Consider the following 230,686-nt stretch of genomic DNA (forward strand, 5'->3'; position numbering starts at 1 on the left):
CCAATATTTTATCAATACAGTTATTCCCTATGTGGATGGCGCTTACCGGACCATTCCCGATCGGGATCACCGGATGATCATGGGATCGTCATTCGGTGCTGTTCAGGCATTATGGATGGGGTATCAGCACCCGGAGACCTTCTCAGCGATAGGGGCTTTATCCCCTGCCACTTGGGTAAGCAATGGGCGTATATTGGAGGAGTTGGCGAAAGAGTCCGGGAAGCCTGCCTTAAAGATTTGGCTCGACATGGGTGTAACCGAAGGAATGCCAATTGATCCGCTTGTGACGGTACTAAAGTCGAAGGGATTTGTATTAGGGAAGGATCTATTCTTTCAGATGGACCCTTTGGGTACACATGAAGAGAAGTCATGGAATAGACGTGTACATAGTCCATTGATTATGTTCGCCGGGGAAGAGGCTGGACAAACGATCAAGCATGAAGTTAGCGACTATCTGACATTAATCGGACCAGAAGCTATCGATGTGCGTCTTAATTTACTAGTCACTATGGATAATGGGATGGATTATACAATCCTTGACGGAGTTGAATATCAAGTGTTGAATCCTGAAGTAGGGCAGGTAGACAAGGCAGGTAAGGTGAGCTTCCTGAAGCCGGAATCCTTGAAAGTAAATGTTTCATTTCAAGGTGTCACTGAAGAACATTTAGTTAACTATGAGCATTATGTAAAGGTATTTAAAGTTTATGTGAAATCTCTTGATGTTGACGAGAACGGGGATGAGTTCTCCATTAATCTGAAGCCCTCTGCTCGGAAATTAAATTCAACTCCTGAGTATATCTCAGCGCTAGTGAGCGCTGCTGAAAAAATCGGTATATATACAATTAAGGAGATTCAGGAGGATTCCATAAGTATAACCTTTAATACGAAGTAGTCATTGGAGTTCATAATCAAATGAGGTTATGCTCCTTATTTGAATTTACTATGATCTTAACTAAGGGAAACGGATCCCCTGGCTGATAATCAAGGAATTCTTCCCTAATTCTTTAAACTAAAAGAAGCTGACTCAATAAGTAGAAATTCTTACTTATTGAGTCAGCTGTTTTTTATCGCAAAATATATCCCCCATCCGGAAATAAAGTACTTCCTGTTGTATAGCCATTGGTCATCAAATAAATCGTTGTATGTGCTGCTTCGTCGGCATGGCCAACCCTGCCAAGGAGATTGATATTCGTATATTCGTCGTAAGCCTTGTCTCTAGTTTCCTGTTCTGCGCCTTCCCAATTAAAGTTGGTATGGATGGTTCCAGGGGAAATAACATTTACCCGAATCGGAGCCAATTCTACTGCTAATGCTTTTCCCAGACTTTCAATTGCGCCGTTACAAGCTGCATAGGAGGCACCGTCTGCAAGTGGACGTTGGCTGAATGCGCCGGACATAAGAACAATGGAGCCTGTAGGGTTGATAAAAGGGATAGCATGCTTTACAGCATTATATTGCGGCCAGAACTTTGCATTAAAGCAATTGTGAGCAACCTCTAAGCTCGAAGTAATCGGTCCTCTAACATAGGAGGCTCCCGGAGTGAACAAATGGTCAAATGCGCCGATTTTTTCAAAGAAAGCTTTCAAGTCCTGTTCATTTTGATTATCTAGTGAATGAATTTCAACAGAATCGAATCCCAGAAGCTGTTGAGCATTCTCTAATTTATCTTGTGAACGCCCAGCGATTATGACAGCTGCGCCTTGTTCAACCGCTTGTTTGGCAGTCGCAAGCCCTATTCCGGAGCTTCCTCCGATAATGACGATACGCTGGTTTTTTAATGAAATAGTGGACATATTTATCTTCTCCGTTCATAGTTAATTGGACTTATTAAGTTCTGTTTTTTATTATTAGCTATAAAATATAACCTGCACAGTACGCACTATTTTCGTACTAGGTACGATTTTTCGTACTAGCTGGTTCGAACATATAGTTATATAACTATCGAAAGAGGGGATCACATGGATTTGCTGGAGCCGAGATTGACTGGGGTTCTTACAACACTTGAAAAGATCGGTGGAAAGTGGAAGCCGCTCATTTTATTTATTTTATTGATAGATGGCACAAAAAGATTTGGGGAACTTAGACGGATCATCCCTGATGTTTCCCAAGGTACGTTAGCTAAACAATTACGTGAGCTTGAAGAGGATCAGCTTATCGACCGGGTGAGTTATCATGAGCTTCCTTTGAGGGTAGAATATAGTATTTCAGAACATGGAAAATCGCTAATTACAGTGTTGGATAGCATGTGTGGCTGGGGTAGGATGCATAAAGAATATTTGAATAATACAAATAAGTAGAGGGGGGACATTATTATTCATACTATTTTGCAGGAACCAACGGGTCAGACCTACAAGACGCTGGTACAGGTAGCTATGGAAGTATGTGATGAATTTATTCTAGTAAAACGTGATCAGATGGAGTTGGAGCCAGAAGGAGTTGAACTGCTTGAACAGCTGCAACCATTTCTCAAAAAGGTCATAAAAGATGACTATTGGCCGGGGACTCGGCTTATGGGGCATTATGCAGATGTTTATTTTTTTCATTGTTCACCTGAAGCGGTCGATATTCTTTTATCCTATTCCACCAGCTTGTACTCGTGGGTACAGACCAGGCTGCCTGATGATCTTTGTTTTCTAAAACAAGGACAACCGTGGCTAATCAATACAGCCCATGAGAGAGAAAGCAATTTGATCACTGATGTGAATGAGGAACTTAATAGACTAGAGGAGTGCGGATTGTTGTTCCGTGACTTATCTGAGTTTTATAACGTTGATTAAAAATTTAACTCATATTTAGTGCAGAAGAACCCGCATTTGGTGCGGGTTCTTCTGCATGCTCATTAATATTTCTACGCATCTGTTAAACTACAAGATTTCATATATTCAAAGAAAAGTATTGATAATTATTCTCATATGATTTAATATGATAACGATTCTCATTATCATTACTTTGGTTTGAAGAATGATAAATAAAATATAGATGGGGAGATTGAATATGAATCAGAAAAAATATTTATTAGCTGGGGTATCAGCAGTTTTAGCTTTGAGTTTGGCAGCTTGCGGTAACAATGAGAAGGATAAGACAGCTTCAGAAAAAAGCACAAATAATGCTGCAGTAGCAGCAGAAGGAACAGCAAATAACAAAGGAAATGCGGCTCAGGAGGCAGTTGCCACTGAACAAACCGTTACATATTTGGGCAAGGATTATGTCGTGCCTGCAGAGATTAATAATATTGTAGCAGCAAGTCTCGAATCTATGGAGGATGCTGCCATACTGGGAGTGAAACCTGTAGGTGTACTTGCAATAGCTGATGCTATTCCAGGTTATCTGTCAACTGAGCTAGCGGGTGCATCCTTAGTGGGGGATAAATTTGCTCCAAGTAATGAAGCGATTCTGCAGCTGGATCCAGATGTTATCTTAGGGTCTTCCAAGTTTGGGGAAGATGTAGCCGGCGCACTTAATAAAATTCAAACGATGATTCCTTATTCACATATTTCAACGAACTGGAAAGATAACTTGCTCTTATTAGGTCAATTATCCGGTAAGACGGCAGATGCGGAAAAGATTATTAGCGATTATGAATCTAAAGCCGCTGATGCTAAGGCTGAAATCGGAGAAAAGCTGAAAGATCAATCCATTCTAGTCATTCGTATTCGTCAAGGCAGTATGTGTGTATATCCTGCTGGCGTTTATTTGAATCCGGTTATTTATGAAGATCTGGGCGCTGCCATTCCTGAGGTGATCTCCTCTACAGAGGCACAAGCGGAGCTTTCATTAGAAGCTTTGGCGGATATTAATCCGGACTATATTTTCTTGCAGTTTGAGACTAGTGAGAATACTGATAATGCAACAGCACTTGATGATTTGCTCAAGAATCCGATCTTCAAAAGCGTTACTGCTGTCAAAAATAATCATGTGTTTGTAAATGCAATTGATCCGTTGGCACAAGGTGGAACGGCTTGGTCTAAAGTAAGATTCCTGGATTCAGCAATTGAAAACCTGTTGAAGTAAAACCAAAGGTGCGATGAATAAAATGAATACAAAAAATTGGAAAGTTATATTGATCCTATCAACTTCTCCATTATTCATCGTATTAGCAATTGTTGTATCCGTCTTATATGGTGTTAAAGATATTGGAATATTGACAATATGGCAGGCGATTACACACTTCGATGCTAATAATGTGGACCACAACATTATTATGACATCTAGATTTCCGCGTGTAATCGCCGCTTTATTAGTTGGAGCGGCTCTGTCTGTTTCAGGGGCGTTAATGCAGGGGGTTACACGTAACTATCTTGCATCACCATCGATTATGGGAGTAAATGACGGATCGGCATTTGTTATTACGTTGGCTATGGTGTTTTATCCGGGATTATCGAATGTTCAGATGATTATTTTATCCATGGTGGGTTCAGCCATCGGAGCGGGTTTGGTTTTCGGATTTGGTTCCTTGGTCAAAAACGGTTTATCACCAGTCAGGTTAGCTATTATTGGGACTGTAATTGGTACTTTTTTAAGTAGTATCGCCTCAGCAGTAGCGATGTTTTTTCAAGTCTCACAAAATGTTAGCGTTTGGTATAGCTCGAAAATACATACCGTTAATCCAGATATGCTAATATTATCGATTCCTTTTATAATCGTTGGACTGCTCTTGGCGGTTAGTATTTCTAAATCAGTAATGGTTGCTTCCCTAGGGGATGAAACGGCGATTAGCTTGGGTCAACGAACAAAATGGGTGAAAATTGTCAGTATTATATCTGTTATATGTCTGACCGGGACAGCAGTAGCTTTAGTTGGCAAGATAGCCTTTGTGGGCCTAATCATTCCTCATATTACACGTTTTATCGTAGGTATAGACTATCGCTTTATCATTCCTTGCTCAGCGGTGATTGGAGCTGTTTTTTTAGCGTTATGCGATGTCTTAAGCCGTTATATTAACTTTCCGTTTGAGACGCCAATCGGTGTTGTAACAGCCTTTATTGGAATCCCGTTCTTCCTTTATTTAATTCGGGTTAAAGGGGGAGAGCAGCGTGGATAGAAGTAAAATACAGTTTAGCCGCTATATGCTGACACTATTAGTTTTTATCCTGTTAACCCTTGTGGCGGGGTATTTTCATCTTACGAATGGCGTGTTTGATATGTCTGTAATGGATGTGATAAAAACGCTGCTGCGAATAGATCCTGACCCTAAATTTGATCTGGTTATTTTTCAGTTTCGGTTACCACGGATCATTATTGCTTCTTTAGTAGGAATAGGTCTGGGGATGGCGGGAACTGTCATTCAAGGAATTACCCGTAACGGGCTGGCTGATCCAGGGATCCTTGGGATTAATGCAGGCGCTGGAGCTGCCATCGTCGCGTTTATGTTTTTCTTTCAGATGTCGGGAGTTACTTTTTTCAAAGAAAGCTGGTTCTCGATACTAGCCATGCCGCTGTTTGGTTTTGTAGGTGGGCTTGCCGCAGTTGTGATTATCTTTATTTTCTCTTGGCGGAATGGTGCACTCGATATGCAACGCTTGATTTTGACAGGGATCGCGATTAGTAGTGGTTTTGGTGCGTTGTCGTTGTATATTTCTCTGAAAATGAATGCAAGTGATTATGAAATGGCTGCGGTTTGGAGTGTCGGAAGTATTTATAGCGCGAACTGGACTTATATCATTATGATCGCACCTTGGGTGCTTATTTTAGGATTTGTAATGTATCGAAAAAGCTATTTACTCAATTATTTTCAATTGGAGGATTCCAGTACAAAAAGCTTGGGGATCTCCGTAGAAAAAGAAAAGCTGATCTTTCTGTTATGCAGTGTGGGGATTATAAGTGTTTGTGTATCTGTATCCGGTTCTATAAGTTTTATAGGCTTGATGGCTCCTCATATCGCCAGACGATTAGTAGGAATTAATCACCGCTATATTATGTTATCCAGTGCAGTGGTTGGGATGTTTTTGCTGGTGATCTCAGATTATTTTGCCAAAACAATATTTCAGCCGGCAGAGTTACCCGTGGGTATAGTCGTTTCGATTATTGGTATTCCATATTTCTTATATTTATTAGCCAAGTCAAGAGTGTAGGGGAGAGTGTACAGAAAAAATGACAACACAAGTAGAGCTCGAACACACAGAATCATGGAAACTTGAATCTCAGTATATGGGTTACACGTACGATATAAAGGTTTCTCTTCCCAGAGAAGCAGCACCAGAAAAGGGCTTTCCAGTATATTACATGCTCGATGGTAATTCATATTTTCAATTAGGTCGGGATGTCGTAAAACTGCAGTCAAGAAATGCCCCAAAAACTTTTATTGCACCAGCAATTGTGATTGGAATTGGACATTATGGTACAGATGAAGAGGTCTCTAAAAGAAGATTTTATGATTTCACACCTCCTGCGAGGTTGTATGTATATCCGGATCGATTGAAAAATGCTGACATAGGACCACATGGTGGGGCTGAGAAGTTTTTAGCTTTTTTAGAATTAGAGTTAATGCCAGCAATCAACAAGAAATATAATGTGGATCAGCATAAACAAGCCTTGTTTGGTCACTCTCTCAGCGGTTTATTTGTCCTCTGGACGTTATTCACTCGTGCGAAGCTATTCCAGTATTATTTGGCCTCTAGTCCATCCATTTGGTGGAATGATCATGAAATCCTGACGTATGCGGAGCGGTTCTATAACAATGGTCAAGTGAAGATGACCGATAAACAAAAGTTATTGATTACCGTAGGGAGTGAAGAGTCGTTTATGGTCGATGACGCAGCATTATTATTTTCAAAAATGAATGAATATGCTCTGCGTAATTTAGAGGTTGAGCACTATGTCGCACCCAATGAAAATCACGCTTCTGTAGTGCCAACGATTATGAGTAGAGCGTTTCGAGTGCTGAACTGTTAAGGAGTGGGGATATGACGCAAATGAGGGCAGGCGAGCTTGTGCTTTTTGAACATATAGATCGTCAGATTACCGTGTATTTACCGAAAGAATATCATCTATTTCCGGAGCGGATATTTCCAGCGGTTTTCTTACAGGATGGAGATTTTTTGTTCAAAGAGGCGATTATAGCTATAGAGAAAGATGTGGAAGAGGGAGTAACAGAGCCGGTTATTTTTATCGGGATTGATTCTCAACTGCGGAATGATGAATATACACCTTGGGAAATGCCTGCTCTTTTTAAGGATTGGTCCTTTGGGGGCAAGGGCGATGATTATTTGAATTACGTCTATCAGGATCTTGTACCCTATATCAAAAGCTCCTATCGCATCTCTAACGAGCCGAAGAAATTGGCTTTGGGTGGTGTTTCACTAGGTGGATTAATAAGTCTGTACGCAATGTACAAGACTGAAGCTATTTTTGGAAATTTTATATTCATATCTGCGTCTGTATGGTTTAAAGATTTCATTCATTACATGGAAGCTTCAAGACTAGATAGGGAATGCAGAATTTATATGTATGTTGGTGAACAGGAAGGTATCCACAAGACAAATGTCCAGAAGGACATGGTGCCTAACAGCAAACGTGCTTATGATATTTTAAAAGAGAAGATTGATGAAGCTGATCAGCGTGTGAAGTTTGAGACGGATCCGCTGGGCACGCATAATGACATGTTTTTCCTGCAATATTTTCCGAATAGTATCAGGTTCTTATTTCCTGCAAAATAAACATAATAGGACGAGCGGGAGAGAGTAGCCTTGCTTCGTCCTATTTATCGATGAAAAGGGTCATGGCTAGCACATAGCTGCTCTAGTTATTCTTCTGTAAATTCTCGAGATGGGCATCCAAATTGTCGAAGGTTTGGGAAATCCCCTCTAACATCCCCATATCAATAACTTGTTGCAAGGCTTCCGGAGAAGAGTATTTACCGGTATTCACCAGCTTCGTTTGACCATCCAGGTCGATAAAATCTAGTTGGACAAGCGTCTCAGGCAAATCTTTTGAAATATTCCCCTCTGCATCTGAGAACCCATCTGTATAAATGACTTGTTCTGGGACTGTAATTTCCTTATACAATGCCTTGCCCCAAGACTCCATACCGTAGAAATCACCTTGATTCTTATCCTCGCACTTCATGCAATAATGCCAAGTACCCCCTGGACGGAAATCGACATTACATACGGGAAGCGTCCAACCTTTTGGACCCCACCAGTGCTTCAAATGCTCAGCCTCAGAAAAAGCTTTGAATACAAGTTCACGTGGAGCTTGGAATACGCGCTCTAATACTAATGTGTTGCCATCAACAATTTTGGATACCACTTGGTTGGACGGGTTAGAATTTGTCATGGGATAGATCCTCCTCAAATTTGTATGCTTCCTGCCAATTTCAGCCTGAGACTATGATTTTTTATTGTTTTCATTGCTCTGTAGCTTTTGCAAATAATCATCCAGTCGATCATATCGTTCTTCCCATATATGGCGGTAGGAGTCTAACCAATCGTCTATTTCCTTAAATGGATCAGGACGTAGCTTGCAAATGCGCTTGTTAGCAACAGCTTGAACTTCAATTAAGCCCGCTTCACTAAGGACGCGCAAATGCTTGGACGCTTGAGGCTGCCGTAGCTGAAGACTTTCTGCAATCTCCCCAACGGTTAAGGGATTAACCCGTAATAGTTCAACGATCTGCATGCGGTGGGGCTCAGCTAAGGCACTCATAACGTTAGTATTCATAAACGAGGATCACTTCGATTCATTAAATTCATTCGCTCTATTATGACGCACCATGGTTAAACGGCTCTATAGCGCCTCCTTTTTGTTATTTCCTGTTTGTAATAATAATTTTAATATACCATGACAGGAATATTCCTGTAAAGGAATGTATAAAATGCATTGAATGACACCTGCAAAAGAAGGGCATGATACAAGCATTAAAAAGAAATATGTTCCATGATAACCATCAAACTTTACAAAAAACATAGGAATAGATATAATTAAGTATAACTTATCGGGTTTTAGTAATACGCAAGGGGCCTAACGCCAGTGGGCTCCTTTTGTATTTCTTGGCCATGTTACAGGAGGGTGAAGGTCATACACAATGAAAAGATTATGGTTTGTGTTCATTATGGTCCGCATGGGGAGCGTTTAATCCGGCGTGGTGTCCAACTATCTGAAATTATAGGGGCGCCATTGTTTGTATTAAATGTCGATAGTTCGGATATTGATGAATATAATCAGAGCAAAGAAATGTATATGACGGTCTGGAAACGTCTTGCCGATGAAGCTGGCGCAGAGTTTATCATTCGGAAACGTGAAGGCCGAAAAACAACAGATATTATTGTAGAAGTTGCTGAAGAAAATGAGGTCACACAGATCGTCATTGGACAATCTGCTCAAACTCGGTGGCAGGAGCTTACCAAACGTAATTTCATCAATGAACTCATTGGTAAAATGAAAATGATGGATCTGCATGTCGTGGCTGTGCAGCGGATGCGCGCCGGGTTGGAAGAAACCCATGAGGAAGGCGTTATCGCCTACCTGGTCAAAAACGGGGCTGAATATCAGCTCAGTGATGAACCTCAGGGAGAGTATTCGCTTAAGGGAAAGTTCTTTCACGAACTACACACAGAATTTGAGAACGGTTTATTCAGAATTGAGCAGGAAGATGGAAAGGCTAGATATCTGCATATTTGTGATGGCACATTGACCGATTCTTTATAATTAGGCTTGCCCTTATCAACATTGGGGCCTTGTATATAAGGCCCTACCAATCATATGATCTTTGGCTTTTGGTAAAAAAGTAAGTACTAAAGTTCACAACTTAATAAGCTCAAGTGGAAAAGGAGGACTGCCTTTGCTGCATGTAATCATACTTGTTCCGTTTCTAATGGCCTTAGTAATCGCACTTTTGTCCAAGAGAGCACCCAACCTTCATAGAGGATGGCTTGTTTTCCCTGGTTCACTCGTTTTGTTTGTTTATTTCTTAACCCGGATTCCCGTTATTAAGGGTGGGGATTTGGGATATGAAACCATTTCATGGATTCCTTCACTAGGAATTGATTTGGTTTTCCATCTGGATGGATTAAGTTTGTTGTTTGCTTTGCTAATCACTGGGATGGGTAGTCTTGTAATTATCTATTCAATTTATTATCTTGACCGGCGAAAAGAAGCGTTAACCCCTTTTTATATTTATCTAATGTTGTTTATGGGGGCGATGCTTGGCGTTGTGCTCTCGGATAACTTGATGGTGTTATACGGCTTTTGGGAATTAACAAGTGTTTCGTCATTTCTGTTAATTGCCTTTTGGCATCGGCGGCAAAAATCGCGGTATGGTGCTCTCAAATCTATGTTGATTACCGTATTTGGTGGTTTAGCGATGTTTGCCGGCTTTTTAATGCTTTATGTAATGACAGGCACCTTTAGTATCCGGGAAATTTGGAGTGAGGTTGGCGATATTAGCGGGCATGCTTTATTTATTCCGGCGATGCTACTAATTCTTTTAGGCGCCTTCACCAAATCAGCGCAGTTCCCGTTTCATATCTGGCTGCCAGATGCCATGGAGGCACCTACACCCGTTAGCGCCTATCTTCACTCGGCAACGATGGTTAAAGCTGGATTGTATCTTGTCGCCCGTTTCAGCCCTGTTTTTGCGGGGCAATATGAGTGGTTCTGGGTTGTGTCAGGCGTCGGTTTGATCACCTTGATTTATGGCTCTATCCAGGCGATGAAGCAGACGGACCTGAAGGCTCTATTAGCCTATTCAACGATTAGTCAACTTGGACTGATTATGGGATTGCTGGGAATGGGATCGGCAGCGGCATTTTATGTAGGGGGAGATTCAGTCTTTTACACTGCTGCAACAACAGCGGCTATCTTTCACCTTATTAACCATGCCATCTTTAAAGGCTCTTTGTTTATGATGGTCGGTATAGTTGACCATGAGACGGGTACCCGCGACCTGCGGAAGTTGGGCGGACTGATTTCCATTATGCCGGTTACCTTTACGGTAGCGATGATCGGCAGTTTCTCGATGGCTGGTTTGCCGCCATTTTCCGGGTTTTTAAGTAAAGAAATGTTTTTTACAGCTGTTCTGAATATCCGAAACCTGGATATATTGTCTGTTCCCTCGTTGTTTACGCTCTTCCCGGTTTTGGCCTGGATTGCCAGCGTGTTTACTTTTGCATACAGTATGATTTTGGTTTTTCACACCTTTTTCGGAAAATATCAGCCTGAGAAGCTGGACAAAAAACCGCATGAAGCCCCATTTGGACTTCTGCTTGCCCCGTGCCTGCTAGCAGTGCTGTCTATATTTATCGGTTTTTTCCCGAATATATTATCCAATACACTTATTATCCCTGCAATGAATGCTATTCACCCAATCTTGCAGACCGGAGAACCCTTTGTTGTGAATATTCATTTCTGGCACGGCTTTACACCAGAAATATGGATGACACTTGGTGTTGTGATTCTTGGTATTATTGTATACCGAATCTATGGCCGCTGGAGTCTGGTCGATAAAGAATGGGGCAGTGGCTACACTTTAAATCAAGTCTATGACGGAGTAATCCGGCTGGTCGAGAAATCGTCTAGGGCGTTGACTGGCACCTATATGACAGGTTCTATGCGCCATTACTTGATGTATATCTTCGCTTTCCTGATCGTAGCCATTGGTGGAGCCGTGTGGTATACCGATGGAATTACGCTTGGGACAACTGAATATGCTCCGTTTTCGTTGTTTGAAGTTATTGTTGTTATGGTTATGCTTGCGGGCGCTTTGGCTATCCCATTTGTACGTTCCAGAATCACAGCCATTTTGTTAACAGGAATGGTTGGTTATATGGTTACTTTACTCTTTGTTCTGTTCCGGGCACCTGATCTGGCGCTTACGCAGATGATTGTCGAAGTAGTATCCGTTACATTGTTCCTGCTATGTTTTCGGCATTTGCCTAAGCTGGAGAAAGAACCGTTCAAACTTCGGTCCCGCTTGCCTAAGCTAATTATTTCCATCGGGATGGGAATAACCATGACATTGGTTGCACTTGCTGCTTTAGGCAGTAGTCCGTTCGAATCCATCTCGAAATATTATGTGGAGAATAGCTATACCTTGGGTGGCGGTAAAAATATTGTTAATGTTCTGCTCGTTGATTTCCGCGGCTTTGATACCATGTTTGAAATTACAGTGCTTGGCCTTGCCTCACTTGCTATTTATTCCATGATCAAACTGCAGTTGGATACGGATGGAACTATTGCCCCACTGAAGCGGGCTGTGAAGGATAATAAACCACGTTCTTCTGTAAGTGATGATGTGTTACTACAAGCGGTAGCTAAAGTAGCCTTCGTTATGATACTAATATTTTCACTTTATCTGTTTTTCGCCGGACATAATAATCCGGGAGGCGGATTTATTGGAGCATTGATGGCATCAGCCGCATTGGTACTGCTCGCCATTACTTTTGGGATTGATATGGTTGAGAAGGTATTGCCTATCGACTATCGTAAGTTAATCGCGATAGGGGTATCTGTAGCTTTTCTTACAGGAATAGGTTCGTTTTTATTCGATGTACCTTTTCTGAGCCAAGCGTTTGGCTATTTCCAACTGCCACTTATGGGCAAAACAGAACTGACCACAGCAATGTTCTTTGATCTCGGTGTTTTCTTAGCTGTTATTGGTGTCACTATGAATATCATATTTACGATCGGGAGGGATAGCTAATGGAGCTTATTATTGCCCTGGCGATCGGTGTACTGTTTTCCGTAGGTGTTTATCTAGTTCTTTCCAAAAGCTTGCTGCGTATCCTTCTGGGAACCACTTTAATAACGCACGGCGTTCATTTGTTGTTACTGACAATGTCTGGCCTCAAGACAGGTGCTGCACCATTGCTGGGTGAGGAAGCGGAAGCTTATGTCGATCCTTTGCCGCAGGCGCTCATTTTGACCTCTATTGTAATTAGCTTTGGAGTAACAGCATTTTTTATTGTTTTGGCATACCGGACTTACCGCTCGACGGGTACCGATGATGTGGAAGGAACCAAGGAGGAGAGACGATGAACAACTTGTTAGTGCTGCCTCTGCTGATTCCGGCCATTACGGCAGTTATACTCATTTTTCTGAAAGAACGAGTACGTCTGCAACGAATCATAAGTGCCGTCAGTGTGTTTTTAAATATCTTTGTTGCAGGATTCATTGTGTATCAGGTAAATACAAACGGTATCCAGACCTTATATATGGGGGGATGGCGTCCACCTTATGGCATTGTGTTTGTTGCCGATATGTTTTCGGCATTGCTCGTGTTGACAGCGGCCATTGTTGGTGCAGCTTGTCTGTTTTTTTCCTTCGCTAGCATTGGGGAAGACAGAGAACGGTTTTATTACTACCCGTTTTTCCATTTTTTATTAACCGGGGTTTTTGGCTCTTTCCTCACCGGGGACCTGTTTAACTTGTTTGTCTGCTTTGAGGTGCTGTTAGTTGCTTCTTACGCTTTGATCGTACTTGGTGGGTCCAAGGGTCAACTGCGAGAGACATTAAAGTATGTATTAATTAATGTGATTTCCTCTTCCTTGTTTGTGGCGACGATTGCTTATTTATATGCTGCGACAGGCACACTGAATATGGCGCATTTATCTATGCGTGTAGCAGAGGCGGGACAAGGCGGTGTAATGAACGTCATTGCGGTCCTGCTGCTAATTGTATTTTCGATTAAGGCAGGTTTGCTGCTCTTTTTCTGGCTTCCCGATTCCTATAGTGCACCGCCATTGGCTGTTAGAGCCCTGTTTGGGGCTTTGTTAACCAAGGTCGGATTGTATGCAATTACACGTACCTTTACTTTGATTTTTATTCAAGAACCGGGACTCACCCATACATTGATTGCCTGGATGGCGGGGGCGACAATGATACTTGGGGCAATCGGGGCATTGGCTTACAACGATCTGGGCCGAATATTTAATTATAATATCATCATCAGTGTAGGATTTATTGCTTTTGGGATCTCTGTCGCGACTCAGGATTCGTTAAATGGTGTAGTGTTTTATTTAATGCATGACATGGTTGCCAAAGCATTATTATTTTTCCTGGGTGGGATGATTATCTCAGCTTCGGGCACCGACCGATTAAAAGAAATGGGTGGTTTGATCCGACGTTATCCGTGGACCGGCTGGATGTTTTTTGTACTGACTTTGGCATTGGTTGGTGTTCCACCCCTTAGTGGTTTCGCTGGAAAAGTGATGATGGTGCGTAGTGGATTTGGAGAGAATCACGTGGCTCTGGCGCTGATTGCACTTGCATCCAGCTTTGTAGTGTTATATTCCTTGATCAAGGTATTCCAGCAAGTATTCTGGGGTGGCGAGAAAAGGGAAGAACAAGTCAAACCGCTTCATTATAAAGCCATGATGGCACCGGCGGCTGTTCTGTTCGTGATTGTAATTCTGATGGGTGTAGGTGCGGAGACGGTAAACGGTTTTGTGAGTCAAGCCGGAGCCGTACTGGCTGATCCAGCACTATACATTAACGCTGTCATGAAGGAGTGATACTATGGCTTTTCAACTATTATTGAATTTCATGATAGCATTCCTGTGGATGTTCCTGCACAATGACTGGACTGGGCCACGTTTCGTCATTGGTTTCTTGATCGGTATCCTCATTTTGCTCGGAATGCGACGTTTTTGGCCCAGATTATATCTAGGAAAAGTGTGGGCAATTATTAAGCTAATCCTTTTGCTGCTGCGGGAACTGGTCGTTTCAAGTTATGTAGTGGTAAAAGCCGTTCTGAGACCGGAGCTTAATATACGTCCAGCAATCTTGAAATATACTACAGAGCTGAAATCGGATTGGGAAGTGGCTACTTTGATCACATTGCTCTGCCTTACTCCCGGATCTGTGGTACTTGAAGTATCGGATGATAACCGGACTTTGTATATTCATGCCATGGATGTTGATGATCCCGCACAGTTCAGAGCGAATATCCGTGACACCTTTGAGCGTGCGATATTGGAGGTGACCCGTTAATGATCCATTTTATTCTTATGCTCTCGCTTACGATTATGGCGCTGGCGATTGGTGTATGCGCCTGGCGTTTGTTGAAGGGACCTTCTTTGCCTGACCGGGTAGCAGCACTGGATACGATTGGAATTAATCTGTTAGCCATGGTAGCCGTTCTTTCTGTTTTACTCCGAACGCAGGCTTTTATCGAAATTATTTTGTTAATAGGCATTCTTTCCTTTATCGGCACGACGGCATTTGCCAGATACATCGAAAGGGGAGTGGTGCTAGAACATGGAAACGATCAAGACAGTCGGTGAATTGCTGTTTGCTTTGTTAATTCTGATGGGGGCATTGCTTAGTGCTGTAAGTGCTTATGGACTGATTCGGCTGCCTGATGTTTATCTGAGATCGCATGCCGCTGCTAAAAGTGCAACCCTTGGTGTTTTATGTGTTCTGAGCGGGGCCTTTCTATATTTTGCATTTTTTCTAGATCATATAAGTGCTAAGCTGCTACTGGGGATTGTCTTTGTATTTATGACCTCACCTTTATCTGCGCATTTGACAGGTAGAGCTGCTTATCGCTCAGGGGTTCCCTTATGGAATCGCAGAATTCAGGATGATTTAAGAGAGGTACTGGAGAAAGAAAAAGCTGTAGCAGCATCCCCTGAACGGGATGTGCCTCAAGAATAAAATTCAGGAAATGTTAGTCTGTAATTTCGGATTACAACAATAAGTTTGGATCGCAATAGCTAAAAAGCAACAACCCTGCATGAAAACGCGGGGTTGTTGCTTTTTTAGATTAAAACTACTCTTTTTTTGTTATCTTAACGAACTAATATTTTGCCTTCTCCAGCAAGTATGCGAAGTACCCTTGGGAGTCGTTCACCGTCATTCTCAGGGATGTCCAACTGAATGCCGTAGTGGAAACTGCCTTGTTGTTCTTTGTTCCATTTCAATATTCCTTCTATGTACATAGATTCATCCGTAAGATTCATTTCCATGCCAATGCGTACTAGGTTATTTTCTGGGTTGATATTGAGGGGTAACGATAAGTGGCAACCCGATCGACTGATGTCGAACAATACAGCCCTTACAGGCTTGGAAGGAACCTGGATGCCGTTAATAGTAAGAATATGAAGATCAAATGTTACAGGTTCTTTAAGGGTATATCGAAAAGGTTCGGTTCTGCGATTAGTGTTCATATGCTCCTCCATACTTTTCCATGTAATATAAATTATCGACATAAAAGTAGGATTAGTGAAGAGTTGATTCTATTTTTGATTTATTTCACTACTTGAGCAGTCTCGTAGGTAAGGCAGCGCAGACTTTGATCAGGATAACGCATTTCTGCCGTGTAGCTGCTGCCATCTTCCAGCATCATCTGAACAGCGACCATGCCGCGTTTATCATTGGTTTCAGTGTTGATTAGTGTTGCTGCAACAATTTTTCGGCTTTCTTTTTGTTTATCTGTAAGGATAGTAATGGCCGTATTGATCCAACTAGCATCTTTATAGATGGCGCTGGCAGCAGAAGCGCTAATTGGTGTTCTTTTCAGAGAATTATTAATCGCGGTCGTATTCACTACCATACCGTTTATGGGATCAATTAGTACATCGTATTCCCAGAATTCCTTACCTTGCCCTTCTAGGGTCTTGGCGTTATATGGACTGAAATGTACAGCCCATGTCCACGGCAGCGAGGTTCGGGTATCACTCAGAATAACCCGCATCTGCAGCTTGGCAATGTCCACATCGAATAATTTGCGAACGCTTGAAGCAGCCAGAGCAACGGTATCGCTTTGACTCAAATGCCCTACAGCAGGCGGTGTAACAGTGTTCCGTTTGGATACAGAAGTCTCATTACCAGCCATGTCTATGAAATTGTTAATTTGTTGTATTTCTTTAGGGCTCGTCTGCTGTTGTAGATCGTCATTCTCTGTGGACACCTGCGTGGGTGCTTCCAACTTCACCCCTGGGGTTTTGATGCTGGTTAAAGCTAAATGGGTGGTGTTTTGAATGACTGCACTGACGATTAGCAGACTCCCTGAGAACAGGAGTACAGCTAAAGCAGTGGGGAATTTTTTGTTATTCACTTGAATAACCTCCATTTGCTTCGGATGATGCTGAATCTTCCTAACCTTAAACTATAGATGTTATAGAGTAGGTGAACAGATGTTATGGAGTTGTAAAAAGATGCGGATACTTGTTCCTTGACCTAAAGTAGAATTCAGTGAAATTCTGGCTTGATGTGCATCTGCGATTTGCTTGCATAAAGATAAACCAAGACCCGCACCCCCGTATTCGCGTGTGCGCGATTTTTCACCTCGATAAAAGGGTTCAAAAACACGCGCGCTCTGTTCCGGGGTCATCCCAAATCCCGAATCACATACTTCCAATATGGCTTCATTTTGCAATGCATAGGCAAGCAAGCGGATGGTGCTCCCTTGCGGAGATGCATGAATGGAATTTTCGACAAGGTTAACCAAGAAGGAAGTTAGCAGATCATGATCACCCCAAACCGCAGGGATCGAATAATCCATTTCTAGTTTGATGCCTGCTTCGTCCAATTTAAGCTGCACAATCTGTTTAACCGATTTGAACAAATCTGATATGTCTACTTGTTTCAGAGTCAGAGGATGATGCCGTAGGACGGACAAATCCAGCAGTTTGAAGGCTAAATTCTTCAGGCGTAAGGTTTCACTAAGGATATATTGACCTGCCATCTGCTGTTCTTCCTGGCCTATATTTGCGGAAGTCAGAAATTCAGCAAATCCCTGCATACTGGTTAAAGGTGTGCGCAGTTCGTGGGCGAGGTTATCTACCATTCTCTGCTTTTCATCGGCCATATTAGACAGTTCGATCACGTGCTGTTCCACTGCGTTTGCCATTCGGTTAAAGTTCAGGGCTAACTCACCAAACTCATCTTTGCTGCGCAACTGCACGCGCTCGGTATATTTGCCTTCAGCGATCGTTTTTGTAGTCTTCGAAAGCTGTTTAAGTGGTTTGGTCAACTGCCGGATCAGCAAGTAGAGTAATAGGAGCAGAATTGGACCGATAATCCAGTTAATCATTACAAAAAAACGGTTCAGCTCATGCTGCTTAGCATACAGGTCACTGATATCACGTTGATAAACGATCGTCAAAGCTTGATAGGGAGCAGGGAGCTCAGTAGAGAGTTGAATAGAATGTGATTCCGGCGTTGAGACGGATGGGACTCCGGCATTCGGATAAACCAGCTGGTCATTCTCCCAGAGCTGTAGTCCGATTCCCTGCTTATGATAAAATTCACCATAGGATTGAGCCACGCTGGAGATTAAAGTAGAGGTAAGTGTGGCCCCACGGGTCTGAATCGATTCAAGATTTTCATAAATGTTGTTTGCAATTAATAGCTGTTCGCTTGAAGCACGCTGCATTTCGCTGTCCATGTTCAGCTGCCAGCTTTTTTTCATAATCATTATTACACTCACATCTAGGGCGACGATGAAGAAGGCGAGGACTGACAGCAGAATTTTATGCCAGAATCTCATACTAGACCTGAACTTCCAAGCGGTAACCAAGCTTAAATACGGTTTTAATTCGTTCTTCCCAGCCTAGTTTTTTGCGCAGCTGCCTGATGTGGACATCTACGGTACGGGTATCTCCTTCAAAATCATAGCCCCAGGCTAATTCCAGCAACTTTTCCCTTGATAAAGCAATGTTTCTGTTGCGGATAAGGACTTCAAGAAGCTCAAATTCCCTAGCGGTTAAATCTACGGGTAGTTGATCCACCATGACAAGCCTCTCAAGATAACGTACCTCAACGTTTTCACAAAGAAAATTGGAAGTGCCTTTTTCGCTCCTGCGTAACACCACATTGATTCTTGCCAACAATTCAAGGATTTCAAAAGGTTTAATGATATAATCATCGGCGCCCAGCTCAAAGCCCTTGATGCGATCAGCCAGTGAATCTTTAGCGGTGATTAGAATCACCGGAATTTGTAAGTGAGCAATCCGCTGCATGATCTCAAAACCATCCAGTTCGGGCAGCATTATATCGAGCAGAATTAAATCGGCCTTTTCACGTTCCAGCAGTTCAATAACCTCCAGCCCGCGATAAGCCTTGCTATAGGTATGTCCGACTAATTTTAGATTCATAGTAATTAAGTCACTGATTGCACGTTCATCTTCTACGACTATGATATGGCCCATAGTTCATTGTTCCCTCCTAAGCTAGCAAATCACTTCCTAATGCTAATAAACTATAAACAACTTATTACAGAATTGTCCAGTGAAGGTATGAAAAAGCATCTAGTTCTTCATAATTTTGATTGTGAATAGAGCTCAAAAAGGACTGAAAGAGAACGAAAGCAGTCTCTTAATCAATCCTAAAACACATCATTATAAGCCTTTGCAACTCTTTATTAATTGGAAATTCCATCCGTTGTTGACTTAGGCAAGGGGGGATCGGGGGCAATAAAATCGTGAACGATTTGACGGAAATATTCGTGATTATCATAGCTGTTGTACATACGCCAGGCCACCGTTTGGGAGTTGCCGAAAAATAACCGCTCGAACTGGGTTTGACGACCTCCGAATGCACCCGCTCCTAGTTCCCACGCCAGCCGGAATAAGGCATTTCGATACCATGCATCCGAGACATTCCCCTTCAAATACTCATAAAGATAAGAACCAGCGCTTGATGTAAAGTCGGCTTCAGAGGGGATCATGATGAGACCGCTTGAACTGAGGTTTTGAACCATTTCAACCATTTCTGGATAAAACTCTGAAAAGTGAATGGTTGAAGCCAATAGTGGTCCCTTGTCTGGAACGAGATATCCAAATTTGTCGAGCGAAGCCCCTATTTCCGCTGCAAGTCTTAAGGCTTTGAATGTTTCTAAATAGGTTAATATTCTGGAAATAGGCAGAATCGTGTAGGACTCAAGGACAGCGTTTTGTTCTTCAGCCAAAGACTCTAGCATACCAAGAAAAAACTCGGTTTTTGCAATATAGCGGGTGACAATTTGGTGGGCCATATGCGTATGAAAATTACTCTCGCCGAATAATCGGGAACAGTACATCTCATCGCCATAATAAAATATACGATCATGAGGGATAAGTATACGGTCAAAGATAACAAGGGTATCCATTTCTTCATATCTTGAACTTAACGGATGGTCGTAAGTAGATGAGGCAGCGTAGCTTTCACGGCAAAAAAAAGTCATTCCAGGCAGATCATTAGGCACCGCAAAGGCAAACGCAAAGGGATTATCATCATCCACAAGTGAGGGTGAGGGAGTCGGGAATACAAGCATTTCATCGCAGGTAGCTCCCTGTGTTGCCATCATAAAAGCACCGGTAACAATCATCCCCTCATCATTGATTTCTACGACTTTAGCAGCGATAGAATCCTCTGTAGCATCAATCTGGCCGGATATTTTGCTGGCTTGAGGCTGGATGAAGGCATGGGATAAGGTAATGTCATAATCACGACAGTAGGCATAGTATTTTCTGAGGTTCTCAGCATATTTCGGATTAAGGTCCTCAAGGATATCAGCAGCTGTGAAGAGAGACATAATGGCTGTATTCATATAATCGGGGGAGCGTCCTAAAAATCCATGATGTCTATTGGACCAGAGTTCAATCATTTTTCTCCGGCGTTCTAAATCTTCAGCATTTTTGGGTGGAAGAAAAGATAAACCAACAGGATCTCCAGTATCAGGTGAAGGAAAGGTCATCTGCGCCAAATAACGTTCATCACACTGCATGTTATACATTTCAGCTTGTGTTTGTATGAGACCCTGAAAGGCAGGGTGTTTGGATAAAGGACCTTCAATACGTGTTCCTCTGTACCAGATATTGATCTTTTGCCGGTCGATTCGTTCGATGTATTGATTACCTGTTTTTATAGGCATAGGTTCCACCTCATTGAAGTCATCTTTGACTAATAAGCCGTATTATTGCTATTAATGTACGTGACCATGAATCTACGTGTACATTGTCCATATACCGTGTGTGAACAGGGAGTTTGGGGTTGACATAAACGAAGCTGACTTGTATATTTTGGATATTGGATTACAAATGTAGTCATGCCAGGAAAGAATGGTGGATAGTATTATGTCTAAGGAAACTCCAAGGATTTCGGATGCCGAGTGGGAAGTGATGAAGGTGCTGTGGGCAAGTGCCCCGCGCACTGCAGGTGAGATTGTTGAAGCACTAGAAGGCAGCAGGGACTGGAACCCAAAGACGGTACGGACGTTGATTAAGCGTCTGACAGAGAAGCGGGCTATTGGTTATAACCAGACAGGTAGGGTGTATTCATATTATCCGCTGGTGAGGGAAGAGGAATGTGTCCAATCGGAGACACGATCCTTTCTGAAGCGGATCTACGGTGGAACTCTGCGCCCGATGTTGGTCAATTTTTTGCAGGATGAAAAGTTGTCCCGGGAAGATATTGAAGAATTGAAGAGAATTTTGGATGAACGAAAGGACTGAGCCGCTTGCTGGAAGCTGCATACAATCTGTTCGTCAAGGTATTGTCGCTGTCTGCCATGGCGAGCGTGCTGGCTCTGCTGATCTTATTGACCCGGTTCCTGTTCAAGGATCGTCTAAAACCTACCTGGACGTATCTTCTGTGGATACCACTGATCGTGAGGCTGGCAATACCTTGGGCACCAGAAAGCACATTTAGTATTTTTAATCTGTTGCCGCTGGAGAAAGAAGCGGCGCAGAGTACCATTTTTCCGTCAGTACAGTCGGAAATCGGCTTTACTTATATGCCCGGGTTGACCGGAGAGGAAGAGGAAGCAGCGTCAGTTACTGGAATTGCAGAAACTGGACCTTTGCCGGGAGCATCAGCATCGGATGATGTGGCACAAGTCAATCCGCAAATAGACAGTTCTTCCAGGGCGACCGATTCAGGGTGGGAGCCTCTACATTTACTGGTTTTGGTGTGGCTTGGCGGAGCCGCGGTGGTACTGGGCTTGTCAGTTCGAGTACAACTTCGATTTACCGCACGGGTTCGAAGGGAACCAGAGATTCATTCCTTAGAAATCCAACGGTTGTTCCGAACCTGTCAGCAGGAGATGCAGGTACGGCGCCCAGTCAAGCTGATCGAGACGAAGCAGATTGCCGTACCGACACTACTTGGCGTTATAAGGCCCATGTTGCTGCTGCCCACCTCTACCTTACACACTCTGGAGACGAACGGGCTCCGTCATATATTCCTTCATGAGCTGGCGCATGTGAAGCGCCGTGATATTTTGCTAAATCTGCTGACAGGTCTGCTGCTGGCCATGCATTGGTTTAATCCTCTGTTGTGGTATGCCGTACGCCAAATGAAAGAGGATCAAGAGGTTGCCTGTGATGCTCTGGCCTTGAAGCATCTTGAACCAGCGTGCCACAGAAGTTATGCCCTGACACTTCTCAAATTGTTAGAAACCTTACCCGACCCGATCCGGTTGGCAGGTACAGCTGGCATTTCGAGCAGTAAAAAGGAAATGGAAAGAAGGATTATCATGATTACCAGACACAAAAAATTTACGGCAAAAAACTCACTGCTGGGCCTAGCTGTAATTATGATCTTAAGTGGCTGTACCCTGACAGGGGCAAAGCTGAATTCTGCATCAGCCCCGGCAAAGAGCGCTCCTGCTACTTTTCGGGCAGAAGCGCAGGACAAAGAGAGCACGGCTTCCAGCGTTAAAGGCACTCTATTGGCGGAAAAAAACGGAATCACGGTATCTGCTAATCCCACTGGGGAGAATGCACTTTTGCATAAAATCACGGTAGATGTGCGTGGTGAAGTAAGCCGTACGTTCTTGTGGAATGCCGGGGAAGATGAAACTCGGCCTCCATTGATTGAAGAAGCAGATGTGAACGGGGATGGGACTAAAGAAATCTTCATACGCATTACGACCGGCACGGGTACCGGACTCTCTATGAGTGAGATTCATGTGCTCCAGCCTGTTACCTTGGAAGAGCTTGTGGTCGAAGATCCGATCGAAACGTTGAATCAGAGGCTGAAATCCTCCATTATACACCGAAATAACCATACCTATGTATCTGCTGAACTGGACGGAAAGCATTTGACCAAAGTATATGATTACACTGAGGGAGCTTGGGGAGAGAAGGTCGGATTTGGCTCAATAGTTTCATACGAGCTGATAGATGACCAAATTATAGCCCACTTGGCTGGTGCAGCCTCTATGTCTGAGTTTCCGCTCGAAGTTATTGCCGTTTACGGGAAGAATCTGACCATTGAGAGCGCACAGATGTACTATGGTTCGTTTATATCTCCACCGCTCAGTGAACAGGACATCAAGTCCATGATGGAAAAACAGCTTCCGGCAAGCGGTTGGACCTTTAGCAAAGACGGAGATCAATATAGGGTGGATATAGATCCACTGAATGGCGTAGGGGAAGGCAACAGCTATAAAATTAATCCGCTTACCGGAACGGTTCATGACGTAACTTCTGGCAGTCCACTGAGAAGTCTTGTAAACCGAGAAGCGATAGATCTGTGGGATATCTCTAACGGTACAGAATACCAGAAGGAACTGTATAAGTTACTCCAACCTATCTTTGATACAGAGGGTTTCAAGCCAACAGGTACGGACTGGATTTCAGGGTTTATCGGGGATGGTTATTTGTTCAGTGATGTTAGGCAAGGAAGCAGGGAATTCACGATTAAAGTAGATGTCTTTACTGGTCAGTGGGAGGAAATTCCTGACCCGTATAAATAGTTAATTATCATAGGTCTGTACCGTACGATTGAAGAGACCATTACTAGCGAATTGAAACTAAAAGCAGCCAGTGCGCGCCGATGGATTATCGGCATGCACTGGCTGCTTAATTTTTCTAGAAGGGAGGATAGTCTCATGACTGCGTAACTTACGGATGACTAGAGGGCTATTCGACCTGGAACTGGTTTAATTCGTCCTGAAGCTTTTTGGACAACTGGTTGAGCTGCTGGGATAGCTCGGCAACCTGTTCAATGCTGTCCAATTGTTCCTGCGTGCTTGCGCTAACTTCTTCCGTCGAAGCGGAATTCTCTTCTGTAGTTGAAGAAATGATTTCGAGTGCCTGTAGGATCTCATCTTTGTGCTTATGGACTTTGGAGGTGTTGCTGCTGATTTGAATCATACGTAATCTCAAAGCCTCCAAATCGCTGTTGATGCTAAAGAATACCTGTTTCGTAGCCTCCACGGATTTTGCATTTTCTTCGGCAATTTCAAGTCCTTGGGCTGTGTATTCCACGGATGCTCTAGTTTTTTCCTCGATTTCATGAACCTTTCTGCCAATCTCCTGTGTGGCCTGTGCGGTCTGCTCCGCCAACTTGCGAACCTCTCCGGCAACAACGGCAAATCCGCGCCCCTGTTCTCCCGCACGTGCTGCTTCAATGGAAGCATTTAGCGCCAGCAGATTGGTTTGCGTAGCGATTTGATGTACCGTGTCCACGATACTTGAAATTTCATGACGGCTTTGATCAATATCATGAATGGCAGACGATATCGAATGAGTGGAGTTGTGATTTTCTTCTGCCCATTTCGATAACTGATTCAATACACCTAACCCCAGTTCGCTCTGGTCGGCAGAAGCCTGCACCATCGTCTCTATGGCTATAGCATCATTTGCGATTTCGTCAATTTGACCAGATAATGATCCGGTTTTTTGCAAAATCGTATCCGTTTCAATCGACTGGTAGTTGGTCGCATTCGCAATCTCATTAATGGCCGTTGCTGTATCGTTCATCGTTATAGCTGTACGGGAAGAAATGGATTGCAGATCTTTTGAGGACTGGTTTAATACCTGAGCGGAGGTACCCACTATTTGAAGCATCCCTTGAATTTTCTGGACCATGTTGAATATTCCGTTGGAGATTTGTCCAATTTCGTTGTTGGAATAGGCATCAAATTGAACAGTCAAATCCCCATTTTCCACCCGTTTGATTTTGGTGAGCAGCTTCGGTATGGATCTGAGCAGATAACGGAGTGTGATATACGAAAATAGAACGAGCAGAATCGCCGCTGCCACAAACCCGCCAATAGTAATCCAGGTGAACTTTTTTAATTCGGAGAGCACTTCACGCTCTGAAATAGTTAAACCTACGGACCAGCCGGTATCTTTACTTGTAGCATAGCCGATGTAACGGCGTTCTCCGTTGTCATTAATCAGATGTACGCCGGATTCACCAGCGATCATTTTCTTGCCGATCCCCCCAAGATCACCTGGCAGCTCATTAATCTTTTCCTTTGTGACCTTAGACTGGTCTGGGTGATACAGAATATCACCTGTTTTGGAGGCGAGAATGGAATAACCAGTGCTGCCTAGCTTATAGCTTTCCATTATCTCAGGGATATTTTTAGACGCTATATCAACCGCGACAAAACCGATTAATGTATTGTTGTCATTTTTTATCGGATAAAAAATACCCATCAGCATATCGCCTGTAGTGACGTCAATATAAGGATCGGAGTAGTATAGGCCGTCTGCTTCGATTGCTGGCTTATAATACGGCCGTTCTTTAATGTTAAAAGCAGCATCTGATGTCGTACCATTGTTGAGGATGTAAAAACCTTTGCCGGCAGTACTAGCAATCCATGCATCTGCAAAAGTGGGTTCCACCTTTACAATGGCAGCTAGTGTCTTTGCTACTTCAGCGGCATGCGGTGAAGTCTTGGCCATTTCTGGAGATTTGGTGGTTTCGATGTATTGTTTGAATAAGTTATTCGTTGACATTTGCTTGACCAGTGAACCCTTTTCCTTAAATAGTGCATCAATTTGACTGACAAGTGCCTGTGTTTTGGTCTGAAGCATAGATTCTTGTTGTTTCACAAGTATGCTGCGAGTGCTGGAAAACATAAAGGTTCCCAAGATTGAGAAGACGACAACAATAATAACTAAAAGTACAATGGACAAAGTATTTGCTATGCTTGATGAACCGAACCGCCTTTTTTTTAGTTGTTTTAACATGCTACCATCTCCCCCAAGTTGTCTCTGAGCAAATAGCTCATAAGAACATATCGGAAGATAGTGAGATTTTCGAAATAGTAATTTTGAGAATAAAAAAATTAAATTAAAATGGATAACGCACAGGATAAACACTTGACTGGTTCGGGATTTCAAGATGGTGGGGGGCGAGGGAGATCTTAACAATTAGTCTGTTCACTTGGGGATTTACTGATGGTTAGAAATACAAAAATGTCAATGGGAGCAGCGATGCTGTTATGTCTGGTTTTAATGCTTAGTGCTTGCTCTTCAGGGAACAGTCCTGTTAATTCTGCGAATGCTGGCCCTAGTCCGGTATCCTCTGTGCAAACAGAGACAAGTCCACCGGACTCAGCCACCAATTCAAAATCTACAAGAGTATATAAAGACAGTCAGGGGCATGAGGTTGATATTCCAGAGCGTCCACAGCGGATTGTGCTGCAGGGTAATTCGATCGGAGACCTGCTGGCACTCGGGATTCAGCCGGTCGGTGTCGACCGCCGGTTTATTGAAGAATCAGTCTATTTGGACAAGGAGATAACCCCGGCACAGGATATCGGATTTCCTACAAATCTGGAACTTGTTTTGGATCTGGAACCGGATTTAACAATGCTAGGTTATGTGATGGACAAACAATATGAAGAAGTGTCCAAAATATCACCTACTGTTGTATTTGACCAGAGTAAACCCTTGTCTGAGCGTCTGCCTGTCATTGGTGAGATAGTGGGTAAAAAGGCTGAAGCAGAGCAACTGTTGTCCGAATATAATCGCAAGGCCGAGAATATGTGGAGCGGATTGCGTCAGGAAGGCAAACTTGCCGAAGGAGAAACAGCGGTAGTGCTGATTTATTATTGGAACAAGACAATGTATTTGATGAAAACTGGTGGCATTCCTGCACTACTGTATCAGCCGCAGGGCTACAAAATGTCAGAAGCAGTGAAGGAAATTGAGCCGGCAGAAGGCGCGCCTTATATTGAGGTCTCCCCTGAGCTAATGCATAAGATGCTTATTGGTGACCATTTGTTTGTCATTTATCCGGCCAATGCTGATGCGGAAAATTCCTTTAATGAGTTAATGAAAACTGCGTTGTGGAGCTCGCTCCCTGCTGTTAAGAGCGGAAAAGTTACTTTTGTGGAGACCAAATGGAATTACGACGATATGCTGACCAGCAGCATGCTGCTGGATGAGTTCCCTAAACTGCTGACTAAATAAATGAGATCTCAGGTTAACCCTTGACGTGAAGTTTAATGACCGTTTTGAATGAGAGAAGTAAGATTCAACAAAGAAGCAGTGAAGTAACTCGCTGCTTCTTTGTTTTGCTTATAAAGTAGAGGGTGTTGAATATAGGAAAGTAATCGGCTCATTGATTTTTGTTGATTAGCTAGACGCTAAGAGTAGCATCGATTAATCTGAAGAAGTAGAATGCGGGTTATGCTTGAATCGTGCACACAGATAAACGGAGGCTGACTATGACTTACTCACAGATTTGGAACAACTCAGGAAATGAAGCCGATATTCTCTATTTGGAACAGCAGATTGAAACCGTTAAAAAAGAAATAAAACGAGCAGAAGCTGCAGAGCTTCAGGAAATATTGGAACAATCAAATCGTAAGCTGGCTGAACTGGAAGCGAAGCTGGACGAGCTAGAGGATTAGGGGCAAGCCGTCCATCGTACCGCCCATAGAGTGGCTTTTCTGCGCTAGTTTAGGAACAAAACAGCTTGGGGGCTGACTTGACTTAAGTATTTCCTTCTGACCCCTGGCTCGTGTGCTATGTAGAAGTTAAAATAAGCAGATTTGCACCGATGTCTTTATAGTTTTATAATTGTAGCTTACAGAATCGTATTACTGGGAGGAATGGGAAATGGATAAAAATAGAAAATACATGCTTGTCGGTGCGCTTCTGACAGGGGGAGGTGTCTCTTTGATGGCCTATACAGCAAGCCGCTATACTTCGTTTAAACGAATCGTAGCCAATACCATCCGATTGGAAGAAATCGCCTCTCTAGAAATCTCGCGATTGTCTTCAGTTCCCGGTGAAAAGAAAGACATCATTATTACTGATCCTGCTGTTATTGAGCGGATCTTTACTGATTTCTCTCATGTTCAATTAATGAAATCGGCCCGAAATGTCAGTTCTGACAAAAATTTCAGCTATTATATTACGATAGTTCAGGCTGATCGCAAGCAACGATTTGATATTATTCTAAAAAGCAGACAGCATATGATCATCTATGACAATGATTTAAGCAATCCTCACTTGAATGCATATAAAATTATCAGTCCTTATAATCCGCAAGCACTGGAACAGGTTTTTGACTGATCCGCAACCGTTAACTTCATACGCCTGAATTTATATAGAAGTGCGCAATGAAGTAATATCGTAGCCCATTTCCTGCATAGCATCCAATCCATATATGATCTCTATTGTCCGGGTGCCGTCCCAGCCTTTAGCCGTTCCATATTCGATCCATTCGCGGATACGCTGTGGATGGTTTAGATTATAGACAACATCAAACCCTTTTTTATGGTTTTGCAGCAGATAGCCTGTATTCAGCGGACATCCGGCAATCGGATCATCCCATGTTAGGATTTGGATGCGTAGCGGATGGAGCTTTACATTTTTATGATAAACCTTTAATTCAAGCAGACTCCGTTTGTCATGGATTCGCATGCCCAGTATGTAGCTGTATTCCAGTCCCCTGAGCGTGATAGAACGCAGCTTTTTTTTCATAATAATCGCCTCTCATCCCAATAATTTTGTTATCATAGCAAGCATAGGGATATTTTTCAAGCAATCAACAGGGAGGATGTTCATATGAAGTATGAATTTGGGATCATGGCATCCATTACAGAATTGGTGGAGTACCCGGATGAGCAGAATGATGCCTACATTGCGCACCCGAATTTTCAGATGATCATGGATCAATTGGGCATTACAGTACCCGTTGCGGAGATTTATGAACATTTTTTTGCCAACCCTGTTCACAACGGACATGTGCTTGTTTACAGTAATCCAGTGCAGCCAAACGCTTGTATTGTCCTCGACACTTACCGTGATCCGCTGGACCAGCTAGATATGATTTATTTCGGATGGCGCTGTTCGTCCGAGATAGACTTGATCCGCGAGCTGTCCCGGCGTTTTTATGATGAATGTGAATTTGCGGTCCGTTATGAAGAAGGTCAATCCGTACTTTACAAGTTGTTGAAGGAGGATGCCTATCCGCGAAAATTTTACTACAATACCGTGTTTGAGCAGCAGTTGAAGCGATACGCGGCAAAATAGGCGATAGAAATACATAACCGAATAACTTAGCAAAAAAGCGCGAGTTCAGGGCAGTGCTACCCGGGCTCGCGTTTTCTATATACTTGATTTTGAAATGTTCTGCTTCATTCAGGCAATTACTGCGCCGTCAGCAGCTGCTCCAGAATTTCGGAGGGAGCAGCGGATTTGGGCGAACTTTCATTTTTTTGTTGCGAACAGGCACTTAACACAGCAAACTGAGACACAAGGCATAAACAGATTTAGCTTTCATCGTGAGTTCCTTTCAAGCGGTTATTTTGACTTCTAGACGGTAATATCGATGAATTGTATTGATAATCATTCTCAACGTCAGCGGAAATAAAAACCTATCATAAGACATGATAGGCCTGCGCACAACTATTGTTTGCTGCTGCAAACGGCAATATAATTCAGATCTTTACCCGTCGTATTAAAAAAGGTATACATCTTTTTGAACTGTTCCCGGTTCTCTTTCTTGAGCCCGTTTTTCACAATACGCAGCGCCCCGATAACCCCTTCATCACGAATGAGTCCATTGATACTCATCAAGGACATGGGACCGGTAGCATTGTCTACTTGCTTAAAGCCTGCGGAGTGGAACAATCCCGCCCAATGCCCAACAGACAGTGGTTCGACATTGATGTGAATGGTGCGGCGCAGCTCGGCCAGACGTTCTTCCATATTTTCCTTGGCAAAGGTAATATCATGGGTAAGCAGAATGCCGCCAGGTTTCAGTACCCGATAGTATTCGGCGACTGCCTTTTCCTTCGCAGGCTGGTTAAGCATCGTGAGCATGGCTTCATTAATGACAACGTCAAAGCTCTCATTCTCAAAAGGTAGCTTCAGTGCATTTCCTTGCCGGACACGGATATAGTTTTCCAAGTTGGCATTTTTGATATTTCGGTTTGCTTTTTCCAGCGCCCGCGGGTCCATATCAATGCCGGTAATTTGACAGTGGTATTTCCCGGCCAGTTGAATGGAGGTGGTGCACATATTGCAGGCTACCTCCAATACCTGGTTGTCCGTACTCAGATTGGCTTGCTGGATCAGCCAGTTGGTTGCTGCAACGCCGCCGGGCCGCAAACGTTTTTTTCCCAGCCGCGCTAAAAAATTATGGCCTACTTCCTTTTTCATCGCATTCACCCCATTACTTATCCGGCTTGACTACAACCAGAAGCATCTGAAACGCCTCTGTTGCGTGTAGGGCATGCGGAATATTGGCCGGCATAACGAGGGTCTCCCCGGCATGAACAGTGTACTTGTCTTCTCCAATTGTAATTTCCGCTTGCCCGGACAAAATGTTGACCATGGCATCACCCGGGGAAGAATGTCCCCCAATCGACGAGCCTTTGTCCAGCGAAAGAAGTGTCATTGCCAGATTTGGCCGCTGTACAAGGGTCAGACTGGAAACCTGCTGTTCCTCTATTGTGATGATGTCCTTCAAATCAATGACTGCGGATTGCGGCAGTTTTTTAATGAATAAACCTGTTTCCATTTTGAATACCTCCGTTTTATATACTAATTTGCAGAAATTTGCAGCTGCTGCGGGCGGAATAATCATGCCAAGTGCCCGCTGGGACGATAACGGATGCGCCGGCTGTCAATTGATAGGGCTCTTCCGCCACCAGCAGATGAAGCTCGCCTTCCAGCACATGGATGATTTTAGATTTGGGGGAGGTCTCTGAACTGATGGTCTCCTCCTGATCCATGGCATACAATACCCATTCCGGTTGTGCCGCTGTTTCGGCTGCAGATACGGGCAATGCCAGCACTCGGCTCGCAATCCGGTGTGGCTTAACGCTGATCATATCTGTTAAAAAAAATACCTTGCCTGCTGTAATTCCACTCATACGATCCCCCCTGTTCAAAGTACAGCATTTTGTTTATTTCCAAATTGCTTGATTGAATGATTCCTGCAATTTGATATAATGAGAATGACCAATGAGAATTATTCTCATTTATTTTATTGTAGCAGAGTATTTATCATGACTCTGTTGCCATGGCAACAGGAGGCTGAGAAAATTGCAGAAATATCTGAGCAGGATACAGAGCACTATTTTGTTTAAGGGGTTCGCGGAGCGGGAGGTGCAGCAAGCGCTGAGCTGTTTGCAGGGCACAATCAAGGATTTTGCGCGGAAGGAGGTTATTTTTAGAAAAGACGATATTCTGGATTCGGCGGGCATTATTATCCATGGCAATGTTCTGCTGTGCAAAGATAATATCTCAGGCATGAGATTTATTTTCTCGGAGCTCGGGGATGGGGAAATCTTTGGCGAAACGGCGCTTCGCCTTGTCCAAGAACACAGCGGCTATGAAGCGGTGGCGGGTTCGGAATGCCGGATTCTGTTTGTCAAAATAAATAAAATTGTCCGGCCCGGCCAGGACACTTGCCATTTAAGGGGCCGGATCATTGAGAATATGCTGGCCCTGCTGCTTGAGAACAACCGGTCCATCTATCAAAAGCTGGATCTGGTCTCCCACAAATCGCTGCGGGACCGTATTCTGCATTATTTAGCCCTCCAGACCAAAAAAAACAATTCCGCCTGTTTTGAAATTCCGTTTACCCGCAGCGACCTGGCTGATTATTTGACTGTTGACCGCAGCGCCTTGTCCAGAGAGCTGCAGCGGATGGCGCAGGACGGGCTGATCCGGTTTAATCGAAATCAATTTGAGCTGTTGGACGCGGAGAATCAGCTGCGGATCAGCGATTTTTAGAATAATTCCTCCAAACCTTGAAAAGAGTACGCAGCTAGAAAATGCACTAGAAAAGTATTTGACCGATCTAAACAGCATAAAAGAGGTAGTTGAAGTTAGTTAACTGTTGACTTGAGTTTTGATTTGTTGATTTTAGCTATCTATCGGAGTTACTCATAAATACAAGAGCCCGCGTCGGACGCGGGCTTTTGTATGTTACTCTCCTCCAGTAGCCACCGGGTTCTCCTCATATGAAATCCAATTACTCCGACTACCCGCATACAACTTCCTTTATAGTCTTCCAATTGCCACGATCAACGCCAGAACTACAAAAAAGATATTTACGCCGAGCTCCCGGTACTCTTTTCGCCCAATATGAAACAGCATCCCGAGCAGTGCAACCGCAGCCAAAGCGATCGCGGCGATCAGCGTTAGCAACGGAGCTATGTTCAGTGCCCACGGCAAAACAAGGCCCAGCGCTCCGAGTAGCTCCGCGATTCCGATCAGAACAACTAGTCTTTTCGGCACATCATTTACCCAGGCCCATGTCTTTTTTGACGACTCAATACGAACGGTTTTCATCCATCCCGAATATACGAAGCCTGCCGCCAATACGATATGTACGATGCTGTACGGTGAAGAAGACGAAGCAGAGGCAAACGTATCCGACCTTCGGAAAATCGATTTCTTGCCGTAAACGTTTCGGTATATAGCGCAAGCTAAAAAAGCCCGCAAAGATTGCGGGCTTTTCCTTTTCTTAAATATACAAATAAAAACGAACGCTTAACCCTCTCCCGTAGCCACCGGATTCTCCTCATATGAAATCCAATCACTCCAGCTTCCCGCATACAGCTTAACATTCTTGTACCCGGCTTTGCCTAGCGCGAGCACATTAGGGCAAGCACTTACACCTGAACCGCAGTACACAATAACCTCTTGCTCAGGATCAATTCCTTCATAATGCTCTTTCAGCACCTCAGTTGATTTCCAGCGCCCTTGCTCATCGAGAACATCCTTCCAGAACTTATTGATCGCCCCAGGAATATGACCTGCCTTCGGATCAATCGGTTCTTCCAAACCTTCATAGCGACGGGACTCGCGGGAATCAATCAATAGTGCGCCACCGGCGTTAACTACATTTTGCACATCTTCCATGCTAGCAAGCATCTTCTTCTGAACATCTGCTTCATACTGGCTAGGAATCCGAACCGCTTGATGATCACTGACGGGGAAGGATGCTTTTTTCCAAGCAGAGTAGCCTTCATCCATTACAAACACACGTTCATGCCCCAAATATTTAAGCATCCACCACAGACGGGAAGCGTAGGCACCACCTTGATCATCATAAGCAACAACAATACTATCTCTGTTAATACCAACCTTACTAAGTGCGGCAGTTAGCTTTGAAATTTCTGGCAGTGGGTGGCGTCCCCCGTGTGAGCTTACAGGAGCGGAGAGTTGTTCTTCCAGATGTAGATAAACTGCGCCGGGAATATGATCTTCTGTATAGGCTTTACGTCCAGCTTCCGGGTCAGTAAGTAAAAAACGGCAATCAACTATAACAAGTTCAGGCTCGTATAACCGAGCAAGCAGCCATCGAGTAGAAACGATCGGTTCCATAAAGTAGCCTTCTTTCCTGTTTAATATGTATGGAGACATTATAGCGGAAAATAAAAGAGGGCGCACCTTAAGCTTATGGCTTAAACTGCGTCCTCTAAAAATTAGATCAAACGATATCCCGAAGGCAAGTTACCGCTGCTGCGGATATTACGGATTTGTTCGAGGGTTAAGCGTTGGTTAGTAGAAATAATGGACTCCACGTCATTACCTGAAATGAAATCATCCAGATCCCTAATGTTGCGGTTCCCGCGAAGTACACGGAAGTTCCCTCTAAACCGTGTTCTAGTGAAAAGTACCAGTGTAGCATTGCTGCTAGTAGAGAAGAACCGAAGGCTCTCAATACCATCGAGGATGTTGTCCGTATTACGAATACCCAGGTTGCCAGTATATATTCTACGGCGTCCATTGAAGTTTTCTTCATCGTACACGGTCAAGCGAGGGTAAGTCTGCGATACATGAACTTCTTTTTTCATTTGTAATTCCTCCTTTGTTATCTAATCTATGTTCATATAAATTTTTTGCTTGGCTAATAGTCTAATAGAAAGCCCTTATTTGCATTAACTTATCATTTTGGGCTTTACTTCAATAACATATTAGTGTACTATTCAACTATAACACTGACACAATAAAACGAATGAACAATACATTAGTTGGCAGGGAGGATCCGCATGAAACAGGGGAGTGGTGTAGAGATGAAAGATTCAGTCGTTCTGCAAATGAATGAGGTAAGTAAGATTATCAAAGGAAGACCGATTGTGGATAAGCTGACATTTGATATCCGTAAGGGTGAAATTGTTGGGTTGTTAGGTCCAAACGGTGCAGGTAAGACCACAACGATTCGAATGATGACGGGTTTAATACGGATGAGTGAAGGCGATGTGATTATCCAAGGTCACAGTGTAAGGAATGATTTTAAGCAGGCGATTGGCCATATCGGTGCGATAATTGAGAATCCAGAGTTTTATCCGTATATGACTGGACTTGATAATCTGAAGCAGTACCAAAGAATGACGGATAATATTGAGGCTGGCAGAATAGATGAGGTTGTAGAACTGGTAGGACTTCAAGAAGCGATGAATAAAAAAGTAAAGGCTTATTCGCTGGGCATGCGCCAACGTCTAGGGATTGCTCAGGCGCTACTCAATCGGCCCAAGTTATTGATTTTAGATGAGCCTACGAACGGACTTGATCCGGCTGGAATACGGGAAATGCGTGATTATATGCGTACCATCGCCGAAGTGGAAGGCATCTCTATTCTAATTTCCAGCCACTTGCTCACTGAAATTGAACAAATATGCCATCGGGCTATCGTAATCCAGAATGGTAAGCTGGTAACCGTAACTGCGATTGGTGAAGAGCAGGAAGCAACCGCACAAGTAAAGCTAACCATCCGTGTAGGATCGGTTGAAGCGGCGATAAACCTCTTGGAGCGTTTAGATTATGCGGAATTGGCCTCCATGGACAGCGCTCGTTCTGAAGTGATAGTAAGTCTGCTTGATAGCAGAGTACCGGAGCTTGTATCTGCTTTTAGTGATGAAGGTGTGGGAATTTTCCGGATTACGGAGAATAAACAGAGTCTTGAGGAAGATTTCTTGAAATGGACAGGAGGAAACCGCATTGCGTAACTTCAATAATCTTATTGTTAATGAATGGCTCAAGATCTCAAAGAAACGCACATTTATTGTGCCATATGTGATATTAATTCTATTATCCCTGCTATTAGGTTATATTGTTCATTCTGTTTCACCTGACATGTTTGAATCAGCTTATGATTTTTCAGCAATGATGCTGCTTTCCCAAGGGATTGGCCAAGTGATTACAATTCTTGCGATCATCGGAACAGCAGGTATTGTCTCAAAAGAGTATAGTCAAGGAACCATCAAGTTCTTGCTTATCCGCGCCAGAAGCCGTACAGCAATCCTCGCATCCAAATATGTGGTTGTACTGTTGTATGCTTTGACTTTGACCGTCATCGGAGGTATAGCCGTTTTTGGAACAGGAGCTTTGTGGTTTGGACTAAGTGGTGGAGAAGCGGGTATGAGTGAGATGCTTACAAACCTATTGTATAATCTCGTTAGTACGGTTGTGTATGGAACACTTGCTTTTATGCTGGGGGTATTAACCACTTCAACTGGGGTAACCATTGGGGCTACTATGTTTGCGCTAATGATAGACAAATTGATTATTTCCCGTGATTTTTACAAATATGTTCTGTTTCCTAACTTAAATTTATCTGCTTATGAAGGTGGAGGAGCACCTATGCCTGGAATGACACTGACCTTTTCCATCGTGATGCTTGTCTTATACACAGTTGTCTTTCTTCTCATAGGTTTCTCCGTCTTTAGACGAAGGGATGTTGCTTAATCATGACAATCGAATTCGATAACAACCTGCCGATTTATATACAGATCATGAATTACATCAAAGGTGAAATCGTCACAGGTAAGCTGAAACCAGGAGATAAAATCCTCTCGGTACGAGAACTTGCCAGTGAGCTGCAGATTAATCCGAATACGGTGCAAAGAACTTTTCAGGAACTGGAGCGTGAAGAAATCGTGGAAACCCGGCGTGGAATGGGAAGATACGTCACAAGTAATGAAGGTACTATCCTGACCATCAAAAAAGAAATGGCCAAAGATGTGCTGGATCGTTTCATTCGTGGTATGCAGGATCTTGGCTTTCAAGGCGAAGATATTTTAGCGGCGGTGGCGGAGAATATCCGCAATAAGGATGGAGAATAGGGGGATACGCAAGTTGGAAAATATACTTGAGGTTCATGAAGTTACAAAAAAATATAGTTCCAAGCATGCCCTCCGCGAGGTATCCTTTAATCTGAGTGCGGGTAAGATCACGGGACTGTTAGGCAGTAACGGCAGCGGCAAAAGTACACTTATGAAAATCATCGCCGGGCTGTCACAGCCTACGACCGGTCGTGTATCGGTCATTGGGGGTTCTGTAGGAACAGAAAGTAAAGCGGTGGTATCGTTTATGCCTGATAAGCCGCTTACAGAATCTTGGATGAGTGTTTCTGATGCTCTAAAGTTCCAAACTGACTTCTATCCTGATTTTGATCTGACTAAAGCCTCGCGAATGTTGGAGTTTATGAAGCTAAGTCCGCAAGATAAGGTAAAGGATCTGTCCAAAGGGATGAATGAACGTTTACAGCTTACACTTGCTCTATCACGCCGAGCTAGCCTTTATTTGTTGGATGAACCCATTGGTGGTGTAGATCCGGTAGCTAGAACAAAAATTCTTAATGCATTGGTAGAGTTTTATGAAGAGGATAGTACCATTCTCTTATCAACCCATTTAGTATCGGATATTGAGCGGATCTTTGATGATGTGATTTTTATAAAAGAGGGAGAAATTGTGATGCATACGGCGGTAGAGGATATCCGGCTTCGCCAAGGCAAAAGCATAGATGAACTGTTCAGAGAGGTGTACGCAGAATGCTAAAGCTAGTGAAGTACGATTTTAGACGAGATAGGGATAAGTTCCTTGCTGTTTTTGTAATCATAATTCTGGCGCAGATCGGGTTGGGGTTCACCAAATTGCATGACTATGAAAGGTTTATTTTAAACGGATTAATTTATGTCATCGCGGGGCTGATCTTTCTCGTCATGGCAGCACGAACCTTTTTTAACAATGTAAATTCCTATAATCGTCGCCTAGTGCCCGTAAGAACCCTGAACACAGTCCTTTCTCCGTTAGTACTTTTTTTAGCTCTGCTGCTGGGTATTATTTTAATAGCTTTGATGCATTTAAGCGTGTATCTCTCGATGTATTCCACATTAGTTCTTCCAGAGAATTTCTGGACAGTGGGATTGTTAGTTCTTTTGCAGGCATATTGGTTTGCCGGTTATATCATGCTTACCTTGATGGTCTCCATTACGGTTGCGCGAAGTATGAAATTTAAGGGGCGAGTATGGATTGGGCTGGCCACTGCGTATTTGTTACAGAATGGAATATCCTATTTGGAATATTTGATTTTCAATAGTAACTTCACTGCTTGGGAAAGTGTATTCCAGTTCGAGGTCATAGCTGAGACCGATACCCGAAGTGGGATACAGCTTACACAGGGTCATTTGAATCTAGCTCCTCTTCTATTTGAAGCGGTGATAGCAGTTCTCCTTATAGCAGTCATCATCAAGCTCGTTAAAAAAAGAGTGGACGCCTAACCACATGGCGGAATAGTTTTTAGAACGGAGGCAGAGCGATTTAGCTTTGTCTTCGTTTTTGTGCAAAAAAAAGACGTCCTTCTAAGTGAAGGGCATCTGTTATGGTAAGTTCTACAGACCTTCAACCCGAAGGGTGGCGGTCCATGTCTCAAGCTCTCTTATTAGGCGGTCTTCCTCATTTTCGTCCAAGCGGAATTTAACTCCATATTGATATTGGCCAAGTCCAAACATCCAACCCCAACGGGCGCTGCATAAGAGCTGAAGCTTCTCTTCATTTAATCGAAGATGAATAATAAGCCTGGTATCTCTTGCCGTGAATCGAAGATTCAAAGGGGTGCGTACTTTACAACCCGAACGGCTAAGATCGAGTAATACAGCCTCTGTTAACTTTCCAGCACCTGGACCGGAATTGTTAAGCGGAACTTCAATCCAGCATTCAAGCGGATGGTTCATAACATAACGGAATGGTTCTTTCCTGCTGGACACATCCATAATTTACCTCCCCATTGTTTATTTGCTATTATATCGAAAGGGAATGTTGAGAACAATCTACTAAAGTGCTATTTTTAATTAAGAATTAATTTTTTTAATACTGATGAAGGTGATGAGACTTATATGTACCAATACCTTAATGAAACGTTCCGTAATCACAATTTTGACCAAGGAAGCTTGCAGGATGGTGAGTTAAACAACTGCACATTCGAGCAATGCTCCTTCAAAGGCACTTCTATGGAAGAGATGAACTCTATTGGCTGTCGATTTATTGATTGTGATTTTACAGGAGCCATGCTTAATGCGTCTCACCATAAAGGTTCAGCTTTTACCAATTGTAAATTTACGGGAGCGAACCTGTTTGTATCTAAATTTGAAGATTGCAAGATGGTAGGATCGGATTTCTCAAACGCTTATTTGGACGGAATCTCGCTGCTTGGAGGGGACTGGTCGTACACGAACCTTAGACATACCAATCTAAGCAGACAGGATCTGCGGGGGATTCGATTTACAGAAGCGGATTTAATGGGCTGTAATTTGCAAAAAAGTGACTTGCGTGGAGCGGATTTGAGCCGTGTACAATTGTCTCAATGCAAGCTTAAGGGAGCGGATATGCGGGAAGCGATTGTTGAAGGCATTGATTTAAAGAGTCTGGATCTACAGGGAGTGCGGATGGATATGGAACAGGCGGTACTCTTGGCACGTTCATTTGGGGCAAAAGTAGGGAATTAGTAAATAGGGGCATCAGTTGCTAGTACTTTAGCGATGGGTGCTCTTTTTAATTGAATTTGAAGGATTTCATCAGGAAAGATGCCTAAAGACCTCCGCTAGCAAACCAATGCTTAGAGCGGAGGTGGTGGCAAACGCAGATTATTATAATTAACTCACTGCTGAACCTATGTATTATTGCATATGAAATATTATGCGTTAACGTAACCGTTTTCTGGGTTTTGCCCACCATTTGATCCATAAGAATCCATCATCATCACGAAAAAACTTTATACCTACCCAGCGTAAGGGTGTCCATACTTCTTTAAAATAATATGAAGGCATAGTCTGTTAGACCCTCCTATATAGTAAATTATTACTATATATTACGCTAATTCTACGGGATTCACAAGCTAGATTTACTAATAATTACATATTGTCCGGGTAAAATGAGGTGATAATGCATTATGCAGGACCTAAGGCACCGCTTGTGCTACCGAGAAGTGCACCCCTCCATTTCACATATACGCTCCAAGCTTCACCATTATCCAATAAGCTTTTGCAGGTATACAGCCCTTCCTCGATAGAGTTGACTTTTCCAGCTAGATGTAATCTTGCTGCACCGTTCAGCAGAGTTTGATTATAGAAAGCCATGTGACCGCCGCCCTGTAGAACTGCCTCAGCTGTCATTAGCTGTTGATGTGGTGTCCAATGGACTTCAGGAACAATTGTATCCAAACCAAATCCTTCCGGATCAATAATATCAAGAGCCGCCACACCGTTCTCGACAGTGTAAACGCGGGTAGGTCGGTCGATGAAAAGATCCTCGGAGCCTTCCACCCCTTGGACAATTAACGCCTTTTGATAACCAAGCTTTATGAGTAATCTAGATAATCGGTCAAAGACTGTATTATGGTATATCCCGAAGATAATAAAAGGAGAGCAGGCGTAGTCAATCAGCTTCTCGGCGGTGTTGAATAAGGTTCTCATACCAATTTCCTCACGGATGCTGCGAAGGTCGCCTAGAGGAGGGCACCATTCTTCAGCATCGGCAAATAGTACATTACTCTTGTTAGCAGCTGCAATGGCTTTTGTACGTTCTAGCGCAGTTTTCTCAATCCCAGATTGATAGATGATATCTTGTAAAGTGATTCCCCATTTAGGAGGCAGAGAAGCAGTACCGTGTAGTGTGACTGGCAGTCCGGCCGCGGACAATAGAAATGCAGTGGGAAAAGTTGCGATGAATGAGGATTTTCTACCATCATAGGGTCCGGCGCAATCAAGACCTTCCGCAAAAAGGGGTTCGCGATGCGCATATTTACGTAAAACGTAGACGAAAGCTTCAAGTTCTTCTACGCTTTCTAGCTTAATCCGCTCAGCAGCCAGAAAGGCTCCAATCTGAGCAGGAGATGCTGTTCGTCCGAGTATAGATTCTGCGGCATATGTAGACTCTTCATAATTTAAATCTCGGGCGCCTCTTTTGCCTCGGGCGACTTCTTTTAAAATGTTGATCATAGGTATATTCCCCCCTTAGGTTTGATCTTGCAGTAATTGATAGACTCTAACGATTGAAGTAGCTACATCAACCATACGTTTACGTTCATTCATTGCTTGTTTACGGAGAAGATCATAAGCTTCAGATTCGGAAATATTCTTGACCTTGGACAGGATACCTTTAGCCATATCAATCCATTTCCGTTCTTCGATTCGAGCATGCAGCTGTTCTCGCTCTTTACGCCATTGTTGTCTTTCGAAACATTGCTTGGCACTGAAATGAAGGATCCAATGGATCTCCTGTGAGAGCATGGAAGGCGATAATACACCATCCACCATGATATTATCTTCACATGCAGCAAGTGAAAGTGTGGCTGTTTCGTCAGTACACCACCAAAGGATTGGTGCAATCTTATGACTCATTAGTAAAGTACCCCAGCTATTGATCTCTGTGATGGGTAAATGGAGTATGGAAGCATCAGCGTCTTTGATCCGTGCCACAGCTTCTTCTTGTGTAACGGCTACTGTGACAATATATCCGGAGGAACGGAGAATGGCATCCGTTTTACTATTTGAGCGCTCGGCTGTGTCCTTCTCTGTCGTGCTATTCTGAATAATCAACAGGGAATGCATAGTTCGACGCCCTTTCTTAATCGTTATGTTATTTTATATAACACAGAAACGATGGGTTGTCGACGAATTTAAGATTTTTAAATTTTATATGTCATAATTGTTGACGTTCTCTGATTCCTGTTGTATAGTCGGTTTAACAAATTAATCATTCACGAATACAACGGTGTATTCGACTGAAGCGGCAATGGCGCCTGCTTTCACTTATCGCAATGGAAATGTAAGTTTCCGTGTGGAGTGGAGCGGGCTTTTTGGGTTTTCCAAACGGAGAGGAGAGATATAGATGATAGCTGCGCGCAAGAAACTGGTGTTAGTCGGCAATGGAATGGCGGGGGTTCGTACGATTGAACATTTGCTCAAATTAAATCCTGAGGGGTATGAGATTACCATCTTTGGCTCGGAACCTTATCCTAACTATAACCGGATCATGTTATCTTCCGTTCTTGCTGGTGGAGCGAATATGAGTGAGATCATCATCAATGATCTGGAGTGGTATCACAGCCAAGGTATTAAGTTGTATATGGGACATACGGTGACTTCAATAGACAGTGAGAGTCGAAAGGTATATTCCGATAAGGGGATCACTGCCGAATACGATGAGTTAATCCTAGCTACAGGATCGAATCCCTTTATGTTGCCGATACCGGGTGCGGATAAAGAAGGGGTCATTGCTTTTCGTGATATTAAGGATTGCCAGATCATGCAGGAGACTGCAGGATCTTATAAAAAGGCGATTGTCATCGGTGCAGGCCTGCTAGGGCTGGAAGCGGCTAGAGGTCTGTTACATCTGGGAATGGAAGTCACTGTAGTGCATATCCACGATTATATTATGGAGCGCCAGCTGGACGAAGCTGCATCAGTAATGCTCAGAAGAGAGCTGGAAGCTCAAGGAATGAGATTTCTGCTCCATAAGCAGTCCGAGGCGATTTTAGGTAAGAAGAGAGTAAGAGGTTTACTATTCACAGATGGTAGCACAGCCGATGCGGATCTTATTGTCATGGCAGTTGGGATTAAACCAAATGTTGAATTGGCAAAGAAAAGTGGTGTGCAGATCAACCGCGGAATTATCGTAAATGATTATATGGAGACGAATATCCCCGGTATCTTTGCTCTGGGGGAATGTGCCGAGCACCGAGGAATCGCTTATGGTCTGGTAGCTCCTTTATATGAACAAGGTGCCGTATTAGCAAAAAGGCTGGCTGGAGTTAAGGTTGAAGGATACATGGGTTCTGTAACTTCTACCAAGCTGAAAGTATCTGGTGTTGATGTATTCTCAGCAGGACAATTCACCGAGCCGGACGGGTCCAGGGCGCTGCGATATCAGGATGAAATAGAAGGAGTCTACAAAAAGCTAGTTATACAAGATGACATGTTAATCGGGGCAGTACTATTTGGTGATACCAGCGACGGTGCTCACTTGTTCTCGATAATTAAGAATAAAGAAAATATTAGTGGAAGAGAAAAGGAACTGTTATTAGGAATCTCAGCGGATGTGTTCTCATCGACGCAAGGGAATCGGTTGGAAGTTATGCCGGAAGATGAAATCATTTGTGGATGTAATGGTGTTTCGAAGGGGACTATTGCTGAAGCGATTGAGTCTGGAGGCTGTACCAGTGTAGGGCAAATTAAGGCGTGCACCAAAGCATCCGCTTCCTGTGGGGGCTGTAAACCACTTGTAGAAGGGTTATTGCAACTCTATGCAGGTGATGCGGTCACCGTAGTTAAAGAAGGAATATGTGGCTGTACAACGCTGAACCGTGATGAAATTGTTTCTGAGATAAAAAGAATGAAGCTAATGACAGTTAAAGAAGTGATGAATGTTCTGGAGTGGAGTCAGGAGGAAGGTTGTGCGAAATGCCGCCCGTCGCTGAACTATTATCTGGGCATGTTGTGGCCTGAGGAATATATAGACGAGAAAGAGTCTCGTTATACAAACGAGCGATATCACGCCAACATTCAGAAGGACGGGACTTACTCTGTGGTTCCGCGAATCTATGGGGGGGTAACTTCACCTGCAGAATTGAAGAAGATTGCAGAGGTTGCCGAGAAATTTGCTGTTCCTATGGTGAAGTTTACTGGAGGACAAAGACTAGATTTGCTTGGCGTTAAGAAGGAAGACTTGCCTAAGATGTGGGAGGAGCTGGATATGCCTTCCGGGCATGCTTATGGCAAAACGTTACGTACAGTGAAGACCTGTGTGGGGTCTACCTTCTGCCGATTTGGCACTCAGGATGCGATCAGTATGGGGATTACACTGGAAAAACAATTCGAACGCCTGAATGCGCCGGGTAAAGTGAAACTTGCGGTTTCCGGATGTCCTCGTAATTGTGCGGAAGCGACGATTAAAGATTTTGGTGTTGTGGCGATAGATGGTGGATGGGAACTGCATATTGGTGGGAATGGAGGGGTACATGTGCGGGCCACGGATCTTCTATGTGTGGTGAAGACTGAAGAAGAGGTAGTCGAATGGGCAAGTGCGTTCTTACAATATTACCGTGAGCAGGCCGGCTGGAATGAGAGAACTGCACACTGGGTTGAACGAGTAGGGGTAGACAATATAAAGAAAGCTCTTGAAAGTCAGGAGGAGCGCTTGGCGCTCAAAGAACGAATTGAGACAGTGCTGGGGCTCACTACTGATCCTTGGAAACAAATTGTGAATGAGCCAGAACTACGTAAGAATTTCGAAGCTATTGCACAAATAGAGAGTGTTTAAAGGGGGGCTAATGATGACTATAACCAAAATGCTCGTTGGTAAAGTAACTGATATTGATACAAGGGGTTCACGAACTTTTAGGGTCAATGACATGGAGATCGCGTTATTTCGACTTTCAGATGGTGAGGTTCTTGCGGTAGAGAATAAATGTCCTCATAAAGGTGGCGCATTATCCGAAGGGATGGTATGTGGTACGAAGGTTCACTGTCCTCTGCACGACTGGAAGATTGACCTGCATAGTGGAGTTGCTATGGAGCCAGATAAAGGCTGTGTTGTTACATTTGATGTAGAAATTGATCCTAATAGTGGTTCGATCTATGTAACCATTTAAAGAAAAGACCGTTGAAGGGGGATTAATCATGGATTATATCAAACCACGTGAAGTGCTGAACGCTATGATTGAAAGCGGCAAGAACAAAGCAGAGTTATCTATCCTGCAGTTATTGGTGAGAGGTAGTCTGGGTGGAGCGATTCTGGCTTGTGCTACTACACTTGCATTTACAGCTGCGGCGCAGACCGGGATTCCTATGGTAGGAGCTATTATTTTTCCGGTAGGGTTCGTAATGATTATTCTACTTGGTCTAGAGCTAGTGACAGGCAGTTTTGCGCTGATCCCTCTGGCGGTTCTGGAAAAGAAGACAACAACGAAGCGGATGTTGAACAACTATTTATGGGTTATATTCGGACATCTGCTCGGTTGTGCGGTATACGCTGTTCTTTATGGCCTTACGATTACAAAAATGGGCACAGATATGAGTCATCCAATGATTCAAACCCTCATTAATACAAGTGAGGCCAAGACCATTGCCTATAAAAATATGGGTGGAGACGGAATGCTGTTAGTTATTATTAAAGCCATGCTCTGTAACTGGATGGTTACCTTAGGGGCTGTTATGGCTATGACTTCGAGCTCTACCTCCGGTAAAATCATTGCCATGTGGCTGCCAATCCTAACTTTTTTTGGACAGGGGTTTGAGCACACCGTCGTAAATATGTTCGTGATCCCTGCAGGGATGATGCTGGGAGCGAGTGTTAGCTTTGGTGACTGGTGGTTATGGAACGGCATTCCTGTTCTCCTTGGAAATTTTATTGGAGGTGTTCTGTTTACTGGAATTCTATTCTATCTCTCTCAAAAAAGTTTCAAGGGCAGTCGCTTAACTCCTGCGTCTGATGTATCGACGGGTCGCGGAGATTCTGTTGTGCTGGAACAGGTTGTGTTGGAGAAAACGATATGAAGCCGGGATGCGTAGCTATAGTTGGAGCGGGACCGGGAGATCCAGAACTTATAACGATAAAAGCAATGCGGCGAATCCAAGAAGCAGACGTTATTTTATATGATCGCTTGGTAAATGAAGAATTGCTTAACTATGCCAAAGCCGGAGTAGTAGTAATCTATTGTGGTAAATCTCCAGGCCAGCATTCAATGTCACAGGAGAAAATTAACGGGCTGCTCATTCAATATGCTAGCGAAGGCCATAGAGTGGTCCGACTCAAGGGTGGAGACCCCTTCGTATTCGGCAGAGGCGGGGAAGAAGCACTGGCTGTCGTGCAAGCTGGTATTCCTTATGAAGTCATTCCGGGTATAACTTCCGCAATCGGTGTAGCCGCTTCCGCTGGAATTCCCCTGACACATCGTGGTATTGCAGCGTCTTTTGCCGTCGTCACGGGTAGTCGCTGCCCTGAGCATGTTGCTCCTATACAATGGAACCGGTTAGCGCATAGTGTAGATACTCTTGTTATTTATATGGGAGTTAGTCAATTAAGCCATATTCGTGAACAACTCTTAATACACGGAAAAGATGCCCAAACACCGATTGCGTTGATTGAGAATGGTACATTTGCTTGCCAACGAACAGTGACAGGCACGCTGGAGAATATCGATAAGCTGGCAGTGGCCACAAAGATTAAAAATCCTGCTCTTATTATAGTAGGGGAAGTTGTGAAGGTGAGAGAGCAACTGATACATTTACAGGGATTAGTGAGATCGGAAATTAGCTAAACACGGGAAAAGTGCTTGATCACAGTGGATAGCAGATGTCGATGTCATGAAAAGATAAAGGAGCAGCGGTTCTCCAATAATAGGAGAACCGCTGCTCCTTTTTTGGAGCGTTGTTTGGCTGCTTTTACACCGCCGAGTCATATTCAGTCTGCTTAAGCTTAAGGACCCGGATGACGTTATTAGCATGTATTTAACCATTTGAGCATGGTTTCGGACCCCAGTGACACTATTCCATATGAAGAGCATGATATTGAGTGATTTTGGTGCCAATTGCGGCTATGGAGTCCGTTAACATTCCAAATGTGAGCTAATGCTGCGTATAAGGTCAGCTGAGTCCTATAGCGGATACGAATCTAGTAAAAACACAATGTTAGTAGGGGATAAGCACAGTCATTTTATGATGCCTCGCATTTAATAAATGGAGAGGATGTGATGAGATGACAGAAGGCGAGTTTATAGCGAAGATTGCAAATTTTGCTGTAAAGGACATGCAGCTCACTAAGGTTCCCGCTTCGTTAACCATTGCTCAAGCGGCTCTGGAGTCAGGCTGGGGCAGCAGTGGATTGACTGTGAAAGCGAATAATTTGTTTGGGATCAAAGGAAGTGGACCTGCTGGCAGCATTACTGTACAAACTACTGAATATATTAACGGTAAAGCTGTTAAAGTTAATGCCCCTTTTCGAGCCTACAACAACTGGGGAGAATCTATCGCGGATCACTCCGAATTGATTGTGAATGGAGTCTCATGGAATCGCAACCTTTACAGCAAGGTTCTCGGTGCGAGTGGCAAGGCGGCCGCACAAGAGATTGCCGCAGCTGGCTACGCTACTGATCCGAACTATGCAGCTAAGCTGATTCAAATTATGAATACCTATAATCTGTATCAATATGACGACAAATCCATGGGAGGAGATGATGAGATGTCCGCAGAGGATAAGCAAAAGCTTGTTAGTCTAGAATCGGAAGTAAAGGAACTGCGTGCCCTTATTGCAGTTCTTACAGCTAGCAGGGATACGCTGAAAACAGGTGTGCAAGAACAGGGGCAGTCGATCACTAAGCTTAGAGATCGGGTGGCATTAATTGAAAATCGAGCAGTCATGAATGTCCCTGCATGGGCTGAGGCGGCTGTGAAAACAGCGACTGCGGCAGGACTTCTCGATACTCCATCGGGTGGCAGTTACGATTTCTATCGCATATTAACGGTTCTGAACCGTGCAGGTTTACTTGTAACAGAAAGTAAAAAATGAAATAAGGAGGATTAAAAAACATGTATAACGATGCTCTCAACAGTGTGCTTGCCTTTGCTTCAGTCCTAGCTGTTTTTGTAATGGCACTAGTACAACTTGTGAAGAATAGCATTGAACTTCCGCGGAACATTGTGCCAGTTGTGGGGTTGGGTATTGGCTTGCTGGTTGGAGCAGTTGCCTATCCGTTCACTGATATGAATCTGATTCTGCGACTCTGGGCGGGGGGGCTTGCGGGACTATCAGCGACCGGGTTGTTTGAACTGGCGTTTAATAAAAGGGATGGGACGAAAAAAGATGATAAATAGATTTTGCCTATGAGTTTTATAAAACAATCGTTTTACACTGGTAATGTGGCTATGCATTCTATCGAGAACACTAATATATTATGGTATGCCAATATATAAAGGGGGTGCAACGATGGGAACTTACCTTGATGCAAGAACATCTCAAAATGCCAGCCTCGCCAACTCTATATCTATTCCTATTACGGTACTTAACACGCCGCAGCTCTTTGGACAGATTGGGTTGTTAACGGCTGGAGTGACTACCAATCCACGCGTTCTTCTTAAAGGAACGATATCTGTAACGCTTCCGTTAGCTTTAGTAGGTATCACAATTACGATTGTAAGAGGAACCTTGGCTACTGATCCAAAAGTGTATTCTGCTACTTCTACTTTTTCTCTTAGTCTTCTGGCTCCGCAAGTAATAACCTTTTCAGCAGCGGATTTCTTACCAGCCATTACACCTCAGCTCACTTATACAGCATTTGTATCTTCTAATCTTCTCGGTACAGTACGTGTGGGTCCGGAAAGCTTTGATGGTATTTTAGTTTCTGATTAGATGTTGAGCTCATAACCTCGCTGGTAGCCCAGTGGAGGTCTTTTTTTTTAACCGTACGCCCAATCTTCTAGGGGGATAAATACATATTATATATTGTATTCTAAATACGGAGGAGGTCTTCTCATGGGTGCTGAATATGGTCAGGTTGGTGGCGCTTTTACTTCTACAGGCGCAATCTTAGTATTGTTCATCTTATTAGTAATTATTACAAGTGCATGTATGTTCTAAATTTCTAAAATAGCAGGGCTCCATGTTGGCATTTTGCCGACTTGGGGCTTTTTTTTGTAAATGTTGTGTCCATTAAAGCTATATAAATTAATGAATTAAAAGAATACTAATCACGTAGTGAATAACATGAGTTTACAATACTGTGATTTTGAATATTCAAATATACATGGTATCTTAGTCTGATAACATAGATTAATACTGTTAAATTTTATTTAGGAGAGAGCTAGTTTGAAGAAAAAAATGATGATCGGAATTTCTTCTGTTATTGTACTTTTAATCATTGTTGTGACTGTGGGAAGTTTTTATTTCTATCATGTTGCTATTGCACGTGCTTCAAAGGATTTCTTAAATGAAAGCCCTGACCTGCAGTCCAGTCCAGAGGTAGAACAATCTAAAGATACCTCGAAGGCAGACCAAGAGTGGTGGGATACCCAGAGCTTTGATAGATGGGAGATAGATTCTGATGACGGAATACAGCTTAAAGCGTACTATTTAGCTGCCCCTGAACATTCCGATAAGACAGTTATTGTTGCTCATGGGTATGCTGGAAATGCAACTCAAATGAGTGGATATGCCAGAATGTATTATGAGAGACTTGGATATAATATTTTGCTGCCGGATGCCAGAGGACATGGTGAAAGTGGCGGTGACTATATCGGATTTGGATGGCCTGAACGTAAGGATTACCTGAAGTGGATTCAGAGTGCCCTAAAAGCAAATGGTGAGGATACACAGATCATCCTGCACGGTGTTTCCATGGGGGGAGCTACCGTTATGATGACAAGCGGAGAGGATTTACCAGCTAATGTTAAAGCAATTGTGGAAGATTGCGGTTATACCTCAGTGAAGGACGAGCTTACCTTTCAATTAAAAAGAATGTACCATCTCCCCGCCTTTCCAATTGTAGATACGACCAGTATGCTAACAAAGATTCGGGCAGGTTATTCCTTTGGTGAAGCCTCAGCCTTAGAACAGGTGAAGAAATCTAAAACGCCAACCCTGTTTATTCATGGCGATAATGATACTTTTGTTCCTACGGAAATGGTTCATACGGTATATGAGAATAGTCCGGTCGAGAAGGAGCTTTACATCGTTCCTAATGCGGGTCACGGAGAAGCTTTCCGCATGGATCCGGTTAAGTATGAGAGCGTAGTTTCTGAGTTTATCGGAAGATTTGTGAAATAGTTGCTGCTGAAAAGGCTGCCGAAAGGGTAGTCTTTTTGTGTTTATAAAACCGTTAAACATAAATTCGGGGCCCTATCTCTAGGGCCCCTTTCATGGGAGAGGAGAAACCGGACGAAGAGCTTATGGGGAAACGTAAGCCTGCTCCGCGGTTGTCTACGACATTTGTGGTGTCGATAATTACATGATGTCCCTGGAAGTCCAATCTTATACATTAAGATGACTTATTTCTCTGAATAAGCTGTTTCGCCTTCTTATTTCATATCTAGACAAATTTTTTATTTCATCGCGCAAATGTGTTACGATAGGCGTGGACTTATGCCCTTTTGGGCATAACAAACAGAGATATAGAGCGGGTGAATAACAGTGAGAGTGGTATCGGGAAGTGCAAAAGGAAGGCCACTGAAGAGTGTTCCGGGAAGTGGGACAAGGCCTACGACCGATAAGGTGAAGGAAGCTGTATTTAGCATGGTAGGCCCATATTTCGAAGGTGGAGCGGTGCTGGATTTGTTCGCCGGTACTGGCGGTTTGGGGATCGAAGCCTTAAGCAGAGGGATGGAAAGCGGTGTATTTGTTGATATGGATCCTAAAAGTATCGACACGATCCGCGCCAATCTGAAGGCTACCAAGCTGGAAGAACAAGCGCAGGTGTACCGTAATGAAGCTGGAAGGGCGCTAGGTGCGCTGGAGAAGCGGGGAAAAGTTTTTGATTTGGTCTTTTTGGACCCTCCCTATCGCTTGAAGCACGGGGATGAGCTTATGCTTATGATGGTCGAAAAAGGAATGCTGCAAGAGGACGCGATTATTGTTCTGGAGCATGAATCAAGTTATGCCTATCCTGAAGATATTCCAGGATTTTATAGGCTGCGTCAGGCCGTATACGGAGAAACGACAATTTCTATTTACCAGTATGAAGCTAATCCTACAGAGGAAAGTGAAGCTGGTGAGGAGGTAGAGAATGAGTCAGCAAATTAGAAAAGAACGTGTTGCCATTTATCCAGGTACCTTTGATCCCGTGACTATGGGACATATGGATATTATTCGGCGCGCATCCAAGCAATTCGACCGTTTGATTGTAACGGTGCTTAATAATTTGAGTAAAAACCCGCTGTTTACTGTAGATGAACGGACAGAGCTATTAAGACAGGCAACCGCTGATATTCCCAATGTGGAAATTGACAGCTTCCGTGATCTGTTAGTGAATTATGTTCGTCAAAAAGATGCTCAGGTCATAGTTCGGGGTATCCGTACCGTTACTGACTTTGAATATGAGCTGCAAAACGCATCGATCAACCATAGCCTGGATCCCGATGCGGAAACGATTTTTATGATGACTAATCCGAAATATTCCTACTTAAGTTCCAGTGTTGTTAAAGAGATCGCCCATTTCGGCGGGAATGTGACTGATTTTGTGACGCCTGAGGTTGAACAAGCGATGAAGCGTAAATTTAACCGAGTCGATGGCGAATAGTACTTACCAGATAAGTTCCAGCAGATAATCCCAACAGTATGATGAGCAGAAGTGCTTGCAGACTTAGCAGCTGTGGAAAAGAGCTCCATATGTCCGTAACATTCATGGTGCCGGTTGGAGTCGGGCGTGAGTCTGCAAGTGCTGGTAAAGCAGCTTTACGGATAGCCAGCAATGGTTTCCAGAGCAATAAAGTTAACAGAAAAGCATAAAGTCCATGCATCAGACGAACCGTAGCGTAGGGTAGAAATCTGACTCTGGCTTGTTTGAGCATGGTCAGCACCTGTAGTTGTGCACATAGTCCGCTCCAGCCCAGTGCAGCAGACAGCAAAGCTATCCCGAGCATACTAGAGGGACCTGTTCCAATGCTTTCCAGCCCTTTGCTGATTGCGTCGGCGCCTAAATGAATTTCCAGTAGGCTTGCTGGCAGAGCAGCTGGCAATGCGGGAAGTACAGTAGTGATGATATTGATGACTACAGCGAACATAATCATGTAACCGCCCACGACCATCAGACTTTGCACGGCATTAGCTACGGACTCACCGAGAAGCTTGCCGAAGCTGCGACCGTCTTTTGCTCTGGCATCTGTTGCTGCAAGCTGAACACGACTATATAAAGAAGGACGTTTGGTGTCCGCAGAAATCTTATCAACTGGTTTCGTGTTCGCTGACCGTCCCTTTAACAGAGCATCGGTATAGCTGGCTAGAAGTCCAGAGATCCAATGGATGGCCAGCAGGAAATAACCTGCTGAATTACTGTGTAGAAAAGCTATGCCAATTACTATAAGCATGGTTACTGGGCTGGCGAAGTGTGTAAGTGCTGCAAGTCGAGCGGCTTCCTTGTCAGAGATGCTGTTCTGCTTGTGTAGCTGCATGACCCCTCCAGCTCCACCGGGGAATCCGGCTGTGATTCCGAGTGCCAAGGTCCAGCCGCTGGCACCGGGCAGACGAAAGACCTTTTTCATCAATGGCTCCAGAAGCACTCCAAAACCATGCACGAAACCCGAAGCGGTAAGCATCTCTGACAGCATCAGGAAGGGGAGCAGGGCAGGGAATACGAGTGTCCACCAAAGCTTCAATCCTTGGAGTGAAGCCTCAAAGGAGCTCTCTGGTGAGATAATAATTGCAATGGCTATCAGGATTGCCATAATCCCGGGTATAAATGGTGTGGAGCGTGTAGCTAGTCGGCGTATTTGAATATTTTTCATTTCTCAGATCACCTCTTCATAACTTAAGGCATGGACGATGTGTTATCAATTTATGCAGAGTAGACAACCATCATGCCAAACCACTAGTCGAAGCGGTAATGAAGTTCAATCATTCATATCCTAAATGTGCCGCGGGAAAGAAGGGAAGAGCAGTGAAGCAACTGAAGCATCGGCCGGGTTTCCGCGCCACAGCTTATCTGTTTACGTTTGTAGTTATCGTGTATGTATTTGTCTTTATGAACACCCCGTACATCGTATATCAGCCAGGCAGTGCATCTGAAGTTGCCCCTATGATTAAGGTGGAGAATGCCGATCCGGCTGAAGAAGGAACGTTTATGATGACTACGGTGTCTGCTAGTTATGCTAATGTGGCCTTATTGGTCGCCTCTGCTTTTAATTCCAATTCAGAGGTTGTGCGAAAAGAAACCCGGCTAGGGGATAAGTCAGAAGACGAATATGCTGCGGAGCAGGTTTTTTATATGAATAGCTCACAGTCTTATTCTGTTCAGGCCGCTTATCATGCAGCGGGAATTCCATATGAGGATGTAGTGGATTATCTCTACGTCTTTTCGGTTCCTGTAGAAAGTAATAAGGGACAATTTCTGCCGGGTGATAAAATCATTAGCGTAGAAGGACAAAAAGTGCCCGATCCTGAAGCACTGTCTAAACTGCTCTCCACTAAAAAAATCGGAGATCAAGTCGCTGTTGTTTTGCAAAGAAATGGCAAGGAAGTAAAAGAACAAGTGACGCTGGTGGAAATAAAGGATAAAGAGGGCGTTGCCGTTCGGCCTGGATTTGGAGTCACTATTGCCGCCGTTCAAAAAGTAAAACCAAAAGAAGCAGGGAAAGCTGTCAGTTTTGTAGATACAAATGTTGGCGGACCTTCGGCAGGGCTAATGTTCACTATGGAAATTTACAATCGCCTTACTTCTGGTGATTTAACTAAAGGCCATAGGGTTGCAGGGACGGGTACGATTAACGCTGAGGGTGTGGTAGGTGCTATCGGTGGAGTGAAACACAAGATCGTGGCTGCGGACCGAGAAGGGGCGGAGATTTTTTTCGTGCCTGTTAAGAATTATGACGAAGCCAAAGCAAAAGCTGATAAAATCGGCACATCTATGAAGCTGGTGCCTGTATCTACGCTGGATGAGGCGCTGAAGTATATGGAGGAACTGCCGGTCAAACCATGACCGGAGGTTCCAAATAATCGCGGTACATATCAATTCTGCGGGGTTCCTTAAAAGCTCCCGCGAAAGCGGAAGCGGCTTGAAGATCTCGCTCAAGCTGCGGATGGGAACAAAGGGACGGGCGCATGACGATGGGCAACGTAGCTTTTTGTTTCATCTCTTTAAGCAGTGCTCGTCCGCTTTCTCTAAAACCAAGAATGCGAATATATCCGGGCCCCTCTGCTAGTATGGAAGGGGTCATTTCTTTTTTAGAATGATTTAACAGAACATGTAGCAGCAGCCGTTGGAGCCGTGTATGCGTGTAGCGCTTACTCTTAAGGGTGTGAAGCAGGCCTGAAACAGAGAATTGCTCCAACTCAGGTAAAAGCCGCAGTATCCGGTTCTCCAAGCCTTCATTCATATCGTGGATTGCTTGTAACTCGGCAGCGGTATGGGTAGACAGCAGATGGCGGAGAGGGATATTGAAGCTCTCTAAGCTCAGAGGACCCCTTCCGGCTGCATGCTCTCTTTCCAAAATGGACACGCTATAATCCGGCATATAAGCAGCAGGAGAGCCACCTTCTTGCAGCAGCTTGCGGATGGCCGTCGCACTTGCAATAGAAGAGTCGGCTTGTAATGGATCATGGAAGCCTGCTGCCGTGCGCGGAACGGTTAGTGGCATTATCTTGCTGTGCAGCCGCTGCAAGGCGATAAGATAATGCAGGCCAAGGCTGTTATTCGGCTGGCGCAGCAGCTTGCCTGCATCTCCGGGACTCTCCGTTTCCGGGAGAGTCCCTTCAAAGGCCACCGCCGCCGCTGCGCTGTAGGCGGCGGGAAAGCTTGCTCCGAGCGCCATGCGGCGGCGGATCTCGCTCTGAAGCTCGCTACTTTCCTCAGCCAGATATCTGGCCAGCGGGAGCAGCGAGCCCAAAGTGCCGGCTTCGGAGCCGAAGCACAAGCTGTCCACGACCCCGGTCGCTTCCAGCAGTGCAACTGCTCCGAACGCGAACCACTCGGCTGGCTGGACGGCATAGGCCACCGGCAGCTCAATGACGAGGTCGGCGCCCATATGCAGCGCCATCTCTGTCCGGGCCTGCTTGCTAACCGCCGCCGGCTCGCCGCGCTGGGTAAAGGGACCACTCATGACGACGATGGTGCGCTCTGCGCCGGAGAGTCTTTTGGCTTCTGTGAAGTGATGCACGTGTCCGTTATGTAAAGGATTGTATTCTGCGATGATTCCAACCGTTGTCACTGTGGCTTCCCTCCGATAAGTAAGGTATATTTATTGAGTTTAGTAGGGTAGATTTCTAGAGATACTGTTAGCACAAGCTGATCTTTTGATTTACACTAATAGTTATATCATAATTCACCGCATTTTCTGAAACAATATAAAGGGAAAATGGTTGACAAAGGTATAGAATACTAGGTATAATAAATTTTGTTTGTTTGGGAGTGATAAGTATGCAGATTCACTTTCGCAAATTAGCGAATGCCGACGAACCGTTACATATTCACGATGTTGTGGATGTCAGCGAGGTAGTCAAAGGGCGCAAGGATATTCTAACTGTTGCTCCGCTCTCAGTAGACCTTAAAGCGCTGCCCGCGGGAACCGATTGTGTGAACGTGGTGGGGAAACTGAGTGGAGATGTGGACATGTTATGTTCACGTTGTCTCACGGAGGTCAAAAGTGATTTGAACATTCCTTTTGCTGAGACTTTCAAGTGGCTTAAGCAGCCAGTTCTTCCAGATGATGACGAAGATGAGGATCTCATTTACGTCAAGGATGAGGTTGTGGATCTTATCCCGTATGTGGAAGAAAATTTCGTACTGCACTTACCGGATTCGGTATTGTGCAAGGCAGACTGTCTTGGTCTTTGTCAGAAATGCGGACAGAACTTGAACGAAGGCACCTGCAGTTGCGACAACACAGTGATCGATCCTCGACTCGCTGGGTTGAAAGACTTTTTCAAATGAAACATTACAACAAAACACATCCTGCTCTGAGGAGCAGGCTGACAGAAATATCACGAGGAGGTGGAACACATGGCAGTACCACAACGTAGAACGTCTAAAACACGCCGTGACAAACGTCGCACCCACTTTAAGTTGGTTGTGCCGGGCATGGTGAAATGTGAACAATGCGGAGAGTTGAAACTAGCTCACCACGTATGCAAAGTTTGCGGAACTTACAAAGCAAGAGAAATCATCAAACAATAGTTTCAAAAATAAGTAGTACTTCACTTCGGTGAGGTACTATTTTTTTGTCCAAATCTAATAAAGATAGGGTTTGCACCTATACTTTATGTTCCGCTCAGAAGTCAATGCTTTATTTTTGGTGCGGCATGCTTTATACTACATATTAGTACCTGGTTCTAAATAATATTTATGATTGTTTGACCTAATATAACAGCGGCCATTCAAGAGGCCGGATGCTTTCTTTAAAATATAAGGAAGTATAAGTTATGCACCTATACTTTATGTCTTATATTTCTCGCTTAAACGCTTACCGTCCTTATTAGGACGCCGAAGGCGTTTACGCTTGGCATGTGCCAGGAGGTGAGCCGCTATCGAGCGGATGTCCAAGAAAGAACGTCAGCAACAGCTGCTACATATAATTGCAGGCAATCCTTTTGTGACTGATCGGGAGTTGACTCGTCAGCTGAAGGTGAGCATTCAGACGATTCGGTTAGACCGGATGGAGCTGGGAATACCAGAACTGCGTGAAAGAATGAAACAAATGGCAGAGCATTCCTATGATCAGGTGCGCTCTTTGCCTGCGGATGAAGTGATCGGAGATATTGTGGATTTACAGCTCGATAAGAGCGGGATTTCGATCTTTGAAATTCGTGAGGATCATGTCTTTTCCAGAAATGGGATCGCCCGTGGCCACTACGTGTTTGCTCAAGCCAACTCGCTTGCGGTTGCTGTGATTAACGATGAAATTGCCTTGACTGCTTCAGCCGACATACGCTTTGTTCGTATGGTTCTGCTTGGTGAGAAGTGCATTGCTAAAGCTCAAGTGCGGTCACTTGCAGGCAGAGGTGGCAAAGCAGAGGTGGACGTATTCACCTATGTCGGAGAAGAATTGGTATTTCAAGGCCACTTTATAGTGTATCGTTCCGCTAATGAAGAGTATAGTGAAGGGGGTAACCGTAGTGCTGATCGCCATTGATGCCATGGGCGGGGACAACGCTCCTGAATGTAATGTCGAGGGGGCGTTGTCCGCGGCCGCGGAATGGAAAGATACGCAGATTGTGCTCGTAGGTGACGAAGCCAGACTAGAGCCGCTGCTGAAGGACAAGCCGTCCAACCTGAGTGTGCGGCATGCAGGAGATGTTATTGGTTCTGATGAAGAGCCGGTTAAGGCGGTTCGCCGCAAAAAAGATTCATCCATGGTTGTAGCTGGACGTATGGTGCGTGAGGGCGAAGCAGATGCTATGATTTCGTCAGGTAACACAGGGGCGCTTATGACTACAGGGTTACTCGTAGTGGGCCGTATGCAGGGGATTGAACGTCCTGCGCTGGCACCTATGATTCCGACGCTGGATGATGTTGGCGTGCTTGCGCTTGACCTTGGTGCTAACATGGATGCGAAACCTGAACATCTGGTGCAATATGCGCTGATGGGCAGCATTTATCGGAATAAAGTGCACGGTATTGCTAAGCCGCGGGTTGGACTTCTAAATGTAGGAACGGAGCCTGGGAAAGGCAACGAGCTGACCAAAGAAGCCTATCCACTGCTGGAGAACTTGCCAGGCATTCATTTTATCGGTAATGTTGAGGCACGCGACGTACTGACAGGAAACTGCGATGTGCTTGTCTGCGATGGATTTGCTGGTAATATCCTATTGAAGTCGCTTGAGGGTACAGCAGGTGCATTGTTCTCTTTGCTGAAGGAGCAATTCAGTCGTTCTCTGAAAACTAAGCTTGGAGCGGCTATGCTGATGCCGGAGCTTAGAGCCCTGAAGGGCAAGATGGATTACAAAGAGCATGGTGGTGCACCGCTGCTTGGTCTTAGCGGATTGGTAGTTAAGGGGCACGGATCTTCAGACGGAAATGCGGTTAAAAATGCGGTAAGACAAGCGCGGATTGCTCTGCAAGCCGATCTTGTGCCAAGTATATCCAAGGAAATTAGCGGGAAGTGAGTGACGAAATGAAACAGTTGCGGCCGGTTGGGATTATCGGTACGGGTAAATATGTACCTGAGAAAATTTTAACAAACAGTGATCTAGAAAAAATAGTGGAGACTAACGATGAATGGATCGTCAGTCGGACAGGGATCCGTGAAAGACATATCGCTGCACCACATGAGGCAACTTCTGATTTAGCCTATGAAGCTGCACTTAAAGCTTTGGATTCTGCAGGCATGAAAGCCGAAGATCTGGATCTTATTATTATTGCAACGGTAACCCCTGATAGCTCCTTTCCTTCCACAGCCTGCATTTTGCAGGATAAACTTGGAGCAAAAGGTGCTGCGGCATTTGACTTGTCAGCAGCCTGCTCTGGTTTTGTATACAGCCTAGCTACTGCGGTTGGCTTTATTCAGAACGGAATGTACAATAATGCACTCATAATTGGTGCGGACACTTTATCCCGCATCACTGATTATACGGATCGTAACACCTGTGTACTGTTTGGCGATGGTGCAGGAGCAGTAATCATCGGTGAGGTTCCAGAGGGACGCGGTTTCCAATCCTTCGATCTGGGTGCTGAAGGTTCTGGAGGAAACTTGCTTAAGCTGGAAGCTGGGGGCTCGCGCTTGCCTGCATCTCAGCAGACGGTTGAAGACAAGAAACATTTTATCTATATGAATGGCCGTGAAGTGTTTAAGTTTGCCGTTCGTGTTATGGGCTCAGCTACAGAACGTGTGCTTACTAAAGCCGGATTAGGTAAAGAAGATATTGATTTGTTCGTACCGCACCAAGCGAATATTCGTATCATTCAATCCGCTATGCAGCGGCTTGACCTGCCACCGGAGAAATGTGTAATCAATGTTGATAAATATGCTAATACATCAGCAGCTTCTATTCCTTTAGCTCTAGTTGAAGCAGCGGAAGAAGGACGCATGAAGGAAGGCGACACGGTTCTGATGGTTGGATTCGGCGGTGGCTTGACTTGGGGCGCGTCCGTATTGATCTGGTAATAGAGGAAGGAGTTCTTACTTATGAGTAAAATCGCATTTGTCTTTCCCGGTCAGGGTGCACAGGCAGTTGGAATGGGTAGAGATGTATATGAAGCTCTTCCGCACAGCCGCGCGGTATTCGAAAAAGGTGATGAGGTGCTCGGATTTCCACTGAGCCAGCTGATTTTTGAAGGACCTGACAGTGATTTGAAACAGACCGTAAATACGCAACCAGCTCTGCTAACAGCAAGTGTGGCTTATCTGGAAGCATTACGTGATCAAGGGATGAAGCCGGATTATGTAGCTGGTCATAGCCTAGGAGAATACAGCGCACTGGTTGCGGCAGGCGTATTGTCCTATGAAGATGCTGTAAGATTTGTGCGTTTACGCGGTCGTTTTATGGAGGAAGCTGTTCCAGGTGGACAGGGAGCTATGGCTGCAGTGCTTGGTGCGGAGCGGGATGCTCTGGCAGAATTATGCCGGAGCGTATCCGAGGAGAGCGGCGTGGTAGAACTGGCGAATGTGAACTGCCCGGGACAGATTGTTGTTTCTGGTTCACAAGCCGGGGTTAACGGTGTTGTGCAGCGTGTTAAGGAAGCAGGCGGAAAGCGGGCTATTCCGCTGGAAGTAAGTGGACCTTTTCACTCTTCGATGATGAAGGCTGCGGCAGACCGCTTGGCAGACGAGCTGAAGAGTGTTACTTTTAATGCTCCGGCTGTACCTGTTATTGTCAATGTTACCGCAGCACCTGTAACGGATCCTGAAGAAATCCGTGAACTGCTTGTCCGCCAGGTGTACTCCCCTGTGCTCTGGCAAGACAGTATTGAATGGCTGATTGCTGATGGTGTGGATACTTTTGTGGAAATTGGTTCTGGCAGTGTTCTGGCAGGTCTGATCCGCAAAATAGACAAAACGGTCAAAGTAATCAACATTAACACGCTAGAAAGTGTGCAAGCTGTCTTGTAAGATACGTTCAAACATTGTTTATCAATAGCAATATGATCGAAGGGGGAATAAATGATGTTCTCAGCATTGCGGGGTCAAACGGCCCTTGTAACTGGTGGCTCTCGCGGCATCGGCCGCAGTATTGCACTTGCTCTCGCGGAACATGGCGTGAAGGTGGCCGTGAACTATGCGGGCAGTGAAGCAGCCGCACAAGAGACCGTAGCTCGGATTGTCGAGCTTGGCTCGGAGGGTATTGCCCTTCGTGGCGATGTCGGCAATAGTGAACAGGCCGAGAACCTTGTCAAAGAGGTTCTGAATACCTGGGGACGTATTGACATTGTTGTCAATAATGCCGGCATTACCAGAGACAACCTGATTATGCGCATGAAAGAAGAAGAGTTCGATCAAGTGATCGAAACGAATCTAAAAGGGGTGTTTAACTGCCTAAAGGCAGCTACACGCCCTATGATGAAGCAACGCTACGGGCGAATTATCAATATTTCTTCCGTAGTAGGTGTAACAGGAAATCCTGGACAAGCTAATTACTCCGCAGCTAAGGCAGGTGTCATCGGTTTAACGAAGGCATCGGCTCGTGAGCTTTCCTCACGGGGGATCACGGTGAACTGTATCGCTCCTGGCTTCATTGATACAGATATGACGCGTGAGCTCTCTGAGGAAGTGCGCAGTGAGCTTGAGAAGGGCATTCCACTTGCTCGTCTGGGGCGCCCTGAAGAGATTGCTATGGCTGTAGTCTTCCTGGCCTCTGAAGGCGCTGCGTATATGACCGGCCAGACACTACACGTGGATGGCGGGATGTATATGTAACTCTCCGTCAAGGAGAAATTACACTGTTTTAATGCTGAAATGTGAGGGATAAAGAAAGCGTTTTTGACGCTCTATGGTATTTTGAACTCATATCTCGTATAATACCAAAAGAGGAGGTGAACCGGATGTCCGATGTATTAGAGCGTGTAAAACGCATTGTCATCGACCGCTTAGGTGCCGATGAAGCTGAGGTAACATTAGAAGCGTCTTTCAAAGATGATTTAGGTGCTGATTCTCTTGATGTAGTAGAATTGGTTATGGAATTGGAAGATGAATTCGATATGGAAATCTCTGATGAAGATGCAGAGACGATTACGACCGTGGGTGAAGTTGTGAAGTACATACAATCTCATACCTAGAGTCATATGATTGAGAGTCCCGTTCCTGCTAGGGCGGGACTTCTCCTCATTTATAGAGCATTAAAGAGGAATCAAAGGTTGCCTTGAGCAACTATATAAGGGATATAACAGAACCGCAGGATGGTTATTGATGCGGTTATCGCTGTTCATATAGTAGCAACAGAAAGTATATAAGTTCTGAATATAATGTATACAACCTATAGATGGGGTGATTGTGTTTGAGTCATAGAGTGGTTGTTACCGGGATGGGCGTAGTTACATCATTGGGCAAAGATTTGGAGACGTTCTGGGATAATCTTATGAGCGGCAAATCCGGTGTATCACAGGTTGAGACCTTTGATGTCAGTGAGTATACTACGCAAATAGCATCCTCTGTTAAAGATTTTGATCCAGAGGCACTTTTTGGTCGTAAGGAAGCCCGCAAAATGGACCGTTTTGTACAATTTGCAGTGGCTGCCGGTGAGGATGCGTTGCGAGATAGCGGACTTAAGATCGGTGAAGATATTGATGCCGAAAGAATAGGTGTATCTGTAGGATCAGGTATTGGTGGTCTTGGAACTTGGGAAGACAATCATAACTTGTTGCTTGAAAAAGGACCGAAGCGGGTTAGTCCGTTCTTCATTCCGATGATGATCGCTAACATGGGTTCTGGACAGTTGTCCATTAACCTTGGAGCAAAGGGTCCTAATACGACGACAGTAACTGCTTGTGCTACAGGAAGTCACTCCATTGGGGAATCCTTCCGCTTGATTCAACGTGGAGACGCAGATGCAATGATCTGCGGTGGTTCCGAAGCGACCATTCGTCCAACAGGTATGGCTGGTTTTTGTGCAATGAGAGCAATGTCCACTCGCAATGATGAGCCTGAGAAGGCAAGTCGTCCGTTTGATGTGGATCGCGATGGTTTTGTTATGGGTGAAGGCGCCGGGATTCTTATTCTGGAATCACTCGAACATGCTGAAAAGCGCGGAGCGAAGATCTATGCTGAGGTTATCGGTTATGGTCTAAGCGCAGATGCTCATCATATGACTGAGCCTGATCCAGATGGTGCAGCTCGCTGCATGAAGATGGCAATCCGGGATGCTGGTATCTCTCCTGAAGATATTGATTATATCAATGCTCATGGTACTTCAACGCCTGTAGGAGATAGATCAGAAACTGCTGCTGTTAAGAAAGCATTGGGTGATCATGCATATAAAGTGGCAATCAGTTCAACGAAATCCATGACAGGTCACCTTCTGGGTGCCGCTGGTGGAGTAGAAGCTATTATTTGTGGCCTTTCCTTGCAAAAAGGGATGATTGCGCCAACGATTAATTTGGACAACCAAGACCCGGAATGTGATCTGGATTATGTACCAAATGTGCCACGTAAAGCTGATCTTGATATTGTAATGTCGAATTCGTTCGGCTTCGGGGGACATAACGCAACAGTTATTCTAAAAAAATATAATTAGTAAGGGGACAGTGCGGTGAAAGGAGAACTGAAGCAGTTACAACAGCAACTTCAAATCCAATTTCACGATTCTGTGCTTCTGAAGCAGGCCTTTACCCATGCATCCTATGTGAATGAACACCGTTTCAATCAGCATCAGGACAATGAGCGTCTCGAATTTCTTGGGGATGCAGTTCTGGAGTTAACGGTTTCTGAATATTTGTACAATCTATTGCCAGACCGACCTGAGGGAGAGTTGACCAAGCTGCGGGCCGCTATTGTATGCGAGCCTTCACTGGTCAAATTTGCGGAGAGTTTAGGTTTTGGCCGTTATGTACTGTTGGGCAAAGGGGAAGAACTTACGGGCGGACGTACTCGCCCGGCCCTGCTGGCTGATGTATTCGAATCCTTCGTGGGAGCGCTTTATCTCGACCAAGGACTGGAAACGGTGCGAAGTTTTCTTGATAATCACGTATTTCCTCTGGTGGAAACGGATGGGAAATTGCAAATGCAGATGACCGATTATAAGACGGAACTGCAAGAGCTAATTCAGCAGCACAATATGGGTACATTGGAATATCGAATTATAGAAGAACGGGGACCCGCACATGAGCGTGAATTCGTCTCAGAGGTGTATATGGCTAACCGTTCACTTGGTAAAGGAAGCGGCCGGTCCAAGAAGGAAGCAGAGCAGCAGGCAGCGGCAGCTGCACTCTTGCATCTGAAAGAGGACGGTGCCTGAGTTTTGCATCAAGGGGACAAGCGGAGGAGAGCAGCAAAGGTCTGAATACCGGCGTTTAGGCGGAGCTCAGACCGTTGCTGCTCTTTTTCGACAATATAAGAACTTATATGTCCACGTTATAAAGTAGCCTTCTATTTCTCGCTTAGACACTTGCCGTCCTTATAGGGAAGTTAAGCGAAAGCGTTTATGCTTGAAGGATAGAATAAGCTGCATCTTAATGGTTTTTTAGGGTACAAACGCTATGGTATAATGGGTCAGAGGTGATTGGCAAGTATGTTTTTGAAACGGATAGAATTAGCTGGTTTTAAATCATTTGCCGACAAAACAGAAATGGAGTTTGTGCGCGGTATAACGGCTGTAGTTGGCCCGAACGGAAGCGGCAAAAGCAATATTTCTGACGGCATACGCTGGGTACTCGGCGAACAGAGTGCTAAATCACTGCGTGGCGGCAAGATGGAGGATATCATTTTTGCTGGAAGTGATGCGCGTAAAGCCGTGAATTATGGCGAAGTATCACTTACGCTTGATAATGAAGATCACACACTTCCGCTGGATTTTAGCGAAGTTACAGTGACTCGGAGAGTTCATCGCAGTGGAGATAGTGAATATTTAATTAATAAGCAATCCTGCCGTTTGAAGGATATCACAGAGCTGTTTATGGATACCGGTATCGGACGTGAAGCCTATTCGATTATCGGGCAGGGTAGGATTGAAGAAATTCTAAGTACTCGTTCCGAAGATCGGCGAGGCATCTTTGAAGAAGCATCAGGTATTGTAAAATATAAATCGCGCAAGAAAGACGCAAGTCGAAAGCTGGATGATACCGAGCAAAACCTGCTTCGTATTCATGATTTGATCAGTGAGCTTGAGGATCAGATTGGGCCACTTAAGGATCAGTCCGAGAAAGCTATCCGCTTTAAGGAACTTCGCGAACAATTAAAACATCAGGAAATTTCAGTATACGTACACCAGATTGAAGGCATTCATACCGCTTGGCAGGAAGGTAACGCAAAGCTTGAAACGTTGAAGGACGAGCAGCTGGAGCTGTCTACCGTTGTTTCGGCTCATGATGCCAAGCTGGAGAGCGGACGCTCTGAACTGCGCACACTCGAAGCACAGATCGAGAAGCAGCAAGAGCAATTGCTGCGTTATAGCGAAGCATTTGAGAAGAGCGAAGGTTACGGTGAAGTGCTGAGGGAACGCAAGCGAAATCTGGAAAGCAATCGTGAGCAGTTAATGCTCACGTTAGGTTCGGTTGGCGAGCGTTCTGCAGATCGTCAGCGTGAAGTCGTGGATCTGGAGCTTAAGCTTGAGCAATCGCGGCTTAAGCTTGTGGATCTTCGGAAACAGATCGAAGATGAAGAGACAAGGCTTGAAGGTGTGGCAGACGGGATTAGCCAGAGCCAGGAAGAAAAGCTCAAAAGTGCTCTTTTGGAGTTAATGAACCTTATGGCGAATGCACGTAACGAAATTCGTTACGCGGATCAACAGAAGGAGAATCTGGAACGTCGTATGAGCCGCAGTGAAGAAGAAAGCGGCAAATGGACAGCCCGGCATGAAGAGTTGTCTGCCAACCAGAAAGGGCTGAAGGACAAGATTGCCCAGCTAGGGAAGGAACTTAGCAATCTTCGCGGGGCTTACATCACTGAAAGTGAACAGCTCAGTAAACGTCAGAAGCTGATTGAAGAAACACAGTCCGGTCTTCGGAAGTGGGAACAGAAGCGGGAAGCGCAAGTCTCTCGTCATGAGACCATGAAAGAGATGCAGGATGATTTCGATGGCTTCATGCTTGGGGTTAAAGAAGTGCTCAAGGGCGCCCGAAAAGGACAGCTCAACGGAGTGCATGGTGCGGTTGCAGAGCTGATCTCCGTTCCGGAGAAGCTGGAAATGGCGATTGAGACTGCTCTAGGTGCATCACTTCAGCATGTGGTCATGGATAATGAGACTGTGTCCCGCCAAGCGATATCATTTCTAAAGCAGCGTCAGCTGGGACGAGCTACCTTTCTTCCGCTAGATGTTATCCGGCCGCGCCAGATTTCTGGCAGTGACCGTGGTATGGTGGGTGATGCTGACGGATTTGTTGGAATTGGTTCCGAACTCGTTGGTTACGATGATAAATATACTAGCATTATCGGCAGTTTGCTCGGCAATGTGGTTATTGCGGAGAGCTTGGAGCAAGCGAACCGCATTGCCGCTAGATGCCAATATCGTTATCGGGTAGTTACACTGGAAGGCGATGTAGTTAATGCCGGCGGTTCGATGACCGGGGGTAGCCAGCATAAGAAGAACAATAGCTTGCTTAGCCGCAAACGTCAGCTGGATCAATTAAGCAGTGAAATTGAAGAAAGCGAACGTCAAATAGTGAAGCTGAAGCAAGGCATTGCCAGACTTCGTGAGGAGCAGGAGAACGCTAGCGTGAAGCTGGAGGACCTGCGCCGTGATGGTGACGAGAAGAGACTGGAAGAGCAAAGAGTCTCCGGTGATTTGAAGCAGCTCGAGCATGAGCTTCGGCATGTGCAGGAGCAAGTGGAGAGCACAGGTGCGGAACGCAGCGGCTTTGAGAGTGAAGTACGTGCGCTTGAAGAGACGCGGAAACAAGCCACTGCTGAGCTTGAACGCCTTGAAAAGGAAGAAAAGGAAGCCCATGAGGGTATCCGTAACGCTGAATCTGCGCGTAAAGCGAATGAATCAGCTAAGGAAGAGCTGCAAGGCAAGTTGACCAGTATGAAAGTCTCGGAAGGCAAGCTTGATCAGGAGATATTCTCCCTGGAGGAGCAGTTACGTCGCCTTAGACAAGATGTGGGTTCACAGGACAAGGAGCTGCGCCAGAATCGAAATCTGTTACATACGATAGAACAAGATCTGGCTAACAATGCTTTGGAAGCTGTGAAGCAGAAGGAAGATTTGAACAGTTACCGGTTGAAGAAGGAAGAGACGACTGGAACTTTGGATTTTGCCCGGGCTGAGCGTACAGCGTTAACCCGTAAGCTGGAACTTGAGGAAGGCAAGACTAAAGATCAACGTCAGGCCCTTAAAGTAGTCGAGGACAAGCTGCGTGCCACTGAAGTTTCTGTCGGTCGACTCGATGTGGAGCTGGATAATATTCTACGCAAGCTGAGTGATGACTACGAGCTAAGTTATGAATTAGCGAAACAGAGATATCCGGTGCCTGAAGATGTACCTGCCGCACAAGCCGATGTACAACGTTTGAAACGCAGTATTTCTGCGCTAGGTGAGGTTAACTTAGGGGCGATCGAAGAATATCAGCGGGTCCATGAACGGTATACGTTCCTCAGTGGACAAAAAGATGATCTAGTCGAAGCTAAGACTACTCTGTATCAGGTAATCCGTGAGATGGAAGATGAAATGTCTAAGCGTTTCAAACAGACCTTTGATGCGATCCGTAAACAGTTCGGGACCGTGTTCTCAAAGCTGTTCGGAGGCGGGCGAGCTGATCTTATGCTGCTGGATCCGGAACATATGCTGGAAACAGGTATAGATATCGTAGCCCAACCACCGGGTAAAAAATTGCAAAATCTGCAGCTCTTATCCGGCGGCGAACGCGCTCTAACTGCGATGGCGTTATTGTTTGCTATCCTGCAAGTGAAGCCAGTTCCGTTCTGCGTATTGGATGAGGTTGAGGCTGCACTCGACGAAGCAAACGTTGTTCGTTTTGCACAGTACTTACGCGAGTTCTCTGAACAAACTCAGTTCATCGTCGTTACCCACCGCAAAGGAACGATGGAAGAGGCGGACGTGTTATACGGAGTAACGATGGAAGAGGGCGGCGTCTCCAAGCTCGTCTCAGTACGTTTAGAGGATGAAGAAGCTGAGATTGCTTAAATTCATCAAAGAAGAGAAACTTTTAGGAGGAACCAAATGAGCTTTTTTAGAAAATTAAAAGAAAGCATTTCCGGCAAAACGGAAAGTGTAACGAAACAATTCCGCGACGGATTAGAGAAAACCCGTAAAGGTTTTGTAGAGAAGGTCTCCGACCTTATCATCCGCCGCAAAAAGATAGATGAAGAGTTCTACGAAGAGCTGGAAGAGATTTTAATTGGTGCAGACGTGGGTGTAAACACTGTTATGACCCTTGTCGAGGATTTGCGTGCCGAAGTGAAGCAAAATCGGATTGAAGATGCTGCCGAGCTGAAGCCGATTTTGTCCCGTAAGCTTATGGAGCTGCTGCGCGGAGATGATGATAACAGCCTGAAGGAAAATCCGAATGGAATTACAGTTATTTTGTTCGTTGGGGTTAATGGCGTGGGCAAGACGACTACCATCGGCAAGCTGGCTCATCGTTACAAACAAGAAGGTAAAAAAGTTCTTTTGGCTGCAGGGGATACGTTCCGTGCCGGAGCGATTGAGCAGCTTGAGGTTTGGGGCCAACGCGCAGGCGTAGATGTCATTAAACAACAAGCAGGCTCTGACCCGGCGGCTGTAATGTACGATGCGGTGCAAGCGGCTAAACAGCGCAACGTGGATATCTTAATCTGCGATACTGCTGGCAGACTGCAGAATAAAAGCAATCTGATGGAAGAGCTCAACAAAATCTTCCGCGTCATTCAAAGAGAAATTCCAAGTGCTCCACATGAGGTACTGATGGTGTTAGATGCTACGACGGGTCAAAATGCACTTACACAAGCCAAGTTATTTGGTGAAAAGAGTGGCGTCACCGGCTTGGTTTTGACGAAGCTGGACGGTACGGCTAAAGGCGGAATCGTTGTAGCGATTCGTCAGGAAATGAATTTACCGGTGAAGTTTGTAGGTCTTGGAGAAAAAATGGAAGACTTGCAGCCATTTGATTCGCAGCAGTTCGTACATGCTCTTTTTGCCGGATTAATTGCCGAGGAAGAAGAGTCAGAAGAATCGGAAGAGCAAGTGTAATCAACGGCACAATATAATCATAAAGAAGTCATATTTACAAGGAATGTCCTCGAAGCTATATTTAGTTTAGGAGGGCATTCCTTTTCTTTTTTATAAAGGGTTTGTCCGTCATTTTGTAGCAACTGCTAAGCGACTCTTAGAAAGTATAAATGCATCGCGTAAGGGATCCCTTTAAATAACAGCTTTCCCTCACTAACTAGCCTCCAGAAGCGATATTCTATGAATGAGGTACTGATATACAAATTCCATTGCCCTATAATTGCGCCTACAATCAGACCTGCATTTACGTAGCCTTCTCTTTCCTCACACTGTTGAAGTTGCAGAATTAAAGAAAGAATTTCTTCGTCATAGTAACTCTCGGGAACATTCATAAGCTGGCCATCAACCCAAACTCTAAGCATATCCTCGGTGTTGCTTATTTTTTGCCATTCTAGTTCATACTGTTTTCTTTGAGCGGAGGTGACAGGGGATGTGTTTTCGGTAATTTTTATAATTTTTTGCACAGCTTCGTTTGGGAGCTGACTAAGTGCTCTGGGATATAAGCCGGTTTCAAATGGAGCGGCAATCTCCCTATAAGCCTTGACGGGATCAATAACATGAATAGGTTGCGTCCTCTCATTAAGAATAGAAAGCGCAAATCGTAAACCTGTCTGATCATGGGAGTTGTCTCCGCACCAAATAGTGATTTTTTTGTCCTCGGGAATTTCTTTTAAGGTCTGTATCACGGCTTCCAGTTTGTGCTGGGGATTGAGATGATAACCATGATCCGGAAATCGTTCCTGAAACCATAACTCACGGGTATGATAGCCTTCATTATTATGTAATTCACGCAACGGTCCAGCAGAGAATGTCTCATTAAATGAAAGTACTCGTATTAAATGGCGATAACCTAAATGACTAAGGGCTACCTTCATTGACCCCGCTTCCGATAGACCAAATAACAGATAAATGTGATTCCGCCTAAGCTCTTCCTGCTCAATTGACATAGTATATTTGTGCTCCATAGGTCACTCTCCCATCGCAACAAATTATACCATACTCAATGAATCCACATCCTCAGGCAACTATATAAAAAATACATTATATGAAAAATTCATAATAGTAATGCTTGTCACACTTCCTGCATACAATTCAATGATGAATGTACATTTCATCTCCGGCAACCTATATAAGAGAGAAAGGAAGCGATTCCAAAAAATACAAATACCTCTGGAATCACATTTCTCTGTTATATATGTTGACATGAACAAGTGGATTTACGTATTATGAGAATATAAACCAATATTTTCATGGATGTTTTCTGAAATGAAAGTATAAGTTGTTAACAAAGATTACATCTATCGAAAGGAGTCGGGCTCATGTCCAAATTAGATCCTCTGCCAGGTCTGTCTCCGTATCCATTACAGCATTTTTTCGATGAAATGTATGCTGATAAGAGGAATGTCCGGCCGCACTACAGACATGTGAACCGCATGTTTTCCGGAATGAGCTCCGAAGAGCTGCAAGGGAAGCAAAATCTAATGCAGCGTAGGATGATGGAAGAAGGAATTACCTTTACGCTTTACAATCCGGCTCAAGATCATCCTATGGAGCGAACGATCCCCTTCGATATGATTCCACGTATAATCCCTAAGAATGAGTGGGAGAGGCTAGAAGCTGGAATAATTCAGCGTATCACAGCTTTGAATTTGTTCATTCATGACATCTACCATGAGCAATACATTGTTAAAGATGGCATCGTCCCTAGGCGTATGATTATTTCCAACTGTTACTTCCGGCCAGAAATGTCAGGTCTGCGAGTGCCCGGTGGAGCTTACATCACCACCTCAGGAATCGATCTGATCCGCCATCACGATGGGCATTATTATGTACTTGAAGACAACCTGCGAACTCCCTCCGGCTTTTCCTATCTTTTTAAAGGCAGAACACTTATGAATCAATTGTTTCCTGAATTGTCCTTTGCCAGCTCCATCCGAGATGTAGATCATAGCTTAAATCGCTTCTTATCCGTGCTTCGTAGTCTATCTCCATCAAGGAGGTCAGATCCGGTTATAGCACTCCTAACGCCTGGAGAATACAATTCTGCATATTATGAACATGCTTTTTTGGCACAGCAGATGGGTATACATTTGGTCGAAGGACGAGATTTGGTAACAAAGGATCACAAAATATATCTGAAAGAAATGAACGGATTACGTCGAGTGGATGTGCTGTATCGTCGGTTGGACGATGATTACATTGACCCGCTAGCCTTTCAACCTGATTCTTTACTGGGTGTAGCAGGACTTATGAATGCTTATAGGGCAGGCAACATAGCGATTGCTAATGCTCCGGGAACCGGTGTTGCAGATGATAAAGCGATGTATGTCTATGTACCGGATATGATTCGTTATTATCTGAATGAAGAGCCGATCCTTGGCAATGTGCCGACGTATTTGTTATCCAGACCCGATGAACGCCTGTATGTTCTTGAGAACCTATTCGAAATGGTTGTTAAGGAAACCTCATTATCCGGAGGATATGGGATGTTGATCGGAAGCGAGGCAACCAAAGAAGAATTAGCCGAGTTCCGAATGAAAATTATTGCTGATCCAGATCGTTATGTGGCACAGCCAATTATGTCCTTGTCTAGAGCACCTGTATTGTCGGGAGGCACTATGGCACCCCGGCATATCGACCTTAGGGCTTTTGTATTAATGGGTGCAGACCGGAAGCCGCATGTCATACCTGGCGGATTAACACGAGTGGCTATGAAAGAAGGTTCATTAGTTGTGAATTCCTCGCAAGGTGGTGGCGTAAAGGATACTTGGGTTATGGCTTGATCTATTATCTTGTAAGCCTTGATTGTGAATCAAAAATATGCAGCATCAATTTGGAGGATAAAGGAGTGGCTAAAGATGCTGAATCGAAATGCGGAGGCTTTATTCTGGATCGGCCGATATATTGAAAGGGCAGAGAATCATGCGCGGCTAATCAATGTACATTATCATATCCAGCAGGAAGAGGATTTTCAGGAAGAAGGACATAAATGGTCGAGGCTTATCGATGCATTAGGGGTTCGAAGTGAATATTTACAGCAGTTCGAAACCTTTTCTGAACAGGACGTGTTATCCTTTATTACACTTGATTTAGGCAATTCGAATTCATTATTCTCTTGCGTACATCATGCCAGAAATAATCTTCGCACACTGCGCCAGCATCTTCCAAGTGAGCTATGGGATGTCGTCAACAGCTTTAATCTATGGCTTGGTGAGCGGTCAGTTGCTGATATTATGAGTGGTCCACATCATTTCTACCAGCAGGTGAAGGAACGTGCAGCTATGTTTCTAGGAGCAGAACAATCCGTAATGCTTAGAGGGAATGAATGGCACTTTATAGAGAGCGGCCGTTTTTTGGAACGGGCCGAGAATACGACGCGTATTTTGCAGGCAGTTATAGCCTCTTGCCGTTTCAAAGAGCTTAATGCAATCTATATTCAGTTACAGGCTGTGCTGAAATCCGTAAGTGGGTATCAGGCGTTTCGCCGTTATTATGCAGATGCCATGTCACCGGAGAGCATTTTAGATTTTTTGATCGCGAATCCCAAATTTCCACGTTCGATCCGCTTTTCTTTTCACCAGCTGGAAGAACATTTAGCTAGACTTGAACTGGATTCCTCAGAAAAAGGCTCAGGTCATGAGAAGGTCATCCGTCAAGCAGGAAAGCTGAAGGCAGAGCTGGATTATATGGAAAAAGAAGAAATGTCCGGTGAGCTGGTGGAAGATGTACTGCAATCACTCGTAATATCTTGCCAGAGACTGGGCAAAACGATGGAGGGCGCCTTTTTTCGGCGAGAAGGAGTATCTGTATGAAGATTCAAATCAATCACACCACCACATACAGTTATCCAGAGCCGGTTACGGACAGTGTCAATGAAATCAGACTCACCCCTCGCACCAACTATCGGCAATCCTGTTATCACCACGAGGTTGAAGTATATCCGGCAGCTAATCTATTAACGTATGAGGATTTCTTTGGTAATCGGGTGCATGCCTATTCAGTTAATAAGCCACATACGGAAATGGTAATCCATACGAAAGCTACTGTAGTAACACTGGATAAATCTCAAGGTACCGATCTTCCGCGAACCAGCCTTGAAGAGCAAGTTAAACTGCTAAATGATGAGAAGTTTCAGAACCGGTACATTGAGTTTATTTTGCCGACCCGTTATACCGAGGTGACTCCTGAATTGGTAGAGTTCGCCTCACAGTACCCTTTTAGTGAAGCTGAAGATATGTATCAATGGATTCTGAGGTTATCTTCGACGATTTATGAACAGTTCACCTATGATCCTGAGGCAACAAGCGTAAATACAACGGTAAAAAAAGCCCTGAAGCTCAAGCGGGGTGTCTGTCAGGATTATGCTCATCTTATGATCGCTGTCTGCCGCAGTGTGGGTCTGCCTTCCAGATATGTTAGTGGATATCATTTTGTCGGTGATCTACAGAGCAGCAATGCCAATTTCGAGCAGGCTTCACATGCTTGGGTGGAGACCCATATTCCGGGTACGGGCTGGCTTGGTTTTGATCCGACGAATAATGTTGAAGTGAACTGGCGTTATATCAAGCTGGGTCATGGACGGGATTATAAAGATATAGTACCTGTAAAAGGGGTATATCGCGGCGGAGCAGGCACACTGACTGTAAAAGTGGACGTACGCAAGCTGGACAATTGAATTGAAATAATCGAAACATCGAACATCGAACATCGAAACAATCAAAAAAATCAAAATATTCGAAACAAACTCTCCGCTCATCTTATTGAATGGGGAGATTTTTTTGTGCGGCGTGCTTAAATTATGAAGATTTATGAACGAGATGATTCCATTACAGGTTTATTTGGGTAATCTTGATCCATAGTACTTATCTTACAGACATTAGAGGAGAGATTACATATGAGCCCAAACATATCTAAGAAACAAAGATTTATTGGAAAAACAGCGATTATAACCGGAGCGGGCTCGGGAATTGGCCGTGCTACCGCTATTAAGCTGGCGCGGGAAGGTGCAAATGTAGCATTGTTTGATTTAAATCTTGAAAGAACCTCTTCCTTGGCAGAAAAGCTTAATAAGCTTCGAAAAGATTGCGCGCTGGCCATAGAGGTAGATACTTCCGATGAGAAAAAGATAGAGGAAGCCGTACGTTGTACGGTGGAACAATTCGGAGGCGTGGATGTAGTATTCGCTAACGCGGGAATTAATGGCGCTGTAGGTCCGATAGAAGAACTGAGCTTGAGCGACTGGGAGCGTACGATGTCGGTGAATTTGACGGGGACTTTTTTGACCCTGAAATATACCATTCCTCATCTGAAAGATAAAGGGAAGGGCAGTATTATTATTACTAGTTCCATTAATGGGAACACTAGATTTGCCAGCTTTGGGTGGTCTACTTATAGCACTACCAAAGCTGGACAGGTGGCTTTTGCCAAAATGGCAGCTCTCGAGCTTGCTAAGTTTAAGATTCGTGTAAATGTGATCTGCCCTGGGGCTATTGCTACGAATATAGATGAAACCACTGAAATGAGCGAAGATGTTGAAGCGATCGTCATTCCGATTGAATTCCCTGATGGAGCGCAACCCTTGGCGGATGGACCGGGCAAGCCGGATAATGTCGCTGATCTCGTTGCTTTTCTGGCTTCGGATGAATCTATCCATATTACAGGTGCGCAAATCGTGATTGACGGCGCGGAGTCCTTGTTATCCTAATTTCGAGATGGCTTCCCGGTAATGCTCGTACAATTTGTTCCATTCGTCTTTCCGTGACTCCAGCGTCGTGCCTTCCAAAAGATGCTGGATCACTTCTAGACAAACATGCCAGCCAGCGAGATCTCGTGGTGTATGCGAGGTGAGCGTCTGTAGTGTTTCATTCAAGATGAGTAAACAGCCTTCTGAATTAGGGTATAACTCAAAACGAACAAGATCCTCAGCCCATGTAAACTCAAAAGTAGATTGATGCTGTAGCTCAGTAATTTTCATATCCACAAACGTTCCGTTTTGCATATCAAACTTTATAAGTCCGCCTTCACGCAGGTCCTCGATTTTTAATTCAGAGAACCATAAGGCAAGCTTCTCATTTTCGGTCAAATAGGACCAAATCTCAGTTGCGGAATGCTTTAACTGGCGTTCGAAACGAGCGACATAATGTTGATCTTCTTTTTGGATGTTAGCTAACATGAATATTCTCCTTTGGACTACTGTGGTAGTCCTTTTTTTATTGAGTTGAGTCTTGTTAGAAAGAGTATAGCAATCGCCTGTGTTAATTGCACGATCCGGCTGTGAGTTAGAAGACTATCTTATAGGGAATAGAGGGCAATAAAATAGCGGGAGAGATAAGGTCACAAGCAAGTCCACGAGCTCGATTTGCGTACGGCGCGGAGTTAGTGTTGGCGGAGATAAGGGAGTGATGAAGGTGATAAGTGAGTGATGAATGGCGGAAGTAAATAGTAGCATCTATGGTGGCGAGGATGCATCGGCGTTGCGGACTGTATTGCAGCTATTTGGCGTTTTTCGTGTGTTTATTAGCAGTATCGGACTGTATAGCTCTTATCGCCGCGACTTTGAACAAAAGTAGGGTGTGTTAGAGCGAATAGCTGCATCTGAGTCCGAAAGTAGAGCAAAAAGGCATGAATTTGCGAAATAAGGCCATCTGAGTCCGAACGTTACATGGTGGTGAGGAAACATCGGCGTTGCGGACTGTATTGCAGCTATTTGGAGTTTTTGGTTTGATTTTTGATCGTTTCAGACCTCATAGCTCTTATCGCGGTGATTTTGAACAAAAGTAGGGTGTGTTTGAGCGAATAGCTGCAACTGAGTCCGATAGCAGAGCAAAGAGACCTGAATTTGTGAAATAAGGTCATCTGAGTCCGAACGTTTCATGGTGATGAGGATGCATCAGAGTTGCGGACTGTATTGCAGCTATTTGGAGTTTTTGGTTTGATTTTTGATCGTATCGGACCGCATAGCACTTATCGCTGTGATTTTGAACAAAAGTAGGGTGTGCTTGAGCGAATAGCTGCAACTGAGTCCGAAAGCAGAGAAAAAAGGCTTGAATTTGTGAAATAAGGCCATCTGAGTCCGAACGTTACATGGTGGTGAGGAAACATCGGCGTTGCGGACTGTATTGCAGCTATTTGGAGTTTTTGGTGTGTTTATTCGAATTATCGGACCGCATAGCGCTTATTACCGCATTTTTGAACAAAAGTAGGGTGTGTTAGAGCGAATAGCTGCAACTGAGTCCGAAAGCAGAGAAAAAAGGCTTGAATTTGTGAAATAAGGCCATCTGAGTCCGAACGTTACATGGTGGTGAGGATGCATCGGCGTTGCGGACTGTATTGCAGCTATTTGGAGTTTTTGGTGTGTTTATTAGAAGTATCGGACCGCATAGCGCTTATTACCGCGTTTTTGAACAAAAGTAGGGTGTGTTAGAGCGAATAGCTGCACCTGAGTCCGAAAGCAGTGAAAAAAGACCTGAATTTGTGAAATAAGGTCATCTGAGTCCGAACGTTTCATGGTGATGAGGAAACATCGGCGTTGCGGACTGTATTACAGCTATTTGGAGTTTATGGTGTGTTTATTCGAATTATCGGACCGCATAGCGCTTATCGCTGTGATTTTGAACAAAAGTAGGGTGTGTTAGAGCGAATAGCTTCAAGTGAGTCCGACAGCAGAATAAATAGGCCTGAATTTGTGAAATAAGGGCTGCTGGGTCCGAACGATCTATGGCGACCAAGATGTAATGAAGATGTAATGAGGGTGTAAAAGATGTAGTATACGAGCAAGAGCTCATGGTTCCAAACGTTTCACGGTGGCCAGTGTGTGCTGACGTTGCGGTTATGGACTTAGAATATACATTGTATACGATAGGATAGTTACGGAGTCCGAGTTATTCAACTGTGTGACGTGGGACAAGGGGCATTTGAGTAAATAGCTCGCCATCCCTATAGTTAACAGCATAGGAAAGATCTGAGAAAGCATTCCGGCACCTTGATGCAAATCCTAATTCTTTTATGCTAAAATTAACGCAATTCCGTAAAATATACTTTTGATTAGGCAGGGTTGATAATAGTGTGGCATTGGTGAAGGAGGCTGCGTATATGGGGATGATGTCTTGGTTAGCTGAGCAGCGGATTCAGGAGTCTATGCGTAACGGGGAATTTCGAGATTTACCTGGGCATGGCAAGCCGCTGGAGCTTGAGGATTTATCAGGTGTGCCAGAAGAATTACGGATGTCTTTTAATATCATGAAGAACTCCGGACTTGTTCCTGAGGAAATCTCTCTGCGAGCTGAATGTGTTACGTTGGAAGGATTGCTAGCGGCGTGTCATAATAGCGGAGGTGCAGAAACCAGTGAGGGCAAGGCTCTGCGGTCAAAACTGTCTATGAAAAGACTGCGTCTACAGGAGTTATTACGTGAACGCGGCTTGGATAGTAACCCTGCTTTTATGCAATACAGTGCTCAAATACACGGACAGATGATAAAGGAAGAGGATTAATGCTGGTTAGGTTACTGCCTAAATACCTACGGTCATTTGGACATCAGAATAAATAGTGTAAAATAAAAAGGCATCTCTTGGTCGTTTTAGACAGAAGAGCTGCCTTTTTGCTTGTTGTGTGTAACTAATCATGTATGCTCATCTAATTTGTTTGAAATAAACCCATTCCGGGTCGCCATCATCTAAATTCTCAATGACTCCGCTTTTAACAAACCCTTGAGAAAGACATAGTTGCTGCATGATCGTATTGGATTCATTGGTAGAGGTGAAAAGCTTGGGGGTTGGGCATTGTTCCTCGATGTAGCTAAGGAGTGTTTTGGCTATGCCTAGGCGTCTGAACTCAGGATCCACAATGACCAGCTGAATAAAACAACATTCGAAAAAGGTGGTATCGTAGCAAGCAAATCCTACAAGCGTTCCATTATGCGATGCTACGTAACACTGCTCATGATTGATATATTTTTCAATCTTCGATTTGCGGCTTTCATTGCCAATGATCTTGCTGTCTACTTTGGTTAGCATGGGTAGATCTGAAATTGTAGCTTTTGTTACGAATATCATAGTAAGTCTCCTTATTAATATTATAGAGGGTATGAATGGTAAGTCTTGATCTTTAAGGTTTTTTCACACATGATGAAGATGATCTAAGATAACTTCTAGGAAAATTATAACATATGATTATAGACGATGGAGAGATAGAATGAAACAGCTTCCGATTATACAGGTGCTTCCTGACCTGAAAAACATACTTAACACTGCGCAGGCAGCAGTACTTATCGCTGAACCGGGTGCAGGCAAAACAACTGGAACGCCTCCGGCGTTTTTGGACGAACCCTGGATGGCGGGTAAAAGCATTTTAATGTTAGAGCCTAGAAGGCTTGCTGCTAGATCTGCCGCCACTTACATGGCATCCTGCCTTGGAGAAAGTGTTGGACAGACGGTAGGTTATCGGATGCGGAATGACACTAAAGTAGGCAAAAATACGCGGATTGTTGTAGTCACTGAAGGAGTATTAACGAGAATGCTGCAAAGCGATCCTTCTTTGGGTGATGTGGGTTTAGTTATTTTTGATGAGTTCCATGAGCGCAGTCTTCATGCGGATTTGGGACTTGCCCTTGCACTGGAAGCACAGGCTGTGTTGCGGGAGGATCTAAGGATTCTTATCATGTCAGCTACCTTGGACAGTGAGCGGGTGTCTGCTTTACTAGGGGATGCGCCTGTAGTAAATTGTCCGGGCAGAACCTATCCTGTAGAAACAATCTATGTGCCAACTACTGGGAATCTTCCACTGGAAAAAACTGCTGCAGCTGCTGTGAGACATGCGCTTGCTGAACAACCCGGAGATATTCTCGTCTTTTTACCGGGGGAAAGAGAAATACGCAGAACTCAAAGTGAGTTGGAAAATGGGAGCTTGCCAGTTCCGGCAATTATTCGCCCTTTATATGGTCAGCTGCCACAAAATATCCAAGATGCAGCCGTGGCTGCATCTGTTCAAGGTGAACGAAAAGTAGTGCTTGCGACTTCTATAGCTGAGACAAGTCTAACGATTGAAGGCGTGCGAACGGTGATTGATACAGGGCAACGCCGTACACAGGTATTCTCACCACGCACAGGAATGCCGAGTCTTACGACGGTCCCGGTATCAAAAGCCTCCGCGGATCAACGGCGGGGACGTGCCGGACGGACAGCCCCAGGCGTGTGCTACAGGCTGTGGAGTCAGGAGGAGCATAATCGACTTCCGGATGACAATGTGCCGGAGATTATGCAGACGGACCTTGCGCAGCTTGCTTTGGAGCTGGCGCTGTGGGGCGTGCGCGATCCTGCCGCGCTATCTTGGCTTGACGCGCCGCCCGCTGCGCCTTATGCGCAGGGCACCGCGTTGCTGCGCCAGCTCGGCGCGCTGGACGCCGGCGGCGCCATTACGCCGCACGGCCACAGCATGGCCGCGCTTGGCGCGCACCCGCGAGCCGCGCATATGCTGCTGCGCGCGGCAGAGCTTGGCGCAGCGCCGCTCGCCTGCCGGCTGGCGGCGCTGCTGCAAGAGCGGGACCTTTTCAAGGGTCCCTCGGCCCTAGATTGCGACCTCACGCTCCGCGTTGAGGCGCTGCTCCGGTTCGAGCGCTCCGCTGATAGCGGCGGAGCGGACCCGGCGGCTCTGCGCGCTGTGCAGCGCGAGAGCCGCCTTTTCCTGGCGCAGCTGCAAGCCGCGCCGGGCGAGAACGTGAACGACATCAGCCGCTGCGGGCTGCTTCTGTCGTTCGCCTATCCCGACCGGATCGGGCAGAAACGCGGCGATGGCGCGTTTCTGCTCTCCTCCGGTCGGGGGGCGGCCATGCGGGAAGGACAACCGCTGGCCCGGTCACCTTATATCGTAGCTGCTTCGATCGATGATCGCGCTACACAGGGCGCAATTATGCTGGCAGCTGAGATAGAAGAAGGACAACTGCTTACCTATCATGCAGACCGCATCACCGAGGAAGCGGATGTGTATTGGGATAAAGAAAGTGGGAGTGTGAAGAAACGTCGTCGCACAATGCTCGGCGCGTTGGTCTTAAAAGAAACTTCACATGAAAGACCCTCCGCGGAAGAAACGGCAAATGTACTGTTAAGTGTCATCGCTACTGATGGCATTGAAATACTACCGTGGGAGAAGGGAACCTTACAGCTTCGCGAACGTTTGATGTTTATGCATACCTTACGTTCAGATTGGCCGGATGTCTCAGATGTTGCTTTAATTGCTACGTTGGATGAATGGCTTTTGCCATATCTTCAGGGTATGAGGAACCTCCGCGACCTTCAGCGTGTACCGTTAGCACGGGCGCTTGAGGGGATGTTGGACTGGAATCAGCGGCAGATGCTGGAAAAGGAAGCACCTACACATATATCTGTTCCTAGTGGCTCGCGTGTGCCCGTAGATTATACTAATCCTGCTGCCCCGGTATTGGCAGTAAGATTGCAAGAGATGTTTGGACAGCTGGACACACCTCGAATTGGAGGGGGGAAGGTGCCGGTATTGCTGCATCTTTTGTCACCAGCTAGACGACCTGTGCAGGTAACCTCTGATCTAGCAAGTTTTTGGCGGGGGACCTATTTTGAGGTCAAAAAAGATTTGAAAGGACGGTACCCGAAGCACTATTGGCCAGATGACCCATTACAGGCCATTCCGACTAATCGTACACGTCCCGTAAAATAATTTATGGTACTTATGCTCTTGAAATTTTCCCTTAGATGTTTGGTCTCCCGTTTAAAGGGTAATTACTAGCGAAGACAATTACTAAGGAGGGCTTCAAGTGACTAAAAAAATCGTAGGTATTTTCGACACAGAACAAGAAGCAACCAGAGCAATTGAAGGACTTCACAATCAAGGATTTAGTAATGATGAAATATCAGTAATCACACGTGATCGTGATGAGCTTAGAAACATCTCAGAGGATACAGGCACAAAAGCTCCAGAAGGAGTGGCGACAGGCGCTGCTACAGGTGGTGTAGTTGGCGGCGTTGCCGGATTATTAGCAGGGATCGGAGCATTGGCGATTCCGGGGATTGGACCGATCCTGGCGGCAGGGCCAATAGTTGCTACCCTTACAGGTGCAGCAGTTGGTGCAGGCGCAGGTGGATTAGTCGGCGGCTTGATCGGACTCGGTATTCCTGAGGATGAGGCTAAAGAGTACGAAGGTTATGTGGAAAGCGGCAAAATCCTTGTACTAGTCGATGATAATGGACGCGGCTATCAAGCGCATGATGTGTTCCGCGGCAACCGTTCGCTGAATACTCAGCGTTACGAAGGCGTCTATAACGAAGACACTAGACTAGGAAATTCGATGGCTAACAGAGCGGATCGGACGGCTGAAGTCTACAACCGCGATAAAATATAATCATTATAATAACCTGCTTTAAAAGCGGTAAAAGGTTACAAGGAGCGATTCTCCGATTAATGGAGAATCGCTCCTTTGCGTTTTTAGTCCATCGCGTCTCATGGAATCACCCATAACTCATCCACTTTTGAGGCATAGGGACCCAGAGGACGCTATTGGCTAATTTTTAGCCTTTGCAGCAGGATTTCGGACTCCATGGACGCTATTCTATAGAATGAGGCTCTTATTTGCTGTTTTTTTTGCCAATAGCTGCAATGGGGTCCGATAGGGCTCCAAATATTGAATAATATTGCGTTTAAGGTCCCCTGTGTCCTTTGCTAATACGTACCTGCATCGTTTCGGAGTGTCCCTATGCTGCTACGCCACGTGCTGTCTTTGTACTGCTACGTACACGCCCGATCACTGTGTCCTTTCCCACTACGTACCTGCATCGTTTCGGAGTGTCCTTATGCTGCTACGCACGTGCTGTCCTTGTATTGCTACGTAAGCGCACCCGGTCACGTGTCCTTATGCTACAGAGTATTCGCATCGGATTGCAACTCCGAACGTGCCCCATTTCGCAGTGTCCCTATACTGCTACGCACGTGCTGTCATTGTACTGCTATGTATGCGTACCCGATCACTGTGTCCTTATGCTGGAGGTGCATCGTTCCGCTGTGTCCTAATGCTGTTACGTACATGCAGGGTTCCCTAGAGTCCTTATACTGCTACGCACGTGTTGTCTTTGTACTGCTATGTATGCTCACCCGATCACTGTGTCCTTTTGCTATACATACGTGCATCGTTCCACTGTGTCCTTATATTGCTATGTAAGCGCATCCGGACTCTGTGTCCTTATCCTACTGGGCATACGCCCCCGGTTTGCAGCTACGAAATCGCCCCGTTCCGCAGCGTCCTTATGGTTGCTAAGCATATGCCCCGTTCCGCAATGTCCGTATGTGCTGCTACGTGCACGATCTTAATCAAGGATACGAAGCATGCGGACGAAAGAATCAGCTGCTACGGATAACCTCATATCGCGATGGATTGCGAATCCTATATTCCGGGGTGGAGGCGGATCATCTAATTGCAGCTCGAAAAGTTCTCCTTTTTGAATCTCCTCAATTACAAAAGAACGGCTAATAAACGCTACCCCGTAACCAAGTCTTGCGAATTCAGAGAGTAAATCGATGCTGCCCAGCTCTATATCTGGTTTAACGGACAAACTCTTACCAGCAAACCAATGATCAACAAACAGTCTGGTGCTGCTTTCTGGGGATAATAAAATAAAAGGTAACTCTGCAAGTTCTTTTGCCGTAAGCGAACGGTTTGCCAGTTGCTGAAAGGCTCGTCCCACTACAAAACAATCTTCAAGGGTGGCAAGCGTCTGAATATTTAATTGTGGATCGTCAATAGGCATATGGACGAGCGCACAGTCTATTTCGCCTTCTTTCAAACGTTTGGTGATCTCATGCGTTTTTCCGTGTGATAGCCGAATTCGTATACCGGGATATTGTTTGTGGAATGCGTTCAATTGCGGAAGCAAAAGATTTTTAATAAGGGAATCACTCGCTCCAATCCGAACTTCTCCTTCGTTTAACTGCTTTAGATTGTGAAGATGCTTTTGTGCAGAATCCAGCATGACTAGTGAGGGCTCAACATATTCCAATAACGCCAGTCCTTCCTCAGTTAGCTCTACACCTTTAGATAAACGATGAAATAATTTGAGTCCTAAAGAATCCTCCATTTGTTTAATGGCATAACTTACGGATGGCTGTGTAATATGCAATTCATTTGCAGCCTTTGTTAGATTTTTGTAACGAGCCGTATATAAAAAAATGCGATACCATTCAAGATTAAAGAATTTGATATAGATCACCTCTATGACAGTCTATTGAAAATGTGATTTCATTAATTGCAACAATCTTATTATAATTTGGATAGATAAATAATAAAAGAGTCGGCAATGGAGGTTTGAATATTATGGCAGGTAACACATTTGGGGAAGTATTTAAAATTACTACCTTTGGAGAGTCACATGGTGCAGCGGTTGGGGTCATAGTGGATGGAGTTACACCTAATGTTGAAATTGATGAAGCATATATCCAGAAACAGATGGATAGAAGGAAACCAGGCCAGTCCTCAGTAACTTCACCGCGTAAGGAATATGATGTTGTGCAAATACAATCAGGAGTATTCGAAGGGAAAACAACCGGAACTCCACTCTTTGTGGTCCTGTACAACAAAGATATGAAACCGGAGGCCTATAACGATATTCAGCATTCATTTAGACCCGGCCATGCGGATTATACTTTTTTGCAGAAATACGGAATTCGCGATCATAGAGGCAGTGGGCGGGCATCAGGCAGGGAAACAGCGGCAAGAGTAGCTGGCGGAGCGATCGCTCGGAAACTGCTTGAAAGAAGAGGAGTTGAGGTACTGGCCTACACGCAAGAGGTCGGAGGGATTAAGTGCCAAACCTTTGATGAAGATGTCATTGAACAAAATGCAGTCCGCGCCTGTGATGCTAAGGCAGGAGCTGAAATGATTAAAAAAATTGAACACTTAGCTTCGATTGGAGACAGCTGTGGAGGTATCGTGGAGTGTCGGATTAGAGGGGTTATTCCGGGTCTTGGAGAACCCGTATTTGATAAATTGGATGCAGAGTTAGCTAAAGCGATGTTATCTATCGGTGCTGTAAAAGGAATAGAGTTTGGAGCTGGATTCGAAGCGGCCTCTATGCTTGGAAGTGAACATAATGACGCGATGAATAAGGATGGATTTCTTAGTAACCATTCCGGTGGGATTATAGGCGGAATTAGCACAGGAGAAGAAATTATTTTTCGAATAAGTGTAAAGCCTACATCATCGATTTCTGTTACTCAACAGACCATAAACACGAATGGTGAAGAAGTAGAGATTAAAACGGAGGGCAGACATGATCCATGTATCTGTCCGAGAATCGTGCCGGTTGTTGAAGCAATGGCTTGCTTGGTATTGGAAGATCTTTATAAAAGACAAGCTGCTATTTTTGGATAAAAACACTTTATGATAATGATTCAACTCAAAGATTGCACCTCTTAGCATGCTGTGAGGTGCAGTCTTTTTTGCATATGTGGTATCATATGGATAATCATTCAAATTATGCTTTAACTCTAGCTATGCCATAAGATACGGTACAGCAAAAAGGAGGGAATAGATGAAAATCTTTGTTGCAGGTGCTGCAGGTGTGATTGGACGGCTATTGCTTCCTAAGTTACTTCAAGCGGGGCATGAGGTTATCGGTCTGACCCATAAAGAAGAAAACAAAACAATCCTTGAGAGCATTGGGGCACAAGCGGTAATCGCGGATGTGTATGAGCGTGAGTCTATATTTGCGGCTATTCGCGCAGCTCAACCTGAAGTGGTGATTCATCAGCTGACTTCACTAAGTCAGCGGAATTTTGCAGATAATTCAAGGATAAGAATAGAAGGAACACGAAATATTGTCGATGCTTCATTGGCATCCGGGGTTGAACAGATCATTGCCCAAAGTATCTCTTGGGCATATGAAGCTGGTGAGGGACCTGCCACGGAGAATACTCCATTAGATACTAATGCTTCTGAATTACGGATGAGAACCATTGATGGTATCCGCTCCCTTGAAAAAGCAGTCGCTGAGATTCCTAATCATGTGATTTTGCGGTACGGAATGTTGTACGGCCAAGGGACTTGGTATAATTCTGCAGGATTAATGACAGAAGAAATTCGGCATGGAAGACTGACAGCAACAGAAGCAGTTACGTCATTCCTTCATGTGGAGGATGCAGCTAACGCGGCGGCGCTTGCTCTGAACTGGCCTTCTGGTCCAGTCAATATTGTGGACAATGAACCTGCGCGAGGAATAGATTGGATGCCTGTTTTTCAGAACTCTTGGGAGCTCCTGGACCTGCTTCGCAAATGGGCAGAGAAGGCTGGGAACGGGGGGCGTCCAATACAAAAGCTCGAATGGATTACGGATGGAGCCCATCTTACCCGTCATGGAGGTCAGGTTTTGCTCAGAGCTTGAAGGGTTAGAGAGATGAATCCTTACATGTAGAAGGAGAGATGACATGAGTAAATTAAAGAATTTTTCTTTAGTAGTCGTGAATTTAATTGCTGATCTATGGTTTGGAATTGTTCGAAAACCAGAGTTTTATGATAAGCACGCCGTTACTAGAACAAAGAAAGGGTATGTCCTGTTTGTAACTATGGCAGGCATTCTCGCAGTGGGTTCTGCTTTTTGGTTATGCTCGAGAATATATTAGAAAAAAGACTGCCAATTGGCGGTCTTTTTTTTAGATATTGGACGTCAGAAAGCTACAATGTTATGTTAGTATTTAATAGATGGTTAAAAATTGAATTTTTTAAAAAGAGGAAGGTTCCAATGAATTCTCCTACACCGAACCAACGTGCGCTCACTTATTCTCAACAATCTATAATTGCCTCACGAGTCACCATTCCAAAGCAGGCTCCTTATTATGTTCAGCGCATAAGATTAATGTCCAAACTCATGGATGAAAACCGTGCTAAAGTAACGCTTATTGCCGCCTCAGCTGGATTTGGAAAAACGACACTTGCGGCTGAATGGGCTCGCACTCATTCCGATGAGGTTGCATGGTTGTCACTGGAACTTGCAGATAACCATCTTGTACGGTTCTGGTTAAGTTTGCATAGCGCAATTGAGAGAATCTTTCAGCCCTATGCTAATCGTTGAGGTTAAAAACCGGGTACAAGCCGTTTCTATGATAAAAGAAAAGCATTTGCTTTAAATCGGCAAAAGATTAATATAACAGTTTATTACCAAACATTTACTTTAAGAAGTGATACTATGGAATACAGAAGGTGATAGGACTAGCGAGGAGGAAATGTAAATGCAATTAATGGCATGGTCTGAATACGAGATTTCATATGACTTAAATAATGATTATTCTATTCGTATGGCAGACTCGGAAGAATGGGGACTGTACTGTTCCATTTATTATAATATGCAATATAATGGTTTTTTTAAAGAAGAAGGGTTCAATTCTGCCCAAAGAAACGCTTTTTGGATCTATAGAGGGGAGTCAAAAATAGGTGGAGTAAGGATGTCGCCTAATCGGATATATCATTTATTTGTTATTCCACCTTTTAACGATACATTTGTGGTGCTGAAGCTATTAAAAAAGCTTTTGATTTATTGGTCAGATAGCACAAAACCTATAAAAACCTTCGAGGTTCTGCCAGACCAGGTTCAATTATTTGCGCGGGCAGGGTTTTGGCCTGATGAGTTCAGATGCCGTTGGATGCACCGTCCTACAGATCATTTTGAGGTCGAATGGAACGAAGAGTTAAGGATTGAAAGTCCTCAGATCGAAGATAATGGTATGGGCGCTAAACGATTTATTCTTGAAGAGCAGATCGCCGAATGTAACTATGCGAGCTTTGATGGAAGTCTTGAGGCAACAAGAAGAAAGAAATTCTCTTATGAAGATTTTATCCCAAGTGAAGAACCTAATTATACAAATGAAGTATTACTTACAGCGTCCACGCTTGTGTATGATAAGAAATCGGGACAGCTAATTGCGAATTGTCTCTTGGGTTTACAAGATGATTACGCAGCAGTTTACAGTATTGGTGTAATACCTGCTTACAGAGGAAAAGGGATTGCTACACGGATGTTGAAAAGAGGACTTAATCTCCTGAAAGATAAGTATCCGATCCTAAGGTTATATGTCATGGAAGGTAATGACGCGGAGTCTGTTTATTTAAATCTAGGATTTGTCCCTGGAGTACAAGAGATACAGAGTATGTATATTCCTATGCACGATTAAGAAAGGCTGCCATGTGGCAGCCTTTCTTTTCGTTAACTAGGCATGAGAGGTAATAGGAAACATGAAATGTTGAGGGAGTTCTTTTAATAGCGGACGTATAAATAAGGTATCTTCACTTTGGAAAATTAATTCTGCCTTAACTTGATCGATTGGATAATCTGGTGTGAAATAAAAATGTATAACCTCAGTTTCCGGAGAAATAATGCTTTTCAATACTGTGTTGATATCAAAACTTGTTGTACTGATAATATCAAAAATATGAAGCTGATGATCCTCATGTTTAAAGATCACAATAACGTCAGCCTCTTCAATATAATAAAAGGAATCATGAAAAGGAAGAATAAAATAAAACAGCAGCTGATGTTCATTATTTATCACACTTAGCGCGGAGGATACCGGTGTTCTTTTGACTGCAAAATTTTTGATCATGCTAAAATCAACGGGGTTACCTATAGATAAAGGCCGCACAGAGTAGGTTGTAGTTGGCTGATTGCTAAGATGAGCAACGTTAAGTGAAAAGCTGCTTTCTTGCATGCGTTCAAACCCGAATTTAGGATAAAAATCCAAAGCGCGCTCATTAGCAAATAAGTAGAGGAAGTCGTATTCATGTTCGTACTTAGCGATAATGTGGTCTATTAATTTTCTGGATAAACCTTGCATACGATAATCAGGATGTGTCATCACCGTCCCAATTTGGATGGCGTTGTATTCTTTTTTGTTGATGAGAATAGTCATTTTATTAATAGATGCATTCGCAATGACGTGATCTTCATCGATAAAGGAATAACAAATATATTTGTCATTCCAGCCCCCTTGTTCATACCAAGGTTTAAAATCAATACCAAAGATTGATTGGGCTAAAGAATTGAAGCTAAGCTTATATTTATCGATGTGTTTATAATCGCTAATCAATTGATATTCATTCATAGTATATACCTCTATTTCAGATGATTTCGGGAATCGCGTTTTATGAATATATAATACTATGCTTTTAAACCGTAAAGTTGATTTTAAAAATACTATACCAATATAATCCTGTAGATGTGTTATCATAATCTCTAAATTATTAAACTCGGAGGTACAAGATGAGAGAGGTAGATTACAGTCATTATTTTTGGCAGGATGAGAAAATAAGACTAAGATCCGTTCAGGAAGAGGATTGGGAAGGTCATTACATCAACCGTTTCGATACACCAGCGCGGCGACTTTTAGAGTGTACTGTTGAACTACCACCTACCATAGCTGAATCCCGAAAATTTGTAGATACATTTGCAGAATTCTCATCACAGCGGCTGATGTTTACGATCGAGAATCTAAATGGCGAATATGTGGGTGGAGTAAATCTTAATAGCATAGACGAGAAAAATGGTACGTTCAGTATAGGCGTGCAAGTGGATAGAGATCATCGAGGTAAGGGGTATGGGACAAGAGCTATCAACATCCTGTTGAAGTATGCTTTTTTGGAGCTAAGACTCAACAAGTTTAACGAATGTGCGCTCGAAGGTAACGAACCCTCAGCAGCTATGCTCAGAAAAGTGGGCTGTGTCCAAGAAGGCGTGCGCCGGAAAGTAATTTATACAAATGGACAGTATTTAGACTTACTGTTGTTTGGATTGACGAAGGATGAATTTATGGAGAAAAACGCTATGAAATAGTGATTAGGAGAGGCTACTTGGAATGCGATTCTTCAATAACTGGAGGATCGCTTTTTTGCGTTTCGTTTTGTGGATCGATGTTCTATTGAAGCTTGCGGACTCAGAAGACGCTATTTGCAAATATTAAGCTTTTACAGAGTAGTATCGGACTCCAGTGCAGCTATTCCTCTAGTTTAGCTGTATATATGTTACTTTTTATGCCAATAGTGCCCATGGGGTCCGATAACACACCAAAAGTGGGGAAAAGCAGCGAATAGAGTCAATGGGGTCCGATAGTAGCTCGAACGAGCAACTGATCAAACCAACAAAGAATGGGAGGGGGGGCGTGCTGAAGCATGTGGATTCAGATAGAGTTTGGTTCTCGCTGAAGCTTGCGGACTCAGAAGACGCTATTTGCAAATATTAAGCTTTTTCAGAGTAGTATCGGACACCAGTGCAGCTATTCCCCAAGAATAGCTGTATTAATGTTACTTTTTATGCCAATAGCGCCCATGGGGTCCGATAACACACCAAAAGTGGGGAAAAGCAGCGAATAGGGTCAACTGGGTCCGATAGTAGCTCGAACGAGCAAACTTGAACAAACTAAACTGATCAAACTAAACAAAGAATGGGAGGGGTGTGCAGAAGCATGCGGGTTCAGATGGAGTTTGTATCGTGCCGAAGCTGTGGACCTACTTCTTCGAGGAATCATTCAACGCAATCAACGATGTACAGCCATTTATTCCATACTTTCATCATATGAAAAATTCACAATAGAAGACCAGAAAAAACTACACTCTCCCTGCTCACATCCACATAAATCATCCTACATACCACCAAATCTCTATAAACAACGGAATAAGTGAACCCTCTATCAAATTTCAGGTTGTGAAAGTTGGAAAATAGTGCTTATACTAGAGTAATAGAAGGAAAGATTAGCCAACAACATTTACAACATGAGGAGGGTTTATATGGCGTTTATGATTGCTCAACGAGCGTTTATCAAGGTGTATCTTATAACAATGGTAGAACAACACCGCGGTTACGGATATCAAATGCTGGAGGATTTACGTCGGGATTTCAAAGCCCATGGTTATTCCCCTCCACAGAGTGAAATCTATCGCGCCCTGCATGAGCTGGTGCAGCAAGGGATTTTATATCGTACCAAGCAGCTGAAAGGCAATGACCCTAAAGTGGATTTTCAAGAAATCGTACTTTACCATTTCACTTCAGATGGAGAAGAGAAAGCAAAGTTATATAAAAAGCAGGTAAAGACAGATCTTGACCGCTGCTTAGGCATTTTGAATAAAGCTGTTGTGGACAACTATTAGAACTGCAACTATAGTAATATTTTCAGGATGCTCTCACCCTGTTATAATGGTTACTGCCGGATGATTGCAGTATATACTTGGAGGTAGCAAAAGATGGATGAACATATGAAACGTCGGTTAGACAAACAGCGGAAGCTGTTCAGTCAACTCGGCATCACATTAGACGCTCTAACCATACATGAAAAAGAATTCAGCATGAAGCTGCGTGGCTACGATGCGGAGGAAGTAGATACATTTCTGGACAGCGTAATCAAGGATTACGAACGTTTCTATGCGACGATCGCTGATCTGATGGATAAATGGCAAGAGCAGCAGCTGGAAATGCGGGAATTAAAGGCAGAAACCAAAACAGAGGTAATCCAGGTACCTGTTTCCCGAGGCATTGATCCAAAAGAATTGGAAGAGGTTATTCTGAGGCTTGAGACTAACGTCCGCCAGCTTAAAGATAAGCTTCCTCGCGTGGAAGAGTTTTTATAAGGAGTTGTTTGGTGTAAAGGGAGCTCCGCTTGACATTTCTAAATTTACCATTGACGAGTTAGCAGTTCATGAATTATGATATGTTCATAAATGATCATTTATATTTTAGTGGCGTGTTACCGTTAAGGGCATGAGCCAAGAATTGTCTTTATTACCATTAGACAATTCTTGGCTTTTTTTGTTCCGATTTGACGATAATTAGGGAGAGGAGTGATGAGCTTGTCGCGAGAGATCGAGCAATTTCAAGTACAGCGTGTAATAGGGAATAACGTTGTAATGGTTCAGGGAAGCAAAAACGGGAAGGAATATGTCATCATTGGCAAAGGTATTGGATTTGCAGTGAAGGGTTCTGGTGTGATCGAAGGAAATGATGCTCGGATTGAGAAATTGTTTCGTCTAGAAGATCGCGAAGCCTGGAGCCAATATCAAGTTTTGCTGGAAGATATAGATCCTAAGGTAATGAAAATAACTGATGAGATAATTGCAGATATCCAAAGTCAATTTCCTGACAAGTTAAACGACAAGATTTATCTGGCACTCCCGAGCCACATACAGTTCACCATCTACCGTCTGCGCAACGGGATGGATATTATTAATCCGTTTTTGCAAGAAACCAAAATGTCATTTCCGAAGGAATTTGAGATCGCTTACAAGGCATCGGAGAAAATCAATGCTGAATTTCAAGTGCAAATCCCCGAAGATGAGATTGGATTTCTTACTTATCATGTGTATTCAGCAGTCAATAATGTATCGGTTGGTCAGTTAGTCAAGGCCTCTAATATTGTCAATGAGCTTCTAGACATGATTCAGCAAGAACGAAAGATAACTTTTGAGCATGGCAGTATGAATCATATCCGATTAATGATCCACTTGCGTTTTTCGCTGGAACGTATTTTAAAAGGATCACTAATAGATAATCCCTTTGTGAAACATATTAAGAAAGAATACAAAGAGGAATACAAGCTGGCTCAAAAGCTCGGTAAAGTAATGCAAAGGTCGCTTGAAGTCGAAATCCCGGAAGAAGAACTATGTTTTCTAGCCATGCATTTGCACCGGTTATTTCAGACCTTAGTGAAATCAAATTAACATCTTAAGAGGAGTGGAGCATATGTTTTCCAAATGGAAATCAAAAAAAGAAGAGAAACATACTGAACATACCATCGAAATCATGGCACCAATCAGCGGGGAGTCAGTTCCACTAGCACAGGTTCCGGATGAAACCTTTGCTGGCGGTCATATGGGTAACGGAATTGCAATAAAACCATCTGAGGGAATTTTGAAAGCGCCTTTTGACGGTAAGGTTGCTCATATCGTGAAATCGAGTCATGCAGTCATTCTGGAACATTCCTCCGGTATGCAATTGCTATTACATATCGGAATCGATACTGTCAGCCTCAAGGGCAACGGTTTTGTCAGTCATATAACCTCTGGAGATCAAGTAAAAGCAGGTCAAACCCTAATCGAATTTGATCTGGACGTAATTCGCGCGGCAGGTTGTGACACAATTTCGCCTGTAATCGTGACCAGTACAGAGGAGAATCCACCTCAAGTAAGCGGACATTATGGTCAGGTTACAGCAGGACAGGATCTGATTCTTACCGTGGCTTCAAAGTAAATGGTTTATAGAGCACTACTACTATTGAACCGAAAGGATGATTTTTAATGTTGGCTTTTCTACAAAAACTAGGTAAGTCGTTAATGCTTCCTGTTGCAACCATGCCGGCGGCAGCTATTCTTCAAGGGTTTGGTTTGCTTAACTACGAAAAAGATATTCCGCTAGGAGCGACCATTGGTGGATTTCTGAATCAATACTTTGCTCCATTTCTAAACGCCGGAGCGAATGCGATCTTCGGTAACCTAGCCTTAATCTTCGCGGTAGGGGTTGCCATTGGATTTGCCGGTGACGCCGTAGCAGCTTTGTCAGCAGTAATTTCTTACATGGTACTGACTAAGATTCTGCTTATCGTACCGCTTCAATTCTCTTTCATCAATGATGATGTTGTATTGAACATGGGTGTGCTTGGTGGTATTTTTGCCGGTGCTTGGGCAGCGTTCTTATACAAGAGATATCACAATATAAAAATGCCTGATTGGCTCGGATTTTTTGCAGGTAAACGTTTTGTCCCAATCATTACGGCAGCTTCTATGATGGTTCTTGCTGTATTTGTGGGTATGATCTGGAGTCCGATACAAGATGTTATTAGTGACTTCGGGAACTGGGTTGTGTCACTGGGGGCTGTTGGAGCATTCATCTTCGGTACAGCTAACCGCTTGCTGATTCCGTTCGGTCTTCACCACGTGCTTAATACGATTGCTTGGTTCCAAATTGGTGATTTTACGAATGCAGCTGGTGAACTGGTGCATGGTGACTTGTACCGCTTCTTCGCTGGAGATAAAACTGCTGGGATGTTTATGACTGGATTCTTCCCAATTATGATGTTTGCGCTTCCAGGGGCAGCACTTGCATTTATTCATACAGCTAAACCGGAAAAACGTAAAATGGTTGCTTCCATCTTCATCGGTTCTGCCATTGCTTCTTTCTTAACAGGGATCACTGAACCACTTGAGTTCTCCTTTATGTTCGTAGCACCACTCTTGTACGGAGTTCATGCTTTATTAACAGGATTCTCCATGGCCTTGATGTACATTTTAGATGTTAAGCTTGGTTTTGGTTTCTCCGCAGGTTTGATCGATTATCTTGTAAACCTGAAACTGTCTACTAATGCATGGATACTTATTCCTGTGGGTCTTGGATTCTTCGTCTTGTATTATGTACTATTCCGCTTTATTATCTCATTGTTCAAGCTAAAAACACCTGGACGTGAAGATGATGATGAAGAAAGTCTGTTAGCACCACCTGGAGGTAATGGAACGCCTTCATCGTCTTCTAAAGCTGCTCAAATTCTTGAGAACATCGGCGGTCCATCGAACATCCGCAATATCGATGCATGTATCACACGCCTTCGTCTGATTGTTAATGACGAAAAAGCCGTTAAAGATTCCGCATTGAAACAGCTCGGAGCTTCCGGTGTCATGAGACTGGGTCAAGGAGCTGTGCAGATCGTATTTGGTCCAAAATCAGAGCAAATTAAAGATGATATTCAAAAGCTGTTATAACTAAATTGATCATGTTAAATTCATTAAACAGGGCTGGTTCTTATACCAGACCTGTTTTTTTGCTGTGTCCAGAGATAAAGGGTTGCTTTATAGATAATGCCTAGTATAATACTTGGTATAAGTAGGCAAAGGAGTCGGTACACATGTCAGTCGATGATTATTTGGATCTTTTAAATTACGCCAAGGCGATTAAAGATGGACAGTGGCAGGCTGACATCATTGAGCGCTTAAAGAATCTTAGTGCAGCAGAGGAAAGTCCTCAGATTCAAGAAGAAAGTGTAATAGAATTATGGTCAAGATTTGACGCCATTAACATAATGATCATGAAGCTGTTTGAGAAGCTACGTGAGAATGAACATTCAGAGCAACAGTTTCAGTGGAAAGAGCAGCTCTGGGAGCTTAGGCTGGAACGAAGTATTTTATCAAAAAAGATTCTTAATCGTTACATTCGAATTAGGTAAACACTAAAAGACAGTTTCCTTATTAATTTAGGGGCTGTCTTTTTTTACGTAATCTTGATACAAAAATGCATTGATAGTCGTCTTACTTATAGCTGCAGCTGATAAGGAGGATTTACAAGATGGAAATTCCGGAATCTGAAATTTTTAAAGCAATATTCTATGAACATTATCCTATTGTCAGACGTAAGCTGACCGCTTTGGTTCGTGATGAGTCGGCAGCAGATGATTTGGCACAAGAAGTTTTTCTGAGATTGTATCGTAACCCCCCAGATGATCCAGCAGCGCTGGGTGCCTGGCTTCATAGAGTCCTTACTCGTATTGGATATGATTATCTAGACAAAAAAGCAAGGGAACGGCGGCTGCAAAATAAACAAGAACAGTTATACGAAGTGGGGGAATCACCTCCTTCAGGAGAGGAAGTCTTAATCAGTAAGCTGGATCAGGAGGATGTTCATGAATGGTTGAACGAGCTGCCTGACAGGGATAGACAAGCGCTTCTGCTTAGATACTCTGGTTACAGTTATGCGGAAATAGCAGGCGAGCTTGGTCTAAGACCTCCCGTAGTAGGGACATTACTGCACCGTGCGACCCTGAGGTTAAGACAAAATGCAGCAAAATCACTATCTCAGTCAGATTAACAAACCGAGATAAACGAAGCTCCAAATTATTTAGGAGGGTTTACTAATGACTAAACAACCGCTAAATCAAGATCATAATAAACAATATACAGATGAAGCCTGGGCCAAATTGCAAAACAAGTTAGCGTCTGAGCATGCAAGTCCTAAATGGGCTGTGTGGAGTCAGCAGTTGGCAGTGGATGTTATGAAAGATGATGATAAACCACACCCAGAAATGGGCCAGCCTCAATCTACAGATGACAATCCGATAACTAATCGCCGATCCAAGCGACCTCGCATGAATCGTCGGCGTAAGTGGGGAGTAGCAGTGGCAGGTGCCGCGATCTTTGCGGTTATACTTGGAACTCCAGTAGGAAATACGGCTATGGCATCGCTGCTGAATCAGTTTCGGATGGAAGAAGTTACAGTTGTGAATGAAAATGATATTCGGGATATTTTTTATCAGGTAAATGAAAGTCAATCCATGAATGAAGCTATGAACAAATTTGGTGTGTTTACAAGTACCTTTGGTTCAAATAAAGGGATTATTCCGTTAGATCAGGTGGAAGAGACTCTAGGTTTTACACTTCCAAGCGGAACTTTGCTCGAGAATGTGAAGAGCGCATATATAACCAATTCACAAGAAATAACCTTGAAGCTTAATATTGAAGCGGTTAATAAAGCAATGAAAAGATTGGGTGCAAAACAGCTTCTTCCAGAGGCCATAGATGGGAAAGAAATTAAATTAGATCTTTCGGAGATCGTGAATTATGATCTTTCGATGGATAATGATAAATGGGCTAATCTTACACAGACGAAGACTCCTTTAATTACTGTAGATCCAACTATAAAGGTTGATGAAGCCTTGGAAGCTATAATCGATTTTCCATTGCTGCCAGATTATCTGAAATCCAGCTTAAAGCAGAGCCGCATTTTATCAGGTGAAATTCCTCTGCCACTGGTAAAAGGCCTGAATACCGATCAAATAAAGATTAAAGATACTACGGTTCTACTGAATCAGAATGAATATAGTCAAGGGATTGTATACTCGGCCATTTGGGTACAGAACGGGCAATTGTTCGATTTCAACGGGGGAAGCGTGTATACAGATAAAGCTGTATTCTTAGAGAAGCTAGAGGAGTTGATTGAATAATGACGGCTGCTGCAATAGAAGCGAAGTCTTTGACCAAAGAATATGATAACGGACGTGGTTGCCGTGATGTAACGATTACTGTTGGGAAAGGGGAAGCCTTTGGCTTCCTCGGCCCTAATGGTGCGGGGAAAAGTACCTTTGTCAAAATGTTGGTAGGTCTCATTCGTCCATCGAATGGTAGTGCTACTCTATTAGGCCATAAGATCGGTTCACTTGAAGCCAAGTCCCAAATCGGATATTTACCGGAATTATATCGCTATCAAGAATGGCTTACCGGGGAAGAAGTAGTAAGACTGCATGCCAAGCTGTGCCGTGTAGAGCGATCTGTAGCCGATAAAAGAATTCCAGAGCTTCTAGCGGAAGTTGGAATTGGAAACCGTGGACGGGATCGTGTGAAACATTATTCCAAAGGGATGCAGCAGAGATTAGGGCTTGCTTGTGCTCTTGTAAACAATCCGGCCATCGTTTTTCTGGATGAGCCCTCATCGGCGCTAGACCCGATTGGACGTCAGGAAGTTCGGAATATTTTGCAGAGGCTAAAAGAGAAGGGAGTTACGATATTTCTTAACTCTCACCTACTGGAGGATGTTGAACTCATCTGCGACCGTATGGCACTGCTGAATAACGGAGTTATACTGCGGCATGGGAAAGTATCTGAGATCTTAAATAAGCGAACAAGCTGGCATTTTAAAGTGGGCGGTTTTACGCCTATTTTGTTGTCTTGGCTACAGGATAGTACTGATCTTAAGATCAAAGTTTCAGCGGATATTGGATCTCAATCTGAAAAAGGAGCTTCAATCCCAGCTACATTGGAAAGTAGCACAGTTTGGCTGGAAGCGGAACTGGAGAATGAGGAGCAAGTAGGCTGGCTGAACACGTTAATTATTGAACAAGGAATGACCTTATATGAAGTCTCACGAAAGCAAGAACGTCTGGAAGACTGGTTTATGAGTGCTGTATCCGGCCTAAGTCACAGAGGTGAACACGAATGAGAATAATCATGGGAATGACCTGGAAGGAATTGCTGCGAAAACGAGTGATGATATTAACACTGCTTATGACCATTGTCTTTCTTATAGGATTTTGGTTTGTGGCAAATACGATCGGACAAAGTGGAATACCGAATAGAACAGATATTAGCAGTGGCGAGCATCTCTTAGCTAATTTTACAAATGGTGCTTTTATATTATCACTTGGATTCTTTTTTGGCGCTTTTGTAATCGCCTTTTTGGCGATCTTCAGTTCCTTCTCAGCTATTGCAGGTGAAGCAGAACAAGGGGTTATGCAGGCTTTACTGCCAAGACCGCTGCCGCGGTGGAAATGGTACATAGGTCGCTGGCTTGGATATGTGACGCTTGGGATTGGTTATGCCCTGATTTTATTTATTTCTATTTTATGGATTACTGAGATCCATGCAACTGTTCCTAGAGATGCCGTAGTCCTATTGAAATCATTTTTGTTGTTCTCCTCTATAGTGCCTTTGCTAATTACGATTTCTATGCTGGGTTCTGGATTCTTCTCAGCAGTGGGGAATGGCGTCTTTATGACAATGTTATATGGAGCGGGCTGGTTAGGTGGGATGATTGATAAGATCGGAGGATCGCTGAGATTAGAACCCGATGTTCTTGACACATTAAATAATCTGTCAGGAATGATGGCACTGCTTATGCCAGTGGATGGTTTACAGCGGAAAATGACCGCCGTCCTGTTCAGCGCTAATGAAATGAGTGGAATGATGGGATTGTTCGGCAGCATGAATGGATTGCTGGATTTTAATACGGTTCCGTCAAACATGTTTATTATTTATGCGATAGGATATACCCTGTTAGCTTTTGTTATAGGTCTACTTCGCTTCGAGCGAAAAGACTTATAAAGGGGATGTTAATCCAAAAAGAGCCCTCTTGTCTCATGATCGGGACAATTAGGGCTCTTTGTGTTGTGTAGCGGGAATCATTTCTTAATACCAAGCTCAATCCATTCGGTAGACCAGTTTCCAATTTCACCAAGTATAGGAGCAAGCGCTGTGCCTTTTGGAGTCAGAGAGTACTCAATACGTACTGGCATTTCAGGATATACAGTTCGCTCTATAATGCCTTCGGTTTCCATTTCCTTCAATCGGTCAGATAACACCTTGCCACTGAGATTGGACAGACAGCTCTCAATTTCACCAAAACGGCGTGGCCCTGGCATCAGCACGAAAACGATCAGCGCGACCCAACGTTTACTTAGCAAGTCTACCGCTTTTTCAAAGCGAGGACACATGTTGAAATCATTCATAATATCACCTCGACATTCATTATATCATAAACTTACATAAAGTAATTATAAATATTTAAAGATATATTATAACTTGACGAAGTTATATTACAATGATAAACTTACTTACAAATAGTTACTTATAATTTAACTAATATTTTATCCTTATGCTTAGCTCTATCAAAGCATTGATGAACAATGAGGAAGGTGTAATTATGATTAAACCAGAAATCACTTCTATTTTACAGAATAAAATCACGCGAATTCCTTTAGCAAATTCCACAAATATATTGGTTGGACCCATCACGTTACCGGTGAATTTAGACGGCGAGACCGTTGTTTTTAAATGGTACAACTGGCTGAATACAACGGATGCAGAGCTTCTTCAAGAGGATAGCAGTAAAGCAACGGCAGCTTTAATTTCACGTTTGCCATCCATGAACTTAGCAGAAGGACAACAATCCAGTGTGTTGGTATATGGCGATTTCGAAGGGTCTGAGGATGCATTGATCCGGATGCATAGCATCTGCCATACTGGCGATATTTTTGGCAGTAAACGTTGCGATTGCGGATTCCAGCTGCATCAATCCATGAAAATGATTGTTGAGCATGGCTCTGGGGCATTATTTTATCTCGCGAATCATGAAGGAAGAGGCATTGGCCTGTTCAGCAAATCTTTAGCGTATCTTTTACAGGAAGAAGGATACGATACAGTTGAGGCTAATTTAGAGTTGGGATTTGCTGATGATTCAAGAAACTACGAAGAAGCAATCAGTGTTCTGCAAACTTTACGTCACAAACCAGTGACGCTGATTACGAATAATCCGAAGAAATTGGATGCGCTCAAGGCTGCAGGGATGAATGCCGTAAAAAGAGTAGCGTTATGGGGAGATGTATCTTCTTTTAACGAGAAATATTTGCGGACTAAAGTCGCTCGCTCAGGGCATTTAGAAGCTGTGAAGGACACCCATTCGCTAAATGAAAGACTGGCTAAGTAAAGATTGAAGTAGTGCTTTTGCGCTTCTTCTATTATAATGGGGTACTGGGAACCAACTCTAAGCTTAGTGAGGTACAATATGACTGCTATTCAAGTACAAGACTTACGCAAAACATTTAAAGTACAAAAAAACCGCGAGGGTCTCAAAGGGGCCTTCGCTGATTTGTTTAAAAGGGAATATACGGAAGTGACTGCGGTGAAGGACATTTCCTTTTCCATTCCTGAAGGGGAGATCTGTGGTTATATCGGCGAGAACGGTGCTGGGAAATCGACCACGATCAAAATGCTCACAGGTATTCTCGTGCCGACTTCCGGAAACCTGACAGTAGGTGGGTATGTTCCGTATTTGGAGCGCGAGAAATTCGTGAAAAATATCGGCGTGGTATTCGGGCAACGCAGTCAGCTATGGTGGGACATTGGCGTGATTGAGTCTTTCCAGCTCCTGCGCAAGGTTTACCGGGTGTCTGAACAAGATTTCAAGAAACGGCTGGATGAATTGGTCGAACGACTGCAGCTGCAAGAACTGCTGAATCGTCCGGTTCGTAAGCTTAGTCTAGGTCAGCGGATGCGTTGTGAATTAGTGGCAGCATTGCTTCACAATCCATCGATTGTATTTCTGGATGAACCGACCATTGGCTTAGATATTGTGGTGAAGTCAGAGATCCGTGAATTCCTAAAAGATATGAACCGCGAGCATGGGACAACCATACTGCTGACTACACATGACCTGCAAGATATTGAGGCGCTTTGCTCCCGAGTGATAATGCTTGATGATGGCCGTATCATTTATGACGGAGGACTGGAAGACCTGAAGCAGCGTTGGGGAACCGGACGTGAGGTTCAATTTCAATTTGGAAATGCTACGAAACGTCAGCAACTTGAGTTATGGACAGAGGGGTTGCCTGTTACTTGGTCTGCGGAGAACGATCTAGGGGCATCTGTCTGGATACCGCTAGAGATAAATGTATCGGATGTATTAAGCAGAGTAGTGGGGAAAGCAGACATTACTGATATCAAAATCATTGAGACCAATACGGACGATATTGTTCGCAGTATTTATCAATCCGGGTCTGCAGACAAGCCTGATGAAATGGCTGCCGCTCTGAAGGATGAAAGAGAGGCTTTACATGTCTGATAAGCTTAATCCTGCAACGGCTATGTCTTCCTCCTCAGGAGGCGCGTCTTCTGGTGGTCCTCAGGAGAATAGCCGTAAATTACTTTTCGGGGCTTACTTAGATTTTATACGCATCCGTTTCCTTACCATGCTTGCTTATCGGATTAACTACTACTCAGGTATTCTTATCTATTCACTGAATATTGGGGTTAACTATTTCACTTGGATGGCCATTTATGGCAATGGGGATTCATTGGGTGGCTTTACTGCAACGCAAATGACATCATATGTTGCTGTGTCGTGGATGGCTAGAGCCTTTTATTTTAATAACCTAGACCGCGAGATCTCTACGGATATCCGTGATGGAAGTATCGCTATTCAGTTTATAAGGCCCTATAACTATGTCTTAGTCAAAATGATGCAAGGTCTTGGAGAGGGAATGTTCCGCTTCCTCTTATTTATGATTCCCGGCATGGCCATAGCGATGCTGCTGTTCCCGGTTCAATTGCCAACAGCGCCATCTGCTTGGGCAGGGTTCCTGGTGATGCTCTTTTTCAGCTTTTTAATTAATTCACAGATCAATATCATCACAGGGCTCTCGGCATTTTTCGTGGAAAATAATGAAGGCATGATGCGAATGAAGCGGGTGATTGTAGACTTATTCTCCGGCTTAATCGTACCGATCAGTCTGTTTCCTAACTGGTTATCTTCCGTACTTGAGGTGCTGCCGTTTCAGGCGATTACCTACTTGCCAGGTTCAGTGTTTACGGGACGGGTGCAAGGGGTTGGAATATGGAATGTATTAGGGATACAAATTATTTGGTTCCTGGTATTGCTGATTCCAATTGTCTGGTTATATCATGCGGCGCGGCAGCGTCTCTTCGTGCAGGGAGGTTGAGGAAACATGTATTACCTGGGATTATTAATTGAATATATCAAAAACTATATGAAGAGCCGGCTCACCTATCGCGCTGACTTTTGGGTAGAGGTCATTTCAGACTTACTTTTTCAAGCTACCAACTTTATCTTTATTCTCGTAATTTTTATGCATACAGATAGCCTGGGCGGTTGGAATCAGAATGAAGTAGTGTTCGTTTATGGATTCTTTATGGTGCCTTTTGGGGTGTTTAGTTGTTTTGTGAATCTATGGGGATTTAGTGAACGTTACATCGTTAAAGGTGAGATGGACCGTATTTTGACACGCCCAGCTCATAATTTGTTCCAGATCTTTTTGGAAAATGTTGATCCGCCAGCACTTATGGGCTCATTCATAGGTATTATTATTATGGCCATCAGTGGCAGCAATTTGGGTCTTCCCTTTGAATGGTGGACGATACCGGCTCTGATCATTCTAACGTTAAGTGCGGTCGCCATCTATACGGGGATTTATACAACGTTGACTTCATTGTCTTTCTATTCGGATGCTCCTACTGGGATTCTTCCGTTAATGTACAACATTCAGACTTATGGCCGTTACCCGGTAACGATTTACAATCGCGCTATACAGGTATTGCTTACTTGGATCATTCCATTTGCATTCGTCGGAGTGTATCCAGCCGCGCTTTTTCTGCAGCGGGAGGAGATGACCAGCCTTGCTCTGATGACACCTGTAGTAGGTGCTATATTTCTGGGGATTGGTTTGTTAGCCTGGAGTTATGGCGTTCGCAGATACAAAGGTGCGGGGTCTTAAGTTAAGCTAGTGTCTTGTTATGTTGGAAAGGCTACCTTCGGGTAGTCTTTTTTTTACCCGGAATTCATGAATATGCTAAAATCATTAATATCTACATTGGGGAGGAATCATAGATGAATGTGTTAGATATTTTACCAGCACCCGACAACTTAAAAAAACTTATGAAAATACTTGCTTCTCTAAATATTGTCCTATGTCCTGAGGAATGGCTTCGCTATCATAATTTTGATTCTAAATTTGATAAGAATGTTTCTCTAGCATCGATCGATAATGGCTCAGGTGATAATTTGTTTATTATTTTTACACCTCAAGGAACGATAATTAAAGGTTTTGATCATGAGTCTGAAGTAAGTCCATATGCGCGCGACGAACATGAAGTTTGGCCGGGAATCTATGAAGAAGTCCCAATCTCACTATTGTCTTTTATTGAAGATGAGGCGATAGCTAAGGATGATGTTACTTTTTGTTTTTGGCGTGAAAATAACGACTTGACGTGGCAGAAGGGGAAGGTAGAAATTCCAGCGGAGGTAGAAGATGGTTCGGATTTTTTGCTAGGGACTATTTTCCGCACAGCTGAGGATTTTGTGGAATTTGCCGAAGGTTATTTTGAACTCACACTCCCTTTAGAGGTCGTTGCACAAGTTTATGAGGGTGCAGTCATTACCAAAGAGATGATCAAAGCGTTAAATCCTGATGGTGATGTAGAGACAATTCTTCAGGAGTTAGCAAAGCTAGACTCTTAGGGAGTTATCGATTTTGAAAACAAAGGGGGATGCGAAATGGAACTTTACGTGGAAAAGCTGAATGCTGATGCTGCTAGGGATATTTTAAGCTGGCAATATGATCCACCCTATGATTTTTACAATAATGAAACAACTCCTGAAGCTATAAGTGAAATGCTAGAGGAAGCATTTTTTTCTGTACTTGATGCAAATAAACAATTGATCGGATTCTTCTGTGTAGGAAGTCCGGCACAGGTTCCAAATGATAAATATACATATTCTCAGGATTTTATAGATGTGGGTTTAGGAATGAAGCCAGAGTTAACCGGACAGGGGAATGGGACTCTATTTTTCACAACAGTCCTTAACTATATTAATGAGAGATTCGAGGAAAAACCAAAGCGGCTGACAGTGGCGAAGTTCAACGATAGAGCGATACGCTTGTATGAAAAACTAGGATTTAGCCGGGAAGCTGAAATCGTTAAAGGAACTACAGAATTTATTATTATGATTTGTAATGAAAATGATAATCTTACTCCCATGTATGAGCGGGCAAAACCCGGCGAAATAATTACTTTTGGCTCTTATCCGCAAATGGCGGACGGAGCAGAAAAAATGCCGATAAAGTGGCGGGTGCTGCAAAATTCAGGTAGAGAGCTGTTCATTTTAAGCGAGTACATTTTGGACTGCAGGCGGTATCACGGTGAATATGTTGATGTTACATGGCATGACTCCGATTTGCGAAAGTGGTTGAACGATGATTTTTATAATGCCGCTTTTAATGACTCCGAGCACAGGCTCATCAAGACTACACAATGCACAGATAACGGAGAGGGAAGTATAAACACGGAAGATAAGATTTTTCTGCTCAGTGTTTCGGAGGCGAATGAATTGACCTTTAAACTTGGTGAAGATACTTTACGTGCGAAGCGTAGGGCGATAGGAACAGGATTCTCCAAAGTGAAAAAGAACGATGGATGTAAATTGTATGTGTATGATAAAAAAGTCAAAGCTGATTATATCCTTGAGAAGGATGAAGAGTTTGGCTGCTCATGGTGGTGGCTGAGAACTCAACCTGCGATTTCTTCACGTGCGTATTTTGTAGGTACCCGTAGCAGTATTCGCAGTTACGGACATGTAAACTTAGCTTGTTACGGTGTGCGCCCCGCTATAATCCTTAATTATTAAGCTCTTTCTCCAACAGCGTTTCATGGGAAGCGAATCTTACCACAGAAACAAAACAGCCTGAACCCCTAGGAATACATGGCTCAGGCTGTTTATTATTGTTTCTATTTCATGGAATTAGATTTGTCTTTAGCATTGAGTGTAGCAATCAGTTTCTCGCCTTCGACATCCAGGTTTGGCAGAATACGGTCGAGCCATTTTGGAAGTGCCCAAGCTTTGTTGCCGAAAATAGACATTACAGCAGGAACTAATCCCATTCGAATAATGAAAGCATCGATTAAGATCCCTACGGCCAGTGTAAAGCCGATTTGTTTAATCATGACATCATCCGTAAAAATAAACCCTGCAAAAACGGAGATCATAATTATAGCAGCGCCTACTACGACACGACTCACCTGGTTGTATCCATGAACAACGGACTCTGATCCCTCATGACCATGAACGTACGATTCACGCATGGAACTGACAAGGAAAACCTGATAGTCCATCGCGAGCCCATATAGGATACCCGTAACGATGATTGGCATAAAGCTTAGCAATGGGCCACCGGTGTCGAAACCGAAGAGAGAATGGAGCCAGCCCCATTGGAACACGGCTGTGGTGATCCCGAAGGTAGCGAGTATGCTAAGCAGAAAGCCGATCGTAGCTTTGATAGGAACGATAATCGAACGAAATACCAACAGAAGAATAATGAGCGATAGGAGAATGATGATTCCTACATAAATGGGAAATACATCTGCCAGTTTGGCCGACATATCGATGTTAACAGCGGTAAAGCCGGTAACCCCGAGTTTAACATCATTACTTTGAGCGATACTAGATTCCGTAGCCCGTAAATCATTCACCAGATTTTTGGTTGTTATATCGCTAGGACCCGTTTCTGGAATCAGACTGAAGATAGCTAAATCCTTAGTCATGCCCAGAGGAGTGACCTGCGCGACATTCTTTTGAGCTTGGAGCTCTTTTACAAGATTTCCTAGGAGTTCCGGGGTGACTGGAGTGGAAGAATTCTTTGGTTCTGCAACCAGAATAAGCGGTCCGTTAAATCCCTCTCCAAAACCCTCGGATATAGCATCATAACTTTGTCTTGCTACCGTGTCCAAATTCGCTGAGGCAGCTCCGGGAATGCCCATTTCCATTTTCGCTATGGGGGTTGCTGCTACGCCAAGTACCACGACGATGGCAACAATAGTGACCCAACGATACTTGATGATAAATTTAACCCATCTATCAGCTATACCGCGGTTACCCGTTTTATGATGATCCTTGTTTTTCTTGCGAGCTTTAGGCGAACAGATGCGTTCACCCACCAATCCGAGCAATGCCGGCAATAGGGTTAAGGCAACAAATACGTTGATGAGGACGGTAGCTGCTGCTACTAACGCCATCGTAGATAAGAAAGTAAGCCCGATTACAAGCATACCGCAGAGAGCGATAATAACCGTCAAACCGGCGAAAAATACGGCGCTGCCGGATGTGCCAATTGCTCTAGCCGCAGCTTCTTGTGCGCTTAATCCTTGATCAATAATCATCCGGCGTTGGCGATTTACAATGAAAAGAGCATAATCGATTCCGACGGCTAATCCAATCATAAGCGCCAAGACGGAAGTGACACTAGGCATTTCAATGAATTTGGAAATAGAAAATGCTCCACCCACACCGATGCCGACTCCAAGCAGTGCAGTTATAAGGGGCAGCCCTGCTGCAACGACAGAGCCAAGCGTCACCAGCAAAACAATTGCAGCAATGACAAGTCCGACAATCTCAGCTGATCCTACACCGATAGATACTGATTTGAGTGTCTCACCCGGCAGTACAGTAATGTTGGTATCTTTCTCGACATTCATGACGGTATCAATTACAGAATCAAAAATATCTTGAGAGATAGCTGATTGCTCACTGGTAAACTGGAATTGGAACAATGCAATTCTACCGTCTGCGGAAAGAATAACACCAGGCACCGGAACACCATCTGCCATCAGAGGACCATAGGAAGGGGGTGCTGTGGCTGTTGCAGACTGATCCATACTGGCAGCCTGAGTTGCTTCAGTAGTTGAACTACTTGCTTCCGCTGCATAATCCGCAGGATTAATCACTTCGTTTATACCGTAAACCTCATTAATACCCTTAGTGATCGCTGCCAAACGTTCTGGCGTATCCAATCGCTCGCTTTGAGGTGCTTTGAACACGACACTTCCTTGTCCACCAGATGCAGCCGGAAGTTCTGTTGCTAATTGATCCAAAATCTTTTGCGATTCCGTGCCTTCAATCTTCATTTCCGAACTGATATGAATACCATTCATGCTGATCATAGAGATGACAATTCCTAAAATTAAAATCCAACCTAAAATGAAGTACCCAGGTTTACGATAAGCGGTTTTTCCCACTCTGTATAATAATGTTGACATGTATCTATTTTACACTCCCTCGATGATGAAAACTGATTGTTAGCCTATTAGAATCCGTTACGTAAATATCCGTAAATAGTTTCCAAAAATTGATCGAACGTAAGAGTTTCAGGACTTGGATCGTCGCTCGTCGTTTGTCCCGGAAGCAGCACATTAAGTTTTCCGTCAATTAAGGGAAGTACAGTTCCGTAAACCGAATTTATAAGCAGATAAGTATAAACCTCGTCATACTTACCATTTGACAAGTGCAACAATGTTTTTTGTGCTCCAGTTTGCGTAAGGTGTATTGCTCTTAAATAATGGGGCTCGAGGGCTGGGAATTTTCGGGAAAGTAATGAAAGCTCACGCAACCTCCCTATAAGCTCAGCTGTAAGTTGCATCTTAATTAGTTGATATAAGGTATCCAGCAGGGAGGCATTTTCAGGGATTTTGGTGAGCAATTCTTCATACTCATTCGTGTTCCGTACGGTAACTGCTCCCATCGCAACTGCCTCTTCCTTGCATGTGAAATAGTTTGCGAAAGTTCTTCTGGAGTAGCCGGCTTTTTGCACGATATCTTCAACAACAAAACCGTCCAACCCATGTTCAAGTGCAAGTTCGAATGCCGCTTCAGCTAGCGCTTTTTCAGTGGCTTCTTTTTTGAAATCTCTCAAAGTTTGTTTAATCATAACTTTATGTATACACCTCCCATACGGCTGTTTTTGTGGTGAAGATTAGGATTACTGACTATATACTAATGTAAACTTGCCCAAAGTGCAAACTTTCTCATTGGGCAAGTTTATGCTTTGGGATCTGCTTATAGAAAACTCTCAGCTGTTACACAGCAGAAAACAGGAAATAAAAATAGAATAATTTCTCTTTATCAACAGATGAAAAGAGTACATAATTACAGACGACCTCATTAACTCTAGAAATATTTTGTGAGTATTATAAATGATCTTTTCCAAAGAGGGGAGTTCGTTGTATGTATGGAATTCTGGCTGTTTCCGGCCTGTCTTTTCTTCTGGTGGCGGTATTTACACCTCTATTAATCTGGACGCTGCATAGACTGAGGTTAACGCAGCCGATTCGTGCCGAGCTTCCAGCAGATCATCAGGCCAAACGGGGTACACCACTAATGGCAGGGTTGATCCTGCTTATCGGGATAGCGATTTCGCTGCAGTTTCAACCTGGGCCTCTAATGTTACTCTTATGCGTTACGTTTTTGTTGTTTAGTTCAGTCGGATTTTTGGATGATTTCAAAAAGGCTTTTTGGCAAAATCCATCCGGCATCAGCGGCCGCTCAAAACTAGTGCTTCAATTTCTTTTTACTGGAATTATATTATATGTGTTGTTCCATTCGTTCGGCCTGACGAGTGATATCGAGTTATTTAAAGGGCAAAATCTGCAGTTGCCTGTGTACCTTTATGTGGCCATCATTTTGCTGTTTGTGGTCGGCTCCGCGAATGCCATCAATTTTACAGATGGTCTCGATGGGCTACTGATCAATGTTGCCATACCGTCGTATTTTTTCTTTTTTATGATTTCGGACAAACCTGAAGTGCAGACATTTTCACTTGTTATGATCGGTTGTCTGCTAGGGCTTTTGCTTTACAATATTTATCCTGCAAGAGCGTTTATGGGCGATACTGGATCACTGGCGATCGGGGGCTCCCTTTCCGTTCTGGCTGTCATTGAAAAGGTTGAGCTTTTGCTTCCAATTTTGTTTTTCGTTTATTTTGCGGAGCAGTTGTCGGTCATTTTACAAGTTTGGTACTACAAACGGACGAAGCTGCGGCTATTCCGGATGGCTCCGATCCATTACCATTTCAGCTTAAAATACGGATGGAGTGAGAACAAAATCGTGATGATTTTCGGTTTCATTTCGTGGGTATCCGTACTGCTTTGCTGGTTGATTTGGAAATATTTAATTCACTAAACGAACAATTCGATACGAAACATGAATCTACATAGTGTTATTGCAACAACGAGACATCGGCATCTTTTGTATTTACAAATCTATAAAAATAGATATAATGGAACACATGGAACCTTTAATGATATTCAAAGCGTTGTCTAACGAGACTCGTAGTCAAATTATGATGTGGCTAAAAACTCCCGAGGAGTTTTTTGATGAAAAGCCTTATTTACAACAAGGCCTAAATTTTCAAATCGGGATTTGCGTGGGCGATATTCAAGCTAAAGCGGGGCTTGCACAGTCGGTTATTTCGAGCTATCTATTGACCATGCAAAAAGCTGGTTTGCTGGAATCTGAGCGAATTGGGAAGTGGACGTATTATCGTCGAAACGAAAAGATAATTCAAGAATTTTCCGATTATATTAAAGAGAAACTATAGGAGAGAGGAGGAAGGGCTTTTTTTTGATAGTACATATCTACAAATCTAAATATGTAAATATAAATGGAGGATTATTTTAAAATGAAAAAGGTTAACCCTTTACTTATTATTATTTTGGCTTTAGGCGTATTTGGCATTATTACAACGGAAATGGGGATTATAGGTGTTCTGCCACAGGTAACTCAAAAATTTAATATATCAACTTCTCAGTCTGGATGGCTTGTAAGTATATTTGCTTTAGTTGTTGCTATTTCAGGTCCATTTCTGACCTTATTGGCTTCTGGAATTAATCGTAAAGTAATTCTATTAACTGCCGTACTTATTTTTGCAATTTCAAATATTGTTTATGCGTATACGACCATGTTTGAAGTAATGCTGATTTTTCGTATTATCCCTGCTATTTTTCATCCCGTATTTTTTTCAGTTGCACTTGTTACCGCTGCCCAACTTGTCCCTCCGGAAAAGAGCACCAAAGCAGTTACAAAGGTTTTCGCCGGAATAACGGTCGGGTTTGCTTTTGGTGTGCCTTTGACTTCTTATCTCGCGGACAAAATTTCTTTAGAAGTCGCTTTTCTCTTTGGAGCTGTCGTAAGTATAATTGCCTTTTTAGGAATACTAGCTTGGCTTCCTTCCATGCCAGTTAAAGAAAAAATGTCTTATGGTAAACAACTTGGTATTTTACGCAAACCCCTATTGTGGTTAAATATTGTGGCAGTTATTTTTATCTTTGCAGCTATGTTTTCTGTGTACAGTTACTTTGCTGAATATCTTGGGCAGGTAACACATATGAACGGGTCATGGATTAGTATCATGTTGATGGCCTTTGGGATAATCATGATTTTTGGGAATTTTTTATTTGGAAGCCTTTTGCATAAAGGCATTACAAAGACCGTTATCATGTTTCCATTGTTATATGCGGTAACTTATTTATTCGTATATTATCTAGGTTCTTATTTCCTTCCGATGGTTGTTATCATAATCATTTGGGGGGCAGTGCATTCCGGCGGACTGATTGTCAGTCAAGCATGGTTAACGACCGAAGCGAAAGAAGCTCCCGAATTCGGTAACAGCTTGTTTATCTCATTTTCTAACCTTGGAATTACTATAGGGACTGCTATCGGTGGTTGGTTTATTTCTCATGCAGGAATACATCAACTCATCTGGATCGGAATTATGTTTTCCCTGCTTGCTTTCTTATCGATCATAATCAAAATAAAGATTTCCAAATTAAACGTGGTGGAAGTAGAGTAAAGGCGAAACAGCGATAGCCAAGTATCTTTTTTCTGGTACATGGCTGTCGCTGTTTTCTATGATTAGTATTACAGTCTTGTGTTTTTAAGTTTTTTAATTTATTTTTATTAGACCCCATGAAATTACATACGTGTATAAGAAAGAGGTTATCAATGAATAAGATTTATCTATTAAAAAGCTTTCTAGCTATCACACTCTTACTTGGAACAACAACTGCCTGCAACTTAGCCGAGCAGATTACTTTAGAACCAGTTCCAACGATTACGTCCGATTCCAGTTCTGGATTAGATTCTACGCCAGACAATACAACAGAGGACAACAAACGTTTAATAGATGCAAAGGTAACACGAGTAGTCGATGGTGACACCATGAAGCTGACTATAGGCGGCAAAAAGGAAACCATTCGTTTATTGCTGGTCGATACTCCAGAGTCAGTGAATCCGAATATCCCCGAACCACAGCCATTTTCGCTAGAAGCTTCTGATTTCGCCAAAAAGATGCTTACGGATAAAGATGTACAAATTGAACTAGATGTATCGGAGCGGGACAAATATGGCCGCCTACTTTGTTACCTCTATATAGATGGGAAAATGTTCAATGAGATTCTGCTAGAGCAGGGTTATGCACGTGTAGCCTATGTATTTGCACCTAACACAAAATATGTTGATCAATTTAGAGCGATTCAGGATAAGGCGCGAGAGCGGGAAATAGGTATTTGGAGCATTGAAAATTACGCGCAAGACAAAGGTTTTCATGTGCAGAAAAAGAAATGAACTTCTATTAACGTAGGGTATTTGAGCCTATTAGAAGACAGGGGATAGTTTATTGAGCGATTATATTATGGAGTTAAGAAAGCTGGTAGGTACCAGACCGCTTATAATGGCAGGAGCCTGTGTTTTATTGTGCAGCAATCATCAATTATTATTGCAACGTAGAACGGACAACGGGTGCTGGGGTTTGCCAGGTGGTTCAATGGAGCTTGGGGAGACTTTAGAAGAGGTCGCTAAGAGGGAGCTTTTTGAGGAAACAGGCTTAACAGCCAAAGTTCTTGATTTGTTCGACATGTTCTCTGGAAAAGATCTTTATTATAAATACCCGCACGGTGATGAAGTATATAATGTTGTGGCTGCGTATCTATGCACGGACTTTGATGGGGCGCTAAAAGTAGATGGAATTGAGGTGCAAGAATTGCGTTTTTTTAGTTATGAAGAATTGCCAAGCGAGCTGTCTCCTCCAGATGTTCCCGTCATTAAGAGGTTTATGGATCGTTTTGTTTGTAACTGAACCGGCTAACGAAACCACATCTCACTCAAAGCGTCACCTTTCCCTGGGTACATTAATAAGATGAACAATGAAACATGACATCAGCCCGGAAAGGTGTGCGATTATGGACGGAACAATCCTGAATTTCTTTGCTGGCGGCAACACAGCTCACGGCTTCTCTAACCTCTATGAGTCGTCATTGCAAGATTTAACGCGTTTGTTTGTTTTAAAAGGAGGCCCCGGTACGGGGAAAACTAGAATCATTCGAGAAATCGGAGATCTTCTGGCTCAACAAGGTTATGAGATCTGGTTAATTCACGCAGCGTCAGATAATGATTCACTCGACGGAGTGGTTATTCCTGAATTAAAAGTAGGAATTATAGATGGTACGGCTCCACGGGTCATTAAGCCAGAATTGCCTGAAGAGGCCATCGTACATGTGAATTTGGAGCAGGCCGTCGATACGCTCCAGTTAAGCCAGCATTGTGTTGAGATCGACAGCTTAGTTGATCAGTACACGGAAGAGCATGAACTCGCTTATTCAGGCTTTGCTGAAGCACTCCGCATTCATGACGAGTGGGAAGCGATTTATATTGCGACAATGAATTTCCAAGCCGCTGATGAGCTGACTCAGGAGTATATTCAACTTCTGTATGGTGATCAGAACTTCGAAAAAGTAAGCCGGGTGGATCACCGTTTTTTAGGTGCAGCTACGCCTAAGGGTGCAGTGGATTTTGTACCTAATTTAACCGCAGGACTAAAAAGATATCTTGTAAAAGGTCGCGCGGGATCCGGTAAATCTACACTTTTAAAAAAATTGGCAGCTGAAGGAATAAAACGTGGTGTCAATGTTGAGATTTACCACTGTGGTTTCGATCCGAACAGTCTTGATATGATTATCGTACGCGAGCTTGGGTTTGCTATTTTTGACAGCACAGCTCCGCATGAGTATTTCCCTGACCGTGCCACCGACGAGATTGTTGATATGTATTCACGGTGCATACAGCCAGGTACGGATGAAGCTTTTGCCGAAGCCATCGCAGGTATTAAAGAGCGATATTCCAGCACCATGAAACAATCCATTCAACATCTGACAGATGCCAAATTATTTTTGGATGAGTTAAAGACAATCTATGCCGCAGCTACAGATTTTGACCATGTAGATCAGATTAAATCCCAAATTCAACAAGAAATCAGCGGGATTGTGGAAAGTCCTCAGGAGGTTTAACCTTCATTAAAGATCGCTCTCTTAGCGGGCGGTCTTTTTTCTATGTCAAGAAATTGGTATGGTACATACGCACCCATGCGGTTATTTCCACCAGAATTGTATCCAAGTATGCTCTCTCTAGGGACAACGATAAGGGAGAGAGAAACTTATGAGTGATCAGAAAGTGATGTTTAGAACGGGTCTTAAGGATTCTGTAGCTATTGTTGCAGGATTTATTCCTGCTTGTTTTACGTTTGGATTGGTCGGTAAGGGATTAGGCCTGGGGAGTCTGGAAGTGTTCTTATTGTCAGCGCTCGTATTTGCGGGAGCCAGCCAATTTATTGGCGTGAAAATGCTTGCCGCTGGTGCCGCCGCTCCAATGATCCTGCTGCTTACGTTGATCATTAATTTAAGATATTTGTTTATCAGCCTATCTTTTGGGGGTCAGCTTGACCGTACAATCAATCCTCTGGCCAAAGTCTGGATTGGGTTCAGTTTAACAGAAGAAGTGTACGCTGTTAGTATGATCCCCCGCAATCATTCAAAAGAAAATATAACTCTTCCATATTTGCTGGGTCTACAAATTCCTCCGTATATAGCAAATTTGCTGGCAACAGCTGCAGGAATATCGCTGGCATCCTACATTCCGGCTATATACTTACCTGCTTTGAACACCTCATTATATGCCTTACTGATAGCACTAATAGTGCCACAACTAAAGGGAAGCATTCGGAATTTGGCCATATGTTTAGCAGCGGCGGGTTCTTCATGGCTTCTACATCCCGTACTTGGAAACTCCTCGATACTTGCAGCTATGTTAATTGGTATGGCAGTAGGCTCCTTATTTCCAGAGCAAGCTGAAGTAGAAAAGGAGGTATCCGTATGACTATTCTGATCATTATCGGGATGGCAATCCTTACATTTTCATTTCGTTTTGTACCTTTGCTGCTGACAAAGCATACGAATGGCTCTTCCAAAGTCCAAGCTTTGTTGGAATATTTGCCTATCGCGGTTCTTAGTGCTTTAACGGTTCCTGGGATATTTCAGGTGGACGCAGATGACAATCTTGTAGGTATCGCTTCGGGTATAGTCGCTGTTATACTGGTATTAATTAGGAAAATCCCGCTGTTACTCGTGATCTTAGGTGCTGTTTCTGCAGCAATAATTGTAAAAATCCTTACTATGAACCATTAAGAAAACCCGGATTAGAAGGGTAGGAAATCTTATGAAGCATGAATTGCTGATTACTCTCGATAAACAAAGACCCATTCCATTAAGCCGTCAAATTTATGAGCAGGTTCGTAATGCTATCCATTCAGGAGCTTTAAGTGGGGGGGATTCACTGCCTCCATCAAGGACTTTGGCTAATCAACTGGAAGTATCCAGAAGTGTAATTCTTCAATCCTACGAGCTACTTCAAGCAGAGGGTTATCTGGAGATGAGAAAAGGGGCAGGAACCTATATAGCGGGGCTGCCGGTGGAGGAGAAGAACCTCCAGGATTCTGAGAACCCTTACAATTTTATAACGAAAGGTCCTGATTTCCTTACACTCAATCCTTCTTCTATTATAGAAAACGACTTGAACACAGTATTATGTAATTTTCGGCACGGTGTACCTGCATGGGACGCATTTCCAATGGATCAGTGGCAAAAAGCATTAATGAATGCCTGTCGTCGTGCATCTCCTGATACTTTGGGTTACGGCCCGGTCGAGGGCTCTTTGGGACTACGCCAAGAGATTGCACGTTTATTACGGTCCACACGTTCGATGCCCGTGGTTCCGGAGCAAATTGTGATTACATCCGGGGCAACGCAGGCATTGGATATATTATCGAGAATTTTTGTTTCAAAAGGTGATCATGTTGTTGTTGAAGATCCATCACATAACGTTGTGCGGGAGATTTTTTCGTTCGCTGGAGCGGTGGTTACACCCATCAGAGTTGACCTAGAGGGTATCTCCGTAGATGAGCTCCAAGCAAGCTGTGATCACATCAAAGAAGGTCCTCATAAAAAACCAAAACTAGCTTATGTCACTCCTTCGCATCAGTTTCCTTTCGGGGTGACCCTGTCGATGAAACGAAGAGTGCAGTTACTGGAATGGGCCAAAGCCAATCAAGCTTTTATTATTGAAGATGATTATGACAGTGAATACAGGTACGAGGGTCCGAAGCTATCATCGCTTGCTGGACTAGATGTTGACGGTAGAGTAATTTATGTAGGCAGTTTTAGTAAAGTGTTATTTCCTTCTCTGCGCATAGGTTATGTTGTATTGCCTCCGACTTTGATTCAACCTTTTTTGGCGGTCAAATGGATAACAGATCGTATGTCTTCTGCTTTGGATCAGGAAGCGTTGGCGGAATTTATTCAGAATGGACATTATGCGAGGCATGTTACGCAGATGGGGAAACTTTATGCTGCCCGCAGGGCTTGTCTAGTAAAAAGTTTGAATGCTGAATTTGGCAGTCGTGTCCGCTATTATGGGGAAGAGGCGGGTCTTCATTTATTAATTGAGCTGGAATCTGGTGCCGATGAGCATCGTATAGCTGAATTGGCGTTACGATATGGAGTTCGGGTCTATCCTGCGTCTTCTTATTTTGTGGGCAGTAAACCTCAAGGTCCTGTCTTTCTACTTGGTTATTCTAATCTCACCGAGAATCAGATTAAGATGGGTGTGAACCGCTTGATGTTAGCTGAAACGGAAGCGGCAGTTAGTACTAGAACTTAATCGAAAGCGATAGAATATCTAATTCTGGAGGTTTTTATGAAACGGTATATGATAGGGATTGATCTTGGCGGAACCAATATTAAAGCAGGGATTTACGATACTGATTTTATAGCTGTTAAAGAAAGATCTATACCAACAGAGGCTGCTAAGGGCCCAGCCCATGTGTTGGGACGGATTAGAGAAGCCGTACGTTTAATCACGGATGAAGCGAATATTCCATTAGATTTGGTAGAAGGAATGGGAATCGGAGTGCCAGGATTACTTGATCCGGTAGCGGGAATTTCTTTTTTTTCACCGAATTTTCCGGATTGGGAGCATGTGCATGTTGTAGATGAGATGAAAAAATTCTATGACTTTCCTACTTTTATTGATAATGATGTTAGGGTTAATCTTTATGGTGAATGGCAACAAGGTGCAGGAAGAGGGTATAACAATCTGGTTCTGATTACATTGGGAACGGGATTAGGGTCAGGTATCGTGAATGACGGAAAAGTGATCTACGGTACGTCTTATAGCGCTGGTGAAATTGGGCATATGAATATGTACAGGAACGGACGTCCCTGCAAATGTGGAAGCTCCGGTTGTTTAGGGCGATATGTGTCCGCGATTGGCATGGTGAATACTTTTAAAGAGAAGCTGAAAGAAGGACGAACAAGTATTATTCAGACTTGGACTAATGATCAAGATGAGCAAATTACCGCGTTAATGATATCTGAGGCTTACGAACTTGGAGACGCTCTCTCTATGGAAGTAATGCAGGAGACTGGAGCTATACTTGGATTTGGATTAGCGAATGTTGTGAATATCCTCAACCCGGATCTTATTATTGTAGGTGGGGGAATGGCAGCGGCGGGAGATAAATTGCTCCAACCCGTAAGAGAGACTGTGCATCAGCATGCGTTGAAGCTATCAAGCAGGAAGTGTGAAATTGTTCAAGCAGAGCTTGGGAGTCGGGCAGGAACAATAGGTGCGGCCTCTTATGCGTATAATAAGCTGCAAGATGCAGGAAAATTAAACTTTGCTTAGTGTTATTTGTTTTTTTTACATGAAATGGAACCAGATTGAGCCGCCCGGAATACAACTGTATAAAATCCGTGGAGGTGCTCTTATGTTTGCAATCATGCAATTAATAGGTGGAGTGATTCTTTCTTTGGGATGGATCCCGCAGATTGTTCAAATCCTCAAATCAAAATCCGTAGCCGATTTAAATCTAAAATCGTATTTACTTATGCTGCTCGGGATTAGTCTAATGGAAGCTTATGCGATTAGTTTGGCGGTTACGGGGGTTGGATTAGCTTTTTTGATTACAAATACGATGTCTTTATGTGTTGTATTGCTGGTTATTATTCTAGTGATTAAATATCGAACAAGACAATGAATGAAGCTTATAAATTTAATCTAGATAGTGAATGCAGGAGGTTAATTTGCGCGAAAAAAATTATACATATGAAATCGATGCGGTAACTTTTCAATTACAGGAAGCCTGTGATTTTGCTTGGTTAACTAAGCTGGGAAAAGTGTTTAAAGTGTTCGATCAGCAAGACTCCGGAAATCTTTCTTTTGGTGTGGAGCAGGATGGAAAGAAGTTTTTTGTGAAATTTGCTGGAGCGAGACCTTTGACTTATGCCGGCAATCCTCAGGATGCTGTTAACCGATTAATTGAAGCTATTCCGTTATATAAAGAACTTAGATCTGATGCACTGATCACGCTACTGACGCATTATGAGGTTGAGTCAGGGTATGTAGCAGTCTTTGATTGGTTTGCAGGTGAATGTTTACATTCGCATTGGCTATTTGCGGGAGAAGCGAAGCTGAGTCATCCGGAGTCGCCTTTTTTTCGTTATAAGCAATTATCCGTTGAAAAACGTCTGTCTTCATTAGATGTAATCTTTTCGTTTCATGAACATGTTGAGTGTCGAGGGTATGCAGCTGTGGATTTTTATGACGGAAGTATTTTATATGATTTTGTAAACGATGAAACTAAAATTTGTGATATTGATTATTATAGACGTAAGCCTACTGTAAATGATCTGGGAGAGAACTTCTGGGGTTCATCCAGATTCAAGTCACCGGAAGAGTTTATCTTGGATGCGCCGATTGATGAAGTTACGAATGTATTTAATATGGGCGCTACAGCATTTGTTTTATTAGGAGGAGCATCCGATCGATCGTTTGCAAAATGGGAATCCAGCCAAGCCCTCTACGAGGTTGCTTTACGGGCTGTCAGTGCGGTGAGGGAGCAGCGGTATCGGAATGTAGCAGAATTTAAATTGGCTTGGGATGCGGCAAAAAATGTTTGAGGCTGGTGGGAAGGCGAGGGATATAATTGCAGGTAAACTTTTTTGAGTTGGATAAGGAAAAAGAAGTTGAGCTGAAGTACGTTGTTATTATGGTTAAACATGGTGAAGAATGGATCTTAGCGAGGCACCAGGACCGTTCGACGTGGGAGTTTGCCGGAGGACATATAGAGGTTGGGGAAACCCCGGAGCAGGCTGCTGCCAGAGAGTTATATGAAGAAACTGGAGCGGAACGATTTTCTATTTTTCCAATAGCTCTTTATAGGGTAACTAGTGTCGATGCTCCAGAAAACTATGGTAAGTTATATTTAGCAAATGTGGAACAGTTCGCTGAACTTCCTCCTTATGAGATGGCTGAGATCAGAGGATTTACTGAGATACCAAAAGAGCTGACGTATCCCTTGATATACCCAGCTTTGATATCAAAAGTTCAGGATTTCATTAACCATACATCTTCAGCTGAAAGATAAGAATGATAGCCCTGCTGTTGTCACATGATATGATTAATAAATAGAACAAGCAGGAGGGATTTCATTGAAAAGAGACATTCAGCATGTACCCTATGGCTATGAGCCACCAGTTGAGCAACGTAAAGGGACTTTAGTGTTTTACGATTCTTTTGAACATATAACAGATCAAGAGCTTGAAGTGGCGGCAAAAACTGCAGCAGACCGGCGTTTCACTAAACTGGTGTTATATCCACTTCATGAGGAAACGGTGCGACGGATGACCAAAGAGCCGGTGAGCGCTTATTATAAGCGAGAGGACCGGCTGCATGAATGGAAAAGAGAGCAAGGACGTAGCTTTATCACGGTAGAGAGTTTGGAAGGAAGCGAAAAAAGTATACTCCGCTTGATACTGCGCTGCGGCATCTTTTGGAGATCTATTCTTCGCCGATTTTTCTGTATTTAACGCCTGAGGTGGCGAATCAGTTTGCGTCTTATTCTTCTTTTGAAGAGTGGATTGTAAAAATTCGGTTATTGTTGCCAGCTGCACCTTCCTCACTGCATCCACGGTTACTAAAATTTCGCCATCGTTGGGATGTTATTGGAGAAGAGAGAGATTAAGATTAACAAATTTAATTTGGGCTGCTTTGTTTACGTCTGTAATTGTACATTCTCCATTGATAATGGATAAAACATCCGATACAAAAACCTAGGATTGCCACAGTGGCGGCCACCGCAACGAGCGCTGTGAAAATGTAAGCTGCGATCGTCCAGCCAACGATGAAGCTGATCAGACCCCCTGCGAGGCAGAAGACAGCTATGCTTTGATTAAACTGTTGTTGTGACCAGTCTTCGAGTACATAGTGGGAACGCTCTTTTGTCAGAAACCTGGCAGCCAGCTTAATGATGGGATTATAACCGAACAAAAGACCGAGCAATCCGGCAAACAAGGGCAGCGCTAGTATCCAGTGTTGTCCTGTTAGCCATGTTAATATTACAGAAATGACGATAAACGCCTGATTAGTTTTTACTAATGGTCGGGCGATTCCTTTGGGCACATTTTGCATTTTATTCACACCTTTCTCATTGGAATAATTATAGTATACGCTGGGATTGGGGGAATGGGAAGTAGATAATTTCGTGCGAGAGTGGATTAGTGAGGGATGGAGAAGGTATGGAGATGGCTGGAAGCGGATGGGGAAGATGGGGCGGATGGAGGTGGGTGGAGCCGATGGAGCGAATGGGGGCAGATGGAGCTGATGGAGCAGATGGAGCTGATGGAGCAGATGGAGCAGATGGAGCAGATGGAGTAAATGGGCTGGATGGAGGCAGGTGGTAATTTATTGAGAAAATACAGATGGACATTAATAGCATCCCACCCACCTAGCATGTTACGTCCTCATCTCCTCTCGACAGCACATTGGGCCTTCTCTCCTTTACCGCATCTGGTTCACTCCATTTCCTTCAGTCCAACTGATCCACTCTATCTCCTTCACTCCATCTGATCCACTCCATCTCCTTCACTCCATCGGACTCCAGAGTCCTTATTTGCTCGAAAAGTAACCTTCTGAATGATTAACGGACCCCAATGCAGCTATGAGCACAAAAAGGAATGAAAACAGCCCGGTTTGAGTGGAATAGCGACGGTGAGGTCCGAAAATGTGTCCAAAAGCCTGATTTAGCGCAAATAGCTGCATCTGAGTCCGATAGAAATGTTAGCTTGAGAGCAAAGTGTAGTACATGGAAAACAAAAGTGTGGGAGTAAGTGCGAAGCAAGGGAGTACACGGACAAATGCATGCGCGGAAATAGTGTGGGACAAGTGTAAGAACTAACGAAGCTAATAGCTCGATGAGAAGTAAATGTTGTAAAAGGATGCTCGAAGCTAGGAGCTATCGGACCCCAGAGTCCTTATTTGCTCGAAAAGTAACCTTTTGAAAGATTAACGGACCCCAATGCAACTATGAGCACAAAAAGGGAGGAAATCAGCTCCCTATGAGCGGAATAGCGTCGCTCAGGTCCGGAAATGTGTCCAAAAGCCCGTTTTAGCACGAATAGCTGCATCTGAGTCCGATAGGGAGGATGGAGCTAAACCAACCCAACCCAACCCAACCCAACCCAACCCAACCCAACCCAACCCAACCCAACCCAACCCAACCCAACCCAACCCAACCCAACCCAACCCAACCCAACCCAACCCAACCCCCACGATCTTCCACCAAAATTACTTTGAATTTAAGTGATTTATGTGTTGACATATCTCTTTAAAATATGGTTTTATTATGTAGACCAATTGTTATAATGCAAAGGAAGTGTCAGCTTGTCGAACAAGCCGAATACGCGTGAGGCGATTTTGGACACCGCTTCGAAATTGTTTTTTTCTCAGGGATATCATGCAACAGGACTGAATCAGATTATTAAAGACAGCGACTCGCCGAAGGGATCTCTTTATTACTACTTTCCCCACGGCAAAGAAGAACTGGCTTTAACATGTATTAACCGGACTAGTGAAGTTGTCGCACAGAAGCTTAGACATCATATGGAGAACAGCAAGAGTGCGTCTGAGGCAATGGAGGATTTCATTCTAGGAATGGCTAAAGATGCAGTGGAATCCTCATACGAGGGGATAGTTCCGTTTAGTTTTTGGTTAGCGGCGGAAACATCCTGTATTAGTGAAGAGCTGCGGACAGCATGTAAATCTGTGTTTATGGACTTGCAGGATGTGATCAAGAAACGTCTTTTGGATGAAGGCGTAGAGAACAAGCCCGCGGCCGATAAGGCTTCAGTGGTAATCTCTTTATTTGAAGGGGCGCTTCTCCAGACGCTGACTTTTCGGGATGAACAACCGCTTCTCGCGGCGGCAAAGATTATCCCAGCAATACTTGGTTAGATACAGACAAATAGACAAGATTATCAGGAGGATTAAGGGTGGAAGCAACTATGCAAGGGAATCAACAAAAAGAGGTCAAGAAGTTTAAGACTATTCCGATTCTTGTCTCTTTATTACTAGCAGGTTTTATCGGAATGTTCAGTGAAACGGCATTAAATGTTGCTTTAAGCGATCTAATGAATGTCCTACAAATTACCCCAGCAACAGCACAATGGTTGACAACAGCTTATCTGCTTACACTGGGTATATTAGTACCAATTTCGGGGATGCTGCTTCAATGGTTCTCGACGAGACAGCTGTTTATAGCGGCTTTATGTTTTTCAATCCTAGGAACATTCCTAGCAGCAGTCTCACCTAACTTTGAGTTCTTACTTACAGCAAGAGTGGTTCAAGCTATGGGAACAGCGCTTCTGTTGCCACTGATGTTTAATACAATCCTTATCATCATTGCTCCTGAAAAACGGGGGGCTGCAATGGGGATGATCGGACTGGTTATCATGGTTGCTCCGGCGATTGGACCTACCATTGCTGGACTTCTAATTGAAAGCCTCAGCTGGCACTGGATTTTCTGGTTGTCATTGCCATTCTTGGTGATTGCATTGATATTCGGGATTCTGTTCATGCAGAATGTAACAAAGGTGACGAAACCGAAAATTGATATCCTCTCCATTGTGTTATCTTCACTCGGGTTTGGCGGTATCGTGTTTGGTTTCAGCAGCGCGGGTGAAGAAGCGGGCTGGGGAAGTCCGAAAGTGATCATTGCGATCATCGTAGGTGTAGTAGCATTGTTATTGTTTGGACTTCGTCAAATGAAGATGAAGGAGCCAATGATTAATCTGCGTGCTTTTAAATATCCAATGTTCGCTATTGGTGTAGCTATGGTATTTATCTGTATGATGGTTATTCTGTCCTCCATGCTGATTCTTCCGATGTACCTTCAACAAGGACAAGGTTATACAGCTTTCAAAGCGGGTCTGTTGCTGCTTCCAGGCGGAATTATAAACGGATTGATGTCCCCAATTATGGGTCGTATGTTTGATAAATACGGTCCGAAATGGCTCGTTATTCCAGGCCTGATTATTGCAGCGGTAGCCTTGTGGTTCTTCTCCAGTATTAGTGTAGCTTCTACGGTTGTGTTCGTAATCGTACTTCACAGTACGCTTATGATTGGTATTTCGATGGTATTTATGCCGGCACAAACAAATGGTATTAACCAGTTACCACTAGAGCTATATCCAGATGGTACAGCTATCATGAATACACTGCAGCAGGTTGCTGGTGCAATTGGTACTGCATTAGCAGTCAGCATTATGTCCGCGGGTTCAAAAAGCTATATGAAAACTGTAGAGAACCCAGCAGATCCAGCTAATATGTTACCTGCGTTTACGAACGGTGTACAAAATGCTTTTATTTTCGGAATGAGTATGGCGATTGTAGGACTAATTCTTGCTTTCTTCATAAAAAGAGTAGTTGTTAATCATAAAATGAATACTCCAATGCATTAATAATTAGAGGAATTCGATTAAAAGGAGTGCTAACTGGCAACAGTTCTAGCACTCCTTTTTTGTCGTCAATCATTGTGTCCATTCCATCATATATACTCGTTTTAATTCCACGTTAAGGATCACGATACAGTAGCTATCATCATCTTTTTCTTATAGTAATATAATCCACTTTCTTCGAGTTCTATAAGGTTCGCCCAAAATAATTTTTCGTATTTGGCTTTTTCATTTGGATAAATGGCCATCACGGAATCTTTGAAGCTTGATATTCTCTCTTTTAAGGGGTCAATGGATTCAACATTGAGGGGATGCCAAAATGCTGCGTCTTTGATTTCTATGAATTGCTTTTCGTTGTAATTTAATACGTAATAGCTTTCGCCATCCCCATGGAAACTGGGTGGACTTTCAAATATCACTTTTGACTCTGTAGGTTTAGAGATCGCTATTCCCCAATTTATCTTCCACGCCTCATAATAGGTCAAAGAATTGTTATGGAGCATATATCCAACGAAAATAACTATGAAAAGAACGAAAAACTCCAGATGGCTATTGTTGTTTTTTGCATGGTAGATCTCCTCAAAATGTCGCTTGTATTACCATTATTATACATGGGAGAGTGGGGAATAGGGATGGAATAAGGGGGGGGGAATAAGAGGAACTTTACATACATAGATTTACGATGTATAGTTGTCCTAGGTATAAAAGGATAAATAATATTCATGTATACAGATATTAGTCATTGGACGAAGAAGCAAATCAACGGTATAAATCCCGTAGAATGAGCCGAATCCGGACGGAGGAAGCAAATCAACGGTATAAATCCCGTAGAATGAGCCGAATCCGGACCGAGGAAGCAAATCAACGGTATAAATCCCGTAGATTAAGTCCACGCCGGCCCGGGGGTGCAAATCAACGGTATAAATCCCGTAGATTAAGCCCACGCCGGCCCAGGGGTGCAAATCAACGGTATAAATCCCGTAGATTAAGCCCACGCCGGCCCAGGGGTGCAAATCAACGGTATAAATCCCGTAGAATGAGCCGAATTCGGACCGAGGAAGCAAATCAACGGTATAAATCCCGTAGATTAAGCCCACGCCGGCCCGGGGGTGCAAATCAACGGTATAAATCCCGTAGAATGAGCCGAATCCGGTCCAAGGATGAAGATCAACTACTATGATGAGTGAAATTTGTTTAGTGGATCAGATACATCCACGCCAATTGTAAAGTTTAGAATTTAGGAGGTGTTAGCCGTTGAAAGTAAGTAAAGAGATGCTGAAGGGCAGTACGGGTACTTTGATTCTGACTCTTTTACTGGAGAAGCCATTATATGGTTATGAGTTAATCAAAGAGCTGGAGCTGAGATCTCAGGGTGTTTTTTCATTAAAAGAAGGAACCTTGTATCCGATTCTGCATGCGATGGAAAGTGAGCGCTGGGTGGAGGCTTACTGGATGGAGGTAGAAGGAAGGAAGCGTAAGTACTATAGAATCCTGGATGAAGGTAAAGAGAAACTCAAGGAGAAAAAAGCAGAATGGGTTATGTTCAAAGGTGCAGTTGACTCCGTTCTGGGAGAGGGTGGTGTATGATGAAAGAGAGGCAGCAGCAATTTTTGGATGTAGTGTGTGCAGAGATTAAAGCGAAAAAAACTCATCCAGAGATACGTCAAGAATTAGCTAGTCATCTAGAAGATTTAATTTGTGAAAAAGAAGCCGACGGTGTATCACGGGAAGAAGCCATAGCTTGGGCGATCGAACAAATGGGGAGCCCGCAAACGTTAGGGAAGGAACTTCATCTAATACATAAACCACATGTACCTTGGGGATTGTTTGGAGTTGTAGCTTTGTTATCCGCGATCAGTCTGATCGGAATGAGTTCTGTGGATGTAGGCTACAGTGATATCGTTAAGGGTTCTTTTTTGGATAATGCGTTTAGACGCCAAGCGATAAATATACTCATTGGAATTGTATTGATGTTTGGATTGTATTTTATCGATTTCAGAAAGCTGAAAAGTTTCTCGTGGGTATTATACGGAACATCAATAGCCGGAATTCTGTCGAGTATATTCTGGGGGATAACAATAAATGGAGTGAATTATGGTCCTAGGATTTTTTTGATCTTACCTGATATGACATCCTATCGTCCTTATGTATTGATAGTCGCGTTAGCAGGGATTTTAGTGAATCGTAAGGAATCGGCTAAAAAGAAAACTTGGCGGAGTGGTTTGTTCAACATAAGCATTCTCTTAGCACCTGCCTTGCTTCTTATCTCTTTAAACTCTCTTCCAGAGCTTGTGGTGTATCTAATTTCTTCATTAGTATTATATGTATGGATTACTCGCGATTGGATAAAGAGTGTAGTATTATTAGGGTTCTTTGTAATAGTTGGACTAATGTTCATCTTCAATAGCGACTACCTGATGGTCAGAATCATTAGTGCTATAAATCCCTCTTTAGATCCAGACGGTTATGGCTATATATACCAAGTAATGCGTGAAGTTATTAGTTCAGCGGGTTGGTGGGGGCACGGATTCGGAGCAGTAGAACAAAAGCTGCCGTATGTCTACTCAGATATGTTGCCTGTCTATCTTATTCATTGTTTTGGTTGGGCGGGGGCACTGCTTTTGCTGGCAGTTATCTCCTGGTTCTTCATCAAGCTTCTATCTACGATACGAGCGATTCGTGAGCCCTATGGACAAGCTCTAGTGTTGGGTTTGGCATTTTTGCTAGCGATAAGACTAACCTATGGTCTTGCTATTTTGAGCGGTGGAATGATGCTGACTTCTATCCCGTTCCCTTTCCTGAGCTATGGGAGTCATGTGTGGTTTGAATATGCGGCTATTGGACTTCTGATGGGTATTTATCGTAGGAAGGACATTGGAGGCGTCCAGAATAATACCGTACTAAGTTAGATTCAGGATCCTCTCGTATGTCTAATTATTAAGTATGAATACTTAAGGGAGGTCTTTTAATGGGATGGAAAAAAACAGGCTTGTTAAGTGTTGCCTTTGCCCTAGGCTCTATGGGAGGGTTTGGGAGTATACATACAACAGATACTGTAGCTGCCGCAACTGTGAAAGAATCTGCAAAAGTCTATAATCAATTCCAGCAATATGTACAGAAGCCGGCATCTCTGGCTAACGCCCGGAATTATTTGATTAACCATATCAAAGAAGTGGATACCTGGACAGCAACTCAGATGACACTCCAGCTCGAAAATGCACAGAAGGCATATTTACCTGTGTACTCTGAGAAGGTTTTTCCGGAGAATGTTCAGAAAGAGATAAATAATGCTTTTTCCAAAAGCAAAAATCTAACCTACAGCACACTCCTTAATGCGATCAAAGATGCTAATGTGCGCAATATGTTAATTGAAGGACGGGATAAGGGATATAAGCTGGAGACTAGTGAGGGCATGTACTATCCAGTGATGCATTATGAGGGCTTCAAAAGCTTTAAGCCGTATGTCACGAAGGACATCGCAGCTTACATTGACATCATGGCCACTGAATCGAATCAACCAAGTGTATTTGATGCAGCTATTGTGATTAGTTGGACAGAGTTAACGAACAGGGCGCTAGCACTGGAGGATTTTGTGACGAAATATCCAGCTTCCAATCGGTCAACCGTTCTTCAAAAAGAGCTGCTTAATGCAACTTCACGCTTATTATATGGGTCAAGCAACACACCAGCTTATGACTATGATGAGCAAATAATCAAACCTGAAGTGAAAAAGGCGTATGAGAATGCATTAAAAGGAAACAAAGGCGACACCAGAATCCTAATGATTTTAGAAAAATTACTGCAGTTACTTGATTCCACGAATAATAAACTCACACCTGAAGTGGAAAAATTTCTGAATCAAACGGTTAATTCGAAATGAAGAGGCGGGATCTATTGAGAACCGGATTTAGAGGAACAAAAATCATAGTTTTCGCATTTGTGCTGTTGTTATGGACAAACACTATTGTTATGGGCAGCGCAGATGCAGCTTACGTTGGATCATCTACAGACAATGTACTGCAGCAAATGCAGCTGGAGAAGAAACACCGTCTGCCGCAAGGATTTGTCTATTTGGATGAAGTGATTCCTACTGCCCATTTTGAAATTCGTTATTACGGAGACAATAATTTTGTAGGGGAGCGGATTGATGGATATAAAGCGCCTTTAGCGATCTTTTCAAGGACTGCGGCTACAGCCTTGAAGGCAGTAAGTGAGGATTTAGCCAAAAAAGGATATATCCTAAAAATCTATGATGCTTATCGTCCGCAGACCGCGGTGAATCATTTTGTAAGATGGTCACAGAATTCCGCGGATACTAAGATGAAGCAGCAATATTACCCGCTACTGGATAAACGTAATTTATTCAAACTCGGATTTATAGCGAAAAAATCAGGACATTCCCGTGGCAGTACCATCGATTTAACGATCGTCAATAAAGAGACCGGTGTAGATGTAGATATGGGCAGCCCGTTTGATTTTTTCGGAGATATCTCTTTTTATGATACATCGTTAATCACCAAGACTCAGAAAGCAAATCGCGCAATTCTCAAAGAGGTTATGGTGAAGCAAGGCTTTAAACCTTATAGTAAGGAATGGTGGCATTTTACGCTGATAAAAGAACCTTTTCCTAAGCAGTATTTTGACTTCAAAGTGGAATAGTTATTTAAAAGAAGCGGCCCAACATAATGTTGAACGGCTTCTTTTTTTTGCTTGTCTTGATTATCATTAGGATTAGCACATGCTGGAAACGCACATAATACTTGTAATAACTAAAAGGGAGGTTTCGAACGGATGATCAAAATGGCAGCGGTTGTTGTGTTAGGTGTTCTATTTTTAACTAATGGATTTGGTGGATTTGCCGCTCCAACAGTATGGGCAGACTCCGGCCAGGTTAGCGTAATTTTGAATGGGAAAGTACTGGATACTGATCCCCATTCAGCCTTCAACAAGGGTTCCACAGTCATGATTCCGCTCAGAGAGGCTTCTAATGCATTGAAATATAAAACAACATATCAAAAAAGTTCGGAAACTATAACACTAACAAGGATAAATGAAATAATTAAATGGAAGCTTAACGAACATTTGGTTAGCATCAATGATGCACAAGAGTTGTTTTTTAAAGATGATATCGAATTCAGAGAGGATCATATCTACGTTCCAATCTCTTTTTTTAAGACTATTGGTTTAGTAACCATATATGATGGTGATTCCAATCAAGTTGAAGTGTATACCCCTGAAGTGACAGCGAGCGTTATAGCGGGGTTACTGGTCGGCGGTAAATATAATGAATTATCGGAGCGATATCATTATGATGTGGTCGTAAATAAGCCGAGCTCAAATGGATTACTGGAAGACTGGAAGCAAATTACGGTAAAAGCCGGGAATTATCATGGGATTAAATCTACAAAAAGTAGCTATAACGAGGATCAATTTTCTATTCGCTGTGTATTGGATTTTGCAGAGATAGAGATTCCACTTGAAATTATATTGAACACATCGGGCAAAATTATAGAATTAAGAGAAACGCTCTAATCGGAAAATGATTCCATGATGACTATGCACATTTCCCAAGCGAGAAGATTTAAGGGGATTATGCATAGTCTTTTTGCTGTTCTAATATACATTTCAAGATAATTTCTGAAGGGTATCGTAAACTCGATGTGTTTTTAATGGAAAAAATGGTTTTATTTGTTGACTTCCAGATTCATCGAATGTAAATTAAAATTTGAAATAATCAATAAAGCATTTAATTAAATTAGAGAAATGAGTGGAGTACTGGATGACAAAAACTATGACTGGAATGAGTACTGCAGAAGATCAACCCTTTTCGTTAAAAGCAATCATCCCCCCGCTTCTTGCTATTATTGTCGGTATGATTATGGTTATTCTGGATGGTACTGTTGTGAATGTGGCCGTTCCCAAGCTGGTTAATTATTTTGCTTCCGATCTCAAAACGATTCAGTGGGCGATTACGGGTTATACTTTAGCTTTAGCGGCTGTAATCCCACTCGCGGGCTGGATGACCGATCGTTTTGGATCGAAACAAGTTTTTCTGACAACTCTTACGATGTTTATTCTTGGCTCTATGTTATGTTCGGTTGCACAAAGCTCATCTCAGCTCATTATTTTTCGAGTCATTCAAGGTCTTGGCGGGGGGATGGTTGCTCCCATTGGGATGGCGATGGTTTTTAAATTAGCTCCAGTAGAACGTCGAGGTTCTATTATGGGGATGCTTGGTATTCCAATGCTCTTAGCTCCGGCACTCGGTCCAGTCTTATCCGGTTGGCTGGTGGAGTACGTAAGCTGGCACTGGATCTTTCTGATTAATGTCCCTATTGGAATCGTTGGCATTATTCTTGGTGTTAAATATTTGCCGAAGTCTGAAAAAAAGAGCAAAGGTAGACTCGATATCCTAGGCATTATCCTTGCCCCAATTGCCTTCTCTATGTTGGCTTATGGGGTGAATGAAGGCGGTGGAACAAGCTGGTCGTCTACTCCCGCTATTGTTGGCTTATCTGTTGGAGGGGTTGCATTGATCCTTCTTGTCATTGTGGAGCTGCTTCACAAAAATCCGCTTTTACAACTGCGAGTTTTCCGTTCGTCGGATTTCACTCGGGGTATTATTTTAACTTGGGTTATGCAAGCCGCTTTGTTTGGGTCCATGTTATTTGTGCCCCTTTATCTGCAGCAGATTAGAAGCTATACCCCGCTGGAGACCGGCCTGATTCTACTTCCGCAGGCTTTAGCTTCAGCAATCGGAATGCCGATTGGCGGCAGGTTGTTTGATAAGATCGGGGCTCGTCCGCTGGCGTTTGTTGGACTTAGTATCATTACGGTCACCTTGTTCCTGTTATCCGGAATTAGTGTTACAACAAATTTATCGTTAATTATGACATACCTGGGTTTCTTAGGTTTTGGTATGGGTCTAACGATGATGCCTTTGAATACTCATGTCTTGAATGCTGCTCCACGTGAATGGGTGGGAAGTGTAACTTCACTTACTGCTGCTGCTCAACAAGTCGTTGTTTCATTTGCTATAGCTGGAATGACAGGTTACCTGACTAGTCAGATCGCTGTTCATATGGGAGCACTGAAAGCGGGAAGTAATCCTTTGACAGCCGCAGTTAGTGGTTTTGATGATGTGTTCTTCCTGTCTGGCTGCATAGGTGTGGTAGGTATATTAATGAGTATTATTTTGCGCAAGCCTAAGCTTTCCGCTGGCGATCCTTCCTCTGGAGAGGGACAGAAGGCAGATGCGGCGATGATGATGGGGCATTAATTGAACCAATAAACATAGAAAAGGCGTCGTTCAGCTTGTATAGTTGAACGACGCCTTTATTGTTATAAATGCTCTGGTTTCTTCTGAGCCCACGATGCGGGGAGTGTTGCTTTACCAAGCAATTCAGAAGCCACGATTCCGAGCAGAACAAGCGCTGCGCCAGCATAACCCTGCATCGATAACTTCTCAGCAGCGAACCAATAACCAAACATCGCAGCGAAGACCGGCTCAAGGGAGAAGATTAGTCCGGTGCGGGTCGGTGATGTATATTTTTGAGCAATAGGTTGCAGGATGAAGCCACAGGCACTGCATAAGATACCAAGCGCAAGAATTGCAGTCCAACCTGGCAAAGTAGACGGTAGCGCAGGTGTCTCGAAGAGTGCGGACAACACTAAGGCCAACCCTCCGGCAAATCCTAACTGCAAGATTCCGATATTCAGGGAATCACATTCTTTTACCGCCTTGCCTGTAAATAAGATCTGTACCGCGTAGAACACTGCCGAAAGGATACACAGGAAATCACCCGGCTGAATAGTTAAGGTTGCATTTAAGGTAAGGAGTCCAATCCCGGCTATGGCGAGGATGGAGCCGAACACTTGTGGAGGTGCAACTCTTTTTTTGAAAATAACTCGATCCAAGATCGGTACAAAAATAACCGTCAACGCAACTAGGAATCCTGCGTTTGAGGTGGTGGTTGTTTGAAGTCCGAAGGTTATACATGTGAATACGCCGAGCAGGAGGAATCCGAGTAGGGCGCCATATTTTAATGTTTTGATGTCTACTCGTCTTAATCGTTTGTGGAATATCATAACGGCTAATATAAAAGCAAGTCCGAAGCGCAGTGCAATCAGATTGAATTCGCCTAACGTACCTAACCCCATTTTCATAAATATGTAGGAGGAGCCCCAAAATAATGTTACAACTAACAGCAGCAGCTCAGCTTTGAGCGGTTTCATCTCTTCATCCATCCTTCTTCAATTTCAACTCAATATAGTATAATACGGCTCTATACATAAGGTAACTGAATGTTTATCATAGAATACATGAGTAAAACTTATGCAATTTATAAGGGTGGGAACAGAGGTTGAGCATTAATAAATATGAGATTTTTCTGAAAGTTGTGGAGCTAGGCAGCTTAACAAAAGCAGCAGATGTACTGGGTTTTACGCAATCCGGAATTAGTCACACCATTAGCAGCTTGGAGATGGAGTTTGGGTTCGCGTTATTAATTAGAAATAGATCCGGTGTGAAATTGACGGTAAACGGAGAACAAGTTCTGCAGCCTATCCGTGAAATCTTGAAGTGGAACGAGAAATTGAAGCAGGAGGTAGCGGACATCCACGGGCTAGAGATTGGCACGATTACCATCGGTACGTTCACCAGTGTGTCTGTGCATTGGCTGCCAGGGATGATTAAGCAATTTCGCAGTGAATACCCTTATATAGAAATCAAGCTGATGGAAGGCGGTTATTTGGAGGTTGAGCAATGGATAGAGGCTGGAGTCGTAGACTGCGGTTTTATTTCACTGCCTACACGTGAGAAGTTTGACGTAATTCCTTTAAAAAAAGACCGGATGTTAGGGATTGTATCTAAAGAGAATCCGCTAAGCACGGAGCCCTTTCTTTCCTTATCGCAAATTGCTAAAGAGGATTTCATTATCCCGAAAGCAGGTTCGGATTATGATGTTAGACGTGTGCTGGATAAGGCGGGTATTAAACCTAATGTTAAATTCTCAGCAGGTGATGACTATGCCATTATGTCTATGGTGGAGAAGGGGCTTGGGATTAGTATTTTGCCAGAGCTTGTCTTAACCCGGCAAAATTATAATGTAGCCATGTTAGAATTAGAGGAACGAAGTTTCAGATCGTTAGGAATTGCTGTCCACTCTATGAAATACGCTTCTCCCGTCACCAAAAAATTTCTAAAGCATGTGCAAGTGTGGCTGAAAGATAACGCCTAAATAAATACGTCAAAAAATAAGAAACTGATACCTCATCAACGTTAGGGGAATCAGTTTTTTTTTAGATACTTAGTTGTTTTTTAGAAAAAGGGAAATACACACTGGCCTCTGTAATCGATTTTAAAGGTTTTTCATTAAATATATGTATATATCCATTATTGTGTAGTTATAACGGCAATGTGATGGATTCTATGGATGTTAAAATGCGCGTTTGTTCTCTAACGATATCTGTTTTTTAGCGAATGATATGTTATAATTAGAAGAGTGGGAAAAAGAAATGTATTCCAGATGATCTGTCTATGTGATGATTTTATACACAATTACGGATGGATGAGATTAGGAGGGGGATAAACGATTGCGTTACAATTATTACACTAGTCGTATTAGCAGTATTTATAGGTGCCTTGATGAGAACCATGTTTGGTTTTGGTGAAGCGATTGTGAGCATGCCACTGCTTGCACTGCTCCCGATTCCTATACATACCTCAGTTTCTTTGATTGGATTGGCAGGCCTCACGGTTGCCTCACTTACAGTTGTGAGTGGGTGGCGGCATATAGAACGACCTATTCTGATTCGATTAGCACTCTCAACAGTGATAGGAATTCCTGTAGGACTAGTCATGCTTTATTTAGCACCTGCAAGTGTAATGATGACTGGACTTGGTATATTTTTGATTGTTTATGGAGTTTATTCAGTGATTAAGAAGAGAATAGTTAAGACGATCGATCATCCCTTGCTTAAGGCAAAAGGCTGGGTGTATCCCTTCGGATTCGCTTCGGGTGTACTTGGCGGTGCTTATAACTTTAATGGTGTCCCGGTCGTGATCTATGGTACTTTACGACAGTGGAATCCTGATCGCTTTCGGGGTACGTTGCAAGCTCATTTTCTTATTTCTGGTGTACTTGTTGTAACTGGTCATGCTATCGGGGGATTGTGGACTGCGGATGCTCTTGTTCTTTATGGATATTCTATTCCAGCAATTATCTTAGCTACAGTGCTTGGTGTATATGTGAATAAACGTATTCCTGCTAAGAAATTTGAGAGTTACTTATTTCTGATTATCATTTTACTTGGTGTCCTATTGCTAGTACCTCGCGGATAGTTGAAAAGAAATAGAAAGACGTTCTTCTTCTTAGTGTATATGAACGTCTTTTGAATTTATCCAATCTTAGGGTTGACGAAGAGCCTTGTTCATGAGAAAATGTACGCGCGTACATTAAATGAATGCGTTTTCGAATAGTATATTGAACGAGGCTAAATGTCACTGTTCATAACCTATGAGAAGGAGGAATTTATATCGCCAGCCGTAAAGAGGTTGCCGAGCTTGCAGGTGTCTCAGAAGCCACAGTATCTCGCGTGTTAAATAACGTTGGTCCGATTAAGGAAGAAACGAAGGAACGTGTGTTGGCAGCTGCACTGAAGCTAGGCTATACCCCTAGTTCACTCGCACAGAGCTTTGCACGTAGACGGAGCGGGAACTTGGGTGTAGTGATGCCTTATTTGCCTAAAGCCCGCTTGTTCTCCACTTATTATTTTTCAGAAATATTAAGTGGAATAGGGAGCAAGGCGCGAGAAGAGGGTTATGATCTGTTAATGCTGTTTCGAAATGCCGAAGAGCCAATGGATTATAGCGGGTTGTTTAAGATGCGGAAGATCGATGCTTGCATTGTGCTTGGCGCTAAAGAAGAGCCAGGTGAGCTAGCCTCACTCCGCCGTTTGAAGGAAGAAAACCATCCTTTTTGTCTGATTAATCAGCATTTTGCAGGGGAAGCTTTTCACGAGGTGGATGCCGATCATGTCGAAGGAAGCTGGCAAGCGGCTAAACACTTACTGGAACAAGGTTTTACGAGGATTGCTTTTCTAAATGGGCCTGAATCTTATTCCAACAGCCGAGATCGTCTAACGGGGTATGCCCGCGCTTTGGCAGAGGTGAATCTTTCTGTAGATTCTTCACTTTTGTTCGAAGGTAACTTCAGCCGGAAAAGCGGGATTATAGCTGCCAAAGAAATGTTGCCTCTGCTGGATGAGATTGATGCGATTATGGTCGCCAATGATCGGATGGCCATTGGTTTGCAGCAAGGGCTGCAGGAGCTAGGAATACCAAGGGATCGCCTGCCAGCTATTGTGGGTTATGATGATTCGGAAGCTGCGGAGCTTACCACACCTGCATTAAGCAGTGTGCGGGTTCCCTTTTACGAACTAGGTGAACTTGCCGCAGCCCAAATCATTGAATTGCTGGGAAACAATCTGGCAGATATACCCGCACCAGCCGTACAGATCAAATTACCGACAGAACTAGTTATACGAGCTTCATCTAAATCTATCAACACTTAGGAGGAATAAGATGAAACAGCTTCGCATTGGAATGATCGGTTATAAATTTATGGGTAAAGCCCACAGTAATGCTTATCGCAGTTTGCCTATGTTTTTCCCGAAGGCGCTTAAACCGGAAATGTCTGTAATCTGTGGACGTAATAGTGAAGCGCTTGAAGAAGCTGCATCGCAGTTAGGCTGGGCGGATTGTGTTACGGATTGGAAGGATCTGATCGCTCGAGAGGATATTGATCTTATAGATATTAATGCTCCCAGCAACGCGCACAAGGAGATAGCTTTGGCAGCAGCCAAAGCAGGTAAACATATTTTTTGTGAAAAACCACTTGCGCTGACCTTGGCAGATTCCCGTGAAATGCTGCAAGCTGCTGAAGACGCGGGAGTTACACATATGGTTGGTTTTAATTATCGCTTTTCTCCGGCAGTTCGACTGGCTAAGAAGCTCATAGAGAGTGGGCGTCTGGGAAAGATTTATCATTTTCGGGCTTGGTTTCTACAAGATTGGATAATAGATCCGGATTTCCCTTTAGTATGGAGACTGCAGAAGGATATCGCCGGTTCAGGTTCGCATGGAGATTTGGGGGCGCATCTTATAGATTTGGCTCATTTCTTAGTAGGCGATATGAAGGAAGTAATCGGCATGAGCGAGACCTTCATAAAAGAGCGTCCGCTTGCCGCTGAAATGACTGGTTTAAGCGCTAAAGGAGATAAAGATGCACCCAAGGGTAAGGTTACCGTTGACGATGCCACCTTGTTTTTAGCCCGTTTTGATAATGGTGCTCTGGGCAACTTTGAAGCTACAAGATTCGCAGCGGGTCATCGCTCTACCAATTCTTTTGAGATCAATGGGAGTCTTGGTAGTGTGAAATTCGACTTCGAACGTATGAATGAATTAGAAGTTTATTTGACCTCGGATGCCGAGGATGTACAAGGTTTTCGTCGTGTGTTGGCGACCGATCCTGCTCATGAGTATGCAGAGGCTTGGTGGCCGCCTGGTCATACGATTGGTTTTGAACATACGTTTATTCACGAAATGCTGGAGCTTTCTAACGCAATTGAAGAAGGTCGTCAGCCAGAACCAAATTTCAATGATGGAGTGAAATGCCAAGCGGTGTTAGAGGCTGTAGAACGTTCTATTGATGAACGCCGTTGGGTCGATTTATCCGAAATGTAATCTAACCTTAGAAGGAGTGCTGAAAATGAGAAAAGCATTGATTGTTTGGGGCGGTTGGGATGGTCATGAGCCTGAGCAGGTAGCTGATATAATCGCTAAAATGTTGCAAGAGGAACAGTTTGAAGTTGAAGTATCAAATACTCTGGAGGCTTTTGCTGATGCAGATAAGCTTCTTGGACTAGATTTGATCGTGCCGGTATGGACAATGGGCACAATCGAGCAGGAACTTGTGAATAATGTCTCAGCAGCTGTACAGCATGGAACAGGTCTTGCCGGTTGCCATGGCGGGATGTGTGATTCTTTTCGTAATAATGTAGATTGGCAGTTTATGACGGGTGGACAATGGGTAGCTCATCCTGGTAATGACGGCGTTAACTATACCGTAGAGATTTGTCAAAGCTCAACTCCTCTGGTAGAAGGATTAGAAGATTTCAGCGTTTGCTCAGAGCAATATTATCTGCATGTAGATCCAGCTGTTGAAGTTCTTGCTACGACTCGTTTTCCAGTAGTTGAAGGGCCTCATTCGTATAATAAGGCTGTTGATATGCCAGTAGCTTGGACAAAACGTTGGGGCTTGGGCAGAGTTTATTATAATTCACTGGGGCATCATGCGGACATTGTAGATCAGCCGCAAGTGCGTGAAATGATGCGCAGAGGATTAATATGGGCAGCTGAAGGTAAAGCGCAAGCATTATCCAATGTTTCGGGGGTTAGGAATAGCTATAGTGGAATGGCAGACAGTCAATAAATTCTGGGAGCGATCAGCGAATGGATAAAGTTAAAGTTGGTATTATCGGATGCGGTAAAATCAGTAGTATCTATATGGAGAACTGTAAAAAGTTCGAGATCCTTGATCTAGTTGCATGTGCGGATTTGGATTTGGTGAGAGCACAAGAACAAGCGGATAAATACAATATTCCAAACGTCTATACCACAGAACAATTACTGAACGATCCAGAGATAGAAATCGTAATCAACTTAACGATACCAGCTGTTCATGCGGAAGTATGCCTGAAAGCTATTGAAGCGGGTAAACATGTATACGTTGAGAAACCTCTAGCTGTGACGAGAGAAGAAGGACGCAAAGTTCTGACTGCGGCGCGGGAAAAGGGAGTACTTGTGGGCAGTGCACCGGAGACGTTCTTCGGAGCGGGAATTCAAACGGTATTGAAGCTGATAGATGAAGGAGTAATTGGCGCACCCGTTGCAGCTACTTCGTTTATGATGGGCCGTGGACATGAGCATTGGCATCCAGATCCGGAATTTTATTATGCCGCTGGTGGAGGTCCAATGTTCGATATGGGTCCTTACTATTTGACGGCTTTGGTGCAGCTGCTGGGTCCTATTCATACGGTTAGTGGAATGACTGGGAAAGCGCTGGAAGAACGTACGATTACAAGTGAGAAGAAATTTGGGAATATAATTCCTGTCCAAATTCCAACTCACGTAGCCGGAACCTTACGATTTGAAAATGGTGCCATTGCAACGTTGATTACAAGCTTTGATATCTTTGGCGGGAGCAACCTGCCGCATATAGAAATCTACGGAACGCTAGGAACGATTCAAGTTCCAGACCCGAATAACTTTGGGGGTCCCGTGAAACTCCGGCTTATGGGTGAGAATGAGTGGACGGAACAGCCGTTGTTGTCAGGGTATGATCAGAATACCCGCGGGATTGGACCAGCAGATATGGCTTACGCCATTCGGACGGGTAGAGGGCATCGTGCCAGTGGAGAACTGGCTTATCACGTATTAGAAGCAATGTGGGCTTTCCATGATTCTTCTGATGCTCATTCATTCTACGAAATGGAAAGCACCTGCACTCGTCCTGCGGCACTTCCAATCGGTCTTGCTCCTTACACTTTGGATTAGAGAATTCTTCCTGAATCTGCAACCTATCACTTCCGGTCTTCGTTTGAGAAGATGAAGAGTGGAGGTGTTAATAGGATGCGTAAGATAATTATTGGTTGGATATGGATTCCCGTTGTTATTTTGTTAATCAGTGGCTGTTCAGAGGCTCAACAAGCGAATAAGGAGCCGGTTCCAACTCCTGTGATTAGTTCAGAACCACAAATTTTAGCTTCTACGAACCCCGCAATGGATGATCCAGGCGCGGTTAAGACTTTCTTATCAGCTCAGAAGATTCCTAACGGAGATATTTATCTGCAAGATAACAAGGTTCATATTAATATTGTAGGTTTGAACTCGGAGATTGAGCAAAGCCTTGCTCAGACTTTCACTGCTGGTACTTATGAGCTTCATGATGTGAAATATACGATGCAAGAGTTATTAGCTGCTCAAGAATTGTTGCATGAACAAGAACTATACCAGAAACTGAATCTCTACGGCTCTGGTGTAGATACGATTGGTAATAAAGTAACTATTACCATTCCGTCTGATGATGCGGAAGCAGCTAAGCTTGAAATTGAGAAGTGGATCGATCCAAAGATGTTGACCTATGATATTTCAGAAATTGGTGATCCGCATGTAGTAGGTACAATCGTTGATATCGACACTAAACAGGCGAAGCGGATTCTAATCCTTGAACCTGGTAACGAAGATCCATCTTACTGGTTCACTTTCAATGCGAAATCTGAAATGTTTAATGAAGCTGGAGAGACCATCAGCTTTAAGGATTTGCAGGTTGGACAGCTGGTTAAGTTATGGAATACAGGGATGGTGCTGGAATCTTTTCCCGCGCTTGCGAGTGTGCGGAGAATGGAGCTAGCAGTTACTGAATAATCTAATAGACCCGTCAACAGGTAGCAAGTTCTCCACGCATTTGCAGTAGATGGAAAGTGAGGGTGCTCTAACCCTCACTTTTTCTTAATTAGGAATAGTATACTTTTTCTACTTTGTATAATGTATGCTCGATTGTTGGACAGAGATTGGCATCTACTTTGTAATACTTAACTCGAAAATATAAACTTTTCAAAAAATTCTTTATATTATTTTTTTGTTTAAAGGCAGGAAGAAATTCTGGAGTTTTCTCCACATCACCAAAACTTCGAATCCATTGCTCTACATAAGTCTGACTAAGCATTTTTCTATCTAAAACACTCATTAAGGATCTTACCATTCGCTCATCTTCCCCATCGGAGTATATTCGATCTGTTATGGTCATCTTTTCGTAAACCAAATCGAGGATAGTTATAAGGTCATTTTTATCCAGTTCGGAACATTGAGTCAATTCATCTAAAGTATCTGCTGCATGGGCTAGGGCATGAGCCCAGCCTTTTTCTTCGTCATACCCCCGGTAATCGCGCTCATTTTGCACACTGCAAAATACCTTCTCCTTTATCTGATGAATTTGCTCTCTTGAGAGAAATGGTGATTCTTTATGCCTCATGAAGAGGAGTGGGATGACTAGCATAGAGAAAGATCTAGTGAAGACAGAGTCTGTATTGGTTTCGCCAAGCTTAAAATGCAAATGGTTTTTATCCAAGATAACGGGTATAAGTTGTTCCAGTTCATTTGTAGTTAGAGAATTACCTGGGATCCAATGTGATAAGGTTGTATAAATTAGCTCATCCCGTAGTTGGGCATCTAAAGAACCAATGTTATTTATCATTTCTTGTACCAACTGGAAGGTATCGGGAGGTGCTTGGTAATCATTTTCTTTTATGCATATCAACGTTTCTTTTAAATTCATTTTATAATCTCCTATTTTCCAGTGTGAATTATTTTCTAATACCGGATGGTGTAGTTCCTTTATATTGCTTAAACAGCTTGGTAAAATAATTAGGATTGTCGCAGCCCACTCGTCCAGCAATCTCCGTTACAGTAAAATCTGTCTCCAGCAACAGTCGTTCTGCTTCATTTACGCGGCAAAGATTAACATAATCGATGAAGGTTCGGCCGGTGAGCTTCTTAAAGGTTTTGCAGAAATGGTATGGATTTAGATTAACGGATCTCGCGGCGCTTTCAATGGTCATTTTCTCATCAAAATGGTTCTCCATGTACTCCAGCAGTGGCTTAAAACGCTCACGATTGAAGGATTGACGTTCATTTGTTCTGCCAGAAACCTGTTCAGGCAAAAAGGTACGGGAGAGCAATACAAAAAGCAGATGGAGTTGATTTTTGATGATCAGCTGAAATGCAGGACCTTTCTGATGCACTTCATCCACGATAGAGTTCAGAAGAGAGTAATAAGTAGAACAGGTTGGAACTAGTGCTGCTGGTTTAACTGGTAGCTGATATCGATTCTCCAAATAGGGAGCTACGAATTGTTCATGTTGAGGATCTTGCTTCCAATCTTTAAATAAAGAACTATGAAATACGACGGATATAAATCGGACATGATCATCCCGCAGACTATATCCAACATGCAAACCTCCAGAAGGAACAAACAAAACCTCTCCGGGATGCAGTTCGTAGGGCTTGCTGTCGATGTGGAAAATGGCGCTGCCTGCTTGCATGATAATGATTTCGAAATGCTCATGCCAGTGTAGAAAAAGGATGTTCTGGCCGATTTTCGCATGTCTGCATTCATTAAAAAACAATCGAAACGGATAGGTGTTTCCTTCTAATTGAGGGTATTCTTTAAGATCATTAGGATAGCTCAATATTTATTCAACTCCCACAATATACGACTATATAAACACAATATAATAAGAGTTTTAAGCTCAAATGCAGTATATACTCGGGTTATAGAACTTACTATAAACCAATATTGGAGTGGTACACAAGATGAAGGATACAATGCGTATAGGCACATTAGTTGGAGGCGGAGATGCTGTTAGAGTGATTCCGCAAATCGTAGGTCATGGCTTCGAATCTTTTAGCTTAACCTTCTGGCAGACTACAGGTGAAACAGATCTTGTGGAAACTGGTAAGCGTGTGCAAGAACTTGCGGCAAAACATGATTTTGTGATTTCATCGGTTGGCATCTTTGGCAATCCTTTGACGAATACGGGTGACAATTCCGATGCATTAGCGAGCTGGGAACGGCTTATTGATCATGCTCATGTATTTGGTACTGATATGGTATCAGGATTCACGGGACGACTACCAGGAGTGTCCATTGATGAATCGATTCCGAAGTTTGCCGAGGTATTTGGTGAGCTGACAAAAAGAGCAGCAGATCGCGGAGTAAGAATTGCTTTTGAGAATTGTTCCATGGATGGCAATTGGACTTCTGGGGACTGGAATATCGCTCATCATCCAATAGCCTGGGAAAAGATGTTTAACGCTGTCCCTGCTGACAATATGGGACTCGAATGGGAGCCTTGCCATCAGATGGTGCAGTTGATTGACCCGATCCCACAGCTGCGCAAATGGACAGATAAGATTTTCCATGTACACGGTAAGGATGCCACCATCGCTTGGGATATTGTAAAAGAATATGGAATCCACGGCCCGAAACCTTATGTATGGCACCGTACTCCGGGTTTTGGTGATACGAACTGGACGGATGTGATCTCCATTTTGCGTCAGGCTGGTTATAAAGGCACCATTGATATTGAAGGTTGGCATGATCCTGTCTATCGGGATGAACTGGAAATGATGGGTCAAGTACATGCCTTGAATCATTTAAAACAATGCCGCGGAGGCAGCTTTGTGCCTAATCCGCTTTAATAAGTCAGGGGGAGAAATATGACAGCACAGTATCGGGTAGTAGTTGCAGGTTGCGGAGGAATGGCTAATGCATGGATTGAATACGCTTTATTGCGTCCAGATACTAAGATCGTTGCTCTAGTAGATATAAGGTTGGAGTCAGCTGAGGCGATGGCCGTGAAGCATGGGATTTCATGTCTGACGTTTACGGATATTAAGCAGGCGATACAGGAGACCGCAGCAAATCTCATCTTTGACGTTACTGTTCCAGGAAGTCATTTCAATATTTCTAGCACTGCATTGGAACTTGGATGTAATGTGTTTAGTGAGAAACCTTTAGCTGAGACTATGGAGGAATGTAATAAGATTGTTGAGATCTCGGAACGGACTGGAAACGCTCATGCTGTGATGCAGAACCGCCGTTATGATCCTCGTATTCGTTCTTTAAGAAAAATCATAGAATCAGGAACCATCGGAAGAACAGGATTTATCGGTGCAAGCTTTTTCCTTGGGGCTCATTTCGGGGGGTTCCGTGATGTGATGAAAAGTCCGTTGCTGCTGGATATGGCGATTCATACCTTCGACCAGGCCCGGTTTATTAGTGGCGCGAACCCTGTGTCCGTATACTGTCAGGAGTTTAATCCTCCCGGTTCATGGTATGAGGGGAATGCTTCGGCAGTGTGCATTTTCGAGATGTCCGACGGTTCAATATTTACCTATCAGGGATCTTGGTGTGCAGAAGGTGCATCCACGTCATGGGAAGCTTCTTGGCGGGTTAACGGGGAGAAAGGAACAGCAATCTGGGATGGTCATGAGCTGCCATATGCTGAGGTAGTTACTGCAGGAGATCAGAGCGATAAGTTCATTCGTGACGTAAAGCGTATAAATGGAGATAATGTTGAGATGAATAAAACATTCCATCACGGGTGTTTGGATGAGATGTTCTTGTCATTGGCAGAGCAACGTCCTGCAGAGACGAATTGTAGAGATAATCGGTATAGTATGGCAATGGTGTTCGGAGCGCTGGAAAGTGCTGAATCTGGCCGGAAAATCGATCTAGTGGAGTTCTGAGATTGACTTCTGTTACTACAATCGCCAGCAAGGAGATCAAAATGGATATTAGAGCTTACCGAGAATCGGATATTAGTCAAATTGTCTCATTGTTCTACGAAACAGTTCATTCCGTAAACAAACAAGACTATTCACAGGAACAGCTAGATGCTTGGGCACCTAAAGAGGAAGAGGTACTTAAGCATAATACTTGGAGAGCTTCTTTGCGTCAAAATATCACTTATGTAGCCGAAATTGATAATATTATTGTGGGCCTTTCTGATATGACAGCAGAGGGACATTTGGATCGATTATATGTTCACAAAGATTACCAAGGACTAGGTATAGCCTCTGCATTGGTGAGTAAGCTTGAATTGAAAGCGAAAGAACTGGGTCTTTATGAAATGGATGCCGAAGCAAGCATCACTGCAAAACCTTTTTTTGAACGACGGGGATACCAACTTATTGCGAAACAAAGTGTAGAACGAAAAGGTGTTCTGTTGGTCAATTATAGGATGAGTAAAAAAATAATGTAATTCAAAAAAGCAGGTTGCTCATTAGAGCAGTCTGCTTTTTGTGATAAGAAGGATATTCAAATTCACCCATCAATCAAGTTCATTAATGCTATAGTATCAAATCGATCCCCTTGCACTAACCATTTACCGTCCACATCAAAGAGAGTCAATATACCTTCCAAAGGCACACGTTTACTTTCTTTGTCATCCTTATCCAATAAAACAAGATCCACCGTATATTTTAACTCGACAATATCCTTTTTTTGTTCGGAAAGGTTGAATTTTAGGTTTTCCGGTTTTAAAGAAAGCTTTTGTGTATCAGCGATTTTAAATGGGATAGTTGTAATTCGGTTCGCTATAGCCTTTTCGGAAAAGTATTCTGTAAAATACGGTTTCATCTCTTCATTTCGCGCAAGAATGGATTCATCAGACATTAAATCCTCAGAAGCCTTGACGGTATATTCTACATTTTTATATTTCTCTGCGGCTTTAGTAGCATCATCTACTTCTGAACTACATCCCATAATTAACGCCAGGGATAATAATATCATACTCAATATCAACGGTGATTTACGCATTAGTACACCCCCAATGTATTTGATCTTGCATTATTATACTTATATTACCATGTTGTGGTTTCATAATTTCAAGAAGAAAATGATTCAACTCCCTAAATATGGTATGGTGTAAATATGATCGTAAATTTGCGGTGATTAAACTAAAAAGTAGCATCGAAAGGATTATTAAAATGAACACATCCTTAAAATTCACACACGGGAATAAAGTAGGACTGATTGCTTGTTCAGATGGTGTGAGAGTAGAGAACTTACCTAAAGTAGAGGAATTAAAAAAAGTTTTGCATTCATTTGGACTCCATGTAGTGGTGGCTAATACTTTGTTTAGAAAAGATGGTTATTCCAGTGGAAATCCAAAGGAAAGGGCAGCGGAGCTGAATCAACTATTTAAAAATACTGAAATTAGCGCGATATTCGATATTTCAGGTGGGGATTCTGCCAACCAAATCTTAGAGTACATAGACTACGAAAGTATCCGTATGAACCCCAAACCCTTTTTTGGAATGAGTGATTTGTCAGTTATTTTGAACGCTTTATTTACGCAAAATAATTCGAAATCCTATCATTATCAGTTGATGAATTTAGTGTCTTCTGATGGGGCAGAGCAGCAGAGGGCTTTTTATCGAACATTCTTCGAGGGGCAAAACGATCTTTACGATTTCCGGTATCATTGGGTTCGTGGTAACCAGATGAGCGGGATAGTAATCGGGGGGAATATTCGCTGCTTTTTGAAGCTGGCAGGGACAAGCTATTTTCCGGATCCTTCGGACAAAATTTTATTGTTGGAGAGTTTAAGTGGCAGAGCTAACAAAATAGTCTCCTTTTTTGCTCAGCTCCAGCAATTGAAATATTTTGATGCTTGTGCTGGATTGATTCTAGGGTCATTTTCAGAACTAGAGAACTTTAATGAATTTCCGATAGTAGAAGCGTATGTGAAGGAAATTAGCCATTCCACCTCCATTCCTATCATAAAGACAGCTGAGATTGGGCATGGCAGTAACAGTAAGTTTATTGTTGTGGGCGATAAAATCACTTTGTAAAAAAGGTGGAGTGTGCGATGGGCAAAATTCTTTGCTTCATATCTGATGATTTTGCGGATTTTGAGATTACCTTGGCACTACATAAGATTAGAAATGTTGGAAAAAAAGAAGTGTTATCCGTAGGATACAGTTATGAATCTGTAGTTAGCGAATCTGGTCTGACTTATCAACCTGATTTGGTCCTCAAAGAAGCAGTTAAGCTTAATGATATTGAAGGGCTAATTATTCCCGGAGGTCCGATTGTAAATCAAAAACAGGATTTAACTGATCTGATAAACCATCTTGATCGAGAAGAGAAGATGCTGGCAGCCATATGTCATGGACCACAGTATTTAGGACGAGCGGGCATTTTAGACCATTGTAAATTCACTACTTCGTGTTCAGTAGAAAGAATCAGTAAACTTAATGTAGAGGATCCATTTCCAAGAGACAATTATGTTGATAAGAGAGTAGTTAGAGATGAACATATCATTACTGCTAAAGGCCGTGCTTTTGTTGATTTTTCATTTGAAATCTTTGATTATTTAGGGATTTATCAGGATCTAGATGAAGAAAAAGAACAATTGTTTAGGGATATTATGGATAAATAGCAGTGATAGATGATAAACAGGGAGAGTTGACGTGGAAACTAATTTAAACGAAAAGAAAAATGATTATAAACCATTAGGGATATCAGGACTTGGGGGATGGTTGATTCTTGTACAAATCGGTCTTTATGGGACGATTATCATTCAGTTGATGCAGCTTTTTCAGGATTCTTTTACAGCATTTGATGCCGATATCTGGACTGCTTTTACTTCTAAAGGTTCGGATTTCTATCATCCCTTGTGGGGATTTATAATTGTTTTTGAAACCACTTTCAATATAGCTATATTAGCGTTTAGTGTATATATTCTAATTAATTTCTACAGAAAAAAAGCATTTTTACCACGGTTATTGATTATTTTCTATATTGCAATCCCTGTAGTAGGAATCATTGATGTTGTACTTCTTTATCAAATTCCTCTTGCCAGAGAACTTGGAAATGGAGATTCACTCAAAAGGATCATTAGGTCAGCGTTTACTTGTGCAATTTGGACTGCATATTTATTGAAATCAGAGCGAGTACATAATACATTTGTAAAGTAATTTAATAAAGTGATTTAAAGGAGGGGTATGATGTCAACTGATTATCTATCAAAAGAAGAATTGAAAGATGCGATTCATATTGCCTATCAGTCTCTTGATCAAGAATTTGACGGCATTGAGAACTCCCAAAGAGACAATCGTATGGAAGGGGTTGATCGAACCCCAGCAGAAATCATTGCTTATCAATTGGGCTGGTTGAATCTTGTTATGAAATGGGATAAGGATGAAAAAGCAGGGTTAACCGTTATTACACCTTCACCGGATTATAAATGGAATCAACTTGGCGGATTATATCAATCGTTTTATCATACATATGCTGCCTACTCATTAGACGAGTTAAGATCTTTATTTCAAGAGACAGAACATCAGTGGCAGAACTGGATTGATTCTTTAAGTGATGAAGAACTTTTTACGCAAGGCGTGCGGAAATGGACAGGAAACAATCCAAGATGGCCTATGGTCAAATGGATTCATATTAATTCAGTAGCACCGTTTAAGACTTTTCGTTCTAAGATTCGCAAATGGAAAAAGCTTAATGTAACTAAGGAAGTATAAAAGGACGGATTATTTTTGAAGAAAATATCTATTATTGTAAGTACATTTATATTTTTGATTGCATTAAGCTCGATTATATTTGTCGTGGTAAACAACTCTGCAAAACCCATTAAAAGTCCTGAGAACATTGAACTAAAAGAGTTGGCGAATGGAAACAAAATACAAGTGGACTTCTCGAAGAAACCCACTGTATTCGTATTTTTCACCTCATGGTGTCCATATTGTAATGACGATGCTCCTAAGATTGTCTCATTGTATGAGAAATATAAAAATAGAGTGAACATATACGGAATCAATTTGCTTTATCAAGATGATCTTTCTGATGTAGAACAATACGTGGCGAATTACAACATTAAGTATCCCGTTCTCCTAGATGAAACAGGTGATCTCCATAAACAATTTGGTGAACAAGCTTTTCCTGCGTTGTTTTTTATAAACTCTGATGGCAAGGTTATGGATCAAATTATTGGCTCGACTGATTTTGACGCAATTGAGAGCTCGTTTAAGATTTTCATTAAAAACTATGATTAAGGAGGTTGAAATGAATACGACTCATTTAGAGATTTTTGTAGCAAAAAATCAATCGGATGTGGATATATTTTGGGGACTCTTTAATAGTTACATAAATGAATTATCTCTCCATGTATCTATGGGCGATGATTTTGACCTGGGTTACTTTTATTCAGACGAGTATAGAGAGATCATTGAAGAGCTAAGAACAAGAGAAATAAATCCTTTAAATTTGTTTCTTATACATAAGGACGGTACTATGCTTGGATTTTTAATGTATGTTACTTATTTTAATGAGGGTGGAAAGTGTTTTTTAATGGAGTATTATATTGAACCTATGTATCGGAATTTAGGGTATGGTGAATTTACCTATTCAATGGTCGAAAAACATGTTTATGCAGACGGTGCAAAGTATATCGAGTTAACCCCGACTAATGATGCAAATGAAAGGTTTTGGCGCAGTGTGGGATATATGAAATCATCGGATATGGATGAGGATCATAAATATATTTATCGGAAATCTCTTTGTATCTAAACCGTAAGGAGTTAATCCCTATGATCAAAAGAAGAAAGAAACTCATAATCATCTCCGCATTTCTTTCATTTTTACTTCTGATGCTGATTGTAGTCTATATGATAAATCCTCAACCTGTTAATGCAATGATGGTAGACTTTTCTAGTATGGAGAAGCAAGGTGAGCATATTTATGTAGAACCAGATATTTCAGAGGTCACAACAACGATACTTTTGAACGATTTCGAACAATCGAGGGAGAGAGTTTCTGGGTTCTTCGAAGATTTACAAGACAATCCAACCCTTCTTTTTGTTCAATCTCCACACGCTCTTGAGAAGTATGCTCAGAAGAATCGAACGGGCCAGACTTATTATACTTATTGGGGAAATTACATTGTTATTGGTCCAGACGGATTTAACGCGGATGTAATCGCCCATGAATTGATGCATAGTGAGTTAAGAAAGAGGTTGAAGAATAAGGATGAGGTTCCGGTGTGGTTTGATGAAGGTTTGGCTACCTTAGTTGACTATAGATATAACAGCGATAAGTTTATAAGTTTTGACAAGATAAATGAGCTAAGTAGTAGAGATGTCTTTTATGAACCCTCACATGTAAAAGAAAATTATGAGATCGCCCATTCAGAAATTAATAGATGGTTTGGAATCGTTGGAAAGTCAGGTTTAGTAGAGCTTATTGATGGATTAAATAATGGAAAAGAGTTCAAAACAATCTATAAATCAATCGAATCCCAAAGCTAGGAGGTTGAGATGAAGAAATTCATTATTGTAATTCTAGCCATAATTGCTTTATCACCATTACATGCAGTCTCCGCGGATTGGGCCGGTTCGTTTGTTGTTTATTCAGGTGACATCTACGAAATATCAGACGATGAACTCATCCCCTCGGAAGAAATCAATAAGAAGATAGGGCATGTAACTAAATATTCCGATGAGGAAGGAACGTACAGGGGGAATTTCTCGAATATTTATCCTAAAGGTACGCCTTACTATTCGATTATCAATACCGATCCAAAAGATTTCATTGCTATTAAGACCCAAGAGGGTATCTTTGTAAAAGCTTATAACAAAGGCCATTATCCCAATGATGAATTGGTTAAAAAAACGATTTGGATGTATTTCTTATTGGGGACATCGATTATCGTCTTATTAATAATAATTTGGATAATAAAGCGGAGGAAAGGATGATCTATGACAACTAATACATCACAAAAGATAGAACAAGCCTTCAAAAAAACGATAAGCTCACGTCACATTCACGAAGGCGTCCTATACATTGAGAATACAGATGGCGACTACTCCTATAATATTGGATATGGGGAGAAGAATATAGACTCACCTTTGCTAATGGCCAGCATCACCAAGCTGTTTACCACCACCTGTATTTTGGCCCTACAAGAGCGAGGTAAACTGTCGTTGGATGACAAGGTTACACAGTATTTTGATAACGCTGTGTTAAGTGGTCTTCATGTCTTTGGTGGTAATGATTATTCGTTTGACCTGACAATATCCGATTTATTGTTTCAGGTTAGTGGCTTGCCAGATGTATTTGAAGAAGGAAAAGAGAATGACAAGCGTCGTGCGATTAAGGAGGATTATTATATTACCTTCGAGGAACAGATTGCATTAATTAAAAAATTGAAGCCTCATTTTATGCCTCGTACCAAACGAAAAGCATATTATGCGGATATAAATTTTGATTTACTAGGTGAAATCATTGAGAAGGTAGAGCAGTCAACATTAGCAGAAGTCTATAAGCGGTTCATATTTGATCCCCTGTCACTCGTAAGTACATATCTCCCTGAAGGTGACAACGATTTTGTACCGAATATCTTTTATCAAAATAAATCAATTAACCGTTCCAAATTTATTAGGAGTTGTCGTGCGAGTGGAGGATGTATCACCACAGCTCGTGAATTAATGATATTTATCAAAGCTTTCTTTGGTGGGATGCTATTTAAAAATGAGTTGTTTAAGATGCTATCGGCTTCTAATAAACTTCAATTATCGATGGGACCTATTTACTATAGCAGCGGCTATATGAGAATTCCTTTGGATGGCTTGTCCACGCTTTACATGGGGAAAGGTGAGTTACTAGGGCACTCCGGTTCAACAGGTTCGTTTGCCTTTTTTTATCCTATTAAAAATTTATTCATTGTGGGGGATCTAAACCAGATGGGTAATCCTGCACTCCCCATTAGGCTATCAATGAAACTTGCTATGATGATGAAATAAAAAATAGTGAACGCCAAGAGTTAGGATATTCACTGCTGAATTATTATACTCAGTCATCCAACCTTCATAAATCTTTAATAAAGGAGACGTACCAGTGAACAACATCAAAGTGCTTCATTATGATGCGTTTTCTCCTTATCCGAACAAAGGAAATCCAGCTGGTGTAGTATTAGATGCGGCTCATTTGAGCGAAAGTGACATGCAATCGATAGCTCATAAGGTCGGTTTTAATGAAACAGTTTTTGTAGTCTCATCGGATGTAGCTGATTTAAGGTTTAAGTATTTTACGCCAGGCCATGAGATCAATCTTTGTGGGCATGCAACTATGGCTTCTTTATTTGCTTTAAAAACAAAGGGTATCCTTGGAGAGGCAAGCTCGGTAAAGATCGAAACAAACGTGGGTGTGCTCCCCATTCAATTCAGTATGGACAACAATAATCACTTACTAATAAAAATGAAGCAAGATCATCCCGAGTTTATTGAATTTGACGGTGATAGAGCTAAGCTTGCCCATGCTTTAGGCTTAACAGTTGACGAATTTGATGAGGATATGCCGATTGTTTATGGCTGTACTGGCGCATGGACTCTATTAGTTCCAATTAAGAGTATAGATAGCTTTAATAAAATGAAACCGATAAACGAGTTGTTTCCGGAGATTTTAACGCAGCTTCCAAGAGCATCGATACACCCATTTTCACTCCACACGCTTGATCCGCACGCTTTAATGCACGCCAGACATTTCTCATCGCCTTTTTCGGGAACCGTTGAAGATCCAGTAACAGGTACAGCATCGGGAGTTATGGGGGCTTATTATTTAAAATATATTAATCCGCACATGGACTCAATCCAATTTGATGTAGAACAAGGACAAGAAATCGGTAGAGACGGGAAAGTAAATGTAGAAGTGTACCGACTAGATTCTGATAGAATGGATGGAACTGCGGTGTTTGTGGGGGAGGTAGATTTAGGGAAATGATAAAATATACTCAGCTTGGAGTGTACGGAGTCTTAGTGATACCCAGTTAGAAGCGTTACATCAACTCCTTTTGTGAAGAAAATAATGCTGGGTCATTATTAGAACTTTAATGATCTATGGAATGGAGGTAACCTCATGATTGAAATTGATTGTCTGGGAGAAATCTGCCCAGTACCAGTAATGATGTTAAAAAAACATCAAAAAGCCATTCAAAATGGCGAAAAAGTGATGCTGGTTACTGATCATAGCTGCGCGAAAGTTTCTATCACGGATTACTGTCGTGGTTCAAATCTAAAATGTTCCATTCAAGAAGTCATTAATGGGGTATGGGAGATTACGATTGAGCTATAAGTTCAACATAATGTATCAATCAATGTCTTTTCTATATAACGAATTAATTGTTTCGTATCATTGTCACAACGCTGATTGTGTTTTTTTACCATGTAGACATCGTTATTTACCTGGAACTGATCAATATGAATGATCTTGAGTTGTTTACTATACAACTCTTTTTTTATGGACATATAAGGGAGAAAGGCGACACCATGTCCTCTAATGGCAGCAAGCTTTACCGCCTCAATGGAGTCCAGATTAAACAGTATATTTAATTTAAGCTCCCCTGCAGATATGTTGTTCAAAGCCCTTTGCACACAATGAAGCTGTGAGGACCAGATTAAAGGATATTTAGGGAGCTCATTCAGTGTGATTTTATCAGGACATACAGTCGTACTGCTTGCCACTAACATAACTTGATCAGAAAACACCATATTGGAGCATAATTCAGATTTCGGGGAAGGCCCGGAAATAAAGCCAACATCACCTTCTTCAAGAAGTAAACGTTCCTCTACTAGTGACGATGCCCCTTCGTTTAGAGTGATATGGCAATTGGGAAAATGTTTTTTTACCTCATATAAGGTACAGGGCAGGGCATAATTACAGACTTCTGGAATCGCATAAATAGACAGCTCATGTTGTGTTGGCTGTAAATGATTGATTTCTGTGACCATATCATCATATAATTTACAGATTTGCTCCGCATACTTCTCCGCTATAATCCCTGCTTCTGTAAGGCTGGCCCCTTTATTACTTCTCACAAAAAGCTCAGAACCCAGGGTATTCTCCCAGGATTTCAACTGCTGACTAAGTGCGGATTGGGTGATATGAGATTTCTGAGCGGCTTTAGATATACTTTTTAACGAAGCAATATCTAAAAATAATTTAAGCGTTTCCATATTCATACTTATTCCTCCTGTTGCCCGCTGTTAGTGCACACTATAGCATACTTGATTACGCTCCATCTGTGCCATTAGTAACACTTATACAGCATAAAGAAAGCAGATAACCACAGCTCGAATAAGTATGTTACTATTTTCACATAGTCAATTACATAAAACGATGGAGGTGTTAGAATATGGGGCAAACCGTAAGTCCCGAAACGAAATCAACCCGAACCAGAGCTCCTAGAAAACCTAAAAAGAGTCAGTTGCCCATCGCGTTGCTGGTTACAGTTCTCATTATTGGGTTTGGTTTTTTCCTAGACCATTCCCACGATAAAATGGTTGTCTACCTGCTTTTCGGTATTTCGTTTGGCGTTATTTTGCAAAGATCACGATTCTGCTTTACTGCATCACTTAGAGATCCATGTATTACAGGCAGCACATCGGTAACAAGAGCTGTACTGATAGCATTTTCTCTCGCTACGATCGGATTTACAGCCATTAAGTATCCAGCGTTCCTGGAAGGTAAACCGATTCCTGGGATGGACAATGTGGGTCAAATCAGTTTTGCTTTGATAATTGGCGCTGTATTATTTGGAATTGGCATGGTTATTGCAGGTGGTTGCGCTTCGGGTACATTGATGCGTGTAGGTGAAGGGTTCACAATGCAGATGCTGTCGCTTGTATTTTTTATCATTGGTTCACTTTGGGGATCACATGATATGGGTTGGTGGAGAGCTAACGTTATAAAGGATGCACCAACAGTATTTTTACCAGACGTCTTTGGTTGGCTTGGAGCACTAGTTGTTCAGTTCCTGATCATTCTTCTGTTGTACATCGCTGCAGTTAAATGGCAAGAGAAAAAGATGGGAAGCGCAGATTAGTATAAGTTATTACGTGAATATTTTCACTATTGGTATTTCAAAAAAATATAAAGGTGGTTTTTAAGATGGCTGAATTTACACTTGATTGCATGGGAGAAGCTTGTCCGGTACCGTTAATGAGAACAGAAAAGAAGATGACTGAACTAAATGTTGGAGACGTTTTAGTTGTTGCTATTGATCATAGTTGCGCAATGAAAAACGTACCAGAATGGGCGAGAAAACAGGGACATAATGTGGAAATCGAAGAGGTCGATGATGGCGAGTGGGAAGTTGTTATTGAGAAGGTAAAATAGGATCGCTGAGTAGGAAAGGACGGTGAATGAAACGGTGAACGAATTCTGGTTGAAGATATCGTCTAACCGCTTTTACAAGCAATTGCTCAAAGAACCGTTTACTTATGTAACTGGAGCTGTACTTCTGGCTGTGTTCGCTACAGCACATCTGGCTGTTTTCTCAAAAGGATGGGGAGTAACCAGCGCCTTCGCGGACTGGGGAGCTTGGGCGTATCGACTGGTAGGAGGAAATGTAGATAACTGGGCTTACTTTAGTACGGAGAAAGCTCAAAAAACATTATCTTCCGGATTTTTAAATGATGGTGGGTCCATTCGAAATGTAGGGATTATCTTAGGTGCATTAGCAGCGACATTGTTTGCTTCCGAGTTCAAGCTTAAGAAAATTAAGTCCAAAAAGCAGGTAGTGGCGGCTGTACTTGGTGGGTTGCTCATGGGGTACGGAGCTAGACTGGCTAATGGATGTAATATAGGTGCATTATTTACGGCTATAGCTTCTTTATCGCTTTCAGGCTGGATTTTTGGATTGTTCCTGCTGGTTGGTGCATTTATAGGCAGTAAATTATTAGCCAAATTCTTTATGTAAAAGTGAAATAGGCTGAGCTTATAGTGCTGACGAGAGTCAGCCTATTTTATTGAAATCAAAATCTACACAGGAGGGACAATTGAAATGGAAAAGAAGACAGAACAGTATGATGTCGTCATTATCGGTGGCGGGGCTGCTGGATTAACAGCAGGGATCTATTGTGGACGAGCAAAATTGAAGACACTCCTTTTGGAAAAATCGCTGGTAGGCGGTCTTGCGACTTATACTAATGAAATAGAAAATTATCCTGGTTTTCCTGAAGGAACGACCGGAACAGTCCTTATGGGATTATTTCATAAACAAGCCAAAAAATTTGGTGTTGATTTCAAAATGACAGATGTCAAATCTGTCTCGGTAGTAGAAGACATTAAAGTAGTGGAGACCTTTCGGGTACGATATGAGTGTAAAGTCATTATCATAGCCAGTGGAGGAAAACCAAGAATTACAGGTGCAGCTAATGAAGATATGTTCTTATATGATAAAGGGATTTCCTTCTGTGCAACCTGTGACGCTGCGGCAAATACGGGGAAGACAGTTATGGTCGTTGGCAGTGGTGATGCAGCTATTGAGGAAGGGATGTTTCTAACTAAGTTTGCTGATAAAGTGATCGTATCTGTCATGCATGATCATGGGAAAATGGATTGTAATGAAATTGCCAAAACGCAGGCACTAGAAAACCCTAAAATGGAATTCATGTGGAATACGGTGGTAAGTTCTTTCGAAGGTGAGGAACGTTTGAATTCCGTCGTCCTGAAAAATTTAAAATCTAATGAACTGCAAAACGTAAAGGTCGATTCATGTTTCTTATTTATTGGATACACCCCGAACACAGAAATCTTATCAGGTGTAGTAGATTTGAATCGAAATGGTTATGTACTTATTAATGATAAAATGGAAACGAATATCCCTGGTGTTTTTGCAGCAGGAGATGTGTGCGATAAGTTTCTAAAACAAGTTGCTACCGCTGTTGGCGATGGTGCCATTGCAGGGTATGGTGCAGAGAAGTATATATCTGAATGTGAGGTGTATGAGCATCAAATTCTGAATCAAGGCAAAGCATCTGTTGTTTATTTATGGAATGCCACAGATCCTTCCTGTCGGGAGTTATTGCCTCTAATTGAAGGATTTGAGCAATCCCATTCGGATGTCAGGATCACAAAGGTAGATGTATATAAGTCACCCGGACTTGCCGCCAAGCTAGGAATAGATTCAGTTCCTTCTATTGTTTATCTGGATAATGGGAAGGTCCAAAAAGTAATTACTGAAAAGATAAATGAAGAAATACTGAGTACTCTTGCTAATTAAGGAGAAAGTCAAAGACACATGCAGATGTTATCTCTGTATGTGTCTTTTTTTATTCAAGCTTAAGGAATATGAGACGAGCTAATGCAAGAGAGTGTCAAAGTATCAATAATAGTTGTTTTGTCATATATTTTTGAAAGCGCTTAAACCTTATGATTATTTTATAAATGTTGCAACTTTAGCGGAGGGAGAAAGGACATCAATTATCTGTACATATCTTCAAAATCATCACAAGGAGGATTCACCTATGGCGAACGCAAGCGTCGCACCAGACAAGAGATCAGGACCGAATCTCAACAAGCAACGAACTAGCGGGATCAGACGCTTTTTTAAGCAAATAGATCTACAGCTTATGGTATTACCAGCACTTGTTCTAGTTTTTATTTTTGCCTATATCCCCATGTACGGGATTCTAATTGCATTCCAGGATTACAAGTTAGGGAATAGTTTTATTAGCAGTGACTGGGTTGGCTTTAAGCACTTTATTTACTTTTTTAATGCACCTGAATTTGAAGTGGTTATGAAAAATACAATCATCATCAGCTTACTGAAATTTTGTTTTGGATTTCCTGCACCGATTATTTTGGCGTTAATGCTGAACGAAGTTCGTAAGATGTTCTTTAAACGGGTTATTCAGACCGTTACATATTTGCCTCACTTCTTATCTTGGGTAGTTATCGGCTCAATGGTTACCTCGATGTTATCTGTAGATAACGGCAGTATAAATATGCTGCTTGAGAAATTGAAATTTATTGATGAACCGATCAACTTCCTTTCCATGACAGAATATTTCTGGGGCATTCTAGTTACAACCAATGTATGGAAAGAAATTGGATTTGCTTCAATCGTCTATTTAGCTGCCATTGCTGGTATTGACCCGCATTTATATGAAGCGGCTTCGATGGATGGTGCAAGTCGGTTTAAACAGATATATTTGATTACGTTGCCTTCAATTATGCCAGTTGTAATCATCTTTATGATTTTGGCAATCGGTAATCTGGTGAATGCAGGATTCGAAGATATTTTGATCCTAGCTTCTAATCCAGCACTACGAGAAGTGTCAGATTCAGTTGATGTATATGTTGTACGTGTCGGTATAGACAATTTCAGGTACTCCTATGCGACTGCTATCGGATTGTTCAAGGCCGTGATCAGCGTGACATTACTTACCTTTGCCAACTTCATTGCCAGAAGAGCAGGGAACAGCTTGTGGTAATGAATTACTCAATATAGGGGGACCAAACTATGAAACGTATTAATATAGGAGATCGAATATTTATAGGATTCATATATGTATTCTTGACTTTACTGGCATTTTCCGCCTTTTATCCATTTTGGAATTCACTTGTTATTTCCTTTAATGAGGGGATGGATACTTCGAAAGGCGGAGTTACTTTCTGGGTCCGTGAGTTCACGCTTGAGAATTATAAGATCGTTTTTGAAGATTCCCGTCTAATGGGTGGATTCGTCATTGCTACATTGCGGACGGTAATCGGTACAGTAACAGCGATACTGGCCACTTCGATATTCGCTTATGGAATGTCGAAGCGTGAACTGATGGGTCGCAAATACTACATGATTATGTGTATCATTACTATGTATTTCGGTGGGGGACTGATACCGTCATACATGCTTATCAGAAGTTTAGGTCTCTTCAACTCATTTTGGGTGTTTATTATTCCTGCACTGGTCAGCGTATGGAATATGATCATATTCCGGACCTTCTTTCAAGGTCTTCCACAAGGTTTAGAGGAGTCAGCAAAGATTGACGGTTGCGGGTATTGGGGGACTTTTGTCCGCATCGTACTTCCTTTGTCGGGGCCAGTTATAGCAACATTGTCTTTGTTCACAGCAGTAAATCACTGGAATGAGTGGTTCGTAGCGAGTATTTACATTACGAAAGAGGAGTTAATGCCGATTCAGACCATCTTAAGACAGATACTGTTCTCTAATATTGCTTCAGAACAGCTGTCTAATGTAGATGCAAGCTCCATTGCTCATATTAACTCGGCTAAGAAAATAACCTCGAAGTCATTAACGATGGCTACGATCATGGTTGCAACCATTCCGATTGTATGTGTGTATCCATTCCTACAAAGATTCTTCGTTAAAGGGGTCTTGGTCGGATCATTAAAAGAGTAGGATGATAGAATGAGATTGGGTTTAGAGCGTATTGCTTTGAACATAGATTACAAATTGAAAGGGGAAAATACATTGAAGACTAAGAGAAAGATGCTTCTCGGTATGATGTCTACCTTGCTATTAACGACTTTGGTGGCGGGTTGTAGTGGCAACAATTCAAGCGCTCCAGCGGCAACTGCTGAACCAGAGAAAGAAGGAGGAACAGCGGTCAACACAGCAACTGAAGCTCCCGCGGCTGATTTGTATGAATTAGGGAAAGAACCGCTTGAAGTCTCATTCTACGGAAATTACGGCTGGTATCAAATGCCGAAATGGGGCAAAGATGCTGCTTCTAAATGGATTTTAGATAATCTGAAGATTAATGTCACAGGAATTAGCTCTGGTGGTAATAACGCTCAAAAGCTACAAACGATGATCGTTGGTAACGAGCTGCCGGATATTGTGTGGACCGAGAAAGGTGCTGACGTAGAACGTCTTCGCCAAGCGGATATGCTAGTTCCTTTAGATGAATATATTGATAAATATCCAAACTTTAAGAAATACCTAACATCTGGACATTTGGAATTACTTCGTTCCCCTGATGGGAAGATTTATCAGCTGCCGAATTATTATACAACTCAACCAAACGGAAATGCCGGTTATGCTATTAATAAGAAGATTTACAAAGAGCTTGGTTCTCCTAAGCTAGAAACGACAGATGATTTGTATGCATATTTAAATGCTGTTAAGGCGAAGTTCCCTGACGTTATTCCGTTCGAGACAGGCTTAGCGAGAGATGGTAACGGAATTGACCAGTTATTTTCCTCTTTTAAAGAGAATAATCTGTCGTATACTAGAATATACGCCGTACCTGATGGCGACAAAATGGGTTCGATATACAAGGATGAAGGATTCCGTGAGTCTGTTGTATTTGCTGCTAAATTAATGCGTGAGAAGCTAATGACGCAGGATGCGAATACACAAACAGAAGATCAAATTAGAGAGAAAGCGATGAATGGCAAGTTTGCTGTTATTGCGACTTTTGATCCAATGAAATTGCTCGCCACTGCTGATGAAGAGATGAAGAAGACGGATCCAGAAGCTGGTTATATGTTTATTAAACCGATTTACAAAGCTGGTTTGGATCAAAGTAAGATTACTCCAGGAACGTACAATCAGTTAGGTTGGAACGTTGCTACAATCACTAAAAACGCTAAAAATCCAGAGGCTGTATTCGCTATGCTTGACTGGATGACAGGACCAGAAGGTTCTATGGTTCTTAACTGGGGTCCTCCAGGACCAGATGGTTATTGGGATGGATTTGAAGCAGATGGACTTACTCCTAAATTTAATAAAGATAAGTATCTGAATGAGCCAGAAGCTCTGTCCGAAATTAGCGGAAAAGCCGGTGACTTGGTATGGGTAGGTAATACAGTTTTCTTGGATAATACAAAGAAAATGATGTTGCAAACCCTTCCAGCTGACAAGATTGACTTTAGTAACCGTTGGCAGATGGAAGTTACTTGGGCTTCACAAGGTGACTTTACGGAGTTCCTGAATTGGGATCCGGCTCCAGACAGTGAAGAAGGTATTATTAGACAAAGTGTCAGAGATATCTGGTTAACAGCAAGAGCAAAATCTATGTATGCGAAGACTGATGCAGAAGCATTAGCAATTCTTGATAAAGCACATGAAGATTCTATCAAGGTTGGCTATGAGAAATTCCTCGATTATGTAACAAAAGTATGGACAGAAAATAAGAAAGCTTTAGGTAAATAATAATTTGTAATACGAAGGTTTGCTATTTAGCGAGCCTTCGTTTTTACGTCCCATTTCTAGTGCTCATTGCTTTATAAGCTGTTAGGTAAGAGAATGAATGGTATACTGAAAAAGATTGGTTAGTAGAATTCAGCAGGTTGGTTTAAAAACATTTCAAAGGAGGATTGTGTTGATGTACAACGTATTATTAGTAGACGATGAGATGCTTGATCTTGAAGGCATGAGACAATTCATTCCTTGGAATGAACTGGGGATGCAGGTCGTGGAGGCAGCGAATAACGCGTTTACCGCATGCGATATTTTAGAACAGCATGTTATTGATATTATTGTTAGTGATGTGAATATGCCGAATATGTCGGGTCTAGAGCTGGCTCGGATTGCCATAGAGAAAAAAAACGATATACGTGTGATTTTTGTAAGCGGTTACCAGGATTTCAGTTATGTGAAACAGGCGCTTTCGCTAAAAGCGTATAGCTATGTCCTTAAACCAATGGATGACAAGGAACTTATTGCTGCACTTCAGAAAGTTAAGCAGGATTTAGATGATGAAAGTAAACGGCGTGACGTTGAAGAAGCTTATCAGCATATGATTCCTATGGCCAAAAATGATTTGTTGATCCGCTTGTTTGAAGGGGAATGGGAGGGGGATACTCAAGCTGGAATGTTGAAGCTTATGAAATCCTACGGTCTGGATAAGCTGGAATGGCCTATACGTGTGGCGGTCTTGGAGCTGGACTATTTCAACTGGTTTCAAGAACAAGATAATCTAACTAAACATCTAATGTCCAAGGACTTTCTATATGAAGTGAATACAATTGCTCAGAAGCACGGGATGCCTCATTGCTATAAGGTATCGTCTTATCGAATCGCGTTGTTGATTAACGAACAGGAGATGGAGAGGTTTATTGAAGAAATTTATGACTCGATTCGTACAAAATTTCCTGTCACTATGACCGTAGGTGTAGGGAAGCCTACATTTGCTATGGAACAGGTCCACACCTCCTATCGGCAAGCTATGGAAGCCGTTGACGGAAAGATGTTTCTTGGCAAAGGCAAACTTATTATGTATGAAACGGTTAGCAGCGAACCTGGAATGATTGATGCCCGTACGTTGGATACCCGTATGGATACGCTTTTTAAAGCGATGAAAGAATATGAGTTAGTCCTTATTTATGATGAGATCGATAAGCTGTTCAGATCCGTGAGTAGTCTAAGATCTAAATTTACGATTCATAATCTAGCCATGTATATTATATGGAAGCTGGATCAGCAGTTGAAGGAGGTTAGCGAGGATTTATTTGAAATCTTAGGTATGGAGTTACATAGTTTAGATATTTTGCTTCAATTCGATACGATCAGTGATATACGCTCTTGGCTTGTACTCAAAACGTTTGAAATATCCGAGTACCTACGAAGCAAAACAGAGTCAGTGAACAATAAACTGATTAGAGAAATTATGCAAATGATGAAGGATAAGATGAGCGAGAATTTTACGTTAAAGGATATTGCACAGCAGTTCTCTTTCTCACCCAACTATTTGGGATATCTATTTAAAGAGGAAACTGGGAAAACGTTCAGCGAAGTACTCATTCAGCTGCGAATGGAACAAGCAGGCAAGCTTTTGAAAGATCCGAAGTGTAAAATCTATGAAATCGCGAGCCAGGTAGGTTACCGTTATCTTCCTTACTTCAGCAGACAGTTCAAAGAAGCCTATGGTATGACACCTATGGAGTATCGTAAGCGGGAGAAGTGATGGGGGATGATGTTGCATGAAACAACCAAGAAGAAAACATAAGTATGTGCCGATAGGGTATAAATTAATGCTGACCTATATTTTTTTCATTATTATCCCTGTATCCGTGATCGGTTTTGTCTCTCACTCTATGTACAATGATTCATTACGCGAGCATACAAGTTCGAATATTAAAGGTACGTTGTTGCAGATTCGCGATAATATTGATTATAAAATGGGGGAAGTTATTCGGATATCAACGCAATTATATAGTGATTATGATTTCTATCGGAATTTGCGAAGTTATGAAGAAGGCTGGGAAAATTATGATAGGATGTCTATGAAGGTACTTCCAAAGCTGGACGTAGCTATTCAATCAACGGGTATGAGGATTGGGATGTCGCTATTTTTAAAGAATGAATCCATTCCTGAGATCTATTCGAATTCACTTGAGGGCTATCTGGATAATAGTAGCTTCTATCATCTTTACCATATGAAACGGATTGAAGGGAAATCCTGGTATTATGATTTTCCAACCGAGAAATACGCGGAGACTATGAAATGGTGGCAGATCGAGCGCGATGTAGAAAATAATCGGATCTCGTTGCTCCGTAGATTAATAGATACATACGACCCTCTCGTGCCTAAGGAGATTGGCTTCTTGCGGATTAATGTAGGCATTCCAGATCTGTTTAATAGTGTGAATTATACGAAGATAGGAAAAGGAAGTATTCTAATTTTAAAAAACGAGTTCGGAAGAACGATGTACCAATCGGGAGAACTACCAGAGCACTATACCAATGAAGCCGAACTTAATAAGGATTACCTGACGATTAGTGAAACAGTTACGGTTTCTAACCAAGCTTGGCAATTAAACGCGCTAGTTCCAATTACGATACTTGAACAGGATGCAGTGAAGGTACGACTGTTTATTATTTTAATGTGTCTCATCTGTTGTGTTGTTTTTAGTTTTGTCGGCATATTTATATCCCGATATTTTTCAATTCGGATTAATAAGTTCGTGTACGTGCTGAATGCCTATCGGGAAGGTGATCTTCACAAGCGTATTTCCTATCGAGGCAAGGATGAATTCTCTCAGATTGCAACCGCGTTAAATGATATGGGCGAGAATATCGATATGTTGATTAAAGAAGTATATTTGACGCAGCTCCAGAAGAAGGAAGCAGAGCTTGAAATTCTACAATCACAAATCAATCCTCATTTCCTATATAATACGTTGTCATCTATTATTCAATTAGCCAAGTTTGGTCAAAATGAAAAGCTGCAGCAGATGGTGCTGGAATTAGCGAAGTTTTATCGCCTGACGCTTAATGAAGGACGTACCATGATTCCGGTCCCCACTGAAATTGAACAAGCAAACGCTTATTTAGAAATTCAGAAAATTAAATACGGTGATCGTCTGGAAGTTATGTTTGATTTTGATACAGAAATCTGGCCTTATGAGACCATAAAACTGATTCTACAACCATTTATCGAGAACGTGCTGAAGCACGCCTGGTGTGGTGACCACATTCATTTACGCATTGTTGGGCGTAAAGAGGGCAATGATATTCTGTTCCGCATCATTGATGATGGAATCGGCATGAGACAGGAACGTATTGATCAAATTTTTGATCCAAAGGGCCATACGAATACAGGTTATGGGGTCCGTAATGTGGATCAGCGGATTAAACTGCAATATGGATCTGAGTATGGCGTAACCATTTTTAGTCGTGTCGGAATTGGCACTTCTGTTCAGATACTTATTCCGGCTAATAAGGGCAAGCGTGGCATTCGTTCGAATATTGTACATGATGAAAAGGGGTCTTAAAGCTAGTTTTTCTAGCCAAGACCCCTTTAGCTTTAATTAGAACCCTTTATATTGAGGCTCTTCGGACTCTAATTCGGTTACCCGGTTCTCTACTTGAGTTACGATTTGTTGTGTTTGCTCAGCTGCGTTTGTGAACAAGGTTTTTGCACTCTCGTTTTGTGTTTCTAGTGCAAATTGTTCAAGACTGGCTTGAGCACCTTTTAAAGAAGATAAACATGTTTTTACTTGTGAGGCTACTGTCATTGAGTTTCTCTCCTCTGTGTTGGATTATTAGCATGACGATTGCTATTGTCCTCAAATGCATCTATCGTTATGCAGGAAAAAAATTCATGTTTGTAGTAATAGAGGATTTTCCATAAATAAGTAGTGAAATTCCGGAGTGAATGCGGCTTTGTTGACAAATAATGAGTGTTAGTAAACAAGCTTTGATTCAAAAAGGAGGGTATTTGTAATGCCGGAGTGGTTGGAGGTTATAGTTCGAACGCTCTTTGCTGTGGTTGTACTTTTCTTTTTAACAAAATTACTGGGAAAGAGACAAGTATCGCAGCTCTCGTTCTTCGAGTATATTACGGGGATAACCGTCGGCAGCTTAGCCGCTTACATTTCTTTGGATACGGATAAGTTATGGCATTTAGGGCTCATTGCACTGATTGTATGGGTAGCTTGTTCTTTAGGGATCGAATACCTTCAGATGAAGAGTAAAAAAGCAAGAGACTTTATTGATTTCAAGTCTACCGTACTAATTAAGGACGGGAAAATTCTCGAAGATCACATGAAAAAAGAACGTTTAACCACAGATGAACTGCTGGAGGAGTTACGCAAAAAAGACGTTTTCAATATATCGGAAGTGGAATTTGCGATTATGGAATCTGATGGAGCCATAAATGTTTTACTTAAGAGTGAAAATCAGCCGCTAACCCCTAAGCAATTGGGTATAAAGGTTGCTCCAGAGAAAGAGTCACAAGTTGTCATTATGGATGGTAAAGTGCTCGACAAACCATTAGATACTCTAAATCTAACGCGAAGCTGGCTTGATGGTGCCCTTGAAAAAATGGGTCTGACTGTTGAAAATGTGTTTCTTGGACAAGTAGATTCTTATGGTGAGCTGACAGTCGATTTGTATGCCGATAACTTTAAAGTCCCACAGCCGCAGGATAAGCCACAATTATATGCTTTGCTGAAAAAGTGTGAAGCTGATTTAGAGATGTTCAGTTTATCAACAGATAACGAAAAAGCTAAAAAAATGTATGAACAATGTTCGGAGCAATTGCAAGCTTCACTGAAGGTTTTGAAACCGTTAATTCAAAACTAAGGGTATAGATAAGGCACTCTCGAGTGAGATCGAGGGTGTTTTTTTATATTAATTTAAATAAATGTAATAATATGGGCACAAAGTAGCTGTACAACTTCAAAATATTAATTATAGTTGAGATTAGGCTGGAGTTATAGATGACACAGGATTGGAGGAATGTCCTCGCTTTTTATTTAAATCACAAAAACAAGGAGGAAGATGTTCACGTGAAACTAAAAGGACAATTTTCATTCGGAATTATGGTTACGCTTACAACTTCGCTGGTTCTAGGTAATTTGGTATGGAGTAACCCTACCGCACAGGCAGCAAATATTTTTAGCAATGATTTTGAGAATGGAAATGCCGACAATTGGACGAGTACAACAGGAACTTGGTCTGTAGTTGAAGAGAGTGGCAATCATATGTATTATCAATCCAGTCAAAACGAAGGACGTTCGTTCTCCGGTAGCAACACGTGGACAGATTACAGTGTTCAAGCCGATGTGAAGATTGATAATTTCAATGGAACTAATCGAACTTATGTGTGCGGGCGCTATGTTGACGGAAATAACTATTATGCTGCATCTCTGTCTAACAGTAATGGTGGGACGCTTGAAATACGAAAAAAGGTGAATGGTTCAAGTTCAACACTGGCTAGTAAAACTGATTTTCCTATAACCACTGGAACTGCCTATACAGTTAGGCTGGAGCTTAGTGGAGATTCGCTTAAAATGTATGTAAATGATGTTTTGCAGTTAAATGCACACGATAACAATTTGACAGCAGGAGGTATTGGACTTGTAGCTTATAAGACAGCAGCGAAGTTCGACAATATCAATGTCTCCGATATCACAACGGGCACTCCGACATCTACGCCTACCGTAGCACCAACAATTGCACCAACGGTAGCTCCTACGGCTACTCCAACAGCAAGCGCAACCCCCACTGCGACAGTAGCTCCAACCACCACTCCAACTGCAACACCAATTGCAGGCTCGATTTATGTAGCCCCTAATGGTCTGGACAGCAACGCAGGAACAATTGGTAGTCCAACCACACTGGCCTCAGCGATTACGAAGGTAGCCCCCGGGGAAACCATCTATATGTGTGGAGGGGTTTACACGTATTCTTCAACAATAATTGTTGGACAAGATAATAACGGAAGCTCTAACTTACGAAAGAACATCGCTGCATATGGGACTGAGAAGCCTATACTGGATTTTTACGCCCAGCCATTTGACCCAGCTCAACGTGGTTTGCAGATATACGGTAACTACTGGAAGGTAAAAGGATTAGAGATAAGAGGCTCAGGAGACAATGGGCTCTTTATTGGCGGGAACTATAACATTATTGAGAATGTTGAAACCCATCATAACCGGGATTCGGGACTGCAAATCAGCCGTTATGCTTCATCTCTGACCAGCATGAGTCAATGGCCGAGCTATAATCAAATCATTGGAGTATACTCTCATGATAATTATGATCCAGATAATGGAGAAGACGCTGATGGTTTTGCTGCTAAGCTGACTATAGGTCCTGGTAACGTATTTGATAAATGTATAGCTGCATGGAATACAGATGACGGCTGGGATCTTTACAGTAAATCAGAAACAGGCCCCATCGGAGTGGTGACGATCAAGAATAGTATCTCCTATAAGAACGGACAGACCTCAGATGGAAATTCAACGGCAAACAGCGATGGGAATGGATTCAAACTAGGTGGTGAAAAGATTGCAGTAAACCACATTGTACTGAATAGCATCGCATTTCAAAATAAAAAACACGGATTCACTTACAACAGTAATCCAGGTTCCATCCAGTTAACAAATAATACTTCTTGGAGTAACGGACAGAGTAACTTTGCTTTTGATACCGGTACTCACCAATTTACGAACAACTTGTCTTTTGCAGGAGGATCGAGCGATAAAACAAGTGGCACCGATATTCTAAGTACTAATGTGTGGTGGAAGAGTAATGCAAGTACCAATGCCAAGGGTTTGGTAGCCAGTGCCGCTGATTTTGTAAGTCTTACGCCTTCAGTGGTGCGAAATGCTGATGGATCTTTTAGTCTGGGCAGTTTCCTCAAATTAACTGGGGGTAGCGACCTAATCGGATCTGGAACACCTAGCGGAACTAATATTGGTGCTACATTTCCTTGATTTGAAATCTAGGGGTTTGATGGGCATGAGTTCGGTACTATACCGGACTCATGCCTTTTTGCTCTGATATAAGAATAAACCTTCCATTTCATTGGCAAACTAAGCCAGATTAACAAGTCACAATCTTGGAGGTATGCCGCAGATGTCTGGAATTATTGAAACAATTAAAGAACAACTAGAGGGATCTAGTGATGCAGTTTTTCAATCCATTCGCCTTCACGGGCATTCCTGCCACTTGATCTATATCCCATTCATTGTGAATTCCCTGAGTCTTCATAAGGATATTGCATTGCCGCTAAGAAATGAAGCAAATTCAGAGCACAAATGGTCTGATTTTTTAGAACGACTGGATCGAGGAGCTGTTTTTCCAATCCCGTATCTTAAGGAGTTTGACTTAAACAAGGCTGTAGATCTGATCGTCGCTGGAAAAGTAGTGCTTTGTTTTGAAGAGCTTCCTTATGTTTATTATTTTGAGATCACGCAATATCAGAAAAGATCGGTCACGGAATCACAAAATGAACTTGTGGTGATTGGACCTCAAGAGGCATTTATTGAAGATATTGAAACGAATCTGTCCCTGCTCCGACACAAAATTAAACATCCGGATCTAAAGACTATTCATTATACGATTGGTAAATATACAAAAACCGATGTGTATGTTGTATACATTGAAGGTCTTTATAAAAAAGAAGTTCTTGCTGAAATTGAAAAGCAAATAAATGAAATAGAAATTGACGGAATATTGGGCATTAGTTATATATCGGAACAATTGCGGAAGGGGAACTTGACACCATTTCCGGTATTTCAATATACAGAACGCCCCGACTCGGTGGCAGCTTCTTTAATGGAAGGCCGGATTGGAATATTACAGGATGGCACACCCACTGCAATGATTGCACCTACATCTTTTTTTACAATGCTACAATCCTCTGAGGATTATTATCAAAGCTTCTATGCAGCAAGCTGGATTCGAATCGTTCGATTTGTGTTCTCCATCATATCCATGATTCTTCCATCGCTTTATGTTGCGATTACAACCTTTCATCCTCAGATCATTCCCTCAAACCTGTTAATTACGATAGCATCTGCCAGAGAGAATATTCCTTTCTCAGCCTTGACTGAGGCTTTAATCATGGAGCTTACCTTCGAGGCCCTTAGAGAAGCTGGAACCCGAATACCAAAGCCTGTGGGCCAGACCGTTTCTATTATTGGGGGTATAGTCATCGGTCAAGCTGCGGTACAAGCAGGAATTGTATCTGCTCCAATGGTCATTGTGGTTTCTATTACCGGAATTGCCACCTACATCATTCCCCATTATGAGCTGGGTTTGACTTTTCGTTTACTTCGTTTCCCTTTATTGATTATGGGGGGGACGATGGGATTACTCGGGGTATATATTACAGCCTTTTTGATTTACGGGCATCTGGCTAATCTTAGGCCGTTAGGTTCACCGTATTTACAACCCGTTGCTCCTTTGGTGTTACAAGACTGGAAGGACACATTATCTCGTTTTCCCTCTAACTATATGAAGAAACGAAGCAACATTTATAGCAACAGGAATCTAAGGAGACAGAAACAAAAATGAGAACTCTAAAAATTGGAGTTGTTATACTTCTACTCCTAAATGTAACAGGCTGCTGGTCGTCCAAGGTGGAACTAGACGAATTAACCTTTGTATACGGCTTGTTTATAGATGTAGGCAAAGAAGCAGGCACCGTTGAAATTACGATTAACTCTCCTTTGCCCAATCGTCTTAACTCATCAAGCCAACCCGCTAGTGGTGGCGGCGATGGAAATAGTTATTCTACAGTTTCCAAGACCGCAGATACGATAGCAGATGCCATGTTACTAGTCCAAAAAGACCTAACACGTCAGCTTAGTCTTTCCCAATTAAAAATAATCGTCTTAGGGAAAGCTTATGCAGAACAAGGAATCGGTGAACTTCTGTTATGGATTAGACGAGAGCCAGCCCTTCCCCTTGGAACCTATGTCATGGCGAGTCCCGGCAGTGCCAAAGAGATGAATACATTAACACCTATCTACGAACAATTGCCTTCTGATGTACTAATGAGCTTTGGAACAGAAAAATATATGTTTTCAACTACAATCAAGGACTGCTTGTTCGCCGAGGCATCTGGAGTTGGGTTTGCTATAAATAATCTTTCATTTGGTAAAAAAGAGGAAACTACAAAAGAAGGTAAACCACAATATTGGGCAGGCATTCAAGGGGCCATGTTGTTTCAGAATGAGAAAATGAAGGGAATACTAAAGCTTAAAGAAGGTAGGGCATTGGCATGGGCCGCAGGCAAGCTTAAGCTGTCGGTTTATTCTGTTACCTGGGATGGAGGAGAAAGTGCGGCAAGTGTTGTATTTGTTAGCACCAAAGCTTCAAAGAAAGTAAAACTAACGGATAAAGGCCCAGTGTTCACAGTGAAATTAAAAGGAAAAGCTAGTGTGATTTATTTAAGGGACCCTAAGAAAAGAAATCTAGAAGAGATCAGTAATATCATTACAGAGAAACTAAGCGATAAAATTACTGCTAATCTGACCGAAGCTATACGTTTATCCCAAGAAGCAGGTGCGGATGTTCTACAACTCGGCATGTTACTGGAATGGAATGATCCGAAACTTTGGAAGGAAGTAAGAGAACGTTGGGATAATTACTACACTCACGAGGCAGATATTAAGGTGGCAACGGACTTTCGCATTGTAGATTTTGGAACAGCAAAATAAAGAACTGAGGAATGAAAAGTTATGCGTACAACAAAGTGGCAGCTGTTCCGGTTTATCACTATTTTTTTCAGCTCACAAACCACCATTTTTTTGATTCCAACTATTATTGCTAGTTCCTCCTATCAAGGCTGGATTGCATTAATAGTTGGCTCTTTATTAGGCTTGATTTTATTATGGTTTACAATCTATGTTGGTAAGCTGCGACCTAATCAAGCTTGGGTTCACTTTGGAAAAGAGATCATTGGCAAATGGCCACATAAATTTATGCTACTGGTCCTACTATGCTGGTGTGTTTATTATGTTTCTTACGATATAGAGAACTTTGTACTATTCTTTGGTTCAAATTATTTAAGAGGAACTCCGCCGCTGTTTATTCAGCTTGTAATTGGTTTGGTGATTATGTACACAGCAAGTCTAGGTTTTGTAACGATTACATATATGGCCGACGGATTATTTATTATTTTTCTAATAACCACGATCATTTTATTTAATTTGTTCCTTTCGAACGCGGATTTTAATATGTTACCAGCTTTTATTCATTATCATGATCCTGGAATCGCCATGAAAGACTCTATTGTGGTTATGTCATGGTTTGGAGAATGGATTGTTCTCTTGTTCGTTGCACCTGATTTAAAAATTGAAGCAAAGATGTTAAAAAGATTGGTATTTGCACAGCTCTATGTATCAATCACTGTCTTAATTGGATGGATATTGACGATGCTGAGTTTTGGTCCACATCTTGGTCAGCAGCTCCAATATCCTTTTCTTGAGATGGTGCGTAGTTCGAAAGAAGAGAATTTATTAGGGAATACTGACCCGCTTTTGATTGGAATATGGTCGTCATCTATGTTTATTCACAGCTCTTTCCTTATCTACATAGCTTCAAAATGTCTATCGAGTTTGTTCAATACTAATAGTAAAAAAATTTACGTTCCTCTTTTAACACTGGCTTCAGTGACAATAGCATACTTATATTCACGAAACGTCGGCAGATATTACGAACACTATAAAAGCTTTGCAATTGTGATCATTTGGCTAATCGTAGAAAGCATACCTATCTTTTATGGGATTGTAGCTTTCATTCGATATCGGCATAAGACTGTGAAATGAAAATCGAAAGGATGACGGGGGCTGTCTAATTATGGACAGTGCCTTTTTTGTGTGAATTATAAATTGGGTACGCTTTCTGTTATGATTAAAGCACTTATTACATAATTATCCTCAGATTGGATGGTGCATTCACATGAATCTTCAAGAAGTTACTGAACTTATCAAATCTATTAGGGCCAATCTTGCCAAAGTCATTGTAGGAAAAGAGGATGGAGTAGACTTGCTGCTGACCGCATTACTTGCGAATGGACATGTTCTGCTGGAAGATGTACCAGGAACGGGTAAAACCTTGCTCGCAAAGGTTCTTGCCAAATCATTAGATTGTTCATTTAAGCGCATTCAATTTACACCGGATTTATTGCCTTCTGATTTAAGCGGGATCAACTATTACAATCAGAAGACGGGAGAGTTTCAGTTCAGACCGGGTCCGGTATTTGCTAATATACTGCTGGCTGACGAAATTAATCGTGCAACACCTAGAACTCAATCCAGCCTATTAGAGTGTATGGAGGAACGGCAAATTACTATCGATGGCGTAACGCACGGATTAGAAGCACCATTTCTTGTCATTGCTACTCAGAATCCGATAGACAACCAGGGGACCTTCCCACTGCCTGAGGCTCAGTTAGATCGATTTTTGATGCGGATTACTACGGGTTATCCTACCTTCGATGAAGGGATACATATTTTACAGCGTTTTCGTGAGAATAATCCGCTCGAAGAGTCTTTTCCTGTAGCAACGGCACAAGATATTCAAGCCGCACAGCGTTTAGCCGCATCGGTAAGTATCAGTGATGATTTATTAGGTTATATCGTACGGATAACGGAAGCTACCCGCAAATCTACGGCAGTAAAACTGGGGGCGAGTCCACGTGCTAGTGGCGCGTTGCTTAGATCAGCTCAGGGATATGCACTTATTCAAGGCAGATCTTATGTAACACCGGATGATATCAAAGCCGTAGCTGTTTCCGTGCTTGCACATCGTCTGCTGCTTCATCGGGGATTAGGCTCAAGAGAGGGACAAGCCGCGGATATTGTATTGCAAGTGCTTCGTGAAGTTGAGGTGCCTGCTGAACCCGTGACGTCCTTAAGAGGCGGAAAGGTGGAATGACCTATGGCTTTGCCTTGGTTCATTTTCATTACAGTGGCGTTGGTGTTACTTCTTGCTGACATTTATAAACGGAATGGCCTGAAAGCGCTTAGTTATTCTCGCTATTTTTCACGCAAGACTGCATATGAAGGAGAACGTATTGAGATGATCGAGGAGATCGTTAATGCGAAGCTTCTTCCTTTGCCGTGGCTCCGATTGGAGTCTAGTATTGCGAGAGGTCTGGAATTTGGAAGTCAGGATAATCTTGGGATTAGTACAGGAGAAATCTCTCAGAATCATATTAGTTTATTCTATTTAAAATCTTATCGTCATATTAAAAGACGGCATCAGGTGACATGTGAGCGTCGTGGTTTATATCGTTTGGAATCCGTGACTATGACAACGGGAGATCCATTTGGTTTGACTCGAAAAAACAAAACGTATCCACTCGAGTTAGAGTTATTGATCTATCCCGTTCTGCTGAATCTAGACGAGCTTCCATTGCCCATTCATAGCTGGCTGGGTGAGCTTCCTGTGAAAAGATGGATCGTTGAAGACCCTTTTCTGACTGCTGGCATTCGTGAGTATAGCTCAGGAGATTCTATGGGATTGGTAAACTGGAAGGCTACAGCACGTACTGGTGTTATGCAGGTTCATAAAAAAGATTATACTGCTGACTCCCGGCTCGTCATCTGTCTGAATATAGAGGACAGTGATTCCATGTGGAGAACGGTGACTGATGTGGAACGAATCGAGCAAGGAATAAGATATGCAGCGACTATAGCTGAATACGCAATGCAGCATGGAATTGAGACCGGATTAATCTGTAATGGCAGATTGGACGATGCTGGCGAAAGAGATCCAATTGAAGCAGAGCCGATGGCTCAGCTCGAAGATATGTTAGAGCTGCTGGCAAGGCTGAAGCTGGATAGAACACTTCCTATGAGTCGACTATTGGAATTGCAGGTTGAGAGTGGAATTAGTGACACAGACTTTCTAATCATAAGCTGCCATAGAGGAGCAGAATTGCAAAAGGCGACGGATCTCCTAATGCAGCAAGGCAATGGTGTGGAATGGCTGGATATTCCGGAACAAGGGAGAGAGAGCGCATGAAGCTTACGTTGTCTGGCTATGTAAGGGAAACAGTCAAACTCTGGTTGTGGTCTGTTATTGAATTGTTGCTATTTCTACCGGTTTGGGTTCTATTTCAGATTTATTTGTTGCCCCAACAAGATGAACAAATATGGTTGATTGCGCTGCCTATACTAGCTTTAGCGGGCATTCTTTTGCGCAATTTTTGCAATGTAAGATGGAAGCAATTGCTTGCCGCCTTAATCCTCGGGGTATTATTAGGTGCGGTTTCAGGGAGTTTATCCATCGAAAGCCTTCCCTTAGGTGTGGCTGGATTTATATGTACATTTTTAGGGATGACGGTAGACTCTAGAAATAATAGATTCAGAATGTTTTGGATAGGTATAATAATCTATTTTGTAGCTACTATAGCGTTTCATAGAGTTCCTGAATTGGAGCCAAGTGTGCCGTTATTGACCTGGTGTGGCAGTCTGTATTTAATACTGACTTTACTTATTTCTAATAGCAGCTATATACGATACAGCGCACTTACTGAAGAGAATGAAACGCTGCCCAAAGGGATACAACGGAATAATCGTATATATGTCATTGTGATTGGAGTTATTGCAGCTGTACTAGCAGCAGGTGTCGGCAAAGCTATAGGAACACTGGTATGGAGACTCTTACGCTCATTTTTCAATTTTATTAATCAGTTATTTTCTGGCACAAAAGAACCAGAGCCTCCGCCAGCAGAATTGCCGCCAGCAACGCCGATGTTACCACCTGTTGGCGAGCAAAAGCGGGGCTGGCTAGCTATTATACTAGAGTACGGGTTCTATATTTTGGCAGCGGTATTATTGGGGTTTGTAGCCTATTATGCACTTCGCTGGTTGTACAGAAATGCTGGAGAAAAGTGGCGGAGAGCCATAGATGCATTGTTATCGATGTTACGTAGGGAACATGCCCCTAAGAATAATACAGCATATCTTGACGAAGAGAAAAGCGTCTTTACTTGGGAACAAACCGTTCGAGGGTTGAAGGATTTCTGGAGCTCACGTCTTCCTTCAAAACATCGAAAGGATCGCTGGGAACAGATGAATGGCGAGCAGGAACGTGTACGTTGGCTTTATCGGCGGTGGCTAAATATAAAGCGCGATAACGGTTATGAAATGAAAAGTTATCTTACGCCGCAGGAAACAAAAAGGGATGTTTTGCTATGGGGAGATCGTAACAAGCATAAACGTAAGGGAGATGAAGATTCTATAGCTGCGTCAGAACAATTGATTGAAATATATGAAAAAGTTAGATACGGAGAAGACCAGCCTGCGGCTTCTGATATTGCAGCCTTGAAAAATCAACTGAAATTATAGAATCGTTTTCAGAATATATGCAAATTGGAACAAATAGGTTACAAAAGGCCTGTAAGTGTTACAACATGGATACAATTGGATCTGCTCTAACCACTATAATAATTCTAGTAAAATACTCGTGGAGGGAAGTCAATGAGAAAGCATAGCAGTACATATGTTGTTTTACTCTTAAGCACCTTTGTCATAAGCCAGTTGACAGGGCATACCGCTTCGGCTGCATCAGTTAGTTCTGTTCAGCCAAAATCTGCGGTAGCTGCTGCAACTGTAGCAGCTCTTAGTAATCTGGGTTCCGTTTCTTTAGGAGCTAATATCAAAGCTACACTGGAAGATGTGAATATTTGGTCACAACCTGGAGGCAATATTTTAACTTATACAATTAACTATTCGAATGGCAGCAACAAAAGTGCTAGCCTATTGTATTATTTTTCGAGAGTTATGACCTCTGGCGGCTCTGTCATTCCAGGGAATCCACTAAGTGCTGACTCTACTAAGAAAAAAGTGGGTTCTAATGAAAGCTTGCGCGTTACATATTATGTTAATGTCGGCCAGGTAAACTCGTTAAAAGGTATCAAGATTCCAATGTACGTTTGGGATTCCAAAACCAAGGGGTATCTCAAGCAAGTAGGAACTTTTAATATACCCGCCAACTATTCGCCAACCGCTGTAAACGGTAAAACTGTAAGCACTACAATGAATGACATTCCGGTTGTTGCTAAAAGTGAATCCTTGGAGCTCTACAAATACAGCGGAAAGGTTTATGCCAAGGTCGGCATAAGCTTGACCAATAAAGGCAGCAAAGTATTAAGTGATCCTGGTTACGCAGCATATTTGGTCTCGGCAGGGGGAAGCTCGTATGAATTAGCCCTTGACCGTTCTCAGCTTAGTTATAAAATTCAGCCACAAGAGAAAAAGACCATTTATTATCTTACAGAAATTCCTTCGTATATGAAGACGGATAATATGAAACTGCAATTCACCCAAAAGGATGAGGCGCTGAAGCTGGAGATTGCCAAATCTTCGTACAAGCTGCCTGCGGCTACAACACCAAATTTGGTAGTTGGCAAAGGTGTAATCAAGAAAATTACCATCAATAACAATACGATTGAAACACAATTAAATAACGCAACCGTATACGCAGAGAACAATAAGGGATTCTGGACTTTTCAGCTGCGAGTGAAGAATACAGGGAAGACAGCCGTTACGTTACCTTCTTATGAGCTTGCCGTCAAATCCTCAACTGGGACAACCTTTCCGATCAATTCTAAGGGCTTGAGCGGATTAACCATAAAACCTCTGGAGGAAAAAATCATCCCGCTTACCGCACAAGTCCCCCTTGAAGTAGAACAGAATTCACTGCAATTGCAGATGATTGAGGCTGTTTCTGCTCCAGATAATAGTGAGACGGGAACTACCGGAGACGGAGCAGGAACTGGAAGCACTGGTGGAACCAATGTCGTTACGGGCAACACAGCTAAACTAACTGTTCCGGTTGCTTACTTTACAATCTCCTATACCTTGCGTCCAGAGATACAGAAAGGGCTCGAATATAGAGCTACAAATGAATATGGGACGTTTACTTACAGTTTAGTTTCCTTACAGCGTTTTCCATGGAAAGACGACGATATCGTAGTTGCCAGATTAAATATTACGAATACCCAATCGGTTGCCTTGTCTCTGCCGGAATTAAAGGGAGCTGTTCAGGTAGACAATGAGGACATGTCATCTTCAACGGAACTGTTTATGGATAAGGAAACTTCAACGATTGGACCAGGTAAAAACGCTGAAATCTATGTGTTTGCCAAAATTCCTTATACACAAGAGTTCGATAAACTAAAATTAAATCTTTATTCTATGGTAAAAGAAGAGAAGAGCTCGTTCCTATCAGTTACTACTAACAGCATGATGAACGCTGTAGCTTCTATTGAAACTGGAGGAAGTTATGTTATCTCTGGTAAAGGTAAGAACGCTAAAGTGCAAGAGAACAAAACCATTATTTATGAAGGACTTAACTCCAATCTCGTATACACAGAGCTCCTTTTGAGCAGTGAAGAGAAAAGACAAAGCAAAATGGCTCGCCTCCAAGCTTATTACAAAACGGGAGACGGTCAGCTATTCGAAGCTACAGCCAATCAACCAGATACTTCTGCTACTCCGGGCGGTAAGCAATTAATCACCTTCTGGGCGAAGGTTCCGAAGGCCGTTAATACTTCTGATGTTAGCCTGTTCCTAGGGCCAGGGATTACTGGGAATAAGCTGACGGAACCGGGTCAGGAATCCACTGGATTTATTAATATGGCTTCACTGTCATTAAATCCGGTTACCACTCCACCAGAGAAGAACTTGACGAAGGTGGCAATTTATCCGTATACCATGTCCGTTCTAAGTTCAGAAGGGCGCTCATTGCAAGGCAGTGACTCTATAAATATAGTTATGAATTACAATCTTCTTCGTGATAGCAGCTATGATATGGGTACCTTCACGCATAAACTGGTCCTGAAAATGACGGACCCATATGGTCTTTCTCAGGAACGAAGCTTGAACATCGGTACTGATATTCTTGAAGGGACCAACAACTCGTATACAGCAAGCTTTAGCAATAATATGTATAAGAATTTGTCAGGAGGTACCTACCGGATCACGCTGTACGATGAATTCCAAGGCGAACGGATCGAGCTGGCTAGTCAAGCTTATAACATCAAGATTGATAGAGCAGTTGTAACTGAGAAATAGCATTTCATATCTATTATTGTACGAAGAGGAGCAGCTCCAATGTTGCGAGTGGAAAATGTAACGCATTCTTATAAAAACGGTAATGAAACTACAGCAGTGCTTCATCAAATTGACTTTTCTGTGAAAGAGGGGGAGATGGTAGCACTGCTGGGGAGCTCGGGTTCCGGTAAGTCAACGATGCTGAATCTGATGGCAGGACTAATGAAGCCTACTGAAGGCCATATTTATATTGCCGATCAAGATATCGTGAAGATGAGTGAGAATAAGTTATCGGAATTTCGCAGAAAAAATATCGGGTTTATCTTTCAAGCGTATGAGCTGATTACTAGCATGACAGTCCGTGAAAATGTAGAGCTGCCGCTGGTTTTTCAATCCGTTGCACCCTCTATACGTAAACAAAAAGCTTTAGAATTGTTGGAAGGGGTCGGCATTCCTGATAAAGCCGACTTGTTCCCTTCCCAGCTGTCTGGCGGACAGCAGCAGCGTGTCAGTATTGCGCGCTCCTTAATTACGGAACCGTCTGTTATTTTTGCAGATGAACCAACCGGAAACCTAGATTCGAAGACAGAAGAAGAAATTATCAATATCCTGCTTAACCTGAACAAGAAGATGAAGACCACCTTCATAGTTGTAACTCACGAGCTAAAAGTCGCGGAGCAAATGCAGCGGATATTCACGCTTCGGGACGGATATATGATTACTGAAAACCAAACTTCTTCGGATACTGAACTCGAAGGGGGTATACTCATTGAGGATTAGTGATATTTCCCGCTTGGCTTGGGAACAGGTCAAACGGCGGAAAGTTGTCACAGGTCTTTGTATGGCTGGCATATCCATTGGATGTGCTGCAATCATAGTTGCATTAAGTATAGGAGACTCCGCACAGAGCTACACGGAGCGGGAAATCAACCGCAATTTCAAAATGGATGAAATTACGGTGTCGCCCAACGGAGGTATACCCTCCCAAGGAGGAGGCAGCGGTGGCAGCGGATCGTCTGCGGCCAATGAAAAGCTTGATCCCGGCAGGCTGACGGCGCAAAAGCTGGAGATTATTAAAGGCTTGCGGCATGTAACTGCAGCAGCTCCCTTTCAAGAGCTAGGGTACATACAGATGTTGACTATCGATAATAAAATAACAGATGTACAGCTTATTGGAACCGATCTACGCCTGTTAACGAAATATGATAAGAAATTCAAACAAGGCGGGGCTTCTGATTTAGTGGGAATGGCTGTACTGAACTATGGTGCAACCGTTGGACTGATTGATAACGAAACTCGGCAGCGGCTTTTTGAACAACTGAGTACAGATCCATATAACAATAAGTTGATGGAACAGTACAACAGCTTAAGTATGCTTCCAACAGATATGTACAAGCAACAGGTTCAATTACAATCTTTTGATCCCGCCTCTCAAACCGGAGGGATGTTAGTTAGCTCACCGATTCAAGTGGTGGGGATCCTCGACAACCCGAGTGGAACGAACGAGAATATGGCTATGTACGACAAGAAGATCTATGTGTCACTAGAGACTGGCGAGCGGCTTGTAGAACAAATGAAGCTATCGAGTGGAACCGCTGGGCAAAAGGGTGTCTATAACTCAGCGATTGTAAAGGTAGACAGCACTGAGAATATCGTGGAACTAGAGAAGCTTATTCAGAAACTTACACTAACGACAAGCACGAATTTGTATCAAAAAGAGGCACTCGCTGATACCTTCAGCATGGTCAAGAAAGCGGCTCTCGGTGTAGGTGTATTTATTCTAATTATTGCTTCGATCTCCATTATCGTTGCGATGACTATGTCCACTCATCAACGACGGCGGCAGATCGGTATCATGAAAGTGCTGGGCGCCAATATGGGCCAGATCCGCAATATGTTCATTACAGAAGCGGCATTGCTCGGGATGTTGGGCGGATTGCTTGGTATAGTCTTTTCATACTTGATTGTATTAGGAATTAATAAGCTCATCGGTACCTCTTCAGGAATGGGTGGAGGCGAGCCTTTGGTGATTTATATTCCTCTGATGACTCTCCCGGTAGGGATCGCATTTGCGGTAATGACAGGGGTATTATCAGGTATTTATCCGGCGATCAGTGCATCCAGAACGAATGCACTCACGGCGATTAAACGGGATTAGCTATTTTTAAGTTGAAAGGAAGCCAAAGAGATGAAGAGGAGAATCAAGTGGATAGTATTGGTACTGATTATAATTGCAGCAGGTTATTTTCTATACAATAAGATGTATAAGCCTGAAGCGCAGTTAGAGCCTGTTGAACCCCCACAAGCAATAACTTTTGAGGTCACACAGGAGACCATTACCAATTCCATACAGGTTAAAGGTAATTCTAATTATGAGAAAGAAACGCTTGTTTATGCTCCATATGCTTCAAAGGTGACAAAGTGGAAGGTTGAGAACGGTGGACAAGTCAAAAAAGGCGATTTACTGTTTACTCTCGATCAGGAAGCCTTAAAGAATGAGATTGCTACACAAGAGGCGACTATCCGAAAAGCAAAGCTGGAAGCAGAGCTGAATGAATTTGTGAGCCAGCAAGACGAGGAGAATGCAGCCCTTGGTGCGACTGAAGCAGAACGGATTAAAGCACTCACAGCCCAAGAAGCAACACGGCTAGGGGACGAGCTTAATCAGGTCAATGCCGAAATACAGGCACGCGAATTAACAGAGAAAAAAGCCAAACTCAAAACAGCACTTTATTATGCTCCGGCATCCGGCATTTTCTTATTTGACAGTGCAAGCGAAATTCCGCAAACAGTGACAGATAATCAATATATCGGAAAAATAGTAGATATGAACAAGCTTGAATTCATTGCTCTTGTAGGTGAACAAGACGTCTTCCGTATAAAGACAGGCATGAAGGTCGACGTAAAAATGACAGCTATAAAAGATTTGAAGTTATCTGGAGAAGTTACGAAGGTAGCGAAATTTGCAAAGACTGCTTCAGGTCAGAATGCCACTACCAGTTCAGTTCCTCAATTCGAAGTGGTGATCACGCTGCAGCCTGACGAGCATTTGATCGGTGGCTTAAGCTTAAACGGAGAAATTGAAACAGTTCGCAAAGAAAATGCCACCGTTGTATCCAGCATAGCTGTAATGCATGAAGGAGACCTCTCCTACGTTATGCTGGATAAAGGGGACGGGCAATATGAACGAAAAGATATCGAAGTGGGTCTGGAAACAACGGACAAAACAGAGGTTCTCTCTGGGTTGAAGGTTGGAGATGTTGTTGTTCTTCAGTAAAAATGACTAACGCTTGATTTACTTCTCAATCGTTTGACGCCAAACGTTAATATCTTTATTAAGATCGGTAAGATCAGGAACCGGGATTTGCTCATCGGAAAGGTTATATTTGGCTTTTAAGGCTAAGATCCGATAGACGCTTTCATCAATCCGTGTTTCTTGAATCTTACCGTTTTTTACGTTTTGCAGGAGGGAGTCCATGACCCGTTTTTCATTATCATAGCCATGAGCGACAAGGAGAATATCACTACCTGCATTCACAGTATCTACAGCTGCAGCAGCCAGATCGTAGTTCTTCATGATGGCTCCCATGGTTAGATCATCTGTAATTACGATTCCTTGGTAGCCCATTTCATCTCGAAGCTGTTCACCAATAATGGTACGCGATAAGGATGCGGGTTTGTCTGGATCTAATTTTGGAAACAAAATATGAGCGACCATTACGGCGTCCGTCCCCTCTTTAATGGCTGCTTGGAAGGGGAGCCATTCTAATTCGGCTAGCTGACCGGCTGTTTTATTCACAATCGGCAGAGCCAGATGGGAGTCGACAGAGGTATCTCCGTGTCCTGGGAAATGTTTGACAACAGGAACGACGCCTTCACTCTCAATTCCCTTCATTTCGGCAATCCCTAGTTGAATGACTTGGCCAGCAGCATTACCGAACGAACGATCTCCGATGACTGGATTATCTGGATTGCTATTGATATCGAGAACGGGAGCAAAGTTCATATTAAATCCGGCTGAACGTACTTCTCTTGCGAGCAGCTTTCCCATTTTCTCGGCAGCAGCAGCGTCATTACTTGCACCCACTGTTCCGTTAGAAGGGAATGTAGCATATTCTTTAGGCATCCGGCTGACTTTTCCACCCTCTTGATCCACACTCATGAATAGTGGGGCAGGGTTGCCAGTGTTACTCTTTTTCATAGAATTGATAAGACTGATCATCCCTTTCAGGCTTTTAATATTGTCCTTATAGAGGATGATTCCACCGATTTTGTCTTCGGTAATCATCTTTTTAGCTTGCTCATCAAGGACAGTTCCATCAATTCCAACTAGGAGCATTTGTCCGATTTTTTCTTCCAAAGTCATCCCAGCAACCTGAAGAGCAATTGGATCGCTGATTGCTGAGGGGGGGGGAGCCAAGCTAGCGGTTGGTGAAGGTGTGGATTGGGAGGTCGGTGTAGCGGTAGCTTCAGATTGTGAATTATTGCTGCTATTGGAACAGCCAGCTATGAGGAACAGTGACACCATAGCTGCAATAATGAAGAGTGTACCGGAAATCTTAGGCTTTAGGCTGTGACGGGTCAATCTAATCATCTGAATAGTCGTCCTTTCGTTAGCTAAATTAGATATTGGGAGAGGAATCCTTGCTGACTTAGAAGCACGGTGATAAGATAAACTTAAATATTTACATATTAAATTTGAATAATGAGGTGACGGTCCAATGAAAGATGGATTAGTACAAGCACTTAATGAACAGATGAATTTCGAGTTTTATTCCGCTCATGTTTATCTAGCGATGGCTGCTTATTGTTCCGGCGAAAGTCTGGATGGATTTGCAAACTTTTTTCTAATTCAAGCCGAAGAAGAACGGTTCCATGCCATGAAGATTTATAAGTTCCTTAACGATCGGGATAACCGTGCTACGCTAGAAGCACTACCAGAGCCGAAGAACGAATATAACTCGATGTTAGATGCTTTTGAACATGCCTTCGCGCATGAACAACAGAACACTAAACGGTTCTATCATTTGGCTGATCTTGCTCTGGATGAGCGTGAACATGCGACGATTTATTTCTTGAAATGGTTTATAGACGAGCAAGTAGAAGAAGAAGCACTCTTTAGCAACATCATCAGTAAACTGAAACGAATTGATAAAGATAGCAACGCCTTCTACATGCTGGATGCCGAGTTTGCTGCACGTACTTTTACAGCTCCGGCTGAATAAGTTATTGAAGCCCAAAAGCCTGAGAAATCAGGCTTTTTTATTTTATAGATGCAGGAAGTTTAATGGCGAGCAGCTTATTATCCGTTCGAATCATCAGCATCCCTCCAGTTTTAAGGGAAGGGGCAAAGTTACGAGAGCCTGTGTTCACAGTGAAAATAGGCTTCAGAGTTAACATGTCATAAGCGTGAAATAGGCCATCAGATTGTCCACTATAAACCACGTTTCCGAACAGATCCGTCTGTACCACTGGATTCTCTCCAATATTGAGGTCGACAAGCTGTCCAGTTCCTAGCTTAAGTGCGGATAAAGTACCTTTATCTTGATTTTGAAATAACATTCTTTGTTGATAAACTTGGTTCAGTGGAGAGTCTTTTTCTTTAACCATCGAGGTCCAGGTTTGCACCGGTTTACCCTCTGCAGAATAATTCCAGAAATCATATTTCACAAACTTACTACCCTGAAAGATATAAAAGTCTTTTCCATCCAAAAACGCGTTTCCATTCATCCCATTATAAGTGTACACACCATCCTTATTCTCGGTATCTGTCCATTTATATAAACGTTCTCCTTTTAATTCTCCCGTCTTTATGTTGAACACGGATACTTTGACTTTACGATTTACCGGGTCATCATCCATCATAAATGTATTCGTAATGGAGTAGAGAAGTCCATCCTTCACTGCTAACGGCATCCATTGCCGGGTCTGGTCCCATAGTTTTTTTCCTGTCAGACTGTCATAGGCGGCTAGTCCAGCAGTTGTTAAGGCCCCTTGAGACAGATAGCTGCGAATAACGACCCCATCTGTTTCCATGAGATCTGATAAGCCTGTAAAGTTATTACTTTTTTCTACAGCCTTCCATTTGATCTTTCCGGTTACGGCGTCAACTGCTGCTAATTGTTCCTCTTGTGTAACATAAATAGTAGATCCTAAACGCTGTATATTTGTAGCTTTGGGGAGTGTTATGGAAGCCGACCATGCTTTTTTACCTGCCTCACTAACGGCATATAGGGAGCCGCTTTGGGTCAGACCGTAGATAAATCCATTATTGTATGTGAATAGCGGCGCTAATCCACTTCCGAACTCCCATAATTTTTTGCCTGTTGCCGCATTCATTGCGGTTAATTTTTCATTGCGCTGCAACGCAAAGATCTTCCCGTTTTCCGCGAGTGCTGTAATGTCCTGTCCGGTGATTCTGTCTTTTTTTAAAATGGCGAGTTGTGCTGACCAAACAGGTTTTAGGATCGGGGCTGTGACTTCACTGTAATAAGTGTTACTTAGGCTTACAACTGCTTTTTCTGCGGAAATGACTGACGTTGATCCACTGTTTGTTACTGGAATTAAAATACTCCCTATAGCTAAACACGTAACAATTTTCTTCGGCAAAGACTGAATCATCACTCCACGCTCCTTTAAATTTGTCATTACTATAATTAGACAATAAAAATAGCAAAAAGTTACTATTCCAGAAGAATGGAAGCAAAGTTGAACGGGGGCAAACTATGTTACGTTCTGCAAAACAGTTACGACCTTGCAACTCTATTTGACAGAGGGAACTATTACGCCCCGTAGCAACACTGTTTCTCTAGACCCACCCGAATCTCAAAGTGTAGTATAGAACAATACTATTCTTTGGGGGTTCTTTTTTTGGAAACTTATAACGACATTAAACAAGGCGAAAAAGGAGCTTGGCTAAGCATCGTTGCTTATATCTTTTTATCAGCTATCAAGCTGTTCATAGGTACAGTCTCAGGATCTCAAGCGTTGCTTGCAGATGGATTGAATAACAGTACCGATATTATTGCTTCTATCGCGGTACTAATTGGCCTGAAGATTTCCAGAAGACCGCCGGATTCGAACCACAGCTACGGGCATTTTAGAGCGGAGACCGTGGCTTCATTAATTGCTTCATTCATTATGATTGCGGTAGGGCTTCAAGTTTTGTATCAAGCTGTGAACAAGTTTATTCAACCAGCACTGGAAAGTCCTGATCTTATAGCGGCGTGGACGGCAGTGGGGTGTGCTGTAGTTATGATGGCTGTCTATATGTATAATATTAGGCTGGCCCGCGCCATTAACAGTAACGCAATGCGGGCAGTAGCACTGGATAATCGATCAGATGCTATAGTTAGCGTGGGCGCTTTTATCGGAATTGTGGCTTCCTCCTTAGGCGTTCCTTGGCTTGACCCGCTTACAGCTATCATTGTCGGACTAATCATCTGTAAGACGGCATGGGATATCTTTAGCAAGGCTACGCATGATCTAACGGACGGATTTGATGCGGAAGAGCTTGAACAGATGAAAGAAACTGTGGCAGAAATTGATGGCGTACAATCCATAAAAGATATCAAAGCCCGTATCCATGGGAATAACGTATTAGTAGACACAACTGTACTAGTGGATTCTCAGCTAAGTGTGGTGCAGAGCCATGATATTACGGAAGAAATTGAAGAACAGTTAAAAGACCGGCACCAAGTTTCCAATGTACTTGTACATATCGAACCCGTGATGAAGTAGAGATTATTAAATAGGTACCAAATCAGTAGGTGCTATATGTACAGCTAAAGGTTGAATATAGACGCCTGTGATGTTGTTAATAGTTCTTTTATGGAGAAAGGTGGAAAATAAAATTGAAATGTAATTTTCAAGAAACGGAATGGTGATTTCATGATCGCTTGGAAAGATTCATATGATATCGGTGTAGAAAAAATTGACTGCCAGCACAGACAGTTGTTAGCGAAATTGAACGAGTTCTTTGAAGCATGCAGTAATCAGCAAGGAAAAGAAAAGATTGAGGAAACGCTGAAATTCTTGAAAGAATACACGATTGAACATTTCAGTAATGAAGAGCAGCTGATGGAGGAGATCAACTTCCCTGAACTAGCTGAACATCGTCAGACGCATGCTGATTTCGTGAAGGCAGTTCTCGAATTGGAAGAAACGGTCAAAACAAAGGGAGTGTCCGTACTCTCAACCATCAAGCTTAATCGAACGTTAACAGACTGGCTGATAAATCACATCAATAAATGCGATAAGCTGATTGGTCAATGTATGGCCACACGTGATAAAGCGATATAAGATAAACCTCCAAAGAAGATGCCGAAGGGCATTTTCTTTTTTTAGTTCCGATGTTTTCCGAACACCGCATTGCAGTTTATACTGGGTTAACGGTTTGTGTTATGATTTGAGATAAGAGGTAGAGAAGTAGTTAGGTAAAGGGGAGAGAAACGATGAAAACATTACGAATGTTAGCTTCAGGATTCGCTATGCTGCTCATTCTGGGTCTTGTTAATTTCTACATTGGCTATCACGGTTGGCTGCTTATTGATGAATGGTTTTCAGGTGTTTCGTCAGCAGTATTCTGGACATTATTTATACTCATCGCTTTTGCGTATGTCATTGGAATGATTCCATGGCCAAAATCGGTTAAACCGATCGCCAGATTCTTTAAAGTGATTGGATCGTATTATCTAGCCTGTATGGAATTTGCTATCATTACGTTACCTTTGGCAGACCTATTATACGTGATACTGGGATGGTCGGGAATCGATCGTACCTATTACATCGCAGAAGCGGGCGGGACAATTCTGATATTATTGGCAGTTTTTCTGGTCTGGGGTTCAATCAACGCCTGGAGTACCGTGATCCGCACACATTCCATTCCTATTGATAAATCTATTGGCACCAGCACGCCATTAACGATCGCGGTTGCTTCAGACCTGCACTTAGGGAATATCGTGGGCAATCGTCATCTCAAAAAAATGGTGTCACAAATGAACGCTATGCAACCCGATGTGATTTTGCTGGCTGGAGATGTCTTGGATGACAGCATTGAACCTTTTATCCGCAATAGTATGAGTGAACAGATTAAACAGTTAAAAGCTCGTTATGGTGTCTACGCAGTACTGGGCAATCACGAATATTATGGTGGATCAATTAAGGAATATACCGATTTGATGAGTAGTATTGGGATCAAGGTCCTGCAAGATGAGGTTGAAGAAGTCGCAGGAACCTATATTGTAGGCCGAAAAGATAAGACAGCCGAGGCGATGGAAGCCGGTGGCAGACAAAGTGTAAGCTCCTTGCTCGAAGGACTTGATCTTACACGTCCTGTGATTATGATGGATCATCAGCCTACAGGCTTCGACGTAGCCGCTCAAGCTGGGGTAGACGTTCTACTCTCTGGTCATACACACCGAGGACAGATTGCTCCAAATCACTGGATCACTAAACGTTTGTTCGAGCTGGACTGGGGATATCTTCGTAAGGACAATTTGCATGTAGTCGTGTCGTCAGGTTATGGAACATGGGGACCCCCAATTCGTTTAGCAAGCCGGTCGGAGATCATTAAGCTGGAGGTTATGCTGGAGGGTTCTAAAAAATACAGTGAAGAGCCTGTTTCCACAAAAACGGTGTTAATCTAAGGTGAGTTTATATTTAGAGGCTGTTTCATCAGCAGATTTATTCTGCTAGGTGAGGCAGCTTCTTTTTTTTGACAACGCATGGGGATTGTAGTATGTTTGAAAAAGGTTAAGGACTTAACTATATTGGAGCTGAATTATAGATTATGGATCATTTACAACAGTTTGTGCTGAATCAGCCATTGCATACCAAAGCATTTTTTACATTAGTTGAAGCTACTGCAAATTTAGTTTCTGTTTCTGAGAAATATTGGCAGTCGAAAGGATTGAACGGAGCAAGAATTCGTATCTTGGTGGAGATCTCTAAACAAGGAGGTGCGATTTTACCTTCTACATTGGCTCAAATTATTGGAGTTACCAAAGCTAATATAAGCATGCTGTTAACACCATTGGAGCGAGATGGATTAATAACCCGTTCGAATGATACCAAGGATGGCAGAAAAAGCGTCATTTCGATTACTAGTGAAGGCCAGCAATTACTTCTGGAGCATCTTCCAGAGAATCGTCAGGCTGTCGCAGAGAGAATGCAGAATCTGAATGATCAGGAGCTGCACCAACTTATCTTTTTATTACAAAAACTCAGTACATTCGAATAACAGAAAGGGTGTTATGTATGTCGATTATGGTTACAGGAGCCACAGGCCAATTAGGCAGCTTAATTATGGAGAACCTTGAGAAGTATGTTCCGGCTAGTCAAGTTATTGCTTGTCTTCGTCAGCGAGAGAAAGCTGCTAATTATTTAGAAAAAGGGTTCGAAGTCCGTTTTGGCGATTATGACCAGTTGGATTCGTTAATTGAAGCTTTTACAGGGGTCACAACATTACTTTTAATCTCCAGCTCTCATACCGATGATAAGATCAGATTAAATCAGCACGCTCAGGTCATTCATGCAGCAAAAAAAGCCGATGTGAAACATCTGCTTTATACTGGATTTGCCTTTCCCCCCAAAGGTCCGATTCCTTCTTATCATGTTCATTTACTAACTGATCAGATGATTCTTGAATCAGGGATAGATTATACGTTTCTGCGTAACGCTTTGTATATAGATTTTGTGGGTGTGCTTGGGTTGAAGGAAGCCATGGAAAGCGGCGAGCTAACCACTTATCCAGGGAACTGGCAGTTTAACTCAGTCACTCGTGAGGATCTCGCTTTAGCTACGGCAAAGGTTCTTACAACGAGTGGACATGAGAACCAAACCTACGAACTAGCCGCACCTAGCGTTTGGGACTTTAACGAATTAGTTGATGTATTATCAGAGTTATCAGGGAAAAGAATTACGTTTCGCGAGGATTCAAGCGTTCAACATTGGATATATTCGTTTCTTGCGAAGATAGACACTGCTTCTACATCAAAAGATCTGGAGAGACTGATGGAGCGGCCGGTTACCACACTTAGAGAGAGTATCAAGCCTTTTGTTTGATCTGACTTTAGTTGTTCTATCGTTATAAAGTTGTTACTATGAGTTCATCCATTATTCAGGGAGTGTAAATGATGAAGAAGATTTTAGTAGCAGATGACGATGTGAATATTCGAACATTATTAAAACATGTACTAACAAGGGAAGGATATCAGGTGATGGAGGCCAGTGATGGCCGAGATGCGATACATAAATTGCAGGACAGTATTGCGGATTTAGCGGTCGTAGATGTAATGATGCCACATGTAGATGGGTTAGAGCTATGTCAGCATATTAGAGAAACGTATGATATTCCGATCATTTTATTGACAGCACGCCAGCAGCTGAGTGATAAAGAGCAAGGTTATTTGCGGGGGACGGATGATTATGTAACGAAGCCTTTTGAGCCTGAAGAGTTGCTATTTCGGATCAAAGCTTTATTCCGCCGCTATTCCATTGCTTCAGATGATCGGATTCGATTAAATTCTCTAGTTATTGATCGCAAAAATTATGAAATAACCGATGGTGATGAGGTTCTGCTGCTGCCGGTAAAAGAGTTTGAGCTTCTGGCTCAATTGGCGCAATATCCAGGCAGGTTATATACACGTAGTGAGTTAATTGAACTGGTATGGGGCATGGATTATGAAGGTGATGAGCGAACAGTCGATGTACATATCAAACGTTTGCGTCAGCGCTTCGTAGATTATCAGGAAGATTTTGTGATCCGAACAGTACGAGGTATTGGCTATAAATTGGAGATGGTTAACGTATGAGATCCTTGTATGTCCGGATGTGTATTGTCTTCTGTTCAGTAATTGTGGTGAGTAGCCTTCTTGGATTTTTGGTGTCTAATATTTACTATCAAGCCCAGATTAAATCTCAGAACGATGCCAAACTTACCGGAATGGCTATCGAGGTTCAACAATTCGCAGAATCACATCCGGAAACGATGGAGGATTATTTGCGGAGTATAGCCAAGCTGGGTTATAAAATCTATTTAACTGATGCTGAAGGGGAATCAAGATTCTACGGTAAGCCCTTTAGAAAAGAAGATTTGGATGAGCAGCAACTAGAGAAGGTTCTGAATGGGCAAATTTATCATGGGGTCGCGGATTTCCCGGACAGTGCATTTATTACCGGATTTTTTGATAATCAACTGCGTAATTCAATTGGCGTTCCTGTAAAAGTAAACAATGAGACGTATGCTTTGTTTATGCGGCCGGATGCTGAAGTACAGTTCGGGGAGCTGCGCGTCTTTTTTGCTGTGATCATTGGGTTCACCGTGTTGTTTAGCTTAGGCTTTGTAATGATTAGCGTACTGCATGTGGTAAGACCTATTACACGTTTGACGACGGCCACTAAACGGATCTCAAAAGGCAGATACGATATCAAATTGAATACGTGGCGGCGTGATGAGATTGGTCAGCTAGCTTCCCATTTTATGATTATGAGCCGGGAGCTGGAACGAACAAATCGGGCACGACAGGAATTTGTGGCCAATGTATCGCATGAAATTGAGTCGCCATTAACATCTATTCAGGGATTTGCCCAAGCTTTAAAAGATTCTACCTTACCTGAGGATGAACGGTTACAGTATCTCAATATTATTGACCAAGAAAGCCATCGTCTTTCATTGCTTAGCAAACAGCTGCTTACCTTGTCTTCACTTGATTATGATCCTAATTCCATACAGAAAAAGTCGACAGACTTGCGTGCACAACTAAGACAGGTCGTACAAATCATGGAATGGAGATTAACGGAGAAACAACTGGCCGTGCGTTTGAATCTTGCTGACATCAGCGTTCTAGGTGATTCAAATCTATTGTTCCAGGTATGGATGAACCTGCTCTCCAACGCCATAAAATACACACCTGCTGAAGGTTCCATTATGATTTCCGCGAAGCTAGTGGAACAGAACTGTATTGTTTCTGTGTCGGATACTGGTGAAGGCATTTCAGCCGAGGAGTTACCATTAATCTTTGATCGTTTCTATAAAGTAGATCGAGCACGAACGCATGAAACACATAGCAGCGGACTTGGACTTGCGATTTCTCAAAAAATCGTAGAAGCGCATAACGGAACCATTGAAGTAACCAGTACTTTGGGTGAAGGGACTACCTTTACAGTTACACTTCCGCTTTTGTAATTCATTATTCATACTCCGTTCATTTTCATCTTCTAAACTGTGACTATACAGATTAGAAGGAGTGGTAATATGTTTTTAGCCTTAAGGGAAATGCGACATTCTAAAGCCAGATACCTATTAATTATGGTTATCATGTTATTGGTTTCCTTTCTTGTACTTTTCGTCACGGGACTAGCCAGAGGATTAGCGTATGCAAATATCTCTGCAGTAGAGAACATGCCGGCGAATTATTTTGTAGTACAAGGTGATGCGGATCAGACCTTTAGACGTTCTCAGTTAACAGATACGGAGCTCCAGAATGTACGTTCAGTAGTTGGAGACAATAATGCGTCTTCACTTGCAATGCAGATGAGCACTGTCACTGCTAATGATGCAGACGTTAAAGCAGATATTACTTTTTTTGCAGTAGATATGAATGGGTTATTAGCCCCTAAAGTAGCTGAAGGTGACAAGATTACTAATGAGACAAACGGTAAAGTCCTTGTTGATCGTGACCTCGAACAGTCAGGAATCAAACTTGGCAGTATTATTCGTGATCAGGCAACCGGGATGGAATTTACTGTTGCAGGTTTTGTTGAGGATAGCTCATACAGCCATACCCCAGTAGTTTATATCAACAATCAGGATTGGCAAGCTATGAAGCAGGGGGTTAACCAAGGAGAAGAAACCTCTTCGTCTGTACCGTTTAATGTGATTGCCCTGAATGCGAATGCTGATCAAGTAGATAAGATTTCAACGAATGTAAAAGATGTAGAGGTCATTACGCAAAAAGTAGCTATATCCAATATTCCGGGCTACTCGGCAGAGCAGGGTTCACTGCTAATGATGATTGTTTTCCTGTTTGTGATCGCAGCGTTTGTTCTGGCGGTATTCTTCTATGTCATTACGATTCAGAAAACAAGTCAGTTTGGTATTCTGAAGGCGATGGGTACTAAAATGTCTTACTTGGCTTGGAGCGTGGTAGGGCAGGTCATGATTTTAGCTATATCAAGTCTTTGCATTAGCTTACTGCTTACCTTTGGGATGAATAAGGTCCTGCCAGATTCGATGCCATTCCAACTGGAGCCTTCCACCATTCTTTTAACCAGCTGTTTATTCGTTGGGATGTCTCTTTTAGGATCACTAATTTCTGTCGCTAAAGTGGCAAAAGTAGATGCATTAGAAGCTATTGGGAGGGCTGGAGCATGAGTGCAAAACTAATTATGAAGCAAGTAACCAAAAACTACGGTGATGGCGACACAACGGTGTCTGTGCTGAACAATTTGAATCTGATCGTTAATGAAGGGGAATTCGTTGCTGTCCTTGGACCTTCGGGAACAGGGAAAAGTACATTCCTTTCAGCGGCTGGTGCGCTTCTAACACCTACTAGCGGTGAGATTTTTATAGATGGAGAATCACTTACAGATAAAAGTAAAAGTGAGCTGACAGAGCTCCGTTTAGAGAAGATAGGCTTTATGTTCCAAAGCGCTCAACTATTGCCTTATTTGAAGGTAGAGGAGCAACTCCTTTTTGTAGCTAAGCAGGGGAAAATGAGTGCTAAGGAAGCGAAGGAACGGGCTGCCGATTTGATGAAACGATTGGATATCTGGAAACGGCGTAATCACTATCCGGAGCAGCTATCCGGTGGGGAGAAGCAGCGTGTAGCTATCGCTAGAGCATGGATGAATAAACCAGCGATTCTCTTTGCAGATGAGCCGACAGCCAGTCTGGACTTCAAACGCGGAAGAGAAGTTGTACGCATGATCGCTGATGAGGTGAAGAGTGAGGGGAAAGCAGCGGTAATGGTCACTCATGATGAACGGATGCTCGAATGGTGTGACCGCGTTCTGCATCTGGAAGACGGGCATTTGGTTGAACATCAAGTATAATTTCATAGTGTGGAAGAAAAAAAGCTATTTGTCTTTTCTAAAGACAAGTAGCTTTTTTATAAAGACATCGGTAGCTAAGGAAGAAGAACATTCTTGATGTCGGATGATCGAGAATTGCCTTTCCAGATGATGTTGCCTGATTGGCAGCTCCTTGATCTCACCACTTTCCAGTTCCTTCCGTACAATCCATCTGGAGAGCATGGCGATTCCGAGACCGGAGGCCACAGCTTCTTTAACACCTTGAGAGCTGTTGAAGACATAGGATCTTTTAACAGAAATATCTTCCTCCTGTAGGAAATGATCGCTGAAAGCTCGTGTGCCCGAGCCATGCTCGCGAAGCACCCAAACCTGATCCTGCAACATGCTCTGCTCCACAGAAATCGCTTTTGACAGAGGGTGGGTAGCAGGGGCGACCATAATCATCTCGTCTTTCATATAAGGAGTGACGTTGAGATCATTCTCATGGACCTCGCCTTCAATAAACCCTATGTCCAGTTCGTTGGATTTAACGCCTCCAATAATCTCCTCAGTATTGCCTATCGTCACTTGCAGCTTGACCTGCGGATATTGATTGGCAAAATCAGCAAGTCTTGCCGGCAAAATATATTCACCAATAGTAAAACTAGCGCCGATATGTATACTCCCAGTGACTTCGTCCTGAAGCATATGGATTTCCTGACTTGCTTCATCGAAATGAGCCAATATTTGTTTGGCGTGTTTATAAAGAATACTACCGGCTTCTGTTAATCTAACCTGTTTAGAAGAACGATGCAGGAGTTTAGCACCGAGCTCATTCTCAAGATTCCGGATATGCAGACTGACACCGGGTTGAGATAAATTCAGCGCTTCTCCTGCTTTGGAAAAATGACTCAGTTCAGCTACAGTAACGAATACGCGTAATGGATCTACAATCATTTTAATCCCTCATTAGATTAGTCTATACTCCCGAATAAGCCAAGAATCCACCGTCAACGGGGACGGTAACTCCGGTCACAAAGCTGGACATTGCTTCATCTGCTAACCAGAGTAGTGTGCCAAGCAGATCCTCCGGCTGTCCAAAGCGGCGCATTGGAGTATGAGAGATGATTTTTTGGGAACGGTCTGTAAGCTCGCCATCTTCACGAACCAACAGCTTCTCATTTTGTTTAGTAAGGAAAAAGCCAGGGGCAATGGCATTCACACGTATACCAGACTCAGCGAAATGAACGGAGAGCCACTGGGTGAGATTATTAATTCCTGCTTTGGCAGCGCTGTAGGCAGGTACTTTGGTCATTGGAGAAGGTGCGCTCATGGATGAAATATTAATTATAGATGTGCCCGTTCTGCCGAGCATCTGCTTGGCAAAAACTTGGGTTGGGATCAATGTTCCAATCAGATTAAGGTCCATCACGTTGCGAAATCCATCTACACTAAGGTCAAAAAAAGTGAATATGTCCGGGTTCTCCAGGTCATCATTTTTGAAAATCTCTTGGGTCGTATTTGCTGAGGAATCATTTCCGCCAGCACCGTTAATTAATAGATCGCAAGGACCCCAGTGATTCTTAACAGCTTCTGCGGCTTTCATAACACTCTGTTGATCTGTAACATCACAGGAGAGTGAAATTGCTTGACCGCCTGCGGCAGTAATTTCAGCGGCAACCAAATCTCCCTTAGCTGCGGTACGATTTAGAATCGCGACTTTAGCTCCTTGTCGACCTAACTCTAGCGCCATAACCCGGCATAATACACCGGCTCCTCCGGTAATCACAGCGATTTTTCCTTCTAATGTTGGATGCAAAGTTAATTCTAGCATAACCATTGAGCCTCCCTAAAAGTCCTGAGTGTGATTAAAGTTCCTTATCAAGTACGAACTAATCCCTGTTTGGATTGCCCATCGTTCACAGGTTTCTACAAGCTGTCTGCCAATTCCTTCTCCGCGGCAAGTCTGATCAACAACAAGACCTCCGATTTCAACAAATGAAGGAGACTCAAGCAAAATTCGAACGGTCGCATGTATCCATCCTACCAATCGGTGATCTGATTCAGCTACATATACAGCATGATCTTTATGGGTTCCGATTTCTTGTAGTCGTTCCCTAATTGTTCCAACACATAGATCCGGACATTCCCTAATAAATTTACTTAGTGCTGTTACGATAGGCAGAAGGGGAGATTCCTATTGTCTTTTTGAAATATTTAGAGAAATGGGCTAATTCCATACTTACTTGCTCCGCGATATCTGAAATGCTGAAATTGCTATAAGAAAGCTGTCTTTTAGCATGCTCCATTCTTTTCAATTGTACATAATGCATGGGGGGAACCCCTATAAATTTCTTGAAGTAGGGGATGAAATAGTTCGGATGTAAGTGGACAATTTCTGCTAACTCTTCTATTTCTATGGGTTTATCCAGCCGCTCATCAATATATTGAAGAACATAGGCGAGCTTTCCTTGATCCCCCGTATGTATAAATTCTTGCATAAAGTCTGTTTTGATATTCTCGTTCGATTCAAGGCAAGTAGCAATTAGATTGAGGACGTTCGCCTGAGTACGCAGAATGGACAATACATCATCTTTTTGAAACTGTTCGATCATTTCTGTGAAAATAACCCGTACGGAATCTGGGTCGGGCGCATCACAGATAAACAGTTTGTTTGCCGAATGGAATAAGGGCCACTCCCCAATATCAGCATCAAAATGGCAGAAATAGCGTGTATAGGGATCATTCATTGACGTTTCTGTAGTTTGAGTGCTTCCTGCGGGCATGATCATTAGCTGACCTGCTCTCGGATAATAAGTAATACCGTTAATGATAACTTTTCCCTCACCGCGGTCAATAAAATACAGTCGATTAAATGTTGGGGTTTCCAGCGTACGATTCCACCCGCTATATCCGCTTCTAAGTTGGGCATGGGTCACTTTTACGGTAAGATTCTGGAGGAATCTGCCGGTAAGGTTACCTGGATTATTCATCATCTAGCTCCTCTATGACTTGATTATCCTTATTATAACGAATTTATTTAACTAAATCATCTTATTATTATGCAAATAATGCTTAATTTCGATCATGTTCATGTCTATTAATTAAGTATATTCTCATAACATAACCTCAAATAGGGAAGTGATCTGATTGAATAAAGTACGGTATGGCATTATTGGAATTGGGAATATGGGGAGTGCACATGCACAAAGTCTGTTGAATCATATTAAAGATGCTGAGCTTGCAGCTGTATGTGATGTAAGGGAAGAACGTTTGAAATGGGCAGAAGAGCATTTACCGGAAAGTGTACAGAAATTTGCAACACCCCAAGAGTTATATGAGTCTCATCTCATAGATGCAGTATTAATCTGTACTCCACATTATGATCATCCAACTTTAGCTATCGAGGCTTTTCAATATGGTTATCATGTATTGGTAGAGAAACCGGCTGGGGTCTATACCAAAGCTGTTAAGCAGATGAACGAAGCTGCAGCAAAGTCTGATCGCAAATTCGGAATCATGTATAACCAGCGGACGAATCCTTTATATCAAAAGCTTAGGGATCTCATAAAGTCTGGTGAACTAGGCGAAATCCGCCGCACAAATTGGATCATCACCAACTGGTACAGATCACAAAGTTACTATAATTCCGGTGGTTGGCGGGCTACATGGGCAGGCGAAGGTGGTGGGGTGCTGCTGAATCAAGATCCTCATCAACTAGATTTATGGCAGTGGACGACAGGTATGATGCCTAAGCGGATCAGAGCGTTTTGTCATTTTGGTAAATACCGCAATATTGAGGTTGAAGATGATGTAACCGCTTATGTGGAATATGAAAATGGTGCGACAGGGCTTTTTATCACCACAACAGGTGAAGCACCGGGAACTAACCGTTTCGAAATTACTGGCGATCAAGGAAAAATCGTAGTGGAAGACGGGAAGCTAACCTTTTGGCGTCTACGCACGCCGGAGCCGCAATTCAATGCAGAGTTTACGGGAGGATTCGGCAGCCCAGAGTGTTGGAAATGTGAGATTCCTGTAGAAGAAGGTGGCGGTGAACAGCATAAAGGAATTTTGCGGAACTTTACGAATGCCATTCTACACGATGAGAAATTGTTAGCTCCGGGTGAGGAAGGTATTCACGGTCTAACGTTATCTAATGGAATGTATTTATCGGCTTGGACCGACGATTGGGTGGAGTTACCGATTGATGAAGATTTATTTTATGAGAAGCTCATGGAAAAGGTAGAGAATTCTAACTTCAACAAAGAAACCACAGTCGCCCAAACCTTTGATGTTAAGGGAACTCATTAAATTCTAATCAGAGAGGAAAGATCCTATGAATCGTTCAACCATTGCTGCTCAAATGTACACATTACGTGATTTTACTAAAACTGCGGAGGATTTAAGATCCACTTTTCAAAAGGTATCTGCTATGGGTTATGAAGCTATTCAGATTTCAGCCATCGGGCCGATCGATCCGAAACTCGTAAAAGAGTATGCGGATGAATCAGGTCTGGCAATATGTGCAACCCATGTGTCATGGGATCGCCTAACGAACGATTTGGATGCTTTAGCCGCTGAACATAAGCTGTGGAACTGCAAAAATATTGGACTAGGAAGTTTACCGGAAATATTCCGTACGGGACAAGAAGGTTACCGTGAATTCGCAAAGCTGATGTCGGACATTGCAGTTACTTTAAAAGATCAACATGATCTGCAATTTGTTTATCATAATCACGATTTTGAATTTGAACGCTTTGATGGAATGACTGGCATGGAAATTCTGCTCACCGAGTCTGATCCTGCCGTTGGTTTTGAGCTGGATTTATATTGGGTTCAAGCAGGCGGAGGGAGTCCGGCTGAATGGATACGCAAAGTTGCAGGCAGAATGCAGGTAGTTCATTTAAAAAATATGGCGATCGTTAATAGAAAACAGATCTTTGCTGAAATCGGTGAAGGGAATATGAACTATAAAGAAATTATCAATGTTTGTCGCGAAACAGGTGTTGAATGGTTCGTAGTGGAGCAGGATGTTTGCCGTCGTGATCCTTTTGAAAGCTTGGAGATCAGTCTGCGTTATCTTCTTAATACGTTATAGAATGGAGTAATACTGATTAGGAGGGGTTTTATGAATCGGAAAAATGGGATGACCTATGCACCAACATATGAATCCAAACCAGTAGTGAAGCCGGGTGAATTCATCATTGCCGCTATTGCCCTAGATCACGGTCATATTTACGGGATGTGTAACGGACTGGTTGAAGCAGGGGCAGAGCTGAAATGGGTATATGATCCGGATGAGGAAAAGGTCAGAAATTTTATTAGTAAATATCCCGGTGTCAAAGCTGCTGGATCTGTGGAAGAAGTTCTGGAAGATCCCGAAGTGCGATTAATAGCAGCGGCAGCAATTCCATCTGAACGCGGACCTTTAGGCAATCGAGTAATGGCTCACGGGAAGGACTATTTTACGGATAAAGCACCCTTTACAACCCTGGAACAGCTTGAATCCGCTAGAGCAGTGGCAGCAGCAACTAATAAGAAATATATGGTCTACTACAGTGAACGCCTTCACGTTGAAAGCGCTATCTATGCTGGGCGGCTGATTCAGCAAGGAGCTATCGGCCGTGTCCTGCAAGTCATTGGATTAGGGCCACATCGTCTAAATGCTCCTAACCGGCCGGAATGGTTTTTCCAAAGGGAGAAATATGGTGGGATTTTGTGTGACATAGGCAGTCATCAAATAGAACAATTTTTGTATTATGCAGATTGTCAGGATGCTTCGGTTATTCATAGTAAAGTGGCCAATTACAACCATCCGACTTATCCCGAATTAGAGGATTTTGGTGATGCTACTCTTGTAGGTGACAATGGGGCAACACAATATTTTCGCGTGGATTGGTTTACGCCTGATGGGCTGGGCACATGGGGAGACGGGCGCACGATGATTATGGGTACTGAAGGATATATTGAACTGCGTAAATATACTGATATGGGTCGTTCAAATACACCGGATCATGTGTACTGGGTCAATGGGGAAGGGGAACATTATGAGCATGTAGCTGGGAAGGTTGGTTTTCCTTTCTTTGGTGAGCTAATCCTTGACTGTCTGAATCGGACAGAGCTGGCGATGACACAGAGCCATGTGTTCAAAGCTGCCGAGCTATGTCTGAAGGCTCAAGAACAAGCGATCAATCTAACCCCGGCAATACTCAGATAACGATTGAATGATGAACGGGGGTAATATAGATGAAAGAACTTGGAGCAGCCATTATTGGATGCGGAGCCATTTTCCCTCTACATGCAAAAACATTAACAGGCATCGATGGTGTGAGCCTACTTGCAGTTGCAGATATTGATGCTGACAAAGCATTACATGCGGCTAAAGAATATGACTGCCAAGCTACTAATGATTATAGAGAAATTTTAAAGGATGACCGTATTCATGTTGTACATCTCTGTACGCCTCATTATTTACATGCAGAAATGGCTACGGAGTTGTTACAAGCAGGAAAACATGTCCTTACCGAAAAGCCTATGGCGGCAGATCTTCCTTCAGCCAGACGAATACTTGAAGCCGCACAGCAAAGCACAGGTCAGCTTGGTGTGGTGTTTCAGAACCGTTATAATGATGCCTCCATATATATTAAGCAGGTCATTGATTCAGGAATATATGGGAAGCTGCACTGCATGAAAGGAATCGTGACCTGGCACCGCAGCGAAAGTTATTATAGCGATAGTGACTGGAGAGGACGCTGGTCTACGGAAGGTGGAGGCCTGCTAATTAACCAAACTATCCATACACTAGATTTACTTCAGTGGTTTGGTGGAGAGGTGGCATCGGTGAAAGGCAGTATTACCACGGATGTGCTAAATGGGGTCATAGAGGTAGAAGATACCGCCCACGCCTGCATCGATTTCACTAATAATGTCAGAGGGCTCTTTTATGGTACAAATACCTATCTGGAGAATTCTCCAGTGGAGCTGGAGCTAGTCTTTGAAGAAGGGACTATCAACCTCCGCAGAGATCATTTATATCTTTGGAAGGATGGAAAGGAAACCTTGCTGTGTGAGCCTAGATTTAGTGCTACGGAAGGTAAATCCTATTGGGGTACCGGGCATAAGAGACTGATTGAGGACTTCTATGAGCATGTCGCCAGGGGTCAAAAGTTTTGGTTGGATGGTGCTGAAGGGATAAAAGCGCTGGAGTTGGTGGCGGGGATTTATAGTTCATCGCAAAAGGCTGAATAAATAATAAATAAGCTGTATCAAAAGTAGATTACTCTACGAATGATACAGCTTATTGTATTTTTAATGTGAATCACTTATTCTCAATCCTCATCAACGGAACTCTAAATAATCTATAACCTACCTTTTTAGCTTGTCCATGGGGGTGATTTATGTAATTATGTTCATGGGTAAGTAATTCGTAGATTTACAATAAATATAAAATGATGATTAACGGCAGGTAGGAGGGGTTAGGAATGAGTGTTACATGGAAAAGAAGGATTCTGATCAATGATCCTATTTCACTAGATCCAGTTCAGATTCAGCAAGACTTGTACAGCGGCAACCAAGTGATTGTTCAGTTCTCTGATCCATCGACCTATGGCTCGATTCTGGATGAGGTAAATGAGCTTTGCGCGCGTTTTGATGAAAATTTTGGAGTGCGTTTTTATGGCCATTATTCTGTATCCTTTGATTGTGAGACACTCCTGCAGATTCCAAATGTTAAAATGCTGCTGCTGAATTGTCTTCGCCAGGCACATAACACGAACGTATTGGCTAAGCTGAATAACCTGTATAGTCTGAGCGTGGGTATTTATGAGCTTGAGAATTCGGAGATTCTGAGTATAGATACGTTGCGGTCTTTAAGCATTTTAAATATTAGTTCGGAGAAAAAGACGCTTAATCTGGAATACCTAAAAGAATTCTCTCGTCTAGAACAGTTGCATGTAATAGGAAAGGTTAAAAACCTTGATGCTATTGGAGATCTGGAGGATCTTACCTATCTCGCGCTGCACTCCATCAGCAACAAACCCTTACATTTTATTAATCGGCTAAAGAAATTGAAAGAACTTCGCATTTTACTTGGAGGCAGAGAACATATTAAGGACATCGAAGAGAATGAGATCGAAAGCCTGGAAATTTGTAGAGTCCGTGGCTTTCATGATCTGAGTAATATTTCGGTTTTTCGTGCGTTAAAAAAGCTTGTGATTGAAGATCAAATCCAGCTACGTGAGATTAACTTTGATCAGCAGATGAAGGCATTGGAAGAGCTAACGATTATGAATTGTAAAACATTGGCTCATTTAACGGGAATGGAGCAATTACCTTTTCTGCACAAGCTTCGTATTTTCAAAACGGCGATCGATTTTGATTCATTCATAGAACAAGAGCTTCCAATTGGCTTAACTACATTAGAGTTTGCAACTTTTAAAAGAAAAGTAGATCAGGAAATTCAAAAAACAATAGTAGGGTTGGGATATCAAAACGGAATTGTCTACAATGAGAACAGGGGATGATACAGCTTTTTTTATTCCATAAATCTTGAGGACTTATTTCTATCTTTTTTACAAGCTTTTAAATATTTTATTTTTTTCATATAATAGTAGATATTAAATTTATAAATAATTGTAATACACCATGATAAGGTTATAATTGATACAGAAAAGGTGTGACGCCTAAGAAGGAGCGCCCACATCCTTTCTGCAAAATTCAGGGGATAAGGATGGTAATAATGGGCAAAAGTGCAACTGATACAGACGTCATTTTAATTGGTGCCGGAATCATGAGTGCGACTTTAGGAACACTTTTGAAGGAATTAGTACCGGAATGGAAAATTAAAGTATTTGAAAAGCTTGAAAAAGCAGGGGAAGAAAGCTCTAATGAATGGAATAATGCAGGAACCGGGCATGCGGCGCTCTGTGAGCTTAATTATACTGTTGAAAAGCCAGACGGATCTATAGATATTAGCAAAGCTATTCAGATTAATGAACAGTTTCAGCTTTCGATGCAGTTTTGGTCTTATCTTGTAAATCGTAAGCTGATACATAATCCCCAGGACTTTATTATGCCGTTACCTCATATGAGTTTGGTGCAAGGGGAGAAGGATATAGCTTTTTTAAAGAAAAGATTTGAAGCGCTCTCAAAAAATCCATTATTCCAAGGTATGGAATTTTCTGCTGACTTTAAAAAACTGATGGAATGGATTCCGCTTATTATACAAAATCGTCCAGCGAACGAATCCATTGCGGCTACAAAAATTGACTCTGGAACGGATGTTAACTTTGGTGCTTTAACGCGTATCTTATTTGAGCATTTAAAGAGTAAAAACGTCGATCTCCACTACAAGCATAGTGTCAATAGTATGAAGCGTAACAGTGCTGGCTCATGGGATCTAAAAATCAGAAATGCCAGCGGTAACATTGAACAACATACAGCGAAATTTGTATTTATTGGTGGCGGGGGAGGAAGCCTGCACTTACTGCAGAAATCCGGTATTCCTGAAGGAAAACATATTGGAGGATTCCCAGTAAGCGGTATTTTTATGGTGTGTAATAATCCGGAAGTTATTGCGCAGCATCATGCCAAAGTATACGGCAAAGCTAAAGTTGGAGCCCCTCCAATGTCCGTACCGCACTTAGACACAAGATTTATCGACAATAAAAAATCACTGTTATTTGGGCCATTTGCCGGCTTCTCACCTAAATTCTTAAAAACGGGCTCAATGTTTGATTTAATAACTTCTGTGAAACCGGATAACCTCATAACAATGCTGTCGGCAGGTGCTAAAAACATGTCATTAACAAAATACCTGATCGAACAAGTGCTGTTATCGAAAGAAAAACGTCTGGAAGAACTGAAAGAGTTTATCCCCAATGCCAAAATTGAAGATTGGGATCTTGTTGTAGCTGGTCAGCGTGTGCAAGTTATCAAAGATACAGAAGCTGGCAAAGGCACACTTCAATTTGGTACCGAGGTTATTAGTGCCGCTGATGGTTCGGTCGCAGCACTGTTAGGGGCTTCCCCTGGAGCTTCTACGGCTGTTCACGTGATGCTTGAAGTGCTTAACAAATGTTTCCCTCAATATATAAAAGAATGGGAACCCAAAATAAAAGAAATGATTCCTTCTTATGGCTTGTCACTAATGGATAATCCCGTGCTTCTGCAGAAAATTCACACTACAACAGCAGCTGCACTGGGTTTAGGTGGAAAAGAACATGTTTTTAATCAAAAGGTGTTTTAGTAATAAGAGGGCTGCCGAAAGGCAGCTTTTTTTTCTGCTCAAACCTGAACTATTGACACAAAAGTGTATTACACGTATAGTACATAAATAAGATGTATGAACCACTTAGTACACACACTTAGTATATGGAGTTGGTTGTATGACAGAAGAACAGAAATCAGGCGTCAGCTTTAATATTCGTGAGCCGGTATATATTCAAGTTGTGCGTCATTTCAAGGAACAGATCGCCACAGGGCAAATCGGAGCGGGAGACAAAATTCCTTCACGGCGTGAACTTGCATCAGTAATGAAGATTAATGCGAACACGGCGCAGAAGGCATATAAGGAAATGGAGGAACAGGGTTTGATCGTAACAGAAGGGAATTCCCCGAGCCGAATTACACAGGATCAGCAAATACTTAACTCGATTCGAGCTGAATTAATCGAAAGTGCAGTGGATATATTCATCAGCTCCATTCAGAATATTCAAATTCCAGTTGAAGAACTGGTAGATATCATAAAGACAAAATATACATCCGAGCGAAAGTTATCTCCAGAGGATGGTGACACAAGATGATCCAAGTGAATCAGATGGTGAAGAATTATGGATTCAAGAAGGTACTTAATGGCGTTAGCTTCACTGCTGCCAAAGGAGAGATTACCTGCCTGATCGGAATCAATGGTGCCGGGAAGTCAACGGTGCTGAAGTCCATCATGGGACTGACACCATACAAAGGTGAAGTCTTAATCGATAATGTATCACTAACACCTGTGATGTATGAGAAAATCACTTTTATTCCAGATTCTTTAACGATGCCCTCCAATATGCGAATTGCTGATTGCTTGATCTTTATGGCTGACTTTTATCGGAATTGGAACGCTGAACGTGCAAAGGAATTGCTTAAGTTCTTCCAACTGAGCTCTTCGGATCGCGTATCCTCATTGTCGAAGGGGATGGCTGCGAAGGTAAATTTGTTGCTGGGACTAGCCTTGGATTGTGATTACATCCTAATGGACGAACCGTTCTCGGGGATTGATATGTTCAGCCGCGAGCAAATTACTGATGTGTTCACGAGTGAATTGATCGAGGACCGTGGTGTGATTATTACAACTCATGAAATTAACGATATTGAGCATTTAATTGATAAAGCGGTCTTGCTACAGCACGGGAAGGTAGAGCGTGAATTCTACTGTGAAGAAGTTCGCGAGCAGGAAGGTAAGTCCATTACGGACGTAATGAGAGAGGTGTACATGAAATGAGAGCTTTTGTGAAGCTATTGAATTTTGAAATGAACCGATTTGCCAAAATATATATTGGACTCATGGTGCTGACAGTTACCTTGCAGCTTGCAGCAGTCACCATCGGTGCTAATCATTGGCTGGATTCTGCGAATGAGGCAATGAGAGTGAATCAATGGACGCTTGAGCAATATCACAATGTGACTGGATATATTCAGCTAAACAGTATGATGTATGCTCGCTATAATGGACTTCTATATTTCGGACCCATATTCTTGAGCATAACAGTGTTACTAATATATAGCTGCTTCATCTGGTACCGTGACTGGAGAGGTAAAAATACGATAGTATATCGCCTGCTCACCTTGCCATCCAATCGGGCGAATTTGTATTTTGCCAAGCTGGTTACGATCTTGCTATTCGCATTTGGACTTGTTGCCCTGCAAATTGTGCTTGTGCCACTGGAGCGTTTGATAGCACAGTCGATTCTTCCTGCTGAACTATATCGGAACATCTCGGTATTTGATTATTTGAAGTATCCTACTGTGCTTAGAGTACTGGTTCCGCCCTACTTTTCTGAGTTTGTTCTATATTATGGACTGGGCATTACGGGCTTGATCGTCTTGTTCACAGCGATTCTAATGGAGCGGAGCTACAGACTGAAAGGGATCGGCTTTATCGTATTATACTTAGCGGTTCTAGCTGGATTAGCCTCAATACCCTATCTTATGGGTTATAGCAGATACGATAGCTACTTCTATCCCGGAGAAATCTTAGGTGCTTGTCTCGGATTAATAGTGATTATTGCTGGAGGTTCGCTTTGGTACAGCTTGTATCTATTGCGTAAGAAAATATCGGTATAATTGAAGGGGAATGGAGGTTAAGGAATGAGAAAATATATGGTTACCGCCGTTCTTGTAGTGTTCGCGGTTGTTACAATCGGGACGTATTATGTACAGGCTTCACAAGAGACACCACCTAATTATAAGCTGACGATGGTTCAAGGGGATGCTTCTCTCGTTGAAGATATAGCTTTATACGGAAATTATCTGACTAAGGATAGTGTTTTTGGCATCAAACGAGCTAATATCACTACAAATGGTACAGATTATCCAGATGAAAAGTTAACGATCAGCCAAAGCTTAAACCGAAGACCAGTGAACACACAATTGGATAAATGGAGGGATCAGCATCGTCAGTTCATGCGTGGAAAGAAGAACTTAGCTGGGTTTTATGAAAATCAGGATATGCTTGCTTACGTGAATTGGACCGTAGATAAGCAGCAATCCAATGATCCTTCAGCGAAGAAAAATGCTAAGCTCAGTATTTCTGTGCTTAACAAGCAGAAGAACAATACGCTGGAAATCACATCCGATATCAATGTAGATCATGATGTTTCAGATATGTATGTACAAAATGTACAGCTTGTTGATCAAGAGCTTGTTGCAATGGTGTTTTTGAATCACAGCGCCAAAGGTTATGTATCTGAACCGCAGATTATCCGTGTTAATCTAACAACAAAGGAGATTACAAATGAGCCGCTCGTGTTACCAGGAGCTAAATCTGAAGCAGCAAATGGGGATAATCAATTCGTTAGGTTAGCCAATCAAAATCTGGATCACACGGATCAATGGATTTTAACGGTTAGTAAAGATAATCATAAAAAGGCATATCAAGTAGATGTTGCAACAGGACAAATCTCGCCGCTCGCGTTCCAAGGGCATGAAATGTTATTGAATAATATTATGAATGCGTATGGACAGAAAATTTATTTCCTGCAAAAAGCTGTATCGGGTAAGGAGAATATAGGATTTACTGTTATTTCTTACGATCTCGTGAGTAAAGAATATGAGACTACTTTGAAGAATACAAATATAGATTTAAGTGAAAACATTACCTATGATTTTAAACAAAACTATCTCTATATTGTGGGTTATAAGAATTTCAAAGGTAATCGTCTATATGTATTCAATTTGACAAGCGGTAACCTTGAATACGAAGGAAAAGTAGTATCAACGGAGGCTGCAAATCAGGCTGAAGATGAAACTAACATGGATTTGAATTTTATCGATCTCGGTCAGTATTAGAATTACTTGTAGAATAGAAAAATAGAGATAAAGAGATATGAAAAGGTACCAAGGCCGAGCTAATGACTTCTAATAGTCAATTAGCTCGGCCTTTTAGTCGAAAATTATAAAACAGCCAATAATAACTGTATTTCGATTAAAATATATTGTAAAACGATAAATAATGTGATAAATTCAATTCACAATAAATCTGTGAGGTGTGTTTTTTATGGAAAGAGGATCAACACTTTTTTTAAGGGCAGCGGTTATTCTTATAGGTATCCCGGTGCTTGCTTTGTGCATATTTGTGGTGCCGGAGATAGCGAGTTTCGCAGCAGAACTGTATCCGGATTATAGTTTATTGAAATATCTCCTTGCCATTGATTTGTATGCCTCGGCGATACCTTTTTACTTTGCACTGTATCAAGCTTTTAAACTGTTAGGCTATATTGACAAGAACAATGCTTTCTCGGAAATGTCTGTACAGGTTTTAAAGAAAATAAAATATTGTGCAATCATCATCAGTTGCTTATATGTAGTTGGTATGCCACTCTTTTACCTCATGGCGGAGAAAGATGATGCCCCCGGGATTATAGTCATCGGTTTGATTATCATTTTTGCCTCCATGGTGATTGCCGTTTTTGCTGCAGTTCTACAAAAGCTTTTAAAAGAAGCTATTGATATAAAATCAGAAAATGACTTAACTGTCTGAGGTGAAAACAATGGCGATTATAATTAATATCGACGTGATGCTGGCTAAAAGAAAAATGAGTGTTACTGAGCTTTCGGAGAGAGTTGGAATAACAATGGCTAACCTTTCTATATTGAAAAATGGAAAAGCAAAAGCGGTGCGATTATCAACGTTAGAGGCAGTTTGTAAGGCTTTGGAATGTCAGCCTGGAGATCTATTAGAATACAAAAATGATGAGGAAAGTTAAGAATGAAGTCAATAACACAATTGCTGCATTTTGGATATCATCAGGCGATGAGTTGCATATTTCCTATTGCGATTTTTGGGACTTTAGCTCTTTCTAACATAATAGAAATGCCTTTTCTTTACCGTTATGATGCCATTCTTCTAATACTGCTTACAGTGCAGTACCTCATGTACCGTACTGGATTAGAGACACTGGATGAAATAAAAGTAATCTGTGTGTTCCACGTTATTGGTTTATTGCTGGAAATCTATAAGGTAAAGATGGGTTCATGGGCATACCCTGAGCCAGGGTTTACGAAGGTGTTTGGTGTACCCCTCTATAGTGGATTTATGTATGCAAGTGTCGCAAGCTTTATGTGCCAGATATGGCGAAGATTGAAAATGGATATGACCGGTTGGCCGGGGCTTGCTTCAGCGGGATTGTTGGGAGGAGCCATCTATTTAAATTTTTTCACACATCATTTCATTCCTGATTTTCGTTGGTGGCTGACAGCGCTTGTGGTTGTTGTCTTCTGGAAAACATGGATCATTTATAGGGTACGGACGGTTACCTATCGAATGCCCTTGATACTGGCCTTTTTTATTGTGGGATTTTTTATCTGGTTAGCTGAAAATATCGCTACATTTTTTAATGCATGGAAATATCCTGATCAATATCAAACGTGGCAACTGGTTAGTTTCAGTAAGATCAGTTCGTGGTTCCTTCTAGTGATCATTAGCGTCATTATAGTTGCCCAGCTTAAACATGTTAAGGCTAGCCGTAATCAGATAAATTCATAATTGAGCTGAGTTCGGACAATAGGGTTGATTTGACGAACAAATCATCGTTTGTTACAATGACGGCATCAATTAGGAAAAGGATGAGGACGATGGTTCGTCGTTTGAAAAGGTTTAAGAATGTCGCTACTGCATCAAGCTTCTAAGTATAAATGAATTACATTACTTAGAAGCGAGGGAAAGAAAATGAAACAACATCAGTTCAGCCACTGGTCTGAAATTAAGTATTTAAAGGATATTGTCACCAACCCAATGATTGAGGTAGGAGAGTACTCTTACTACTCTGGTTATTACGATAATCTTGATTTTGAAGATGGGTGTGTTAGATACCTTTGGGGTGATGAACAATCAAGAAAGTTGTTTAATCCCAGTGAAGATTATGGTTGGCATTTAGATAAATTGATTATAGGAAATTATGTTTGTATTGCTAGTGGTGTAATTATTCTCATGGGTGGGAATCACAATCATCATCCTGAATGGATCACCGTGTATCCTTTTGTAGATCAGATTGCAAACTCTTACCAATCCAAAGGGGATACAATCATTGCAAGTGATGCCTGGATTGGGATGAATGCAATGATTATGCCCGGTGTGAAAATAGGCGAAGGTGCTATTGTTGCGGCAGGATCAGTTGTTGTAAAGGATGTCCCACCGTATACGATAGTGGGCGGCAATCCTGCTAAAGTGATCAAGCAACGGTTTACAGATCAAGAAATCGAAAAGTTAAAGGAAATGTGCTGGTTCGATTGGAAACGCGAGAAAATTGAACAAGCCACGTCTATCTTTTCAAGCTCATCTATTGATCAATTATATGACTTTTACCTTAAAGAAATAAAAAAATAACAAAATCAGAACAGGCTGCCGGTATATTCTGCAGCCTGTTCTTTTATCTGACAGGGTAGTTTAACAATAATCGTTTTTTACCAGATTAATCCTAATTAGTATGTTAATATAGGAATGGACTCATTTAATAAGTTAGGAGGAAATTATATTATGGCCTTACCTTTACAAATCCGTCGAATGACACAAAACGATATTGCTATTATACATACGGGGTTATCTGAGCATGACGTAAGCCAACCTCTTGATTATGTCCAGCGTTGTTGGCAAGAAAATCAAAATGAAAAGCGAGTTACAATTTTAGCTTTTTGTGAAAATGAGTTTGTTGGATGGGGACATGTGGTATACAGGTCGGAATATCCTTATTTTGCAGAGAATAATATACCTGAAATTCAAAACTTTGACGTCATCCCGCCATTTAGGAAACGTGGGGTAGGAAGTGTATTAATTGAAGCTCTTGAAAAAGATGCTTTTACTATATCTAATACTATTGGTATTGGATTTGGATTATACGCTGACTATGGAACCGCACAACGGATGTATATAAAGCGTGGTTTTATCCCTGATGGGCGGGGAATCATGTACGATAATAAGCCTGTTGAGCCTGGGGCACATGTTTGTGTGGACGATGATCTCTGCCTTTATCTAATAAAAACTATTGAGCAATAAAAGCAGCTCTTGTACGGGGGAGATAGATTCTGAAGTATATCGAATTTGGTCTTGGCAATACATGGCTTATTAGAACTGAAACGGAGTTAGAGGATGGAACGGAATATGAAGAAAAAGGCATAGTGAAACCGGTAAAGTTCCGCTCGTTATATTTTAGAGTTTGGATTGGCAAAACCGTAATCATTCTAGACTTAAGACAAGGCTTGAAAATAAGTAAGAAGAGTCGTAAAACGTTGAAGATTATTTTTGGTATAACAAGTCTTTAGGTTAAGTATGACAAGGTTGCCGTCTAAATGAACAAATGGAGGAGCAAGATGAACTCATTTTTAATACAAAAATATAGTCCGCAAAGAGATAAGGCGCAAATTGAACATATGTTACTTCACAATAAGGATTTATTAAAGAGTTTTTATCAAAATGAAGAAAGCAACAGAGAGAACATTGTGGTTGCCATTATGAATGATACATCCATAGGCTTTCTTTCATTTAACGGGTTTGGAAGAAAACCACAAGCAATCCTGTTTGTTAATAATGAGTATGACACAATGGAAGTCGGCTCCAAGCTTATAGAAGAATATGAAAACATGCTTATACATAATGAAACAGTAGAGCATACAGTACTCAATGTTCTTTCTAGCAATGCTCAATTAATCAGCGTTTTGGAAAAAAATAATTATCGCGTATACTTTGCCATCTATAATATGTAACGAACAGGCGCTCCCTTTCCTTCAGAGAATATCCTGGTTAGAAATTATGAGGAAAAGGATTACTTTGAATGGGACAGAGTTTGCGAATTAGCTTTTTATCATATGCGTCAACGTGTAGGTATGTATCCCTCATTTTTTTATAAACCTGTGGAATGGGAACGGGAACAGTATGCGGAGAATAAAGATAATATGTTTGTAATGATAGTTGATGAAACGATAGTAGCAGTAGGCAAGATAGCAGGAAATAAAATAAGTATGGTTGCTATTTCGATAGAACATCAATCACGAGGTTATGGAAGATCTTTTGTGAAATTTCTTATTAATGAAATCATTAGTAGAGGTGAAGATAAGGCCATACTTGAAGTAGTGAAGGGGAATTTTGCGAAAGCCTAATATGAGAGTCTTGGGTTTAAAGAAACGGAAATGTACCACAACTATATCAAGTATTTTAGACCTGACACGAGACTTAGCGCTCCACCTGAGAATTATTAAAAAACTCAAAAATATAACGACAAGCGAGGTTTAAATGGATAATCCAGAGAATTTGACCCAAGCGCTGTCTAAGTTTTATGAAGAACTTGAACGATCTGATTTACCGGTTAATACTTTTATGCTATTGCGTAAGGGAGAAGTTATTACCGAGTTTTATCGTCAACCGTACCGCAAAAACGTTCCCCAGGTTTTATTTTCTCTGAGTAAGAGCTTTACATCTATTGCAGCAGGCATAGCATGGGATAACGGTTATTTTGAATTAACGGATAAAGTGGTTTCTTTTTTCCCGGATCAGCTTCCTAGCTCAATTTCACCTAATTTAGATAAGATGACGATACATCATCTTCTTTCCATGAATACAGGACATAACAATAATATATATGGTGCGATAGCCAAGCAAAATGATTGGGTTCGTGCCTTTTTAGCTTTGGACGTAGAAGATGAACCGGGAAGTTATTACAATTACAATACACACGCCACTTATATGGTTTCGGCTATTATCGAAAAGACGACTGGAGAGAATCTTGTTGATTTTCTAATGCCAAGATTATTTGCCCCATTGGACATAGAAAGACCGGAATGGGAGACTTGCCCGTTAGGAATTGTTGCTGGTGGAATGGGACTAAGCATACCAACAGATGGAATTGCGAAATTTGGCCAGATGCTCCTCAATCAAGGAGTTTACAATAGCTGTAGAATTGTTTCTGAAGATTATTTAAAGCTGGCGCTAAATGAACAAAGCGATAATCGTTGGGGACAAAATAAGGCTGATTGGTCAAACGGATATGGTTATCAGTTCTTTATGTGCAGGAATGGATGTAAGATGGGGAATGGAGCTTTTGGTCAATTGTGTTTCATTGATCCGAGTCGAGAGATTGTGATTGCTGCAACTTCAAGTTTTACCGAGATGAAGAAGTTACAGGATTTTTTAGATATCATATATGCAAATTTACTGAACCATGATTGGTCAACGGATGTTTCTAACATTATTAAATCTCCTACATTTATCTCCTTAGTAGACAGGATAGTTAGAGTAGATTATAGATCGTACAGTGGAATTTATATCTTTGAAGATAATAAGCATAAAATTAAAGAATTAATACTGAAGTTTGAAGAAGATCACCTTAGTTTTTCTTTACTTTACGACGATCATTTAGATGAATTTAACTTCAATTTTTTAAAGCCTGCCAATGCAAAATGTTTATTTATTAAAGACTTATCCCTTAGTGAGCAGGAAGTTTGTACATCTGCAAGCTGGCAATATGCTGATTCTAAATTAATCCTCACGGTATATTACATTGAAACCCCTTACGTAGTTGATTACACCTTGAGTTTTAGCGGTAAAAAAATTGAATTGCATATGCATAGGAATCTTTCCTTGGAGGATAGAGAAGACATAACTGTTATTGGTTGGGAGGGATGAAATGATCAAGGGTAAAGGATGGATGGCTGTTTTATTTTTGCTGTTTTCTTTAGTTTTTGTGGGAATCACACATCAGGGGACTATGTTTGGGGATTACCTCTTCAGAACCATTGGAATTCCGCCTTGGAGCGAGCCTGCGACAAACCATGGTTTACATTACTCAGCGATATTCGGGATCATTATGTTAATCGTCAGTGGGAGTTTAACTATAAAGCACTTTAGACAGCGTTATAAAAAATATGTAGGTAGAACCGTTTTGCTTGCTATCATCATTTTCATTACGTTATATCCATTTCTAACAGAACGATTGTATTATCTTGTGAATATGAACAATGAAGGAATTGAAGTTGTGGATTTTCTGGAAAAAGATTCGCACTGTATGTACGGTACTCAAGAGGATATAGTGAAGGTTCAATGTACAATCAGGCTAATCAACTATGGCGGGCAAAATGAAACCGTTATGATTCGTCCAATCTTTCGAGAGTATGGTAATTCTCAAGGGATTTGGTCATTCGCAGAGGTTCAGCCGCAAGAGATTACATTGTTACCAAGATCTAATATTAAACATAACATTCACTTTGAGAGTAAGCCTGATGCTCGGATCGCTGAATTCGGGGCGAACGGTAATACCGATTATTTTGGTGTGGAATTCGTCAAGGATGGACAGAAAAAGGTAGTCTTTAGGGACTGAATTGATAAAAAAATTTATGTCAGTTTTAGCTTTGGTATTATTACAGCTGAGCAGTAACGGAGGGGAAGGTTTCCAGTGACTCAACGACTGATAACAAAAGTGAACCAGCGCCTCGATAGTGTGCGTGTGCTGGTTCAAGAAATGATCATGTCTTTAGGTAGCGAACAACGGAAACAGGAAGCGTGTGTTCACCTGTACGGAGTGTCTAGCTTCGCTTCATTGCTTGCCATGAAAAGAGAACAAAATCAGGAATTGGCAGCCATTATAGGACTGCTTCATAATTATTATTTCTTCAAAACCGGAGTCAAGGATTTTCCAGGTCCCAACAGTGCAGATACCGTAAGGCCTTTATTAAGAGACTTGAATATGTTCACCAATGAAGAGCTGACTCAAATTCTAAAGGCGATCTTCCATCAAGGGGATAGGAATAAAGTTAAGGGTCCCTATGAAGAGATTCTAAAGGATGCTCAAGTTCTACAATTACATTTGCAGAATAGGGACTGTAATGTAACACAACAGGACACGAATAGGCTTCGGAATGTACTTCGTGAAATGACGATTCCAGAGGATTTTTTGGAAGAGATAGATTACAGTAGCGGGGCTGAAGTTCACCAGCCTACGGATAAACGAGGCAAGTTGGCTAATATTGCTGAAGCATTTGGAAAAGAAAACATTGTTGGAATACCAGGAAACGAACGATATCGAGAAATCTGTAAATATTGGCCTGACCAAGGGATTTATAAAGTATTACAAAACAATTGGTGCGCAGCATTTGTATATTACTGCTGTATGCAAGCTGGCTTTCTGCTGCCGATTCGATATCCGAATGCTGATTTTCGATTAGCTGGCGTAGGGGCATGGTTAGAGTGGGCGCAACTACCTGAGACCGCATTTTTTTATTTTGACGGGCAAGAGGGGTTTACTCCTCAACGTGGTGATATTGTGATTTATGAAAAATTGCTAACTAATGACCCTCACGATCATACAGGTATTGTTTTAGCATGCGATGACAAAGAGATCTTAGTTGCTGAAGGAAATAGGGATAATCAGAATTATTCCAGTGTTTTCTACAGAGATCGCTGGCATTGCGTATATGGCTATATCCGTATCGCTAATGACTATGAATTTGAGTTTAATGGAGAGTATACTCCAATTAGTTGAGGATGAAGAAGATTGCTTAATGGGCGAGTGTAGGAATTATATACTTGCCTTTTAAAAATGTTAGAGTTATCATAGATTTCTAAAGTCGTTAATGGAGGTGCTGAATGAAATATTCCCAAGCGACAGATTATGCACTTCATGCAATGCTCTATATGGTGACGGTGGCGTCTGATAAGCCGGTGGGTGTTCAATTGCTTGCTGAGAAGCTGGGTGTTTCCCAAACCTATCTGTCCAAAATGATGACTAAGCTAGTGAAGGCTGGATTAATTCAATCTGCGCCTGGCGCTAATGGTGGGTATCGTCTCAGACGCAAGTCGGAGGAAATCTCTTTTCTGGATATTATTCATGCGATTGAAGGAACTGCTTCCTTTTTTGAATGCAGTCTAGATCACGGAAGTGAATGTCTGATTCAACAGGTTGTGATTGACGCTGAACGACAGATGGAGCAGTACTTAGAGAACACGAAAATTGCAGATTTGGCAAAAACGATGAAGACGGAGTAAAGATCCGTTCTTTTTTCGGGCTTATTAGAGATAATATAAATCCGTAATAACTTTAATGTGGGTTTTGATACTAAAATGTGAAGTTTAAAACAATGGAGGATGATTACAATGACTGATGAGCAAAAATTAAATGCCAAGAGGGCGACCTATGAAAAAACAACTCGTATTTCGATTCCCTCTTATGATTCATTATTTTCGATGATCCAATCTTATTTTCGCTTCGAATTAGGTGACATCCCTGTATCTTTGCTCGTGGTCGGTGCGGGGGGAGGAAATGAATTTTCGGCATGGGGTCCATCTAACCCAAACTGGACATTTACTGGAGTGGATCCTTCGGAAGATATGCTTAAGATCGCGAAGTTAAAGATAGATGAACTGGGCTTAGAGAGCCGTGTCAGTCTGATTCCTGGGACAATCGATGATCTTCCTCAGCAGGACTCAAAGTTCGATGTGGCAAGTTGTATTTTGGTCCTTCACTTCATTCATGATGTTCAAGAAAAATTGAAATTGCTTCGCTCCATAAAGGATAATCTGAAACCGGGTGCTCCATTTGTTCTCGTAAGTGCATATGGAGATTTGGATGATCCTGAACTCCACGACAGAATAAATGTATGGAAAAGCTTTTGGGTTGCAGGGTATGAATCTCCCGAAGCGTTTGATAATGTAAGTAGCAATATTACGAAAATTTCTTTTCTTCCTGAAAAACAAATTGAAGAGTTATTGAAAGAATCAGGCTTCACGAGAATCACTCGATTTTATTCTACTGGAATTATGGCAGGCTGGATGTGTCACGCGGGGTGACTTGAATACTTTCGGACTCAGATGACGTTATTTGCATATATTTAGCCTTTGGGGCATGATTTCGGACTCCAGTGCTGCTATTCCTTAAATAGAGGATGATATATGGTGATTATCAAGCTCATAGCGGCTATGGAGTCCGCGAGCACCCTTAATATAGTAAAAAGTAGCGCATAAGGTCAACTGTGTCCTATAGCGGCTTCGTTCGTGTGAATAATATCTAATCAAACCAAGTTTAAGGATTAGATCAGCGATCAGTTAGATTCAAAAAGTAAGGGTGCCCAACAGCCATTGTATGGCTATGGACACCCCATTGTTTTTAACGAAAGTGACTAATCTATACATGAAGCTTGTAACGATTTGCTTTGCTCATCTGCTGAATGTCTGCAAGTTCCTCCGAAGTGAGTGGAGCTACATCAGCAGCCATTACATTGCTTTTTAATTGCTCCAGACTGCTTGCCCCAGGAATAATAACGGCTACAGATGGATTAGCTAGTGGATAATGCAGCGCTGTTTGCGCAAGATTGCGCGAGTCACTAGTTTCCTGCGAAAGTTGATCATGTAAATTCAGAAGTTCCTCACTACTGTAATCTAAGTAATTCTTTTCCGCCTTGCTGCGGCCACGCTCTGATAGAATGCCCCCTGCTAAAGGTCCGCGTGCGATCATGCTAATTCCATGCTTAGCTAGCAGAGGAAGGATTTCTTCCTCAGGACGTCGATCTAAAATGCTATATTGGCTCATAATACTTACAATATTTGATTTTTTCACATATTCTCTAATTACATTAGGACGAATAGAAGAGATCCCATAATAGCGGATAAGACCCTCTTGCTTAAGTTCTTCAAAAGCTTCAATCGTTTCGTCAATTGGATCTTCAATAGTGCCGCCATGCAGCTGGTATAGATCGATGTAATCCGTTTGCAGCCGTTTGAGACTATCTTTGACTGCATTTTTAATATAGGCTTTTGAAGGGTCCCAGCTCCAGCCTTCTTGACCGGGAATTCTGCGGTTGCCAACTTTTGTTGTTAGGATTACATCCTGACGACGTTGACGAATGGCTTTGCCAATAATCTCTTCATTACGGCCCTCATCATAAAGATCTGCTGTATCAACAAAATTGATTCCTTGATCGAGTGCTTCATGAACAATGGAAATGGCTTTCGCCTCATCCGTACCCAAAGACATACAGCCAAGTCCTATTTCACTTACATACAAATCGGATTGTCCTAAACGATTTTTTCTCATAGCGCATTCCTTTCTACTTCTGTTGTTGTTATATTATAACGTTTTGGAGATTTGAATTCTAATGGTGCTGCTGACTTCCATTGACTTTATGATCTTTTGGCTTTATCGTCATAGCATATATTATTTATTAGATGAAGATAGATAGGGAGAGATTTGATCATATGGAACAAGCGATGTTTGCAGGCGGATGTTTTTGGTGCATGGTGACACCGTTTGAGGAATTACCAGGCATTCATGGAATTGTATCGGGATATGCGGGAGGGTTAACTGAGAATCCAACCTACGAAGAAGTCAAAACCGGAACAACGGGGCATTACGAGGTTGTGCAGATTACGTTTGATCCAGCGCTTTTTTCATACGAGAAGCTGCTTGAATTATATTGGCCTCAGATTGACCCTACCGATGATGGTGGACAATTCCAGGATCGAGGGACTCAGTACCGGACAGCTATCTTCTATTATAATGAAGAACAGCGGTTAGCGGCTCTTGCCTCGAAAGAACAGGTTGCGGGCAGCGGCAGATTCTCCGGTCCAGTCGTTACGGAAATTCTTCCGGCGCCAACTTTTTATCGTGCAGAAGAGTATCATCAGGATTATCATCATAAGAATCCTAAGCACTACAAAGAAGATCGGGAGCAATCCGGTCGGGATACTTTTATCGCAAAACACTGGTAAGCATTGAAAAATCTAGACCAAGAGCATCCTGAGTCATACATGGCTTACGGGATGCTCTTTTTGCATTATATACAAATTTTATTTATTTTAAATTCTACATACTTTCCACACATTTGTAGACTAAACTACTCTAAATCAAGCGAGAACATCACACAGGAGGGTTTAGGATGAAAAAAATCATACCATTTGTTGCCGTTAGTTTGCTTTTGAGTACAGTGATAACAAGCTGCCAATCAGGCAATAATGTTCCATCTAAGGTTAATTCGCATGCTAGTTCTGCAACGGTGGAGCCACCTTGGATAGCTACGAAGAATACTACTCGCATTAACACTTCAGATCCGATTCAAGCCGCAGTGTTAGTTTCTCAGACTTTATGGACTGCGCAAACAAAGAATAATAGACCCTCAAGTGTAGTTTTGACGGATGTGAGTAATTGGCAGATTGCCGCAGTTAGTGCAGATTTGATTCATCATCCCAGTAACGGCCCCGTCCTGTATACCACAAAAGATGGGGTTCCTGAGGTTACCCTCGCAGAACTTAAGCGACTGAATCCAATAGGTGCTGATGGCAATAATGGGGTTCAGGTAGTGCTTGTTGGGCCTATGGCATCTAATGTAGAACAACAATTAAAGGCCATTGATTTAAAAGTAGACCGGATAGAAGGGGATGAGCCAGCGGCTGTAGCTCAGGCTATAGATACTTATTACGCTAAAGCAGCCGGCGAACTTCCAAAGTCGGTCATAATTGGTTCTATGGATAGCCCTGAGTACACGCTGCCAGCAGTGAATTGGATCGCACATATGCCGGAACCTCTACTCTATGTAACCAAAGACGAAATTCCTAACTCAACGGTCGAGGCTTTAAAAGAACGTGGAGGTAGTGCAACTATTTATATCCTAGGACCAGAAGACATTGTCTCAGCAGATGTAGAAAAGCAATTAAAAGAATACGGAACAGTTACCCGTATAGCTGGACAAGATGTTTTTAAGAACGCTATAGCTTTTGCAAGTTTTAAGGATGCCAATAACGGATTCGGCTGGGGAATCACTACACCCGGTCATAACCTGTCTTTGTTAACCACGGATTCAACGATGCTCGCTATCGCCGCTGCGCCGTTTTCCCATTTGGGGAAACATGCGCCGCTTATTTTTACAGAAAAAGACGGGCTGCCAGATTCAGTAATGGAGTATATGATGGAGCTTCAACCTAAATTTCAAGATTCACCAGCGGAAGGTCCTTACAATCATGCTTGGATAACTGGAGATAACCTTGCAATAAATGAGCGAGCACAAAGTGAAATTGATGATATGCTAGAAATCTCACCTACTGCAGGAGGCAATCCGCATTCCGGCCACTAACCATAATCACAGGCTGGCATCATTTAGGGATGATGTCGGCTTGTTCTGTGTTTTTTTGTATAATGAGAAGAACTAGGTCATAAAGAGGGTGAACGGCTTGAATAAACTACAGATACTGATCGTAGATGATGAATGGAACATGCGGAATTTATTGCGGATTTATTTAAGTAAAGAAGGGATGTCTACAAAAGAGGCGTCAACGGGTCATGAGGCACTCCAACTGTTGAAACGACACAGCTTTGACCTAATCTTGCTGGATGTGATGATGCCGGATATGGATGGCTGGCAGGTCTGCAAGCTGGTGAGAGAGACAAGCTCTATCCCAATTCTAATGCTAACCGCACGTTCTGAAACCAAGGATAAGGTACGTGGTCTCGGTATAGGTGCAGATGATTATCTTACTAAACCGTTTGAGCCGGAAGAATTAGTGGCTAGGATTTATTCTCTGCTGCGGCGTTCAACACTTACATTTGCCCACCAACCTCAGGATAAGGTGCTCACATACCCTGATTTTAAAATATACCCAGAAGCTAGGGAGGTACATATTCAGGATACATCCATTGAATTCACTCTCAAGGAGTTTGATTTACTGGCTACTTTGGCGCAAAACACTACCCGGGTTTTTACGAGAGAAGAACTGGTGGAACGATTATGGGGGAATAATTATGAGGGGGAGAATCGTGTTATCGACACCCATATTAAGAATATCCGTGAGAAATTGCATAAGGCAGGCCTCTCCTATAATCCGGTTCAAACAGTGTGGGGGTTAGGTTATAAATTTCACGCTCCAGGTAATCTGGTATGAAAAATAACATCATCGGACTTAAGCTTGGTTATATTATAATGTCTGTTTTTTTAGTAGTTTTGCTTGTCCTTGGAATTACTATAGACCGGATGTTTACAAGCTTCTATTACAACGAGATGCAAAAAGAGACGGAGGAACTCACCTCACATTTTATCGGAATGGCGGAATCGCAGGATAGTTCAAATGAGCAGATGATGAGTACCTTTGCAGAATTTTCGGATGTCAGTATCTTTAATATCTCGAAGGATGGCAATGTGATACTCCACTCGGGTGTACATGATCGTTCGGATCGTTCATTCATCCAAGCTTCGGATGTTAGCCGGATTTTCGCTGGGAAAAGTGTTGATTTTGAGTATAAAGATCCTGCTGGACATTCTTATTTTATCATTGGAAAACCAATAATGGAGGGGGATACAACTCAGTCTGCACTTTATGTAATGTCCTCTACAGAGAGTATGAAGCAATCTTTGGCTTCCATCCGGAATCTGCTGCTGATTGCAGGAATAGGGGCTTTTATATTGGCTATAGGGATCACTGGTGTGATCGCCATGATTTTGTCCAGACCTCTGATCAAGATGCAAAAGGCAACCCGGAAAATCGCGGCTGGCGAGCTGGAAACGAGACTTTCTATACGTAGCAACGATGAGATTGGTTTTTTGGCAGAGGCTATAAATGATCTGGCTGTCGATCTGCAACGATACAGGGATACACGTCAGGAATTTCTGGCAAATATCTCACATGAGCTGAGAACGCCCATTACATATTTGGAGGGGTATACCAAGGTAATAAAAGATGGACTTTACGAGACCGAAGGGGAAAGAGATCTATACTTGGATATCATTCATCAGGAAGCACATCGGCTCCAGCATCTTGTGGATGATTTATTTGAACTGGCAAAGATGGAGGAAGGAAAGGTTACTCTTACCCAAGAGTGGATCGATCTCAGTCAGCTAGCGGAACAAGCCGTGCGCAGAGTTGAACTGAAAGCAAAGGAGAAGGGGTTACTGCTGAAGCTTCAGCTTAGCGGAGATGCGTATATGATCCGTGGAGATCAAAAACGTATGGAACAGATTATTATGAACCTTCTGGAAAATGCAATTCGTTATACGGATGAAGGTGAGATTATTGTTCATATGGAATTTGCAGCGGATGCTGCAACTCTAATTGTTGAAGATACAGGAATAGGTATTCCTGAGGAAGAGCTTCCCTATATCTTCGAGCGTTTCTACCGGGTAGAGAAATCACGTTCAAGACAATACGGCGGTTCAGGTCTGGGACTTTCCATTGTTAAAAAGCTGGTGGAATTGCATGGAGGCAAGATTCGAATGATAAGTCAGCCTGGAGCGGGTACTCGTTGCGAGGTGCAACTATTGAATCTATCTAAATCCGAATAAATGTAAGTAAAAAGAGACTTCAGATACAAAATGAGGTCTCTTTTTTGCTTGTTTATAATGTTATTGATTCGACTCAAGCTCTTCAAGTGCCCATTCGCAAAATTGTATAGAGCTCTCCATATCAAGCACACGTTTGCGGATCAGTAAATAACGTCCAAAAGTTGTGGCTTTTAACTCACGAGTCTCACCGCGTTCATCACGCAAGACTTCGTTTGCTTTGAGCAAAACCTTGTATCGCTCCAACTCACTCTTACAAAACTCTGCACGTTTTAGTAATAGGTCCTTGGCTTCTGCGGGGTTGGATAGCCATAAGCTATACAGCTTAAAATGCAGTTCATCCCGTAGCACCGGAGGCTCTGCAGTAGTTTCCACCCATTGCCGCAATTGCTCCAGTCCTGCTTCCGTAATGGAGTATTCTTTTTTATCCGGTTTGTCGGTCTGTTCAATGAGCTTAAAGGTGATATAACCTTGTTGCTCCATGCTCATTAATAGAGGGTAGATTTGACTATGTCCAGCACGCCAGAGCGGCTTGATATTCTGAGTTAATTCATATCCAGACAATGAGTTAGCGCTAAGTAAAGCTAGAAGTCCATAAGACAGTGTATTCATTACTATAAAGCCCTCCAGTTATTATAAATCCGTTTTCATTGAATTTTTCGGGGATATGTCATCATTGACATATTGATCATACGATTATAACATTATTCAAGTCACCTTATATATGTAAAAGTAGACATATAAAAAATAATGAGGAGGGGAAGCATGGAAGAAAATCAAGCAAGCAAAATACATTTTTGGCCGATCATGATTGCCATATTCTTCGGAAATTTCGTCTCTGTCTTAAGTACAACGACGATCAACATTGCTGTTCCTCTTTTAATGGATCATTTCAATACGAGTCTGAACACCATGCAATGGATGGTCACGGGCTTTATGCTGGCGACAGGAGTAACCGCACCACTCGCCGGATATCTCGGAGGAAGATTCAGCTACAAAAGGCTTTATCTTTTCGCCTTGATGGGATTCACCATGTTCTCTTTGCTTTGTGCTTTGGCATGGGATCCAACATCATTAATTGTATTTCGGATGCTTCAGGGTTCGTGCAGCGGTCTCATTATGGCTTGTACGATGACCATCATATTTCAAGTAATTCCGGGAGAACGCAGACCGTTTGCTGTAAGCCTCTGGTCGCTATCCGCGATGGTCGCGCCAGCCATAGGTCCGACGTTTAGCGGTTGGCTGCTCCAATATGCCAGCTGGCATTGGTTATTCTTAATTAACATTCCTATTGGAATTATAGCTGTTATTCTAACCCTAACGTTAATCCCATATTATCGAATGAATATTCCGAAGTCATTTGATATTCCTGGTTTCCTCACCGTTGTCCTCGGTAGTTTATCGTTATTAACCGCATTTAGCCAAGGCAACAGCTGGGGATGGACTTCATGGAAAACTTTATCGTTAATCCTTTTGGGGGTTGTGTTGTTAATTTTGTTTGTTTTGCGCGAGCTGAAGGCGGAGGTGCCTCTGCTGAATTTGCGTGTATTCCGTAATCGCCGTTTTACCGCCATGCTTAGTATCTATAGTTTGGTTACGATTGCGATGTATGCCGGAACCTATTTAACCCCTTTGTTCTTACAAACGGTAGAAGGGGCTACAACGCTTAAAACAGGGCTGATTTTATTGCCGTCCTCGATCCTCCTTGCCTTACTGAGTCCAATCGTAGGTAAGCTGTATCCAAAGTTCGGACCTGTGAAGTTGATTTCTGCGGGTATTTTATTTATATTCATCGGTTTATTCATGCTTAGTCGGCTGCAAACGAACATATCTTATAGCTTTATTATGTGGGCGATGGTCGTTCGTAATCTCGGCATTGGACTAGCCAATGTTCCAAGCAGTACAGCCTCAATGGAGGAAATTCCCGTCGAATGGTCTGGGCATGCTACGTCGATCAACAACTGGGTCCGCAATGTGTTAAGCTCACTTGGGATTGCAGTATTCACCTCCCTGTTGTCGAGTAGATCTTTACTCCACTCTAAAGAGTTGATCAGCTCCGGTGCAAGTAATACAGATTCGATACGTTTACTATCGTTCACGATGGGTGTGAATGATGTTTTTGTGGTAGGTTCCATTATCGTGTTGTTTGGATTTCCGCTGATGTTTTTATTACGCAAGAAGCGTACTGTGGTAACTGTACAAAGCGCGGGATAACCGGTACGAGACAAAAAGCAGATCAAGGTTTTATCCTTGATCTGCTTTTTGACTTAGATTACGTTATGTTAATAAACTTTAATGCATCATATCGCCCATTCCACCCATACTGCCCACAATTTCCGGATTAATCATCCCAAATATCATCGCTATATGCGCCACGACCAAGAAGCCACTAATTAGCAGAAAATGCAGCTTCATCTTGTGCTCTTCCGATCGTTTACGGGCAATCAGATCAAGATCTAACAAAGCCAGTGGCAATAAGAAGAGTACTCCGCTTAAATAGAAGCCCACGGCTACGATATCTACCCATGTGTGCCATTCACCATTCACAGACAAAGGAATAAACGCAGTTGGGAACAAGTAAAGGAATACCCCTGTGAAATATAACCCTGCGAGTATGCTGCAGACTTTGTTGAAGGATCGTAGTGGGCCTTTTAGGTTCTTGGTGAATAAAATAATAAACTCTGTAATGGTAATCGTCTCAGCGAAAATCACGGGGATTGCCATGAATATAATCAAGTTCCAAGGCTGGTTGTCCGCTAGCAAAGACATGTAATGCGTCATGTTCATAAGATACTCCTCCGATAATATGTAATAGCTTCGGTTACTTATCGTATTCGAGAAGTATGTGGAAAGTATGTGGAAACGAAGGTATGATAAATATATGCAATAATAACAGTCGAGGGGAGCAAGACAACCGTGGGAAGAGGATTACAAAACATTTTATTTGATTTAGATGGTACTTTAACAGACCCCAAAGAAGGCATCACCAAAAGCGTAGAATACGCTTTGAACAAATTTGATATACAGATCGAACATTTGGATGAGCTTCTTCCTTACATAGGTCCTCCGTTATATGATTCATTTATCGAGCTGCACCATTTCACTGAGGAACAAGCGCTTCAAGCGGTTGCTTTTTACCGGGAGCGTTACAGTGCCACTGGATTATTTGAGAATATGGTGATTGAAGGTATACCCCAATTGCTGGAGGGACTTAAGACGAATGGATACTCATTGTATGTAGCAACCTCCAAACCGACTGTTTTTGCAGCACAGATTCTTGAGCATTATAAGCTCGATCATTATTTCAAACATATCGGAGGAAGTAATCTGGACGGTACCCGTTCTAAGAAGCAAGCGGTTATTCAGTACGTGCTTGATGAGAATGACATACATCCAGAGGAAGCGGTAATGATAGGGGATCGTAAGCATGATATCATCGGTGCTATTGGCTGTGGTGTCGAATCCATTGGAGTGACTTTTGGTTATGGTCCCAAGGAAGAACTTGAACAAGCCGGAGTGGATCATATCGCCTTTCGTGTGGAAGAAATTGCAGATATCATTCAGCATATTTCATTGAGAGAACGGTGCACCAAATGAGTGTTATGAATACTGAAATACTTGACGGGAAATCGATTAAGCTGGTTCCAATAGATGAAAGTCATGCAGAAGGATTGGCGAGAGTGTTAAGAAATCCAGACATCTGGGAATTTACCTGGCGAAAAATAACGTCGGACGAGCAGGTGCAAGGATTAATCTCAACAGCTTTAGCGAATCAAAAGAACGGTTCACAAATTACCTTTACTATCATTGATAAAGCAACGGAGCGAATTATCGGAACCACAAGGATTATGCATCCGGATTTGGTTCATCGCAATGCGGAAATCGGATGTACCTGGATCTCGCCTGATTATTGGAGAACTAGTGTGAACACAGAGGGCAAGTCGCTGCTGCTACACTATTGTTTTGAAGAACTAAAGCTGATCCGTGTAGAATTTACAGTGGTCGCGAACAACTTGAGGTCACAAAGAGCAGTAGAACGAATTGGGGCGGTTAAAGAAGGAGTTCTGCGCAAGCATAGAATCAAGTCTGACGGATCGATTCATGATAATGTGGTCTTTAGCATATTGGATACCGAATGGCCTGCTGTAAAAGAGAATCTGCATTATTTGATAAATGACAAATACGCATAAATATAGATAGAAGCAAACAAACGGGCTAGGGGTTGTTCCATAGGGAGCTAGACTTCATCTAGAATAGATGAATCAGAGTGGCGATGGAAGCAATTTGTTGAAGCAGAGCGAGCGTTTAATTGTATTTTGTACAACTATAATTCCTTAATTGGTTGGGTCATAGATATAACTGTATTTAGTACATCTATATTCCTCATTTACTCCCTTATAGGTAGATTTTTAGGTTTTTAATTGTACAGAATACAATTAAAACAAGTATAGTTGCTTTTTCATCCGGAATAAGTGCACAGAATGCAGTTATTTCACATTTACCCTATATCACTCTCCATTATCTCATTCGAATCCTTTAAATTAGGTGCTAGAAGTGTACTAAGAGGGGATACAACGGAAGCTACGGACGGTCCGAAAGGATCCCTCAAGAGCATCAGACTTGGCAACTCCTGCATAGTGTGTGGACAATTATACTTTGGTGGATCAGCGGATGTTTAAGCGGGTTAAATCAGAGTGTATAAGGATTTGCCCATAAATTTGCTTAAGCCCCGCTACAGATCAAAAACACCAGGCAGCGATACTCCAATTCCCGGAGTATCGCTGCCTGGTTGTTTTTTAATAACAGAGACCGCTACAAATTCTAGAAAGAGCTGCTTGGGGCAGCGCCTTCTTTTATGATTCAGCCAATAGGCTGCTTATGGTTATTGTTTAGGACTTACAAGGATTTTCACTTGATTTTTTTCTTTCAAAAGTGCCTCAAACCCGTGATCAATCACTTCATTCAGTTTAATTCTCTTAGTAACAAGCTTCTCAGCAGGGAAGTACCCTTGTTCCATCAAGCTAATTACAGCTGGGAAAACATCACGGTATCCGATGATACCAGTTAAGTTGCGTTCTTTAAGTACGATATTGTTTGGAGTAATCGTAGCATCTTTTTCGAAAATACTAACGATCATGATTTGTCCACTCAATTTAGTGGAATTAATGGCTTGGGTTAGAACGGGAGGGACGCCAGTGACTTCAAAAGCAACATCTACGCCACCATCGGTACGTTTTTGAATTTCTTCGACCACATCATATTGTTTAGGATCGATTACAATACCACCGAGTTCTTCAGCTTTACTCTTACGTTCTTCAGAAAGTTCTACAACATAGATTTCCGCTGCACCGGATGCTTTCAAAGCTTCAATGACCAGCAAACCGATTGGGCCAGCACCGAATACTACAGCTTTATCTCCAACCTTTAGTTGACTGGAACGAACAGCGTGTAGAGCAACGGCAGAAGGTTCCACGAGAGCACCTTGTTCATAGGATAAGCTGTCTGGAATTTTGTGCACCATATGTTGGTCTGCTGCGACGTATTCTGAGAATCCACCGCCACCACCAGCCAAACCTAGGAAGCCCATTTTTTCACAAAGATTATATTTACCTTGTCGACAAGCCACACATTCACCACATGCAAAAACAGGCTCGACGACGACGCGATCACCAACATTAAACTTGCTAACGCCTTTACCTACTTCTACGATTTGTCCAGAAAATTCATGTCCCATTACGACTGGAGCTTTTTCACCAGTAAGGGGATGATCAGTACCTTGGGGGATGAAAATAGGGCCGGCTACATATTCATGAAGATCGCTGCCACAAATTCCGCACCATTCGATTTTGATTTTCACTTTTCCTTCAAGGGCTGCTGGTTCTTCAATCGTTTCTAACCGTAGATCTTTGACGTTATGCCATCTTAATGCTTGCATATCATTCATCTCCTAGATTAATAATTGATAATAAATAGTGTTTTATTTCTGGAAAAGAGGAAACGTTTCCGAGAACAAATATGTCACATAATTTTCATATTGTCAAATTTAAATAATGAAAATATTAATATCAAAAATTAGTGAAATATTTCACTAAAACGGAGCTATATCAAGCGTTAAGGCACATGACGGTAGCTGAGATATGTATTTTTCTATGAAGTATTATGTTATAATCTTTACATTGGAATTTTGATTTTAGATGAGCGGAATAGAGATAAATACGAAAACGATTCCGGAAATAAGGGGACTATCAGAGTGGCTAATAAAAACAAAGTAACCATAGAGGATGTAGCGAAACGGGCGGGGGTAGGTATTGCTACTGTCTCAAGAGCCATTAATAATTCAGAGGGAATTAGTTCCAAGACCAAGGCGCTGGTACTTCAAGTGATTGAGGAGATGGGTTTCACTCCGAACACCTCTGCGCAAAGCCTCAAAATCCGCCAAACGAAGCAAATTGCTCTGGCCGTTCCTGACATCCGCAACGCAATTATTCCGGATATCGCCTGGTCCGTAGAGCAAGCCGCTAAACAACATAGCTATCGGGTAATTCAAATTAATACTTCTGGCAACCCGCGCACTGAGCTCGAAACGATTCGTGAGGTCAAAAAATTACATGTAGATGGACTCATTATCATGCCTCTTGCTTATCCAAAGACCATGGTAGAGTTAATTAATAAATCGAGTGTTCCGGTCTCCATCATTAACTACGGGAAAAGAATCACAGAAAATGTGAAAGCAGACATCGTCAGCTTGTCACGTTTTGAAGGTCAATTAGTGATGGAGCATTTAATCAATATCGGTCGAACTAGAATTGCATATGCAGGAGCTCAAAAAGATCTTATTGAAGATCGTTATCTTGCCTATCAGCAAGCTTTAAAACAAGTGGATATTTCGCTTGTTTATTTTGGCGAAGACTTTTCCTTGCAAACGGGGTTACAAGCTGCTGATTATTTCTACAGCCTGACACATATGCCAGACGCTATTTATGCAGTGAATGACATGGTGGCGATAGGTATTGTAAATCGTTTTAAAGAATTAGGCGTTCGTGTTCCGGAAGATGTGGCGGTGGTTGGGGTGGATAATAACTCATGGACAACTATTACAACGCCTCAGATTAGTTCGGTTTCCATCATGGGGAATGAAGTGGCGCGTTTAGCCACACAGCTTCTTTTACAACGTATTCAGGATAATATTACCGGGGAGTATCAAAGGGTGCAGCTTGATCCACGATTAATCGTGCGAGAGTCGAGTGTTTCGGTTAGACGTAGTACGAATTAACGGCCTCAATTTGCGACTAATAAGAATCAATAGGTTGTAAATCCTTTAAATCCTGCTAGACTTAATACAGAGTAATTTGATTGGAAATTAAGAAATGAGGTGCGGATCATTATGGCTAATATTTACAAGAGCTTAACCGATCTGATCGGAAATACACCGTTATTAGAGATTTCAAAGTATAGTAAAACCCAAAACGTAGAAGCAAGGGTTCTTGCCAAGCTGGAATCTTTTAATCCTGCAGGTAGTGTTAAGGATCGTATTGGGTATGCATTGATCAAAGATGCGGAAGAGAGAGGTCTCATCAATAAAGATTCTGTCATTATTGAGCCTACCAGTGGAAACACTGGGATTGGACTTGCTTTTGCAGCTGCTAGCTTGGGGTATTCACTGATCATCGTCCTACCAGATACATTTAGTGTTGAACGCCGTAAATTAATGCTGGCACTAGGTGCTGAGCTTGTGTTAACACCGGGAACTGAAGGGATGAGCGGAGCTGTAAGAAAGGCAGAACAATTAGCTGCGGAAATTCCAAATTCATTTATTCCCCAACAATTCAGCAATCCTGCGAACCCGGAAATACACAGAACGACTACAGCTGAGGAAATTTGGCGGGATACCGATGGAGATGTAGATATTTTTATAGCGGGTGTTGGTTCTGGAGGCACTATCTCGGGTGTTGGAAAAGCGTTGAAAGAAAAGAACCCCGCAGTCCAAATCGTTGCCATCGAGCCGTTTGACTCCCCTGTTTTATCAGGAGGCCGTCCTAAGGGACATGGGATTCAGGGCATTGGAGCTAACTTTATTCCGGAGAATTACGATAATGAGGTAGTGGATGAGATTTTTCAGGTGAAAAATGATGATGCCTATAGCGTATCACGTGCACTTGCGAGAACAGAGGGTTTGCTGGTGGGTATCTCCTCCGGAGCAGCTGTTTACGCAGCTACACAAATCGCTAAGCGTCCTGAGAATAAAGACAAGACCATCGTGGTAATTCTGCCGGATACCGGTGAGCGTTACTTAACAACTACTCTGTTTGATTTTTAACGGAACATGAGCTCGAGATCCAACTAATTGGCTTTAAAATCATGAGGCTCAGCAATATGCTGAGTCTTTTTGTTGTTGGAGTATTGGCTGGGTATCTCAAGATAACGGGTACTCAAGTAACTAAGAAGTTTAAGAGGGATCCCAAATCTCCAATGATCCTCGAGTAGCTAAGAGAGTTTAGTGTGTTACGGACCGTATAGCATCTATTTCGCCTTTTAAGCTCATTTTGCTGCGTTATCGGACTGTATAGCACTTATTGGCCAACATTTATGGATAAGTGGTGTGGTTTTAAGTAAATAGCTGCAACTGAGTCCGATAGACTGCCACAAACCCGCAAATGAACAAAATAACGTCTCCTGAGTCCGATGCATCGGCGAAAAGTATGTTATCCAGTAGGAGGATTCCAAAACTCCAATGTTCCTCAAGTAGCTTAGGAAGTTTAGGGGGATTCCAAACCTCCCATTATCTCAAGTAACTAAGAAGTTTAAGAGGGATTCCAAAACTTCCATTATTACAAGTAGCTAAGAGAGTTTAGTGTGTTACGGACCGTATAGCATCTATTTCGCCTTTAAGCTCATTTTGCCGAGGTATCGGACTGTATAGCACTTATTGGCCAACATTTGCGGATAAGTGGTGTGGTTTTGAGTAAATAGCTGCAACTGAGTCCGATAGCTTACAGTAAACCCGCAAATGAACTAAATAACGTCTCCTGCGTCCGATGCATCGGCGAAAAGTATGTTATCCAGTAGGAGGATTCCAAAACTCCAATGTTCTTGAGTTTGATCCCTCAACACAACACGATGATTGCCCCTAAAGCGACTCGCACGCCTTAAATCACCTGCCTCACAAATTCTAATCGTTTTTTCCTGTTGTGTAATTTCCAGTTTAGAATAAAATGGAACTATTCCGCTAACCGCGCGTAACCGATAAATAAGAGAGATAATGATAGATCAGGAGGTACATATGAACACGAGAACTCTAAAAATACTGCTACGTACCACACTTGCTGCCTTATTGTTAAGTGTATTGCTTTTGCCGGCTGTAAGTTTAGCCAAAACTGCTGTACCTAAGCATACGGGTTCATTTTATGTGAATGATTTTGCGAATGTGATTGACGAGAAAGCAGAGAATTACATGGTGAACTACGGTATTCGATTACATCAGGCTACTGGAGCTCAAGTTGTGCTTGTAACTGTCGACTCTACTGAAGGGGTTTCGATGGAAGAGTATGCAAAATCGCTTTTCAATAGCTGGGGTGTGGGGGCTGCGGATAAAAATAACGGTCTGCTGCTGCTCCTTTCTATAAAAGATGATGATTATTGGGCGGTACAAGGTAAAGGTATAGAGGAATCATTGCCTAACAGTAAGATTAAAGAGATTCTTTCACAATATCTTGAGCCGGATTTCGCAGCTAAAACATACAGTAATGGTGCTAGGAAGACGTATGGAGCTTTTATTCAAGCTATGGGCGGTACTTGGGCAGAAAATGTTGGCACCAAAAATTACGTATCCGATAATGCGGGTGTGCTCAAAAAAGTAACTAAAGACTATCTGAACGATTCCAGCAACAGATATAAAACAACAACCGGAAGTGGAATTTATGTGGTTACCGTAAAAAATGCTGGAGATAAAACATTGCAGGACTATACCTATATGAAGTTTGCTTCGGTAGGTGCTGGTCCTAAGGATGTTATGCTTGTATTGGACATAGGCGGAGACAACTATCATGTTCTACAAGGCAAGGATATCGACAAGATTTTAACCAATGAGGCTATTAGTAATATTTTAAATACCGTGCTTGAACCCCAATTTGTGAAAAAAGATTACGGAACGGGAGCTACAACGACAGTTAATTCGTTCTACAGTTTCTTGTTAGCGAGAGCGGATCATCCGCAAGGAGTCACTGGAAACAACGGAAACAATGTTAATCCTGGAACTACAACGAATTCTGGTACTTCCTCTACTACAGCTACAAGTGGAGGTGAGGCGGTTAGTAAAAGCAAGGCTTTTCTAATCTTCTCAGCGATTTTTGGTTCGCTCATCTTATTTGGATTTACTGCTTCACGACGCAATAGATATATAGAAATGTATGGTTTGCCATTTAATCCATATAGTCAAAGGAATATACGCCGTTATGGTCCTTGGCATGGTCAAGCGGATTACGGTTATGGCAGACGATGGCACAGACGTTATTATCATCACCATCATAATCATCATAGAAATACACCATCCAATAACTCACAGTCAAGCTTCTGGGGAAACAGTGGTGGCGGAGGCTCTACTAACGGTGGCGGTGCAGGAAGGTATTCCTCAAGCAACGAGAACCATGGTGGTGGAGGTTCCAGCAGTGGTGGAGGAGCAGGAAGACATTCTTCCAGCTCTTCAAGCAGCAGCAGATCTAAGAATGATAGTGGCTCTTCCGGTGGAGGAGGTTATTCCGGCGGTGGTGGCTCATCAGGTGGCGGCGGTAGCGCTAGCGGCGGCGGTGGAGTAGGAAGACATTAGAATTTGATTAGCTATATGTGAGCAGGTAGCCAAAACTTTGGAAACCTGCTCTTTTTTGTTTTTGAAATGATGACTATTACTCAAATAGAAACTTTTAACGAAAATCATCGTCTATGATAAGGACGAGTTGTACATATTATCAAATTAGTAATATTTAGGGAGGAATACTTAGAAGTGAGCACTTCATCATTACCTCAACGTTCCAATGCACGCAATAAGAAACCTGTTAAGAAACCAATAAAAAAGCGTAAGAAACGGAGTTTTTTTCGCACCTTATCCAAAGTTTTTTTATTCTGCTTATTCTTAATGATCGCTGCTGGTGGATGGCTTTATTTTGCACCCTCGGCTCAGAACTTACGTTATACGATCGCAGATACGCTAATTACAACACAACATCGCTATATGGCTAAATATATTATAGGTGAAGATCAACTGAAGGACCGGGTAACCGAGTATACCGCCCGCTTTGAAGAGATGGGGGACGAAATAGATACACATACGATCGCTCCCGAACCTGAGGTGGTAGAGAAGCCACTTGTCGAGATTGAGAATGTCTCAGGCAGTGGTTATACCGGATATGTAATGATTGTTAATGATCCAACCAAAGTCCGGCTAGGAATACCTAATAAGATTGGTTCAGGTGAAAAAGTAACCAGTATGGTGAAGCGTACAGGCGCTATCGCCGGAGTTAACGGTGGTGGATTCGCTGATCCGAACTGGAAAGGTAACGGTTTTAAACCTATAGGAATTGTAGTCTCTCAAGGTAAATTATATTACAACGGTCTAGGCGGTAAAAAATCTACACAGATTGTTGGTCTTGATAAACAAGGAAAAATGGTTGCCGGGAATTATACGCTAGATGAGATTAGTAAAATGGGGGTTCAGGAGGCAGTTACTTTTAGCCCGCGGCTAATCGTCAATGGCAAAGGATTGATTAAGAATGCAGCGGAAGGTTGGGGGATTGCACCTAGAACAGCAATGGGTCAGCGGGCAGATGGCGCTATTATTTTTGTGGTAATTGACGGTCGACAGCCTACTTATAGTATTGGAGCAAATCTCTATGATGTGCAGCAAATTTTGCTTAAGCATGGAGCCGTGATAGCGGCTAATCTTGATGGTGGATCTTCTACGGTACTTGTAAAAGACAATGAGATTATGAATAAACCTTCATCCCAATATGGTGAGCGGTATTTGCCTACAGCCTTTTTAGTTTTTAAGTATCCAGAACAGGTTGATATGCCAAATATTTGGAAAGGACTAGATCCTGCCAAGATTGATGCTGGGAAAAAGAGAACACAATAAGTACGCGTTATTGGGCACCTGAAAAGGATTATCTTGGAATGAGAGATGTATTTATGCTACGATATCAGCTAGTATGAAACAGAATGCAGTACGAATAGGTCTGGAACAGGGGGAATAGGAGTGACGTTGCAGCAGCTCCGCTACGCTATCGAAATTGCAAATAGTGGCTCCATGAATGAGGCGGCAAAGAAGCTCTTTGTTTCTCAACCGAGCCTGTCCAACGCTATTAAAGAGCTTGAAAATGAACTTGGGATTACCATCTTTGAACGGACGAACCGTGGAATCAGCATTTCTGTAGAAGGAATGGAATTTCTCGGATATGCCCGTCAAATCATTGAACAAACAGAGCTTATGGAGAATCGTTATACTGGGAAAAAGCGTAGCCCAATCTATTTTTCCATTTCGACTCAGCATTATGCTTTTGTGGTAGATGCTTTTGTGAGTCTCATGAAGCAAAGTGATGTCTCAGAGTACAACTTCAGCTTGAGAGAGACGCAAACCTACGATATCATCGAAGATGTGCGTACCCTCCGTAGCGATTTAGGGATTCTTTATATTAACGAGAGCAACTATAAGCATATGAATAAGCTGTTCAGTGATGGTAATCTGAAATTCACGCCACTCTTTAATACCGACCCACATCTTTATGTCAGAACTGGACATCCGCTTGCCCAGAAGGAAAGGATTTCGCAGGACGATATTTTACCTTTTCCGTATATTACTTTTGAACAAGGTGAGAACAATTCACTTCACTTCTCGGAGGAAATGTTAAGTTTTTCTCAGATTGAGAAGAATATTAAAGTGAATGACCGGGCAACCTTGACCAATTTATTAATGGGCACGGACGGTTATACGGTGGGTACAGGAATCATGGCATCCGATCTGAACGGTAATGGACTGAAGACGATTCCATTTGAGAGTAATGAAGTATTCACGGTTGGTTGGATTGCACATAAAGATCGCAGACCTAGTGTGATGGCATCCAAGTATATAGAAATCTTAAATGACTTGGTTTCCGGAAGTTATTTTGATCTAAATCATTTTTTACTATAGCTGTAGGAGGATCGGTATGATTAGACCCGTAACTGGCACCCAGAGAAATGCTCCACCCTTTCGCTATGATATCGTCGGCAGCTTCTTGCGTACGGAAGAAATTAAAGCAGCCCGCCTCCAATATGAGAATGGTGAAATCACAGGAAGTGAGCTTTATGAAATAGAGAATATTGAGATTGCTAAACTACTGGAACTAGAAAAGGAAGTAGGATTATTAGCAGTTACAGATGGTGAATTTCGCCGTTCCTGGTGGCATCTTGATTTCTTTGTTGGAATTAAAGGAACTGAAAAAATTAACTTAAACCAAGGGAGTGGAAGAGCGGAAACGGTTCAGCGCGCGGAATCATTCCGAATTGTTGACCGAATTTCCTTTGAAGATCATCCGATGCTCCAGCAATTTATCAAGCTCAAGCAAATGGCGGGAGACCGAATACCCAAAATGACGATTCCTTCACCTGCATTATTTCACTTTGTGGAGGAGTTTAATGGAAATGAAGTTTACCCTGATAAGGAAACTTTATTTCAAGATATCATAGCGGTTTACCAAACTGCGATTCAAGCATTTTACGATGCAGGCTGCCGTTACCTCCAGTTAGACGATACAACTTGGGGAACGCTGAGCAGTGGTAGACATCGCGCACATTTACGCAGTAGAGGTACAGATCCAGATCAGTTAGCAAAGGATTATGTTAGGCTGATTAATGAGAGTATTGCGAAGCGTCCGCATGATATGACCATCGCTCTGCACGTATGCCGAGGTAATTTTCGCTCCACTTGGTTCGCTGCTGGTGGTTATGAGCCTGTTGCCGAGGTGCTTTTTTCCAATACAAAAGTTGATGCCTTTTTCTTGGAATATGATAATGAACGAGCTGGTGATTTCGAGCCTTTACGATTTATTAAAGACCAATTTGTAGTGTTGGGATTAGTGACAACCAAACATGGGGGTCTGGAGAGTAAAGAGCAGCTTAAGGCAAGGATCGAAGAAGCCGCGCAATATGTAGATATTGAGAAGCTGTGCCTAAGTCCCCAGTGTGGATTTGCTTCTACGGAGGAAGGAAATATTCTAACCGAAGAAGAGCAGTGGGATAAAGTACGCCTTGTGATCGAAACCGCCCGAGAGGTCTGGTTATAATTAAATAAGCTAATTTGGTGGCCTGCTATAGCGTAAGCTTATGGTAGGCCATAGTTTTT

General features: G+C 42.5%; 237 protein-coding genes, 3 pseudogenes and 1 CRISPR repeat array (1 of these 241 only partly in view). Of the genes and pseudogenes, 193 read left to right on the forward strand and 47 right to left on the reverse strand.

Going from position 1 to position 230,686, the window contains the following annotated elements:
- Positions 1–892, forward strand: the 3' portion of a protein-coding gene (locus MHH86_RS13415) for an alpha/beta hydrolase-fold protein (protein ID WP_076144026.1). It extends 500 nt beyond the left edge of the window; the window shows 892 of its 1,392 coding nt (coding positions 501–1,392); its start codon lies beyond the left edge, outside the window; the stop codon is at positions 890–892.
- 172 nt (positions 893–1,064) lie between these two features.
- Here the strand turns inward: MHH86_RS13415 and MHH86_RS13420 are convergent, their stop codons facing one another.
- Positions 1,065–1,793: an SDR family oxidoreductase gene (locus MHH86_RS13420; protein ID WP_076104285.1), complete on the reverse strand. Its 729-nt coding sequence runs from the start codon at positions 1,791–1,793 to the stop codon at positions 1,065–1,067.
- 165 nt (positions 1,794–1,958) lie between these two features.
- Between MHH86_RS13420 and MHH86_RS13425 the strand changes: the two genes are divergently transcribed.
- The 7 genes from MHH86_RS13425 (at position 1,959) to MHH86_RS13455 (ending at position 7,655) form a co-directional block, all read left to right on the forward strand.
- On the forward strand, positions 1,959–2,297 hold the full coding sequence (locus MHH86_RS13425) for a winged helix-turn-helix transcriptional regulator (protein ID WP_036686390.1): 339 nt from the start codon (positions 1,959–1,961) through the stop codon (positions 2,295–2,297).
- A 27-nt stretch (positions 2,298–2,324) separates the two neighbouring features.
- Positions 2,325–2,777 (forward strand): hypothetical protein, encoded by a 453-nt coding sequence (locus MHH86_RS13430; protein ID WP_051491456.1) that lies wholly within the window; start codon positions 2,325–2,327, stop codon positions 2,775–2,777.
- Positions 2,778–2,994: 217 nt separating this feature from the next.
- A complete protein-coding gene (locus MHH86_RS13435; protein WP_036686393.1) occupies positions 2,995–4,011 on the forward strand; it encodes an ABC transporter substrate-binding protein in 1,017 nt (338 codons plus the stop codon).
- Between the two features lie 13 nt (positions 4,012–4,024).
- A complete protein-coding gene (locus MHH86_RS13440; RefSeq protein WP_038570539.1) occupies positions 4,025–5,041 on the forward strand; it encodes an iron ABC transporter permease in 1,017 nt (338 codons plus the stop codon).
- Between the two features lie 25 nt (positions 5,042–5,066).
- The gene (locus MHH86_RS13445; RefSeq protein WP_038574413.1) at positions 5,067–6,071 is read left to right on the forward strand and encodes an iron ABC transporter permease; all 1,005 of its coding nucleotides are present in this window, start codon (positions 5,067–5,069) and stop codon (positions 6,069–6,071) included.
- A 19-nt stretch (positions 6,072–6,090) separates the two neighbouring features.
- Complete coding sequence (locus MHH86_RS13450) at positions 6,091–6,891, forward strand: alpha/beta hydrolase-fold protein (protein ID WP_038570541.1); 801 nt, start codon at positions 6,091–6,093, stop codon at positions 6,889–6,891.
- A gap of 11 nt (positions 6,892–6,902) precedes the next feature.
- On the forward strand, positions 6,903–7,655 hold the full coding sequence (locus MHH86_RS13455; protein WP_051491457.1) for an alpha/beta hydrolase-fold protein: 753 nt from the start codon (positions 6,903–6,905) through the stop codon (positions 7,653–7,655).
- Positions 7,656–7,737: 82 nt separating this feature from the next.
- Here MHH86_RS13455 and MHH86_RS13460 read toward each other — a convergent pair whose 3' ends face one another.
- The gene (locus MHH86_RS13460; protein ID WP_038570543.1) at positions 7,738–8,274 is read right to left on the reverse strand and encodes an SRPBCC domain-containing protein; all 537 of its coding nucleotides are present in this window, start codon (positions 8,272–8,274) and stop codon (positions 7,738–7,740) included.
- Positions 8,275–8,325: 51 nt separating this feature from the next.
- A complete protein-coding gene (locus tag MHH86_RS13465) occupies positions 8,326–8,658 on the reverse strand; it encodes a metalloregulator ArsR/SmtB family transcription factor (protein WP_036686399.1) in 333 nt (110 codons plus the stop codon).
- A 348-nt stretch (positions 8,659–9,006) separates the two neighbouring features.
- Between MHH86_RS13465 and MHH86_RS13470 the strand changes: the two genes are divergently transcribed.
- The 7 genes from MHH86_RS13470 to mnhG all read left to right on the forward strand — a co-directional run bounded on the left by MHH86_RS13470 (position 9,007) and on the right by mnhG (position 15,591).
- Entirely contained in the window at positions 9,007–9,645 is a 639-nt protein-coding gene (locus tag MHH86_RS13470; RefSeq protein WP_232061321.1) for a universal stress protein, read from the forward strand.
- A gap of 127 nt (positions 9,646–9,772) precedes the next feature.
- A complete protein-coding gene (locus tag MHH86_RS13475; RefSeq protein WP_036686622.1) occupies positions 9,773–12,637 on the forward strand; it encodes a Na+/H+ antiporter subunit A in 2,865 nt (954 codons plus the stop codon).
- Positions 12,637–12,972 (forward strand): Na(+)/H(+) antiporter subunit C, encoded by a 336-nt coding sequence (locus MHH86_RS13480; protein ID WP_036686402.1) that lies wholly within the window; start codon positions 12,637–12,639, stop codon positions 12,970–12,972. The genes MHH86_RS13475 and MHH86_RS13480 overlap by 1 nt, the downstream gene beginning before the upstream one ends.
- The gene (locus tag MHH86_RS13485) at positions 12,969–14,447 is read left to right on the forward strand and encodes a Na+/H+ antiporter subunit D (RefSeq protein WP_076101745.1); all 1,479 of its coding nucleotides are present in this window, start codon (positions 12,969–12,971) and stop codon (positions 14,445–14,447) included. Before MHH86_RS13480 ends, MHH86_RS13485 begins: the two co-directional genes overlap by 4 nt.
- A gap of 4 nt (positions 14,448–14,451) precedes the next feature.
- The gene (locus MHH86_RS13490; protein WP_076101747.1) at positions 14,452–14,925 is read left to right on the forward strand and encodes a Na+/H+ antiporter subunit E; all 474 of its coding nucleotides are present in this window, start codon (positions 14,452–14,454) and stop codon (positions 14,923–14,925) included.
- Positions 14,925–15,218: a Na(+)/H(+) antiporter subunit F1 gene (locus MHH86_RS13495; RefSeq protein WP_036686407.1), complete on the forward strand. Its 294-nt coding sequence runs from the start codon at positions 14,925–14,927 to the stop codon at positions 15,216–15,218. The genes MHH86_RS13490 and MHH86_RS13495 overlap by 1 nt, the downstream gene beginning before the upstream one ends.
- Positions 15,193–15,591 (forward strand): monovalent cation/H(+) antiporter subunit G, encoded by a 399-nt coding sequence (gene mnhG / locus MHH86_RS13500; RefSeq protein WP_036686408.1) that lies wholly within the window; start codon positions 15,193–15,195, stop codon positions 15,589–15,591. The genes MHH86_RS13495 and mnhG overlap by 26 nt, the downstream gene beginning before the upstream one ends.
- 134 nt (positions 15,592–15,725) lie before the next feature.
- Here mnhG and MHH86_RS13505 read toward each other — a convergent pair whose 3' ends face one another.
- The 5 genes from MHH86_RS13505 to MHH86_RS13525 form a co-directional block, all read right to left on the reverse strand.
- Complete coding sequence (locus tag MHH86_RS13505; protein WP_036686410.1) at positions 15,726–16,103, reverse strand: PilZ domain-containing protein; 378 nt, start codon at positions 16,101–16,103, stop codon at positions 15,726–15,728.
- An 80-nt stretch (positions 16,104–16,183) separates the two neighbouring features.
- Positions 16,184–16,993 carry a hypothetical protein gene (locus tag MHH86_RS13510; protein ID WP_076273841.1) on the reverse strand — a complete coding sequence of 270 codons (810 nt, stop codon included), beginning with the start codon at positions 16,991–16,993 and terminating at the stop codon, positions 16,184–16,186.
- Between the two features lie 60 nt (positions 16,994–17,053).
- The gene (locus MHH86_RS13515) at positions 17,054–18,355 is read right to left on the reverse strand and encodes a HAMP domain-containing sensor histidine kinase (RefSeq protein WP_256719413.1); all 1,302 of its coding nucleotides are present in this window, start codon (positions 18,353–18,355) and stop codon (positions 17,054–17,056) included.
- A gap of 73 nt (positions 18,356–18,428) precedes the next feature.
- Entirely contained in the window at positions 18,429–19,088 is a 660-nt protein-coding gene (locus MHH86_RS13520) for a response regulator transcription factor (RefSeq protein WP_036686413.1), read from the reverse strand.
- Between the two features lie 212 nt (positions 19,089–19,300).
- Entirely contained in the window at positions 19,301–20,791 is a 1,491-nt protein-coding gene (locus MHH86_RS13525; protein ID WP_052097002.1) for a 4-hydroxyphenylacetate 3-hydroxylase N-terminal domain-containing protein, read from the reverse strand.
- A 202-nt stretch (positions 20,792–20,993) separates the two neighbouring features.
- Between MHH86_RS13525 and MHH86_RS13530 the strand changes: the two genes are divergently transcribed.
- Together MHH86_RS13530 and MHH86_RS13535 are read left to right on the forward strand one after the other, a co-directional pair.
- On the forward strand, positions 20,994–21,371 hold the full coding sequence (locus MHH86_RS13530) for a BlaI/MecI/CopY family transcriptional regulator (RefSeq protein ID WP_038570550.1): 378 nt from the start codon (positions 20,994–20,996) through the stop codon (positions 21,369–21,371).
- Between the two features lie 5 nt (positions 21,372–21,376).
- Complete coding sequence (locus MHH86_RS13535; RefSeq protein WP_076224153.1) at positions 21,377–23,617, forward strand: M56 family metallopeptidase; 2,241 nt, start codon at positions 21,377–21,379, stop codon at positions 23,615–23,617.
- A gap of 166 nt (positions 23,618–23,783) precedes the next feature.
- Here MHH86_RS13535 and MHH86_RS13540 read toward each other — a convergent pair whose 3' ends face one another.
- On the reverse strand, positions 23,784–25,847 hold the full coding sequence (locus MHH86_RS13540; RefSeq protein ID WP_076224156.1) for a methyl-accepting chemotaxis protein: 2,064 nt from the start codon (positions 25,845–25,847) through the stop codon (positions 23,784–23,786).
- A 210-nt stretch (positions 25,848–26,057) separates the two neighbouring features.
- Between MHH86_RS13540 and MHH86_RS13545 the strand changes: the two genes are divergently transcribed.
- The 3 genes from MHH86_RS13545 (at position 26,058) to MHH86_RS13555 (ending at position 28,184) form a co-directional block, all read left to right on the forward strand.
- Positions 26,058–27,074 carry an ABC transporter substrate-binding protein gene (locus MHH86_RS13545; protein WP_051491460.1) on the forward strand — a complete coding sequence of 339 codons (1,017 nt, stop codon included), beginning with the start codon at positions 26,058–26,060 and terminating at the stop codon, positions 27,072–27,074.
- 257 nt (positions 27,075–27,331) lie between these two features.
- Entirely contained in the window at positions 27,332–27,517 is a 186-nt protein-coding gene (locus tag MHH86_RS13550; protein WP_036686420.1) for a hypothetical protein, read from the forward strand.
- 208 nt (positions 27,518–27,725) lie between these two features.
- The gene (locus MHH86_RS13555; RefSeq protein ID WP_036686422.1) at positions 27,726–28,184 is read left to right on the forward strand and encodes a hypothetical protein; all 459 of its coding nucleotides are present in this window, start codon (positions 27,726–27,728) and stop codon (positions 28,182–28,184) included.
- Positions 28,185–28,214: 30 nt separating this feature from the next.
- Here MHH86_RS13555 and MHH86_RS13560 read toward each other — a convergent pair whose 3' ends face one another.
- Positions 28,215–28,595 carry a hypothetical protein gene (locus MHH86_RS13560; protein ID WP_036686425.1) on the reverse strand — a complete coding sequence of 127 codons (381 nt, stop codon included), beginning with the start codon at positions 28,593–28,595 and terminating at the stop codon, positions 28,215–28,217.
- 84 nt (positions 28,596–28,679) lie between these two features.
- Here MHH86_RS13560 and MHH86_RS13565 point away from each other — a divergent pair, with 84 nt between their 5' ends.
- Positions 28,680–29,147: a hypothetical protein gene (locus MHH86_RS13565; protein ID WP_342479751.1), complete on the forward strand. Its 468-nt coding sequence runs from the start codon at positions 28,680–28,682 to the stop codon at positions 29,145–29,147.
- Positions 29,148–29,522: 375 nt separating this feature from the next.
- On the opposite strand, the gene MHH86_RS13570 is transcribed toward MHH86_RS13565, so the two are convergent.
- Genes MHH86_RS13570 through MHH86_RS13580 form a run of 3 tightly spaced genes read right to left on the reverse strand, consistent with a single transcriptional unit; the run spans position 29,523 to position 30,994 of the window.
- The gene (locus MHH86_RS13570; protein WP_036686429.1) at positions 29,523–30,278 is read right to left on the reverse strand and encodes a class I SAM-dependent methyltransferase; all 756 of its coding nucleotides are present in this window, start codon (positions 30,276–30,278) and stop codon (positions 29,523–29,525) included.
- Positions 30,279–30,291: 13 nt separating this feature from the next.
- On the reverse strand, positions 30,292–30,639 hold the full coding sequence (locus MHH86_RS13575) for a cupin domain-containing protein (RefSeq protein WP_036686430.1): 348 nt from the start codon (positions 30,637–30,639) through the stop codon (positions 30,292–30,294).
- 16 nt (positions 30,640–30,655) lie between these two features.
- Positions 30,656–30,994, reverse strand: coding sequence for a cupin domain-containing protein (locus tag MHH86_RS13580; RefSeq protein WP_036686432.1), 339 nt, complete (start codon positions 30,992–30,994; stop codon positions 30,656–30,658).
- A 172-nt stretch (positions 30,995–31,166) separates the two neighbouring features.
- Here MHH86_RS13580 and MHH86_RS13585 point away from each other — a divergent pair, with 172 nt between their 5' ends.
- Positions 31,167–31,859 carry a Crp/Fnr family transcriptional regulator gene (locus MHH86_RS13585; RefSeq protein WP_036686434.1) on the forward strand — a complete coding sequence of 231 codons (693 nt, stop codon included), beginning with the start codon at positions 31,167–31,169 and terminating at the stop codon, positions 31,857–31,859.
- A gap of 270 nt (positions 31,860–32,129) precedes the next feature.
- Here MHH86_RS13585 and MHH86_RS13590 read toward each other — a convergent pair whose 3' ends face one another.
- From MHH86_RS13590 to MHH86_RS13600, 3 genes are all read right to left on the reverse strand, one after another.
- Positions 32,130–32,573, reverse strand: coding sequence for a DoxX family protein (locus tag MHH86_RS13590; protein WP_235219534.1), 444 nt, complete (start codon positions 32,571–32,573; stop codon positions 32,130–32,132).
- 48 nt (positions 32,574–32,621) lie between these two features.
- A complete protein-coding gene (locus tag MHH86_RS13595) occupies positions 32,622–33,458 on the reverse strand; it encodes a sulfurtransferase (protein WP_036686437.1) in 837 nt (278 codons plus the stop codon).
- A 101-nt stretch (positions 33,459–33,559) separates the two neighbouring features.
- Positions 33,560–33,931 carry a hypothetical protein gene (locus MHH86_RS13600; RefSeq protein WP_036686439.1) on the reverse strand — a complete coding sequence of 124 codons (372 nt, stop codon included), beginning with the start codon at positions 33,929–33,931 and terminating at the stop codon, positions 33,560–33,562.
- A gap of 195 nt (positions 33,932–34,126) precedes the next feature.
- On the opposite strand from MHH86_RS13600, the gene MHH86_RS13605 reads away from it, so the two are divergent.
- From MHH86_RS13605 to MHH86_RS13625, 5 genes are read left to right on the forward strand one after another with little or no spacing between them, the layout of a single operon-like run.
- On the forward strand, positions 34,127–35,083 hold the full coding sequence (locus tag MHH86_RS13605) for an ABC transporter ATP-binding protein (protein ID WP_235219535.1): 957 nt from the start codon (positions 34,127–34,129) through the stop codon (positions 35,081–35,083).
- Positions 35,076–35,822, forward strand: a complete 747-nt coding sequence (locus MHH86_RS13610; RefSeq protein ID WP_036686441.1) for a DUF2705 family protein — start codon at positions 35,076–35,078, stop codon at positions 35,820–35,822. Before MHH86_RS13605 ends, MHH86_RS13610 begins: the two co-directional genes overlap by 8 nt.
- 2 nt (positions 35,823–35,824) lie before the next feature.
- Positions 35,825–36,199 (forward strand): GntR family transcriptional regulator, encoded by a 375-nt coding sequence (locus MHH86_RS13615; protein WP_036686443.1) that lies wholly within the window; start codon positions 35,825–35,827, stop codon positions 36,197–36,199.
- Between the two features lie 13 nt (positions 36,200–36,212).
- Entirely contained in the window at positions 36,213–36,914 is a 702-nt protein-coding gene (locus MHH86_RS13620; protein WP_170914223.1) for an ABC transporter ATP-binding protein, read from the forward strand.
- A complete protein-coding gene (locus MHH86_RS13625) occupies positions 36,908–37,636 on the forward strand; it encodes a hypothetical protein (protein ID WP_340940087.1) in 729 nt (242 codons plus the stop codon). Before MHH86_RS13620 ends, MHH86_RS13625 begins: the two co-directional genes overlap by 7 nt.
- A 111-nt stretch (positions 37,637–37,747) precedes the next feature.
- Here MHH86_RS13625 and MHH86_RS13630 read toward each other — a convergent pair whose 3' ends face one another.
- Positions 37,748–38,128: a PilZ domain-containing protein gene (locus MHH86_RS13630; protein WP_036686449.1), complete on the reverse strand. Its 381-nt coding sequence runs from the start codon at positions 38,126–38,128 to the stop codon at positions 37,748–37,750.
- A gap of 123 nt (positions 38,129–38,251) precedes the next feature.
- Here MHH86_RS13630 and MHH86_RS13635 point away from each other — a divergent pair, with 123 nt between their 5' ends.
- A complete protein-coding gene (locus MHH86_RS13635) occupies positions 38,252–38,860 on the forward strand; it encodes a pentapeptide repeat-containing protein (protein ID WP_036686451.1) in 609 nt (202 codons plus the stop codon).
- Positions 38,861–39,301: 441 nt separating this feature from the next.
- On the opposite strand, the gene MHH86_RS13640 is transcribed toward MHH86_RS13635, so the two are convergent.
- Positions 39,302–40,357: an anthranilate phosphoribosyltransferase gene (locus tag MHH86_RS13640; protein WP_038570583.1), complete on the reverse strand. Its 1,056-nt coding sequence runs from the start codon at positions 40,355–40,357 to the stop codon at positions 39,302–39,304.
- Positions 40,358–40,366: 9 nt separating this feature from the next.
- On the reverse strand, positions 40,367–40,963 hold the full coding sequence (locus tag MHH86_RS13645) for an ANTAR domain-containing protein (protein WP_036686455.1): 597 nt from the start codon (positions 40,961–40,963) through the stop codon (positions 40,367–40,369).
- Between the two features lie 283 nt (positions 40,964–41,246).
- Between MHH86_RS13645 and nirB the strand changes: the two genes are divergently transcribed.
- The 11 genes from nirB to coaD all read left to right on the forward strand — a co-directional run bounded on the left by nirB (position 41,247) and on the right by coaD (position 50,640).
- A complete protein-coding gene (gene nirB / locus MHH86_RS13650; RefSeq protein WP_141118497.1) occupies positions 41,247–43,673 on the forward strand; it encodes a nitrite reductase large subunit NirB in 2,427 nt (808 codons plus the stop codon).
- Positions 43,674–43,686: 13 nt separating this feature from the next.
- A complete protein-coding gene (gene nirD, locus MHH86_RS13655) occupies positions 43,687–44,004 on the forward strand; it encodes a nitrite reductase small subunit NirD (RefSeq protein ID WP_170914222.1) in 318 nt (105 codons plus the stop codon).
- Positions 44,005–44,032: 28 nt separating this feature from the next.
- The gene (locus MHH86_RS13660; protein ID WP_036686462.1) at positions 44,033–44,908 is read left to right on the forward strand and encodes a formate/nitrite transporter family protein; all 876 of its coding nucleotides are present in this window, start codon (positions 44,033–44,035) and stop codon (positions 44,906–44,908) included.
- A complete protein-coding gene (gene cobA / locus MHH86_RS13665) occupies positions 44,905–45,672 on the forward strand; it encodes a uroporphyrinogen-III C-methyltransferase (protein ID WP_036686464.1) in 768 nt (255 codons plus the stop codon). The genes MHH86_RS13660 and cobA overlap by 4 nt, the downstream gene beginning before the upstream one ends.
- A 437-nt stretch (positions 45,673–46,109) precedes the next feature.
- Entirely contained in the window at positions 46,110–46,919 is an 810-nt protein-coding gene (locus MHH86_RS13670; RefSeq protein ID WP_036686466.1) for a glycoside hydrolase family 73 protein, read from the forward strand.
- Positions 46,920–46,939: 20 nt separating this feature from the next.
- Positions 46,940–47,224, forward strand: a complete 285-nt coding sequence (locus tag MHH86_RS13675) for a holin (RefSeq protein ID WP_036686468.1) — start codon at positions 46,940–46,942, stop codon at positions 47,222–47,224.
- A gap of 112 nt (positions 47,225–47,336) precedes the next feature.
- The gene (locus MHH86_RS13680) at positions 47,337–47,759 is read left to right on the forward strand and encodes a hypothetical protein (protein ID WP_036686469.1); all 423 of its coding nucleotides are present in this window, start codon (positions 47,337–47,339) and stop codon (positions 47,757–47,759) included.
- A gap of 123 nt (positions 47,760–47,882) precedes the next feature.
- Positions 47,883–47,987: a sporulation protein YjcZ gene (locus MHH86_RS13685; protein WP_080742482.1), complete on the forward strand. Its 105-nt coding sequence runs from the start codon at positions 47,883–47,885 to the stop codon at positions 47,985–47,987.
- 228 nt (positions 47,988–48,215) lie between these two features.
- On the forward strand, positions 48,216–49,172 hold the full coding sequence (locus tag MHH86_RS13690; protein WP_036686471.1) for an alpha/beta hydrolase: 957 nt from the start codon (positions 48,216–48,218) through the stop codon (positions 49,170–49,172).
- A gap of 363 nt (positions 49,173–49,535) precedes the next feature.
- Positions 49,536–50,144, forward strand: a complete 609-nt coding sequence (gene rsmD / locus MHH86_RS13695; RefSeq protein ID WP_036686473.1) for a 16S rRNA (guanine(966)-N(2))-methyltransferase RsmD — start codon at positions 49,536–49,538, stop codon at positions 50,142–50,144.
- A complete protein-coding gene (coaD, locus tag MHH86_RS13700; RefSeq protein WP_036686476.1) occupies positions 50,128–50,640 on the forward strand; it encodes a pantetheine-phosphate adenylyltransferase in 513 nt (170 codons plus the stop codon). Before rsmD ends, coaD begins: the two co-directional genes overlap by 17 nt.
- On the opposite strand, the gene MHH86_RS13705 is transcribed toward coaD, so the two are convergent.
- A complete protein-coding gene (locus MHH86_RS13705) occupies positions 50,618–51,844 on the reverse strand; it encodes a nucleoside recognition domain-containing protein (protein WP_051491461.1) in 1,227 nt (408 codons plus the stop codon). The two genes, coaD and MHH86_RS13705, sit on opposite strands and share 23 nt — an antisense overlap.
- 152 nt (positions 51,845–51,996) lie before the next feature.
- On the opposite strand from MHH86_RS13705, the gene MHH86_RS13710 reads away from it, so the two are divergent.
- The gene (locus MHH86_RS13710) at positions 51,997–53,034 is read left to right on the forward strand and encodes a SepM family pheromone-processing serine protease (RefSeq protein WP_076316195.1); all 1,038 of its coding nucleotides are present in this window, start codon (positions 51,997–51,999) and stop codon (positions 53,032–53,034) included.
- Here MHH86_RS13710 and MHH86_RS13715 read toward each other — a convergent pair.
- Positions 53,024–54,262 carry a nucleotidyltransferase gene (locus MHH86_RS13715; RefSeq protein WP_076143986.1) on the reverse strand — a complete coding sequence of 413 codons (1,239 nt, stop codon included), beginning with the start codon at positions 54,260–54,262 and terminating at the stop codon, positions 53,024–53,026. The two genes, MHH86_RS13710 and MHH86_RS13715, sit on opposite strands and share 11 nt — an antisense overlap.
- Positions 54,263–54,471: 209 nt before the next feature.
- Between MHH86_RS13715 and MHH86_RS13720 the strand changes: the two genes are divergently transcribed.
- The 12 genes from MHH86_RS13720 to ftsY all read left to right on the forward strand — a co-directional run bounded on the left by MHH86_RS13720 (position 54,472) and on the right by ftsY (position 67,322).
- The gene (locus MHH86_RS13720; protein ID WP_036686482.1) at positions 54,472–54,984 is read left to right on the forward strand and encodes a DUF177 domain-containing protein; all 513 of its coding nucleotides are present in this window, start codon (positions 54,472–54,474) and stop codon (positions 54,982–54,984) included.
- A 69-nt stretch (positions 54,985–55,053) separates the two neighbouring features.
- Positions 55,054–55,227, forward strand: coding sequence for a 50S ribosomal protein L32 (gene rpmF / locus MHH86_RS13725; protein ID WP_019911234.1), 174 nt, complete (start codon positions 55,054–55,056; stop codon positions 55,225–55,227).
- A 358-nt stretch (positions 55,228–55,585) separates the two neighbouring features.
- Positions 55,586–56,182, forward strand: coding sequence for a transcription factor FapR (gene fapR / locus MHH86_RS13730; protein WP_036686484.1), 597 nt, complete (start codon positions 55,586–55,588; stop codon positions 56,180–56,182).
- A complete protein-coding gene (plsX, locus tag MHH86_RS13735) occupies positions 56,166–57,155 on the forward strand; it encodes a phosphate acyltransferase PlsX (protein WP_038570599.1) in 990 nt (329 codons plus the stop codon). The genes fapR and plsX overlap by 17 nt, the downstream gene beginning before the upstream one ends.
- An 8-nt stretch (positions 57,156–57,163) precedes the next feature.
- On the forward strand, positions 57,164–58,153 hold the full coding sequence (locus MHH86_RS13740; RefSeq protein WP_139329841.1) for a beta-ketoacyl-ACP synthase III: 990 nt from the start codon (positions 57,164–57,166) through the stop codon (positions 58,151–58,153).
- A 21-nt stretch (positions 58,154–58,174) separates the two neighbouring features.
- On the forward strand, positions 58,175–59,098 hold the full coding sequence (gene fabD, locus MHH86_RS13745) for an ACP S-malonyltransferase (protein ID WP_076224162.1): 924 nt from the start codon (positions 58,175–58,177) through the stop codon (positions 59,096–59,098).
- 54 nt (positions 59,099–59,152) lie between these two features.
- Entirely contained in the window at positions 59,153–59,902 is a 750-nt protein-coding gene (fabG, locus tag MHH86_RS13750; protein ID WP_036686492.1) for a 3-oxoacyl-[acyl-carrier-protein] reductase, read from the forward strand.
- 125 nt (positions 59,903–60,027) lie between these two features.
- Positions 60,028–60,261 carry an acyl carrier protein gene (locus MHH86_RS13755; protein ID WP_036686493.1) on the forward strand — a complete coding sequence of 78 codons (234 nt, stop codon included), beginning with the start codon at positions 60,028–60,030 and terminating at the stop codon, positions 60,259–60,261.
- A 218-nt stretch (positions 60,262–60,479) separates the two neighbouring features.
- Positions 60,480–61,715, forward strand: a complete 1,236-nt coding sequence (gene fabF / locus MHH86_RS13760; RefSeq protein ID WP_076101782.1) for a beta-ketoacyl-ACP synthase II — start codon at positions 60,480–60,482, stop codon at positions 61,713–61,715.
- 15 nt (positions 61,716–61,730) lie between these two features.
- Entirely contained in the window at positions 61,731–62,435 is a 705-nt protein-coding gene (rnc, locus tag MHH86_RS13765; RefSeq protein WP_038570606.1) for a ribonuclease III, read from the forward strand.
- Between the two features lie 273 nt (positions 62,436–62,708).
- Complete coding sequence (gene smc, locus MHH86_RS13770) at positions 62,709–66,278, forward strand: chromosome segregation protein SMC (RefSeq protein ID WP_036686496.1); 3,570 nt, start codon at positions 62,709–62,711, stop codon at positions 66,276–66,278.
- A 36-nt stretch (positions 66,279–66,314) separates the two neighbouring features.
- Positions 66,315–67,322 (forward strand): signal recognition particle-docking protein FtsY, encoded by a 1,008-nt coding sequence (gene ftsY, locus MHH86_RS13775; protein WP_036686498.1) that lies wholly within the window; start codon positions 66,315–66,317, stop codon positions 67,320–67,322.
- A 125-nt stretch (positions 67,323–67,447) separates the two neighbouring features.
- Here ftsY and MHH86_RS13780 read toward each other — a convergent pair whose 3' ends face one another.
- Complete coding sequence (locus MHH86_RS13780; protein WP_076141473.1) at positions 67,448–68,326, reverse strand: DUF1835 domain-containing protein; 879 nt, start codon at positions 68,324–68,326, stop codon at positions 67,448–67,450.
- Between the two features lie 354 nt (positions 68,327–68,680).
- Here MHH86_RS13780 and MHH86_RS13785 point away from each other — a divergent pair, with 354 nt between their 5' ends.
- The 4 genes from MHH86_RS13785 to MHH86_RS13800 all read left to right on the forward strand — a co-directional run bounded on the left by MHH86_RS13785 (position 68,681) and on the right by MHH86_RS13800 (position 73,065).
- Entirely contained in the window at positions 68,681–70,144 is a 1,464-nt protein-coding gene (locus MHH86_RS13785; protein ID WP_076316196.1) for a circularly permuted type 2 ATP-grasp protein, read from the forward strand.
- A gap of 75 nt (positions 70,145–70,219) precedes the next feature.
- Positions 70,220–71,173 (forward strand): alpha-E domain-containing protein, encoded by a 954-nt coding sequence (locus MHH86_RS13790; RefSeq protein ID WP_036686637.1) that lies wholly within the window; start codon positions 70,220–70,222, stop codon positions 71,171–71,173.
- Positions 71,170–72,036 carry a transglutaminase family protein gene (locus MHH86_RS13795; RefSeq protein ID WP_036686503.1) on the forward strand — a complete coding sequence of 289 codons (867 nt, stop codon included), beginning with the start codon at positions 71,170–71,172 and terminating at the stop codon, positions 72,034–72,036. Before MHH86_RS13790 ends, MHH86_RS13795 begins: the two co-directional genes overlap by 4 nt.
- Before the next feature lie 219 nt (positions 72,037–72,255).
- Positions 72,256–73,065, forward strand: coding sequence for an SDR family NAD(P)-dependent oxidoreductase (locus tag MHH86_RS13800; RefSeq protein WP_076224165.1), 810 nt, complete (start codon positions 72,256–72,258; stop codon positions 73,063–73,065).
- Here MHH86_RS13800 and MHH86_RS13805 read toward each other — a convergent pair.
- The gene (locus MHH86_RS13805) at positions 73,057–73,533 is read right to left on the reverse strand and encodes an SRPBCC family protein (protein WP_036686508.1); all 477 of its coding nucleotides are present in this window, start codon (positions 73,531–73,533) and stop codon (positions 73,057–73,059) included. The two genes, MHH86_RS13800 and MHH86_RS13805, sit on opposite strands and share 9 nt — an antisense overlap.
- 253 nt (positions 73,534–73,786) lie before the next feature.
- Between MHH86_RS13805 and MHH86_RS13810 the strand changes: the two genes are divergently transcribed.
- Complete coding sequence (locus tag MHH86_RS13810) at positions 73,787–73,930, forward strand: hypothetical protein (RefSeq protein WP_155986615.1); 144 nt, start codon at positions 73,787–73,789, stop codon at positions 73,928–73,930.
- A gap of 1,522 nt (positions 73,931–75,452) precedes the next feature.
- A complete protein-coding gene (locus tag MHH86_RS13815) occupies positions 75,453–75,851 on the forward strand; it encodes a DnaJ family domain-containing protein (protein WP_036686648.1) in 399 nt (132 codons plus the stop codon).
- Between the two features lie 138 nt (positions 75,852–75,989).
- On the opposite strand, the gene MHH86_RS13820 is transcribed toward MHH86_RS13815, so the two are convergent.
- Positions 75,990–76,412, reverse strand: a complete 423-nt coding sequence (locus MHH86_RS13820) for a GNAT family N-acetyltransferase (protein ID WP_036686651.1) — start codon at positions 76,410–76,412, stop codon at positions 75,990–75,992.
- A gap of 139 nt (positions 76,413–76,551) precedes the next feature.
- Here MHH86_RS13820 and hrpB point away from each other — a divergent pair, with 139 nt between their 5' ends.
- Complete coding sequence (hrpB, locus tag MHH86_RS13825) at positions 76,552–79,044, forward strand: ATP-dependent helicase HrpB (protein ID WP_076316197.1); 2,493 nt, start codon at positions 76,552–76,554, stop codon at positions 79,042–79,044.
- 97 nt (positions 79,045–79,141) lie between these two features.
- A complete protein-coding gene (locus tag MHH86_RS13830; RefSeq protein WP_051491471.1) occupies positions 79,142–79,726 on the forward strand; it encodes a general stress protein in 585 nt (194 codons plus the stop codon).
- Between the two features lie 958 nt (positions 79,727–80,684).
- On the opposite strand, the gene MHH86_RS13835 is transcribed toward MHH86_RS13830, so the two are convergent.
- Positions 80,685–81,584 carry a LysR family transcriptional regulator gene (locus MHH86_RS13835; RefSeq protein ID WP_249267711.1) on the reverse strand — a complete coding sequence of 300 codons (900 nt, stop codon included), beginning with the start codon at positions 81,582–81,584 and terminating at the stop codon, positions 80,685–80,687.
- Between the two features lie 104 nt (positions 81,585–81,688).
- Between MHH86_RS13835 and aroC the strand changes: the two genes are divergently transcribed.
- From aroC to MHH86_RS13860, 5 genes and pseudogenes are all read left to right on the forward strand, one after another.
- Positions 81,689–82,744 carry a chorismate synthase gene (gene aroC / locus MHH86_RS13840; RefSeq protein WP_036686655.1) on the forward strand — a complete coding sequence of 352 codons (1,056 nt, stop codon included), beginning with the start codon at positions 81,689–81,691 and terminating at the stop codon, positions 82,742–82,744.
- Positions 82,745–82,904: 160 nt separating this feature from the next.
- Positions 82,905–83,761 (forward strand): annotated as a pseudogene (locus MHH86_RS13845) (NAD(P)-dependent oxidoreductase).
- Positions 83,762–83,796: 35 nt separating this feature from the next.
- Positions 83,797–83,991, forward strand: a complete 195-nt coding sequence (locus MHH86_RS13850) for a hypothetical protein (RefSeq protein WP_036686658.1) — start codon at positions 83,797–83,799, stop codon at positions 83,989–83,991.
- A gap of 119 nt (positions 83,992–84,110) precedes the next feature.
- Complete coding sequence (locus tag MHH86_RS13855) at positions 84,111–84,440, forward strand: hypothetical protein (RefSeq protein WP_076143978.1); 330 nt, start codon at positions 84,111–84,113, stop codon at positions 84,438–84,440.
- Positions 84,441–84,597: 157 nt separating this feature from the next.
- Positions 84,598–85,536 (forward strand): GNAT family N-acetyltransferase, encoded by a 939-nt coding sequence (locus tag MHH86_RS13860; protein ID WP_038570621.1) that lies wholly within the window; start codon positions 84,598–84,600, stop codon positions 85,534–85,536.
- Between the two features lie 36 nt (positions 85,537–85,572).
- Here the strand turns inward: MHH86_RS13860 and MHH86_RS13865 are convergent, their stop codons facing one another.
- Positions 85,573–86,463: a GNAT family N-acetyltransferase gene (locus MHH86_RS13865; protein WP_076224171.1), complete on the reverse strand. Its 891-nt coding sequence runs from the start codon at positions 86,461–86,463 to the stop codon at positions 85,573–85,575.
- Between the two features lie 158 nt (positions 86,464–86,621).
- Here MHH86_RS13865 and MHH86_RS13870 point away from each other — a divergent pair, with 158 nt between their 5' ends.
- From MHH86_RS13870 to MHH86_RS13920, 11 genes are all read left to right on the forward strand, one after another.
- Positions 86,622–87,191, forward strand: a complete 570-nt coding sequence (locus MHH86_RS13870; protein ID WP_076141468.1) for a GNAT family protein — start codon at positions 86,622–86,624, stop codon at positions 87,189–87,191.
- A gap of 950 nt (positions 87,192–88,141) precedes the next feature.
- On the forward strand, positions 88,142–88,501 hold the full coding sequence (locus tag MHH86_RS13875; RefSeq protein ID WP_036686667.1) for a helix-turn-helix transcriptional regulator: 360 nt from the start codon (positions 88,142–88,144) through the stop codon (positions 88,499–88,501).
- A 93-nt stretch (positions 88,502–88,594) separates the two neighbouring features.
- A complete protein-coding gene (locus MHH86_RS13880) occupies positions 88,595–88,978 on the forward strand; it encodes a DivIVA domain-containing protein (protein WP_036686669.1) in 384 nt (127 codons plus the stop codon).
- 213 nt (positions 88,979–89,191) lie between these two features.
- Positions 89,192–90,064, forward strand: a complete 873-nt coding sequence (locus MHH86_RS13885; RefSeq protein WP_036686671.1) for a PRD domain-containing protein — start codon at positions 89,192–89,194, stop codon at positions 90,062–90,064.
- A gap of 22 nt (positions 90,065–90,086) precedes the next feature.
- The gene (locus MHH86_RS13890; protein ID WP_036686673.1) at positions 90,087–90,593 is read left to right on the forward strand and encodes a PTS glucose transporter subunit IIA; all 507 of its coding nucleotides are present in this window, start codon (positions 90,087–90,089) and stop codon (positions 90,591–90,593) included.
- A gap of 47 nt (positions 90,594–90,640) precedes the next feature.
- Positions 90,641–92,095 (forward strand): N-acetylglucosamine-specific PTS transporter subunit IIBC, encoded by a 1,455-nt coding sequence (nagE, locus tag MHH86_RS13895; protein WP_036686675.1) that lies wholly within the window; start codon positions 90,641–90,643, stop codon positions 92,093–92,095.
- 143 nt (positions 92,096–92,238) lie between these two features.
- Positions 92,239–92,556 carry a hypothetical protein gene (locus MHH86_RS13900; protein ID WP_076143974.1) on the forward strand — a complete coding sequence of 106 codons (318 nt, stop codon included), beginning with the start codon at positions 92,239–92,241 and terminating at the stop codon, positions 92,554–92,556.
- Positions 92,557–92,675: 119 nt separating this feature from the next.
- Positions 92,676–93,194, forward strand: coding sequence for a sigma-70 family RNA polymerase sigma factor (locus MHH86_RS13905; RefSeq protein ID WP_036686680.1), 519 nt, complete (start codon positions 92,676–92,678; stop codon positions 93,192–93,194).
- 46 nt (positions 93,195–93,240) lie between these two features.
- Positions 93,241–94,326: a DUF4179 domain-containing protein gene (locus MHH86_RS13910; RefSeq protein WP_076273401.1), complete on the forward strand. Its 1,086-nt coding sequence runs from the start codon at positions 93,241–93,243 to the stop codon at positions 94,324–94,326.
- Positions 94,326–95,318 carry an ABC transporter ATP-binding protein gene (locus tag MHH86_RS13915; RefSeq protein WP_326048204.1) on the forward strand — a complete coding sequence of 331 codons (993 nt, stop codon included), beginning with the start codon at positions 94,326–94,328 and terminating at the stop codon, positions 95,316–95,318. The genes MHH86_RS13910 and MHH86_RS13915 overlap by 1 nt, the downstream gene beginning before the upstream one ends.
- On the forward strand, positions 95,315–96,199 hold the full coding sequence (locus tag MHH86_RS13920; RefSeq protein WP_036686685.1) for an ABC transporter permease subunit: 885 nt from the start codon (positions 95,315–95,317) through the stop codon (positions 96,197–96,199). Before MHH86_RS13915 ends, MHH86_RS13920 begins: the two co-directional genes overlap by 4 nt.
- 77 nt (positions 96,200–96,276) lie before the next feature.
- On the opposite strand, the gene MHH86_RS13925 is transcribed toward MHH86_RS13920, so the two are convergent.
- On the reverse strand, positions 96,277–96,603 hold the full coding sequence (locus MHH86_RS13925; RefSeq protein WP_036686688.1) for a winged helix-turn-helix transcriptional regulator: 327 nt from the start codon (positions 96,601–96,603) through the stop codon (positions 96,277–96,279).
- A 194-nt stretch (positions 96,604–96,797) separates the two neighbouring features.
- Here MHH86_RS13925 and MHH86_RS13930 point away from each other — a divergent pair, with 194 nt between their 5' ends.
- The 6 genes from MHH86_RS13930 (at position 96,798) to MHH86_RS13955 (ending at position 102,293) form a co-directional block, all read left to right on the forward strand.
- The gene (locus MHH86_RS13930) at positions 96,798–97,580 is read left to right on the forward strand and encodes a GTP cyclohydrolase II (protein WP_036686690.1); all 783 of its coding nucleotides are present in this window, start codon (positions 96,798–96,800) and stop codon (positions 97,578–97,580) included.
- A 78-nt stretch (positions 97,581–97,658) separates the two neighbouring features.
- On the forward strand, positions 97,659–98,714 hold the full coding sequence (locus MHH86_RS13935; RefSeq protein WP_340890713.1) for an ABC transporter ATP-binding protein: 1,056 nt from the start codon (positions 97,659–97,661) through the stop codon (positions 98,712–98,714).
- 127 nt (positions 98,715–98,841) lie between these two features.
- A complete protein-coding gene (locus tag MHH86_RS13940; RefSeq protein ID WP_051491475.1) occupies positions 98,842–99,591 on the forward strand; it encodes an ABC-2 family transporter protein in 750 nt (249 codons plus the stop codon).
- Between the two features lie 6 nt (positions 99,592–99,597).
- Complete coding sequence (locus tag MHH86_RS13945) at positions 99,598–100,383, forward strand: ABC-2 family transporter protein (RefSeq protein WP_036686696.1); 786 nt, start codon at positions 99,598–99,600, stop codon at positions 100,381–100,383.
- Positions 100,384–100,496: 113 nt separating this feature from the next.
- Entirely contained in the window at positions 100,497–101,126 is a 630-nt protein-coding gene (locus tag MHH86_RS13950; protein WP_076273404.1) for a hypothetical protein, read from the forward strand.
- A 36-nt stretch (positions 101,127–101,162) separates the two neighbouring features.
- Positions 101,163–102,293, forward strand: coding sequence for a GNAT family N-acetyltransferase (locus tag MHH86_RS13955; RefSeq protein WP_081386692.1), 1,131 nt, complete (start codon positions 101,163–101,165; stop codon positions 102,291–102,293).
- A gap of 101 nt (positions 102,294–102,394) precedes the next feature.
- Here the strand turns inward: MHH86_RS13955 and MHH86_RS13960 are convergent, their stop codons facing one another.
- Positions 102,395–104,698 (reverse strand): MMPL family transporter, encoded by a 2,304-nt coding sequence (locus MHH86_RS13960; RefSeq protein WP_076143967.1) that lies wholly within the window; start codon positions 104,696–104,698, stop codon positions 102,395–102,397.
- Positions 104,699–104,745: 47 nt separating this feature from the next.
- Positions 104,746–105,366, reverse strand: a complete 621-nt coding sequence (locus MHH86_RS13965; protein WP_036686703.1) for a TetR family transcriptional regulator — start codon at positions 105,364–105,366, stop codon at positions 104,746–104,748.
- 296 nt (positions 105,367–105,662) lie between these two features.
- Here MHH86_RS13965 and mraY point away from each other — a divergent pair, with 296 nt between their 5' ends.
- The 14 genes and pseudogenes from mraY to MHH86_RS14035 all read left to right on the forward strand — a co-directional run bounded on the left by mraY (position 105,663) and on the right by MHH86_RS14035 (position 116,844).
- Positions 105,663–106,616, forward strand: a complete 954-nt coding sequence (mraY, locus tag MHH86_RS13970) for a phospho-N-acetylmuramoyl-pentapeptide-transferase (protein WP_036686705.1) — start codon at positions 105,663–105,665, stop codon at positions 106,614–106,616.
- A 106-nt stretch (positions 106,617–106,722) separates the two neighbouring features.
- Positions 106,723–107,034 (forward strand): winged helix-turn-helix transcriptional regulator, encoded by a 312-nt coding sequence (locus MHH86_RS13975; RefSeq protein ID WP_051491476.1) that lies wholly within the window; start codon positions 106,723–106,725, stop codon positions 107,032–107,034.
- Positions 107,035–107,115: 81 nt separating this feature from the next.
- A complete protein-coding gene (locus MHH86_RS13980) occupies positions 107,116–108,285 on the forward strand; it encodes an MFS transporter (RefSeq protein WP_036686708.1) in 1,170 nt (389 codons plus the stop codon).
- A 152-nt stretch (positions 108,286–108,437) separates the two neighbouring features.
- On the forward strand, positions 108,438–109,058 hold the full coding sequence (locus tag MHH86_RS13985; RefSeq protein ID WP_076143963.1) for a thermonuclease family protein: 621 nt from the start codon (positions 108,438–108,440) through the stop codon (positions 109,056–109,058).
- Between the two features lie 67 nt (positions 109,059–109,125).
- The gene (locus MHH86_RS13990; RefSeq protein ID WP_038574424.1) at positions 109,126–109,569 is read left to right on the forward strand and encodes an NUDIX hydrolase; all 444 of its coding nucleotides are present in this window, start codon (positions 109,126–109,128) and stop codon (positions 109,567–109,569) included.
- A gap of 103 nt (positions 109,570–109,672) precedes the next feature.
- Positions 109,673–110,776, forward strand: a complete 1,104-nt coding sequence (locus tag MHH86_RS13995; protein ID WP_342479752.1) for a PRK06851 family protein — start codon at positions 109,673–109,675, stop codon at positions 110,774–110,776.
- Positions 110,777–110,924: 148 nt separating this feature from the next.
- Entirely contained in the window at positions 110,925–111,641 is a 717-nt protein-coding gene (locus MHH86_RS14000; RefSeq protein WP_076100925.1) for an AzlC family ABC transporter permease, read from the forward strand.
- Complete coding sequence (locus MHH86_RS14005) at positions 111,638–111,949, forward strand: AzlD domain-containing protein (RefSeq protein ID WP_038570653.1); 312 nt, start codon at positions 111,638–111,640, stop codon at positions 111,947–111,949. Before MHH86_RS14000 ends, MHH86_RS14005 begins: the two co-directional genes overlap by 4 nt.
- A gap of 31 nt (positions 111,950–111,980) precedes the next feature.
- On the forward strand, positions 111,981–113,480 hold the full coding sequence (locus MHH86_RS14010) for a PLP-dependent aminotransferase family protein (protein ID WP_342479753.1): 1,500 nt from the start codon (positions 111,981–111,983) through the stop codon (positions 113,478–113,480).
- Between the two features lie 36 nt (positions 113,481–113,516).
- Positions 113,517–114,506 (forward strand): ROK family protein, encoded by a 990-nt coding sequence (locus MHH86_RS14015; protein ID WP_341031708.1) that lies wholly within the window; start codon positions 113,517–113,519, stop codon positions 114,504–114,506.
- A gap of 19 nt (positions 114,507–114,525) precedes the next feature.
- Positions 114,526–114,858, forward strand: a complete 333-nt coding sequence (locus MHH86_RS14020; RefSeq protein ID WP_080742697.1) for a PQ-loop domain-containing transporter — start codon at positions 114,526–114,528, stop codon at positions 114,856–114,858.
- Positions 114,859–114,889: 31 nt separating this feature from the next.
- On the forward strand, positions 114,890–115,780 hold the full coding sequence (locus MHH86_RS14025) for a serine/threonine protein kinase (protein ID WP_341031706.1): 891 nt from the start codon (positions 114,890–114,892) through the stop codon (positions 115,778–115,780).
- 47 nt (positions 115,781–115,827) lie between these two features.
- Positions 115,828–116,247, forward strand: a complete 420-nt coding sequence (locus tag MHH86_RS14030; RefSeq protein WP_342479754.1) for an NUDIX domain-containing protein — start codon at positions 115,828–115,830, stop codon at positions 116,245–116,247.
- A 64-nt stretch (positions 116,248–116,311) separates the two neighbouring features.
- A pseudogene (locus MHH86_RS14035) lies at positions 116,312–116,844 on the forward strand (hypothetical protein).
- A gap of 11 nt (positions 116,845–116,855) precedes the next feature.
- Here the strand turns inward: MHH86_RS14035 and MHH86_RS14040 are convergent.
- Entirely contained in the window at positions 116,856–117,290 is a 435-nt protein-coding gene (locus tag MHH86_RS14040; protein WP_036686729.1) for a DUF4395 domain-containing protein, read from the reverse strand.
- A 96-nt stretch (positions 117,291–117,386) separates the two neighbouring features.
- Between MHH86_RS14040 and MHH86_RS14045 the strand changes: the two genes are divergently transcribed.
- From MHH86_RS14045 to MHH86_RS14055, 3 genes are all read left to right on the forward strand, one after another.
- Positions 117,387–117,536, forward strand: a complete 150-nt coding sequence (locus MHH86_RS14045) for a hypothetical protein (RefSeq protein WP_162164287.1) — start codon at positions 117,387–117,389, stop codon at positions 117,534–117,536.
- 1,005 nt (positions 117,537–118,541) lie between these two features.
- The gene (locus MHH86_RS14050; protein ID WP_076100919.1) at positions 118,542–119,111 is read left to right on the forward strand and encodes a TetR/AcrR family transcriptional regulator; all 570 of its coding nucleotides are present in this window, start codon (positions 118,542–118,544) and stop codon (positions 119,109–119,111) included.
- A 50-nt stretch (positions 119,112–119,161) separates the two neighbouring features.
- Positions 119,162–120,616, forward strand: a complete 1,455-nt coding sequence (locus MHH86_RS14055; protein WP_036685000.1) for a DHA2 family efflux MFS transporter permease subunit — start codon at positions 119,162–119,164, stop codon at positions 120,614–120,616.
- A gap of 119 nt (positions 120,617–120,735) precedes the next feature.
- On the opposite strand, the gene MHH86_RS14060 is transcribed toward MHH86_RS14055, so the two are convergent.
- Entirely contained in the window at positions 120,736–121,095 is a 360-nt protein-coding gene (locus MHH86_RS14060; RefSeq protein WP_141118520.1) for a hypothetical protein, read from the reverse strand.
- Between the two features lie 269 nt (positions 121,096–121,364).
- Positions 121,365–121,748: direct repeats of the CRISPR family, unit length 27 nt; unit sequence GCAAATCAACGGTATAAATCCCGTAGA.
- Between the two features lie 116 nt (positions 121,749–121,864).
- Here MHH86_RS14060 and MHH86_RS14065 point away from each other — a divergent pair.
- From MHH86_RS14065 to MHH86_RS14090, 6 genes are all read left to right on the forward strand, one after another.
- On the forward strand, positions 121,865–122,197 hold the full coding sequence (locus MHH86_RS14065; RefSeq protein WP_036678319.1) for a PadR family transcriptional regulator: 333 nt from the start codon (positions 121,865–121,867) through the stop codon (positions 122,195–122,197).
- Positions 122,194–123,519 (forward strand): FtsW/RodA/SpoVE family cell cycle protein, encoded by a 1,326-nt coding sequence (locus MHH86_RS14070; RefSeq protein WP_036678316.1) that lies wholly within the window; start codon positions 122,194–122,196, stop codon positions 123,517–123,519. The genes MHH86_RS14065 and MHH86_RS14070 overlap by 4 nt, the downstream gene beginning before the upstream one ends.
- Before the next feature lie 59 nt (positions 123,520–123,578).
- Entirely contained in the window at positions 123,579–124,490 is a 912-nt protein-coding gene (locus tag MHH86_RS14075; protein WP_051491012.1) for a hypothetical protein, read from the forward strand.
- Positions 124,491–124,504: 14 nt separating this feature from the next.
- The gene (locus MHH86_RS14080) at positions 124,505–125,269 is read left to right on the forward strand and encodes a M15 family metallopeptidase (protein WP_200870206.1); all 765 of its coding nucleotides are present in this window, start codon (positions 124,505–124,507) and stop codon (positions 125,267–125,269) included.
- A 132-nt stretch (positions 125,270–125,401) separates the two neighbouring features.
- Positions 125,402–126,142 (forward strand): copper amine oxidase N-terminal domain-containing protein, encoded by a 741-nt coding sequence (locus tag MHH86_RS14085; RefSeq protein WP_036678314.1) that lies wholly within the window; start codon positions 125,402–125,404, stop codon positions 126,140–126,142.
- A 268-nt stretch (positions 126,143–126,410) separates the two neighbouring features.
- Positions 126,411–127,889, forward strand: coding sequence for an MDR family MFS transporter (locus MHH86_RS14090; protein WP_143766090.1), 1,479 nt, complete (start codon positions 126,411–126,413; stop codon positions 127,887–127,889).
- A gap of 62 nt (positions 127,890–127,951) precedes the next feature.
- Here MHH86_RS14090 and MHH86_RS14095 read toward each other — a convergent pair whose 3' ends face one another.
- Positions 127,952–128,845: a DMT family transporter gene (locus tag MHH86_RS14095; protein ID WP_076141704.1), complete on the reverse strand. Its 894-nt coding sequence runs from the start codon at positions 128,843–128,845 to the stop codon at positions 127,952–127,954.
- Between the two features lie 128 nt (positions 128,846–128,973).
- Between MHH86_RS14095 and MHH86_RS14100 the strand changes: the two genes are divergently transcribed.
- The 7 genes from MHH86_RS14100 to MHH86_RS14130 all read left to right on the forward strand — a co-directional run bounded on the left by MHH86_RS14100 (position 128,974) and on the right by MHH86_RS14130 (position 136,097).
- Complete coding sequence (locus tag MHH86_RS14100; protein ID WP_038570683.1) at positions 128,974–129,849, forward strand: LysR substrate-binding domain-containing protein; 876 nt, start codon at positions 128,974–128,976, stop codon at positions 129,847–129,849.
- A 326-nt stretch (positions 129,850–130,175) separates the two neighbouring features.
- Complete coding sequence (locus tag MHH86_RS14105; protein WP_076222659.1) at positions 130,176–130,952, forward strand: sulfite exporter TauE/SafE family protein; 777 nt, start codon at positions 130,176–130,178, stop codon at positions 130,950–130,952.
- Between the two features lie 188 nt (positions 130,953–131,140).
- Entirely contained in the window at positions 131,141–132,184 is a 1,044-nt protein-coding gene (locus MHH86_RS14110; protein WP_036678305.1) for a LacI family DNA-binding transcriptional regulator, read from the forward strand.
- Positions 132,185–132,194: 10 nt separating this feature from the next.
- Positions 132,195–133,355: a Gfo/Idh/MocA family oxidoreductase gene (locus tag MHH86_RS14115; RefSeq protein WP_036678303.1), complete on the forward strand. Its 1,161-nt coding sequence runs from the start codon at positions 132,195–132,197 to the stop codon at positions 133,353–133,355.
- Between the two features lie 25 nt (positions 133,356–133,380).
- On the forward strand, positions 133,381–134,103 hold the full coding sequence (locus MHH86_RS14120) for a ThuA domain-containing protein (RefSeq protein WP_036678300.1): 723 nt from the start codon (positions 133,381–133,383) through the stop codon (positions 134,101–134,103).
- A 20-nt stretch (positions 134,104–134,123) separates the two neighbouring features.
- Entirely contained in the window at positions 134,124–135,227 is a 1,104-nt protein-coding gene (locus MHH86_RS14125) for a Gfo/Idh/MocA family oxidoreductase (protein WP_076222657.1), read from the forward strand.
- A gap of 75 nt (positions 135,228–135,302) precedes the next feature.
- A complete protein-coding gene (locus MHH86_RS14130; RefSeq protein ID WP_076222654.1) occupies positions 135,303–136,097 on the forward strand; it encodes a hypothetical protein in 795 nt (264 codons plus the stop codon).
- 88 nt (positions 136,098–136,185) lie between these two features.
- Here the strand turns inward: MHH86_RS14130 and MHH86_RS14135 are convergent, their stop codons facing one another.
- Together MHH86_RS14135 and MHH86_RS14140 are read right to left on the reverse strand one after the other, a co-directional pair.
- Complete coding sequence (locus MHH86_RS14135) at positions 136,186–137,007, reverse strand: DUF2785 domain-containing protein (RefSeq protein WP_076222652.1); 822 nt, start codon at positions 137,005–137,007, stop codon at positions 136,186–136,188.
- Between the two features lie 28 nt (positions 137,008–137,035).
- A complete protein-coding gene (locus MHH86_RS14140; RefSeq protein ID WP_076222649.1) occupies positions 137,036–137,920 on the reverse strand; it encodes an AraC family transcriptional regulator in 885 nt (294 codons plus the stop codon).
- Between the two features lie 124 nt (positions 137,921–138,044).
- Between MHH86_RS14140 and MHH86_RS14145 the strand changes: the two genes are divergently transcribed.
- Genes MHH86_RS14145 through MHH86_RS14155 form a run of 3 tightly spaced genes read left to right on the forward strand, consistent with a single transcriptional unit; the run spans position 138,045 to position 140,497 of the window.
- Complete coding sequence (locus tag MHH86_RS14145) at positions 138,045–138,932, forward strand: sugar phosphate isomerase/epimerase family protein (RefSeq protein ID WP_076129303.1); 888 nt, start codon at positions 138,045–138,047, stop codon at positions 138,930–138,932.
- An 18-nt stretch (positions 138,933–138,950) separates the two neighbouring features.
- Positions 138,951–139,982 carry a Gfo/Idh/MocA family oxidoreductase gene (locus MHH86_RS14150; RefSeq protein WP_076222647.1) on the forward strand — a complete coding sequence of 344 codons (1,032 nt, stop codon included), beginning with the start codon at positions 138,951–138,953 and terminating at the stop codon, positions 139,980–139,982.
- A gap of 41 nt (positions 139,983–140,023) precedes the next feature.
- Positions 140,024–140,497 carry a GNAT family N-acetyltransferase gene (locus MHH86_RS14155; protein WP_076316260.1) on the forward strand — a complete coding sequence of 158 codons (474 nt, stop codon included), beginning with the start codon at positions 140,024–140,026 and terminating at the stop codon, positions 140,495–140,497.
- Positions 140,498–140,559: 62 nt separating this feature from the next.
- On the opposite strand, the gene MHH86_RS14160 is transcribed toward MHH86_RS14155, so the two are convergent.
- Positions 140,560–141,054, reverse strand: a complete 495-nt coding sequence (locus MHH86_RS14160) for a hypothetical protein (protein WP_076316203.1) — start codon at positions 141,052–141,054, stop codon at positions 140,560–140,562.
- A 170-nt stretch (positions 141,055–141,224) separates the two neighbouring features.
- Here MHH86_RS14160 and MHH86_RS14165 point away from each other — a divergent pair, with 170 nt between their 5' ends.
- From MHH86_RS14165 to MHH86_RS14215, 11 genes are all read left to right on the forward strand, one after another.
- Positions 141,225–142,091 (forward strand): S66 peptidase family protein, encoded by an 867-nt coding sequence (locus MHH86_RS14165; RefSeq protein WP_076316261.1) that lies wholly within the window; start codon positions 141,225–141,227, stop codon positions 142,089–142,091.
- Between the two features lie 17 nt (positions 142,092–142,108).
- Positions 142,109–142,681: a DJ-1/PfpI family protein gene (locus MHH86_RS14170; protein WP_036678282.1), complete on the forward strand. Its 573-nt coding sequence runs from the start codon at positions 142,109–142,111 to the stop codon at positions 142,679–142,681.
- A gap of 31 nt (positions 142,682–142,712) precedes the next feature.
- Complete coding sequence (locus MHH86_RS14175) at positions 142,713–143,219, forward strand: DUF2569 domain-containing protein (protein WP_036678279.1); 507 nt, start codon at positions 142,713–142,715, stop codon at positions 143,217–143,219.
- Between the two features lie 27 nt (positions 143,220–143,246).
- Positions 143,247–143,774, forward strand: coding sequence for a ClbS/DfsB family four-helix bundle protein (locus tag MHH86_RS14180; RefSeq protein ID WP_076141689.1), 528 nt, complete (start codon positions 143,247–143,249; stop codon positions 143,772–143,774).
- A 15-nt stretch (positions 143,775–143,789) separates the two neighbouring features.
- Entirely contained in the window at positions 143,790–144,305 is a 516-nt protein-coding gene (locus MHH86_RS14185) for a TlpA disulfide reductase family protein (RefSeq protein WP_051491011.1), read from the forward strand.
- Positions 144,306–144,315: 10 nt separating this feature from the next.
- A complete protein-coding gene (locus tag MHH86_RS14190) occupies positions 144,316–144,819 on the forward strand; it encodes a GNAT family N-acetyltransferase (protein WP_036678275.1) in 504 nt (167 codons plus the stop codon).
- Between the two features lie 20 nt (positions 144,820–144,839).
- On the forward strand, positions 144,840–145,556 hold the full coding sequence (locus MHH86_RS14195) for a hypothetical protein (RefSeq protein ID WP_036678273.1): 717 nt from the start codon (positions 144,840–144,842) through the stop codon (positions 145,554–145,556).
- A gap of 9 nt (positions 145,557–145,565) precedes the next feature.
- Positions 145,566–146,003 (forward strand): hypothetical protein, encoded by a 438-nt coding sequence (locus tag MHH86_RS14200; RefSeq protein WP_174890037.1) that lies wholly within the window; start codon positions 145,566–145,568, stop codon positions 146,001–146,003.
- A 3-nt stretch (positions 146,004–146,006) separates the two neighbouring features.
- Positions 146,007–147,050, forward strand: a complete 1,044-nt coding sequence (locus tag MHH86_RS14205; RefSeq protein WP_036678270.1) for a serine hydrolase domain-containing protein — start codon at positions 146,007–146,009, stop codon at positions 147,048–147,050.
- Positions 147,051–147,144: 94 nt separating this feature from the next.
- The gene (locus MHH86_RS14210; protein ID WP_036678267.1) at positions 147,145–148,026 is read left to right on the forward strand and encodes a PhzF family phenazine biosynthesis isomerase; all 882 of its coding nucleotides are present in this window, start codon (positions 147,145–147,147) and stop codon (positions 148,024–148,026) included.
- 135 nt (positions 148,027–148,161) lie between these two features.
- Positions 148,162–148,377 carry a sulfurtransferase TusA family protein gene (locus tag MHH86_RS14215; protein WP_036678264.1) on the forward strand — a complete coding sequence of 72 codons (216 nt, stop codon included), beginning with the start codon at positions 148,162–148,164 and terminating at the stop codon, positions 148,375–148,377.
- Positions 148,378–148,379: 2 nt separating this feature from the next.
- On the opposite strand, the gene MHH86_RS14220 is transcribed toward MHH86_RS14215, so the two are convergent.
- The gene (locus MHH86_RS14220) at positions 148,380–149,264 is read right to left on the reverse strand and encodes a LysR family transcriptional regulator (RefSeq protein WP_036678261.1); all 885 of its coding nucleotides are present in this window, start codon (positions 149,262–149,264) and stop codon (positions 148,380–148,382) included.
- 173 nt (positions 149,265–149,437) lie between these two features.
- Between MHH86_RS14220 and MHH86_RS14225 the strand changes: the two genes are divergently transcribed.
- From MHH86_RS14225 to MHH86_RS14265, 9 genes are all read left to right on the forward strand, one after another.
- Complete coding sequence (locus MHH86_RS14225) at positions 149,438–150,127, forward strand: YeeE/YedE thiosulfate transporter family protein (protein WP_036678259.1); 690 nt, start codon at positions 149,438–149,440, stop codon at positions 150,125–150,127.
- Between the two features lie 65 nt (positions 150,128–150,192).
- Complete coding sequence (locus MHH86_RS14230) at positions 150,193–150,420, forward strand: sulfurtransferase TusA family protein (protein WP_036678256.1); 228 nt, start codon at positions 150,193–150,195, stop codon at positions 150,418–150,420.
- Positions 150,421–150,442: 22 nt separating this feature from the next.
- On the forward strand, positions 150,443–151,003 hold the full coding sequence (locus MHH86_RS14235; RefSeq protein WP_232061338.1) for a YeeE/YedE thiosulfate transporter family protein: 561 nt from the start codon (positions 150,443–150,445) through the stop codon (positions 151,001–151,003).
- 84 nt (positions 151,004–151,087) lie between these two features.
- Positions 151,088–152,308 carry an FAD-dependent oxidoreductase gene (locus tag MHH86_RS14240; protein WP_076316204.1) on the forward strand — a complete coding sequence of 407 codons (1,221 nt, stop codon included), beginning with the start codon at positions 151,088–151,090 and terminating at the stop codon, positions 152,306–152,308.
- A 244-nt stretch (positions 152,309–152,552) separates the two neighbouring features.
- Complete coding sequence (locus tag MHH86_RS14245; protein WP_036678250.1) at positions 152,553–153,521, forward strand: ABC transporter permease subunit; 969 nt, start codon at positions 152,553–152,555, stop codon at positions 153,519–153,521.
- Between the two features lie 29 nt (positions 153,522–153,550).
- Positions 153,551–154,447 (forward strand): carbohydrate ABC transporter permease, encoded by an 897-nt coding sequence (locus MHH86_RS14250; RefSeq protein WP_036678249.1) that lies wholly within the window; start codon positions 153,551–153,553, stop codon positions 154,445–154,447.
- Positions 154,448–154,519: 72 nt separating this feature from the next.
- Positions 154,520–156,205, forward strand: a complete 1,686-nt coding sequence (locus tag MHH86_RS14255; RefSeq protein WP_170914248.1) for an extracellular solute-binding protein — start codon at positions 154,520–154,522, stop codon at positions 156,203–156,205.
- Positions 156,206–156,377: 172 nt separating this feature from the next.
- Positions 156,378–157,958 carry a response regulator gene (locus MHH86_RS14260; RefSeq protein ID WP_036678246.1) on the forward strand — a complete coding sequence of 527 codons (1,581 nt, stop codon included), beginning with the start codon at positions 156,378–156,380 and terminating at the stop codon, positions 157,956–157,958.
- Positions 157,959–157,974: 16 nt separating this feature from the next.
- Complete coding sequence (locus MHH86_RS14265) at positions 157,975–159,768, forward strand: sensor histidine kinase (RefSeq protein ID WP_036678245.1); 1,794 nt, start codon at positions 157,975–157,977, stop codon at positions 159,766–159,768.
- Positions 159,769–159,804: 36 nt separating this feature from the next.
- On the opposite strand, the gene MHH86_RS14270 is transcribed toward MHH86_RS14265, so the two are convergent.
- On the reverse strand, positions 159,805–160,011 hold the full coding sequence (locus tag MHH86_RS14270) for a DUF1657 domain-containing protein (protein ID WP_036678243.1): 207 nt from the start codon (positions 160,009–160,011) through the stop codon (positions 159,805–159,807).
- Between the two features lie 208 nt (positions 160,012–160,219).
- Here MHH86_RS14270 and MHH86_RS14275 point away from each other — a divergent pair, with 208 nt between their 5' ends.
- From MHH86_RS14275 to MHH86_RS14330, 12 genes and pseudogenes are all read left to right on the forward strand, one after another.
- On the forward strand, positions 160,220–161,080 hold the full coding sequence (locus tag MHH86_RS14275) for a DUF421 domain-containing protein (protein WP_036678238.1): 861 nt from the start codon (positions 160,220–160,222) through the stop codon (positions 161,078–161,080).
- A gap of 968 nt (positions 161,081–162,048) precedes the next feature.
- Positions 162,049–163,218, forward strand: a pseudogene (locus MHH86_RS14280) (right-handed parallel beta-helix repeat-containing protein); the annotation flags it as partial.
- A 133-nt stretch (positions 163,219–163,351) separates the two neighbouring features.
- Positions 163,352–164,803 (forward strand): spore germination protein, encoded by a 1,452-nt coding sequence (locus tag MHH86_RS14285; protein WP_036678236.1) that lies wholly within the window; start codon positions 163,352–163,354, stop codon positions 164,801–164,803.
- Positions 164,800–165,951: a Ger(x)C family spore germination protein gene (locus tag MHH86_RS14290; protein WP_036678233.1), complete on the forward strand. Its 1,152-nt coding sequence runs from the start codon at positions 164,800–164,802 to the stop codon at positions 165,949–165,951. Before MHH86_RS14285 ends, MHH86_RS14290 begins: the two co-directional genes overlap by 4 nt.
- Positions 165,952–165,972: 21 nt before the next feature.
- Entirely contained in the window at positions 165,973–167,061 is a 1,089-nt protein-coding gene (locus MHH86_RS14295; RefSeq protein WP_036678230.1) for a GerAB/ArcD/ProY family transporter, read from the forward strand.
- 133 nt (positions 167,062–167,194) lie between these two features.
- On the forward strand, positions 167,195–168,172 hold the full coding sequence (locus tag MHH86_RS14300; protein ID WP_036678228.1) for a MoxR family ATPase: 978 nt from the start codon (positions 167,195–167,197) through the stop codon (positions 168,170–168,172).
- A 3-nt stretch (positions 168,173–168,175) separates the two neighbouring features.
- A complete protein-coding gene (locus tag MHH86_RS14305) occupies positions 168,176–169,264 on the forward strand; it encodes a DUF58 domain-containing protein (protein ID WP_036678226.1) in 1,089 nt (362 codons plus the stop codon).
- Complete coding sequence (locus MHH86_RS14310; RefSeq protein ID WP_036678223.1) at positions 169,261–170,592, forward strand: FUSC family protein; 1,332 nt, start codon at positions 169,261–169,263, stop codon at positions 170,590–170,592. Before MHH86_RS14305 ends, MHH86_RS14310 begins: the two co-directional genes overlap by 4 nt.
- A 132-nt stretch (positions 170,593–170,724) precedes the next feature.
- The gene (locus MHH86_RS14315) at positions 170,725–173,322 is read left to right on the forward strand and encodes a hypothetical protein (RefSeq protein WP_076316205.1); all 2,598 of its coding nucleotides are present in this window, start codon (positions 170,725–170,727) and stop codon (positions 173,320–173,322) included.
- Between the two features lie 39 nt (positions 173,323–173,361).
- On the forward strand, positions 173,362–174,081 hold the full coding sequence (locus MHH86_RS14320; protein ID WP_036678220.1) for an ABC transporter ATP-binding protein: 720 nt from the start codon (positions 173,362–173,364) through the stop codon (positions 174,079–174,081).
- The gene (locus MHH86_RS14325) at positions 174,071–175,459 is read left to right on the forward strand and encodes an ABC transporter permease (RefSeq protein WP_170914247.1); all 1,389 of its coding nucleotides are present in this window, start codon (positions 174,071–174,073) and stop codon (positions 175,457–175,459) included. The genes MHH86_RS14320 and MHH86_RS14325 overlap by 11 nt, the downstream gene beginning before the upstream one ends.
- A gap of 30 nt (positions 175,460–175,489) precedes the next feature.
- Positions 175,490–176,578 (forward strand): efflux RND transporter periplasmic adaptor subunit, encoded by a 1,089-nt coding sequence (locus tag MHH86_RS14330; protein WP_076141684.1) that lies wholly within the window; start codon positions 175,490–175,492, stop codon positions 176,576–176,578.
- Positions 176,579–176,596: 18 nt separating this feature from the next.
- Here MHH86_RS14330 and nagZ read toward each other — a convergent pair whose 3' ends face one another.
- On the reverse strand, positions 176,597–177,895 hold the full coding sequence (nagZ, locus tag MHH86_RS14335) for a beta-N-acetylhexosaminidase (RefSeq protein WP_076316206.1): 1,299 nt from the start codon (positions 177,893–177,895) through the stop codon (positions 176,597–176,599).
- Positions 177,896–178,022: 127 nt separating this feature from the next.
- Here nagZ and MHH86_RS14340 point away from each other — a divergent pair, with 127 nt between their 5' ends.
- Positions 178,023–178,526 (forward strand): ferritin, encoded by a 504-nt coding sequence (locus tag MHH86_RS14340; protein WP_036678216.1) that lies wholly within the window; start codon positions 178,023–178,025, stop codon positions 178,524–178,526.
- A gap of 37 nt (positions 178,527–178,563) precedes the next feature.
- Here MHH86_RS14340 and MHH86_RS14345 read toward each other — a convergent pair whose 3' ends face one another.
- Positions 178,564–179,922 carry a PQQ-binding-like beta-propeller repeat protein gene (locus MHH86_RS14345; RefSeq protein WP_036678214.1) on the reverse strand — a complete coding sequence of 453 codons (1,359 nt, stop codon included), beginning with the start codon at positions 179,920–179,922 and terminating at the stop codon, positions 178,564–178,566.
- Between the two features lie 249 nt (positions 179,923–180,171).
- Here MHH86_RS14345 and MHH86_RS14350 point away from each other — a divergent pair, with 249 nt between their 5' ends.
- The 9 genes from MHH86_RS14350 (at position 180,172) to MHH86_RS14390 (ending at position 188,355) form a co-directional block, all read left to right on the forward strand.
- Positions 180,172–181,041 (forward strand): cation diffusion facilitator family transporter, encoded by an 870-nt coding sequence (locus tag MHH86_RS14350; RefSeq protein ID WP_036678210.1) that lies wholly within the window; start codon positions 180,172–180,174, stop codon positions 181,039–181,041.
- 150 nt (positions 181,042–181,191) lie between these two features.
- A complete protein-coding gene (locus MHH86_RS14355) occupies positions 181,192–181,602 on the forward strand; it encodes a bacteriohemerythrin (RefSeq protein ID WP_051491008.1) in 411 nt (136 codons plus the stop codon).
- A gap of 152 nt (positions 181,603–181,754) precedes the next feature.
- Positions 181,755–182,948 (forward strand): metallophosphoesterase, encoded by a 1,194-nt coding sequence (locus MHH86_RS14360; protein WP_036678207.1) that lies wholly within the window; start codon positions 181,755–181,757, stop codon positions 182,946–182,948.
- Positions 182,949–183,088: 140 nt separating this feature from the next.
- Complete coding sequence (locus MHH86_RS14365; RefSeq protein ID WP_036678204.1) at positions 183,089–183,541, forward strand: MarR family transcriptional regulator; 453 nt, start codon at positions 183,089–183,091, stop codon at positions 183,539–183,541.
- A 17-nt stretch (positions 183,542–183,558) separates the two neighbouring features.
- Entirely contained in the window at positions 183,559–184,365 is an 807-nt protein-coding gene (locus MHH86_RS14370; protein WP_036678202.1) for an NmrA family NAD(P)-binding protein, read from the forward strand.
- Between the two features lie 71 nt (positions 184,366–184,436).
- Positions 184,437–185,114 carry a response regulator transcription factor gene (locus tag MHH86_RS14375; protein WP_036678199.1) on the forward strand — a complete coding sequence of 226 codons (678 nt, stop codon included), beginning with the start codon at positions 184,437–184,439 and terminating at the stop codon, positions 185,112–185,114.
- Entirely contained in the window at positions 185,111–186,487 is a 1,377-nt protein-coding gene (locus MHH86_RS14380) for a HAMP domain-containing sensor histidine kinase (protein WP_036678196.1), read from the forward strand. The genes MHH86_RS14375 and MHH86_RS14380 overlap by 4 nt, the downstream gene beginning before the upstream one ends.
- Positions 186,488–186,610: 123 nt before the next feature.
- Positions 186,611–187,675 (forward strand): ABC transporter permease, encoded by a 1,065-nt coding sequence (locus MHH86_RS14385; RefSeq protein ID WP_249267730.1) that lies wholly within the window; start codon positions 186,611–186,613, stop codon positions 187,673–187,675.
- Positions 187,672–188,355, forward strand: coding sequence for an ABC transporter ATP-binding protein (locus MHH86_RS14390; RefSeq protein WP_036678191.1), 684 nt, complete (start codon positions 187,672–187,674; stop codon positions 188,353–188,355). Before MHH86_RS14385 ends, MHH86_RS14390 begins: the two co-directional genes overlap by 4 nt.
- Before the next feature lie 24 nt (positions 188,356–188,379).
- Here MHH86_RS14390 and MHH86_RS14395 read toward each other — a convergent pair whose 3' ends face one another.
- The 4 genes from MHH86_RS14395 to MHH86_RS14410 are packed head-to-tail and all read right to left on the reverse strand — an operon-like array spanning position 188,380 to position 191,309.
- Positions 188,380–189,270, reverse strand: a complete 891-nt coding sequence (locus MHH86_RS14395; protein WP_036678189.1) for a LysR family transcriptional regulator — start codon at positions 189,268–189,270, stop codon at positions 188,380–188,382.
- Between the two features lie 22 nt (positions 189,271–189,292).
- Positions 189,293–190,147 (reverse strand): SDR family oxidoreductase, encoded by an 855-nt coding sequence (locus MHH86_RS14400; protein ID WP_036678188.1) that lies wholly within the window; start codon positions 190,145–190,147, stop codon positions 189,293–189,295.
- Positions 190,148–190,162: 15 nt separating this feature from the next.
- The gene (locus MHH86_RS14405; protein ID WP_080742489.1) at positions 190,163–190,498 is read right to left on the reverse strand and encodes a GNAT family N-acetyltransferase; all 336 of its coding nucleotides are present in this window, start codon (positions 190,496–190,498) and stop codon (positions 190,163–190,165) included.
- Positions 190,473–191,309 carry an AraC family transcriptional regulator gene (locus MHH86_RS14410; RefSeq protein WP_342479755.1) on the reverse strand — a complete coding sequence of 279 codons (837 nt, stop codon included), beginning with the start codon at positions 191,307–191,309 and terminating at the stop codon, positions 190,473–190,475. The genes MHH86_RS14405 and MHH86_RS14410 overlap by 26 nt, the downstream gene beginning before the upstream one ends.
- 154 nt (positions 191,310–191,463) lie before the next feature.
- Between MHH86_RS14410 and MHH86_RS14415 the strand changes: the two genes are divergently transcribed.
- The 23 genes from MHH86_RS14415 (at position 191,464) to MHH86_RS14525 (ending at position 210,847) form a co-directional block, all read left to right on the forward strand.
- Positions 191,464–192,627: a Gfo/Idh/MocA family oxidoreductase gene (locus MHH86_RS14415; RefSeq protein WP_036678183.1), complete on the forward strand. Its 1,164-nt coding sequence runs from the start codon at positions 191,464–191,466 to the stop codon at positions 192,625–192,627.
- 25 nt (positions 192,628–192,652) lie between these two features.
- Entirely contained in the window at positions 192,653–193,414 is a 762-nt protein-coding gene (locus tag MHH86_RS14420; protein ID WP_036678182.1) for a sugar phosphate isomerase/epimerase, read from the forward strand.
- Between the two features lie 30 nt (positions 193,415–193,444).
- Complete coding sequence (locus tag MHH86_RS14425; RefSeq protein WP_036678180.1) at positions 193,445–194,533, forward strand: Gfo/Idh/MocA family oxidoreductase; 1,089 nt, start codon at positions 193,445–193,447, stop codon at positions 194,531–194,533.
- Positions 194,534–194,562: 29 nt separating this feature from the next.
- Entirely contained in the window at positions 194,563–195,564 is a 1,002-nt protein-coding gene (locus MHH86_RS14430; protein ID WP_036678178.1) for a Gfo/Idh/MocA family oxidoreductase, read from the forward strand.
- A 233-nt stretch (positions 195,565–195,797) separates the two neighbouring features.
- The gene (locus MHH86_RS14435; RefSeq protein WP_036678175.1) at positions 195,798–196,838 is read left to right on the forward strand and encodes a hypothetical protein; all 1,041 of its coding nucleotides are present in this window, start codon (positions 195,798–195,800) and stop codon (positions 196,836–196,838) included.
- Positions 196,839–197,053: 215 nt separating this feature from the next.
- The gene (locus MHH86_RS14440; protein ID WP_036678172.1) at positions 197,054–198,562 is read left to right on the forward strand and encodes a malate:quinone oxidoreductase; all 1,509 of its coding nucleotides are present in this window, start codon (positions 197,054–197,056) and stop codon (positions 198,560–198,562) included.
- A 139-nt stretch (positions 198,563–198,701) separates the two neighbouring features.
- Positions 198,702–199,118, forward strand: a complete 417-nt coding sequence (locus MHH86_RS14445; protein WP_036678170.1) for a GntR family transcriptional regulator — start codon at positions 198,702–198,704, stop codon at positions 199,116–199,118.
- Complete coding sequence (locus MHH86_RS14450) at positions 199,115–199,801, forward strand: ABC transporter ATP-binding protein (protein WP_036678167.1); 687 nt, start codon at positions 199,115–199,117, stop codon at positions 199,799–199,801. The genes MHH86_RS14445 and MHH86_RS14450 overlap by 4 nt, the downstream gene beginning before the upstream one ends.
- The gene (locus MHH86_RS14455; protein WP_036678164.1) at positions 199,798–200,643 is read left to right on the forward strand and encodes a hypothetical protein; all 846 of its coding nucleotides are present in this window, start codon (positions 199,798–199,800) and stop codon (positions 200,641–200,643) included. The genes MHH86_RS14450 and MHH86_RS14455 overlap by 4 nt, the downstream gene beginning before the upstream one ends.
- A gap of 24 nt (positions 200,644–200,667) precedes the next feature.
- On the forward strand, positions 200,668–201,867 hold the full coding sequence (locus tag MHH86_RS14460; protein WP_036678162.1) for a hypothetical protein: 1,200 nt from the start codon (positions 200,668–200,670) through the stop codon (positions 201,865–201,867).
- A 208-nt stretch (positions 201,868–202,075) separates the two neighbouring features.
- On the forward strand, positions 202,076–202,558 hold the full coding sequence (locus MHH86_RS14465; RefSeq protein ID WP_036678158.1) for a DUF2975 domain-containing protein: 483 nt from the start codon (positions 202,076–202,078) through the stop codon (positions 202,556–202,558).
- A gap of 10 nt (positions 202,559–202,568) precedes the next feature.
- Entirely contained in the window at positions 202,569–202,784 is a 216-nt protein-coding gene (locus tag MHH86_RS14470; protein ID WP_342479783.1) for a helix-turn-helix transcriptional regulator, read from the forward strand.
- A 2-nt stretch (positions 202,785–202,786) separates the two neighbouring features.
- Positions 202,787–203,563, forward strand: coding sequence for a DUF817 domain-containing protein (locus MHH86_RS14475; RefSeq protein WP_036678152.1), 777 nt, complete (start codon positions 202,787–202,789; stop codon positions 203,561–203,563).
- Positions 203,564–203,746: 183 nt separating this feature from the next.
- The gene (locus MHH86_RS14480; protein WP_036678149.1) at positions 203,747–204,403 is read left to right on the forward strand and encodes a CatB-related O-acetyltransferase; all 657 of its coding nucleotides are present in this window, start codon (positions 203,747–203,749) and stop codon (positions 204,401–204,403) included.
- Between the two features lie 150 nt (positions 204,404–204,553).
- A complete protein-coding gene (locus tag MHH86_RS14485) occupies positions 204,554–205,069 on the forward strand; it encodes a GNAT family N-acetyltransferase (protein ID WP_036678147.1) in 516 nt (171 codons plus the stop codon).
- Positions 205,070–205,098: 29 nt separating this feature from the next.
- Positions 205,099–205,335 carry a DUF3977 family protein gene (locus MHH86_RS14490; protein WP_076141673.1) on the forward strand — a complete coding sequence of 79 codons (237 nt, stop codon included), beginning with the start codon at positions 205,099–205,101 and terminating at the stop codon, positions 205,333–205,335.
- Positions 205,336–205,383: 48 nt separating this feature from the next.
- Positions 205,384–205,776, forward strand: a complete 393-nt coding sequence (locus MHH86_RS14495; RefSeq protein WP_036678145.1) for a GNAT family N-acetyltransferase — start codon at positions 205,384–205,386, stop codon at positions 205,774–205,776.
- Positions 205,777–205,878: 102 nt separating this feature from the next.
- Positions 205,879–206,169 (forward strand): GNAT family N-acetyltransferase, encoded by a 291-nt coding sequence (locus MHH86_RS14500; protein ID WP_143766086.1) that lies wholly within the window; start codon positions 205,879–205,881, stop codon positions 206,167–206,169.
- Positions 206,170–206,302: 133 nt separating this feature from the next.
- Positions 206,303–207,691 carry a serine hydrolase gene (locus tag MHH86_RS14505; protein ID WP_051491007.1) on the forward strand — a complete coding sequence of 463 codons (1,389 nt, stop codon included), beginning with the start codon at positions 206,303–206,305 and terminating at the stop codon, positions 207,689–207,691.
- Between the two features lies 1 nt (position 207,692).
- Complete coding sequence (locus MHH86_RS14510) at positions 207,693–208,382, forward strand: hypothetical protein (RefSeq protein WP_036678141.1); 690 nt, start codon at positions 207,693–207,695, stop codon at positions 208,380–208,382.
- A gap of 75 nt (positions 208,383–208,457) precedes the next feature.
- Positions 208,458–209,543: a CHAP domain-containing protein gene (locus MHH86_RS14515; RefSeq protein WP_235219402.1), complete on the forward strand. Its 1,086-nt coding sequence runs from the start codon at positions 208,458–208,460 to the stop codon at positions 209,541–209,543.
- A gap of 104 nt (positions 209,544–209,647) precedes the next feature.
- Positions 209,648–210,046 carry an Rrf2 family transcriptional regulator gene (locus MHH86_RS14520; protein WP_036678138.1) on the forward strand — a complete coding sequence of 133 codons (399 nt, stop codon included), beginning with the start codon at positions 209,648–209,650 and terminating at the stop codon, positions 210,044–210,046.
- A 108-nt stretch (positions 210,047–210,154) separates the two neighbouring features.
- On the forward strand, positions 210,155–210,847 hold the full coding sequence (locus MHH86_RS14525; RefSeq protein ID WP_036678136.1) for a class I SAM-dependent methyltransferase: 693 nt from the start codon (positions 210,155–210,157) through the stop codon (positions 210,845–210,847).
- A gap of 334 nt (positions 210,848–211,181) precedes the next feature.
- On the opposite strand, the gene MHH86_RS14530 is transcribed toward MHH86_RS14525, so the two are convergent.
- Positions 211,182–212,090 (reverse strand): aldo/keto reductase, encoded by a 909-nt coding sequence (locus MHH86_RS14530; RefSeq protein ID WP_036678134.1) that lies wholly within the window; start codon positions 212,088–212,090, stop codon positions 211,182–211,184.
- Positions 212,091–212,251: 161 nt separating this feature from the next.
- On the opposite strand from MHH86_RS14530, the gene msrA reads away from it, so the two are divergent.
- The 4 genes from msrA to MHH86_RS14550 all read left to right on the forward strand — a co-directional run bounded on the left by msrA (position 212,252) and on the right by MHH86_RS14550 (position 216,321).
- The gene (msrA, locus tag MHH86_RS14535; protein WP_036678131.1) at positions 212,252–212,764 is read left to right on the forward strand and encodes a peptide-methionine (S)-S-oxide reductase MsrA; all 513 of its coding nucleotides are present in this window, start codon (positions 212,252–212,254) and stop codon (positions 212,762–212,764) included.
- A gap of 167 nt (positions 212,765–212,931) precedes the next feature.
- Positions 212,932–214,122 (forward strand): ArsR family transcriptional regulator, encoded by a 1,191-nt coding sequence (locus MHH86_RS14540; RefSeq protein WP_051491006.1) that lies wholly within the window; start codon positions 212,932–212,934, stop codon positions 214,120–214,122.
- 97 nt (positions 214,123–214,219) lie between these two features.
- Complete coding sequence (locus tag MHH86_RS14545; protein ID WP_178420260.1) at positions 214,220–214,927, forward strand: response regulator transcription factor; 708 nt, start codon at positions 214,220–214,222, stop codon at positions 214,925–214,927.
- A complete protein-coding gene (locus tag MHH86_RS14550) occupies positions 214,924–216,321 on the forward strand; it encodes a HAMP domain-containing sensor histidine kinase (protein WP_036678128.1) in 1,398 nt (465 codons plus the stop codon). Before MHH86_RS14545 ends, MHH86_RS14550 begins: the two co-directional genes overlap by 4 nt.
- Positions 216,322–216,381: 60 nt before the next feature.
- On the opposite strand, the gene MHH86_RS14555 is transcribed toward MHH86_RS14550, so the two are convergent.
- The gene (locus MHH86_RS14555) at positions 216,382–216,930 is read right to left on the reverse strand and encodes a PadR family transcriptional regulator (RefSeq protein WP_076141670.1); all 549 of its coding nucleotides are present in this window, start codon (positions 216,928–216,930) and stop codon (positions 216,382–216,384) included.
- A 153-nt stretch (positions 216,931–217,083) separates the two neighbouring features.
- Between MHH86_RS14555 and MHH86_RS14560 the strand changes: the two genes are divergently transcribed.
- Positions 217,084–218,532, forward strand: coding sequence for an MDR family MFS transporter (locus MHH86_RS14560; RefSeq protein WP_038570799.1), 1,449 nt, complete (start codon positions 217,084–217,086; stop codon positions 218,530–218,532).
- Between the two features lie 78 nt (positions 218,533–218,610).
- Here MHH86_RS14560 and MHH86_RS14565 read toward each other — a convergent pair whose 3' ends face one another.
- On the reverse strand, positions 218,611–219,105 hold the full coding sequence (locus MHH86_RS14565; RefSeq protein WP_038570801.1) for a DUF6803 family protein: 495 nt from the start codon (positions 219,103–219,105) through the stop codon (positions 218,611–218,613).
- 129 nt (positions 219,106–219,234) lie between these two features.
- Here MHH86_RS14565 and MHH86_RS14570 point away from each other — a divergent pair, with 129 nt between their 5' ends.
- Both MHH86_RS14570 and MHH86_RS14575 read left to right on the forward strand, forming a co-directional pair.
- On the forward strand, positions 219,235–219,915 hold the full coding sequence (locus MHH86_RS14570) for an HAD family hydrolase (RefSeq protein WP_076213276.1): 681 nt from the start codon (positions 219,235–219,237) through the stop codon (positions 219,913–219,915).
- 5 nt (positions 219,916–219,920) lie between these two features.
- Positions 219,921–220,508 carry a GNAT family N-acetyltransferase gene (locus MHH86_RS14575; RefSeq protein ID WP_254848863.1) on the forward strand — a complete coding sequence of 196 codons (588 nt, stop codon included), beginning with the start codon at positions 219,921–219,923 and terminating at the stop codon, positions 220,506–220,508.
- Between the two features lie 692 nt (positions 220,509–221,200).
- On the opposite strand, the gene MHH86_RS14580 is transcribed toward MHH86_RS14575, so the two are convergent.
- Complete coding sequence (locus MHH86_RS14580) at positions 221,201–222,253, reverse strand: 2,3-butanediol dehydrogenase (protein ID WP_036678113.1); 1,053 nt, start codon at positions 222,251–222,253, stop codon at positions 221,201–221,203.
- Positions 222,254–222,568: 315 nt separating this feature from the next.
- Here MHH86_RS14580 and MHH86_RS14585 point away from each other — a divergent pair, with 315 nt between their 5' ends.
- The 6 genes from MHH86_RS14585 to MHH86_RS14610 all read left to right on the forward strand — a co-directional run bounded on the left by MHH86_RS14585 (position 222,569) and on the right by MHH86_RS14610 (position 230,627).
- On the forward strand, positions 222,569–223,591 hold the full coding sequence (locus MHH86_RS14585) for a LacI family DNA-binding transcriptional regulator (RefSeq protein WP_036678110.1): 1,023 nt from the start codon (positions 222,569–222,571) through the stop codon (positions 223,589–223,591).
- Positions 223,592–223,702: 111 nt separating this feature from the next.
- Entirely contained in the window at positions 223,703–224,635 is a 933-nt protein-coding gene (gene cysK, locus MHH86_RS14590) for a cysteine synthase A (protein ID WP_036678108.1), read from the forward strand.
- A gap of 963 nt (positions 224,636–225,598) precedes the next feature.
- Positions 225,599–227,140 carry a TPM domain-containing protein gene (locus MHH86_RS14595; RefSeq protein ID WP_076316210.1) on the forward strand — a complete coding sequence of 514 codons (1,542 nt, stop codon included), beginning with the start codon at positions 225,599–225,601 and terminating at the stop codon, positions 227,138–227,140.
- Between the two features lie 174 nt (positions 227,141–227,314).
- Complete coding sequence (locus MHH86_RS14600; RefSeq protein ID WP_076316211.1) at positions 227,315–228,442, forward strand: phosphodiester glycosidase family protein; 1,128 nt, start codon at positions 227,315–227,317, stop codon at positions 228,440–228,442.
- A 120-nt stretch (positions 228,443–228,562) separates the two neighbouring features.
- On the forward strand, positions 228,563–229,495 hold the full coding sequence (locus MHH86_RS14605; RefSeq protein ID WP_076105621.1) for a LysR family transcriptional regulator: 933 nt from the start codon (positions 228,563–228,565) through the stop codon (positions 229,493–229,495).
- A gap of 16 nt (positions 229,496–229,511) precedes the next feature.
- Positions 229,512–230,627 carry a 5-methyltetrahydropteroyltriglutamate--homocysteine S-methyltransferase gene (locus MHH86_RS14610; RefSeq protein WP_036678098.1) on the forward strand — a complete coding sequence of 372 codons (1,116 nt, stop codon included), beginning with the start codon at positions 229,512–229,514 and terminating at the stop codon, positions 230,625–230,627.
- The last annotated feature ends 59 nt before the right edge of the window (positions 230,628–230,686 follow it).

It is taken from the genome of Paenibacillus sp. FSL F4-0097, assembly GCF_038593125.1.
GTDB lineage: Bacteria > Bacillota > Bacilli > Paenibacillales > Paenibacillaceae > Paenibacillus_AQ > Paenibacillus_AQ odorifer.

Coding starts and splice junctions, on each gene's coding strand:
- MHH86_RS13420 (WP_076104285.1), bottom strand. CDS start 1,793: ATGTCCACTATTTCATTAAAAAACCAGCGTATCGTCATTATCGGAGGA.
- MHH86_RS13425 (WP_036686390.1), top strand. CDS start 1,959: ATGGATTTGCTGGAGCCGAGATTGACTGGGGTTCTTACAACACTTGAA.
- MHH86_RS13435 (WP_036686393.1), top strand. CDS start 2,995: ATGAATCAGAAAAAATATTTATTAGCTGGGGTATCAGCAGTTTTAGCT.
- MHH86_RS13440 (WP_038570539.1), top strand. CDS start 4,025: ATGAATAAAATGAATACAAAAAATTGGAAAGTTATATTGATCCTATCA.
- MHH86_RS13445 (WP_038574413.1), top strand. CDS start 5,067: ATGCTGACACTATTAGTTTTTATCCTGTTAACCCTTGTGGCGGGGTAT.
- MHH86_RS13450 (WP_038570541.1), top strand. CDS start 6,091: ATGACAACACAAGTAGAGCTCGAACACACAGAATCATGGAAACTTGAA.
- MHH86_RS13455 (WP_051491457.1), top strand. CDS start 6,903: ATGACGCAAATGAGGGCAGGCGAGCTTGTGCTTTTTGAACATATAGAT.
- MHH86_RS13460 (WP_038570543.1), bottom strand. CDS start 8,274: ATGACAAATTCTAACCCGTCCAACCAAGTGGTATCCAAAATTGTTGAT.
- MHH86_RS13465 (WP_036686399.1), bottom strand. CDS start 8,658: ATGAATACTAACGTTATGAGTGCCTTAGCTGAGCCCCACCGCATGCAG.
- MHH86_RS13480 (WP_036686402.1), top strand. CDS start 12,637: ATGGAGCTTATTATTGCCCTGGCGATCGGTGTACTGTTTTCCGTAGGT.
- MHH86_RS13485 (WP_076101745.1), top strand. CDS start 12,969: ATGAACAACTTGTTAGTGCTGCCTCTGCTGATTCCGGCCATTACGGCA.
- MHH86_RS13490 (WP_076101747.1), top strand. CDS start 14,452: ATGGCTTTTCAACTATTATTGAATTTCATGATAGCATTCCTGTGGATG.
- MHH86_RS13495 (WP_036686407.1), top strand. CDS start 14,925: ATGATCCATTTTATTCTTATGCTCTCGCTTACGATTATGGCGCTGGCG.
- mnhG (WP_036686408.1), top strand. CDS start 15,193: ATGGAAACGATCAAGACAGTCGGTGAATTGCTGTTTGCTTTGTTAATT.
- MHH86_RS13505 (WP_036686410.1), bottom strand. CDS start 16,103: ATGAACACTAATCGCAGAACCGAACCTTTTCGATATACCCTTAAAGAA.
- MHH86_RS13515 (WP_256719413.1), bottom strand. CDS start 18,355: ATGATTATGAAAAAAAGCTGGCAGCTGAACATGGACAGCGAAATGCAG.
- MHH86_RS13520 (WP_036686413.1), bottom strand. CDS start 19,088: ATGGGCCATATCATAGTCGTAGAAGATGAACGTGCAATCAGTGACTTA.
- MHH86_RS13525 (WP_052097002.1), bottom strand. CDS start 20,791: ATGCCTATAAAAACAGGTAATCAATACATCGAACGAATCGACCGGCAA.
- MHH86_RS13530 (WP_038570550.1), top strand. CDS start 20,994: ATGTCTAAGGAAACTCCAAGGATTTCGGATGCCGAGTGGGAAGTGATG.
- MHH86_RS13540 (WP_076224156.1), bottom strand. CDS start 25,847: ATGTTAAAACAACTAAAAAAAAGGCGGTTCGGTTCATCAAGCATAGCA.
- MHH86_RS13545 (WP_051491460.1), top strand. CDS start 26,058: ATGGTTAGAAATACAAAAATGTCAATGGGAGCAGCGATGCTGTTATGT.
- MHH86_RS13550 (WP_036686420.1), top strand. CDS start 27,332: ATGACTTACTCACAGATTTGGAACAACTCAGGAAATGAAGCCGATATT.
- MHH86_RS13555 (WP_036686422.1), top strand. CDS start 27,726: ATGGATAAAAATAGAAAATACATGCTTGTCGGTGCGCTTCTGACAGGG.
- MHH86_RS13560 (WP_036686425.1), bottom strand. CDS start 28,595: ATGAAAAAAAAGCTGCGTTCTATCACGCTCAGGGGACTGGAATACAGC.
- MHH86_RS13565 (WP_342479751.1), top strand. CDS start 28,680: ATGAAGTATGAATTTGGGATCATGGCATCCATTACAGAATTGGTGGAG.
- MHH86_RS13570 (WP_036686429.1), bottom strand. CDS start 30,278: ATGAAAAAGGAAGTAGGCCATAATTTTTTAGCGCGGCTGGGAAAAAAA.
- MHH86_RS13575 (WP_036686430.1), bottom strand. CDS start 30,639: ATGGAAACAGGTTTATTCATTAAAAAACTGCCGCAATCCGCAGTCATT.
- MHH86_RS13580 (WP_036686432.1), bottom strand. CDS start 30,994: ATGAGTGGAATTACAGCAGGCAAGGTATTTTTTTTAACAGATATGATC.
- MHH86_RS13595 (WP_036686437.1), bottom strand. CDS start 33,458: ATGGAACCGATCGTTTCTACTCGATGGCTGCTTGCTCGGTTATACGAG.
- MHH86_RS13600 (WP_036686439.1), bottom strand. CDS start 33,931: ATGAAAAAAGAAGTTCATGTATCGCAGACTTACCCTCGCTTGACCGTG.
- MHH86_RS13605 (WP_235219535.1), top strand. CDS start 34,127: ATGAAACAGGGGAGTGGTGTAGAGATGAAAGATTCAGTCGTTCTGCAA.
- MHH86_RS13615 (WP_036686443.1), top strand. CDS start 35,825: ATGACAATCGAATTCGATAACAACCTGCCGATTTATATACAGATCATG.
- MHH86_RS13625 (WP_340940087.1), top strand. CDS start 36,908: ATGCTAAAGCTAGTGAAGTACGATTTTAGACGAGATAGGGATAAGTTC.
- MHH86_RS13630 (WP_036686449.1), bottom strand. CDS start 38,128: ATGGATGTGTCCAGCAGGAAAGAACCATTCCGTTATGTTATGAACCAT.
- MHH86_RS13635 (WP_036686451.1), top strand. CDS start 38,252: ATGTACCAATACCTTAATGAAACGTTCCGTAATCACAATTTTGACCAA.
- MHH86_RS13645 (WP_036686455.1), bottom strand. CDS start 40,963: ATGCATTCCCTGTTGATTATTCAGAATAGCACGACAGAGAAGGACACA.
- nirD (WP_170914222.1), top strand. CDS start 43,687: ATGACTATAACCAAAATGCTCGTTGGTAAAGTAACTGATATTGATACA.
- MHH86_RS13660 (WP_036686462.1), top strand. CDS start 44,033: ATGGATTATATCAAACCACGTGAAGTGCTGAACGCTATGATTGAAAGC.
- cobA (WP_036686464.1), top strand. CDS start 44,905: ATGAAGCCGGGATGCGTAGCTATAGTTGGAGCGGGACCGGGAGATCCA.
- MHH86_RS13670 (WP_036686466.1), top strand. CDS start 46,110: ATGACAGAAGGCGAGTTTATAGCGAAGATTGCAAATTTTGCTGTAAAG.
- MHH86_RS13675 (WP_036686468.1), top strand. CDS start 46,940: ATGTATAACGATGCTCTCAACAGTGTGCTTGCCTTTGCTTCAGTCCTA.
- MHH86_RS13680 (WP_036686469.1), top strand. CDS start 47,337: ATGGGAACTTACCTTGATGCAAGAACATCTCAAAATGCCAGCCTCGCC.
- MHH86_RS13685 (WP_080742482.1), top strand. CDS start 47,883: ATGGGTGCTGAATATGGTCAGGTTGGTGGCGCTTTTACTTCTACAGGC.
- coaD (WP_036686476.1), top strand. CDS start 50,128: ATGAGTCAGCAAATTAGAAAAGAACGTGTTGCCATTTATCCAGGTACC.
- MHH86_RS13705 (WP_051491461.1), bottom strand. CDS start 51,844: ATGAAAAATATTCAAATACGCCGACTAGCTACACGCTCCACACCATTT.
- MHH86_RS13720 (WP_036686482.1), top strand. CDS start 54,472: ATGCAGATTCACTTTCGCAAATTAGCGAATGCCGACGAACCGTTACAT.
- rpmF (WP_019911234.1), top strand. CDS start 55,054: ATGGCAGTACCACAACGTAGAACGTCTAAAACACGCCGTGACAAACGT.
- fapR (WP_036686484.1), top strand. CDS start 55,586: ATGTCCAAGAAAGAACGTCAGCAACAGCTGCTACATATAATTGCAGGC.
- MHH86_RS13740 (WP_139329841.1), top strand. CDS start 57,164: ATGAAACAGTTGCGGCCGGTTGGGATTATCGGTACGGGTAAATATGTA.
- fabD (WP_076224162.1), top strand. CDS start 58,175: ATGAGTAAAATCGCATTTGTCTTTCCCGGTCAGGGTGCACAGGCAGTT.
- fabG (WP_036686492.1), top strand. CDS start 59,153: ATGTTCTCAGCATTGCGGGGTCAAACGGCCCTTGTAACTGGTGGCTCT.
- MHH86_RS13755 (WP_036686493.1), top strand. CDS start 60,028: ATGTCCGATGTATTAGAGCGTGTAAAACGCATTGTCATCGACCGCTTA.
- smc (WP_036686496.1), top strand. CDS start 62,709: ATGTTTTTGAAACGGATAGAATTAGCTGGTTTTAAATCATTTGCCGAC.
- ftsY (WP_036686498.1), top strand. CDS start 66,315: ATGAGCTTTTTTAGAAAATTAAAAGAAAGCATTTCCGGCAAAACGGAA.
- MHH86_RS13780 (WP_076141473.1), bottom strand. CDS start 68,326: ATGGAGCACAAATATACTATGTCAATTGAGCAGGAAGAGCTTAGGCGG.
- MHH86_RS13785 (WP_076316196.1), top strand. CDS start 68,681: ATGTCCAAATTAGATCCTCTGCCAGGTCTGTCTCCGTATCCATTACAG.
- MHH86_RS13790 (WP_036686637.1), top strand. CDS start 70,220: ATGCTGAATCGAAATGCGGAGGCTTTATTCTGGATCGGCCGATATATT.
- MHH86_RS13795 (WP_036686503.1), top strand. CDS start 71,170: ATGAAGATTCAAATCAATCACACCACCACATACAGTTATCCAGAGCCG.
- MHH86_RS13800 (WP_076224165.1), top strand. CDS start 72,256: ATGAGCCCAAACATATCTAAGAAACAAAGATTTATTGGAAAAACAGCG.
- MHH86_RS13805 (WP_036686508.1), bottom strand. CDS start 73,533: ATGTTAGCTAACATCCAAAAAGAAGATCAACATTATGTCGCTCGTTTC.
- MHH86_RS13810 (WP_155986615.1), top strand. CDS start 73,787: ATGGCGGAAGTAAATAGTAGCATCTATGGTGGCGAGGATGCATCGGCG.
- MHH86_RS13815 (WP_036686648.1), top strand. CDS start 75,453: ATGGGGATGATGTCTTGGTTAGCTGAGCAGCGGATTCAGGAGTCTATG.
- MHH86_RS13820 (WP_036686651.1), bottom strand. CDS start 76,412: ATGATATTCGTAACAAAAGCTACAATTTCAGATCTACCCATGCTAACC.
- hrpB (WP_076316197.1), top strand. CDS start 76,552: ATGAAACAGCTTCCGATTATACAGGTGCTTCCTGACCTGAAAAACATA.
- aroC (WP_036686655.1), top strand. CDS start 81,689: ATGGCAGGTAACACATTTGGGGAAGTATTTAAAATTACTACCTTTGGA.
- MHH86_RS13850 (WP_036686658.1), top strand. CDS start 83,797: ATGAGTAAATTAAAGAATTTTTCTTTAGTAGTCGTGAATTTAATTGCT.
- MHH86_RS13855 (WP_076143978.1), top strand. CDS start 84,111: ATGAATTCTCCTACACCGAACCAACGTGCGCTCACTTATTCTCAACAA.
- MHH86_RS13860 (WP_038570621.1), top strand. CDS start 84,598: ATGCAATTAATGGCATGGTCTGAATACGAGATTTCATATGACTTAAAT.
- MHH86_RS13865 (WP_076224171.1), bottom strand. CDS start 86,463: ATGAATGAATATCAATTGATTAGCGATTATAAACACATCGATAAATAT.
- MHH86_RS13870 (WP_076141468.1), top strand. CDS start 86,622: ATGAGAGAGGTAGATTACAGTCATTATTTTTGGCAGGATGAGAAAATA.
- MHH86_RS13875 (WP_036686667.1), top strand. CDS start 88,142: ATGGCGTTTATGATTGCTCAACGAGCGTTTATCAAGGTGTATCTTATA.
- MHH86_RS13880 (WP_036686669.1), top strand. CDS start 88,595: ATGGATGAACATATGAAACGTCGGTTAGACAAACAGCGGAAGCTGTTC.
- MHH86_RS13885 (WP_036686671.1), top strand. CDS start 89,192: ATGAGCTTGTCGCGAGAGATCGAGCAATTTCAAGTACAGCGTGTAATA.
- MHH86_RS13890 (WP_036686673.1), top strand. CDS start 90,087: ATGTTTTCCAAATGGAAATCAAAAAAAGAAGAGAAACATACTGAACAT.
- nagE (WP_036686675.1), top strand. CDS start 90,641: ATGTTGGCTTTTCTACAAAAACTAGGTAAGTCGTTAATGCTTCCTGTT.
- MHH86_RS13900 (WP_076143974.1), top strand. CDS start 92,239: ATGTCAGTCGATGATTATTTGGATCTTTTAAATTACGCCAAGGCGATT.
- MHH86_RS13905 (WP_036686680.1), top strand. CDS start 92,676: ATGGAAATTCCGGAATCTGAAATTTTTAAAGCAATATTCTATGAACAT.
- MHH86_RS13910 (WP_076273401.1), top strand. CDS start 93,241: ATGACTAAACAACCGCTAAATCAAGATCATAATAAACAATATACAGAT.
- MHH86_RS13915 (WP_326048204.1), top strand. CDS start 94,326: ATGACGGCTGCTGCAATAGAAGCGAAGTCTTTGACCAAAGAATATGAT.
- MHH86_RS13920 (WP_036686685.1), top strand. CDS start 95,315: ATGAGAATAATCATGGGAATGACCTGGAAGGAATTGCTGCGAAAACGA.
- MHH86_RS13925 (WP_036686688.1), bottom strand. CDS start 96,603: ATGAATGATTTCAACATGTGTCCTCGCTTTGAAAAAGCGGTAGACTTG.
- MHH86_RS13930 (WP_036686690.1), top strand. CDS start 96,798: ATGATTAAACCAGAAATCACTTCTATTTTACAGAATAAAATCACGCGA.
- MHH86_RS13935 (WP_340890713.1), top strand. CDS start 97,659: ATGACTGCTATTCAAGTACAAGACTTACGCAAAACATTTAAAGTACAA.
- MHH86_RS13940 (WP_051491475.1), top strand. CDS start 98,842: ATGCTTGCTTATCGGATTAACTACTACTCAGGTATTCTTATCTATTCA.
- MHH86_RS13945 (WP_036686696.1), top strand. CDS start 99,598: ATGTATTACCTGGGATTATTAATTGAATATATCAAAAACTATATGAAG.
- MHH86_RS13950 (WP_076273404.1), top strand. CDS start 100,497: ATGAATGTGTTAGATATTTTACCAGCACCCGACAACTTAAAAAAACTT.
- MHH86_RS13955 (WP_081386692.1), top strand. CDS start 101,163: ATGGAACTTTACGTGGAAAAGCTGAATGCTGATGCTGCTAGGGATATT.
- MHH86_RS13960 (WP_076143967.1), bottom strand. CDS start 104,698: ATGTCAACATTATTATACAGAGTGGGAAAAACCGCTTATCGTAAACCT.
- MHH86_RS13965 (WP_036686703.1), bottom strand. CDS start 105,366: ATGATTAAACAAACTTTGAGAGATTTCAAAAAAGAAGCCACTGAAAAA.
- mraY (WP_036686705.1), top strand. CDS start 105,663: ATGTATGGAATTCTGGCTGTTTCCGGCCTGTCTTTTCTTCTGGTGGCG.
- MHH86_RS13975 (WP_051491476.1), top strand. CDS start 106,723: ATGGAACCTTTAATGATATTCAAAGCGTTGTCTAACGAGACTCGTAGT.
- MHH86_RS13980 (WP_036686708.1), top strand. CDS start 107,116: ATGAAAAAGGTTAACCCTTTACTTATTATTATTTTGGCTTTAGGCGTA.
- MHH86_RS13985 (WP_076143963.1), top strand. CDS start 108,438: ATGAATAAGATTTATCTATTAAAAAGCTTTCTAGCTATCACACTCTTA.
- MHH86_RS13990 (WP_038574424.1), top strand. CDS start 109,126: ATGGAGTTAAGAAAGCTGGTAGGTACCAGACCGCTTATAATGGCAGGA.
- MHH86_RS13995 (WP_342479752.1), top strand. CDS start 109,673: ATGGACGGAACAATCCTGAATTTCTTTGCTGGCGGCAACACAGCTCAC.
- MHH86_RS14000 (WP_076100925.1), top strand. CDS start 110,925: ATGAGTGATCAGAAAGTGATGTTTAGAACGGGTCTTAAGGATTCTGTA.
- MHH86_RS14005 (WP_038570653.1), top strand. CDS start 111,638: ATGACTATTCTGATCATTATCGGGATGGCAATCCTTACATTTTCATTT.
- MHH86_RS14010 (WP_342479753.1), top strand. CDS start 111,981: ATGAAGCATGAATTGCTGATTACTCTCGATAAACAAAGACCCATTCCA.
- MHH86_RS14015 (WP_341031708.1), top strand. CDS start 113,517: ATGAAACGGTATATGATAGGGATTGATCTTGGCGGAACCAATATTAAA.
- MHH86_RS14020 (WP_080742697.1), top strand. CDS start 114,526: ATGAAATGGAACCAGATTGAGCCGCCCGGAATACAACTGTATAAAATC.
- MHH86_RS14025 (WP_341031706.1), top strand. CDS start 114,890: ATGCAGGAGGTTAATTTGCGCGAAAAAAATTATACATATGAAATCGAT.
- MHH86_RS14040 (WP_036686729.1), bottom strand. CDS start 117,290: ATGCAAAATGTGCCCAAAGGAATCGCCCGACCATTAGTAAAAACTAAT.
- MHH86_RS14045 (WP_162164287.1), top strand. CDS start 117,387: ATGGAGAAGGTATGGAGATGGCTGGAAGCGGATGGGGAAGATGGGGCG.
- MHH86_RS14055 (WP_036685000.1), top strand. CDS start 119,162: ATGCAAGGGAATCAACAAAAAGAGGTCAAGAAGTTTAAGACTATTCCG.
- MHH86_RS14070 (WP_036678316.1), top strand. CDS start 122,194: ATGATGAAAGAGAGGCAGCAGCAATTTTTGGATGTAGTGTGTGCAGAG.
- MHH86_RS14075 (WP_051491012.1), top strand. CDS start 123,579: ATGGGATGGAAAAAAACAGGCTTGTTAAGTGTTGCCTTTGCCCTAGGC.
- MHH86_RS14085 (WP_036678314.1), top strand. CDS start 125,402: ATGATCAAAATGGCAGCGGTTGTTGTGTTAGGTGTTCTATTTTTAACT.
- MHH86_RS14090 (WP_143766090.1), top strand. CDS start 126,411: ATGAGTACTGCAGAAGATCAACCCTTTTCGTTAAAAGCAATCATCCCC.
- MHH86_RS14095 (WP_076141704.1), bottom strand. CDS start 128,845: ATGAAACCGCTCAAAGCTGAGCTGCTGCTGTTAGTTGTAACATTATTT.
- MHH86_RS14105 (WP_076222659.1), top strand. CDS start 130,176: ATGGATGAGATTAGGAGGGGGATAAACGATTGCGTTACAATTATTACA.
- MHH86_RS14115 (WP_036678303.1), top strand. CDS start 132,195: ATGAAACAGCTTCGCATTGGAATGATCGGTTATAAATTTATGGGTAAA.
- MHH86_RS14120 (WP_036678300.1), top strand. CDS start 133,381: ATGAGAAAAGCATTGATTGTTTGGGGCGGTTGGGATGGTCATGAGCCT.
- MHH86_RS14125 (WP_076222657.1), top strand. CDS start 134,124: ATGGATAAAGTTAAAGTTGGTATTATCGGATGCGGTAAAATCAGTAGT.
- MHH86_RS14130 (WP_076222654.1), top strand. CDS start 135,303: ATGCGTAAGATAATTATTGGTTGGATATGGATTCCCGTTGTTATTTTG.
- MHH86_RS14135 (WP_076222652.1), bottom strand. CDS start 137,007: ATGAATTTAAAAGAAACGTTGATATGCATAAAAGAAAATGATTACCAA.
- MHH86_RS14145 (WP_076129303.1), top strand. CDS start 138,045: ATGAAGGATACAATGCGTATAGGCACATTAGTTGGAGGCGGAGATGCT.
- MHH86_RS14150 (WP_076222647.1), top strand. CDS start 138,951: ATGACAGCACAGTATCGGGTAGTAGTTGCAGGTTGCGGAGGAATGGCT.
- MHH86_RS14155 (WP_076316260.1), top strand. CDS start 140,024: ATGGATATTAGAGCTTACCGAGAATCGGATATTAGTCAAATTGTCTCA.
- MHH86_RS14160 (WP_076316203.1), bottom strand. CDS start 141,054: ATGCGTAAATCACCGTTGATATTGAGTATGATATTATTATCCCTGGCG.
- MHH86_RS14165 (WP_076316261.1), top strand. CDS start 141,225: ATGAACACATCCTTAAAATTCACACACGGGAATAAAGTAGGACTGATT.
- MHH86_RS14170 (WP_036678282.1), top strand. CDS start 142,109: ATGGGCAAAATTCTTTGCTTCATATCTGATGATTTTGCGGATTTTGAG.
- MHH86_RS14180 (WP_076141689.1), top strand. CDS start 143,247: ATGATGTCAACTGATTATCTATCAAAAGAAGAATTGAAAGATGCGATT.
- MHH86_RS14190 (WP_036678275.1), top strand. CDS start 144,316: ATGAATACGACTCATTTAGAGATTTTTGTAGCAAAAAATCAATCGGAT.
- MHH86_RS14195 (WP_036678273.1), top strand. CDS start 144,840: ATGATCAAAAGAAGAAAGAAACTCATAATCATCTCCGCATTTCTTTCA.
- MHH86_RS14200 (WP_174890037.1), top strand. CDS start 145,566: ATGAAGAAATTCATTATTGTAATTCTAGCCATAATTGCTTTATCACCA.
- MHH86_RS14205 (WP_036678270.1), top strand. CDS start 146,007: ATGACAACTAATACATCACAAAAGATAGAACAAGCCTTCAAAAAAACG.
- MHH86_RS14215 (WP_036678264.1), top strand. CDS start 148,162: ATGATTGAAATTGATTGTCTGGGAGAAATCTGCCCAGTACCAGTAATG.
- MHH86_RS14220 (WP_036678261.1), bottom strand. CDS start 149,264: ATGAATATGGAAACGCTTAAATTATTTTTAGATATTGCTTCGTTAAAA.
- MHH86_RS14225 (WP_036678259.1), top strand. CDS start 149,438: ATGGGGCAAACCGTAAGTCCCGAAACGAAATCAACCCGAACCAGAGCT.
- MHH86_RS14230 (WP_036678256.1), top strand. CDS start 150,193: ATGGCTGAATTTACACTTGATTGCATGGGAGAAGCTTGTCCGGTACCG.
- MHH86_RS14240 (WP_076316204.1), top strand. CDS start 151,088: ATGGAAAAGAAGACAGAACAGTATGATGTCGTCATTATCGGTGGCGGG.
- MHH86_RS14245 (WP_036678250.1), top strand. CDS start 152,553: ATGGCGAACGCAAGCGTCGCACCAGACAAGAGATCAGGACCGAATCTC.
- MHH86_RS14250 (WP_036678249.1), top strand. CDS start 153,551: ATGAAACGTATTAATATAGGAGATCGAATATTTATAGGATTCATATAT.
- MHH86_RS14260 (WP_036678246.1), top strand. CDS start 156,378: ATGTACAACGTATTATTAGTAGACGATGAGATGCTTGATCTTGAAGGC.
- MHH86_RS14265 (WP_036678245.1), top strand. CDS start 157,975: ATGAAACAACCAAGAAGAAAACATAAGTATGTGCCGATAGGGTATAAA.
- MHH86_RS14270 (WP_036678243.1), bottom strand. CDS start 160,011: ATGACAGTAGCCTCACAAGTAAAAACATGTTTATCTTCTTTAAAAGGT.
- MHH86_RS14275 (WP_036678238.1), top strand. CDS start 160,220: ATGCCGGAGTGGTTGGAGGTTATAGTTCGAACGCTCTTTGCTGTGGTT.
- MHH86_RS14285 (WP_036678236.1), top strand. CDS start 163,352: ATGCCGCAGATGTCTGGAATTATTGAAACAATTAAAGAACAACTAGAG.
- MHH86_RS14290 (WP_036678233.1), top strand. CDS start 164,800: ATGAGAACTCTAAAAATTGGAGTTGTTATACTTCTACTCCTAAATGTA.
- MHH86_RS14295 (WP_036678230.1), top strand. CDS start 165,973: ATGCGTACAACAAAGTGGCAGCTGTTCCGGTTTATCACTATTTTTTTC.
- MHH86_RS14300 (WP_036678228.1), top strand. CDS start 167,195: ATGAATCTTCAAGAAGTTACTGAACTTATCAAATCTATTAGGGCCAAT.
- MHH86_RS14305 (WP_036678226.1), top strand. CDS start 168,176: ATGGCTTTGCCTTGGTTCATTTTCATTACAGTGGCGTTGGTGTTACTT.
- MHH86_RS14310 (WP_036678223.1), top strand. CDS start 169,261: ATGAAGCTTACGTTGTCTGGCTATGTAAGGGAAACAGTCAAACTCTGG.
- MHH86_RS14315 (WP_076316205.1), top strand. CDS start 170,725: ATGAGAAAGCATAGCAGTACATATGTTGTTTTACTCTTAAGCACCTTT.
- MHH86_RS14320 (WP_036678220.1), top strand. CDS start 173,362: ATGTTGCGAGTGGAAAATGTAACGCATTCTTATAAAAACGGTAATGAA.
- MHH86_RS14330 (WP_076141684.1), top strand. CDS start 175,490: ATGAAGAGGAGAATCAAGTGGATAGTATTGGTACTGATTATAATTGCA.
- nagZ (WP_076316206.1), bottom strand. CDS start 177,895: ATGATTAGATTGACCCGTCACAGCCTAAAGCCTAAGATTTCCGGTACA.
- MHH86_RS14340 (WP_036678216.1), top strand. CDS start 178,023: ATGAAAGATGGATTAGTACAAGCACTTAATGAACAGATGAATTTCGAG.
- MHH86_RS14345 (WP_036678214.1), bottom strand. CDS start 179,922: ATGATTCAGTCTTTGCCGAAGAAAATTGTTACGTGTTTAGCTATAGGG.
- MHH86_RS14355 (WP_051491008.1), top strand. CDS start 181,192: ATGATCGCTTGGAAAGATTCATATGATATCGGTGTAGAAAAAATTGAC.
- MHH86_RS14360 (WP_036678207.1), top strand. CDS start 181,755: ATGAAAACATTACGAATGTTAGCTTCAGGATTCGCTATGCTGCTCATT.
- MHH86_RS14370 (WP_036678202.1), top strand. CDS start 183,559: ATGTCGATTATGGTTACAGGAGCCACAGGCCAATTAGGCAGCTTAATT.
- MHH86_RS14375 (WP_036678199.1), top strand. CDS start 184,437: ATGAAGAAGATTTTAGTAGCAGATGACGATGTGAATATTCGAACATTA.
- MHH86_RS14380 (WP_036678196.1), top strand. CDS start 185,111: ATGAGATCCTTGTATGTCCGGATGTGTATTGTCTTCTGTTCAGTAATT.
- MHH86_RS14385 (WP_249267730.1), top strand. CDS start 186,611: ATGGTTATCATGTTATTGGTTTCCTTTCTTGTACTTTTCGTCACGGGA.
- MHH86_RS14390 (WP_036678191.1), top strand. CDS start 187,672: ATGAGTGCAAAACTAATTATGAAGCAAGTAACCAAAAACTACGGTGAT.
- MHH86_RS14395 (WP_036678189.1), bottom strand. CDS start 189,270: ATGATTGTAGATCCATTACGCGTATTCGTTACTGTAGCTGAACTGAGT.
- MHH86_RS14400 (WP_036678188.1), bottom strand. CDS start 190,147: ATGCTAGAATTAACTTTGCATCCAACATTAGAAGGAAAAATCGCTGTG.
- MHH86_RS14410 (WP_342479755.1), bottom strand. CDS start 191,309: ATGATGAATAATCCAGGTAACCTTACCGGCAGATTCCTCCAGAATCTT.
- MHH86_RS14420 (WP_036678182.1), top strand. CDS start 192,653: ATGAATCGTTCAACCATTGCTGCTCAAATGTACACATTACGTGATTTT.
- MHH86_RS14425 (WP_036678180.1), top strand. CDS start 193,445: ATGAATCGGAAAAATGGGATGACCTATGCACCAACATATGAATCCAAA.
- MHH86_RS14430 (WP_036678178.1), top strand. CDS start 194,563: ATGAAAGAACTTGGAGCAGCCATTATTGGATGCGGAGCCATTTTCCCT.
- MHH86_RS14435 (WP_036678175.1), top strand. CDS start 195,798: ATGAGTGTTACATGGAAAAGAAGGATTCTGATCAATGATCCTATTTCA.
- MHH86_RS14440 (WP_036678172.1), top strand. CDS start 197,054: ATGGGCAAAAGTGCAACTGATACAGACGTCATTTTAATTGGTGCCGGA.
- MHH86_RS14445 (WP_036678170.1), top strand. CDS start 198,702: ATGACAGAAGAACAGAAATCAGGCGTCAGCTTTAATATTCGTGAGCCG.
- MHH86_RS14450 (WP_036678167.1), top strand. CDS start 199,115: ATGATCCAAGTGAATCAGATGGTGAAGAATTATGGATTCAAGAAGGTA.
- MHH86_RS14455 (WP_036678164.1), top strand. CDS start 199,798: ATGAGAGCTTTTGTGAAGCTATTGAATTTTGAAATGAACCGATTTGCC.
- MHH86_RS14460 (WP_036678162.1), top strand. CDS start 200,668: ATGAGAAAATATATGGTTACCGCCGTTCTTGTAGTGTTCGCGGTTGTT.
- MHH86_RS14465 (WP_036678158.1), top strand. CDS start 202,076: ATGGAAAGAGGATCAACACTTTTTTTAAGGGCAGCGGTTATTCTTATA.
- MHH86_RS14470 (WP_342479783.1), top strand. CDS start 202,569: ATGGCGATTATAATTAATATCGACGTGATGCTGGCTAAAAGAAAAATG.
- MHH86_RS14475 (WP_036678152.1), top strand. CDS start 202,787: ATGAAGTCAATAACACAATTGCTGCATTTTGGATATCATCAGGCGATG.
- MHH86_RS14480 (WP_036678149.1), top strand. CDS start 203,747: ATGAAACAACATCAGTTCAGCCACTGGTCTGAAATTAAGTATTTAAAG.
- MHH86_RS14485 (WP_036678147.1), top strand. CDS start 204,554: ATGGCCTTACCTTTACAAATCCGTCGAATGACACAAAACGATATTGCT.
- MHH86_RS14495 (WP_036678145.1), top strand. CDS start 205,384: ATGAACTCATTTTTAATACAAAAATATAGTCCGCAAAGAGATAAGGCG.
- MHH86_RS14500 (WP_143766086.1), top strand. CDS start 205,879: ATGCGTCAACGTGTAGGTATGTATCCCTCATTTTTTTATAAACCTGTG.
- MHH86_RS14505 (WP_051491007.1), top strand. CDS start 206,303: ATGGATAATCCAGAGAATTTGACCCAAGCGCTGTCTAAGTTTTATGAA.
- MHH86_RS14510 (WP_036678141.1), top strand. CDS start 207,693: ATGATCAAGGGTAAAGGATGGATGGCTGTTTTATTTTTGCTGTTTTCT.
- MHH86_RS14520 (WP_036678138.1), top strand. CDS start 209,648: ATGAAATATTCCCAAGCGACAGATTATGCACTTCATGCAATGCTCTAT.
- MHH86_RS14525 (WP_036678136.1), top strand. CDS start 210,155: ATGACTGATGAGCAAAAATTAAATGCCAAGAGGGCGACCTATGAAAAA.
- MHH86_RS14530 (WP_036678134.1), bottom strand. CDS start 212,090: ATGAGAAAAAATCGTTTAGGACAATCCGATTTGTATGTAAGTGAAATA.
- msrA (WP_036678131.1), top strand. CDS start 212,252: ATGGAACAAGCGATGTTTGCAGGCGGATGTTTTTGGTGCATGGTGACA.
- MHH86_RS14540 (WP_051491006.1), top strand. CDS start 212,932: ATGAAAAAAATCATACCATTTGTTGCCGTTAGTTTGCTTTTGAGTACA.
- MHH86_RS14550 (WP_036678128.1), top strand. CDS start 214,924: ATGAAAAATAACATCATCGGACTTAAGCTTGGTTATATTATAATGTCT.
- MHH86_RS14555 (WP_076141670.1), bottom strand. CDS start 216,930: ATGAATACACTGTCTTATGGACTTCTAGCTTTACTTAGCGCTAACTCA.
- MHH86_RS14560 (WP_038570799.1), top strand. CDS start 217,084: ATGGAAGAAAATCAAGCAAGCAAAATACATTTTTGGCCGATCATGATT.
- MHH86_RS14565 (WP_038570801.1), bottom strand. CDS start 219,105: ATGAACATGACGCATTACATGTCTTTGCTAGCGGACAACCAGCCTTGG.
- MHH86_RS14575 (WP_254848863.1), top strand. CDS start 219,921: ATGAATACTGAAATACTTGACGGGAAATCGATTAAGCTGGTTCCAATA.
- MHH86_RS14580 (WP_036678113.1), bottom strand. CDS start 222,253: ATGCAAGCATTAAGATGGCATAACGTCAAAGATCTACGGTTAGAAACG.
- cysK (WP_036678108.1), top strand. CDS start 223,703: ATGGCTAATATTTACAAGAGCTTAACCGATCTGATCGGAAATACACCG.
- MHH86_RS14595 (WP_076316210.1), top strand. CDS start 225,599: ATGAACACGAGAACTCTAAAAATACTGCTACGTACCACACTTGCTGCC.
- MHH86_RS14610 (WP_036678098.1), top strand. CDS start 229,512: ATGATTAGACCCGTAACTGGCACCCAGAGAAATGCTCCACCCTTTCGC.